Here is a 230,686-nt window from a genome sequence, read left to right on the forward strand (position 1 = left end):
TATGTAGAAATACGGGGCCATAGCTCAGCTGGGAGAGCGCCTGCCTTGCACGCAGGAGGTCAGCGGTTCGATCCCGCTTGGCTCCACCACTTACTGCTTCTGTTTGAAAGCTTAGAAATGAGCATTCCATTGATCCTGATGATCAGTGCATGAATGTTGATTTCTAGTCTTTGATTAGATCGTTCTTTAAAAATTTGGGTATGTGATAGAAAGAAATAGACCGGGCACCTCTTTCACTGGTGCGTGTCCGGGCTAAGGTAAAGTTTGTGAATGCAAACTTTCGGCGAATGTCGTCTTCACAGTATAACCAGATTGCTTGGGGTTATATGGTCAAGTGAAGAAGCGCATACGGTGGATGCCTTGGCAGTCAGAGGCGATGAAAGACGTGGTAGCCTGCGAAAAGCTTCGGGGAGTCGGCAAACAGACTGTGATCCGGAGATGTCTGAATGGGGGAACCCAGCCATCATAAGATGGTTATCTTGTACTGAATACATAGGTGCAAGAGGCGAACCAGGGGAACTGAAACATCTAAGTACCCTGAGGAAAAGAAATCAACCGAGATTCCCTTAGTAGTGGCGAGCGAACGGGGACCAGCCCTTAAGTTGTATTGAGATTAGCGGAACGTTCTGGAAAGGACGGCCATAGTGGGTGATAGCCCTGTACGCGAAAATCCCTTTGCAATGAAATCGAGTAGGACGGGGCACGAGAAACCTTGTCTGAATATGGGGGGACCATCCTCCAAGGCTAAATACTACTGACTGACCGATAGTGAACCAGTACCGTGAGGGAAAGGCGAAAAGAACCGCGGAGAGCGGAGTGAAATAGATCCTGAAACCGTATGCGTACAAGCAGTGGGAGCCCACTTTGTTGGGTGACTGCGTACCTTTTGTATAATGGGTCAGCGACTTATTTTCAGTGGCGAGCTTAACCGAATAGGGGAGGCGTAGCGAAAGCGAGTCTTAATAGGGCGTCTAGTCGCTGGGAATAGACCCGAAACCGGGCGATCTATCCATGGGCAGGTTGAAGGTTGGGTAACACTAACTGGAGGACCGAACCGACTACCGTTGAAAAGTTAGCGGATGACCTGTGGATCGGAGTGAAAGGCTAATCAAGCTCGGAGATAGCTGGTTCTCCTCGAAAGCTATTTAGGTAGCGCCTCATGTATCACTGTAGGGGGTAGAGCACTGTTTCGGCTAGGGGGTCATCCCGACTTACCAAACCGATGCAAACTCCGAATACCTACAAGTGCCGAGCATGGGAGACACACGGCGGGTGCTAACGTCCGTCGTGAAAAGGGAAACAACCCAGACCGTCAGCTAAGGTCCCAAAGTCATGGTTAAGTGGGAAACGATGTGGGAAGGCTTAGACAGCTAGGAGGTTGGCTTAGAAGCAGCCACCCTTTAAAGAAAGCGTAATAGCTCACTAGTCGAGTCGGCCTGCGCGGAAGATGTAACGGGGCTCAAACCATGCACCGAAGCTACGGGTATCATCTTATGATGATGCGGTAGAGGAGCGTTCTGTAAGCCTGTGAAGGTGAGTTGAGAAGCTTGCTGGAGGTATCAGAAGTGCGAATGCTGACATGAGTAACGACAATGGGTGTGAAAAACACCCACGCCGAAAGACCAAGGTTTCCTGCGCAACGTTAATCGACGCAGGGTTAGTCGGTCCCTAAGGCGAGGCTGAAAAGCGTAGTCGATGGAAAACAGGTTAATATTCCTGTACTTCTGGTTATTGCGATGGAGGGACGGAGAAGGCTAGGCCAGCCTGGCGTTGGTTGTCCAGGTTTAAGGTGGTAGGCTGAGATCTTAGGTAAATCCGGGATCTTAAGGCCGAGAGCTGATGACGAGTGTTCTTTAGAACACGAAGTGGTTGATGCCATGCTTCCAAGAAAAGCTTCTAAGCTTCAGGTAACCAGGAACCGTACCCCAAACCGACACAGGTGGTTGGGTAGAGAATACCAAGGCGCTTGAGAGAACTCGGGTGAAGGAACTAGGCAAAATGGCACCGTAACTTCGGGAGAAGGTGCGCCGGTGAGGGTGAAGCATTTACTGCGTAAGCCCACGCCGGTCGAAGATACCAGGCCGCTGCGACTGTTTATTAAAAACACAGCACTCTGCAAACACGAAAGTGGACGTATAGGGTGTGACGCCTGCCCGGTGCCGGAAGGTTAATTGATGGGGTTAGCGCAAGCGAAGCTCTTGATCGAAGCCCCGGTAAACGGCGGCCGTAACTATAACGGTCCTAAGGTAGCGAAATTCCTTGTCGGGTAAGTTCCGACCTGCACGAATGGCGTAACGATGGCGGCGCTGTCTCCACCCGAGACTCAGTGAAATTGAAATCGCTGTGAAGATGCAGTGTATCCGCGGCTAGACGGAAAGACCCCGTGAACCTTTACTATAGCTTTGCACTGGACTTTGAATTTGCTTGTGTAGGATAGGTGGGAGGCTTTGAAGCGTGGACGCCAGTCTGCGTGGAGCCAACCTTGAAATACCACCCTGGCAACTTTGAGGTTCTAACTCAGGTCCGTTATCCGGATCGAGGACAGTGTATGGTGGGTAGTTTGACTGGGGCGGTCTCCTCCTAAAGAGTAACGGAGGAGTACGAAGGTGCGCTCAGACCGGTCGGAAATCGGTCGTAGAGTATAAAGGCAAAAGCGCGCTTGACTGCGAGACAGACACGTCGAGCAGGTACGAAAGTAGGTCTTAGTGATCCGGTGGTTCTGTATGGAAGGGCCATCGCTCAACGGATAAAAGGTACTCCGGGGATAACAGGCTGATACCGCCCAAGAGTTCATATCGACGGCGGTGTTTGGCACCTCGATGTCGGCTCATCACATCCTGGGGCTGAAGCCGGTCCCAAGGGTATGGCTGTTCGCCATTTAAAGTGGTACGCGAGCTGGGTTTAGAACGTCGTGAGACAGTTCGGTCCCTATCTGCCGTGGACGTTTGAGATTTGAGAGGGGCTGCTCCTAGTACGAGAGGACCGGAGTGGACGAACCTCTGGTGTTCCGGTTGTCACGCCAGTGGCATTGCCGGGTAGCTATGTTCGGAAAAGATAACCGCTGAAAGCATCTAAGCGGGAAACTTGCCTCAAGATGAGATCTCACTGGAACCTTGAGTTCCCTAAAGGGCCGTCGAAGACTACGACGTTGATAGGTTGGGTGTGTAAGCGCTGTGAGGCGTTGAGCTAACCAATACTAATTGCCCGTGAGGCTTGACCATATAACACCCAAGCAATTTGAGTCGACTCTAGGACCAGATTGCGGTGACTGTGAAGATGACATGAACCGAAGGTTTGCGTCACAAACGCACCGAGCTATCACATACCCGATTTGCTGAAGCGCGCCGCAAGGCACGACTCGGTACCCGAATTTCTTGACGACCATAGAACATTGGAACCACCTGATCCCATCCCGAACTCAGTAGTGAAACGATGTATCGCCGATGGTAGTGTGGGGTTTCCCCATGTGAGAGTAGGTCATCGTCAAGATTAAATTCCAGAAACCCTCATCGCTTACGCGTTGAGGGTTTTTGTTTTTGAGGCACGATAAAGTCTTTTTCGTACCGTGCAGATACAAAAAAACCACCTGGTCGAGGTGGTTTTTTATTTTCCGGGAGAATCAATCCCCGCGGTATTCGCACCCGCTGGTGCAGGTCTCGTGAATGCGAACGGCGGACAGCTCCGGTAGCAGAGGCTTCAGCTCATCCCAGATCCATTTCGCCAGGTTTTCGCTGGTTGGATTCTCAAGGCCGGGGATGTCATTCAGGTAATTATGATCAAGGCGTTCGTACAGCGGTTTGAAAATAGCCTTGATTTCCGAAAAGTCGCGAATCCAGCCTGTGTGAGGATCAACCTTGCCTGCCAGATGTATGCCGACCCGAAACGAATGGCCGTGCAGACGTCCACACTTGTGCCCCTCTGGTACGTGAGGGAGGCGGTGTGCTGACTCGAAGGTAAACTCTTTGAAAATTTCCACTGTGTATTGGCCCCGGAAAAATGGCGATCGCAGACGCGATAAATGCAGTCGACGAGTTTAACAGCAATGGCCTGAAACTCCATGCAGGGCTCGTGTGTAACGATTCTTTCAAGTGCGATTGATGGCACTCGGCCAGATTAATTCAGTTTGAGTTAAGTTGTACGGGGTAAGGTAATCGCCATAGAAGCATCGACCGCTATGGACACCTCCAGTAATGAAAACGCTGACAACCCTGCTGACGGCCCTGACATGTGTTCTGACGTCTTGTGTCATCCAGGCGCGTGGTGTCGATCCGCAGGAGGTATTGCGCCTCAGTAATGCGGGCACTCTCCAGTCTGCTGAAAAGCTCGATGCTAACGCCCTCAGCAAGCACCCTGGTGCCAGCATTCTTGATACACAGTTCAAGAATATATACGGCAGGTACGTTTACAATGTCGAGCTGCGTGACAAGCACGATATTGAGTGGGTTCTAGAAATAGACGCCGCTACGGGCCAGGTCTACAGGAATCATCAGGATAACTAATGAATGTCGACAAGCGTCTCTGTGTCATCCTTGGTTTGAGTCTGACCTGCTCTTTTGTCTATGCCAGAGATCTGAATCAGGATGAAGCGCTCAGTCTGCGGCAGCGTGGGGTGATACTGCCCCTCGAACAGTTTATCGAGCGCGCGCTGGGTCTTCATCCCGGCGCTCGCCTGCTGGAGGCTGAGCTTGAGGAAAAAAATAACATGTACGTGTATGAATTCGAGTTGCTGACCCCGCAGGGTGTTGTCCGTGAGCTCAAGTTCGATGCGCGCGATAGCCGATTGCTGAAAGACGAGGATGATGACTGATGCGCCTGCTACTGGTTGAAGACCATGTTCCTCTAGCGGATGAGTTACTCGCTGCGCTGGGACGGCAAGGCTACGCAGTCGACTGGCTGGCTGACGGTCGTGACGCGGTTTATCAAGGCGCAACCGAGCCCTACGACCTCATTGTTCTGGATCTGGGCTTGCCCGGCATGCCCGGGCTTGAGGTTCTCCAGCAATGGCGCGGCAAGGGCCTGGCTACCCCCGTACTGATTCTGACGGCACGAGGTTCGTGGTCAGAGCGTATAGAAGGCTTGAAGGCGGGGGCTGACGATTACCTGACCAAACCTTTTCATCCTGAAGAACTACAGTTGCGTATTCAGGCCCTGTTGAGGCGTTCGCACGGGCTTGCCAACCAGCCAACCCTGGAGTCTGCCGGCCTTAATCTGGATGAAGGTCGCCAGAGTGTCAGCCGGGATGGCGTTGATATCCAGCTCACGTCTGCAGAGTTTCGTCTGCTGCGCTATTTCATGCTCCACCCTGGACAGATTCTCTCCAAAAGCCATCTCTCTGAGCACTTGTACGATGGCGAAAACGAGCGTGACTCCAATGTCATCGAGGTCCATGTCAATCACCTGAGGCGCAAACTAGGCCGCGCAGTGGTCGAGACACGCCGTGGCCAAGGCTATCTGTACGGCGGAGCCGGAGGTTGAAATCCATACAACGGCGTCTGAGCCTGGGTCTTATCGCCGTTATGGTCGTTGTCGGCCTGGTGATGGCGCAGACCAGTCTCTGGTTGTTTGAAGTGGGCCTGCAGCGCTATCTGGAGTCTGGCTTACGCAATGAGAGCGAGAACCTGCTGGTGGCGCTGGTGCGGGGGCCTGCCGGGCTGCAACTGGATGAACATCGTTTGTCGGGTGCTTATCAGCGTCCGCTGTCCGGCCACTATTTCCGCATGGACTTGCCGCATGGCCACTGGCGCTCCCGTTCTTTGTGGGATTTTGAGCTGCCTCAGCCTGGGGTGGGGTTGCACGCTAACCTTGAGCTCGGCAAGACCGGTCAATCGCTGTTGATGCTGACCAGCGAATACCGAAAGTTCGGCAAGCAGATTTCAATTACCGTCGCCCAGGATTACACGCCGGTCAGGGCGAGCTTTCGTCTCATGCAGCAGATCGGGCTCGGGCTCGGCCTCGCGGCGCTGATCCTGGTGCTGGTTTTGCAGCGCATCACTGTGCGCAGGGCGCTTCGTCCCCTGGAAACCGTTCGCGAACAGATCTTCCAGCTTCAGCAGGGTCAGCGTTCGCAACTGGACAATCAGGTTCCCCTTGAGCTTGAGCCCCTTGTGGCTCAGATCAACCACCTGCTTGCGCATACTGAGGACAGCCTGAAACGCTCACGCAATGCACTGGGCAATCTGGGGCACGCCTTGAAGACACCGCTTGCGGTATTGCTCAGCCTGGCCCTCAGTGGACAGCTGGACGGCAACCCGGCACTGCGCAAGACGTTGCAGGAGCAATTGGAAAATATCCGTCTGCGTCTGGAGCGTGAACTCAATCGGGCCCGTCTTTCCGGGGACGCGCTGCCCGGAGCCCGTTTCGACTGTGATGCCGAACTGCCCGGGCTGTTTTCCACGTTGGGCATGATTCATGGTGCCCACCTTCATTTGGTCAACGATGTCGAAGCAGGCATGCACCTGCCGTGGGACCGGGAGGATATCCTCGAATTGCTGGGCAACCTTCTGGATAACGCCTGCAAGTGGGCCGACAGTGAAGTGCGTCTGAGCATTTTCAGTCAGGCTCAGGGCTTCAGCCTGCTGGTGGACGATGACGGGCCCGGTATTCCGGAAGCGCAGCGCCCAGAGGTGTTCAGCCGTGGCGCTCGCCTTGACGAGCAGATTACCGGTCATGGCCTTGGCCTGGGGATTGTGCGCGATATCGTTGAGGCCTGGGGCGGCCAACTGCAGTTGCAGGAGAGCCCCGCTGGAGGGCTTCGCGTACGCATTGATCTTCCCGAGCGCACTGCTCCATAAGTTGCCAGCCTGCAACTCTCAGAGTGTTCATACAAAAAAATACGCCAGGTCTTAATGTCCATCGGATGCCGCCGATAGCCTGACAGGTATCTCTGACTCATAAAAATAACCATAAGGCCACTCCTATGCGTCTCAGTCTGAAAGCCAAGGTTCTGTCGCTGGCAGTTCTGCCGGTTCTGATATTTGCGCTGGTGATCAGTGCTACCACGGTGTTCATGCTGCACCGACAGGCCGAGCGCGAGGTCAGTGATACGCGAGAGCGTTTGCTCTCTGAAGCCAAAGCAACGTTGCAGAACTACGTTGCGATCGCCATGACGGCCATCAAGCCGCTTTACGAGGCGGCAGCGCCGGGTGATGAAACTGCGCGCGCTAATGCGATCAAGCTGCTTTCCTCCATCAGTTATGGCAAGGATGGTTATATCTTTGGCTATGACTCTCAGGTAATCCGGATATTCCGTAGCAACAGTCCTGATGGCGTGGGCAAGAGTTTCAATGACGCCCGCGATGCGAACGGGGTCTACATCAACCGCGAACTGGTGGCGGTCGGCAAGGCGGGCACTCACTATGTGATGTACTCCTCGGCCCTGCCTGGCAAGACTGAACCTGTGCCCAAGATTGGCTACACGGATTATCTGCCGAAGTGGGATCTGATCATCGGTTCTGCCGTCAATATAGACGGCATTGACGCTAAAGTTGCCGAAGTCAGGCAGAACGTCGAAGCGCGCCTGAAGGAAATGCTGTACAGCATTTTGGGTATCACCGTCCTGGTGCTGGTCATCATTGGCGTCATCGGGATATTGATGGCAGGCACTTTGCTACGTCCGCTCGGTTTGATGAAAAACAATCTGGATGACATCGCGGCGGGTGAAGGCGATCTGACTCGGCGTCTGGCCATTACCAGTAATGACGAGCTTGGTGATCTGGCTGGTTCGTTCAACCGGTTTGTCGACAAGATCCACGGTATGGTTCGTCAGGTCAGTGAAATGACCGGGCAACTCAATGGACTGGTCGGAGAAGTGTCATCCCAGGCACAGCGCTCGGAAACCGCCATGGACCGTCAGCGCCACGAAACAGATCAGGTGGCGACCGCAATCAATCAGATGTCGGCTGCGGCTCAAGAGGTCGCCAAGAGCGCGCAGGGTGCCTCCGTGGCTGCTCAGCAGACCGACGAGCAAGGGCGCGCCGCCAAGCGCGTTGTGGACGGCAGCATCAGACAGATTCATGCGCTGGTAGACGACATCCGCAAAAGTGGCTCGTCACTGGATGTTCTGCAAAAGGACGTTTCTTCGATCGTCAGCGTACTGGGCGTCATTCGCTCTATCGCCGAACAAACCAACCTGCTCGCACTCAATGCAGCCATCGAGGCCGCGAGGGCAGGGGAAGCAGGGCGTGGTTTTGCTGTGGTTGCCGACGAGGTTCGGGCGCTGGCCAGCCGCACCCAGCAAAGCACGCAGGAAATTCAAGGGATGATCGATCGTCTGCAGCAGGGCACTCAGGAGGCTGTTACGGCAATGCGCCGTTCCAGCGAAGCTGGCGACGGGACCTCTGCGCAAGCCAACGAAGCAGGAACATCGCTGGTGACCATAGGTGAGTTGATCGCGACGATCAATTCGATGAACGCGCAAATTGCCAGCGCAGCCGAAGAGCAAACGGCAGTTGCCGAAGAAATCAATCGCAGTGTTCATCAGATCGCAGGTGCAGTCGAAAGCGTCGCCGACGAAACCCGGCAAAGCGCACAGACCTCACGCAGCCTTGCCGAACTGGGCTCGCGCCTTGACAGTCTGGTCGGCCAGTTCCGTGTCTGATGCTTGCGTGGCAGGGGCGCTGATGTCCGCAACAGCCTGCGCCTGCCATGGCGGTCATATTGCCTTCATAGAAGATGGCACTCGTACGTTCAAGTGCTGACTAAGCTGTAGACCGGGCGCGAGGCGCGGTCTACTGACATGGACAGGACATGAACGAAACCACGTTGCAATATAAAACCCTCATCATGCTATTGGTGCTGGTCACCATTGCATTCATATGGATTCTGCTGCCGTTTTACGGCGCAGTATTCTGGGCGGTCATTCTCGGGATCATCTTTGCGCCTGTGCAGCGCAGGTTGCAGATCAAGTTCAACTGGTCACGCAATCTTACCTCCCTGTGCACCCTGACCATCTGTCTGGTGATTGCGATTCTGCCGGTGATCGTCATCAGCGCCTTGCTGGTTCAGGAGGGCACCACGCTGTACAAGAATGTCGAGACCGGGCAACTGGATATCGCCGGTTATCTCGCCGAGTTCAAGGACCTGCTGCCGCATTCGATCCAGGCACTGCTCGACCGACTGGGCATGGGCGATCTTGAAGGATTGCGCGACAAGATCACCAAAGGGGCAATGCAGGGCAGTCAGTATCTGGCGACTCAAGCGTTCAGCTTCGGGCAGGGCACCTTCGATTTCGTGGTGAGCGTGTTCATCATGTTGTACCTGCTGTACTTCTTCCTGCGAGATGGGCAGGAGTTGGTACGCAAGATACGTACGGCCTTTCCGTTGGGCGAACAGCAGAAGCGTCGTCTGCAACTCAAGTTCACTCGAGTGGTACGTGCCACGGTCAAGGGCAACGTCGTGGTCGCGGTGACGCAAGGTGCGCTGGGCGGTTTTATCTTCTGGGCGCTGGACATCCCGAGTGCGTTGCTGTGGGCGGTGATCATGGCCTTCCTGTCGCTGTTGCCCGCTGTGGGGGCGGGGATTGTCTGGGCGCCAGTGGCTGTCTACTTCCTGCTCAGTGGCATGATCTGGCAAGGTGTAGTGCTGGGGTTGTTCGGTGTTTTCGTGATCGGTCTGGTGGATAACGTGCTGCGTCCGATCCTGGTGGGCAAGGACACGAAAATGCCGGACTACCTGATCCTGATTTCCACGCTGGGCGGTATGTCGGTCTTTGGTCTGAACGGCTTTGTCATAGGGCCTCTGGTGGCCGCACTGTTCATCTCCAGCTGGGGTTTGTTCAGCGGTGCCAAGAAGCCCGTCAGGCTGCCAGGCTAACATACCGTTACGCGTGGCCGATACAGACCCGCGAATGCCCCTGTCGTTATCAGGCAGGGGGATGCGCGGGTTATTCATTTATGTAACAGGCCTGGAACAGACTTCATTCAGAGCCCCTTGCGGCAATGACAGCCGACTCCATGAAGGCTGCCAGATCGGTATTGAAGCGCAATGCTTCTTCCAGAAATGGCGCGTGACCTGAGTTTTCGTACACCTTCGATAGAATCCGCGCATTGAGTTGCCGGGCGCGTGCGATGCTGGGCTGAACGTTGACCAGCTCATCCTTGGCACCATACAGCATCAATACCGGCACCTTTGCTTTGGGCAAGCCTTTGGCCACATCGACAGTCATTGCAGGCGTGGCACGGGTCATCGTCCACGATGCCATCGCAGCATTGGACAAAAGTCGTTCGAAAGTCGGTGCATCTGGCTGTGTGTGGAAGCACAGTCCGAGAAAAGTGCGTACTGCATCAAGGTGTGTCTTCAGGTCCTCTGAACTCAGGCCGGCATATACATGAGGATGGGCTGTAATCAGAGCAGCATTAAGCTCAATGACACCATCAACATACACAACGCCGCCGATCTTCGCGTCACCATAGGCGGCGAGGTAGTTAGACATGACCACGCCCCCCAATGACCAGCCGACCAATACTGGACGCTTGCTGTTCGTGGCTTCAAGTACCGCTGCCAGATCGTCCGCGTAACGGCGCCCGTTACGGTACGCCTCGGTATTAGCGGGCTTGTCGGAAAGCCCGTGACCGCGCAGGTCATAGGTAATCATTCGATAACGCTGCAGCTGCGGACTAACGATCTGCTTTTCCCAATTGAGGCGGCTGCCCAACAAACCGTGAATGAAAATCAGGGATTGCCCGTTCGGATCGCCTGATTCCTGCACAGCGAGTTCGACGCCGTCAGGGGCTGTGACGGTGTAGTGTTTGTCTACTGCCAGGGCCAGTGACGATAGTCCTGTCAGCAGCGCAGCAAGCAAGGTATTGCGCAGCAGGTGAACGAAGCGAATGTGATTCATGAGGCTATTTCCACGCGGCAGAAGTGATGGGCGCACTGTAGGTCGATGATGTAGGACGGTCTATGACGTAAGATCCTGATAAATTGATTGATCGTCCTGAACTCGAAGTGGCCTTTCTCCATGCAATCCCCGTCAAATGACCCCATCAGCGAGCTGCTGCTCGGTATGCGTCTTTTCGGCGTTCAATTCCGCAGGCTGGAAGTTGTGCCGCCTATGGGTGTTGGCTTCACTAACGCAATCGGACGAGCACAGTTTCATTTCGTCGGACGTGGGCCTGTCTGGCTACGCAGCGCTGAGAACGTTCTATACAAGCTCGATACCGGAGACGCGGTTCTTATTCCGCGCGGTGGGCACCACGCTATGTTGACGATCGAAAACACGTCTGCAAGCGATGTACAGCGGTTTGATCCGTCTACTGGCATCAGCGATGGCGTTCAAGATCAAGCAGATGCCGGGGAGGGCGGAGCTGTTGATCAGGCGATTATCTTCAGCTGTTGCATGGAGTTGGAGCTGGGCGGCATGCAGCCGCTTGTTGCCGCCATGCCGGATGTTATGCAGGTCAGCACTCTGCTGGAGACGTGTCCCGAGCTGCGGCCCATGCTCGAGGCAATGGAGCGTGAAGCCTTGATGCTACAGGCTGGGCACGCAGGCATTCTGGCACGTCTTGCTGAAGTCGTGGCCGCGCTGCTGGTGCGTGGCTGGGTTGCAGGCGGCTGTGGGAATGCCACGGGCTGGCTCGGTGCTTTGCAAGACCCTCGGCTGAGTCGAGCCATCGTTATGATGCACCAGCATCCAGGCAGAAGCTGGACGGTAGCTACGCTTGCCCATGAGGCCAGGCATTCTCGATCAGTGTTCGCACAGCGCTTTCTCGAAGCAACGGGTAAGCCGCCATTGCAGTACCTGACGGAGCTGAGAATGCGCCTGGCATTTCACAGCCTGAGCCGCGAGCAGCATTCGGTGGAGGCCGTTGCCAATCAGCTGGGGTACGGTTCATTGGCGGCCTTCAGTCGCGCATTCAAAAGAACGGTGGGCATATCGCCAGGCGCTGTGCGGGCCGCGAAAAGCGTCGACGGGTAACCATTTCAGCTGTTTCCGAAGGCAAAAAAAACCCTGCTCGATAGCAGGGTTTTTTGTTTGCAGATGATCAGCCTGCCACGTGCAGACCGGCATTGACCACCAGATCCAGCAGCGGTTGCGGGTACACGCCCAGCACGAAGGTCAGGATCGCGACGGCCAGCAGCATAACGCCGCCAGTGCGCTGCGCCCAGTTGATCGCTGCATCGTGGCGTGGAAGCTTGTTGTCGACCAGATACATGGTGACCATCACTCTCAGGTAATAGAACACGCCAATGGCGCTACCGATCACCAGTGCTCCGATAAGCCACCACAGTTGCGACTCGACACCGGTGGCAATGATGTAGAACTTGCCGATGAAGCCTGCGGTAAGCGGGATACCTGCCAGCGACAGCATCATCAGGGTCATGACTGCCGTCAGGTAAGGGCGACGCCAGAACAGACCGCGGTATTCGAACATCGCGTCGGCATCACGTCCGCTGTAAGGAGAAGACATCATGGTGATCACGCCGAAGCTGCCCAACGAGGTGAGGACGTAAGTTGCCAGATAGACACCAATCGCCTCGACCGCCATGCCTTTGCTGGCCACCAGCGCAATCATCAGGTAACCGAAGTGGGCGATGGAGGAGTAGCCCAGCAGACGCTTGAGGTTGGTCTGAGTCAGCGCCAGCAGGTTGCCGACCAGAATCGACGCTACGGCAATGACTGCCAGCACGTCATGCAGTACGCCACTGCTGGCTGCCGGTGAAATCTGGAATAGACGCACCAGTACCGCAAATACCGCCACCTTGCTGGCGGTTGCCAGGAAGGCCGCGACCGGCGCAGGGGCGCCTTCGTAAACGTCCGGTGTCCACAGGTGGAAAGGCACCAGCGACAGCTTGAAGGCCAGGCCGACGACCATCATGCCCAGACCCAGGCTGGCAATCGGGCTTGGCATCCCTGTCGCGGCAATGGCTTTGCCAATACCCTCGAAGCTCAGCGAGCCAGCTTCTGCGTACAGCAGCGCCATGCCGAACAGCAGGAACGCTGAACCTGCGGCCGATAGCACCATGTACTTGATGCCGCCTTCCAGCGAGCGCTTGTTGAAGAAGGCATACGCCACCAGACCGTAGACCGGCACCGAGAGCAGCTCCAGACCAATGAACAGCCCGGCCAGGTGTTGAGCGCTGACCAGCACCAGACCACCGGCAGCCGCCAGCAGGATCAGCAGGTAAAGCTCTTCACGGTTGCCTGGATACCCAGCCTTGCCGTCACCCAGATAGGCGTGTGCCATGGTCACACAGGCCAGGGTAGAGGCAAGGATGATCGCCATGTACAGGCAGGCAAAGTTATCGATGTGCAGCAGTGGTGTCACGACCAGCGGGGCAACTTTCAGCGCCGGATAGATCGACAGCAGGGCCAGGTTGAGACCTGCTACCGAAAGCAGGAACGTTTGCGAGTGATTGCGGCGCCATGCGATTGCCAGCATCACCACTACAACGGTGAGGCTGGTGATCAGCAGTGGCGCAAGCGCAATAAAGTGTTGAATCGTCAGGTCCATAGCGCTCTTACCGGGCCGAAGCGAGTTGAGTGAAGGCAGTGCCTAGCCATTGCTGCACGCCGTGCATGGTCGCTGCCGATGTGTCGAGGAACGGCTGCGGGAAAACCCCGAGCACGACCAGCAACACGGCAAGGCCCAGCACCATGATCATTTCACGTCCGTCCATGCCCTTCAGAACCTCGTCGGACTTCGACGGGCCGAAATAGGCGCGGTGGATCATGATCAGCGAGTAGACAGAGCCGAACACCAGGCCGGACGTGGCAATTGCAGTGATCCATGGCGAACTGGCGAAGCTGCCCAGCAGAATCAGGAACTCGCCCACGAAGTTGCCCGTGCCCGGCAGACCCAGAGAGGCGGCAGCAAAGAACAGGCTGATGGCCGGGATGTAGGCGATACGCGACCACAGACCGCCCATCTCGCGCATGTCACGAGTGTGCAGGCGCTCGTACAACTGGCCACTGAGGATGAACAGTGCCGCAGCCGACAGGCCGTGGGCAATCATCTGGATCAGTACGCCTTGCAGCGCTTGCTGGCTGCCGGAGTAGATGCCGATCAGTACAAAGCCCATGTGCGAGACGCTTGAGAACGCGATCAGGCGCTTGATATCGGTCTGGGCAAACGCCAGGAATGCGCCGTAGAAGATACCGACCAGGCCCAGCGTCATTGCAATCGGTGCGAACTCGGCCGATGCGTTGGGGAACAGTGGCAGGGCAAAGCGCAACAGGCCGTAGGCCGCGGTCTTCAGCAGGATACCTGCCAGGTCGACAGAACCGGCAGTCGGTGCCTGGGCATGCGCATCCGGCAGCCAGGAGTGCAACGGAACCACTGGCAGCTTCACGGCAAAGGCAATAAAGAAGCCCAGCATCAGGATGTATTCGGTCCCCGGTGCCAGTTTGGTCTTCAGCAGGTCAGCGTAGGCAAAGGTGATCACGCCTGTCTGATTGAAGTGCACCAGCACCAGACCCAGGATCGCCACCAGCATGATCAGGCCGCTGGCCTGAGTGAAGATGAAGAACTTGGTTGCGGCGTAGATACGAGTCTTCTTGCCGTCCGAAGAGCTGTGACCCCAGAGCGCGATGAGGAAATACATCGGCACCAGCATCATTTCCCAGAAGAAGAAGAACATGAACAGGTCGATGGCCAGGAACACGCCGACCACACCGCCCAGAATCCACATCAGGTTCAGGTGGAAGAAGCCTACCTTGCGCTGGATTTCCTTCCACGAGCACAGTACCGACAACACGCCGAGCAGGCCGGTCAGCAGGATCATCAGCAGAGACAGGCCATCGAGTGCCAGATGCACGTCGATGCCGAAGCGGGTGATCCACGGGTGGTGAAATTCCAGGGCCCAGGTCGGGTCGGCGCCAGGCACCGGCGCATAGCCGAAATTGCCGGTAGCCCACAGCCAGAGGCCGAGAACCAGTTCGAGGGTCATTGTCAGCAGCGCGATCCAGCGCGGCAGGGTAGAGCCGAAGCGCTCACCCAGCCAGCACAGCAGGCCGCCGATAAAGGGGATCAGGATTAGCCAGGGCAGAATCATGACGGGCTCAATTCCTTTCGCAAATTCGCAAGGTTCATATCAGATCGCAACCAGAACGACGGCACCGAGTACCAGAACGGCACCCACGGCGATCGAGGCAGCATACCAACGCAACTGGCCGGTCTCGGTGCGGCTCATGGTGTCATGACCGCCTTTGACCAGACGTGGGATCAAGCCGATGGTGCGGTCGAACGGATCACTACGCAGTACATGGCTGATTGCCAGATACGGCTTGACGAACAGCTTGTCGTAGATCCAGTCGAAGCCCCATGCCGCGAACCACCAGGCCGAGAGGAAACGGCCCGGAGCGCTGTTGGCGATAGCCGTCGCCAGGCGGCGCTTGCCGAGAAACAGCAGCGCTGCCAGCAGGATACCGGCCAGGGCGATGGCGCCAGAGGCGATTTCCAGACTGTGTTTGGCTTCGCCACCGGCATGGCCGACGCTCTGCGGTAGAACACCTGCCAGTGGCGGGGTGATCAGCGCGCCAATGAACGTCGACAGCACGATCAGTACCGACAGCGGCAACCAATGAGCAATACCGTGACCTGCGTGTGCTTCGGTCTTGGCTTCGCCGTGGAACGCGATGAAGATCAGACGGAAGGTGTACAGCGACGTCATGAACGCGCCCACCAGACCGGCATACAACAGGCCATTGTTACCGCTGGCGAATGCTTCCCAGAGAATTTCGTCCTTGGAGTAGAAGCCTGCTGTCAACAGCGGCAGGGCAGCCAGTGCGGCACCGCCGACGATGAAGCTGGCGTAGGCCAATGGCAATTTCTTCCACAGGCCGCCCATCTTGAAGATGTTCTGCTCGTGGTGGCAGGCAACGATCACCGCACCGGAAGCAAGGAAAAGCAGGGCCTTGAAGAAGGCGTGTGTCATCAGGTGGAAAATCGCGCCTTCCCATGCGCCTACGCCCAATGCCAGGAACATGTAACCGATCTGGCTCATGGTCGAGTAGGCGAGGATACGCTTGATGTCGGTCTGTACCAGTGCGGCGAAACCCGCCAGAACCAGCGTCACGCCGCCGACAATGCCGACCAGATGCAGTATGTCCGGTGCCAGTGCGAACAGGCCGTGAGTCCGCGCGATCAGGTAGACGCCCGCGGTAACCATGGTTGCTGCGTGGATCAGTGCCGAAACCGGTGTAGGACCGGCCATCGCATCTGCCAGCCAGGTTTGCAGTGGCAGTTGTGCCGATTTACCGACAGCACCGCCCAGCAGCATCAACGTTGCCAGCACGATCCAGAAATCGCCGACTTTGAAGTGCTCCGGTGCCTTGACCAGCAACTCCTGCACATTGAGCGTACCCAATTGCTGAAACAGGATGAACAGGCCGATGGCCATGAACACGTCGCCGATACGCGTAACGATAAATGCCTTGAGCGCTGCGTTGCCGTTGTTACGGTTGCTGTAATAGAAACCGATCAACAGGTAGCTGCACAGGCCCACACCTTCCCAACCGAAGTAGAGGAACAGCAGGTTGTCGCCCAGAACAAGGAACAACATGCTGGCAATGAACAGGTTGGTGTAGGAGAAGAAGCGCGAGTAGCCCGCTTCACCGCGCATGTACCAGGACGCAAACAGGTGAATCAGGAAACCGACGCCAACCACTACGCCCAGCATCGTGACGGACAGACCGTCCAGATACAGCGCGAAGTTGGGTTGGAAGCCATCAACGTCCATCCAGCGCCACAGCACCTGGGTGTAGTGACCACCTTCCGGTGGTGCAACGTTGAACTGCCAGATGACCCAGGCCGTGACAATGGCTGACAGGCCGATAGAGCCGACGCCAATCAGCGCCGCGAGGTTTTCCGAGATGCGTCCGCGAGAGAACGACAGCAACAGAAAGCCGATGAGGGGGAATACGAAAGTCAGAAAGAGAAGATTCATCCGCGCATCTCGCTGGCAGCATCGATATCGAGAGTGTGGAAGCGGCGATACAGTTGCATAAGGATCGCCAGGCCGATACTGGCCTCGGCTGCCGCAAGGCTGATCACCAGGATGAACATGACCTGCCCATCCGGTTGCGCCCAACGACTGCCGGCAACTACGAACGCCAGTGCAGAGGCGTTCATCATGATTTCCAGACTCATCAAAACGAAGAGAATGTTACGGCGCACCATCAGGCCGACCAGACCTAGGCAGAACAGGACCCCGGCGACCGCCAGACCGTGCTCAAGAGGGATAGCATTCATTGGCTTGGCTCCTTGGCCTCGTTGCGGCCCAGATGGAATGCCGTGACGGCTGCAGCAAGCAGCAGCATCGAGGCGAGTTCCACCACCAGCAGATAAGGCCCGAACAGGCTGATGCCGACCGCCTTGGCGTCGACTGTGGTGTGACCGATTGCAGCGCCGGTTGGATTGGCGAACAGTACGTACAGTAACTCGGCCAGCAACAGCGTGCCGAGAATCACCGGACCAATCCAGATGCCGGGTCTGAGCCATGCACGCTCTTGCTGAACCGAGGCTGGGCCGAGGTTCAGCATCATCACCACAAACACGAACAGGACCATGATCGCGCCCGCATAGGCAATGACTTCCAACACACCGGCAAACGGCGCACCGAGGCTGAAAAAAGTCATGGCCACAGCGATCAGCGAGATGATCAGGTAGAGCAGGGCATGCACCGGATTCGTGTTGGTGATCACCCGCAGGGTGGATACAACAGCGATACCGGATGCGAAGTAGAAAGCGAATTCCATCTTTACTTCCTTAAGGCAGCAAGCTCTTGACGTTGATAGGCTCGGCTTCATTCTGTGCGGAGCCCTTGGGCTTGCCGCCGATGGCCATACCGGCAACGCGATAGAAGTTGTAGTCAGGGTTCTTGCCGGGACCGGAGATCAGCAGATCTTCCTTCTCGTACACCAGATCCTGACGCTTGAAGTCGGCCATCTCGAAGTCCGGCGTAAGCTGGATTGCGGTAGTCGGACACGCTTCTTCACACAGGCCGCAGAAAATGCAGCGCGAGAAGTTGATACGGAAAAAGTCCGGGTACCAGCGTCCGTCTTCTGTCTCGGCCTTCTGCAGAGAAATACAGCCGACCGGGCATGCCACTGCACACAGGTTGCAGGCTACACAGCGCTCTTCGCCGTCAGGGTCGCGGGTCAGAACGATACGGCCGCGGTAGCGGGGCGGCAGATATACCTGTTCTTCGGGATATTGCAGGGTGTCGCGTTTGCGGAAGCCGTGGCCGAAGACCATGACCAGGCTGCGCAACTGGGTACCTGTACCCTTAACGATGTCACCAATATATTTGAACATGGGTCAAATCCTCACTGAACCGAGCCTGCCGGTGTGTTCAACAACACAATCGCAGCAGTCACCAGCAAATTGATCAGGGTCAGCGGCAGACAGAACTTCCAGCTGAAATCCATGACCTGGTCATAACGCGGGCGCGGGATGGAAGCGCGCAGCAGAATGAACAGCATGATGAAGAACGCGGTTTTCAAGGCGAACCAGAAGAATGCCAGCGATGGCAGAATGTCGAACGGGCCGTGCCAGCCACCGAAGAACAGCGTGACCAGCAGTGCCGAGATCAAAATGATCCCGATGTATTCGCCCACGAAGAACATGCCCCATTTCATGCCGGCATATTCAATGTGGTAGCCGTCAGCCAGTTCCTGCTCGGCTTCCGGTTGGTCGAACGGGTGGCGGTGAGTGACCGCAACACCCGCGATGAAGAACGTACAGAAGCCGAAGAACTGCGGAATGATGAACCACAGGTTCTGCGCCTGATATTCAACGATGTCGCGCATGTTGAACGAGCCGACCTGAACCACGATGCCCATCAGCGCGAGGCCCATGAACACTTCGTAGGATACGGTTTGTGCCGAAGCTCGCAGGCTGCCCAGCAGGGCGAATTTGTTATTGCTCGACCAGCCGGCGAACAGCACCGCATACACCGACAGACCCGCCATGGCGAAGAAGAACAGCAGACCGATGTTCAGGTCCGCCACGCCCCATGTCGGGGTGATCGGGATGACCGCAAAGGCGATCAGCAGGGCGCTCATGGCAACCACCGGCGCCAGGGTGAAGATCACCTTGTCGGCGAACGGTGGGGTCCAGTCTTCCTTGAAGAACATCTTCAGCATGTCGGCTGCGATCTGGAACATGCCGAACGGACCCACACGGTTCGGACCATAACGGTCCTGCCACCAGCCCAGCAGACGACGTTCGATGAAGCTCAGCAGGGCACCACAAACCACGACCGCCAGCAACACCACGATGGCCTTGACCACTGCAATGATTGCGTCGATCACATCAGGGGTAAACCAGGTCATTGCGCTGCCTCCTGCAGACCGTCAACGGATTTGCCGAAGAGTGCCGGCGGAATGCCAGGCAGTCCTGCCGGCAATGCCACAAGGCCTGCGCCCAGTTCTTCGCTGATGCGCAACGGCAAGGTCAGCAATTCACCGCCAACGCTCAAGGAGAGCAGGGCACCATCGTTGACACCCAGGCGATCGGCTTCGGATTTGGCCAGCGCTACATAAGCCTGCGGGATACGTTCCTGAACCGGCGCGGCCAGAGACGATGTTTCATCGCTGCCGAACAGGTGAAAGAACGGCACGACCTGCCAGGTGCCGCGCTCTGGAGAGAACGCACGTGGCACGCTGGAGAACCACGACAGACCATCGCCCTGGCTTTCGATCAGGCGAGTGCCCGGGTCGCCGGCGCGCAAGTGACCGCCGACTTCGTCCTGAAACTTGTTCCAGGCCTGCGGCGAGTTCCAGCCCGGCGACCAAGCGAATGGCACCTGCTGACGAGGCTCGGCCGAGCCCGAGTAGCCTTCCATGGAGAAGGAGAACGCTGTGTCGATGTCTTGCGAGGTGCGCGGCTCATGCACGCTGATATTGGCTCGCATCGCGGTACGGCCGCTATAACGCAGCGGTTCGCGAGCCAGTTTAAGGCCCTTGATCCGGAACGATGCAGACGGCGCCGCATTGACGATACCCGCTAGTTGCGGCGTGCTGCCGGCGCAGGCTTCGGTGACGTGATCGAGTTGCGTCCAGTCGACCGGCTTGTTCAACAAGGTGGCGCGCAGGGCATGCAGCCAGCGCCAGCCTTCGTGAACCAGAATGCTGGCATCCAGGTAGGTCGGATCGAATACCTGAAAGAAGCGCTGGGCGCGGCCTTCCTGGCTGACCAGCGTGCCGTCGCCTTCAGCGAAGCTGGCAGCGGGCAGAACCAGATGCGCACGATCACTGGTCGGGGTTTTCTGGTGGTCGGCGACGATCACGACTTTCGCAGCGCTCAGCGCAGCGTCGACAATTTTGGCGTCTACACGGCGATACAGATCGTTTTCCAGTACTACGATGGCGTCGGCCTGACCGGAAATCACTGCTTGCAGGGCGGCATCGACAGAATCGCCACCAAACATCGCCAGACCCATGCTGTTGGCTTCCGGCACGATCAGGCTGATGGAGCCTTGCTTGTCACGCAGCTTCAAGGCCTTGGCAATGTTTGCCGCCGCCTCGATCAGCGCTGTCGAACCCAGCGAGCTGCCGGAAATGATCAGCGGACGTTTGGCCGCGAGCAGGGCATCGGCAATACGTTGCGCCAGTTCCAGCGCCTCGCTGTCCAGACCTTCTACGGCCGGGGCGCTGGCGTCCAGTGCATGGGCAACGGCGAAACCGATGCGAGCCAGGTCGTCAGGTGCAGCGTGCACGCATTCTTCTGCGATATCGTCGAGACGAGTCTCGGCGATGCTGGCAATGAACAGCGGGTTAAGTTCGTGCTGGCCAATGTTCTTCACGGCCGCGTCGAGCCACGGCTGGACTTTCATCGCCGCAGCCATGTCTTCAGCCTTGCCTTTGACGGCCTGACGCAGGCCCAGGGCCATACGTGCAGCTGTCTGGGTCAGGTCTTCGCCGAGCACGAAAATGGCATCGTGATCTTCGATGTCACGCAGGGTCGGGATCGGCAGCGGGCTGTCATTCAGCACCTTGAGGATCAGGCGCACACGCTCCAGCTCGCCGGCTTCGATGCCGCTGTAGAAATGCTCGGCTCCGACCAGCTCGCGCAGTGCGTAGTTGCTTTCGAGGCTGGCGCGAGGTGAGCCAATACCAACGATGTTGCGGCCGCGCAACAGATCCGCTGCCTTGTCCAGTGCTTCGTCAAGGCTCAGTTTGACCTGGCCTTCAGCGAGCAGTGGCTGACGTGGACGGTCTGTGCGGTTGACGTAGCCATAGCCGAAACGGCCGCGGTCGCAGAGAAAGTACTGGTTGACCGAGCCGTTGTAGCGGTTTTCGATACGGCGCAATTCACCGTAACGCTCACCCGGGCTAATGTTGCAGCCGCTGGAGCAACCGTGGCAGATGCTTGGCGAGAACTGCATGTCCCACTTGCGGTTGTAGCGCTCGGAGTGGGTTTTGTCGGTGAACACACCGGTCGGACAGACCTCGGTGAGGTTGCCGGAGAACTCGCTTTCCAGCGTGCCGTCTTCAACGCGACCGAAGTAAACATTGTCGTGAGCGCCGTAAACGCCCAGGTCAGTGCCGCCTGCGTAGTCTTTATAGAAGCGTACGCACCGATAACAGGCGATGCAGCGGTTCATCTCATGCGCGATGAACGGCCCCAGCTCCTGATTCTGGTGAGTACGCTTGGTGAAGCGATAACGGCGCTCGTTGTGGCCGGTCATCACTGTCATGTCCTGCAGGTGGCAGTGACCGCCTTCTTCGCAGACCGGGCAGTCATGCGGGTGGTTGGTCATCAGCCATTCGACAACACTGGCCCGGAAGGCCTTGGACTCTTCATCTTCGATGGAGATCCAGGTGTTGTCGGTGGCTGGCGTCATGCAGGACATGACGATACGACCACGGGTGTCGTTCTCGTCGGTGTACTGCTTGACCGCGCACTGGCGACAGGCGCCAACGCTGCCAAGGGCGGGGTGCCAGCAGAAATAAGGGATATCGAGGCCCAGCGACAGACATGCCTGTAACAGGTTGTCTGCACCATCGACTTCGAGCGCTTTGCCGTCTACGTGAATAGTAGCCATGGTTCAAAGGTCTTCGTTGGCCCGTTGTCAGCGGGCGTGGCTAATGGAATCTCGGTAGTACCCGTATCGTTCAGCCCAAGGGGCGTCAGCAGGTACGAGGACGGCAGCCCGAACAGCCGCCGACCGTTGTGTCTTGTTATGCGCCGACCACGGTCGGACTTTTGCCCGGAACGAGCGTGGTTGCGCTGGCTGGCGCAATACCGGCTTCGAACTCCGAACGGAAATACTTGATCGCACTGCCCAGCGGTTCAACAGCGCCCGGTGCATGGGCGCAGAAGGTCTTGCCTGGGCCGAGGAAATTGACCAGACCCAGCAGGGTTTCGATATCCCCCGGCTGCCCCTGACCCTTCTCGATGGCGCGAAGCATTTTTACGCTCCATGGCAAACCGTCGCGGCATGGGGTGCAGAAGCCGCAGGACTCCTGAGCGAAGAACTCTTCCATGTTGCGCAGCAGTGAAACCATGTTGACCGAATCGTCGACGGCCATCGCCAGACCGGTGCCCATCCGGGTACCGACCTTGGCAATACCGCCTGCGTACATCTGGGCGTCCAGATGCTCTGGCAGCAGGAAACCCGTACCGGCGCCGCCGGGTTGCCAGCACTTGAGCTTGAAGCCATCGCGCATGCCACCGGCGTAGTCTTCGAACAGTTCGCGAGCCTGTACGCCAAATGGCAGCTCCCACAAACCCGGGTTTTTAACCTTGCCGGAGAAGCCCATCAGCTTGGTGCCGTGGTCTTCACTGCCTTCGCGGGCCAGCGACTTGTACCAGTCGTTGCCGTTGTTGACGATGGCGGGCACGTTGCACAGGGTTTCGACGTTGTTTACACAGGTCGGCTTGCCCCAGACGCCTACGGCAGCAGGGAAGGGCGGCTTGGAGCGCGGGTTGGCGCGGCGGCCTTCCAGCGAGTTGATCAGCGCGGTTTCTTCACCGCAGATGTAACGGCCGGCTCCGGTGTGTACGAACAGTTCAAAGTCGAAGCCGGTGCCGAGGATGTTCTTGCCCAGCAGGCCGGCAGCCTTCGCTTCGGCCACGGCGCGGTTCAAGTGCCTGGCGGCCGTTACGTATTCGCCACGCAGGAAGATATAGCCACGATAGGCTTTCAGCGCACGCGCACTGATCAGCATGCCCTCGACCAGCAGATGGGGCAGTTGCTCCATCAGCATGCGGTCTTTCCAGGTATTGGGTTCCATCTCATCCGCATTGCACAGCAAATAGCGGATGTTCATGGATTCGTCTTTGGGCATCAGGCCCCATTTAACGCCGGTAGGAAAGCCCGCACCGCCGCGGCCCTTGAGGCCCGAGTCCTTGACCGACTGGACGATATCGTCAGGCGACTGTTGCGTCAGCGCCTTGCGCGCTGCTGCATAACCGTCTTTGGCCTGATACTCGTCGAGCCAGACCGGCTCGCCGTCGTCGCGCAGACGCCAGGTCAGCGGATGGGTTTCTGCCGTGCGCGCAATGCGGTTGGCAGGGCCGAAGGAAGTGATGGTCATAGGTAACCCTCCAGCATCTTGGCAACGCCAGCAGGCTGTACATCGCCGAAAGTGTCGTCGTCGACCATCACGGCCGGCGCCTTGTCACAGTTGCCGAGGCAGCAGACCGGCAGCAAGGTGAAGCGACCGTCAGCGGTGGTCTGACCCAAGCCGATACCCAGTGAACTCTTGATCTCGTCTACCACGTTTTCATGGCCGCCGATGAAGCAGACCATGCTGTTGCAGACACGAATGATGTGACGCCCGACCGGCTGGCGGAAGATCTGGCTGTAAAAGGTTGCAACACCTTCGACGTCGCTGGCGGGGATGCCGAGCAAATCGCCGATTGCGTAGATGGCACCATCGGGCACCCAGCCACGCTCTTTCTGAACGATCTTCAGGGCCTCGATGGACGCCGCGCGCGGGTCTTCGTAGTGATGCATCTCGTGCTCGATGGTCGAGCGCTCGGTTTCGCTCAGGGCGAAACGGTCAGTCTGGATTAGCGGGCTATTCATGCTTAGCGGTCCACGTCGGCCATAACGAAATCGATACTACCCAGGTACGCGATCAAGTCCGCGACCATGCTGCCTTTGATCACCGAAGGGATCTGCTGCAGGTGCGGGTAACTCGGGGTGCGGATCCGGGTACGGTAGCTCATGGTGCCGCCGTCGCTCGTCAGGTAATAGCTGTTGATACCCTTGGTCGCTTCGATCATCTGGAAGGACTCGTTGGCCGGCATGACCGGGCCCCACGAAACCTGCAGGAAGTGCGTGATCAGGGTTTCGATGTGCTGCAGGGTGCGCTCTTTCGGTGGCGGCGTGGTCAGCGGATGATCCGCCTTGTACGGGCCTTCCGGCATGTTGCGCATGCACTGATCGATGATCTTGATGCTCTGGCGCATCTCTTCTACGCGGACCATGCAGCGGTCGTAGGCATCGCCATTGGCGGCCAGCGGTACTTCAAACTCGAAGTTCTCGTAGCCGGAGTAAGGGCGTGCCTTGCGCAAGTCGAAATCGCAGCCGGTGGAGCGCAGGCCTGCACCGGTGACGCCCCATTCCAGGGCCTCTTTGGTGTTGTACGCGGCAACGCCCACGGTACGGCCCTTGAGGATGCTGTTCTGCAGGGCAGCCTTGGTGTATTCGTCGAGGCGCTTGGGCAGCCAGTCGACGAAGTCCTTGACCAGTTTCTCCCAGCCACGAGGCAGGTCGTGGGCAACCCCGCCGATGCGATACCAGGCCGGATGCAGACGGAAACCGGTAATGGCTTCGATCACGGTGTAGGCTTTTTGGCGGTCGGTGAACGTAAAGAACACCGGCGTCATGGCACCCACGTCCTGGATGTAGGTACCCAGGAACAGCAGGTGGCTGGTGATACGGAAGAACTCGGCCATCATGATGCGGATGACGTCGACCTTTTCCGGCACCTTGATGCCTGCCAGTTTTTCGACCGAGAGTACGTAAGGCAGGTTGTTCATCACCCCGCCGAGATAATCGATGCGGTCGGTGTACGGGATGAAGCTGTGCCAGGACTGGCGCTCGGCCATCTTCTCTGCACCACGGTGGTGGTAGCCGATGTCCGGAACGCAGTCGACGATTTCTTCGCCATCCAGCTGCAGAATGATACGGAACGCACCGTGAGCGGAAGGGTGGTTCGGCCCCAGGTTGAGGAACATGTAGTCCTCGTTCGCGCCAGAACGTTTCATGCCCCAGTCTTCCGGACGGAAACGTGCGGCTTCCTCTTCCAGTTGCTGTTTGGCGAGTGTCAGGCTGTAGGGGTCAAACTCCGTCGCGCGGGCAGGGAAGTCCTTGCGCAGCGGGTGACCTTCCCAGGTTGGCGGCATCATGATGCGGCTTAGATGCGGGTGTCCCGGAAAGTCGATTCCGAACATGTCCCAGACTTCGCGCTCATACCAGTTGGCATTTGGCCAGATACTGGTGATGGTTGGCACACTCAGGTCGCTTTCAGACAGCGCTACCTTGATCATCACGTCGCTGTTTCGCTCGATCGACAGCAGGTGATAGAACACGGTGAAATCTGCACCGGGCAGGCCGCGACGGTTGGTACGCAGACGCTCGTCCACGCCATGCAGGTCATAGAGCATGGAGTAGGGCTTGGGCACGTTGCGCAGGAACGTCAGAATTTCAAACAGTCGGGCGCGCTCGACCCACAGCACGGGCATACCGGTGCGAGTCGGCTGGGCAGTGAAAGCCTCAGCACCAAAACGGTTGTTCAGTTCAACGACGACATCTTGGTCGTCAGCCTTGTAAGGCGGGATGTACAGAGCGTTGTCTGCAGTCATAGGTCTCAATCACTTCGGTCAACGTACAGAATCAACCCCGGTTCCTGTCTTTTTTATAAGAAGAACGGGCTGGATCAGACTTCGTCGGGGCTGCGCAGGTTGGTCACCTGAATACGCTGTTCGCGGCGCTGTTCCTTTTGCGACGGCATCTCGGCGCGGTATACGCCTTGATCGCCAACGACCCAGGAAAGAGGGCGACGCTCCTTGCCGATGGATTCCTGCAGCAGCATCAAGCCTTGCAGAAATGCTTCGGGGCGGGGCGGGCAGCCGGGCACGTAGACATCCACGGGAAGGAATTTGTCCACCCCCTGGACCACTGAGTAGATGTCGTACATGCCACCGGAGTTGGCACATGAACCCATGGAGATGACCCACTTGGGTTCGAGCATTTGCTCGTAGAGACGCTGGATGATCGGTGCCATCTTGATGAAGCAGGTACCGGCAATGACCATGAAATCCGCCTGCCGTGGCGACGCCCGGATAACTTCCGCACCGAAACGCGCGATATCGTGAGGGGCCGTGAAGGCGGTGGTCATTTCCACATAGCAGCACGACAGGCCGAAATTGTAGGGCCACAGGGAGTTTTTACGTCCCCAGTTGACCGCACCATTCAGCACGTCTTCCAGCTTGCCCATGTAGATGTTTTTGTGGACTTGATCTTCTAACGGATCGGAAACGGTTTCCCGTTTGCCGATGGGGTACTGCTCGTTAGGAGCGTCCGGGTCGATCCTGGTGAGATTATATTGCATCGCCAAAGCCTCATTGTTTCAGCTTCGCTTGCCGATTACGGCGACCTTCAGGAGCCCAGTCAAGAGCGCCAACCCGCCATAGGTAGACAAGACCTGCCAACAGAATTGCTATGAAAACGAGAGCTTCGACGAATCCGGTCCAGCCGCTTTCGCGGACGGACACAGACCAGGCAAAGAGAAAGAGGGCTTCGATGTCAAAGATCACGAAGAGCATCGCGACCAGATAGAATTTTGCGGAGAGCCGCAGGCGCGCACTGCCGGTAGGCAGCATGCCGGATTCGAAAGGTTCGTTCTTGCTGCGGCCCCAGGCTTTGCTTCCGAGCAGGCTGGACAGGCCGAGCATGAAGGCGCAGAGGCCGACAACACCCAAAAGGAAAATGGCGAAGCCCCAGTTGTGGGCAATCAGACCTGTCGATTCGGGCATGCTGGCAGTCCTTGTTAGAGAGCAAAGGTCTCTGTGCTTGATAAAGAGTCGAGGCAGTGACGAAATGTCGCAGTGCGGTCAACGGATTGATTTTATGTGCAAACAGTTGGCAAGTAAATTTTCTACATGAAATTTATTTACGAAATTAATCGCCCGCCGTCCTTTATCAGGGCTGTAAGGCATGCCAGCCGGGCGTCAGCAAGGTTTTGGCTAATTATGTTTCTCGGTGACGAAAAGGAACGAAAGGCAATTTGAATGATAATTAATATCATTTAAATGGACCTGTATAGTTCGCCAAAGGATACTCGGAGCATAGTTATGAAGGACACCGCTTATAAAGTGCGGTTTTTGTAGCATCTGTTCGTGAGCTGCACATTGTCCGAAATCAATACAGGCACTATCTGATACAAAACACAGACCGCCCTTACGGACGGTCTGTGTTTTCAACGCGTTGCGCGGTGTCTCAGTGGAATTGCTCTTCTTCCGTCGAGCCGGTCAGTGCGGTTACCGACGATACGCCGCCCTGAATCACGGTGGTCATGTCATCGAAATACCCCGTGCCCACTTCCTGCTGGTGGGCCACGAAGGTATAGCCCTTGGCAGCATCGGCGAATTCCTGTTCCTGTAGCTTCACGTAGGCAGTCATGTCGTTGCGGGCGTAGTCGTGCGCCAGGTTGAACATGCTGTGCCACATGTTGTGAATGCCTGCCAGGGTGATGAACTGGTGCTTGTAGCCCATGGCCGAAAGCTCGCGCTGAAACTTGGCGATGGTTGCGTCGTCGAGGTTTTTCTTCCAGTTGAAGGACGGCGAGCAGTTGTAGGAAAGCAACTGGTCCGGGTACTCCTTCTTGATTGCTTCGGCGAAGCGGCGTGCCTCGTCCAGATCCGGCTTGGCGGTTTCACACCAGATCAGGTCGGCATAAGGCGCGTAGGCGAGGCCGCGGGAGATTGCCTGATCCAGACCGGCACGTACTTTGTAGAAGCCCTCATGAGTCCGTTCGCCGGTCACGAACGGCTTGTCATAGGGGTCGCAATCGGAAGTCAGCAAGTCGGCAGCGTTGGCGTCGGTGCGGGCCAGAATGATCGTCGGCACACCGGCCACATCGGCGGCCAGGCGCGCAGCAACCAGTTTCTGGACCGCTTCCTGAGTCGGGACAAGTACTTTGCCGCCCATGTGGCCGCATTTCTTCACCGATGCCAACTGATCTTCAAAATGCACCCCGGCGGCCCCCGCCTCGATCATGCTTTTCATCAGCTCGTACGCATTGAGCACGCCGCCGAATCCGGCCTCTGCGTCGGCCACGATGGGCGCGAAATAGTCGATATAACCTTCGTCACCCGGAGCCTTGCCGGCTTTCCACTGGATCTGATCGGCGCGGCGGAACGAATTGTTGATGCGTTTGACCACGGTTGGCACCGAGTCGACTGGATACAGCGACTGATCCGGGTACATCGATTCGGCAGAGTTGTTATCGGCAGCAACCTGCCAGCCGGAAAGGTAGATGGCCTGAATACCGGCCTTGACCTGCTGCACGGCCTGACCGCCGGTCAGAGCGCCCATGCAGTTGACGAAGTCCTTGTCTGGCCGGAAAGACGGCCTGGCGCCTTGGGTCACCAGGTTCCACAGTTTGTCAGCGCCCAGCCGTGCAAAGGTGTGTTCGGGTTGAACCGAGCCACGCAAGCGGACCACATCGGCTGCGGAGTAGGTACGGGTCACGTTTTTCCAGCGCGGATTTTCGGCCCAGTCTTTTTCGAGAGCGGCTATTTGTTGTTCGCGTGTCAGTGCCATTTTGTAAACCCCGAGAAGTAGGTCTTGATTAGAAGTCCTGCTCCGCCAAAACGCCTCGTTTATCGAAGGCACTGTAGATGGCTGCTCGCTGCTCGGAGAGCGACAATCAAAGGCTTTTTGCGCAGCCTCCGATCAGCGGGAGCGAGGCAATCATGCCTCGGGGTATCGGGGTCGTCAAACGATTTGTAGTGCTTTTTAAGTATCACTACATAATTGCGTAATCAGACTGGTGAGTCACTAAAAGGCCCGTAGGTGCTGGGTTTCGCGCCAGCGCAGGCTACTCGAGGGTTTCGACCTTTACGCGCAAAATCATGTCTTCACGACCCTGGGTGGAGTAGCGTTGTGCAAGGCCACGCTGATCAGCAACCGATTGATCGCTATTACTCGCCAGCGTGATCCATTCTCCGAGCCGGCCGCTGACCTGGCTATCGGTACTTTGCACTTTTATGGCATCAGCGCGCTCCTGACTCATGCGGTCATGGTTGGTGCTGATGCTCAGGTGAACGGTATCGCCGGTCACACTGGCAGTGACGTAAAAGCCCTGGGTTACATTGCGATATTCAGTATTGCTTTGGGAGTAGCCATAGGAATCCGTGGACGAGGAGGTCAGTGGAACGCTCTGGCCGATCTGGATAAGTGCTGGCGTACCTTCGCTGGTCTGCACTTGCTGCACGCCGCCCTCACGGCTGGTGGTGCCGTATTCTATGACGCGTGAGCCACTGCTGTTGCGCGCCGCGTTTTCGCTGGTGTCGACGCTGATCAGCAGGCGTTTAGGCGCGGTATCGAGTTGCGCGATAAGGCTGCGAAGCTCTTCTATCTTGCGCGACTCTGCATTGACAATCAGTTGATTGCCATAAGCGCTGACGGAGCCTTCGGTGCCTAGAAAGGATTTAGCTACGGGTAGTAGATCGGCACTGGTGCGGTAATTGAGAGGAACGACTTCGGTCGCTGAAAGGGCCTGAGTACTGAATGCGATCAGCACTGAGGTGATTACCACGTTAAGCAGGTTACGGACTGACATGATCATTCTCCGCGATAAGCGCGTAAAGCATGAGTTTGCCAGTGTATCGGCTATAGCCGGGCAAGCTGAATGGGGCGACACAAAAACGCCCTGGCATTTTTCGTCTCGACCTGAAAAGCGTCTAGCGAAAAAGGGCAGGGCGATCATCATGTAGTGCTTTGAAACGTGCCTACATAATCAGGTTTCAGGTGTCTCGCGGCGCATCTCGACGTGCGGTAAACCGGCTTCGAGAAACTCGTCACTGACCACGGCAAACCCGAAGCGCTGGTAAAACTCGACGGCCTGCACTTGAGCGCTGAGCTTCAGCGGCTCCAGTCCACGTTGTTCGGCCTCGTGGATCACCGCACCGAGCAACGCTTCACCGACTTTCATGCCGCGCCAGTCCTTGAGAACCGACAGCCGACCGATTTCACCGTCGGGCAGCAGGCGAGCGGTGCCTACTGCGTATTCCCCTTCATAGGCGAGAAAATGCACGGCAGTCGCATCTTCAGCGTCCCACTCCAGCTCCGGTGGCACCGATTGCTCGGCGATGAATACCGAATCGCGTATGCGCCGGATGTCGGCGTTGTTTTTCTGCCATTGTGCGACAGCTACGGTGACTTTATTCATCGGCAAATCCCAGACTTCCTTGTTTTACGAGTTCGCAAAGCAGATTGCGTCCATCGTCATCGGCCAACCATTGGCCGAGGTTTTCACTGTGCAATGCGTCGGCAGCACAGATCAGTTTAAGCAATTCGCGCAGACTGCCCGGCAACAGGCGGCTCTGACCACTGGCAAACAGTAGCAGATCGTCGTCGACTTCAGACCAGGCCAGTCTTGCACTCGGGTTGCGAATCAGCACCGCGCCCTGTTCGAAGCTGTCGAGCAAGTCGTCTTCCTCCAGTTCCGGGCCGGTCACCAGTTCAGGGTAGCGCGGTTCGGTCATGAACTGGCCGAACCAGGTCAGCAGCAGGCGCTCGTCACTCATGTGTTCGGTCAGCAGCGCTTTGAGTCGGTCCAGCGCATCGTGCTGGATCTGATGCGGATCGCTGACCGGTTGCGCGTCCGCGTCGGTATAGCGCTCTTCATCCGGGATGAACTGGCTGAGGAAATCGGTGAAATGAGTCAGGACCTCGGCAGCGCTTGGCGCGCGGAAACCGACCGAGTAGGTCAGGCAGTCGTCGACGGCAACGCCGCAGTGAGCCAGGCGTGGCGGCAGGTAAAGCATGTCGCCCGGTTCCAGCGTCCACTCTTCGGTTTTTTCGAATTCGGCAAGGATGCGCAGGTCGGCATGCTGCAGCAGCGGGCTTTCTGCATCGCACATTTGGCCGATCTGCCAATGACGCTTGCCGTGGCCCTGAAGCAGGAACACGTCATAGTTATCGAAATGCGGGCCGACGCTGCCACCTGGGGCGGCGTAGCTGATCATCACATCGTCAATGCGCCAGCTGGGCAGGAAGCGGAAGTTTTCCAGCAGTTCGCTGACTTCTGGAACGAACTGGTCCACGGCCTGCACCAGCAGGGTCCAGTCGCGTTCGGGCAGCTTGCTGAATTCATCCTCCGCAAAGGGACCGCGACGCAGCTCCCAGGGACGCTCGCCGTGTTCGAGGACCAGGCGGGACTCGACTTCTTCCTCTAGAGCAAGGCCAGCCAGCTCGTCCGCATCGATCGGGCTTTGAAAGTCCGGCAGAGCCTGGCGGATCAGCAGTGGTTTTTTCTGCCAGTAGTCACGCAGAAAAACGCGTGCACTGATGCCGCCCAGAAGTTGCAGAGGAATATCAGGATTCATGTGTAAGCCCTTGAAATGAAAACGCCCGGCACAGCCGGGCGTGTGCAATTTTTTTGCGTGTCAGATGCGCTTGGCCTGAGCCGCTGCGTTACCGATGTAGTTGGCTGGCGTGAGCTTTTTCAGCTCGGCCTTTGCTTCGGCAGGCATGTCCAGACCGTCGATGAAAGTCTGCAGCGCTTCCGGGCCGATGCCCTTGCCGCGTGTCAGTTCTTTCAGTTTTTCGTACGGGTTTTCGATGTTGTAACGACGCATGACGGTCTGAATCGGCTCTGCCAGAACTTCCCAGCACGCGTCCAGATCGGCAGCAATGCGCTGCTCGTTCAGTTCCAGCTTGCTGATGCCCTTGAGGCTGGCTTCGTAAGCAATAACGCTGTGGGCGAAACCGACGCCCAGGTTGCGCAGTACGGTGGAGTCAGTCAGGTCGCGCTGCCAGCGAGAGACAGGCAGTTTGCTCGCCAGATGCTGGAACAGCGCGTTGGCGATGCCCAGATTGCCTTCGGAGTTTTCGAAGTCGATCGGGTTGACCTTGTGTGGCATGGTCGACGAGCCGATTTCGCCAGCAATGGTGCGCTGCTTGAAGTAGCCCAGGGATATATAGCCCCAGATATCGCGGTCGAAGTCGATCAGGATAGTGTTGAAACGCGCAATCGCATCAAACAGCTCGGCGATGTAGTCATGCGGTTCGATTTGGGTGGTGTACGGGTTGAAGCCCAGCCCCAGCTCGTCTTCGATGAACGCGCGTGCGTTGGCTTCCCAGTCGATATCGGCATAAGCGGAGAGGTGGGCATTGTAGTTGCCGACCGCACCGTTGATCTTGCCCAGCAAGGGCACTGCGGCGATCTGGTTGATCTGGCGTTCCAGACGGTAAACCACGTTGGCCAATTCCTTGCCCAGCGTGGTCGGGGACGCTGGCTGACCGTGGGTACGCGAGAGCATCGGCACGTCGGCGAAGCGGATCGCCAGTTCACGGATAGCATCGGCAATCTGGCGCATCAGCGGCAGCATCACAGTGTCACGGCCTTCACGCAGCATCAGGGCGTGAGACAGGTTGTTGATGTCCTCGCTGGTGCAGGCAAAGTGGATGAACTCGCTGACCTTGTCCAGCTCCGGCAGCTTGGCAGCCTGCTCCTTGAGCAGATACTCAACGGCTTTGACGTCGTGGTTGGTGGTGCGCTCGATCTCTTTCACGCGCTCGGCGTGCTCAACCGAGAAGTCTTCAGCCAGGGTGTCGAGGATGGCGTTGGCTTGCGCAGAGAACGCCGGGACTTCGGTAATCTGCGGGTGGGCCGCCAGACGCTGGAGCCAGCGAACTTCAACCATCACACGGAAACGGATCAGGCCGTATTCGCTGAAAATAGGGCGCAAGGCCTGGGTTTTGCCGGCGTAGCGGCCATCAACAGGGGAAACCGCAGTGAGCGAAGAAAGCTGCATGGGATGCTCTCGGACAGTCGGGCAACGAAAAGGGCGCATATCATACATGAAAAGTCACTCGGACCGGAGCCCGCTGACCAGCGTAGACAGCGCCGTGCCTGTGGTGGTGAAGGTCATTGGTGCGTGGCGGATCAGCCGTGCAGCAATGGGTAGAGTTCTTTCAATAGCTTGCGACGGCTGAACACCAGTTGCCAGCGATGACCGCCAACTTGTCGCCACAGGCGTGCGGAGCGAATGCCTGCCAGCAGGATGGCGCGAATCTTCGACGCGTTGTTCGGTTGCTGCAGGTTGCGCATGTCGCCCTGGACCTGAATGCGTTGGCGCAGGGTGCTCAGGGTGTCTTCATAAAGGGCGCCGGTCGCAGCGATCACGTTTTCGTGAGCGATACCGAAATGTTCGACCTGAGACTGAATCACCGGGATGCGCCTGCCGATGATTTCGAGCAGGTCGTCGCGCTTGGCCAGCTGTCGCTCCAGGCCGAGCATCGACAGGGCGTAACGCAGCGGTTCGCGCTGCAGTGTTGCAGGGTCGCGTTCCAGAGCGCTGGCCATGGCGCGATAGCCTTCGTGCAGGTTGAGGTCATCGCCGCCGTAGACGTCCAGCGTATCCTTCGGGTCAACCACCAGCAGGCTGCCGAGCATGCAGCTCAGCGCGGCTTCGCTGACCTGTCCGGTCTTGGCGATCCGGTCGACCAGTACGGCGGCCTGAAATACGCCACCCAGAGCGATCAGTTGTTCCTGAATCGGGGTCATCAACGCTTGTCCTTGCTGGTCCAGGGTTCGGCAATTTCGATCACGCCGCCGCCCAGACATATTTCGCCATCGTAGAACACCACGGACTGTCCGGGTGTGACGGCCCGCTGCGGATCATCGAATGTGGCTCGGTAGCCGTCGGCGGTCTTTTCCAGTGTGCATGGCTGGTCGCCCTGACGATAACGGACTTTGGCCGTGAGTTTGCGCGGGCTGCTCAGATCAATCGGGTTGACCCAGTAGATTTCCGAAGACACCAGTGCGCGGGAGAACAGCCACGGGTGGTCGTTGCCCTGGCCAACGATCAGTTCGTTGTTGTCCAGATCCTTGACCAGCACGTACCACGGATCATCGCTGGCGTCCTTGAGGCCGCCAATCCCAAGGCCCTGGCGCTGGCCTATGGTGTGATACATCAGGCCGCTGTGACGACCGATGACTTCACCTTCGGTGGTCTTGATCTCTCCAGGCTGGGCGGGCAGGTACTGACGCAGGAAGTCGGTGAAACGGCGCTCGCCAATGAAGCAGATTCCGGTGGAGTCCTTCTTTTTAGCCGTCGCCAGGCCGTGTTTCTCAGCAATGGCACGTACTTCCGGTTTTTCCAGCTCGCCCACCGGAAACAGCGTCCGGGCGATCTGTTCGCCACCGACGGCATGCAGGAAGTAGCTTTGATCCTTGTTCGGGTCCAGGCCCTTGAGCAGTTCGGTGCGGCCATCGATATCGCGACGGCGCACGTAGTGACCAGTGGCGATCAGGTCGGCACCCAGCATCAGCGCATAGTCGAGAAACGCCTTGAACTTGATTTCCCGGTTGCAGAGGATGTCCGGATTGGGGGTACGCCCGGCCTTGTACTCTTCAAGGAAATGTTCGAAGACATTGTCCCAGTACTCGGCGGCGAAGTTGGCCGTGTGCAGCTTGATGCCGATCTTGTCACACACGGCCTGGGCATCTGCCAGGTCTTCGCGGGCGGTGCAATATTCCGTTCCGTCGTCTTCTTCCCAGTTCTTCATGAACAAGCCTTCCACCTGATAACCCTGCTCCATGAGCAGTACGGCGGAAACGGAAGAGTCCACGCCGCCGGACATGCCGACTATGACGCGCTTCATTTCTGAGTTCGAGGGGGCTGGATCACGCATGGGGATTCAACGGCTGACCTGTAAAAGGACGCGATTCTATCAGGCTGAGGGCGTCGAGTCTCACGCCTTGTCGCGCAGCAGGTCGAGACTGAAATGTTCGGCATTGAGGTAATCGTCCAGACAGCGCAGTACCAGCTCGCTGCGCCAGCGTTCCTGTTGGGCCAGCAGTTCGTCGCGAGTCAGCCAGACGGCGCCAACGATGCCTTCGTCCAGCTGATATTCAGGGTTATGGTGTATGGCCTTGGCGGCGAAACATATCCGCTGGTAGGTCACGCCGTTGCTCGGCGCGGTGTACAGGTAAATACCCACCACGCTGGTCAGTTCGACATCCCAGCCGGTTTCTTCAAGAGTCTCCCGCACTGCCGCACGTTGCAGGCTCTCGTTCGGGTCGAGGTGCCCGGCGGGTTGGTTGAGTACGGCGCGTCCGCCTTTCATTTCTTCGACGAACAGGAAGCGTCCCTGATCTTCGACGATGGTGGCGACGGTAACGTGGGCTTGCCAGGTCATGGATTGATCCTCTGCTGCCAGATAAGAATGTTCAGTACGTGGGCTGCCGGTCTGTCTTTGGCCTTAATGCAAAAGCCCCGACACGCGGGCCGGGGCTTTTGGCTGGGCGACGCAGTAATGCGTCGCACCGGTCTCATGCCGCTTACGCTTTCAACGCATCGATAGCCGCGTTGAGCGTGGCGCTCGGGCGCATGGCCTTGCTGGTGACTTCCGGGTTAGGGAAGTAGTAGCCGCCAATTTCCACCGGCTTGCCCTGAACAGCGTTCAGCTCGGCAACGATTTTTTCTTCGTTGTCAGTCAGGGTTTTGGCCAAAGGCGTGAACTGTGCCTTGAGGTCTGCATCGTCGTTTTGAGCAGCCAGTGCCTGAGCCCAGAACAGGGTCAGGTAGAAATGGCTGCCGCGGTTGTCGATGCCGCCGACCTTGCGCGAAGGCGACTTGTTGCGGTCCAGGAACTCGCCAGTGGCCTGGTCGAGGGTCTTGGACAGAACCAGCGCTTTCGGGTTGTTGTAGGCATTGCCCAGATGTTCCAGGGACGCAGCCAGAGCCAGAAACTCGCCCAGCGAATCCCAGCGCAGGAAGTTTTCTTCAACAAACTGCTGCACATGCTTGGGAGCCGAACCGCCAGCGCCGGTTTCGAACAGACCGCCGCCGTTCATCAGCGGAACGATCGACAGCATTTTCGCGCTTGTGCCCAGTTCCATGATCGGGAACAGGTCGGTCAGGTAATCGCGAAGCACGTTGCCCGTTACCGAGATCGTGTCCTTGCCGGCGCGAGTGCGTTCCAGGGTCAGCTTCATCGCGTCGACAGGTGACAGGATCTGGATATCCAAGCCCGACGTGTCGTGGTCGCCCAGGTACTTGCGGACTTTCTCGATCATCACGCTGTCATGGGCGCGAGACGAGTCCAGCCAGAAGATAGCCGGTGTGTTGCTGGCGCGAGCGCGGTTGACGGCCAGTTTTACCCAATCCTGGATCGGCGCGTCCTTGGCCTGGCACATGCGCCAGATATCGCCCGCCTCGACGTTCTGTTCCATCAGCAGGTTGCCCTGGCTGTCGGTTACACGAACCACGCCGTTGGTCTGGATGTGGAAAGTCTTGTCGTGGGAGCCATATTCTTCGGCTTTTTGAGCCATCAGGCCAACGTTCGGTACGCTGCCCATAGTGGTCGGGTCGAATGCGCCATTTTTCTTGCAGTCTTCGATGACTGCTTGATAGATGGTGGCGTAGCAGCGATCCGGGATCACTGCCTTGGCATCGTGCAGTTGACCATCTGTGCCCCACATCTTGCCGGAGTCACGGATCATCGCTGGCATCGATGCGTCGACAATTACGTCACTCGGCACGTGCAGGTTGGTGATGCCCTTGTCGGAGTTGACCATCGCCAGTTGTGGGCGAGTGGCGTAGACCGCTTCGATGTCAGCCTTGATTTCGGCCTGTTTTTCAGCAGGCAGGCTGGTGATGCGCTCGTACAGGTCACCGATGCCGTTGTTCAGGCTGAAGCCGATCTGCTTCAGCGTGTCAGCGTGCTTGGTCAATGCATCCTTGTAGAACTCATCAACGATCTGGCCGAACATGATCGGGTCGGAGATCTTCATCATGGTGGCTTTCAGATGCACCGAGAACAGAACGCCTTGCTTGCGGGCGTCCTCAATCTCGGCGGCAATGAAGCTGCGCAGAGCTTTGGCGCTCATTACCGAGCAGTCAACGACTTCGCCAGCCTTGACGGCGGTTTTTTCCTTCAGAACGGTGGTGGTGCCGTCCTGAGCGATCAGTTCGATTTTAACGGTGTTGTCGGCTGCGATCTGGGCAGCTTTTTCGCTGCCGTAGAAGTCGCCGTTGCTCATGTGCGCAACGTGGGCCTTGGAGTCGGCGGACCAGGCGCCCATTTTGTGTGGGTGCTTGCGAGCGTAGTTCTTGACCGACAACGGTGCGCGACGATCGGAGTTGCCTTCGCGCAGCACCGGGTTCACGGCGCTACCCTTGGTCTTGTCGTAGCGTGCGCGGGTTTCTTTTTCCGCGTCAGTGACAGGGTTTTCAGGGTAGTCGGGAATCTTGTAGCCCTGATCCTGAAGCTCCTTGATGGTCGCCTTCAATTGAGGGACCGAGGCACTGATGTTAGGCAGCTTGATGATGTTGGCTTCTGGCGTAGTGGCCAGTTTGCCCAGCTCGGCGAGATGATCCGGCACTTGTTGATCGGCGCCAAGCGACTCCGGGAAGCTTGAAAGAACACGGCCCGCCAGGGAGATGTCGCGCGTTTCCACGTCGATATCGGAGGAGGCTGTGAAAGCTTCGATAATAGGCAGCAGCGAATAGGTGGCGAGGGCCGGAGCTTCGTCGGTGAAGGTGTAGATGATCTTCGAGCGGTTGGACATTCGTATTAACTCTCTGTTTTGCTGAGCATGCACAAAATCTCGATACGCGCAGGGTATGCACTCTTGCCCACGGTTCGGCCATGGGCCCAGGTCGAGGTTCATTCGCGGTGATGTTGGGTGCATCAGTCGAGCGTCAAGCTGTCAGGCCAGGTAGCGACCCGACGCATAGGAAGGTTGAGGGTCTGATTTCAGACGGGTCAGCCTTTATGACTCTTCGGTCACGGCGCGAGTATATCAAACCATTGGCGCGAGGCATTAATGCTATGCGTGCTATCGAATAATGAACATCCGCCGTTGGTCGAACGACCAGGATGTCTACGAGTTATCAATCAGGCTTCAAGAGGCGGGATCTGGCGGAGGAGTGGGGCGCTGATGGCTCTGTCACGGTAGGGGCATCCGCGGTGCAATAACCGCTAATTCGATACCCTGTGGAGTCGCATCGGTTCAAGCTACCAAAGCTGCGGTTTCTCAAGATCCGGTACAGGCTCATTGCGTGTTTCTGATTACTCAGTCAACTGGCGCGAAAGGCCATTGATCTGCTGTCAGGCTGTTTCCATGGAGGACTTCAAGCGTGTGCATGTTCAGGTTCATGCTCAGACGCAGCATGGGTTTCCTTCACAGGCTCACCTGCTTTAGCCAGCAATGGCGCGATATTCACGGCATGCAGCCCTTTTGGCCCCTGAATGATTTCAAAACTGACCGGCTGGCCGGCTTTGAGGGTCTTGTAACCTTCCATCTGGATGGTCGAAAAATGGGCGAACAAGTCGTCATCCGGCTTGCCGTCTTCGATTATGAATCCATAACCTTTTGCATTGTTGAACCACTTGACTTTTCCGTTAAGCATCGCCATATCCCTCTGCAAAGGACTCCGTCAGGAGTATCATCCACTTCAATCCGCCTCCCCAAAAATTTTGGTTGACTGCGCGGACCCTTTTTACCCAATGTGGGCTCTATTGTTTGTAACACCGTTTAGCTGATAGTCAAGGTCATGTGGCGGTCTGTTTGAAAAGCGTCCAAACTGCGACTGACAGCTCAATCCGCCCTCAAACGAACATTTCTTTCCATGCATGCATTTAGCAAGATTCGACTAACATTCAATCAGGACAGTCCGCAGTCGCACGAGGACGACGCGGCAGGCATCGCGGTGCAGGACGCCAAGCCGACCCTGCAGGCGCCACCGATGTACAAGGTGGTTTTATTCAACGATGACTACACCCCGATGGATTTCGTCGTAGAAGTACTCGAGGTGTTTTTTAACCTGAATCGTGAGCTGGCCACCAAAGTCATGCTGGCCGTCCATACAGAGGGACGGGCAGTCTGCGGATTGTTTACCCGCGACATCGCCGAGACCAAGGCAATGCAGGTCAATCAATACGCCAGGGAGAGCCAGCATCCGCTACTCTGTGAGATCGAGAAGGACGGTTAAACGCCGACCACTTGGGTATGAGGTGAAGCTATGTTAAACCGTGAGCTCGAAGTCACCCTCAATCTTGCCTTCAAGGAGGCACGTTCGAAGCGTCATGAGTTCATGACGGTCGAGCACCTCCTGCTGGCTCTATTGGATAATGAGGCTGCAGCCACTGTTCTGCGTGCCTGCGGTGCAAACCTCGATAAACTCAAGCATGATCTGCAGGAGTTCATCGACTCCACCACTCCGCTGATCCCCGTTCATGACGAGGATCGCGAGACACAACCGACGCTCGGGTTCCAGCGTGTGCTGCAACGGGCAGTTTTCCACGTGCAGAGCTCCGGCAAGCGCGAAGTAACCGGCGCCAACGTGCTGGTTGCAATTTTCAGTGAGCAGGAAAGCCAGGCCGTGTTTCTGCTCAAGCAGCAGAGCGTGGCCCGGATTGATGTCGTCAACTATATCGCCCACGGTATCTCCAAGGTTCCGGGGCATGGCGAACACTCTTCTGAAGGTGAACAGGATATGCAGGACGACGAGGGCGGTGAAGCATCTTCCTCAGGCAATCCTCTGGATGCCTATGCCAGCAATCTGAACGAATTGGCGCGCCAGGGGCGCATCGATCCGCTGGTCGGTCGCGAAAGCGAAGTCGAGCGCGTAGCTCAGATTCTGGCTCGTCGTCGCAAGAACAACCCGTTGCTGGTCGGTGAGGCTGGGGTTGGTAAAACGGCTATTGCCGAAGGCCTGGCCAAGCGTATCGTGGACAATCAGGTCCCTGATTTACTCGCCAGCAGCGTTGTCTACTCGCTTGATCTGGGTGCCCTGCTGGCCGGGACCAAATACCGCGGCGATTTCGAGAAGCGTTTCAAAGCGTTGCTCAATGAGCTGCGCAAGCGTCCTCAGGCGATCCTGTTCATTGACGAGATCCACACCATCATTGGTGCTGGTGCGGCATCAGGCGGGGTGATGGATGCCTCTAACCTGCTAAAACCGTTGCTGTCGTCTGGCGAGATCCGTTGCATCGGCTCTACGACCTTTCAGGAGTTTCGCGGGATTTTCGAAAAAGACCGCGCCTTGGCGCGTCGCTTCCAGAAAGTCGATGTGTCCGAGCCTTCGGTCGAAGACACCATCGGCATCCTTCGTGGCCTGAAAAGCCGTTTCGAGCAGCATCACAGCATCGAGTACAGTGACGAAGCGCTGCGCGCCGCAGCTGAGCTTGCGTCGCGTTACATCAATGACCGTCATATGCCCGACAAGGCGATCGATGTTATTGATGAAGCCGGTGCCTACCAGCGTCTGCAGCCTGTCGAGCAGCGCGTCAAGCGCATCGATGTGCCTCAGGTCGAAGACATCGTCGCCAAGATCGCGCGTATTCCGCCAAAACACGTCAACAGCTCGGACAAGGAGCTGCTGCGTAACCTGGAGCGCGATCTGAAGCTCACCGTGTTTGGTCAGGATGCAGCCATTGACTCGTTGTCGACGGCGATCAAGCTTTCGCGTGCAGGCCTCAAGTCGCCTGACAAGCCGGTCGGTTCGTTCCTGTTCGCAGGCCCTACCGGTGTCGGCAAGACCGAAGCCGCTCGCCAGTTGGCCAAGGCGTTGGGTGTCGAGCTGATTCGTTTCGACATGTCCGAGTACATGGAGCGGCATACCGTTTCCCGTCTGATCGGCGCGCCTCCGGGCTACGTCGGTTTCGATCAGGGCGGTCTTTTGACCGAAGCCATCACTCGTCAACCGCATTGCGTGCTGCTGCTCGATGAAATCGAAAAGGCTCACCCGGAAGTCTTCAACCTGCTTTTGCAGGTGATGGACCACGGTACGCTGACCGATAACAATGGACGCAAGGCAGATTTCCGCAATGTGATCGTGATCATGACCACCAATGCCGGGGCTGAGTCCGCCGCGCGTGCTTCGATCGGTTTCACGCATCAGGACCACTCGTCTGATGCGATGGAAGTGATCAAGAAGAGCTTCACGCCGGAGTTCCGCAACCGTCTGGACACCATCATTCAGTTTGGCCGTCTCAGCCACGAAGTCATCATGAGCGTGGTCGACAAGTTCCTTACCGAGCTTCAGGCCCAGCTGGAAGACAAGCGCGTACTGCTCGAAGTGTCCGAGGCGGCGAGAAGCTGGCTGGCGCAGGGTGGTTACGATGCGGCGATGGGTGCCAGACCGATGGCTCGCCTGATTCAGGACAAGATCAAGCGGCCACTGGCCGAAGAGATCCTGTTCGGCGAATTGTCAGAGCACGGCGGTGTGGTTCACATCGATATCAAGGATGGCGAGATTACCTTCGACTTCGAAACCACAGCAGAAATGGCCTGACGCCCAAGCCTCGCTCCGCATCGTGAATGGATGCGGGGCAGGCCGAGGTCTCTGGTTGTATGAAACAGGCAAACAAAAACGCCCGGCTTATGCCGGGCGTTTTCGTCAATGCCTGTTTAACGAGCGCGGTAGGTGATGCGCCCTTTGCTCAGGTCATAGGGCGTCAGTTCTACACGCACTTTGTCACCGGTCAGAATACGGATGTAATTCTTGCGCATCTTGCCGGAGATATGCGCGGTTACGACGTGCCCGTTTTCCAACTCCACGCGGAACATGGTGTTGGGCAGGGTGTCGACGACAGTGCCTTCCATTTCGAAGCTGTCTTCTTTCGACATGCAGTAAAGCCCTCGGTATACAAATGAGTGGCCCGGTGCAAGTGGCGCCAGGCAAAAGCGGCGTGCATTGTGCCCGAAAAAACCAGTTTAAGCCAAGGGGTTCAATACAGAGTGACCCATCTTTGATTGGTAAGTAGCTCAATGGGCCGATATTGGGTCTTGTAATTCATCTTTTTGCAGTTTTTGATCCAGTAACCCAGGTACACCGCCTGCAGTTGAAGTCTGGCGGCTTCGGCGATCTGCCACAAAATCGCGTAACGGCCCAGACTGCGGCGCTCTTCATCAGGTTCGTAGAACGTGTAGACCGCGGAAAGGCCGTTGGGCAAAAGGTCGGTGACCGCAACTGCCAGCAGTCGTTGGTCGACGCGAAATTCGTAAAAACGCGAAAAGGGCAGGTCGCGAACCAGAAATGTCGAAAACTGCTCGCGGCTGGGTGGAAACATGTCGCCGTCAGCATGCCGTTGCTCTATGTAACGTTGATAAAGATCGAAATATTCCTCGGTGAAAGCCGGTCTGGCGCTTTGCACCTGTACATCGGCATTACGTTTCAAAATCCTTTTTTGCTGTCTGTCGGGTACAAACAGGTTCACGGGGATGCGTGCGGGCACGCAAGCGCTGCAGTTCTGGCAGTGGGGGCGGTAAAGATGATCGCCGCTACGGCGAAAGCCCATGTCCGAGAGGTCGGCGTAGACCTGCACATCCATTGGCTGGCTGGGGTCCAGAAACAGGGTCGTCGCCTGCTCTTCAGGCAGGTAACTGCAGGTGTGCGGTTGAGTGGCATAAAACTTCAGCCTCGCCAGCTCTGTCATGGTCGTCGCCTAATGGTAAATCCTTACCTGTGAGTGTATGCCAGCCTGTCAAACTCGCCTAGATGACCAGTCGGCACCGCTTGGCTGATCAAGATGCCGGGACAGATAGTCGGCAAAAGTCTGCCGAGGAATCGAGCGTGCGCCGAAGCTGTGAAGGTGTTGGGTCGGCATCTGGCAATCGATCAATACAAAACCCCAGTCAGTCAGGTGCTGCACCAGTGTGGCGAATCCGACTTTGGAGGCGTTGTCTGCACGGCTGAACATGGACTCACCGAAGAACAGCTGGCCCATTGCCAGGCCATACAGCCCGCCGACCAGTTCATCCTGATCCCAGACCTCGACGCTGTGCGCATGGCCGCGTCGGTGCAACTCAAGATAGGCATCCTGCATCGAGCCGGTGATCCAGGTTTCATTGGCGTAACTTCTCGGCGCAGCGCAGGCCTTGATCACGCTCGCAAAATCCCGGTCAAAGGTCACGTGGTAGCGAGACTGGCGCAACATTTTGCCGAGGCTGCGCGAAACATGCAGTTCTTCGGGAAACAGTACGGTACGCGGATCGGGAGACCACCAGAGAATCGGCTGGCCGTCCTGAAACCACGGAAAGCAGCCGTGCCGGTAGGCATTGATCAGGCGATCGGCTGACAGGTCTCCACCGGCGGCAAGTAATCCGTTGGGCTCGCGGAGGGCTTTCTCCAGTGGCGGGAAATCCAGGCTATTGCGGTTCAACCAGGTCAGCATGGCATCACAACTTTGCGGAAGGGGAGGGCGCACCGGCCTGTCAGTGCAACTCTGTGCGGCAGGCGTGGTCACAAGCGGTTGTCATTATGGCGCGTACCTGGCACATACGGTAGGGCAAGAGCGCGGCGATGATGGTGTAGCCCTTGAAGTTGTGGGCGGTTGATAGAAACACGTCATAAGCCTTTGTCACAAAACGGAATGCGTGCTCAAATTGAACATCATCAGCGAACATGAAAGCATGTCCCGCATTGCGGAACTGTCTGAAGTCGGTCTGACGCGTTTTCGTACAGACCCAAGCGCCCGTAAAGCCGTACAATGCCTGCTTTGGGCGTTATCATTCAAACGTCTGCCGAACGGGCTTCCCGATGTCTGCTATCCCTGTTCATGCGGGAGCATTCAGCGCCGTCCGACAGCCGTTTCTGGTCAATCAACGAGATGTTCGCGCTACAGCGCAGGAATTAAAGCGTTTTGAAGAAATCCACCCCAGCACCCAGCGCTGTTCCGCTTTGGCGGCAGCAATTGCACTACCGGCTCAAGGAAGGGGCCCTGATCGCCTTTGGCGCCCTGTGCCTGTACCTGATAATGGCATTGTTGACCTACGATCAGAGTGATCCCGGCTGGAGCCACACCAGCAGTAACGCCGCGCAGGTGCAGAACGCTGCGGGGCTTGCCGGTGCCTTCTGTGCCGATATCCTGTTCATGATCCTGGGCTATTTCGCCTATATTTTCCCGCTGCTGCTGGCAATCAAGGCCTGGCAGGTGTTTCGTCATCGTCACGAACCCTGGCAGTGGAGCGGCTGGCTCTTCTCCTGGCGTCTGATCGGGCTGGTATTCCTGATACTGGCGGGCGCGGCGCTGGCGCACATTCATTTTCACTTTTCGGCAGGCTTCCCGGGCTCTGCTGGCGGCGTGCTGGGCGAAGTGCTGGGCGATCTGGCCAAGAAAGCCCTGAACATCCAGGGCAGCACTTTGCTGTTCATCGCCCTGTTTCTATTCGGTCTGACAGTGTTTACCGACCTGTCGTGGTTCAAGGTCATGGACGTCACCGGCAAGATCACCCTTGACCTGTTCGAATTGTTCCAGGGGGCGGCGAACCGCTGGTGGACCGCCCGTGCCGAGCGCAAGCAGATGGTCGCGCAGTTGCGTGAAGTCGACATGCGCGTCAACGATGTGGTCGCGCCCGTTGCCCCTGACCGTCGCGAGCAGGCCAAGGCCAAAGAGCGCCTGATGGAGCGCGAAGTGTCGCTGAGCAAACACATGACCGAGCGTGAAAAGCACGTGCCTGCGGTTATTGCGCCAGCCCCTTCAAAGCCTGCAGAACCGAGCAAGAGGGTCATGAAGGAAAAACAGGCCCCGCTGTTCGTTGACAGCGCAGTCGAAGGCACCTTGCCGCCCATCTCCATCCTTGATCCGGCAGAAAAGAAGCAGCTCAACTACTCGCCAGAGTCCCTGGCGGCGGTCGGTCATCTGCTGGAAATCAAGCTCAAGGAATTTGGTGTCGAGGTCTCGGTTGACTCCATCCATCCCGGCCCGGTCATTACCCGTTACGAGATTCAGCCGGCCGCTGGCGTCAAGGTCAGTCGCATTGCCAACCTCGCCAAGGACCTTGCCCGCTCACTGGCGGTCACCAGCGTGCGCGTGGTCGAGGTGATCCCGGGCAAGACCACCGTCGGTATCGAGATCCCCAACGAAGACCGCCAGATCGTGCGCTTCTCCGAGGTGCTGTCGACCCCTGAATACGATAATGCCAAGTCGCCGGTCACCCTGGCGCTGGGCCACGACATCGGCGGCAAGCCGGTGATTACCGACCTGGCCAAGATGCCCCACTTGCTGGTGGCCGGTACGACCGGTTCCGGTAAGTCGGTTGGTGTCAACGCCATGATCCTGTCGATCCTGTTCAAGTCCGGCCCGGAAGACGCCAAGCTGATCATGATCGATCCGAAAATGCTTGAGCTGTCCATCTACGAAGGTATTCCGCACCTGTTGTGTCCGGTCGTTACCGACATGAAGGACGCTGCCAACGCCTTGCGCTGGAGCGTTGCCGAGATGGAACGCCGTTACAAGCTGATGGCGAAAATGGGTGTGCGTAACCTTTCGGGCTTCAACCAGAAGGTCAAGGATGCGCAGGATGCCGGGGAGCCACTTGCCGATCCGCTGTACAAGCGGGAAAGCATTCATGACGAAGCGCCGTTGCTGAGCAAGCTGCCGACCATCGTGGTAGTGGTGGATGAATTCGCCGACATGATGATGATCGTCGGCAAGAAGGTCGAAGAGCTGATCGCCCGTATCGCCCAGAAGGCTCGTGCGGCAGGTATCCACCTGATCCTCGCGACACAGCGTCCTTCGGTGGATGTGATTACCGGTCTGATCAAGGCCAACATCCCGACGCGCATGGCGTTTCAGGTGTCGAGCAAGATCGATTCCCGGACCATCATCGATCAGGGCGGTGCCGAACAACTGTTGGGCCATGGCGACATGCTATACATGCCGCCGGGCACCAGCCTGCCGATTCGCGTGCACGGCGCGTTTGTTTCCGACGAGGAAGTGCATCGCGTGGTAGAGGCCTGGAAACTGCGTGGTTCGCCTGACTACAACGACGATATTCTCGCCGGTGTGGAAGAGCCCGGCAGCGGCTTTGATGGCGGTGGCGGCGAAGGCAGTGAAGACAGCGAAAGCGACGCGCTTTACGATGAGGCGGTCAAGTTTGTACTCGAAAGCCGCCGCGCATCGATTTCCGCCGTGCAGCGCAAGCTGAAGATCGGCTATAACCGCGCAGCGCGCATGATCGAAGCGATGGAAATGGCTGGCGTCGTGACCTCCATGAATACCAACGGATCGCGTGAAGTTCTGGCTCCAGGACCGGTGCGCGACTGATTTTTATCACCCCGAACTGCGGCGGCAGCGTGCAAGTCACGCTGCCGCATCATCATCGACTTCAAAGAGGAATCCCATGCGTCTTATCCGCATGCTGTTGGCCACCGCACTGACCTTCTCCGTGATGTCCGCCCATGCCGACAGCAAGGACGTGGCACGCCTGACCCAGTTGCTGGAGAAATCCCAGACCCTGACCGCACGCTTCTCGCAATTGACACTGGACGGTGGCGGCACGCAATTGCAAGAGACTACCGGCGAAATGACGTTGCAGCGTCCAGGCCTGTTCAACTGGCACACCGATGCGCCACAGGAGCAGTTGATGGTTTCCGACGGCAAGAAAGTGTCGTTGTGGGACCCTGATCTGGAGCAGGTCACCATCAAGAAACTCGATCAGCGCCTGACCCAGACCCCAGCCTTGTTGCTGTCCGGTGACGTGTCGAAGATCAGCGAAAGCTTCGATATCACGGCGAAAGAGGCGGGTGGTGTGATCGACTTCGTGCTCAAGCCCAAGACCAAGGACACCCTGTTCGACAGCCTGCGTTTGTCATTTCGTAACGGCATCATCAACGACATGCAACTGATCGACAGCGTGGGCCAGCGCACCAATATCCTGTTCACCGGCGTCAAGGCCAACGAGCCTGTTGCGGCCAGCAAGTTTCAGTTCCAAATTCCCAAGGGTGCTGATGTCATTCAAGAGTAAAAGGGTTAATTCCTGATCATGGATCTGTTCAGCCGCGAACCGATAGCTCAGCCTCTGGCTGCACGTTTGCGTGCTACCAATCTGGATGAATACGTCGGTCAGGAGCACGTGCTTGCCCACGGCAAGCCTCTGCGTGAGGCGCTGGAGCAGGGTGCGCTGCATTCGATGATTTTCTGGGGCCCGCCCGGTGTGGGCAAGACTACCCTGGCGAGGCTGCTGGCCAAGGTGTCGGACGCGCATTTCGAGACTGTTTCCGCCGTGCTGGCGGGGGTCAAGGAAATTCGTCAGGCAGTGGAAGTCGCCAAACAGCAGGCCGGGCAATATGGCAAACGCACGATTCTGTTCGTCGACGAAGTGCACCGCTTCAACAAGTCGCAACAGGATGCGTTCCTGCCTTATGTCGAGGATGGCACGCTGATTTTTATCGGCGCTACTACCGAAAATCCTTCGTTCGAACTCAATAATGCCTTGTTGTCCCGTGCCCGTGTCTATGTGCTCAAAAGCCTGGACGAGGCGGCGCTGCGCAAACTGGTCCATCGTGCTCTGACCGAGGAGCGCGGGTTGGGCAAGCGCCAACTGACCCTGAGCGATGAAGGCTTCACGATTCTCATGGCCGCCGCTGATGGCGATGGTCGGCGCATGCTCAATCTTCTGGAAAACGCGTCCGATCTTGCCGAAGACGGCAGCGAGATCGACGTCGAGCTGCTGCAGAGCCTGCTGGGTGACAGCCGACGCCGCTTCGACAAGGGCGGCGAGGCGTTCTATGACCAGATATCGGCCTTGCACAAATCAATACGTGGTTCTGACCCCGACGCAGCCCTGTACTGGTTTGCCCGGATGATCGACGGCGGCTGCGATCCGCTGTATCTGGCGCGTCGCGTGGTGCGCATGGCCAGTGAAGATATCGGCAATGCAGATCCGCGCGCCTTGCCGCTGTGCATGTCGGCCTGGGACGTGCAGGAGCGTCTGGGCAGCCCCGAGGGCGAACTGGCGGTAGCGCAGGCCATCGTCTATCTGGCCTGTGCGCCAAAAAGCAACGCGGTCTACATGGCCTTCAAGGCAGCAATGCGCGAAGCCGGCGAGCATGGTTCGCTGGAGGTTCCGCTGCATTTGCGCAATGCGCCGACCAAGCTGATGAAGCAGCTCGGTTATGGCGAAGAATACCGATACGCCCATGACGAGCCTGAAGCCTATGCGGCGGGTGAGGACTACTTTCCGGACGAGCTGGAACCACGGCAGTATTACCAGCCTGTGCCACGCGGTCTGGAACTCAAGATCGGTGAGAAGCTCAGGCATCTGAGCGCATTGGACGATGCCAGTCCCCGCCAGCGGAGAAAGTGATGATTCAGACCATTCTTGCGGTGTCGATTGCCGGGATCGCTGGTACATTATTGCGTTTTGCAGCGGGTACCTGGGTAAGCGCCAACTGGCCACGACATTTTTACGCAGCAACGCTTGCGGTCAACATCGTAGGGTGCCTGATAATCGGCGTACTGTATGGATTGTTTTTGCTGCGCCCGGAAGTGCCCATCGAAATTCGTGCCGGCTTGATTGTCGGCTTTGTAGGCGGTCTGACGACCTTTTCATCCTTTTCACTGGATACGCTGCGCCTGCTGGAAAGCGGGCAAGTACCGCTGGCCCTTGGTTATGCCGGTATCAGCGTATTCGGCGGGCTGCTCGCAACCTGGGTTGGCCTGTCCCTGACCAGACTTTGATAGACGAGAGAACGATATGCTCGATTCCAAACTGTTACGTACTCAACTTCAGGACGTAGCGGATCGCCTGGCTTCCCGTGGCTTTACACTGGATGTGGCGCGCATTGAATCGCTGGAAGCCCAGCGCAAGGTGGTGCAGACCCGCACCGAACAGCTGCAGGCCGAGCGCAATGCACGTTCCAAGTCCATCGGTCAGGCCAAGCAGCGCGGCGAAGACATTGCGCCGTTGATGGCTGACGTCGAGCGCATGGGCAACGAGCTGAGCGAAGGCAAGGTCGAGCTGGACGGCATTCAGGCCGAGCTGGATGCGCTGGTGCTGAGCATTCCGAACCTGCCTCACGAATCGGTGCCGGTCGGTGCTGACGAAGAAGGCAACGTCGAAGTGCGTCGCTGGGGTACGCCGACTGCCTTCGATTTCGAGGTCAAGGATCACGTCGCTCTGGGCGAGAAGTTCGGCTGGCTGGATTTCGAGACCGCTGCCAAGCTGTCCGGTGCGCGTTTTGCGTTGCTGCGTGGCCCAATCGCGCGCCTGCACCGTGCGCTGGCGCAGTTCATGATCAATCTGCATATCAACGAACACGGTTACGAAGAGACCTACACGCCTTACCTGGTGCAGGCACCTGCGTTGCAGGGTACGGGCCAGTTGCCCAAGTTCGAGGAAGACCTGTTCAAGATCACCCGCGAAGGCGAAGCTGATCTGTACCTGATTCCGACCGCGGAAGTATCGTTGACCAACATCGTGTCGGGTGAAATTCTTGATGCCAAACAGCTGCCTCTCAAGTTTGTTGCCCATACCCCTTGCTTCCGCAGCGAAGCGGGCGCGTCGGGTCGTGACACGCGGGGCATGATCCGCCAACACCAGTTCGACAAGGTCGAGATGGTTCAGATTGTTGCGCCTGAGGACTCCATGGCTGCGCTTGAATCGCTGACCGGCAACGCCGAGCGCGTTCTGCAGTTGCTGGAACTGCCGTACCGTACGCTGGCGCTGTGCACCGGCGACATGGGTTTCAGTGCCGTGAAGACCTACGACCTGGAAGTGTGGATTCCAAGCCAGGACAAGTACCGCGAAATCTCTTCGTGCTCCAACTGCGGTGATTTCCAGGCGCGCCGCATGCAGGCCCGCTGGCGCAATCCGGAAACCGGTAAGCCGGAACTGGTCCACACCCTCAACGGGTCGGGGCTGGCGGTGGGTCGTACACTGGTCGCGGTGCTGGAAAACTACCAGCAGGCGGATGGGTCGATTCGTGTGCCCGAGGTGCTCAAGCCTTACATGGGCGGCCTTGAGGTCATCGGTTAAATGGAATTTCTGCCGCTGTTCCATAACCTGCGTGGCAGCCGGGTGCTGGTGGTCGGCGGTGGTGAAATTGCCCTGCGCAAATCACGCCTGATTGCCGACGCTGGCGCAGTGCTGCGCGTGGTTGCGCCAGAAATCGAGGCCCAACTGAGCGAGCTGGTCGTCCAGAGCGGCGGTGAGATGATCCTGCGTGGCTACAGCGAAAGCGACCTTGATGGTTGTGTGCTGATTATTGCCGCGACCGATGACGAGCCGCTCAACGCCAAGGTTTCCCATGACGCCCGGCTGCGCTGCGTTCCGGTCAATGTGGTGGATGCCCCGGCGTTGTGTACGGTTATCTTTCCGGCGATTGTCGACCGCTCGCCATTGGTGATCGCTGTGTCCAGTGGCGGCGATGCGCCGGTGCTGGCACGTCTGATCCGTGCCAAGCTGGAAACCTGGATTCCCTCCACCTACGGGCAGCTCGCCGGGCTGGCTGCGCGCTTTCGCAATCAGGTCAAAGGTCTGTTTCCGAATGTGCAGCAACGCCGAGCGTTCTGGGAAGATGTTTTTCAGGGTGCCATTGCCGACCGCCAGTTGGCCGGGCAGGGGGCCGAGGCCGAGCGTCTGCTGATCGCCAAGATCGCTGGCGAGCCGCCGCCGGAGACCGGCGAGGTGTATCTGGTCGGTGCTGGCCCCGGTGATCCTGACTTGCTGACCTTCCGTGCCTTGCGCCTGATGCAGCAAGCGGATGTGGTGCTGTATGACCGCCTTGTCGCGCCGACGATTCTTGACCTGTGCCGTCGCGATGCCGAGCGTGTCTATGTCGGCAAGCGTCGTGCAGAGCATGCTGTTCCGCAGGAGCAGATCAACCAGCAGTTGGTTGCACTGGCCAAGCAAGGCAAGCGGGTAGTGCGCCTCAAAGGCGGCGATCCGTTTATCTTCGGCCGTGGCGGCGAGGAAATCGAAGAACTGGCTGCGCATGGCATTCCGTTTCAGGTGGTTCCAGGTATTACCGCCGCCAGCGGTTGTGCGGCGTATGCCGGTATACCGCTGACGCACCGTGATCATGCACAGTCTGTGCGTTTCATTACCGGTCACTTGAAAGATGGTACAACAGACCTGCCTTGGTCAGAGCTGGTTGCGCCTGCTCAGACGCTGGTGTTTTACATGGGGCTGATCGGTTTGCCGGTCATCTGTGAAGAGCTGATCAGGCATGGTCGCTCTGCCGATACGCCTGCTGCGCTGGTCCAGCAGGGCACGACGGTCAATCAGCGTGTGTTTACCGGCACTCTGGCCAATCTGCCGCAACTGGTTGCCGAGCATGAGGTGCATGCGCCAACGCTGGTAATCATCGGCGAAGTGGTCAAGTTGCGTGAAAAACTGGCATGGTTCGAAGGGGCTCAGGCGACTGTCTGAAGCCGATTGCGGATAGCCCGTTCGGGCTATCCATCCTTTTTTGCCAATCTGTCAATTGCTCCAGACACCCTCACCGGACAGCCGCTGCCGGTCGTGACCTGCCTGCAGATCAAGCGCTGGCCCCTTGGGTATGATGCCGGTCGGGTTGATGGTGCGATGGCTCGCGTAGTAGTGGCCCTTGATGTGCTCGAAGTTCACGGTCTCCGCGATACCTGGCCATTGGTACAACTCACGTAGCCAATTGCTGAGGTTCGGGTAATCCGCGATGCGCCGCAGGTTGCACTTGAAGTGGCTGTAATACACCGCATCGAAGCGCACGATGGTGGTGAACAGGCGTATGTCGGCTTCGGTCAGGTGCTTCCCTGTCAGGTAGCGCTTTTCCCCGAGCAGGTTTTCCAGCACGTCCAGTTCGGCAAACACATCATTGAATGCATCTTCGTATGCCCCCTGTGAGGTGGCGAACCCGGCCCTGTAGACACCGTTGTTGACGTTCGGATAAATCTGCTCGTTGAGCTCGTCGATGCTCGCCCGCAAGGCTTGCGGATAAAAATCCAGCGTGTTGCCGGTCAGTTCGTCGAATGCGTCATTGAACATGCGAATGATTTCCGCAGACTCATTGCTGACGATGCATTTCCGCTGTTTGTCCCACAGCACAGGGACAGTAACGCGTCCGGTATAGCTGGGATCATCGGCCGTATAGCGTTGGTGAAAGAACTGGAAATCATCCAGCGCATCGCCGCTGGAGCCTTTCTGCTGATCAAAAGTCCAGCCATTTTCCAGCATCAGCCAACTGACCACTGAAACACCGATCAGACTTTCCAGGCCTTTGAGCTTGCGTACGATCAGCGTGCGGTGTGCCCACGGGCATGCCAGTGAGACATACAAGTGGTAGCGGCCGGCCTGTGCAGCAAAACCGCCCTCACCGGATGGCCCCGCTTGTCCATCGGCTGTGACCCAGTTGCGTCGTTGCGCGTTTTCTCGCTGAAAGGCGCCATCTTTGCTGCTTTCGTACCACTGGTCTTGCCAGTGTCCTTCGACCAGAAGGCCCATGTCTGACTCCCATTTCCAGGTTATAGAGCTTGGAGGTCAGCCAGGGCGCATCGGTTCGACCGAAAAAGCGCAAGATTATGGGGGCTGGTGATCGTCACAGCCGATAGGTCAGAGGTTCTTGTCGCGGCGATCCCAGAACACTCGGGCTTGCTCGAACGCTTCGTCGCGAGCGACACCCAGGCCGCGCAGGGCAAGCGCGATGGTCGATATCAACGCCAGTTGCGGGTAGCTGTCTTCGATTTCCCCGCGCCACAAGGCCAACAGTTGCTGCGGGTCGAGTGTCGCTGGTTTTACGTGACGGCGCGGCGAAAGCGCTGGCCACTCCTCGTCCCAAGGCTGGCCGCCAGTGGTGCCGTACAAATGGCTGATAGTGTCCGGGTTGATCTCGATTTCGCCACCGTCACCCTTGACCACAATGGCGTTGTCGCCCAGCAGGCTGCTGGCATCGCGATGCACGCTCTGATAGCCCGGATGAAAGATGCTTTGCAGGCCGCAACGGGCCTGAAGCGGGTTGAGAATGCGTGCCAGAGAATGAATGGGGGAGCGCAGGCCCAGCGTGTTGCGTAGATCAATCATGCGTTGCAGCTGTGGTGCCCAGTCCCCTAGCGGAATGAACGCTATATTGCCTTGCTCAAGCGAGGTTTCGACTGCCGACCAGTTGCGGCACAGGGGAATATTCAGCAGGCCGAGCAATTGTTCGGTGTACAGGCGTCCCGCAGTATGGGCACCGCCGCCGTGCAGGAGGATCTTCACGCCGTTTTGCGCCAGACACTTGGCCGCCAGCAAGTACCACGGCAGATGACGCTTTTTCCCCGCGTAGGTCGGCCAGTCGATATCGACCTGAATCGCCGGAGCATTGAGGCGTTCGCGCACGGCTTCGGTAAACCCCGCCAGTTCCTCGGGGCTTTCTTCCTTATGGCGCAGCAGCATCAGAAAAGCCCCGAGCTGGGTGTCCTCGACTTTTTCATCGAGCAACATACCCATGGCCTCTCGCGCTTCTTCGCGCGTCAGGTTGCGCGCACCGCGTTTGCCTTTGCCCAGGATGCGCACAAATGTCGCAAAGGGATGTTCTTCAGGTGTTTCGGTAACAAGCGCGGTGTAATCGTTCATATGCAATTGGTCGGTTTAGGCAGGCCCGCCAGCTTGGCGGCGAGTTTGGCGGGAGTGCCGTTGAACAGGCGGTTGAGGTGCATGCTGTTGCCTTTTTCCGTACCCAGCTTCAGTGCGGTGTATTTGATCAGCGGCCGAGTGGCCGGCGAAAGCTGAAACTCGGCGTAGAAATCCCGCAGCAACTGGAGGATTTCTACGTGCTCGGCACTCAGGGCGATACCTTCCTCGGCGGACAGGGCGTGGGCGACGTCAAGCGACCAGTCGTTGAGGTCCTGCAGAAAGCCATCCTTGTCCAGTTCGATGCTGTGCCCGTCAATCGTCAACTGTTTCATAGCCAGGTATTGACCTTGTCGAAGCGTAAGGACAGTTCCACGAAGGCAGGGTAGTCGATGCTGTTTACTCCGGTGGGCAGTGGCAGATTGCGTGCCTTGATGTCTTCATCAAGCACAAATAACTGCAATGAATCGACCAGGGGCTGTAGGGATTTCAATGGTGCGCATGACGGCGTCAGTGCATAAGTAGCGTCGCCACAGAGCAATACGCCGTCGTCACGGCCCAGCAGGCGCAGGCAGCTGTCCAGTCGGGTGTCGGCAAAAGGCGAATGGGAGAGAACGTGCAAAGTAGCCATCAGATCGTAATCACCTCGTCGTAGCGGTCAAAAAGTGCCGACAGTTCGGAGCGTGTGTACAACTGACTGATTTCTTCGCTCAATGCGCTGGCAGGGATGCCGCGCTCGGTCAGGCTTTGCCCGCAGGCATACAGGTCTTCAACGCCGAACATCGACAGGGCCTTGAGGTTTGCGGTCAGGTCTTTCTGTTGCAGGGCGGCGGGCAACTGCTTCGGCGACAACTGGAAAACCCCGTCATCCAGAAACAGCAGTCCGACCGACAGATCGAATGCACCACCCGCCAGCACGATGTCCAGCGCTTCACGGGCACCGGGACCGGACCACGGCGACTGGCGGCTGACTACCAATAATGATCTGGGCATGTCACGGCCCTCCAAAGCAGATCAAACGATCAGCCGATTGCACGGCATCGTGCAACTGCCCCAGCCCAGACAATTCCCAAGGCTCCCGCAGATTCGCCGCTGGCCGCTGATAACGCTCGGCCTCTTGGGCATCAAGCACGCCACGACGCAGCGCGGCGGCGATGCATACCACGCCATCCAGGTGGTGTTCGGCGATGAAGTCACGCCATTGCAGGGCCATATCCTGCTCATCCTGAGGCGTCACGACATTGGCCGACGCGCTGTGTACGCCGTCCTGATAAAAAAACAACCGGACGATCTCATGTCCGCCTGCGAGTACGGCTTTGGCGAACAGCAAGGCTCTTCGCGAGGAGGGCGCATGGGCGGCGGAAAAAAGTGAGATGGCGAATTTCATGATCGGCTCTGCCAACAAAACATCCGCAATGATAAAGAATTCAAGGGCCGACGTGTGAGTTTGGCGCGGTTCGACCTGTAAGCGCTGGGTCAGGGCGCAACCGTCTGAGTGTCGATTGATGTTAATCGGGCATCAATCGATGAAAACATAGCACTTATCGTTTCAAAGTGTGTCCGGCAGACTCCTTCCCCATAAGCGCTTACAACACTCTAATAAGATCGCTGGAGAACACTGATGCACAGCTCATCCCCATCAGGAACAGGCAACACCCGGTCGAAGGCCGGAGCAGTATTTCGCGTCACTTCAGGCAACTTCCTCGAGCAATTCGACTTCTTCCTGTTTGGCTTTTACGCCACCCAGATCGCCTCCGCATTTTTCCCGGCCAGCAGTGAGTTTGCTTCGCTGATGATGACCTTCGCGGTCTTCGGTGCGGGCTTCCTGATGCGCCCGTTGGGTGCCGTTATTCTGGGCGCTTACATCGATGACGTGGGCCGGCGCAAAGGCTTGATCGTGACTCTGTCGATCATGGCCAGTGGCACGTTACTGATTGTCCTGGTGCCCGGTTACGCGAGCATCGGCTTGTGGGCACCGGCATTGGTGCTGGTCGGTCGCTTGCTGCAAGGCTTTTCCGCAGGCGCGGAATTGGGCGGCGTGTCGGTGTATCTGGCAGAGATGGCGACACCCGGCCGCAAGGGCTTCTACACCAGTTGGCAGTCAGGCAGCCAGCAGGTGGCAATCGTTGTCGCCGCCGCGCTGGGTTACGGCTTGAACCAATGGATGACACCTGCTGCTGTCGCCGACTGGGGCTGGAGAATTCCGTTCGCCATCGGCTGCCTGATCATCCCGTTCATTTTCCTGCTACGCCGCAGCCTGCAGGAAACCGAAGAGTTCGCCACGCGCGCTCACCGTCCGACCATGCGACAGGTGTTCGCGACGCTGCTGCAAAACTGGCGCGTGGTGATTGCCGGCATGCTGATGGTGGCGATGACTACCACCACGTTTTACCTGATCACCATTTATGCACCGACATTCGGCAAAACCGTACTCAATCTGAGTACCTCCGATGCGCTGCTGGTGACGTTGCTGGTCGGTGTCTCCAACTTTATCTGGCTGCCGGTCGGCGGCATGTTGAGCGACCGTTTCGGACGCAAGCCGCTGCTGGTAGCGATGACGCTGCTGACCATCATCAGCGCTTATCCGGCGCTGTCCTTTCTCGCTCAGGCGCCAAGCTTTGCTCATATGCTGGAAGTGCTGTTGTGGTTCTCGTTTCTCTACGGTTTGTATAACGGCGCGATGATTCCGGCGCTGACTGAAATCATGCCGGTAGAGGTGCGGGTGGCCGGTTTTTCTCTGGCCTATAGCCTGGCGACAGCAGTTTTCGGCGGTTTCACCCCGGCAATCTCGACCTGGTTGATCCATCTGACCGGTGACAAGGCTGCACCTGCTTACTGGATGACGTTCGCTGCAGCTTGCGCGCTTGGCGCGACCCTGGTGCTCTACCGGCACCTTTCGGTTCGCCCGCAACTGGCTGTTTAATAAAGGAAAAAACTATGAAACTGTTGCATAAACATCAATTGGCGGTGCTTTTTCTGGGCTGTATGGCAGTCAGCGTTGCCGCTCAGGCTGAAGAGCTCAAGGTCATGACATCAGGCGGCTTTACTGCTGCATATAAACTGCTGGGGCCGCAATACGCGACGTCTTCCGGGGATACACTGGACACCATCCTTGGCCCGTCGATGGGCAAGGCCCCCGAGGCCATTCCAAACCGCCTGGCTCGTGGCGAGCATGCCGATGTGGTGATCATGGTCGGCTATGCGCTGGATGATCTGATCAAGCAAGGCAAGGTAGACCCGGCATCACGTGTCGAGCTGGCGGATTCGCGTATTGGTATGGTCGTGAAACAGGGCGCCGCCAAGCCTGCAATCGGTACCGACAGCGAGTTGAAAGACACGCTGCTCAAGGCGAAGTCGGTTGCTTACTCCGACAGCGCCAGTGGTGTGTACATCGAAAAAGAGCTTTTCAAAAAGCTCGGTATCGAGAAGGAACTCGCGCCGAAGGGCAAGATGATCGAGCGCATCCCGGTTGCTTCAGTGGTTGCCAAGGGCGACTACGAAGTGGGCTTTCAACAGGTGGCCGAACTGTTGCCGGTTCCCGGCGTGACATTCGTGGCGAAGATTCCGGAAGACGTTCAGTCGGTTACCCGCTACGCCGCTGGCATTCCGGTCAATGCCGAGCACCCGAAGCAGGCGAAGGCATTGCTCGATTACCTGGCGTCCCCAAAAGCGCAGGCCACGGTGCAGTCTACCGGGCTGGATTCAGTTCCCCGCTGAACGTAGCGGCATCTTCCTGACCAGTCGTTCCAGTTCAAGGGCTGCAGGCGTCAATGTCCTCCCGCGACGTTTGATCAGCCCTACGTTGCGAACCACTTCAGGTGCAACCAATGGCACGCTCACCAGAAACGGGTGAGCGGTCATCGGCATGGCAATCGAGGGCACCGCCGCCACGCCGAGGCCGGCCTCCACAAGGCCGATCATGGTGGTGACATGCCGCGTTTCGCAGATACTCTCCTTGTTCGGGCGTGAGAGCGCCAGTGCCTGATCCAGTACCAGACGGTTACCTGACGTTATGTCCAGAGCGATGTAGTCGTGGCGGTACATTTCCTCCCAGCTCACGCTGGCGCAGGTCGCAAGCGGGTGATCCCGGCGGCAGGCCATCACGTAGCGTTCCTGAAGAAGCAATTCGAAGTCGACCTCCGGTGCCAGATTGCCGCTGAAACTCACCCCGAAATCTGCCTCGCCAAGGGCAACTGCGCTGTTGACCTCGTTGGCGCTGGCATCCATGACGCGGATTCTGATTTTTGGAAACAGCTTATGAAACTCGCTGATGACCTGCGGCATGAAGTAGTAGGCGGCTGACGGCACGCAAGCAATGGTGACGCTACCCATCCGGGTGGAACCGACGCCATCGATGGTCATCAATGCGATATCGAGGTCATCCAGTATTCGCTCGACCTGAGGCAGAAATGCACGGCCCACCGTGGTCAGGCTGACCCTGCGGGTGGTCCGTTCGAACAGCTTCACGTTCAGCGCAGACTCAAGCTTTTCTATACGGCGGCTGAGTGCAGGCTGGGTGATCTGTACGGTTTCAGCGGCCTTGCGGAAGCTGCCATTCTCGACCACGGCACGAAATGCCTGGAGGTCGTTGAGGTCGAAATTGATGGGCATTGCATGACCAGGATTATTGATTCGGTATGGACATCAATATATCAGGTTGCGCGGGCAGGGCAGTCAGGCCGTCAAGGTCTTCGCAAGCGCAATCGCGTTCGGTATATCAAGCTGGCTGGAGGCAAATGATTTGATCAGCAACGAATTTGGCAGGGCCCAGTCCCACTTCTCCCGTATCAGATTCTTCACATCTTTCAGCAGTGGTTCCACGTCGGTTGCGTCCAGTTCCGCAATCCTGCCCAGTGCTGTCAGCACGCTTTCCTGAGAGGCGCTGATTTCGAGTACTAGTCCCGAAGCTGTGCACATGACCCCAGCCTGGTTAAGCAGCAAGCACAGCGCATCATTGGTGTAGTCGCCCGCCCAGGTCAGCAGATAGCTGTTTGAGGTCGATCCCGTCAGACACTGGTCAGCTAGTCCCAGCCGGTGAAATGTCTGGCGCGCTTCCGCCAGTAGGACTTGTGCATTGGCATCGAGGAACGGGCAGGGGGTGACCTCCGTCAGTACCGCGCGCATTTCTTTACGCACCCGGTCATGGATCTTTGCGCCCAGTCCGTCGAATACCGGAGGTTCGCCGCCACGGGCGCGTTTGACAGTAATGACTTTCTTTTCCAGGTCCACATCCATGACCTGCCAGCGTTTGCCTGCGAAGATGATGCGTTGCCCGAGGGTCAGCGGGCGGCTGACAGGAATGGAACCTAGCGGCTTGCCATCGAGAAGCAGTCTGAATTCTTCGTCGCTGCTGAACGCGCTGTAGAACTCGTAGTGGTTGACCAGCTTTTCGCCGATCTCGCCAGGCAATAGCAGGCCAGAGCTGTCCTGGACGATCAGTTTCTTTTCACCCAGAGCCTTGAGAAGGGCCATGAAGTCGTTTTTATCAACGGCCGCGAATGTTCCGCTCGCGATCAGCTCATTCCAGAGCTGTGAAGCATGTGCACCACCTTGCTGCGCAATCGTAGACAGGCATTGCTGGACCAGCGTAGAGGCGTGCAGGCCGTTTGCTCTTGGAGGTTCGAACCACTTTTCGATCAACAATCGAATCATGGCGATTGTCTGCACCAGGTTTTGCCGGAGCTGATCCGAGAGGTCTGAATCAGGTGTCAGGGTGTCTTCCTGGCAGTAGGCGCGAAGTGTGGCGGGCTCACCTGCGCGACGCCCGGAGCGGCCTAGTCGCTGGCGCAGGCTCGCCACTGATGGCGGAGGTCCGATCTGCGCGACCGCCTTGATGTTACCGATATCGATGCCAAGTTCGAGGGTCGTGGTGCAGACGGCCGAGGCGGGCGGGCTGCCGGCCTTTAGTGCTCGCTCCGTATCTTCACGCAAGTCTCGGGACAAGCTTCCGTGGTGAGGCAGGAACTCGTTCGGCAAACCGTCGTTTTCGCACAAATGCCGCAGCCGGTCGGCGTACCATTCAACTTTGTCGCGGCTATTGGGAAAGATCAGATTGTTACTGCCACGTAACACCTTGTACATATGCGCGGCTATAGCGTGTCTGGTCCCGGAGACATCCTCTTCCTGCTCTTCATCCTGATCGTTGTCGTCGTCTTTTGTGACGACCATCTGCAGGTTTGCCGCCAGTTTCTTCATCGGCAGCATGGTGTAACCACGTACCTGAACCTGAAGGTCCTGGCCCGACGTTTGAGAAATGATTTCGTCCATGCGCTGGCCTTGCCCCGGACGCAGGAACTCGCGCGCGAGCGCCATCTCGCCCAGGGTTGCGGACAGCCCTACGCGTGGCAGCTTTTTGCCGACGACCGTTTCCACGCGATGCATCAGGGACTGCAATTGTTTGCCGCGCTCGCTGCCGATGAAAGCATGTAATTCGTCGATGACGATGTAGCGAAGGGGCTGAAAGAGGCCTGCAAGCGCCGAGCCCCGGTTCACGAACAGGGCTTCCAGCGACTCGGGGGTTATGAGCAGTACACCGCTGGGCGATTTCAGAAAACGATGCTTTCTGCTTGCCGAAACATCCCCGTGCCAGCCGACAACCGGGATCTCCAGACGCTCGCAAAGACGTGTCAACCTGTCCCACTGATCATTGATCAAGGCTTTGAGCGGGCTGATATAGAGCACAGCGCCCGGCGCATCGGTATTGTTGAGCAAATGGGTCAGAATGGGCAGAAATGCCGCCTCGGTCTTGCCCGCTGCGGTGGAGGCCGCAATTATAACGTCGCGATCAGCGTCGATCAGCGCAGGGATGGCCCATTCCTGAGCATCCCTTAGCGATGTCCAGCCTTGCGACCACACCCATTGCTGTACATTGGGGTGAAGCCGTTGGAATGCGGATGAGTCAGAGCTTGAAGCTTGTGAGTTCATCATCGGCCTCTACAGTGAAATCACTTTTGCCGCCGTCATCCCTGGCAATGTCAATGGCGCCCAGAAGGTTTCTCCAGCTGGCCTCAGGGTTTTGCTCCAGAACCGCCAACAGGTTGATAAACGCGGTAATGGTGGTGCGTGGCGTTCTAAAGTAAGCCTCACCCAGACGCTGACCGCAGTGCTCGATAAAGGCCGGGATCGCCTCTTCCGGAAGCAGGTATTGTTTCGCGTCGCCGTATGCATAAACGTTACGCAGGTTCAGCAGCAGGACATAGAAGTCCTCCGGGGTCAGGCTGGTCAGCCGAATGACAGGGCCGGAAAGATCAACGTAGCCTGTCTTGGCAAAGGTGTTTTCTGCAAGGCGCGATTGCAGGGCCGGGTAGCTGTAGAGGCCGCGGCGAGTGTCCATCAGAAATTCCGGCGTGCCGCCCAGAACAAAGCCCAGCCCGTCAGTCGATCCTTGCAGGGAGTCATTGAGGATGCGCAGGATCTGTTCATAGTTCGCATTGCGAGCCTGCGTGTTGGCAAGCTTGTAGAGGTTGACCAATTCGTCCAGGCACACCATAAGCCCGCCGAAGCCTGCCAGACGCACAAATCGGGAAAGCAGTTTGAGCTGATCGTAAACGGACGCGTCGTCAACGATGCTTCTGACTCCCAAGGCCGCGCGAGCGTCCGTCCTGGTTGTGAATTCTCCCCGAAGCCAGCGGATTGCATCGGCTTTCAGCTGTTCGTTCCCTTCGTTAAAGCCTCGGCAGTAAGCGGCTATGACTTCGGCAAAGTCATAGCCGTTGACCATTTCCGTAAGCTCGGCGAGGTTCTGGCGTATGACCGTCTCGCTGTCTACGCCTTTGCTACTCGCGTGGGTTCTGGCCTGGGAAATAAACTTTTCGACAATGCCCTGAAGTGCGCCACCGTCCGGCTTGGTGCGTGTAGACATGTTCTTGGCAAGCTCGGCGTACAGGGAGCGGGCCTGACCGCCCGAGGCGTGCAGGCGTCGATCGGGGTTCAGATCGGCGTGCATCGTCACCAGCTTGCGTTCCATCGCAATGCCTCTGACCAGGTTGAGGAAGAAAGTCTTGCCCGCGCCATACTCGCCGACCACGATGCGAAAGGCAGAACCGCCTTCGGCCAGCCGGTCTACATCCTTGATAAGAGCTGCCAGCTCACCCGCCCGTCCGACCTGGATCAAGTGCTGCCCGACACGAGGAACGACACCCGCGCGCAGTGATTGAATGACCGCATCGCGATCCTTGGCTCGTATCTTGTTCATAGGGCAAGCTCGCTTAAAATATCCGGATTGATTTCGATAGGGTCATCGCCCTCGGAAACCGGCATGTCGAACAATTCGAATGCCATATCGTTGATTTGCTCCAGCGCGCCGTCGAGCATCAACGCCATCTCTGCCGTTGCGATTTCCAGCTCTCGTCGACTCCATTGGTTGCGCGAAACCAGCAGGCGCAGAAACGCAGAGTGGCCCGCATCAAGCCCATGAAGATGGGCGTCAGTGTCTGGAGTGTCTTGTGATGCATCGTCTTTGGCTATCTGCTTGTCATCCTGCTGCTCGTCCTCCTGATCGTCGCGAAAAACATCAGCCAGCAGCGCCGACGCCTCTGCCGTTTCACGTCGCAATTGGGCAACCCTGCCCATGTCCAGCACGATTCCGGAGCCTGGCTTCTTGTCGGGCCCTGTTGCTGTAGTGGCTGACAGCGCTGTCGATACCGGGCCTGTCTGCGAACCGGCCGCAGCACCATGAAGGTTGCTGTAAAGGGTGTGAGGATCGAGTCCAAGTGCCCTGTATATCCGCTCAAGCAGTCTGACTTTCTCAGGCGTAACCGCTCCGTCAGCGTGGGCCAGGTGAGTCAGGCAACCGACGATGGCCTGCTTTTCGTCCTGATTTAGCGAGCTCAGCTTCTTTTTCAGGCTTGCCAGGTTGGGCGGCTGCTGCATTTGCATCAACAGATATGCCTTGAGACGTGTTCGATGCGAGATACGCAGATGACCCCATGAGTCGATATGCTGTTCGAGCAGTGCAACTGCACGCTGGCTTGTGCCTCTATCAACCGTTGCAACACTGCTGGCGAGATCCAGAGTGACAACAGCCGCATTGTAATCCACTGTCACCCTCGACATGCCTGGATCTGGCTCGGTCACAAACAGAACGATGCTGTCCTCAGGTTTGGGCGCACGATTGCCTGCCAGCACATCCGGCTCCATACCTATGTGCATACCTTCAAGCACTTTTGTCAGCGCGACGATCTGGTTGCGTGCCTGGGCACCGTCAGACTTGAAACGTATGGCCAGTTGATCAAGCGTCGTCAGCTTCGTAGCAGTCCTGACCTCCGATTGAAGCTGTCGCAGTTCATGTCTGGCGTATTCGGGCCATAGCGACACGGGCAGCAATAGCAGCGCCTCCAATGACTCATGCTTATCGAGATCATCGGCATTGCGGCCCATGTACCGACTGAATGGAGCAAGTACTGAAGCACAGCTCTGCACGAGGAGTTGAATTTTCTTGCGAGTGGCGGACGTAATGCTGACGTCTGGCAGGTCGCCCACCGGTATTTCCGGTACATCGAGGTAGGCGGACGATGGGCGATAGGCGACCCATAGTCTGGTCTTGTTTCTCAGCAGCTTCAGGCCATCGGGAAACTGTTCTTCATATTCGGCCCTGAACAGCCGCTGAAACAGATCTGTGCATCTGCCAACAGGTTTGCCACGCGAGATATTCGGATCCGTCAGCGCCCAAGACAAGGCCCAGGATGCATTCAGCGGGTGTTTGTCGATGGCCATCTGACCTAGCGCCACTCGCAGCACGATGGGCATTTCATAGTAGTCGGCCGACTCCATTGGTGGCTCGCGCAAATACATCTGCCCTGAAATGACAGGCATGCTCAGGTATTCGAGAAGCCGCGAAGCCTGGTTGCAAAACGAAAAATCCCGATGATAAACAGTCCGCAAACGCTCGATTTCCTCTCTTAACGCGGGAATTTCTTTTCGTGCGTCGGGATCAGAAAGGCTGTCGATCAGTAAACGCCGTTCAAGGCCGTGGAAAAACATGAACAGGTAACCGCTGCTTGCTTCAGGATCGCAACGTCCCCCTGCCAGCCACTGCAGATAGCCCCGGCGTGCCGCAGGTTCGAGGTCTTTATAGGTCGACCAATAGTATGCCGACCGTGCAGCGGGAGGCGCATCGGAACCGGCCACCGGCAAGGCAGCGTCTATGAAAGAAGGTTCGGATAGCCTGAATTCCGGGTTTTGCGTTCCTGTGTAGATCATGCCGCCGGGCAAGGTGATATCGGCCACGTTGAACGGCTCCCCTGGACGCAGCCATCTGGCCTTCGCCGGACGATCAGGTGCCTTGGGAATGCTGAAAGAGTTGGTGCCGGGAGAGTCCTGCCGGATGGTAAAGAACTCAGACTCGCGCTCTGGATGGCGCATTTGCGGAGCGAAGGCCGAGGGCGCCTGTTCCGACGCTATGTCCGCCTGCGGTTGTGTACCGCCAACAAGGTTGGGAGACGGTCTGCTGAAGCGCGCATAGCGCCCTATGGCCAGGTCGGAGAAGTCCTCATCGGAAGCCGTTGTATGGATACGGTCGGGATAAGGCTGAGTGCCGCCCGCGAGATTGCCTGACGCTCGACTGAAGCGGGCATATCGACCGATCGCGAGGCGTTCGAGCTCTTCATCGATAAGGCGTATTTCAAAGGTGTCTGACACTGAGCCGTGACTGTCAGACTCGGCAGCATGCCGAATCTCGCCCGCGTGGGGTTGCGTGCCTCCAACAGGATGGACAAGCGTTCGGCTGGGTGCCATTGGGATCTTCCATGGTTCATCGGCTGGCAAACTGGCAGTATCCACATTTTGTCAGCGCGGGCCAAGCGTGGGCGGATGAGCTTGCGATTGCATTAGCCAAACCCCAGAAACGACAAAGCCCTGAATAATCAGGGCTTTGCGCTACCAAATATGGCGGAGGCATAGAGATTCGAACTCTAGGACCTGTTACAGTCGGCAGTTTTCAAGACTGCTGCCTTAAACCACTCGGCCATACCTCCACTATCGTTGCGGGCGCCATAATACCGGAATGAAACAAGCTGTCAAACTCTGTGACTAGCCAGTTGCAGCGCCTCTGTTATGATCTTTGCAACTCAACATTTCAACAGGAAGGAGTTTCGCCATGCGCGAACAGGATTACAGCCTTAAAACCGGCATGCAGGCCGACCAGCTAGAGGTTAGTCGTGTCCTGCGCAACACTTACGGTCTTCTCGCTCTGACGCTGGCTTTCAGCGGTGTCATGGCATTTGTCGCTCAGCAGATGCGCGTCGGCTATCCGAACATTTTCGTGGTACTGATCGGCTTCTATGGTCTGTTTTTCCTGACCAATAAATTGCGTGATTCGGTCTGGGGCCTGGTTTCGACCTTCGCCCTGACAGGTTTCATGGGTTTCCTGCTAGGCCCGATCCTCAATCGTTATCTGGGCATGGCCGGTGGCGCTGAAGTCGTCAGCTCCGCTTTCGCGATGACCGCACTGGTTTTCGGCGGTCTGTCGGCTTACGTGTTGATCACCCGCAAGGACATGAGCTTCCTGGGTGGCTTCATCACCGCAGGCTTCTTCGTTCTACTTGGCGCAGTAGTGGCCAGCATGTTCTTCCAGATCAGCGGTTTGCAACTGGCGATCAGCGCAGGCTTCGTGCTGTTCTCGTCGGTCTGCATTCTGTTCCAGACCAGCGCGATTATTCAGGGTGGTGAGCGCAACTACATCATGGCGACGGTCAGCCTGTATGTATCGATCTACAACCTGTTTATCAGCCTGCTGCAGATTTTCGGCATCATGAGCCGCGACGACTGATGACTTCGGCCTGAGTACTCAGGCCGTTGCGCTTCAAACGCGTTAAACAAAAGCCCCGATCTTTCGGGGCTTTTGCGTTTCCGGGATTTGAGAAGTGTCAGGATCCCAGGTGATGGCGATATGCTTTTCCGGCAGCCTGGGAAGGGCAAGCCGGATTGGTCAGAGACTGTCCGTCCAGTCAAATTACGCATGGTAGGCAATCTGACCGATCAGTCATCTTTATCAAGATTGTCCTCGTCTGCTCACGCACTTATCAGCTTTTGATCATCACAAAAAATAATATCGGACGATTCCCCAAGGCCTGTGGGCACTTCCTCGTTTTGGGCTAATTGACATCATGGAACAGAGCTGGACACAAGATTTCTAAATGTGTCAGCTTTGTTACGCTTCAATGCATTACGCACCACAAGGCGAGTGACTGGACTCTCTCGCTACAGGGGGAGTCCCGCCGTACCTAACCTGTTAATCAGCAAACAAGGAAGTGTCATGACGAAAGTCAAAGAAAATGCTGCAATTCAACTCTCTGCTGCTACCAGCACCTCTTTCGACCAGATCAATACGTTCGCTCACCAGTATGATCGTGGCGGTAACCTCACGATCAATGGCAAGCCTTCGTACTCGGTCGATCAGGCCGCCGATTACATCCTTCGCGACAACGCTGCGTGGACTGATCGCGATGGCAACGGCACTATCAACCTCACATACACCTTCCTGACCGCCAAACCTGCCGGGTTCGACAATTCGCTGGGGACTTTCAGTGCGTTCAACGCACAGCAGAAAGCACAGGCCGTATTGTCGATGCAATCCTGGGCAGACGTTGCCAAGGTCAGCTTTACCCAGGCCGCTTCCGGCGGCGACGGGCACATGACCTTTGGCAACTACAGTAACGGCAGCGCTGGCGGAGCGGCTTTTGCCTATCTGCCCAGCGGCAACAGCCGTACTGACGGTCAGTCCTGGTACCTTGTCGATAACAGCTACAAGGTCAACACGACACCGGACAATGGCAATTACGGTCGTCAGACCCTGACCCATGAAATTGGCCACACCCTGGGCCTGTCTCACCCTGGCGACTACAACGCTGGCGAAGGCAACCCGACCTACAAGGATGCCAGCTACGCAGAAGATACGCGTGGCTACAGCGTCATGAGTTACTGGAGTGAGTCCAACACCGACCAGAACTTCGTCAAGGGCGGCGTTGCCGCGTACTCCTCGGCACCGTTGCTGGACGATATTGCGGCTGTTCAACAGCTCTATGGCGCGAACATGAGCACCCGTGCCGGTGATACGGTCTACGGTTTCAACTCCACAGCCGGGCGTGATTTCTACAGCGCCACTTCTGCCTCTTCCAAGGTGGTGTTCTCGGTGTGGGACGGCGGGGGCAAGGATACCCTCGACTTCTCGGGTTTCACCCAGAACCAGAAGATCAACCTCAATGCGGCCTCGTTCTCGGACGTGGGTGGCATGGTGGGCAACGTCTCAATTGCCAAAGGCGTGGTGGTTGAAAACGCGGTGGGCGGTTCGGGCAACGACCTGTTGATCGGCAATGCCGCTGCCAACGACCTCAAAGGTGGTGCCGGCAACGACATCATCTACGGTGGTGGCGGTGCCGACAGCCTGACCGGTGGTGCTGGTGCAGACATTTTTGTGTTTGGTGCCAGTTCCGATTCCAACCGTGCAGCGCAGGATACGATTCGTGACTTTGTCAGCGGTCAGGACAAAATCGATGTATCGGCCATTTCCACGCTGAGCGCGCTGCAGTTCGTCAACGCGTTCAGCGGCCATGTCGGCGAAGCGATCCTCAGCTACAACCAGAGCAGCAACCTGGGTAGCCTGGCGATCGACTTCACAGGTCAGGGTGTGGGGGACTTCCTCGTAGGGACTGTTGGTCAAGCGTTGGCTACTGATATCGTGGTTTAATCTGTAACAATCATGGACGACCCTGCTGTCGTCCATGATCTGGAAAGTACCCCATCATGAAGATCAATCACGTTGTTCGAATCGTGCCAGTGGCTTTTGCGCTGCTGGTGGGTATTTCTGGAGCAAGCATGGCCATGAGTTTGAAACTGCCCGACCCAGCTGAGCTAAGTGGCAAGTGGCGACTTTCGCTTCAGGGAAAGACGGACGAAGTTTGTGAGCTGCACCTCAACACTGATGTACCGAAACTGACGGGCGATCTCGCCTGTGCAGTAAAGTGGTTGCACGAAGCCCCCACTGGCTGGTTTCCGACTCCGGATGGCCTGGCATTTACCGACAAGGAAGGCAATCGCCTGATTCACCTCAATAACATGGGGGAGCAGATCTATCAGGCGCGTCTGCCCGGCGGTGAAGTGCTGGTTCTTGGACGGCTCGCCGATTAAGCGTTTCATGGACCTGCGCGAGTTGTTTGTTAAAACCCAGGGATGTCACTCCGTCACCAGCAAGACCATCAAGGAACAACCATGAGTGCGTTGCCCCAAAGCGCCCGTCCGCCGCTTTATAAAGCGCTGGCTGACTACAAGAGCGCGTTGATTGGTGTCGGTTGTTTTACCGCGCTGATCAACGTGTTGATGCTCGCTCCATCGATTTACATGTTGCAAGTCTATGACCGTGTACTGACGTCGCAGAACCAGACTACCCTGGCCATGCTGACGCTGATGGTGGTCGGGTTCTTTGCGTTTATCGGCCTGCTGGAGATGGTCCGCAGCTTTGTGGTAATCCGCATCGGCAGCGAGCTGGAGAGGCGTTTCAATCTGCGCGTCTATCAGGCTGCGTTCGAGAGCAACCTGCACGCCGGACAGCGTCAGGCTGGGCAGGCGCTGGGTGACCTGACCTTTATCCGTCAGTTTCTCACCGGGCCGGCGTTGTTCGCGTTCTTCGACGCCCCGTGGTTTCCCATCTACCTGGCGGTGATCTTCCTTTTCGACCCTTGGCTTGGCGTGCTGGCCAGTGTGGGGACAGTGTTGCTGGTCGGACTGGCCTGCCTCAACGAATGGCTGACCCGCAAACCGTTGGCCGAGGCCAGCGGGTACTCGCAGCAGTCTGCGCAATTGGCGACCCGGCACCTGCAACAGGCCGAGGCGATCCAGGCGATGGGCATGCTCGAAGTGTTGCGGCGTCGCTGGTTCCATGTGCATGGGCGCTTTCTGGCCTTGCAAAATCGTGCCAGTGACACTGGAGCGGTGATCAGTTCGATCAGCAAGGCCCTGCGCCTTTGCCTGCAGTCGCTGGTTCTGGGCCTGGGCGCACTGCTGGTGATAAACGGAGACATGACCGCAGGCATGATGATCGCCGGTTCGATCCTCATGGGAAGGGTCCTCAGCCCCATCGATCAACTGATCGCAGTCTGGAAACAATGGAGTTCTGCACGCCTGGCTTACGGACGTCTGGACCAGTTACTCAAGACCTACGCCGAGCCCGCGCCGCGCATGCCACTGCCAGCACCGCGCGGTCAGATCAGCGCGGAACAGGTCAGCGCTGCGCCTCCGGGCAAAACATCGCCGACGATTCAGCAAGTGAGCTTTCAACTGCAAGCTGGTGAAGTGCTCGGTGTACTGGGAGCATCCGGTTCCGGCAAATCGACCCTGGCACGCGTGCTGGTCGGTGTCTGGCCGGTGCTGGGTGGAACGGTACGTCTGGACGGGGCCGACATGCATCGCTGGGACCGCGAGGCGCTGGGCCCCTATATCGGTTATCTGCCGCAGGACATCGAGCTTTTCGGTGGCACCGTGGCAGAAAACATCGCGCGTTTTAGCGAGGGCGACGCGAGCGCCGTGGTTGCTGCTGCGCAACTGGCGGGCGTACACGAATTGATTCTGCGCCTGCCGCAGGGCTACGACACGCGGCTGGGCGACGATGGCGCTGGCTTGTCAGGCGGTCAGAAACAGCGCGTCGCGTTGGCCCGAGCATTGTATGGCGATCCGCGACTGGTGGTGCTTGATGAGCCCAATTCCAATCTGGACGCCGCGGGCGAAGCGGCCCTGACTCAGGCGATCGCTGAGCTCAAGACCCGCGGCTGTACCGTCGTGCTCGTCACTCACCGCACTCAGTCGTTGAACCAGACCGATCGTCTGCTGGTGCTGAGCGAAGGTCGCATGCAGGCATTCGGCACCACGGCTCAGGTGTTGCAGGCCTTGTCCGGACAGGCATCGCCCGGGCAAGCACCACAAGCGCACCCTCAATCGCAATCTCGCCCTGCACCCGCCGGGCTTTCCATGAGCCGTCAGTACGGCACGCAGAACAGGCAGTCCGACGTATGAACAGCCCCATCGACACTCATTACGCCGTGCCGGGCAAGGAGCGCGGCGTGCAGTTCTTCGTTCGCGCAGGCTGGATTCTCATGCTGGCAGGGGCGGGCAGCTTCTTTCTGTGGGCCAGTCTGGCCCCGCTGGATCAGGGCATTGCCGTGCAAGGCACCGTCGTGGTGTCGGGCAAGCGCAAGGCCGTGCAGTCGCTGGATGGCGGCGTTGTAAGCAAAATTCTCGTCAGCGAAGGCCAGTCGGTAAAGGAGGGCGAGCCGCTGTTTCGCCTTGATCAGACTCAGGTCGAGGCCGACGTGCAATCGTTGCGTGCCCAGTATCGAATGGCCTGGGCCAGCCTGGCCCGCTGGCAGAGCGAGCGCGACAACCTGGATGAGGTGCACTTTCCCGCAGAACTGATTGCCGCCGGGCAGGGGCAGAACCCCGACCCGCGTCTGGCGCTCGTGCTTGAGGGCCAGCGGCAACTGTTCAGCAGTCGGCGACAGGCGCTGGCTCGAGAGCAATCCGGTTTGCAGGCGAGTATCGAAGGTGCCGGGCTGCAACTCGCCGGTATGCGCCGCGCTCGATCGGACCTGCTGGCTCAGGCTGACTCGCTACGCAAGCAACTGAGTAACCTGGAACCCTTGGCGCAGAACGGTTTCATTCCGGGCAACCGTCTGCTGGAGTTTCAACGCCAGCTTTCTCAAGTGCAGCAGAGCCTGGCGCAGAACGCAGGCGAAACCGGGCGGATAGAGCAGGGGATCGTCGAGTCGCGGTTGCGTCTTCAGCAGCAGCGCGAGGAGTATCAGAAAGAAGTGCGCAGCCAGTGGGCCGATGCCCAGGTCAAGGCGCTTACCCTTGAGCAACAACTGGCTTCGGCAGGTTTCAGTCTGCAGCACAGTGCAATTCTTGCCCCTGCTGATGGCATCGCCGTCAACCTGGGCGTGCACACCGAAGGCGCAGTGGTGCGTGCCGGTGAAACCCTGCTGGAAATCGTACCGCAGGGCACACGGCTTGAAGTCGAAGGGCGTCTGCCGGTGCAGTTGATCGACAAGGTCGCCAGCCATTTACCGGTCGATATCCTCTTCACTGCGTTCAATCAAAGTCGCACGCCGCGGGTTTCCGGTGAGGTAAACCTGATTTCTGCCGATCAGATGCAGGATGAGAAAACCGGCCAGCCCTATTACGTGCTGCGCACTTCGGTGGGCGATGCGGCACTGGAAAAACTCAACGGGTTGGTGATCAAGCCGGGCATGCCCGCTGAAATGTTTGTGCGCACGGGTGAACGCTCGCTGCTCAATTATCTGTTCAAACCTTTGCTGGACCGTGCCGGCTCCGCGTTGACGGAGGAATAGGATGTCTCGTCATCCCCTGAAAGCCGCTTTGCTGACGGCCATCCTGCTGGGCACTGCTTCATTGAGTCATGCGATGGGCCCGTTTCAGGTCTATGAGCTGGCGCTTCGCAACGACCCGACTTACCTGGGCGCGCTCAAGGAGCGCGATGCGGGCCTGGAAAACCGGGTGATTGGTCGTGCAGGCTTGTTGCCGCGTGTTTCATACAGCTACAACAAAGGGCGCAACGACTCCAAGGCCACCCTCAAAGGCGGCCGTGAAGACACCACTGACCATCGCCACTACAACAGCTTTGGTTCAAGCCTGACGATTCAGCAGCCGCTGATCGATTACGAAGCCTATGCCAATTACCGCAAAGGCCTGGCCCAGGCGTTGTTTGCCGACGAGACCTTTCGCAGCAAGAGTCAGGAATTGCTGGTGCGGGTTCTGACCCTTTACACCCAGGCACTGTTCGCGCAGGACCAGATCAATATAGCCCGCGCCAAACAGCAGGCGTTCGAACGCCAGTTTGCACAGAACCGGCAAATGTTCCAGCAAGGCGAGGGTACCCGCACCGACATTCTTGAAGCGGAATCGCGCAACGAGCTGGCGATTGCCGAGCAGATAGAAGCCAGCGACGAGCAGGACGCGGCCTTGCGCGAACTGGCCGCGTTGCTGGGCGAGTCGAGTATCGATGTTGCGCAGTTGGAGCCGTTGAGGGACAGTTTTCAGGCGCTGGTGCTGGCACCGTCCAGCTTTACCGAGTGGCATGCGCTGGCTATGGCCAACAGCCCGATCCTGGCCTCGCAACGCCAGTCGCTGGAAGTGGCGCGATACGAGGTGGAGCGCAACCGCGCCGGGCATCTGCCGACGGTGAATGCTTACGCGAGTATCCGTCAGAACGAATCGGACAGCGGCAACACCTACAATCAGCGTTACGACACCAACACGATAGGTATCGAGCTCAGTCTGCCGCTGTACGCCGGAGGCGGCACCAGCGCCTCGGTGCGTCAGGCCAACAGCAAGCGCGAGCAGGCGGAATACGAGCTGGAGGGCAAGACCCGCGAAACCCTGATCGAGCTGCGTCGCCAGTTCAACGCCTGTGCGTCAGGGGTGAGCAAGTTGCGCGCTTATCAGAAAGCACTGGTCTCTGCGCAGGCACTGGTCGAGTCGACACGTCAGAGCATTCTCGGCGGCGAGCGCATCAGCCTGGACGCACTCAACGCCGAACAGCAGCTCTACAGCACCCGGCGTGATCTGGCGAAAGCCCGTTACGATTACTTGATGGCCTGGATCAAACTGCATTACTACGCCGGTACGTTGCGCGACACCGATCTGGCGCGTATTGACGAGGCCTTCGTTGTGGCACGCTGAGTGTCGTTGGTCAGTTCTGCGCGGTGAAACGCGCCAGCGAGAAGGCTGAAAGGTCTACATCGCTGGTGCCGTGAATACAGCATTGTGCAAGGGCCAGCCCGAGCCCGGCTGAGTGTTTGAAGCCGTGACCGGAGCAGGCCGAAACCACTGTCACGTTTTTCAGATGGGGGTGTTCATCAATGATGAAGTGATAGTCCGGCGTGACGGTGTAAGCGCAGACCGAAGACTTGACCACGTTTGGCGTCAGTCCCGCAATCTTGCCCTTCACCTGGATCTGGAACATTTCCTGCTCCTCGCTTGCCGTAACAGTGCGATCCAGCTGGTCGGCAGCGGATGTCTCGATGTATTGCTCGGTGGCGACCTTCATACTGTTTTCACCGGGCAGGGGCGGGAAGCCATAGTTGACATCATCCTCCCCGGGCCCGTGAGTCAGAATGAAGCTCGGCGAACGTGGTGCTAAAGCGGCATTCTCCTGCAATTCGAACCAGAACAGCTTTTGCCGGCACACCCGCAGCAGGTCGCTGAACGGTGCGCCGAGCAATTCGGCTGACCACATGCCCGCACTGACCACGACTTTGTCAGCGATGATCGAGCCCTTGTCGGTGGTAATGCGCACCTGATCACCCTGTGCCTGTAAGTGCGTAACCGTCTCATGGGTCAGCAACCTTGCGCCGTGTTGCCTCGCCAGCCGCAGCTGTACTTCGATGCAGCGCTCTGGCCGGACAAATCCGCCTTCAGGCTCAAAGTAGCCAACGGCGGTGTCCAGAACAGGGGTGAACTGGGGAAAGCGCTCGCGAATGGCCGCCGCCGACAGCACTTCGTGCGTCACGCCATAGGTGCGGGCCAGGGCGATGGTCTGGTGGGTGAAGTCGTTACTGTCTTCAGGATCGTACGCAGGGCTGGAAGTCATCACCAGTACACCGCACTGCTCGAACAGCGACTCGCCGCTCAGCGCCTCAAGTTCGCGCCAGATGCTGTGCGAACTACGTACCAGCGGCAGGTATTGCGGGCCCTCGCCAACCGACAGTCGTGTGATGCGGGTATCGCCGTGGCTGGAGCCTTGTGTGTGCGGAGGGGCGTAGCGATCGACGCCAATTACATCGACTCCGGCCTTCGCCAGTTGATAGACAGTGGCTGCACCCATGGCACCCAGACCGAGCACGGCCACTTCACAACGCTGCTGCATAATCGGAATGCCTCGATAAATCTCTTATTTCACGCCGGACAGCCTGCCGAATCAACCGCCAAACGTGCATAAGGTTATGTCACGAAGCCCCAATGGCCATTACCAGTGCCATCACTCATGAGGGTGTGGGGAACCTGTAAAAATTTACGCTTGCGCTGCTCAGGGTTTTTAAGGTCCGAAATTGATGAAAAGTTGTCCACGGAAATCGTGGGTATGTCTGTGGGTAACTTTTTGAAACCCTTGTTACACGTGGCTTACAGCTGTGTGGTTATTTTATGAACAGCTCATGTCTTGCACTTCCATGGTGCTGCCACCAGGCTGAAAAACAGGTCCGCTATAAGCGATTTAAAGCACAAAAAAGAAATATTTTTCAAAAAAAAGCGCGACCCTCATCAGGTCGCGCTGCTTTTTTTACGAGTCAAGCGATGGTTGTTACACGAGAGGCTGATCGCTCCATTCACCGTTGACCAGACGACGCAGACCCAGCGGGTTGGCATTCTGCAATGCAGGCGGCAACTGGCTGTCGGCCAGGTTCTGATAGCAGACCGGGCGCAGGAAACGGTCGATGGCCAGAGTGCCCACCGAAGTACCGCGTGCGTCCGAGGTTGCCGGATATGGACCGCCGTGAACCATGGCTTCACAGACCTCGACACCGGTCGGGTAGCCGTTGAACAGAATACGCCCGACTTTCTCTTCGAGTATCGGTTGCAGCCAGCTGTACTGGCTCAAGTCCGCAGGCTCGCCGATCACGGTCGCAGTCAGCTGACCACGCAAGGCCTGCAGCGCGTCTTTCAACTGCGCATCGTCAGCGACCTCGATTATCAGCGTGGTCGGGCCGAAGACTTCTTCCTGTAACAACTGGTCGCCGTTCAACAGCAGACTGACGTCAGCCTTGAACAACTGAGCCTGCGCCTGTTTGCCTTCCTGCGGCTTGCCAGCCAGATGCGTCACGCCCGGATGCGACAGCAAATGCTCGACGCCTTTGCTGTAGCTGCGCAGACCGCCTGCGTTGAGCATGGTCTGCGGTGCCTGACTGCCCATCTGTTCGGTCAGTTGTTCGACGAACGTCGAAAACGCCGGGGAGCGCAGGCCGATGACCACACCGGGGTTGGTGCAGAACTGACCGGCACCCATCACCACCGAACCGGCGAGCTCTTTGGCCACGGTTTCGCCGCGTGCCTGCAGGGCACCTGGCAGCAACACTACCGGGTTGATGCTGGACATCTCGGCAAACACCGGAATCGGCTGTGGACGCTCGGCGGCCATTTTGCAAAGAGCGTTGCCGCCGTTCAGCGAGCCGGTGAAACCGACGGCCTGGATAGCCGGGTGTTTGACCAGACCTTCACCCACGCCGTTACCGAAGATCATGTTGAATACGCCTTTCGGCATTTGGGTGCGTTCTGCGGCGCGGATGATAGCGCTGGCCACCAGATCGGCAGTCGCCATGTGGCCACTGTGCGCCTTGAACACCACCGGGCAACCGGCAGCCAGTGCAGCAGCGGTGTCACCGCCAGCAGTGGAAAACGCCAGCGGGAAGTTGCTCGCGCCGAACACGGCAACCGGGCCCACACCGATGCGGTACTGGCGCAGGTCGACGCGTGGCAACGGTTTGCGATCCGGCAGGGCCAGGTCAATGCGTGCACCGACGAAATCACCGCGACGCAGAACCTTGGCAAACAGGCGCATCTGGCCGCTGGTACGACCGCGCTCACCCTGAATACGTGCCTGGGGCAGAGCGGTTTCCTGGCAGACGATGGCGACGAAATCATCACCCAACTGATCCAGTTCATCGGCAATGGCGTCGAGGAAGTCGGCGCGACGGGCCGGGCTCAGTTGACGGAATTCTGGAAAGGCAGCCTTGGCGGCGAGGGCGGCAGCGTCGATTTCGCCGTCGGTAGCCTGATGGAAGCTGTAAGGCAGTTCTTCGCCTGTTGTGGCATCCAGACTTTTTTGCAGGCTTTGGCCAAGAGCGCTGCGGCCGCCAGCGATGAAATTCTGGCCGAGAATGTTAGGCATCGGTATCTCCTGTTGTTTTGAGGTTGGAGGTCGGTATGGAAGGTATCCGGACCGGCGCTCCTTATGGGTTGCCGAGTTGCTTTACAGATTGTCAGTGATGTGGCGTGTAAAAGCAGGCCAGCGATCATTTTTTCTAAAACCAGTGGGCAGTCATCGTACAACCTGATTCGCTGCTGATGCAACTGTCGGCCTGATTTGCCAAGTCAAGCGCCGCTGCTCTTTATAGCGCATGGGCGCGATCAGGCTTCTATCGTGGCGCGCTTTTGTGACCTTTTAAGGTGGTGTGGCGTTGAGGTTGTGCAATGCATCCAGCACCTGGCGCAACGCCTTGCTGACCGGTTTGTCCTGGCGCAATGCAATTCCCAGCGTACGGCTCAACCCCGGCACCAGATGCAGCACCTGCAAACCGCGGCGGTGATGGACTGCAGCAACCGCCATGCGCGGCACGATGCTGTAGCCCAGGCCCGCAGCGACCATTTCCTTGATGGCCTCGATGCTCCCCAGTTCCATGACCGGTTTTATCCGGATCCCGGCCTGCAAGAACCATTCATTGATCAGCAGCCGCGTACTGCTGCCTGCTTCGAAAACCACCAGCGGTAGTTCGCAGAGGTGCTCCGGGGTCATTTCAGCGGCAATCGGCTGCTGGCTGCTGGCGAAAATCGCCACGAACTCATCCTCAAGCAGCGGGGTGATATGCAGACTGCGACCCGAGGCGGGCAGCGTCACCAGTGCGAGATCCAGACGGTTTTCTTCCACAGCCTTGAGAATGCCGTCCGTGTTGCCGGTGCTGACCCGCACATCCAGTTGTGCAAAGCGACGGCGCAGTGCCTGCAACATGGGCGGCAGCAGATGAATGCAGGCGGTCGCGCCGGTACCGATCGCAACCTTTCCGGCAACGCCGCTGGCGTGACTGGACAACTCCAGCAGGGCGTCTTCGACCACCGCATCAATGCGCGCAATATGCTCCAGCAGCGTAGTGCCCGCCGAGGTGGGCTTGAGCCGCTTGCCTACGCGCTCGATCAATTTCAGGTTCAACTGGTCCTCCAGCTGCCGAATTTGCAGGCTTACCGCTGGCTGGGTCAGGTGCAGTCGCTCGGCCGCTGCGGAGAAGCTGCCGTGCGCTATGACCAGCGAGAAGGTGTGCAAGTGATTCAGGTTGAGTCGGCGCATGGCAAAGTATTTCTTATGCTGTGAATGATAAATCATAGCTTTTTTAACGGTTTGGTGAGCGGCATGATTGCACTCATTCAACGACATTTGCCCAGAGCCCGATATGACCCCGACCTTTATCCTGCGTGATGCGTGTGATCAAGACATGCCTGCCGTACAGGCGATCTACGCCGATCATGTGCTGCATGGCATTTCCAGTTTCGAACTCGATCCGCCGAGTGTCGCCGAGCTGCTGCAGCGCCGTGCGCAGGTGCTCGTCAACGGCCTGCCATATCTGGTGGCCGAGCTCGCCGGAGAGGTGGTTGGCTATGGCTACGCCACACCCTATCGTCCGCGTCCTGCCTACCGCTTTACCGTAGAAGACTCGGTTTATATACGGGACGGTATGGGCGGGCGGGGCATCGGTCTGGCATTGCTTGGCGAGCTGGTACAGCGCTGCGATCAGGGCGGCTGGCGGCAGATGGTCGCGGTGATCGGCAATAGCGAGAATATCGCGTCGCTGCGTCTGCACGAGCGCCTGGGTTTTCGCCGTGTCGGGGTATTCGAGTCAGTCGGCTTCAAGCACGGTCGCTGGGTGGACACCGTGCTGATGCAGCGCATGCTCGGCGACGGCTCGGGCAGTGCACCTTCCGAGCGGGCCTGACTGACGTGGACCGCGCTGATCTGTCCAGGCTGGCGGTAGTCAAACTGGGGCTCGCGCAACTGATCAGTTGGGGTGTGACGTTTTATCTGCCGGGGGCTTTCGGCAATGCGATTGCCGATGATCTGGGCTGGAGCGGCCAGCAGGTCTTTTCCGGGCTGTCAGTCGCACTGTTGATCATGGGCCTGGTTTCGATCTTCAGTGCGCGTTTGCTCCAGCGTCTCGGTGCACGGCAGGTATTGCAATACGGGGCCGGGCTCAACGCGCTTGGCTGCTGCATGCTGGCTGTGTGCGAGACACCTCAGTCGTGGTTTTTTGGCTGGGCAGTGCTGGGCGTCGGCATGCGTCTTTCACTTTACGATGCGCTGTTTGCTGCATTGGCAGCGCTGTTCGGTGCACGCTCTCGGGCGCTGATGGTGCAGATTACCTTGTTGGGCGGGCTGGCTTCGGCGGTATTCTGGCCGCTGGGCCACGGCTTGTTGAATGCGTTGGGCTGGCGTAGTGCGGTTGCTGTCTACGGCTGCCTGGCATTGCTCAGCGGGTTATTGGTCAGCGGCCTGCCGGACTCCCGGTTGCCAGTCTTGAACGCCGGGTCAGCCGCGCCTGCGCCCGCTGACACCACGGCCTGGATACCTCAGTTCGGCTACGCCCTGAGCATGTCCCTGATCGCGTTCCTGTCAGCCGGCTTGTCTGCCCATTTACCCGCGTTGCTGGCTGGTTTGGGCGTGCCGGTCGTGCTGGCAGCGCTGTGGGGCATCGGTCAGACCTGCGCGCGTCTGGCGCAGGCTTTGTTGGCGCAGTCGATGCCTGCACTACGCCTGAATGTCTGGGTCGCTGCCGGAATGGTGCTGTGTTTTACCCTGGGGCTGCTCAGTCAGGGCCATACCCTGCTGGCCTGCATGTTCCTGTTCGGTTATGGCGCGATGAACGGGCTGGCCACATTGCTGAGGGCGAATCTACCCTTTGAGCTGTTTGCACATTCGCATTACGTACACCTGCAGGGCCGATTGCTGGCTCCTGCCTTTCTGCTGTCAGCTGGCGCTCCGTGGTTTTTTGCGTGGGTGCGTGAAGCGCAGGGCGGCAGCGGCCTGCTGTGGTTGTCGCTGGCGATCAGCCTGGTGTTGATTACAGTGGCAATTGCATTGAATCTAAATGGCCGCGCAAAATGAAATTGTCCAACAATCCGGTTCAATAGCGTTGCCAGTAGTCGCCTGAATGGTTAGGGTACGCGGCTGTTCAAGAAGGAGCCTGATATGACTCTGCATGACCCCACGGAAACGGGCACGGCAGTCACCCGGCAGCGGCGCGCGCCAAAGGGTGAAAAGCGCCGCAAAGAGCTGCTTGATGCGGCCTTGCAAGTGTTTTCCCTTGAGGGCTATACCGGCGCTTCGGTGGCTAAGGTAGCGGCCATCGTCGGTATTTCCGTCGCCGGGCTGCTGCACCATTTTCCCAGCAAGATTTCGCTGTTGATGGGCGTGCTGGACCGACGCGATGAGGTCAATAGCCGAATTGCTGCCGAGGTGCGCACAGACAACACGTTGACCGGCCTGCTTGGCGGCCTGCGCGCAATCAACCGTTCAAACGCCACGGCGCCCGGCGTGGTGCGTGCCTTTTCGATTCTCAATGCTGAAAGTCTGCTGGAAAACCAGCCAGCCTTTGAATGGTTCCAGACGCGCTACGAGCGTATTCACGCGCACTTGATGGGACAGTTTGCAGGTTTGGTGGAGCGCGGGGAGGTGCGTGCGGATGTGGATCTGGACAAGATCATCCGGCAGATTCTGGCGATGATGGATGGCTTGCAGATTCAGTGGCTACGCTTTCCCGATCAGGTGGACCTGGTCGAGTGTTTCGATACCTACATTGCGCAGGTCGATGCAGCGGTAAGGGCTCGTCCCTGAGCCTTTATTTGTCCGTTTACCCTTCAGTCAGCTAACGCTTACTCGACGGTCTGCTTGAATACACCGCCGGTCTTGACCGGTGGTTTCTCGACCAGAACCGAGTTCAGAGCGGAGCGTGGCAGCGGGTTGCTGGTGGTGGTCGACAGTTCCTGACGGAACGAGTTGACCAGCTTGGCGTTCAGGCGGATGTCCTGCGACGAACCACCGAGCGACAGGTTGAAGGTGTCGGCATCGACCACCCACTGATTGGTTTTCACGTCGAAGTAGGCCAGCGAGCGGTCATTGAGCTCAATGGTCACGCGCTTGCTTTCGCCCGGCTTGAGAAACACTTTCTTGTAGCCTTTGAGTTCCTTGATCGGACGCTCGACTTTCGGGTTCTGCTGGCCCACGTACAGCTGAGCGACTTCAGAACCGCCAACCTTGCCGGTGTTGGTCAGATCGAAGGACACCTTGATCGGCGTATTGCCCACCGCAACGCCCGGCGTCACTTTGATGTTGCTGTAACCGAACGTGGTGTACGACAGGCCGTAACCGAACGGGTAGAGCGGCTTGATGCCTTTCTTCTCGTAACCGCGATAACCCAGCATCAGGTCATCCTTGTAATCCATGTCGGTCAGAGTGTTCTGATTGTCGAATTTCGGGAAGGAAGCGTAAGCCGGGTTATCTTCGATGTTGCGTTCGATACTGATCGGCAGCTTGCCCGATGGGTTGACCTTGCCGAACAGAATCTCGGCCAGGGCCTGACCACCGTTCTGACCCGGGTAGAAGGCATGCAGCGCTACCGGAACCTGTTCGATCCAGTCGCTCATCTTCAGACCCGTACCGCCATACATGGTCACCACGGTGTTCGGGTTGACCTTGGCGATGTTCTGGATCAGCTCGTTCTGGAACTCAGGCAGATCGAAGCTGTGGTCGAAACCTTCGCCTTCGTATTCGTTGCTGTTACCCACTGCAACCACGACCGCATCGTAGCCGGACAGGTCCTGAGGAGCGTTCAGCGAAGCCGAACTCAGCTGCACACCTACCAGGCCACCCATGGTCGACAGGTAACCGGCGCGACGCGAGTACTCGAGCTTCACATCGTAAGACTGGCCAGCTTCCAGATTGATCTTGGCGAATTCTGGAATGGTCGGCGGGATGCTGTTGCCCGGCAATGGCTTGCCGTCACCGTTGTCGATGATTTTCTTGCCGTTGACCCACAGACGCACGGCGCCGTCGGCACGAACCTTGAACACCTGCTCGCCGCTCTGGGTCGGGGTGACCTTGCCGGTGTAGCGAATCGAAGTCGACGATGTATCGCCATTCAGTTCGCCAGCGGTCGAACCTTTGCTGGTGTACGGATCGGACGTCGAAGTGTTGCTTTCGAACGGCAGGTTCTTGTCGTTGGCCCAGTCCAGGTCAACATGCTTCTCGGTACGGGTGACCGCTGCATCACCAGACCAGTTGGTGTTGCTGAAGTACTCGACTTTCATGCCCTGGACTTCATTGCCAGTTGCGTCGGTGGTGGTCCAGGCACTGGTGCTTGGGTCCAGCGACAGGCCTTCGATGAAGTCGACTTTGGCGTTGGGCGCGATTTGTTGCAGACCGCTCAATTCGCTGACGTAATGGCTGGCCATGACGTTGGCGCTGCCGAAACCGGTCGGTGGCGAGTACTTGGCCAGGGTGCCGACAACGGCGATTTTCTTGACCTTCTGCTTGTCCAGCGGCAACAGATCGCCCTGGTTTTTCAGCAGCACGATGCCTTCACGCGCAGCATTCAGAGCAACCTTGTTGCTGGTCGAGCTGTTCATGTTGTGCGTGGTCAGCGGCGTCTTGCTGTCGAACTTGTACAGGTAGATCTGCTTGAGGATGCGGCGGACCTTGTCGTCGATGGTCGCAGCGCTCAGGTCACCGGCGTCCAGATGAGGCTTCAGCACGGAGCTGTTCATCTGGTAGCCCATCATGTCCAGATCGGCCCCGGCGCGGGCGGCTTCGAAGCCGTGCACGACAGCGTTGTAGTCGCTCTGTACGAAGCCCTTGAAGCCCCATTCCTTTTTCAGGATCTGCGCGATCAGGTGCTCGCTTTCGCAAGCGAAATCACCGTTCACTTTCTGAAAGGCGCACATCATCATCGCAACGTTGCCGTTCTTCGAGGACGACTCGAATGCAGGCAGCGACATTTCGCGCAGGACGCGCTCTGGCATCTTCTGGTCCAGGTTGAAGCGGTTGCTTTCCTGGTCGTTGGCCGCGTAGTGCTTGGCGTTGGCCCATACACCACGAGACTGGATACCGTTGATGACGCCCGGTGCCAGGCTGGCACCCAGGAACGGGTCTTCACCGGAGAGGTATTCGAACGCGCGGCCGCCGTAAGGCATGCGGTACAGGTTGACGCCGGGGCCAGTGATGAACTGGTAGCCGCCGACGGCAGTGTCATAGCCCAGCGCACGGCCGAGGTCGATGGCACGACGCGGGTTGAAGGTGGCTGCCAGGTTAGGGCCGGACGGATAGACCACGCCCTGATCGTTGCCTTCGCTGGTGTAGCGCACGCCCACGCCGCCGTCGGCACCGTGAATCTGCGGAACGCCGTAGTTGGTCAGCGGCTTGACATCCCAGCCGCCGGTGCCGCCGATGTAGGCCAGCTTTTCTTCCATGGTCATCTTCGCCAGGGTCTTCTGCGCGGCTTTTTCAGCGCGGTCCTCGCGACCTTGTTGCACAGTAGGGTCAGCGGCGTGCACCTGGGATACTGCCAATGCCAGCAAGGCCAGCGCCGAGTGCGCGCCTATCATCTTTCGCTTGTTCATATTGCTCTCCAACTACGTTTCAATTAACTGGTTGCCTGCGCACGTGCGAAGGACTAACTCGTCGTCATTTGCCTTTGCGGCTTACTCTTTTCTCCGGGCAAAAGTTGCCCGCTGTCGCGTTTTTTCCCCTCTTAACAGGGGAGCGACTTATGGCTGTTTAATTACTGTTTCGATGTTTTATTTATTATCTTTTCTACTTCTCAAGCGCCATCAAATCGCTATCACATGGTGGCACTTTGAATCTCAAAACCGTTACAATTAACCCTAAAACAAGGCATAAATGTCAAATAAAAGCGTATTTTTCTTTCATTTCGTATTTTTTCTTTACAATTTAGGAACTCTTGTTAAACCTACTGGTCGATGGGTTTAAGATTTTTCAGGACGAAGAAAGACAGCTCGCAAGTTGCGATGCGTGCTGTACGCTATTTCTTGCCCGGCCTTTATCCGATTTCTGCCTTTTGCAGAATTCACTTCTTTTTTCTGTGGAGTTAACTACGATGAAATTCTCTGTAATCAGTGCGGGCGTTGTTCTGGGTCTGGCCCTTAGTGGTGCAGTAGTTGCCGCTGAAGCGACCGATGACGATGCAACATCCGGTGCAAGCGATTCGACGGTCATGACTCAGACCCAGGACGCCAAGGCAGCGCAGAAGGCGCAAAACCAGAAGACCGAAACGACAAAAGGTGGTCGCCCGCAGAACGCAACCCCTCAAAAGCAGTCAAATTGATCGTTTGAAGCCTTTGAGCACAGCACTTTCCAGTCGGAGAGTGCTGTAACATGTCCCTCCGAAGTAGCAAAATGCCCTCATTCATGCCGCCAGTTCCCGTCGATGTTTCCCGCCTCCTCATTCCGGATGCCGCGCAGGTTTGCGCCTGGCTGACCGAGCACGCGGGTCTGAAAATGGCCGATCTGGAGCGGGCGCAACGTTTGCAGCAAGAGTCTGAAGGCACCGAGCTGCTCGGGCTGTTGACTCGTCTGGGTCTGGTTTCCGAATTTGAACTGGCCCGCGCATGGGCAGCCCTGTTGCAGGCACCGCTGCTACTTGCTGACGCTGTGCCGCCGCTGCTCGACCCCTTGCCGCCTTTGACCGAGCGCTTCATGCGCCACTATCAAGTCGTGCCCGTAGGCTGGAGCGATCAAGGGCTGCAAGTGCTCAGCGCCAACCCCGGTACGCTGTACCCGTTCCAGGCCATCGCTTATGCCTGCGAAGTGCCGGTGCGGCTGTCCATCGGGCCGCGCAATGAAGTCGAAACCCTTATTGAGCGTTATTACGGACAGGGTCGCTCGGCAATGGGCACCCTGATCGAGAACCTGGATGAGGAGGGCGGCTCGCTGGAAGACATCGAGCACCTTAAGGATCTGGCCTCCGAAGCGCCGGTCATTCGTCTGGTCAACCTGATTCTGCAACGCGCGGTCGAACAGCGTGCGTCAGACATTCATATCGAGCCGTTCGAGAGCCAGTTAAAAGTGCGCTATCGCATCGACGGCGTGTTGCATGAGGCCGAAGCGCCACCGTCCAGTTCTTCGGCGGCGGTTATTTCCCGGGTGAAGATCATGGCGCGGCTGGACATCGCCGAGCGTCGTTTGCCGCAGGATGGCCGGATCATGCTGCGCATCCAGGGCAAGGAGCTGGACCTGCGGGTGTCTACGGTGCCCACCAGCTTCGGCGAATCGGTGGTCATGCGTTTGCTGGACCGGCAGACCATCAATTTCGATTTCCCCAGCCTGGGTTTCGACGGCGAGCGGCTGGATGAATTTCTCGACGTGCTGGAGCGTCCGCACGGCATTCTGCTGGTCACCGGGCCGACCGGCTCCGGCAAGACCACCACTCTTTATACTGCGCTCTCACGGCTCAATACCGCCGAGCGCAAGATCATCACCGTCGAAGACCCGGTCGAGTATCAGCTCGAGGGCATCAATCAGATTCAGGTCAAGCCTTCCATCGGCCTGGACTTCGCCGGGGCACTGCGCTCCATCGTGCGTCAGGACCCGGATGTCATCATGATCGGTGAGATGCGCGACCTGGAAACCTGCCGCATCGCCATTCAGTCCTCGTTGACCGGTCACCTGGTGCTCTCGACCCTGCACACCAATAGTGCGGCGGCGAGTATTACCCGTCTGCTGGACATGGGCGTCGAAAGCTACCTGATCGCCTCGACGGTCAACGGCATTCTGGCCCAGCGTCTGGTCCGCCGTCTTGATCCGGCAACGCGTGAAGCCTTCGATGCGCCGCCGGAGTTGATTGCCGAGCACGGGCTGGAGCGCTTCACTGACGAACGCCCGATTCGCCTGTATCGCCCGCGTGCCGATGCACCTGGCGGCGGTTACCGGGGGCGCAGTGCAATCACCGAGTTGCTGGTTATGAACGAAGAGCTGCGCAGTCTGTTGATGCGCCACGCCGACGCTTCGACGCTGGAAGAGGCTGCCCGACGTGGCGGCTTGCGCACGCTGCATGAAGAGGGCCTGCGCCAGGCCGTGGCCGGGGTGACCTCGCTGGAGGAAGTGCTGCGCGTCACCCGAGGTGAAGGCACATGAGCCTGTTCAAGTACCGCGCACTGGATGCTCAAGGTGCGCCGCAGAACGGCACGCTGGAAGCCCGCGACCAGGATGCTGCAATCGCCGCGCTGCAAAAACGTGGCCTGATGGTCTTGCAGATTGACGCGGCCGGTATGGGCGGGTTGCGCCGCGCACTGGGCAGCGGCTTGCTCAATGGGGCAGCGCTGGTCAGTTTCACGCAGCAGCTCGCAACGTTGCTCGGTGCCGGACAGCCGTTGGAACGATCTCTTGGAATTCTGCTCAAACAGCCTGGACAACCGCAGACCAAGGCATTGATCGAGCGCATCCGCGAACAGGTCAAGGCCGGCAAGCCATTGTCCGTTGCGCTGGAAGAAGAGGGCACACAGTTTTCGCCACTTTATATAAGCATGGTCCGCGCCGGTGAAGCCGGGGGCGCGCTGGAAAGCACGCTGCGTCAATTGAGTGATTACCTTGAACGTAGCCAACTGCTGCGTGGCGAGGTCATCAACGCGCTGATCTATCCGGCCTTTCTAGTGGTCGGCGTACTGGGCTCGCTGGCCCTGTTGCTGGCCTATGTAGTGCCGCAGTTCGTACCGATCTTCAAGGATCTCGGCGTGCCGATTCCGTTGATCACCGAGGTCATTCTCAACCTCGGACAATTTTTGAGCAACTACGGCCTGGCTGTTCTGGCGAGCCTGATCGCGCTGATCTGGGGCATGGCCATTCGCATGCGCGACCCACAGCGCCGTGAACGCCGCGACCGCCGCATACTCGGCATTCGGGTAATCGGTCCCTTGCTGCAACGCATCGAAGCAGCGCGTCTGACTCGAACGCTTGGCACGCTGTTGACCAATGGAGTGGCGTTGTTGCAGGCGCTGGTGATCGCTCGCCAGGTCTGCACCAACCGCGCCTTGCAGGCGCAGGTGGAGCAGGCTGCCGAGTCGGTGAAGGGCGGCGGCACGCTGGCCAGTGCGTTCGGCGCGCAACCGCTGCTGCCGGATCTGGCGCTGCAAATGATCGAGGTCGGCGAACAGGCGGGCGAACTGGACACCATGCTGATGAAGGTCGCCGATGTGTTCGACGTCGAGGCCAAGCGCGGTATCGACCGCATGCTGGCCGCGCTCGTACCGGCGCTGACGGTGGTGATGGCGGGCATGGTCGCGGTGATCATGCTGGCGATCATGCTGCCGCTGATGAGCCTGACCAGCAATATCTGAATCCATGAAAGAGGAAACCACTCCGATGACTTTTAGCCGCACACGCTTCAAACCCGCACGCCGACAGGGCGGTTTCACTTTGCTGGAAATGCTCGCCGTTATTGTATTGCTGGGCATCGTTGCGACCATCGTCGTGCGTCAGGTGGGCGGCAACGTCGACAAGGGCAAATACGGCGCAGGCAAGGCTCAGTTGGCCAGCCTGGGCATGAAGATCGAAAGCTATGCGCTGGACGTCGGTTCGCCACCCAAGACTTTGCAGCAATTGACCGAGAGACCGGGCAACGCCTCGAACTGGAATGGCCCTTACGCCAAGCCTTCGGACCTTAAAGACCCGTTCGGCCACGCGTTCGGCTACCGCTTCCCGGGCCAGCACGGCAGTTTCGACCTGATTTTCTACGGCCAGGACGGTCAGCCGGGCGGCGAAGGGTACAGCGCCGACCTGGGCAACTGGGAGTAACGTTCAGCATGAGAACGCCTGTCGCAAGCCGGGGTTTTACCCTCATGGAAATGCTGGTAGTGCTGGTGTTGATGAGCATTGCCGTCGGTCTGGTGGGTTTCGGTCTGCAACAGGGTTTGAGTACCGCCAGTGAGCGACGCGCGGTCGGCGACATGGTCGAGGCGCTAAGGGCAACCAGAGTGCGCGCGATTGTTACCGGTCAGCCTGCGCGCACCGAGTTCAATCTGCGCAAGGCGACTTTCAAGGCGCCCGGCAAGCGTGAGGTGCACTGGCCTGAAAATCTGCATGTGACCATGCAGACCGCGTCGGATCTCGGCTCGTCCGTGGAGTTCTACCCGGATGGCGGTTCCAGTGGCGGCAACGTGGTTGTCGCCGACGGCGACCGGCGCTGGCGTATTGATATTGGCTGGCTGACCGGTAGCGTTCAGGTACGGTCGCTTTAATGAAAACATCGCAGTCGGGGTTCACCCTGCTGGAGATGCTTGCTGCATTGACCGTCATGGCAGTGTGCAGCGGCGTTCTACTGGTTGCATTCGGGCAGAGCGCCCGCTCCCTGCAACAGGTGTCGCGCAGTGACCGGATCAGCCATGCAGCACGCACGATTATGGATCAGGAAAGCGCTGGCCTACTGGAAAACGGTACGCGTCAGGGAACACTCGCAGGCATCGACTGGACCCTGGATATCCGTCAACTGTCGGGTGCCAATGGTGAGGCACGGATGTTTCGCCTCGACCTGATGCTCAGCGAGCACCAGCGCAAAGCGCAGTTCAGTACGCTTAAACTGCGCGGCGCTGTCAGCGGGGCCGGATCATGACCCGTACCCAACGTGGTTTCACGCTGCTGGAAGTACTGTTGGTGATCAGTCTGTTGGGCGTGCTGCTGGTGTTGGTTGCGGGGGCGCTGCTGGGTGCCAACCGTGCGGTGCTCAAGGCCGAACGTTACACCGTGAACCTGGACGAAGTCCGCGCCGCGCAGGCGTTTCTGCGTAGCTCGATTGGTCAGGCCCTGCCGCTGGATACGTCTGCCGAAGACGACGTCAACAGCGGTTTTTTTGAAGGCTCGGCGCAGCAGTTGCGCTTTGTCGCCACGTTGCCCGGTGAGCTGGGCGGTGGCATACAGGTGCACAGCCTGGAACTTGGAGGGCCGCAAGGCCATCGGTCTTTGCAAGTGTCTTTTGCTCAGGTCCAGTCTGGTGCAAACGGCATTGCCCTGAAACCGTGGGGTGAGCCTCAGGTGTTGTTGCAAAACGTCGAGTCACTGACGTTCAGTTATCGCGGGCTGACTCCCAAGGGCAAGCCGACAGGCTGGATGGCCGAATGGCCCTGGCCGAATCGTTTGCCCGGTGCTGTAAGGATCGACCTGAAGACCAGCGGGGCGGTGAAGTGGGTTCCTGAAGTAGTCGCTTTGCGTCTGGACCTGTCCGGTGGGGCGGGCGGCGAATGAATATAGCCAGTCGACAGCAGCGTGGTGTTGCGCTGCTGGTGGTGCTTTGGGTGCTCGCGCTGTTGAGCCTGCTGCTCGGCGGGCTGGCTGGGTGGGTGCAACTGGAAAGCCGGCAGGCACTCTGGTTGCGCCAGAACACTCAGGCACTGATGGCCGCCGAAGCTGGCATGAATATGGCTGTGCAGGGTTTGCTTGATCCTGCGCAGCGCAAACGCTGGATTGCCGATGGGCGTCTGGTGTCGTTGCGGATGGATGATACGCAATTGCTCGTCAGCATCAGGAGCGAGCGCGGCAAGCTGGACCTCAACAGCGCGCCGGTGGCGGATATATCGCGGCTGTTGCAGGCCTGCGGCGCAGCTAAGAATCAGGCCAGCGGTATTGCCCAGGTGCTGGAAGAGCAGCGCAACGGCGGTCAGTCACCGTTGCGGGTGGTTGAGGAAGTACGCCAGTTGCCGGGCATGAGTCAGGCGCTTTATGCCCGGCTGCTGCCGGAAATAACATTATGGAGCGGCCTGGATCGGCCCGACCCGGCATTCGCTTCGGCGTTGCTGCGACGGGCCTTGAACCTGCCGAACCAGAGCGCGGTCGGGGCCGATCCAGGTGAAGTGCTGGCCATCGACAGCCGCGCAGAACGACCGGGCGGTGTGACTGCCCTGTTACAAACCACTGTTTTATTGAGCCCATCGGAGGGAGGCGCACAGCCCTACAGGGTGTTGCGTTGGCAAGAATGAATTCATCAGTTTCTGCACGTCTGGCGCCTGTCTACGCGTTACGCGAACAGGTCGCCCGGCAGTGGCGTGGCAGTCCGGCGCAACACGGTTGGCAATGGTGGGTCGCGGAGCTTCGCGCCTGCCTGCCGCCGCGTGTGCGTCGCTGGCTGGGCCGCGAGACCCTGGAGCAGGCGCACTTCTGGCCGCTGGTCGAGCCGCTGCCCGATGCATCGCCTCAGGCACGACGCGTGTTGTTGCTGCCAGCGTCGGCGGTGCTGGTGCAGCCCCTGCAACTGCCAGCTGCCGCGGCGCGCAATCTGTCGACTGTCGTCGGTTACGAGCTGGACCGCTTCACCCCGTTCGACGCTGGCCAGTTGTATTTTGTGGCCCGTCAGGACAGTCGCAGCGCCAGCTTTGTGCAGGTCACACTGGTGGCGATATTGCGCGAGCGGCTGGACGCGATACTCAGTGAGTGCGCCGAGCGCGGTTTGCGTCCCGATGCGGTAGATGTCGTCACTGACATGGGGACTGCCGGGCAGCGCATGGGCATCGATCTGTTGCCGATGCCACTGCGCCCGCAGCAATCGCACTCCGGTCATCGTTTGCAGCGCTGGCTGCTCTGGCTGTGTGCCGGTTTGCTGCTGAGCGCCATGCTGTTGTGGCTGAATGACCGGCAGAGTCTGCTCGATGACATGCAGGCCAGTGTCCAGGCGCAGAAGGCCCAGGTGGGTGAGATTCAACAGCTGCGTCAACAGTTGACCAACACGCTGGGCGCAGCCAATTACCTGATCCGCCGCAAGGCTGCGCAACCGCCGCTGTCGGCGCTGCTCAGTGAATTGACCGCTTGCCTGCCTTCGGACACCTGGATCGAGCATCTGGAAATCAGTGACAGCGCCGAAGTTGCGTTTTCCGGGCAAAGCGCCAAGGCCAGTGCCCTGATCGGCCGCGTCAAGGATTGTCACAGTCTGGACAACGCGCAGTTTCAGGGCGTGATCCAGCCCGACACCAAGACCGGCAAGGATCAGTATTCACTGCGTGCCCATTTGCACCAGAACCAGCATCAGGAGAACGCCGATGCGCCGTCCACTGACAAGCCGTGAGCGGCGGGGCGCGGCCCTGATGATTCTTGCCTTGGTGCTGTGCCTGGCTTATTGGCTGTTGATCGACAGTTGGTTCGCCGGACCCTTGCGCGACATCAGCGAGCAGACCGACCAGTTGCGCGAACAGCAGCAGCGTTACGCCGGCCTTCTGCAGCAGGGCGACTCATTGCGTGAGCAATTGGAACAGGCCCGTCGTGACCCGGCCAGCAGCACCAGCTTGTTGCCGGGCGAAGACCCGAGCGCTGTGGCGGCGGATCTGATGCAGCGTATTGCCGACCTGATCAGCAGTCAGGCCAGCACCGGCGGCGGCTGCGAGCTGACCCAACGCATGCCGATCACGCCAGAGCAGGACAGCGCCGAGCCGTATCGGCAGGTCAAGGTCAGCCTGACCCTGAACTGCGCCATCGAACCACTGACGGCCATTCTGCATGCGCTGGAGTACCAGCGCCCGTTTCTGTTCATTGACGAGATGAGTATGCGTCGTGATGCCAATGCTCCGGCCAGCGGTGCCGCCGGCAAACTGGTGGTGCACCTGCTGGTGCGCGGCTACCTGCAACCGGCCAGCGCCGGGGAGGGTGAGCAATGATCGGTTCCTTACGCCCGCTGGAGTGGTCGCTACTGGCTCTGGCCGCGCTGCTGGCGGGGCTGATCGCCCTGATTTTCAGTGGCGCTGCACACTCGCCCGACTGGCTGCCGGAGCAGGCACCGCGCAACCCGATCGATCAGAAGGCGCAGACCCACAATGCGCCGTCGGCGACGCTGGACAGCCTGGCCAATACCTGGAAAACCCCGCTGTTCAGTCCTGACCGCAGCCCGGATGTGGCGGTTCGCAAAGCCGACGCGCAGGCCACTAGCCTGGCCGGCCTGACCCTGACCGGGGTGATCATGGACGGCTCGCTGCGTGTCGCACTGATCAAACAAGCCAGCGGTCCAGCGTTGAAGATCCGTCAGGGCGATCGCCTGCCCAACGGCTGGACGCTGGACCGTCTGGAGCCTACCCAGGCCACCTTTCAACTCGATGGCCGTACGCAAATGCTACGCCTGCCCGCGTTGCGTCTGCCGCCGCCGTCGAGTACACCGCCGATTACCTTAACCAACGATTCCACCCTGTGATGGGTACCTTTTCTGGAGTTTCTGCCATCGCTACCTTGCGCACACCCTTGCTTTGCCTGGCTACCGCCGTCGCCCTAGGCGGCTGCGCGTCAAAGCCCGACACTCTCGATCCCGACAATGGCATGCTGCAGGAAGCGCTCCAGGGAACCGGTTCACAACGCCCGCCGGTAGACCCGCGCAGCGAACGACCGCCAGTCGAGCCACCTTCACAGCAACCGGCGAGCTCGCCGCAGCGCCAGATCATCAAGGGCAACCAGCGTTTCATCCGCCAGCCCGCTGCTGCTCCGGCGGCGCGTCCGGCCGAAACCGGTGACATCGTCTTCAATTTCACCAATCAGCCGATTCAGGCGGTGATCAACAGCATCATGGGTGATCTGCTGCACGAGAATTACAGCATTGCCCAAGGTGTAAAGGGCGATGTCAGCTTCTCGACCTCCAAGCCGGTCAACAAGCAGCAAGCGTTGTCGATTCTTGAAACGTTGCTGTCCTGGACCGACAACGCCATGATCAAACAGGGCAATCGCTATGTGATCCTGCCCTCGAATCAGGCCGTTGCCGGCAAGCTGGTGCCGGAAATGCCGGTGGCGCAACCGTCGGCGGGCATGTCGGCGCGGTTGTTTCCGTTGCGTTATATCTCGGCGACCGAAATGCAGAAGCTGCTCAAGCCGTTCGCCCGGGAAAACGCGTTCCTGCTGGTTGATCCGGCGCGCAATGTACTGAGCCTGGCGGGTACGCCCGAAGAGCTGTCCAACTATCAGGACACCATCGACACGTTCGATGTGGACTGGCTCAAGGGCATGTCGGTCGGCGTATTCGGTCTGCAACGTGCCTCGGTCGGTGAACTGATGCCTGAGTTGCAGAAAATGTTCGGTCCGGAGAGCGGCATGCCGCTGGCGGGCATGGTGCGTTTCCTGCCGATCGAGCGGACCAATTCGGTGGTGGCGATTTCCTCGCAGCCTGAATACCTGCGCGAAGTCGGCGAGTGGATTCATACCATCGATGAAGGCGGCGGTAACGAGCCGCAGATGTACGTGTACGACGTGCGCAACATGAAAGCTACCGATCTGGCCAAATACCTGCGGCAGATCTACGGGTCGGGTGCCATCAAGGAAGACTCGGCAGCCAAGGTCGCGCCGGGGCTGCGCACCACCACCTTGTCATCGCTCAACTCCAATGGCGGCAGCGGTGTTGGCGGCATGAGCAGTTCCAACGGGCTGGGCAGCAACGGCGGTGGCATGAGTAATGGCGGCGGCTTTGGCAACAGCCAGGGCATGAACAACAGCCAGAACAGTGGCGACAGTGAATCCGAGAGCGACGATCAGAGCGGCGGTGAATCGGATTCGGCCAGCCAGGAAGGTGGAGGCGCGAACGGCAACAGCAAGTCGCTGGACGCCAGCACGCGCATCACTGCGCAGAAGAGCAGCAACCAGTTGCTGGTACGCACCCGTCCGGCGCAGTGGAAGGAAATCGAGTCGGCGATCAAGCGCCTCGACAATCCGCCGCTACAAGTACAAATCGAGACGCGCATTCTGGAAGTCTCGCTGACTGGCGAGCTGGACATGGGCGTGCAGTGGTATCTGGGACGCTTGGCGGGCAACTCGGGTACAACCGGCAACGTTACCAACACTGCGGGCAGTCAGGGTGCGATTGGTACCGGCGGGGCTGCGCTTGCTTCTACTGACGCGTTCTTCTACTCCTTTGTCAGCAACAACTTGCAGGTCGCCTTACGTGCGCTGGAAACCAATGGTCGAACCCAGGTCCTGTCGGCACCATCGCTGGTGGTGATGAACAACCAGCAGGCGCAGATTCAGGTCGGCGACAACATCCCGATCAGCCAGACTTCGATCAACACTAACACCTCCACCAACACCACATTGAGCAGCGTCGAATATGTGCAGACCGGTGTGATTCTCGACGTCGTGCCGCGCATCAATCCGGGCGGACTGGTGTACATGGACATTCAGCAGCAGGTCAGTAGCGCCGACACCAATTCCACTAACAACGACGCCAACGGTAATCCGCGTATTTCCACACGCTCGGTCGCTACGCAGGTGGCCGCGCAGAGTGGCCAGACCGTGCTGCTGGGCGGTTTGATCAAGCAGGATAACGCCGAGACGGTCAACGCTGTGCCGTATCTGGGACGCATTCCGGGCTTGAGGTGGCTGTTCGGCAGTACCAGTAAGTCCAAGGGCCGTACCGAGCTGATCGTGCTGATCACGCCGCGAGTCATCACCAGCAGTAGCCAGGCACGTCAGGTGACGGATGACTACCGTCAGCAGATGCAGTTGATCAAGCCGGAAGTTTCGCGGACCAGCATGCAGAACTGAGGCTGTGTCAGTTTCTGCTTCCGAGCCCACTCACGACGCTGCTTGCTGGCAGCGTCAAACAGAGGTCATGAACCGATGCTGAAATTTTTCACTGCCTTGCTGTTTGCCGTTGCCGGCATGGCGCAGGCGCAGGCGCAGGACATCCTGCACACTGATCTGCCGCTGGATTACCTGGCACAGGTCAACGTCGAAACCCCGAACCGGCCGCTGGTGATCTTCATTCATGGCTACGGCAGTAATGCGGCTGACTTGTTCGGGCTCAAGGAACATCTTCCGGCCGATTACAACTACCTGTCGGTGCAGGCTCCAGTGGAGTTGCGCGCTGATAGTTACAAGTGGTTCACCCAGAAACCAGGCGTGCCTGACTACGATGGTGTGACCGAAGACCTCAAGAGCAGCGGCAAGCAGTTGAGCGCATTCATCACCCAGGCCACCGGCAAGTTCCACACGCAGCCGGGCAAGGTGTTTCTGGTCGGGTTCAGCCAGGGCGCGATGATGAGCTACGAAGTCGCCCTGCGTCAGCCCAAGCTGGTAGGGGGGGTTGCGGCGTTGAGCGGGAGGTTGTTGCCAGTGGTGCAGTCCGAGCTAAAAGCCTCTGATGACCTCAAGCGCCTGAACGTCTTCATCGGTCACGGGGTACAGGATCGCCAGGTGGCCTACGCCAGCGGCCCGCAAGCCGAAGCCACGCTGAAGTCGCTTGGCCTGTCACCGCAATTTCATGGGTATGAAGGGCTGGGGCACAGCATCAACGAAGCCGAAGTCATTGACCTGGCTAACTGGCTGCAGCAGTCAGTCCGGTAGCGAATACGTGCGTCGTCATACTCAAGACGACGCACCCTCTATGTTTGCTAACTAATTGACCTTGACCTCGTTGAACTTGAGCACGTTGTCCTTGTTCTCGCGATCACGGAAGGTCAGCTTCAAAGCAGGTGACTGCTTGACCCGGCCCTTGGCCGCTTCAAAGATCAGCGTCACGCGGGTAGGGACGTTACGGATCAACTGGAAGCTGTCCCAGCGGTCGTATTTCGCATCGCCGACACGCAGTTGCGAAAGGCCCAGAGCGCCGCCTGTTTCTTCGAACAGGCTGATCGGGTTCAGAAAACGGAAGTCGCGGTCTGTACTTTTGTTGGTCAGCTCCAGCATGCAGGTAGGCGACTGGCCATTCTGATCACAACCCAGCAACTCCATACTCACGTTGTCGACCGTCTCGGAGCGTTTGCCGAACAGGTTGGCGCTTTCATTCTCGGTGAACAGTGTTTGACCGCGGGCGAAATCGACCGAAGGTTTAGCGTATTCGCCGCCCAGTTTGAAGAACACCGCGCAGAGAAACAGTGACAGCGCCAGCCACACGCCGAGCTTGAGCGGCGATGGAAGCTTTCTGGCCATGATTGCGATGTACAGCCCGCTTATCACCATACCGGTGCCGACGATAATGACCAGTGTCTTCCAGTTGATGAAGTCAATGCTGAGGCCAAGAACGGCCGGGTCCGGGAAAAGGTAGGTGAAGATGCTCCAGATAGCCCCGATCATGCCGCTGATGCCGAGCGATATCCTGGCGAAAATCGCGGAAATTTTGCTTGTTCGTGGTGCTGCGTCCATTGCTGTTTTGCCTTGTTCGGGTTGCGCAAGTGCGTACCGATGCGCTTGAAAAGCAGTATCGGCGGATTCGGGGCCTTGGGATGAGGCGTCTGTACAATCCGTGTTCAATCGCGCAGATCCAGAGGTGCCGGATACGCGAGCCTTGAGGTGCGAGAGAGAGCCAGAAGGGCGATGAGCCATGCCATCGCCGCGGCATTATCCTGCAAATCAGTTACAAAGTGCAGCGTTTACGCATTCTGTCTGGATCGATCCCTGAGCAGCGCCAGCAAGGCAGTCAACGGCAGCACCGTGCCTGCGATCAGCACCCAGGTCCAGCCGCCATGATCAAACAACGGGCTGGCCACCGCCGAGCCAATCGCGCCGCCGATGAAAATGCTGGTCATGTACAGGGCGTTGAGCCGGCTGCGGCTGGCGGCATCCAGTGCATAGACGGTGCGCTGGCCCAACACCATGCTGGTCTGCACGCAGAAATCCAGCACCACGCCCGTTACCGCAAGGCCTATCACGCTGTAGGCAGGATGAATAAGGCCCGGAAGAAAGCTCAGTGCACCGAACAGAAGTGCGCCCAAAGACGCGATGCGGGTGTAACCGGCGTCTGCCAGGCGGCCGCTGATGGGTGCCGCAATGGCACCGATTGCGCCGATCAGGGCAAAGATCGCGATCTGGCTTTGCGACAGCCCGTGATTGCGTGACAGCTCCAGGGGTACGGCGGTCCAGAACAGACTGAAGGTCGCGAACATACATGCCTGATAAAAAGCCCGCTGGCGCAGCACCGGCTGGGTGCGCAAAAGCGTCCAGAGCGAGAACAGCAACTGGCCGTAGGATGCACGATGATCCGGAACGCGTTTGGGCATGGTGGTTGCCAGCACCACACTGATACCGATCATCACCACGGCCGCTGCCCCGAACACTGCGCGCCAGCCGAAATGGTCGGCCACCAGACTGGCAATCGGCCGCGCCAGCAGAATCCCCAGCAACAGCCCGCCCATGATTCCGCCCACCACTCTGCCGCGGGATTCTTCCGGTGCCAGATGCGCCGCCAGCGGGATCAGCATCTGCACCGACACCGAACTGAAACCCACCAGCAGCGACACCAGCAGAAACAGATTCGGCTGCTCGGCAAACGCAGCGCCCAGCAGGCTGAGCACCGCAACCGCAGTGGTGATCAGCATCAGCCTGCGGTTCTCCAGCAAATCCCCCAGTGGCACCAGAAAGAACAAGCCCAGCGCATAACCGATCTGCGTTAACGAAACGATCAGACTCGCCGCCGTACTCGACAGCCCGATGTCCGGGGCAATCAGCTCGATGATCGGCTGCGCATAGTAGATGTTGGCGACAATCGCGCCGCAGCAGAAGGCAAACAGCATGACCATGGCCGGGGTCATGCTCACGGCTTTGTGCGCCGCGTGGGACGAGTGGGGCATGAAGATTCTCGCTTGAGCGTATACCTGACAGGCACGCGAGGCGCATCTGTCAGGCGGGTTTTTGACTGATGGCAAGCAGGCTAACGGTTTTGTCGGGGATTAAGTAGGTGCGGCGAGTTGATACAGGATATTTCCAGGAATGATGATTTGATGTAAGTCGTTTTATGGCGAGGTCTTCACGGAGCGTGCAGGAGTGCCATAATGCCGACCGTCAGTGTGTTCTGGATCAATCCCCTCAGAGACCTTCATGGAAATCAAAAGCTTCAGGCTCGTTAATGTGGGGCGTTTCAGCGATCTTGAAGTCGCTCTGGCGCCTACCGAAAGATATGCGTCGAAGGTGACCGTGCTGGTCGGCAATAATGGAGCGGGGAAGACTACGCTGCTCAAGTCTGTCGCTACATCGTTGAGCTGGTTGGTGGCGAGAGTCAGGACGCCGAAAGGTGCTGGCAGTCGTATCGATGAGGGTATGGTTCAGAACGGCACCGCTACCTCCTCGATTACCATTCGGATAGAGGATGTGTTGATTTCGGATGACGAGATCAATCCACTTGAATCTGAATGGGCAATTACCGCTACTCGGAAAGGCCGAAACGCCACCTCATCCACAGTATTAAGCGAGCTCAACAGACTTGCTGATGGCTATCGCTCAAAGTTGACTGAAAAAAGTGATACGTCTCTTCCTCTTCTGGCTTTCTACCCCGTCGAGCGCTCTGTCATCGAGATACCGCTCAAAGTCCACGCCAGACATACCTTTGATCAACTCGACGGCTACGACAACGCCTTGGGGCGTGGCGTGGATTTTCGCCGCTTTTTCGAGTGGTTTCGGGAGCGCGAAGACAGCGAGAATGAAACGGGTATCTCGACAGAGTTGCTGAATGAGCTGTCTCAAAAGATCTTGATTGATACAGAACTCTGGAAAGTGCTGACCAGGGAGCATGCCTCTTCACGTGACCGCCAGCTGACTGCGGTCAGAACTGCGGTTGAGGCGTTCATGCCAGGTTTCACAAAACTGCGTGTCAAGCGTAAGCCGCGCTTGCACATGGCTATTGATAAAGAAGGCAAGACGCTAAACGTATCCCAGCTGTCCCAAGGCGAAAAATCGATGATGGCGCTCGTCGGCGACATCGCCAGACGCCTCGCCATGATGAACCCGGCGCTGGAAAACCCATTACACGGCAATGGCATCGTCCTGATCGACGAAGTTGATCTGCACCTGCACCCCAAATGGCAACGCAGTCTCATCGCACAACTCACTACAACGTTCCCCAATTGCCAGTTCCTCCTGACCACGCATTCGCCGTTGGTCATCAGCGACAGCAAGGATGTGCTGGTGTACGTCATGGACAATGGCGAGTTACATGAGCAGGACAGTCTTTATGGCCTTGATGCCAATCAGGTGCTGTCGAGTGTCATGGACACTGATATTCGAAATGAGGAGATTCAAACAGTTCTGGATAAACTGCAGCACTTTTTGATGAGAGGAGAGCTCGATGAGGCTCGGACGCTCTACGCAGGGTTGACTGACGAACTACCTGCAAATCACATCGAACTAGCGAAAGCTTCGCTGCTGATTCGTAAGCTGGAAGTGCGCCGTGAGAAAGATTGAAAAGGGAAGTCTCGCGGTGCTGGAAAAATGGAAGCGCGCGAACAAGGGAAAGAAATACGGCGACCTGGTGGGGCATGAAGATATAAAGGATGCCATTCGCCACGCCTGTGTCACTGAGCAGCATGGCTTGTGCGCCTATTGCTGCTGCAGGATCACCGCAGAGAAAGGCAGTGCCTGCAATGAACATGTTGAAGCGCAGCATCTAGCACCGCATCGCACTTTGGATTTCGGCAATATTGTCGCGAGCTGCACTAACGCCAAGCGGTGTGACAAGGCTCATGGCCGTCAGCTTTTGCCGCTTACGCCGCTGATGATCGAATGTGAAAAAGAGTTGCAGTTTGAGCTTTCGGGCCTGGTGGCAGGCACCACGCTTCGGGCGTGCGCAAGTATCAACGTGCTCAATTTAGGCGATACCCATGAGTCGAACCGGGGTCTTGTGGGAGAGCGCAAGCAGATGATTGATGCGCTGCTGTTTTCTTGCAGCATTGACCCTGCTGAGCTGTTTATTGAGGAAGATGATGTTCTCGATCTGTTAAAAAATGACCTGCTTGAGGTAGATGCTCAGCAGTTTCTTCAGCCCTTTTCTCCGGTTTTGGTGAATGTAATTATCGGCATCCAACGCGCTCGTCAGCGTTGACCAAGGCTATTTCCGCACCACCAAGAAACCTTTTGAATTCATATCCTTGATCTGACGTCCTGACTATCGGCCCTTGACGCCCAACGGCGACGTGCCAATAATCCGCTCAAATATTCATATATATGACTGGATAACTACAACAATGAACAAGCTCTCCAGCGACGAACGCCTTCCGCTTTATCAACGCCTGCGCGACAGTCTGGCCGAACAGATTGCCAATAATCGTTGGCGTCCGGGTGAAGCCATTCCTACTGAAGCGGCGCTGTCCGCTGAGTATTGCCTGTCCACCGGCACCGTGCGCAAGGCTATTGATCTGCTGGTCAGCGACAACGTTCTGGAGCGCCAGCAGGGGCGTGGCACGTTTATTCGGCGTGCCAGGTTTCAGTCGTCGCTGTTTCGTTTTTTCCGTTTTCAGACCGAAGCGGGCGAGCGCCGTGTACCGGAAAGCCGGATTTTATCAATAGAGCCTGTGGCTGCGCCTTCAGCGGTCAGTCAGGCGCTGGGTCTGGTGGCCAATGCGCCGGTCATTCGGATGATCCGGCTGCGCTTGCTGGATGGTCAGCCGGTGCTGGCTGAAGAAATCTGGCTGCCTCGGATCCGCTTCCAGGCGTTGCTGGATCTGGATCTCGATACTCAGGGGCCGTTGCTTTATCCGATCTATGAAGAGGCTTGCGGTCAGGTTGTGGCTTATGCGCAAGAGAGCCTGACGGCTGAAGCGGTCAACGAGGTGTACGGCCGGTTGCTGCAGGTTTCGGCCGGCAGCGCGGTAGTGGTCATTGAACGACTGGCGCGTAATTACGCCGGTGAACCTCTGGAGTGGCGACGTTCACGAGGGCACGCCAGCCATTTCCGCTACAGCGTGGAAATTCGCTGAGCGCACTGCAATCACCCCGACTCATTCGACGCTCATAAGGATAGGAAGCCATGTTCAACTGGTATCGCGAAGTCACTCCCAAGGAGCGCAAGACCTTCTGGGCCTGTTTCGGCGGCTGGTCGCTGGACGCTCTGGAAGTGCAGATGTTCGGTCTGGCCATCCCTGCCTTGATTGCCGCCTTTGCCCTGACCAAAGGCGACGCAGGGTTTATCAGCGCCGTGACGTTGGTGACGTCGGCACTGGGTGGCTGGGTCGGCGGAACGTTGTCGGATCGCTATGGCCGGGTTCGCACGTTGCAATGGATGATCCTGTGGTTTTCCTTCTTCACCTTTCTGTCTGCCTTCGTGGCCGGCTTCAATCAGTTATTGATCATCAAAGCGCTGCAGGGCTTTGGCATTGGCGGTGAGTGGGCGGCAGGCGCGGTGTTGATGGCCGAAACGATCCAGTCGCGCTACCGCGGCAAGGTCATGGCAACGGTGCAAAGCGCCTGGGCTGTCGGCTGGGGGCTGTCGGTGGTGTTGTTTACCCTGATCTATTCGTTTGTGCCGGAGGATATTGCCTGGCGGGTAATGTTTTTCGTTGGCCTGCTGCCGGCACTGATGATTATCTGGGTGCGCCGCAACGTCGAGGAGCCGGACAGCTTCCAGCGCATGCAGAAAAACGCTGCGCCGAAGGGTAATTTCTTCAAGTCGATGGCCGGAATCTTTCGCCCCGAATTATTGCGCGTCACTTTGCTTGGCGGCTTGCTGGGCCTTGGTGCGCACGGCGGGTATCACGCGGTCATGACGTGGCTGCCCACCTTTCTGAAGACCGAACGTAACCTGTCAGTGCTGAGCTCCGGCGGCTATCTGGCGGTCATTATCGTTGCATTCTGGTGCGGTTGCGTATGCAGCGGTCTGTTGATCGACCGCATTGGCCGACGCAAGAACATCATGCTGTTCGCGCTGTGCTGCGTGGTCACGGTGCAGTGCTATCTGATGCTGCCGTTGAGCAACACGCAAATGCTGTTTCTTGGCTTTCCACTGGGGTTCTTCGCCGCTGGCATTCCGGCCAGCCTGGGTTCGTTTTTCAACGAGTTGTACCCGGCAGACGTACGTGGGGCAGGGGTTGGCTTCTGCTACAACTTCGGGCGCGTATTGTCGGCGGTGTTCCCGTTTCTGGTGGGCCATATGAGCGAATCGATGTCGCTGGGCACTGCCATCGGCATCGATGCCGGTATTGCCTATGGCGTGGCGATGGTGGCTGCTTTCTGCCTGCCGGAAACCCGTGGACGCAATCTTGATGCCACGCTGATTGCTGCCGACCCGCTGGATAAGGGCGCAGCGCAGCAGGCTTGAATATCCTTTCACCCGCGGTGTTACGGCACTGCGTTGACTACAGATGAACTCATGACCGACCCCTGTACCACGCCAATCCTGGGCATTGATGCCCATGCTCATGTCTTCAGCAAGGATTTGAGTCTGACGTCAGGACGACGTTACAGCCCGGACTACGATGCCACTGTGCAAGCGTATCTGGCCCACCTGCACGAACATGGTTTGAGTCATGGCGTGCTGGTGCAGCCCAGTTTTCTGGGCACCGATAACCGATTTCTGTTCGACGCTCTGGCGCAGGCCCCTGATCGGTTGCGCGGTGTGGCGGTGGTTGATACCGATATCAGCCGTGGTGCCTTGCAGCGTATGGCGGGGCTGGGCATTGTCGGTATTCGCCTGAACCTCATCGGCAGGGCATTGCCTGACTTCACCGCACCTGAATGGAAGTCGTTGTTCAAGAACGTCTGGACCCTTGGTTGGCATGTTGAACTGCACCGTGAGGTTGCGGACTTGCCGGGGCTGATCCGGCAGTTGCTGCCATTCGGTTGCAAGATTGTGATCGACCATTTTGGTCGACCCGATGCGCGCCTTGGTATTGATGACCCGGCGTTCCAGGCATTGCTGGAATTGGGCCTGAGCGGGCAGCTGTGGATGAAAGTCTCGGCAATTTATCGACTGGACGGCACTGCCGAGCAAAATGCGGCGTTTGCCCACGCTGCATTGCCTCTGCTGCTGCAAAGCTTTGGTCCGCGCCGGTTGGTATGGGGCAGCGACTGGCCACACACCCAGCATGAGCAAGAGGTCAGTTACGCCAGTGTGGTCGAGCAGTTCCGGGCGCTTGAGTGCCCGGAACCGCTCAAAAACATGTTGCTGGTCGAGGCTCCTCAGGCGCTGTTCGATTTTCTGCCAATCGAAATCTGACCCGCTAAGCCGCAGGCGGCCTGATCCTGTAGCTCACCACATACAGCGCAGGCAGAAAAAACAACGTCAGCAAGGTGGCGATGGCGATACCGCCGATCATGGCGATCGCCATCGGGCCCCAGAACACCTCGCGGGCAATCGGGATCATGCCCAGGCTTGCGGCTGCTGCGGTCAGCAGAATCGGCCGGCAGCGATGTTCGGTGGCCTTGACCACCGATGTCCAGGCACTCTCACCGGCAGCGATGAACTCGTCGATCTGTGTGACCAGAATCACCGAATTGCGAATAATGATGCCGATCAGCGCCAGCACGCCAAGAATCGCGACGAAGCCCAGCGGATAGCCGAATATCAATAACGCTGCGACCACGCCAATCAGGCCGAGCGGCACCACGCTGACCACTAGCAGAAGTTTTTTGACACTGTGCAGCTGGATCATCAAAAAGCTCACCACCAGCAGCAACATCAGTGGCACGACCTTCAATATGGGCCCTTGCGAGCGGGCGCTGGCCTCGACCGCACCACCAGTAGCCAGCGAATAGCGTAGTGGCAGGCTGGCGCTGAAGGCGTCGACTTCCGGTTTCAATTGCCTGACCAGCGCGGCCGGTTGCAGTTTTCCGAGCACGCTGGCTTTAAGGGTGATGGTCGCCAGCCGGTCGCGACGCCAGACCAGCGGCTGTTCCTGCTCGTAGCTGAGCGTGGCGAACGCCAGCAGCGGCACGCTCGCACCGTTGGGTGTCGGGATCTGCAGGTTGCCGAGGCTTTGTACCGAGTTGCGCTCATCGTTTTCTGCGCGCGCGACCATGTCGATCAGGTAGGTACTGTCGCGCACCTGAGTGATGGTCGTTCCGCTGACCATACTGTTGAGGATTTGCGCCACGTCTTCCGAAGACAGGCCGAATTGACGCACCTTGTCCTGCGCGATATCAATCTTCAGCACTTTGCCCGGCTCGTTCCAGTCATAGATGACCTGGCCGATGTTTGGGTTGGCGTCGAGGATGGCCGCCAGTGCCATCGCCTGGCTGCGCACTTGTTCGATGTCCGGGCCGCTGACCCGGTATTGCACCGGCCAGCCCACTGGCGGCCCCATGTTCAGTGGCTGGACGTAGCCGCCCACCCCGACATAATCGTCACGAAAGCGCTGGCGCAGACGCTCGATCAGGCGATCACGCGCTGCGCCGCCCTGGCTGACGATCACCAGTTGCCCATAAAAGGGATTGCTCAGTTGCTGGTCCAGTGGCAGGTAGAAACGCACCGCTCCTTTGCCTACATAGGAACTCCAGCGCAGCACATCGGGATCGTTCTTGAGCGTGGCCTCAAAGCGATCCATGGTCTGGCGTGTGCCTTCGATGGAGCCGTTTTGCGGCATATAGATATCCACCAGAATTTCTGGGCGGTCGGAGTCCGGAAAGAACTGGTTCTGCAGCATTCTGGTGGCAAACAGTGAGCCGATGAACATCAGTAACGTGATGCCGATCACCCACCAGCGGTGCTCCAGGGTTTTGACCAGCAGGCCGCTGAAACCGCGCATCCAGCGCCCCGGCGCGGCATGCGGCGCCGACGCCTTGAGAATGTGCACGCCAATCAGTGGCGCAAACAGCACCGCCACCAGCCAGGACAGCAACAGCGCCACTGCGATGACTGCGAACATGGTGAACACGTATTCGCCCGCTGAACTGGAATTCAGGCCGATGGGCACGAAACCGGCAACCGTCACCAGCGTGCCGGTCAGCATCGGGAAGGCCGTCGAGGTATAGGCGAAGGTCGCGGCCTGTGGCAACGAATCGCCGCTTTCCAGGCGGGTCACCATCATTTCGACGGTAATCATTGCGTCGTCCACCAACAGCCCCAAGGCGATGATCAGCGCACCCAGCGAGATGCGCTGCATGGTGATGCCGCTGTACTCCATGAACACAAAGACCAGCGCGAGCACCAGTGGGATCGAACAGGCCACCACCAGACCTGCGCGAATGCCGAGGCTGATGAAGCTCACGACCAACACAATCAGGATTGCTTCAAAGAGTGCATGGGTGAAGCCGCCGATGGCTTTTTCAACCACGTCGGCCTGGCTGGACACCAGATGCACGTCGATGCCCAACGGTAGCTCGGTGGTCAGCTGGTCGATGCGCTGCTGCAACTGCGTACCGAATGCCTGAATGTTGCCGCCTTGCTTCATGGCCACCGCAAGCCCGATGGCCGGTTGGCCGTTGAAACGGAACAGCGAGGAGGGCGGGTCAGCGTAGCGGCGTTCGATAGTCGCCAGATCGCTGAGGCGAAAGAACCGCTCGCCGAAGCGCAGATTGACGGCCTCAAGGTCCTCTTCACTGCTGAATTGACCGCTGGCGCGTACCGCAATGCGTTCCGGGCCTGACTCAATCACCCCGGCGGGCGTTACCGAGTTTTGCGCTTGCAGGCTTTGCAGCACCTGGCGCTGATCGATGCCCAACGCCGCGAGCTTGCGGATCGAAAAATTCAGATAAATGACTTCGCGCTGGGCACCGAGCAGCTCGATCTTGCCCAGGTTGGGCACGCTGCGGATATCGGCGCGCACCTGTTCGACGTAATCGCGCAACTGGCGGAACGACAGGCCGTCAGCGGTGAACGCATAAATACTGCCGAACACATCACCAAACTCGTCGTTGAATGCAGGGCCCTGAATGCCGCTGGGCAATTCGCTGCGTACATCGCTGATCTTCTTGCGTACCTGATACCACGCTGCCGGGATGTCGGCGCTACGGGTCTCGCTTTTGAGGAAGACAAAAAGCGTCGATTCGCCGGCCAGCGTGTAGCTTTTCACGTAATCCAGCGCGTCGATTTCTTCGAGCTTCTTCTCCAGCCGGTCGGTGACCTGTTGCAAGGTGTCGGGCAACGTAGCACCCGGCCAACGCGCCTGAATGACCATGGTCTTGATGGCAAAGGAAGGGTCTTCCTCGCGGCCCAGATTCAGAAACGACCAACTGCCCATCAGCAGTGAAACGAACATCATGTACCAGACCAGCGTGCGATGCCTGAGCCCCCAGGCCGACAGATTGAAACGCTCCCTCACAAACTGACCTCTCGCTGCATGCGTATTTTCTGTCCGGACTGCATGCCGTTAACGCCGGCAGTCACCACTTTTTCGCCCTCGTGCAGCTCGCCGCTGATCCGTACCTTCGAGCCCGTGCGCGTCAGTACCTGCACCGTGCGCGCAACGAGTGTCGAGGTCGATGGGTCGATGACCCATACCTGAGACAGGCCGTCGCGCTCCACAACGGCGCTACCGGGCAGCTCGTGAAACGGCGGTGCGTCGCCGCTGATTTCGACCGTGACCGTCGAGCCCGGACGAAAGCTGTCGGGCATGTGCTGCAAGGCCAGACGGACACGTTGAGTGCGGGTTTCGGCGTTGATTTGCGGTGCAAGCTGGCGGACTTTTGCGGCCACTGAGACTTGCTCATCGAGTTGCAAAATCACCCTGATGCGCTGATTGTCATCCAGTGCCCCCAGCGGCAAATCGACCACCGCTTCGCGGCTTTCCGGACGCGCAAGGCTGACCACTGCCTGACCGGTCGCGATGACCTGACCGACTTCGGCTTGCCATTCGGTGATCAGGCCGTCGAATTCGGCTGACAGGCGCGTGTAGGACACATGGTCAGTAGCTTGTTGCAGCGCAATGCTGGCCTGACTGCGAAGTGCGTCCTGAGTGCGCACTTCACTGTTCAACTGGTCCAGACGCGCCCGCGAGCCGATACCGCGCTCGTAGAGTTGCTGGTAACGCGTTTGCTCATCGCGCGCCTGCTGCCAGGCAGACCGGGCTCTGCCGAGTTCTGCCTGGCGGGCACGCAAACGATGTTGCTGATCGCCTGGCTCCAGCGTGGCGAGCAGATCGCCTTTGCGCACTCGGTCACCGACCTCTGCGTGCCGGGTTGCCAGTCGTCCGGCCACACGAAAACCCAGTGCCACCTCGTATTGCGGCTGGATGACTCCGGCGAAGCGTGCATAAGAGGCGCTGCGCTGATCGGCAATTTCGGTGAACAGCACGGGCCGCTCGACCGCTTCGCGAAGCGGTTTGTCGCGGCAGCCCGGCAGCGTCATGATCAGCAAACAGAGCAGCCAGCAAGCATGTGTCGGTCGTGGTTCTGCAGGTGTGCTGCTCATTGCCCTGGTGCCGATGACGCCAACGAGACGGCCACCTCGACTGGCACTCGCTCGGCGACCTCGACCCGTTGCCCCGGGTAGAGAAACTGCAGCCCTCGGGAAACCACCCTATCCCCCTCGGACAGCCCCTCGGAAACGATCACCTGGCCCTGTTCATAGCGCAGCACGTTGACCCGCGTCAGCTTGACCCTTGCCTGAGCGTCCACCTGCCAGACTGCCGGTTGACCCTTGGAGCGGCTCAGCGCTGACCAGGGCAGAGCGTACGCCCGTTGTGATCGAACCCGCAGGCGGGCGCTGACCACTGAGCCGAGTGCAGGTGCAACGGCGACGTCCGGCAGCGCAACGCGCACTCGCAATGTGCCGTTAGCGGCGGAAACGATGGGCATGATTTCCCTGATGATGCCGGTCAACTGAAGGCCCTGTTCAGCGATAGGGCTAATGATCACCGTAGCGCCTGTCTGATCGGAGCGCAGCAGCGATTCATACACGGAAAATACGGCCTCGCGTTCGCCATCGTGAGCGACACTGAACACCGGTGCGGCGGCCTGGACCACCTGACCTTCTTCGGCATGCCGTGCAGTGATGACGCCATCTGCTACTGCGAGCAGTTCGGTGTAACCGACTTGATCACGTGCATTGGCCTGTTGAGCTTGCAGCGCTGCCAATTCAGCTCGCGCACTCTCAAGGCCGGAGCGTGCCTTCTGGTATTCACTGAGGTTGGTATAGCCCTTGGGCAGCAGTAACTGCTGACGCAGGTAATTTTGTTCGGCGAGGTATAAGCGCGACTGTCGCATGGCCACTTCGGCATTGGCCGACGCCAGCTCGTTCTTCTGTTCTTGCGGGTCCAGCCTGGCAAGCACTTGCCCGGCACGCACGCGGTTCCCGACATCCACGTAGCGTTTGATCAGCTTGCCCGACACGCGAAACGCTTGCTCGGTTACTTTGCGCGCCTGGATATCGCCTGTCAGCGTCACACTGCTTGAGACGTCCACCAAGGCAACTGGCTGTACCTCGACTCGCACCAGCGCCTTTTCTGCAGGTTTCCCTGCGGAACAAGCGCTGAGCGAGAGCAGTGAAATGAACCCCAGCACCAGGCCGGGCTGAACAGGTATAAGGTGCGATAGCCGGACATTTCCGGTAGCACGGCAGTACCAACGCAAGCGCGTTGCAAAGGGAAAAGTCATCAACGAATAGCACTGCCCGATCAAAGAAACCAACACCGGTGAACCACTGCGTCACGCCGGAAAAGCTGCACGGCTTCCCGGGCGCAGGCGAGCGTATTTCAGGCCATCGCGGTGACGCTTGGCCACACCTGTTGAGTGGCTTCGGTGCCCAGGAAAGTCAGTGCGGTGCGTTGCGAGTGGTGCCACGCCGCCTTGCTCTCCAGATCCAGAAAGTGCCCGGTGTCCGGAACGACGTTGAAACTGCTTTTGGCGATGTAGTTGGAAAACATCCGCGCATCTTCAACGGTGGTGTACTCATCTTTTTCACCGTTGATGAACAGCACCGGAATCTTGATCGAGGAAAAACGCTCGACGTAGTTAGTGGCGCTTAGTTTGCGAATCTGGCTGATGTGAAAGTCGATCTGGCGATATTCGTGTTCGGCAAGGCTGATCAGGTGCTTGTAGTTATAAAGTTTGAACAGGCGCGGCAGGTACTTGCCCACGGTGTCATTGAGCAGTGAGCCGATCTTGCGCTTCTCGCGGGCGGCCAGATAGATCTGGGCGTTATCGATGTAATCGAGCATGGCCTCGTTGAGGACCGGCGAGAACGAGCTGATGATCGCCTTTTCCACGGATGGCGGGCACTCGGAAAGGGCCAGCAGGGCCGATACACCGCCCCAGGATACCGACAGCAGGTGGTTCACCTGATAAAGGTCGATCAACTGCAGCAGGATGTTTACTTCATCTTCCTTGCTGACAATCATGTCGTCCGGGTTGTGGGCTCGGGACTGCCCCGAAAACGGCAGGTCGAATAGTACAAGGTTGTAGTGCGGTTGCAGGTACTTGACGGTCTGCCCGAAAGAGCCGGTGGTCGATAACGCACCGTTGACCAGCAAGATGGTCTTGGCCTCGCTGCCTTTCCAGTAAGTCTCGGTGTAAACCTTATACTGACCTACGCTTAAAATCTTTGATTGTGCGCCCATAACAGCCTCCCAGCCGATGTTGATCCAACTAATTAGTACAGCGTTCTCTGCTTTGGCAGCCATGTCAAAGCCTCGCCTTGTTAGTGGCGAAATCCGGTGAGTTATTATTTTGGGTGCAGCCAAGCGGTGCAGCAGGAACCTTGTTTGCCCGGTTATAGATAGCGCAGTGCCAGCGAAGCGACAAGACGCTGACGTCATAAAAATGTCTATTCGTTCACATTTTGCCTGGAAGGCGAAGAACCGCCATCTGCTCGATGGGGTGATTTATTCGGGGAAAACCGTCATATAAAGCCAGAAAAGCGCATTTATTGAGTGGAACTTGTGAGCGCTGAAACGGTCAAGCTACAGCGTTTTTTGAAATATATTGTTACAAATTAGCGCTTGGCAGGCTGCGCCAGATAACTATCGAAAGCTCTGGAACCACTGACCCAGACGCTTCAAGCTCGTCAAAAAGCAGGCACGTAGTGTTTTGCGCAGGGGATCGCGATTGAATCTCAGGCCAGAGTGTTTACGGTGCGACATTCCAGCAACAAGCTTGCGCCGCCGTATTCGCTGATGCCTATTTGCAGCGTAAAACCATGCAGATTGACGATAGCGGCGACTACGGAGAGACCGAGCCCGAAGCCGCTCTGTTCAGTGCCGGTTTCGCTGCGATAGAAGCGCTGGAAGACGGCTGCGCGCTCGGCGACGGGGATGCCGGGCCCAGAGTCCTGTACTTCAATGCACGGCGTGATGCCGTCGCTGGAGGGGTAGGCGCTGATTTTTACAATCCCGCCGGAAGGGGTGAACTTGATTGCATTTCCCAGCAGGTTGGTCAGCGCTTCAAACAGCAGCGCTCGGTCGCCTACCAGCGTGGGTAATGTGTCGTGCAGGTCCAGCAGCAGGGTGATCTGGTCTTCTTCGGCCAGTGGCAGGTAGAAATCATGCAGTTCCTGCAGCAGTGGTTGCAGCTCCAGCTCAACGAACGCCGAACGTCGCTGGCGGTCTTCCAGTTCCGAAATGCGCAGCAGCCCGCGGAAACGCGCCATCAGCGTGTCTGCCTCACTGATGACCTGGGCAATCTGGGTGGAATGGGGCGAATCGTGTGCTGATTGCTGCTGAATGCGATAAAGCTGGGCGCGCAGCCGGGTCAGTGGCGTGCGCAGGTCATGGGCGATATTGTCGCAGACGCCCTTGACCTCGTTCATGAGCTTTTCGATACGGTCGAGCATGGCGTTGACGATCACCGCCAGCATGTCCAGCTCATCACGTCTGTTCGAGACCGGCAGTCGGCCAGCCATGTCGCCGGCGATGATTGATTCGGCGCTGGCCTGAATGGCGCGTATGCGGCGCAACGGGCGGCGGCGCAGCAAATGCCAGCCGGCGACCCCGGGAATAATGGTCAGTGAGATGCCCCACAGCAAGGCGTGCAGGATCAGAGTGCTGACGGCAAGCAACGAGCCATTCTCGCGCACCAGTACCAGCCAGCGCCCGTCGGACGTTCGGTTGACTATCGCATCACAGCTGCCTTGCGGCAGGCCCGGGTCATCCGATTCGATGCAGTCGCTCAGTACATGGATCTGGCCGTCGATGGGCAGATTTTTCGGCACACGGGTGATGGGGCCTGCCACGGGACGAAAGTTTCGGTCGAACAGGCCATAGGCGTCCACTGCGCGCGTATCGAAGGTCATGCTGGTGGCCAGAGCATCAACCAGGGCCTGGCCTTCAAAGCGCGAAAACAGCTGCTGGCGGTGAGTGAGTGACTGGCGGGCGAGGTTGTCCAGGTAGGAGTTGACCTCCCAGTAGAGGACGCCCAGCAGCATCACGCTCCAGGCGACAAACAGGGAACTGTATAGCGCCAGTAATCGGCTTGTTGAAGATCGCCAGCCCTTAGACGGGTTCGGCAATAACATAACCTGAACCTCGCACGGTCTGGATCAGCTGTGCGGTGCCAGGTTGGTCTATCTTCTTGCGCAGGCGGCCAATGTGCACGTCGATCAGGTTGGTGCCCGGATCAAAGTGATAGCCCCAGACTTCCTGGAAAATCATCATGCGGGTGATGATCTGGCCGCTGTTACGCATCAGGAATTCCAGCAGCTTGAACTCGGTGGGCAGCAGGGTCAGCGGCTCACCGCCACGGCAGGCTTCGCGGCTGATCAGGTTCAGTTCCAGATCAGCGACCTGTAGCACTGTCTTGCCCGCGCTGACCGGGTTGCTGCGGCGCAGGAGCACTTCGACACGCGCCGCCATTTCGTCGGAAGCAAACGGTTTGGGCAGATAATCATCCCCACCTGCACGCAGCCCGCGCACCCGCTCGTCCACGTCGGAAAGGGCGCTGATCATCAAGATTGGCGTGGAGATACCCTGGGCGCGCAGATGGGTGACGATGGTCAGACCATCCATCTCCGGAAGCATGCGGTCCAGAGTAATCAAGTCATAGTCGCCGCTCACTGCACGTGCAAGACCGTCACGGCCGTTGTCCACCCAGTCCACTTCCAGTCCGTGGTTGCTGAGTTCGGTCACGATTTCCTTTGCTGTGATGGCATCATCTTCGATTGCCAGAATTCGGGTCATGGTCCCTGCCTGAATAAGTGCGTTCAAAAACTCATTCTGCCTTTAAAAGCCACTGCGCTTCCTGAAAGAAAGTTTAATGATAGGGATCATATGTCATTCTGCATGCTGATATCGGCGTCCTTGAGCTTTTGCTGCTGCTTTTCCCGGCGGCTTTTTTCTGCCTTGTCCTGACGATCGCGTTCCAGTTTGGCGGTCGTGTCTTTTTCGCTGCGGATCTGTGCATGGCTGATCAAGGCAAAGATAAAGCTGCCACCAATGATATTGCCTGCCAATGTAGGACCGGCAAAGGTAAACCAGAAATCCTTCCAGCCCAGCTCTCCGGCAAATACCAGATAGGACACTTCGGCCGAACCCACGACAATGTGCGTGAAGTCCCCGAGCGCCATCAGGTAAGTGATCAGAATGATGATGGCGATCTTGGCATTTTCCATGGATGCAATCATCCAGACCATGGTTGCGATCATCCAGCCGGACACGATGCCCTTGGAAAACATCTGACTGACGTCGTTTTCCATGACCTTGTGGCCAATCTCCAGAAATGCCTTATCTGTACTGGTGTCGAAAATCGGCAGGTTGAGCATGACATACGCCACCAGCAGCGTTCCTGCGAGGTTGCCCGCCAATACCACCCCCCATAGCCGAAACAATCGACCGATGTTGGCCAGGTTCAACTTGCTCATGACCGGCAGAACGGCGGTAATAGTGTTTTCAGTGAACAATTGCTGGCGCGCCAGGATGACCGCGAGAAACCCGGCCGAATAGCCAAGGCTGCTGATGACGTGACTGCCGGGTATGCCTTCCAGCCGCGACTTGAACAGCCCCATCGCCATCAACGACAGGCCCATCGTCAGCCCGGCCGCGAGCGCCGACCACCACAGGGCGGCAACACTGCGCTCCAGTTCGTGATCGCCCTGAATACGGATGGTTTCGTGCAGCACCGCCGCGCGGGGCGGCTGGTTCTCATCAATCTCGCGCTCTTCCTCGGCTGACAGGCCGGGGGTCTTGCCGTCTACTTCGTGATCCATACAACATCCTCAGCGCCAGTGATGAAAGGGACCGGCACGGGCATTGCCGGTCCGATGGTTCAGACAGGCGCCGCGCGCGGTCGTTCGCTAACAGCGGGGCGTATCAACGATTGTTTGCGCCGGTTGCAGGGTGCGCCCGTCTAGCCCAGCAGATCTGAGCTTTGCACGCGTTCTACACCCATGCTCAGGAGGGTCTTCCAGGCATTCTCCAGCGAGCCGTTCGTGTCGATGGCGCGACAGCCATCTTCGATGACATACGTATTGAAACCGGCACTGCGTGCATCCTGAGCAGACCAGGCGACGCAGAAATCCAGCGCCAGACCGACCACGAATACCGTGTCGATGCCGCGCTCTTTCAGATACCCGGCCAGTCCTGTGCTGGTCGTACGGTCTGCCTCCAGAAATGCCGAATAGCTGTCGATATGCGTATTGCAGCCCTTGCGCAGGATCAGTTGTGCGTGAGGCAGGTCAAGATCAGCGTGCAACTGCGCTCCGTGGCTGCCTTGCACGCAATGGTCAGGCCACAGGGTTTGTGGGCCGTAGGGCAGGGTGATGCTCTCGAACGGCAGGCGCTGAGCGTGGCTTGAAGCAAACGAAATATGCCCGGCAGGATGCCAGTCCTGTGTAATGATCACTCGGGCAAAACGCGCGCCCAGACGATTGATCAACGGCAGCAACGCGTCGCCGTCAGCCACCGCCAGTTGTCCGCCGGGCATGAAGTCGTACTGCATGTCGATCACCAGCAAAGCACAACGCGGGTCGGCGGGCTTGTTGGAAAGAGGCATTGTCGGTTCTCTTGTCAGGTGCGATGAGCGCCAGTTTGCCTGTTTGTCCCCACGGTTGCGAAGTGTGATGCGCAGCATGGGCAAAAGATATTTTTGCGAATTTGTATCAGGTGTTAATACGAATCTGTACTATTCGCGAAAAATCCTGCCGGGTCCCAAGAGGCCTGGTTTCTTGCCAAGGGCTGCACGTCGATGCGTCGTACTCTCGTTTCACTTTGCGTCATTCAAGCGATCTCTCAAGCCGCCTGGGCTGACCAGGTTACTGCCGGGCAACCTTCCGTAGAGTTGCAGAATATCGACATCCAGGGCGCTGCCAATGCCGAAACGGCGCAAGGGCCGGTCGAAGGCTATCGGGCCACACGCTCCGCCAGCGCCACGCGCACCGATACCTCGCTGCATGAAACGCCACAGTCCGTCAGCGTTGTGACCCGCGACGCGGTAGAAGACATCGGTTCCACACGATTGCAGGACGCTCTGGACTACGCGGGTGGCGTCGGGCGGGCCAACAACTTCGGCGGTCAAGGGCTGACTACATTCACGGTGCGCGGTTTTACCACCGGCGAGTTCTATCGCAACGGCTTCCCGATCAATCGCGGCTATCCGAACATGCCGGATGCCAACACCATCGAGCGCCTTGAAGTGTTGCGCGGTCCGGCCACTACGCTGTACGGCCGGGGCGATCCGGGCGGCACCTTCAACGTGGTCTCCAAGCAGCCGCTGGCCGAGCGCAAGGTCACGCTGGGCAGCCAGCTCAATGATCAGGGCATGAAGCGCGGCACGCTGGACGCGTCCGGTCCGCTCGATGACGAAGGGCGTTTCGCCTATCGCCTCAACGTCGTGGGCGAAGGCGGCGATACCTTTCGTGATCACGTCGAGACCGAACGCTATGGCGTGGCTCCGGTTTTGAGCTGGGAGGTCAATGACGCCACGCGCATTACCTTCGAAGGCGACTTCATGCGCAACAATGCACCGCTGGATCGTGGCCTGACGCGTTATGCCAACCAGACGAGTACCGCCTCGCGCGATACGTTCTTCGGTGAGAAGAGCGTGGGCAAGCTGCATAACGACAACAACATGGCTCAGTTGCGCTTCGACCATGACCTCAATGCCGACTGGAAGCTGGGTGGCGGCGTCCAGCTTCTCGACGGTTCCCTGCAAGGCAATGCCATCGAGGCCAACGGCCTGGCGGCAGATGGTCGCACTCTCGGGCGCAACTTCAACTATCGCAAGCTGGAATGGACAGATCGCGATGTGCAGTTGAACCTGACCGGGCACTTTTCCGTCGGTGGTTTCGACCACACGCTGCTGACCGGGGTCGAGTATGAGGATTATGACTACAAGTCGATCATCCAGCGTTCCAGCGGCGCCGTCGGTGCCTACCCCATAGACATCTTCAACCCTGTCTATGGTCAGGCCCGGCCAGCACTTACCCGGACCACGACCCACGACAAGGAAAACCTCAAGACCTGGGCTGCCTTCGTGCAGGACCAGGTGGCGTTGACCGAGCGCCTGAAGCTATTGGGCGGCGTGCGTCTGGAGCGTTTTGAACATGACTACGATTCCTTTTTGCCCGGCACCAGCAGTTGGACCGCCAGCGATAATGCCGTCACACCGCGTGTTGGCCTGAGCTACGACCTGACCGACACCATCGCTGTCTACGCCAATACCGCACGTTCATTCAAACCCAACAGCGGCGCGAGCCGGCTGGGTGGCGGCTTCAAGCCGGAAGAGGGCAAGTCTTACGAAATCGGCACCAAGTGGGAAGCGCTGGAAGGCCAGTTGAGTGTTGATGCGGCGATCTACCAGATCGAGAAACGTAACGTGCTGACCACCGACCCGGTTGATTCCACATTCAGCGTAGCGGCAGGCGAAGTGCGCAGCCGTGGCCTGGATCTCAACGTGGTCGGCAACCTGACGCCCGAGTGGCGGATGATGGGCAGCTACGCTTACGTCGACGCCGAAGTGACCAAGGACAACACGCTGCGCTCCGGCACACGGTTGATGAACATCCCTGAGCAGACCTTCAGCCTGCTCAACGTCTACGAGTTTCAGGAGGGGGCCTTGCGCGGCCTGGGTCTGGGCGGCGGCGGTCGTTATGTCGACCAGCGCGCCGGGCGCACCGCCAATGTCGCCTTTTCGATGGACAGCTACACCGTGTTCGACCTGCTGGCGTACTACAAGGTCAACCAGCAGGTGAAGCTCAACCTGGACCTGAAGAACGTCTTCGATACCGAGTATGAGGAAGGTGCGTTTGGCAACGTCTATGCGTATCCGGGGGCGCCGCGGACGGTGCAGGTGGGGATTGCTTATACGTTGTGATGGTGCAAGTACCTGAGATGCAAAGCCTGACCCTTTGAGGGTCAGGTTCAGCAGCGTGTGTCATGGATACCGGACCCTGATCACGCGCCGTATTGAATCATAAGAACTGATCTGACTTTGAAAAGCCGGCACGGCGGCGAAGTTTGCCATCCTGGAACTGGTCCTTGCCAGGTAGAATGTCCGCTCCGGCTGCTTTGAGAGCGGTCATATTATCCTGCAAGGCTTTGGTGGCTTCGTCCTTTTGCTGGAACGTGTTTCCTACCAGAAATTTGGCGTTACCCACTTCGCCAATCTGGAATTTATAACCAGCCTCTCGCAGTGCCTTGATCTGTTTTCCGAGCCGGGAAGAGGCTTCGCTTTCCCTGGCGTACACATGAAAACTGCCAATCAGGGCAGGGTTGCCTTCGCCATTGGCGGCCTTTAATTGATCGGCAAACTTGACCAGGCCGCTTTGCGGGCCAGCAGTCAGGCCACCTCCCCAGTTGCTGTCCTCGACAACAATAGTTCCTTTATAGCCGGAATTGCGCGCGGCTTTAATTAATGTGGTCTGCATGTCAGCCCAGTCCTGACTGGCGCTTTTGCCGCCCTGATTGAAAGTGTCCAGTACGAAACTGGTACGACTGCCAAACTTTTTGACCACATTACTGATGTCGGCCGAGGCCTGCTTCAACTTTTCTCCGGTCAGCACGTTTCCGCCACCCTGGTTCGCATTGTCGCGAAAGGTGAACTGAACTTTCACACCCTGTTTGTCTCCTTCGCTAAGCAATGCCCTGAGCTTATCCATCTGCCTGGCGTCCTTGATCTGATCATGCGTCATCTGGAAGCGTAAGGTCCCGCCTCCAATCGTTTTCAGGTCCTGAATCATCTTCGTGGCAGCAGCAGGTGTGGCGATGTCATCAGGATTGGCGTTGGCTCCCCCGCGCGCGACGGTCTGGGCAGCTTTGGCTGCCTCTGAAGAAGCGGCCTTTTCTGCTTCCTTGGCTTTTTTTTCTGCGTCCGAAAGGGCCGTGCTGTCCTTCACCGCGGCCACTTCGCTTCCAACAGCCTTTGTATCGTTCTGGCTGACAAGCGCTTTTTGACTGGCAAGCAATGCCCTATCCGACGGGGATGCTTCGCTTTCCAGTGACCGAGCATTTCGACTGAGCATGGTTCTCGTGTAGACCGGAAAAGCTTCCGGTGCCTCGGCGGAGCGGCTGTCAGAGGCGGTGTAGGTGTCGAGCTTCGCCTGCGTATCCGGATTCGCTTCAGTAGCGCCAGCGCCCACAGCACGCGTGGTTCTACCGGCCATTACAGGCTTTTCCCTGGCGGCCATGAGGGGGTCATATGACCTGTCTGAGCGAATATTCATCGAATGTCTCTGTAGGCTCCGTGCGACAAGTGGCTGCGCCCTGCGAAACAGGAGAATAAGTCGCCAGGCCAGCTATAACTTAGTGGATTGCAGTATTCATATAACGGGGAGGGAAACTTAAGATGACGCTTTTATTAACGTTTTTCTTTTTCTGTTCTTCCTTGGAATATGGCGTCCTGGCGTAATCCTGTTTTGAGCGTTATCTGTTAGCGGAGCAGGGTCGCATAAACAGGGTTTTTAGAGCAACAAAAAGTCTGAGTGACTGAGCCGACAGATTACCGTTTTAACGGCGTACAACGTGTCAGCCAAGCAGCCGAATCGGCGAGCCCGCATGCCAGGCCTGAATGTCTTTGATCATCTGCCCATAAAAGGTCCGGTAGTTGTTTTCGGTGACGTACCCGATATGCGGTGTTGCCAACACGTTGTCCAGCGTGCGGAACGGGTGATCGGCCGGCAGCGGTTCGATGTCGAACACGTCGAGTGCGGCGCCTGCGATGTTGCGCTGTTGCAGTGTTTCAAGCAGCGCAGTCTGATCGATGATCGGGCCGCGTGACGAGTTGATCAGGTAGGCGCTCGGTTTCATCCAGCCCAGTGCCTCCGCGTCCACCAGGCCACGGCTGCGGTCGCTGAGTACCAGGTGCACCGAGAGCACGTCCGCCTGTTCGAACAGTTGCTGTTTGCTGACGTACGTGACGCCCGATTCGGCAGCCGCTTCGGGTGTCAGATTCTGGCTCCAGGCAATGACCTGCATGCCGAACGCCTGACCGTAGCGGGCAATCCATTTGCCGATACTGCCCAGCCCGAGAATGCCCAGGGTCTTGCCGTGCAGGTCGCTGCCCAGCCCGACCTGCCAGTTGCCCGCGCGCAAAGAGTTGGCCTCGGCCACCAGATTGCGGGTGATGCCCATGATCAGCGCCCAGGTCAGTTCCGGTGCTGCGTGTTTATAGCTTTCTGTTCCGCACACCACAATGCCGTGCCGCTTGGCCGCAGGGATATCAATCGCCGCATTGCGCATGCCGCCTGTGACCAGCAATTTGAGCGCAGGCAGTTGGCTGAGCAGTGCCTCATCGAACAGGGTTCGCTCACGCATCAGGCAAATGATGTCGAAGCCTTGCAGGCGTTGCACCATGGTTGCGGTGTCGGCCGGGAAGTCGTGCAGAAAGCTGATGTCGCCCACGGAGTCGAGCACCGACCAGTCCACCACATCGCTGGCTATGTTTTGCCAATCATCGAGCACTGCGATTTTCAACGGGGTCATTGTCTGAAGGCCTCTTGACGGGTTTGTATGAAACCGAGCACTAATTGAACAGGCTGGCAGCGATATTAATCGAAAAGCCCAGAATCGCGGTGTTGAACACAAAGCAGATCAACGACTGACCAAGCACAACCTTGCGCATTTCGCGGGTCGCGACGCCGACATCGGAGGTCTGTACCGCAACGCTGAGGGTGAACGAAAAGTACAGAAAGTCCCAGTAGTCAGGGTGCTTTTCTCCGCCGACAAACGCCAGCGCGGGCTCCTTGCCTTTCCAGGTATAAAACATGCGTGCGTAATGCAGGCTGAAGATCACCCCGATCATCAGCCAGGAACCGATGACGGTAAGACCGGTAAAGGCGTGATGGAGCATTTTGGCGTCGCTGGACAAGCCCTTGCTGCTCGCGACTTCGAAGATGATGGCCGCCAGACTCGCCAGTGCCGCCACGCAGACCGTTACCAGAATGACGCCCGCGTTTTCGTCTTCCATCATCGCGACTCGGCGGACATCGTCAGCATTGCTGCGCAGTGTGCGAACGAAAATAAGGATCAGATACAGCCATACCCCTGTGTCCCAGCCGGTCAGCAGGCTCTGCGTGAGTGTTGCGTGGGGGATCAGCCAGACCCAGGCAATGCCGGCGGTGAGGCCAACCAGAGCTGCGAGCGTCAGGCGAGGGCGGGTGCGGGCAAGATGGCGCATGCGGTCTAGTCGTTACAGGAGATTACGAGACAGTAGCATGCCCATTTTGCATGCCAAGCCGGATTTGAAAAAAACGGCGCGCAAGGGGGTTGCGCGCCGTGTGCCAGCCAGATTGTCAGCAGGCGGCGAGTGGTTTTTTAAGCTGGCTCAACGCACCAGGCAAGGCTGCTTGTTGTTGAATTTCCAGTCCGGTATCAGAAACTGCATGGCCACTGCGTCATTGCGTGCGCCCAGGCCCATGCCTTTGTAGAGTTCGTGAGCCTTGGCCAGCTGGTCCATGTCCAGCTCGACGCCCAGCCCCGCCTGCTTGGGCACATCGACCTTACCGCCGATAATCTGCAACGGGGCCTTGGTCAGGCGCTGGCCGTCCTGCCAGATCCAGTGGGTATCAATCGCCGTGATGTTGCCCGGTGCCGCAGCGGCAACGTGGGTGAACATCGCCAGAGAAATATCGAAATGGTTGTTGGAATGCGAGCCCCAGGTCAGACCCCATTCGTTGCACATCTGCGCCACACGTACCGAGCCCTGCATGGTCCAGAAGTGCGGATCAGCCAGTGGAATGTCCACCGATTGCAATTGAATGGCATGGCCCATTTCCCGCCAGTCGGTGGCGATCATGTTGGTGGCAGTCTTCAGCCCGGTAGCGCGCCGGAACTCGGCCATGACTTCGCGACCGGAATAACCGTTTTCCGCGCCGCACGGGTCTTCGGCATACGCCAGCACGTGATGCTGATCGCGGCACAGGCGGATGGCTTCCTTGAGCGACCAGGCTCCGTTGGGGTCAAGGGTAATACGCGCATCGGGAAAACGCTCAGCCAGCGCCGTGACAGCTTCGATCTCTGCGTCACCGCTCAGTACGCCGCCCTTGAGCTTGAAGTCCTGAAAGCCGTAACGCTGGTGCGCAGCTTCAGCCAGACGGACCACCGCCTGCGGAGTCAGCGCTTCTTCATGACGAATGCGGAACCAGTCATTATCGGCGTCGGGCTCGCTGCGGTAGGCCAGGTCGGTTTTGCGCTGGTCGCCGACATAAAACAGGTAGCCGAGCATCTCGACCTGATCACGTTGCTGACCTTCGCCCAGCAATGCAGCAACCGGTACGTCCAGGTGCTGACCAAGCAGGTCGAGCAGGGCGGCTTCCAGCGCGGTGACAGCGTGAATGGCAATGCGCAGGTCGAAGGTCTGCAGGCCGCGGCCGCCCGAATCGCGATCGGCGAAGGCTTTGCGTGCCGCATTGAGGATCTTCTGGTAAGTGCCGATGCTGCTGCCGACCACCAGCGAGCGTGCGTCTTCCAGCGTCTGGCGGATCAACTCGCCACCCGGCACTTCGCCGACGCCGACATGCCCGGCATTGTCCTTGAGTATCACGATATTGCGGGTGAAGTAAGGGCCATGCGCGCCGCTGAGGTTGAGCAGCATGTCGTCATGGCCAGCCACTGGCACTACTTGCATCTCGGTAATGACAGGGGCCTTGCTGGTGATGTTGGCTTGTTGAATGTTCATAGCTGATCCCGTAAAAAATATGGCCTGTAATGGCGTCGCTTCGAACCTGCATCAATGCGTGGCCGGGGTATGGATGGCGGCTACCGGCGTCGCGCCTGGCTTGGGCGTATTGCGCGCAGCGAAGACGATGATTGCGGCAATGATCGATGTGACCGTCAGACCATACAGCCCGCCCTGGATCGAGCCGGTGTGCTCTTCCAGCAAGCCGAAAGTGGTCGGCGCCACGAAGCCACCCAGGTTGCCCACCGAGTTGATCAACGCAATGACCGCTGCGGCGATACGTGCATCCAGATACGCTTGCGGGATGGGCCAGAACAGCGACGAAGCCGACTTGAAACCCAGTGCTGCAAAGCAGATGGCAACGAAGGCGAAGATCGGGCTGCCAGTGGTGGACATGAACATCCCGGCAGCGGCAATCAGCAGCGCAATCGCTACCCACGCCTGCTGGCGCTTCCACTTGGCGGACAGCGTGGCGAAAGCGTACATGCCGATGATCGACAGCAGCCATGGAATGGAGTTGAACATGCCGACTTCAAAGTCAGTCAGGCTGCCCATTTTGCGGATGATGCTCGGTAGCCAGAAGGTCGCTGCGTAGATGGTCAACTGAATGAAGAAGTAGATCAGGCAGAACAGAATGATCTGGCTGTCCTTGAGCAACTTGCCGATGGAGGCTTTGACTGGCGTCGCCGCTTCGCGGGCAGCCTGTTCGGCATCGATGGCGCTGACCAACGCGTCCTGTTCTTCGCGGGTCAGCCATTTGGCGTCGTGCGGTTTGGAGTCCAGCCAGAACCAGACGAAGAAGCACAGGCCCACCGAGAACATGCCTTCGATGAAATACATCCACTGCCAGCCTTTCATTCCGAAACCGGTGATCTGCAACAGCAGGCCTGACAGTGGTCCGGAAATCAGCGAAGCGATGGCCGAGCCGCTGAGGAAAATGGCAATTGCCTTGCCGCGCTCAACCCCGGGCAACCAGCGGGTGAAGTAGTAGATCACGCCTGGAAAGAAGCCTGCCTCGGCCACGCCCAGCAGAAAGCGCAGGATGTAGAAGTGGGTTTCGTTCTGGATGAAGGCCATGCAGGCAGCAACGATGCCCCAGGTAAGCATGATCCGCGTCAACCAGATACGTGCGCCGACTTTCTGCAGCAGGATGTTGGAAGGGACTTCGAAGAGGGCATAACCGATGAAGAACAGTCCGGCACCCAGGCCATAGGCAGCAGCACCGATACCCAGGTCATGCTCCATGTGCGAACGCACAAAGCCGATGTTCACCCGGTCGATGTAGTTGACGATAAACATGATGACGAAAAGCGGCAGGACGTGACGTTTGACCTTCGATACGGCTGAACTCAGAACCGAATCAGTGCCGTCGGCCATCCTGGAATTGGATGTGCTCACAGTTGAATCTCCCACTCGTTGTTTTTATGCGGGTATGTGCGAAGTGTGTCCCTCGCATTGTCGGTCATCATACAAGTAAAAAAGGCTTGTGCAATCCCCTGATGCTGATGATTTGGACGATTGGGAAAGTTTTTCTGGGTGCAGGTACATGCGCAGGGCACGTCAGTATGACGATGTTAATTTAATATTTTTACCCATTGATTGCTGGGTATTAGCCTTTTTTATGAGTCGGGTATGACCTATTCACGTGCCGTTTCTTTCAAGCTGTGCTGTTGAAAAAAACGCTTCGAGGTTAATCAAGAGCTTTGACAGTGACAGATAGCTTGTAATACAAGTAAGACAACCGCGCAGGCCGATGCCACCGGCCTTTTTGCGCACTCAACCTAACATTCGCGCAGTTATGACCGTGATACGGCAGCCCAACCAGACAAGTCAGGATTCATTCGCCATGCAAGAGCCTGTCAGCGCAGCGCCCAAACGTCGTCAGCACAGCCTGGCCACCGATCTGGTCACCGAACTGAGCCAGCGTATTTTGCTGGGCAAAATCGCACCCGGTCAGAAGCTGCCTTCCGAAAACCAGATCGTTCGTGAGCACGGCGTCAGTCGCACTGTCGTGCGCGAGGCCATTTCCAAGTTGCAGGCGTCAGGGCTGGTGGTGACCCACCACGGCATCGGTACGTTTGTGCTGGAGCGCAGTGACCAGACCGGCCTGCGTCTGAAGGTTGAAACCGTTTCACGGGTGCGCGATATCATCGAACTGCGTATTGGCCTGGAGACCCAGGCCGTCGCGCTGGCCGCTGTGCGCCGCACCGATGAGCAACTGGCGGCCATGCGTCAGGCACTGGACGATTATCAGGACCTGCTGGCCAATGACGACAGCTGTGTGGAGGCCGATAAACGCTTTCACATGCTCATCGCCGAAGCCACCGGCAACCCGTATTTCATGGAAATCATGCAGCACCTGGGCAGCGCGATCATTCCGCGTAGCCGCATTGCGTCAAGCGAGCGGGCGGGCAATAACCTCGCGCATCAAGGCTATCTGGCCAACCTTGAACACGAAGCACTGCTCAGCGCTATTCGCCGCAAGGACCCGGATGCAGCGCGTGCGGCGATGTGGACGCACCTGAGCAACAGCCGTGAGCGACTGGTGCCGCTGGAGTAAGAGCCTTTGAGTTTTACTGTGTTGCATTCAGCACGCCGAGCATCACTTGGGTTTGCCACTCGAAATACGGGTTGAAGGTCAGGCGTGCGTGGATCTTGCCCGGTTCGGTATAGCCCCAGTCCGAATACCACACCGGCTCGCCCGCCATGCATTTCGCGGTGTCCGGTGTGCTCTGGCCGTTCCAGCAGATGCGCTGGCTACCGGATACGCCATAAAGCGGGTTATCCGCTGAAAAAAGCAGGCCCATGTGGGAAAAGCGGCTGATGCGGTATTCCGGCAGGTAGTCCTTGCGCACCTCGACGCGCGGCGTATTGGCAGCGCGGGCGGGCAGGTCGCCGTACCAGATCAGGCGACTGGCGGGGTTACTGAAGCGCTGGCTGAAATTGTCCAGCACGTAATCAGTGTCGAGTACCGAGTCGTGCTCGGCGATGGCGATGAACACCGGCTTGTCATAGCGACGTTGATGCAGGCGGTCCTGAGCCAGCGCGCTGCTGCGATAGAACTGGGCGAAACCGTTGGTGGGCATGTTCATGTAACGAACCGGCGTCTGCATCGGGCGCAGGCCGTCGTTGGGGGCGGCAAGCCACGGCCTGGCCCAGCCGATCCACGGGGTCAGCCAGGCATAGCCGCTGTTGGAACGAAATGCCGGCGAGAACAACACCAGCCCGGCAATTTCTTCGTGGTCATAGGCGTAATCGAGCACCAGATTGGCCCCGGTTGAAAAGCCCCCCAGATAGACTTTCGGCACCTCGCGGCTTAGCTGTTGGGTCTGCTCTCGCACCACCTGCTGCCACTGCTCCAGACGCACTTCGAGCATGTCTTCGGGCCTGGTGCCATGCCCCGGCAGCAGCACGGTCCTGACCAGATAGCCCTGATCGGCGAGCTTCTGTGCCACGTCATTGAATGACCACGCTGAGTCACCCAGCCCGTGCACCAGCAGAACGCCGCCTTTGGGCGTTTCAGTCGGGGTCCATTGGCGCGGCGCGTTCCAGCCCAGTTCGGCCTCGTGGTCGGCGGTCTGGAAGTTGCGTTGCTTGCGGATCAGTTCAATGGTTTGTTGACGGTAGTCTTCAAAACGCTGCGTCGGTGCTTCGCTTTCCGCCATTGATGTGCAGGCTTGCAGGGTCAATAGCGAAAGCAGACTGGCGAGTCGGGATTTGATCAAAAGGGGCCTGTGCACGTGTGTGGAAATTCAAAAGGTCGACGCGGGCACTCTGCCATGTACGTCGCGCCGGTGACCACTTTCAGGCACACTCGGGCGTTCTATAACTTCAACAAAATGTATCCATATGCCTAACCATTGCAAGCCTTGCCACGCGTCTGGAGCTTTTCATGTTCGCCCTTGATCGGGCGCTGGCCCAGGACATCGTCGACCGGGCCATGGCCATTCTGCCCTACAACGTCAATGTCATGGACTACCTGGGCATCATCATCGGCAGTGGCGACCCCGAGCGCTTGTGTACCCGTCATGAGGGCGCGCAGCGGGTGCTGGCCAACCGGCAGGTGGTGGAAATTGATTCGCAGGCGGCTTTGCAGCTCGGCGGCGTCAAGCCGGGGGTCAATCTGCCGCTGATGCTCGATCATCAATTGGTGGGCGTGCTCGGCATCACCGGCGAGCCGGACGAGGTCCGGGTGTACGGCGAGCTGGTGAAGATGACCGCCGAGATGCTTATGGAACATCGTCGTCAGCAGGCTGACCTGCAATGGCGGGCACAGCGCAGCGAAGACCTGCTGGCTCGCCTGCTGCTGCCGGATTGCCCCGATAGCCTGGTGGATGAAGCCCGCCAGCTTGGTTTGCAGCCGCATGTGGCGCGTCAGGTGGTATTGATCCAGTTTGACCAGCAAGGGCAGGTTGCCAGCCAGGTGGCAACCTGGCTTGGCACGCGTTACGCCGACAGCTGGTGCGTGCTGCGCGAGCCCACCTTGTTGTACTGGTGCCGAGCGACGGGCAAGGAACGTGACGATGCGCTGCTGCTCAAGCAGTTCGATGAGCACCGCTGGCCGGTGCTGCGCATGGCCACCGTGGCTCAGTCTGCTGATCTGCCTGCCTTGCGTCATGCCTGTGCGGCGGCGCGGGATCTGCTCGATTACGCCAGTCAGGCTCTGCCGGGGCAACGCTTGCTGCGTCTTGAGGCGTACCGTTTGCCGGTGCTGTTCTGGCGCTACCGCCACGACTGGCTGGCTGAAGACGTCGCCGAGCCGATTGGCCGTTTGCATAACCACGTACAACTGCTTGACACCCTGTGCAAATGGTTCGAGTACAGCGGCGAAAGCCAGGCCTGCGCCGAAGCCCTGGGCATCCATCGCAATAGCCTGCGTTACCGGCTGGAGAAGATCGGCGAGCTGACCGGCTGCGATCCTTACAAGACCGATGACCTGCTGCGTCTGTATCTGGGCGCGCAGATGATCACTCGTCACGACTGAACACGGTTTTTGTTCAAATGCCCGATAACGGTTGCCGATCGTTGTGCGAAGGGCTGGCGGCAAACCCGGTGGCGGATGAGAGCATGCGAGCATCGGATATGGAGAACAACAATGAAAATAGTCATCGCCCCCGACTCGTTCAAGGACAGCCTCAGTGCACAGGCCGTTGCCGACGCCATCGCCAGTGGTCTGGCCGAGGTCTGGCCGCATGCCCAACTGATCAAATGCCCGATGGCAGATGGCGGGGAGGGCACCATCGAAGCGTTGCTGGCAGCCTGCAATGGTGAACTGATGAGCGCCCGGGTCAGCGGACCGCTGGGCGATCCGGTCCAGGCTCATTGGGGCTGGCTGGCCGAGAGCAGAACGGCAATCATCGAAATGGCCATGGCCAGTGGCTTGCAATTACTGACGCTGGCACAGCGCGATGCCTGTGTGACCAGCACAGCAGGTACGGGCCAGTTGATCTCGGCGGCACTGGATGCGGGTGCCCGTCGCGTGATTCTGGCCATCGGTGGCAGCGCAACCAACGACGGCGGCAGCGGCATGCTCTCGGCATTGGGCGCACGCTTTCTCGATGCCGACGATCAGCCCTTGCCACCGGGCGGTCTCGCGCTTGCCGATCTGGCCCGTATCGACCTGAGCGGCTTTGATCCGCGCTTGTCTGACGTGTGCGTCGAGATTGCCGCCGACGTCGATAATCCTCTGTGTGGACCGAATGGCGCCTCGCATATCTTCGGCCCGCAAAAAGGCGCATCGCCCGAGCAGGTTGTGGCGCTGGATGCCGCACTTGGGTGTTTCGCCGACCATTCGGCGCGGATCCTCGGTCTGGACCAGCGCAACAGCCCTGGCAGCGGCGCGGCAGGCGGAATGGGCTTTGCTGCCAAGGCGTATCTGAATGCCTCGTTTCGCGCAGGCGTTGAGGTGGTTGCCGAGCTGACCGGGCTGGAGCAGGCGTTGACCGGGGCCGACCTGGTCATCACCGGCGAAGGCCGTTTTGATGCGCAGACCTTGCGCGGCAAGACGCCGCTTGGCGTCGCGCGCGTCGCGAAGCGCCAGCAAGTGCCAGTGATCGTGCTGGCTGGAACGCTGGGCGAAGGCTACGAGCAGCTTTACCCGCACGGCATTGGCGCAGCCTTCGCGCTGGCCAGCGGGCCGATGAGCCTTGAACAGGCCTGTCGCGATGCCAGTCGCCTGCTGCACGACCGCGCGCGTGACCTGGCGCGGCTCTGGCAAATGGCGGCAGGACGCTGAAGGCTGCCCTTCGGGCAGCGCCTTGCACAGGCTCGGTCCAGTTGGCCGATCGGCCTTTTGAGTAAAAAACCTGATTATCACCAGCAATCCTAAAGAATTGTCGGACAAGGGCGATATGCTCTCGGTTGTCTGACAACTTGGCGTCAGATACTGCCCTCCAAATACAAAAGAGCACTGGTCATGAATCTACGCACACTCACAATCGCTCGTCGTGCCGGTCTGGGTTTTACCCTGATTTCCCTGTTGGTGGCTTTACTTGGATGGTTCGCGCTGGCACAGATGTCGACCATTCGCCAGAGCGAAGTGGCAGTGGAGACCAATTGGCTGCCCAGCATGCGAGTGGTCAACGATATCCGGGAAATCATGCTGCGTATCCGGACCATCTCCTTGCGCATGGCACTGGACACCGACCCTGCGAGCATTCCGACCTATCGCGGGCAACTGGACGTACGTCTGGGTGATCTGGACAAGAAGCTGGGCATTCTCAAGACGTTCGTCGACACCCCTGAAGAGAAGACCCTGACTGACCAGTTCATGGTCACCATGGGTCAATACCGCAGCGCGCTGGATCGCTCTTTTGTTCTCGCCGGGCAGGGCGACAGCACCGGTCTGAACAAGCTGCTGCTGGTCGATATGAAACAGATCGTCGACGGTTCCGGTAAACAGCTCAATGATCTGGCTGATTTCTATGTCACCAAAGTCGATGCCGAAGGCAAGTCGGCTGAAGCCCAATATGACAAATCACGTGACATCGTCATTGTCTTTGTCGTTCTCGCTGCATTGTGCACCATCGGTCTGGCGCTCTGGCTGACCCGCAGTATCGTGGGGCCGTTGCAACGTGCCGTGACTGCTGCCGAGCAGGTTGCCAACGGCGACCTGACCCATACCATCGAGGTCGACGGCGAAGACGAAGTCACCCGACTGTTGCGTGCCTTGGCAATGATGCAGGTCAATCTGCGTGAAGCCATGCGCCACATCGGCAGCTCGGCTACCCAGCTGGCGTCGGCGGCTACCGAACTCAACTCGGTCACCGAGGACAGCTATCGCGGATTGAACCAGCAGAATGCAGAGATCGATCAGGCCGCCACGGCGATCAATGAAATGACCTCGGCAGTAGAGGAAGTTGCGCGTAACGCCGTGTCCACGTCGGACGCCTCCACCCAGTCCAGTACCTCGGCACTGGCAGGCCAGACGCGGGTGATCGAGACGGTGCAGTCGATCCAGACACTGACCGACAACGTGCAGGCCACCTCGACACTGGTGCAGAACCTTGCCAATCAGTCTCAGGATATCGGCAAGGTGCTGGACGTGATCCGCTCGATTGCCGAACAGACCAACCTGCTGGCGCTCAACGCGGCCATCGAGGCGGCGCGCGCGGGCGAGTCGGGCCGCGGTTTCGCGGTAGTGGCGGATGAAGTCCGTGCGTTGGCGCATCGCACCCAGCAGTCGACGCTGGAAATCGACTCGATGGTCAATGCCATGCGCAGCGGTTCTGCGCAGGCGCTCGACTCGATGAACACCAGCCGCGACCGTGCCGATTCGACGTTGGCGCTGGCCAAAGGCGCGGGCGAGTCGTTGAGTGAGATCACATCGTCGATCAATCAGATTTCCGAGCGTAATCTGGTGATTGCCAGCGCTGCGGAAGAACAGGCGCAAGTGTCGCGTGAAGTCGACCGCAACATCGTCAACATTCGCGATCTGTCCATGCAGTCGACTCAGGGTGCCAACCAGATCAGTGCGTCGAGTCATGAATTGTCGCGTCTTGCTGCTGACCTGAATCAGGTGGTCTCACGCTTCAAGGTGTAAAACCCTACATTGATACAGGTTGTGTCCGCTTGCCGACGATCGACCGGGCGCGCATTATGCCCTCGGTCGAAATGACCTCCGGTACAGTCTGGGCACAACCTTATCGAAGGGGGCGGCATCGCGTCATGGATAATAATAATCACACCTTCAGCAGTTGGCTGCGCTCGCCAGCCCATCATCAATGGCTGGCACTGGAAGGCAACCGTCTGTTGACCTTCGCCAAGGCTTCCCGGCTCGACAACGGTTTTGGCAGTCTGGATGACTACGGCCGTCTGATGGTCGGCGCCACGGCCGAAACCATGAATACCGCACGTATGACCCACTGTTTTGCCATGGCCCATGCGCAAGGCATACCCGGCTGTGCCGCACTGGTCGATCATGGCATCGCCGCATTGCGTGGCCCGTTGCGCGATGCCGAACACGATGGCTGGTTCAGTGCTGCGCTCGAAGACGGCGGTAAAACCGACAAACAGGCGTATCTGCATGCTTTCGTCGCACTGGCGGCCAGTTCTGCCGTGGTGGCGGGGCGGCCTGGCGCGCAAGCATTGCTGTCCGAGGCCATCCAGGTCATCCAGACCCGTTTCTGGAGCGAGCAGGAAGGTGCCATGCGTGAGTCGTTTGCGCAGGACTGGAGCAACGAAGAGGCCTATCGCGGCGCCAACAGCAACATGCACAGCACCGAAGCCTTCCTCGCGCTGGCCGACGTAACCGGCGATGCTCAATGGCTCGACCGGGCGTTGAGCATTGTCGAGCGGGTGATCCATCAACATGCCGGGGCCAACAATTTTCAGGTCATCGAGCACTTCACACAAAACTGGCAACCGCTGCCCGATTACAACCGCGAAAACCCGGCTGATGGCTTCCGGCCGTTCGGCACCACGCCGGGGCATGCCTTCGAGTGGGCACGGCTGGTGCTGCATCTGGAGGCCGCGCGTCGCCATGTCGGGCGCGCAAATCCGGAATGGTTACTGGATGACGCCCGCCAGCTGTTTGCCAATGCCTGCCGCTACGGCTGGGATGTCGACGGTGCGCCGGGTATCGTCTACACCCTTGACTGGCAGAACCAGCCAGTGGTCCGTCATCGCCTGCACTGGACCCACTGCGAAGCGGCCGCTGCTGCTGCCGCGTTGCTGCAACGTACCGGCGAGCAACAGTATGAAGATTGGTATCGCCGTTTCTGGGAATTCAACGAGACCCTGTTCATCGATCATGAGCATGGTAGCTGGCGCCATGAGCTGAACCAGCGCAACGAGCCAAGCGCTGATATCTGGCCGGGCAAGCCGGACCTTTATCACGCCTATCAGGCCACGCTGTTGCCGGTGTTGCCGCTGGCACCCAGCCTGGCCAGTGCTCTGGCGGGGCATGAGTGAACGGCTGAGCCTGGCATCGGCAATCAGAGCGCAGGGATGCGTTTGTCGCTCAGGCGAATAATCTGCCGGGCCAGGAAGCTGCCGGTCAGGATCACGCCGAACAGGCGCAGGGTCTGCATGGCCAGCACGAAGCCGACATCGGCATGAGTATCGATGGCAATAATGGCCATGGTGTCCAGGCCGCCCGGGCTGGTTGCCAAGTACACCGATAGGTAATCCTTGCCCATCATCGCTGCAATCAGCCAGGCCGACAGGGCGCACAGAACGATCAGCAGCAGTGAGGCCAGAATCATCATCGGCAGCCGTCGCCACACGTATTGCACTGTCGGCCGGTCGAAACGCAGCCCTACATAACAGCCGATAGCACCATAGCCAATTGGCAGCAGCCAGTCAGGAATGCTGATCTGCATGACGCCGCTCAGTTGCAGCGCGCCGCCCAGTATCAACGGCACCAGTAAGGCACCCGCTGGCAGGCGCGAGCCCAGTGCTACGCCCGTTACGATCACTGCCAGACTCAGGGCGAGGTCGATCAGGTTCAGGCTATGCAAGGCGGCTGCGGTGCTGTGCAGGTCAGCCCCGGAATCCGGTGCGCCGATGAAATGGCTGACCAGCGCGCCGATGGTGACCACGCAGACCACGCGCACATATTGCATGGTGGCAACGACTCGCGAGTCTGCGCCGTAATCCTCGGACATGGCGACCATCGCCGAAGCCGCGCCGGGCGACGTGCCCCAGGCGGCAGTGTTACTCGGGATTCCGCCAAAGCGCACCAGTACCAAGCCCACCGCCGCGCTCAGCACCACAGTCAGGATCGTGGCCAGCAGCATGACGTGCCAGGACTGTAGCGCCGTGAGCAATACGCTGACTGACATCGCATGCGCAATCAGCACACCAACGGTGCCTTGGCCGAGCTGAAACGCCCGCTTGGGCATGCGGATGGTGGCGCCCGACACGCCAAAGCCGATAGCAACCAGCATGGGGCCGAGGAACATCGCAGCAGGCATATTGAACAGTTTGAGCAGTTGACCGGCAGCACCGGCCATCAGGATCAGGCCCGCCCATTGAGTGAGCGGGGCAAGGGTGGAAAGTGAAAAGCGTGAAGCGTTTGACAAGGACGTTCTCCTTGAATCGGGTGGATCACATGCAAACAGTATCGACTTGGCAACCGATCAAGTCTATTTTCTAATAATCATGAATTGATAACTTTGGTTGATAGATATGGACCTGCGCGATCTCACTTATTTTGAAACCATTGCCGAACTGGGCCACCTCGGGCGAGCCGCGGAAAAGCTCAATCGCAGTCAGCCCGCGCTGACAAAAAGCATTCAGCGGCTGGAGGAATCATTCGGAACGCGGCTGTTTCAGCGTGACGGTCGACGCATCAAACTGACCCCGGTGGGTGAGCTGTTGCAGGCACGCGGCAAGGAACTGCAGCAGAGCATTGCCCAGACCCAGCGGGAAGTAAGGGATTTCGCCAGTGGCATGGTGGGCAACATTCGCGTCGGCTGCGCCGCGACGATGGCGGAATACCTGATGCCGAAACTGACCTCGGCCCTGTTACAGCGTACGCCGGATGTCACTTTCAAGCTGGTGATAGGCCAGGATGACCTGTTGCGTGAGTCGCTGCGTTCAGGGCAACTGGACATGATCATCTGCGCACTGGCACCCGACAGCGAAGACGTCACCAGCTTTGCCATACTCAGGGACGAAGCCGTGGTGGTCGCCAGCAAAAAGCACCCGATCTTCAAGACCTCATTGAAGATGAGTGACCTCTGCGCATATCGCTGGGTACTGCCGCCGGTCAGCGTTTCATCACGCAAGTGGCTGGACGCGACCTTTGCTGCCAACGGCCTGCCGCTGCCGACAGTGCAGATCGAGGCGAACTCGATCTCCCTGCTGCCAGGATTGATTGCCCAAAGCAACCTGCTGAGCTTCATCGCCCGCGAGTCGCTGGAGTTTGGCAAGACCATGCAACACCTGCGTGAAGTGCCACTGGAACAGACCACGCTCAAACGCACCATCGGCGTGACCCTGCGCAAGGGCGGCTACCTGTCGCCAGCGGCAGAGGGCATGTTGCAGATGCTGCGTGACAACGGCGGGGACTTTCTGGGTTGGGGGTGAGCGCGTGCGTTCAGCTACTCGCCGGGCATGACCTTTAAGCCATTCAGGTACCTTGCCAGTGCCTCGGCACCCAGCTCCACGGTAGAGCTGGTACCCGCCCAGCTACAGGCGAGCATCAGGTTGCGGGGCAAGTCGAAGTCCTCAACCATAAAGCCGTCGCGGTCAAACCCGTGTTCATCATGAGAAACCAGTTCGCGCAACGAGGTCACTGGCTCGAAGTACGCCCAAACGGGCTTGTTCAATGCCACCGCCATACCGACTTCAAATGCGCTGCCCGAATCCGGCTCCAGACCGCGAAACACATTCAGGTTGACCAGTACGGCAGAGCAGCGATGAATCATCGCGATATTCATCGAGTAAATCTGCTGCGCAGTTTCATGCGGCGTGCGCCCGAGCGTCACTTCATTGTCGAAGGGGTACAAACCTTCAAGCCCGTGTGCCGAGCATAACGCCTTGAGGTAGCGTCCGTACTCGACGGCGTCTGGCCGGAACACGTCGAAGCCTGCGAGATAAACCAGTGGCGTTTGCATATCCGACTCTTGGCTATAGAGGTTATCCCACTGATTCTAAGGCCGACTGTCTGGCCGCGATACGTGCCATTGATCGGCCGACCGGCGCTCAGCAGGTATTTGAGCTGGAATCTGTACGGATAACCAGTATTCTTGTCCAGTCTGATCATTTTCATGTGAACGCTGGCCTTGAATACTGCTCCTCTCGACAATCCGTTCTATTACCTGGAAAACTTCCGGCAGGTCCTCGCCTGGATTGCCCTGCGCTACGACGACCTGCTCGACGCAGCCGAGCGCCGTTTCATCAGCGAGTTTGCCGAGGTGCCCGTGCGTGCCCAGGGTCTGCTGGTACGCATGGTGATGCGCAAGGGCGTATTGTTTCGGGCCAGCAAACTGAGTTACGTCGAAATCGGCGACCCTCGTGAGGCAGTGCAGCCGCTGCTGGATCGCGGCTGGGTCGTCACCAGCCCGCCGCTGGGTTTGAGCGAACTGTTCCAGTTGCTGCGCCGCGACGAGCTGACCCAGTGCTTCAAAGCCCATGCAGTCAAGGGGCCAGAGCGCAAGCAGGCATGGCTGGAGCGCTTGCAGCCGTTGTATGAAGCGCCACAGGCACTTGAGCAATGGCACCCGACGTTGTCTGACGCCGTGTTCGGCCTGAACATCATGCCGCTCTGTGACCGCCTGCGATTGTTGTACTTCGGCAATCTGTATCAGGAGTGGTCAGAGTTCGTGCTGGCTGATCTGGGTATTTACCGCTACGAAAAGGTCGAATTTTCGGTGCAGTCGCGCGTCATCAATCAGCGCGCCGACATCGATGTGTGCCTGCAATTGCATGCCTGTCGAGAAGCGCTGGAAACCTGCACCGATCTGCATGCGCTGGCCGAACAGGTCATCGCGGTCCAGTGCGGCAATGCGTGGTTGCATATGCGTCGCGCCAAACTGCTGTTTCGCATCGGGCAGCAGGCCGAGCGCCTGCAGGACTGGCCTCTGGCGATGGCAGTGTACCGTCAGTCCAGCTACCCCGGCGCGCGTTCAAGGCAAATCCGCGTGCTGGAGCGCAACGCCGAGTACACCGCGGCGCTGACGCTGGCGGAACAGGCCCGTCTGGCTCCTGAAAGTGATGCCGAGGTCCAGCACCTGTCACGCGTACTGCCACGGCTGCAACGCAAGCTCGGCCTCACGGGCGCGCGCAAACGCAATGTGCAGGCCGTTGCGCGGCTGGACGTTCAAATCACGCCAGTATCGGGAATAAGTGTCGAACGTCTGATACGCCAGCACCTTGAACAAGAGCAGGGTGGGGAAGTGCATTACGTCGAGAATGCGCTGATCAATTCCCTGTTTGGTCTGCTGTGCTGGAAGGCCATTTTCGCGCCCTTGCCTGGCGCATTCTTTCACCCGTTTCACAGTGCACCCAGCGATCTGTACAGCCCGGACTTCTATCAGCGCAGGGTGGCATTGTTCGATGCCTGCCTGATGCAACTGGAGTCAGGTGAATACCTGGCGACCATTCGCGAGCATTTTCAAAGCAAATTCGGCCTGCAGTCACCCTTCGTATTCTGGGCTGCGTTGACGCCGCAGCTATTGGAGCAGGCACTGTATTGCCTGCCCGCTGAGCACCTGCGTCATTGGTTTCGTCGTCTGTTGCAGGATGTAAAAGCCAACCGGACCGGAATGCCGGACTTGATCCAGTTCTTCCCGGAGCAGCGGCGCTATCGAATGATAGAGGTCAAGGGACCAGGGGATCGTCTCCAGGACAACCAACTGCGCTGGCTGGATTTCTGCGCCGAGCATGGTATGCCGGTGGAGGTGTGTTATGTGCAGTGGGCAACTGAGCATGCTGCCGACGTCATTGAAGAGCTGGCCTGCCATCAAGGCGCTTTGTGTTCATCCTGACTGTCTTGGTGACTGGCGTCATGCGGTTGTTTCGAGTCATGAGGCTTGTCAGCCGCACTGCCATTCTTTCCGGGCAGCGGGTCCATGCCTTTGGTGCCGGGGCTTGTGCCTGGCGCGCCGGGACTGGTTCCGTCCACGTTCTTTTCCGCTCCGGTGCCGGGTACTTTCGGACCGTCGCCTACCGGGTTCGTCGGGCCTGTAGAGCCTGCGAATGCGCTTGCGCCCGAGAGCGCCAGCAGTGCTGCAAGGCCTAATGCCCCCAATCTATTCCTGATCATGCTGCAACCTCCGTGAGTGCAATGGGGTAGAACGGTGTTACGGGGCCTGTCACTGACCCGCGAGCAAAACATGTTGTCCTGCCCGCGTCAGAAGCATAATTACTGAGTCTTGGTTTTTTCAGTAACGTTGCTCTTGTCGTGCGTGCCGTGTGCGCCCTTGTCATGATTCATCGACTTTTCGGCAGCCGCTTTTTTGCTGTCTGTTTGCGCGCCAGGAGTTTCGGAAGAGGTGCGGTCCATCGGCTGGGTGTTAGTGCCCGGCAGCTTGGTCGCATTCTTGTTGATTGGCGTTTCAGAGCTGGTGGTCGATTCGGCAAAGGCTGCACCCGAAGCGACGGCCATCAGGCCTGCCAGGGTGAGGGCAGTCAGTTTGGTCTTGATCATAATGCTTACTCCGTTGTTTTAAAGTAGTTCTTTAAAGTACGTATATTGGTCATTGGCCAGTGGCCATAGGTGCCCTTTAACCCGACGAACGGTAGCTGTGTGCCACGCGCGCGCACTTGATACCGACTCTTTGATTCGGCGGTTTCAAACCTTTCGCGTTCGTCTGTTTACATAGGCTTGATCAGCGCGTTTGGAACATTTTTAAGTTGATTTAGCTATAAGCTGACCGTCCGGTCATCCCCAACGATTCTTAAAATCATACTTTCTTACATTTTTATAACGCAGCTGGCGTTTAGCTATCCATCTAGAGGTGGCAAAAAGCTATTTAGCGCTTGAGGGTGTGATTTCGCCGTAAACACTGGGCTCTACGGGGTTTTTCAACGTCGACAGCGTAGGAAATCGCCTACAAAAAAGTTCCTTCGCTGACACGATTCGTTGGATTGTCATGAAACAGCAACATTTCAGGTTTTAAATCCGCCTCGGGCCTCCCTAACTGGGCCACCACACAATCTCCTGGACTGAGGTATTACCGTGATACTGCTGACTAAAAAACGCTTGTCGCTTCTGATCGCTTCGCTGTGCCTCAGCGGTGTGGCCCATGCGACTGATGTCACAGGTGCTGGTTCGAGTTTCGTCTACCCGGTTATTTCAGCGTGGTCCCAGGACTACAGCAAAACCAAGGATAACCGTATCAACTATCAGTCCATCGGTTCGGGCGGCGGTATTGCCCAGATCAAGGCAGCGACTGTTGACTTCGGTGCATCCGACGCCCCTATGTCCGCTGAGGACCTGCAGGCTGGCGGTCTGGGTCAGTTCCCGAGCGTCATCGGCGGTATCGTGCCGATCGTCAACGTCGAAGGCGTTGAAAGTGGCGAGCTGAAGCTGGACGGCCCAACTATCGCCAAGATCTTCATGGGCGACATCAAGAAGTGGAACGACCCGGCAATCACTGCCCTGAACTCGGGCGTGAAGCTGCCTGATACTGCGATCACCGTTGTTCACCGCTCGGACGGTTCGGGTACCACTTACAACTTCACCAACTACCTGAGCAAAGTCAGCCCGGAGTGGAACGAGAAGCTGAAGTTCGGTTCGACCGTGCAGTGGCCAGCCGGTGTGGGCGGCAAGGGTAACGAAGGTGTTTCTGCCTACGTGAAACAGATCAAGGGTTCGATCGGTTACGTTGAGTACTCCTACGCGACGACCAACAAGTTGTCTTACACCCAGTTGAAAAACGCTGCCGGCAAATTCATCAAGCCAGACGCCAAGGCTTTTGCTGCCGCTGCTGACACTGCCGACTGGGCGAGCGCCAAAGACTTCAACCTGATCATGACCAACGCGCCGGGTGAGGCTGCATGGCCGATCACCGCGACCACCTGGATCATCATGTACAAGAAAGCCAAGAACGAAGAGAAAAGCGCAGCCGCTTTCGACTTCTTCAAATGGTCGCTGGAAAACGGCCAGAAACAAGCCGAGAAACTGGAATATGTAGCATTGCCGAAATCGCTGGTTGAACGCGTGGAAAGCTACTGGAAAACGGAATTCACCAAGTAAGTGATTCAACCCGTACCACCCCTGTCATCAGCCGCGATATCGGCTCGGTGACAGGGGCTTTTCCTTGCGAGTGGCCTCAACATGACTGAAAACACCCAATACCTGTCCGCTAACGTCTCCGCTGGTGAGTCCGAGGGCGAGAAGCGCGCCAAACGGGATCATCGTCATGACCTGTGGTTCAAGCGTTCATTGCAGGCCGCAGCGATGCTGGTGCTTGCTTTGCTGGGTTGTATTGCCTTGTCGACCCTGTGGGGCGGCAGTCTGGCATTCCAGACTTTCGGGTTTGGCTTTCTGACCAGCACCGAGTGGGACGTGAACGCCGGCAAGTTCGGCGCGCTGGTTCCGATCTACGGCACCCTGGTTACCTCTTTTCTGGCTTTGCTGATCGCCGTCCCGGTGAGTTTCGGCATTGCAATCTTTCTGACCGAAGTAGCTCCGCCTTGGCTGCGCATGCCGATTGCCTCGGCCATCGAGCTGCTGGCAGGTATCCCGTCGATCATCTACGGCATGTGGGGGCTGTTTGTTTTTGGCCCGTTCATGGCTGAACACCTGTCACCCTGGATCACCGAAAACCTCGGCGCACTGCCATTGATCGGTCCGATGTTTCAAGGCCCGCCGCTGGGTATCGGCATGCTGACCGCCGGTATCGTGCTGGCGATCATGATCACGCCGTTCATTACCTCGGTCATGCAGGAAGTCTTCCGTACCGTACCCGTAGCCCTCAAAGAGTCGGCCTACGCACTGGGTGGCACCACCTGGGAAGTGGTCTGGGACATCGTGCTGCCTTACACCCGTTCGGCAGTGGTCGGCGGTGTGTTCCTCGGCTTGGGACGCGCGCTGGGCGAAACCATGGCGGTCACCTTTGTACTGGGTAACGCTCACCAGTTCTCTGCATCGCTGATGATGCCAAGCAGTTCCATCGCCTCGGTAATCGCCAACGAGTTCAACGAGGCTTATACCGACTTGCACCGTTCGGCACTGATCGCCCTTGGCTTCCTGCTGTTTGTGGTCACCTTCATCGTGCTGGCCCTTGCACGTCTGATGCTGTCGCGCCTTTCGCGTAAGGAGGGGTTATGAGTAAGGATGTGACAGGCAGCGAGAGCCTGTATCGGGTTCGCAGCATCAAGAACAAGATTGCGATGGTGCTCAGCTGTGGTGCCACTGCCTTCGGCCTGCTGTGGCTGGTGTGGATTCTGCTGACCACCATCATCAAGGGTATCGACGCGCTCAACCTGCAGTTGTTCACCGGTATGACCCCGCCACCTGGCACCGAGGGTGGCCTGGCCAACGCGTTCTATGGCAGCGTGCTGATGTCGGGCATAGGCCTGTTGATCGGTACACCAATCGGCCTGATGGCCGGTATCTGGCTGGCCGAGTTTGCTCGCTACACCAAGCTGGGTAACGCAGTACGCTTTATTAACGACATCCTGCTGTCGGCGCCTTCCATCGTGCTCGGCCTGTTCGTTTACACCGTTGTGGTACTGCCGCTCAACGCAGTCACAGGCCATCAAGTGGGGTTTTCGGCGATTGCCGGTGCGCTGGCTCTGGCATTGCTGGTCATCCCGGTGGTGGTGCGTACCACTGACGAAATGATGCAACTGCAACCCTCGACCATGCGTGAAGCCGCACTGGCGCTGGGTGTGCCGCAATGGAAGCTGACTCTGCAAATCGTCTTGCGCGCTGCCAAGGCGGGTGTGGTTACCGGCGTATTGCTGGCATTGGCACGTATCACCGGCGAAACCGCGCCGCTGCTGTTCACCGCTTTCGGCAACCAGTTCTGGAGCAGCGATCTGCTCAAACCAATCGCCAGTGTTCCGGTGGTGGTTTTCCAGTACGCCATGAGCCCGTTCGATGACTGGCACTCTCTGGCATGGGCCGGTGCGCTGGTCATGACGTTGTTCGTACTGATACTGAGTCTGCTGTCTCGCTTAATTCTTCTGCGCAATAGGGCGTCCTGATGAACAACCTTTCCCTGGCCAACGAAAAGACCAAGATCCAAGTGCGCGGTCTGGAGTTTTTCTACAACAACCAGAAGTCGTTGAAGTCCATCGACATGACCATCCCCGAGAAGCGCATCACTGCGATCATCGGCCCGTCGGGTTGCGGTAAATCGACCCTGCTGCGCGTTTTCAACCGTATCTACGCGATGTACCCGAAACAGGAAGCGCGCGGCGAAGTGCTGCTCAATGGCGAAAACATCTTGGCGCCAGGCTACTCGATGAACCGCCTGCGCAGTCATGTGGGCATGGTGTTCCAGAAGCCGGTGCCGTTCCCGATGTCGATCTACGACAACATTTCCTATGCCATCAAGCACCACGAAAAGCTGTCGCGTCGGGAAATGGAAGATCGCGTCGAGCAGGCACTGCGTGGTGCGGCGTTGTGGGATGAGGTCAAGGACAAGCTCAAGCAGAGCGCAACCGGTCTGTCCGGTGGTCAGCAGCAACGTCTGTGCATCGCCCGCACCATCGCGCTGCGCCCTCAGGTGTTGCTGCTCGATGAGCCCACTTCGGCACTTGACCCGATTTCGACCGGGCGTATCGAACAGCTGATCACTGAACTCAAGGAGCAGTTCACCGTGATCATCGTGACCCACAACATGCAGCAGGCGGCGCGTTGCTCTGACTACACCGCCTTCATGTTCATGGGTGAACTGATCGAGCACGGCGACACCGACACCATCTTCACCAAGCCCTCCAAGACCCAGACCGAAGACTACATTACCGGTCGTTTCGGCTGATCAGCCTGCCAGGGCGGGCGCTTCCTGGCGCCCGCCCATGAATTCCTCGATCCTGCTGCGCAGCCAACGCTCGGCAGGGTCGCTGTCCATCACACTCAGCCATGTCATCGACAGGTCCAGCCCCGGCGTGGGGAAGGGCAACGGCTCGTCATACAGCAAACCCAATGCGCTCATTGCCTTCGCCGCGTAGTCGGACAGGCCCGAAATCATGTCGGTGCCAGCCATCAGTGCGGGCAGGGTGGCGAACTGCGGCACTGACAACACGACCTGACGCTTGCGACCCAGTGCGGTCAGCCACTCATCGGCAAAGCTGCTGATGCTGGCCACGTGCGACACCACCACATGAGGTCGTGAACAATATTCGTCGATGCTCATCGGACTGCGTGGTTTGTCGGCGCGTACCAGCCGTGGCTGCACGTTGCGCAGCGTCTTGCGTTTGGCATTGGCCGGCAGCTCACGGGTCAGGCAGACGCCGACAGTGATGTCGCCGGACATCAGCACTTCGGAGATATTCAGATAGTCGACGTGCTTGACCACGATCACCACGCCAGGCGCCTCCTCGCGGATGGCCTTGAGCATGGCGGGAAACAGGCCGAATTCGACGTCGTCGGTCAGGCCGATGCGAAACGTCATCTTGCTGACCGAGGGATCGAAATCGGTGGTCAGGCTCAGCGCGGTAGACATGGCATCCAGCGCTGGCGTCAGGTGCTTGAGAATCTCATGGGCGCGCGCGGTCGGCTCCATACGATGCCCGACGCGGATGAACAACGGGTCATTGAGCAGGTTGCGCAGGCGATTCAGTGCGGCGCTTATCGTGGGTTGGCCGAGAAACAGCTTTTCGGCTGCCCGGGTGACGTTACGCTCCTGCATTAATGTCTCGAAGACCACCATCAGGTTGATGTCGGCCTTGCGCAGTTCATTTCGATTCATTGCTGTTCCTTGGCATCAGACCTGGCTGACCACGACGGCCTGTAACCGACGGCTCAGTCTAGGCAAGCGTGGCAGGGGGCGTCCAGCGTTTTGCCGCCGTCGGGCTGGCATGATGAAACGTCTGCTTACGGTTCTACAGGTAGGAAAGGGGCGAATCTGTAGTGGGAAACAAGGTCTACTTGCTGGTCTGCGGTTTAACGTGGAAGCGGCTGCAGATTTCGACCCCTATCCACAGGCTACAGGAGGTGCCCCTTATGCGGGCTGCAAAGATTGCCGGCATGTTGATGTCGTTGACGCTGTCAGGCGCAGCACTGGCTGAAACGCCCGGTTATGGCCAGCAACTGGAAGGTTTCACTTACCCCCACGCGCTGCACAAATTCAGTTTTCAGTCCCAGGGCCAGGCGCTGGAAATGGGTTACATGGATGTCGCACCCACCGGCAAGGCCAATGGCCGCACCGCGGTGCTGATGCATGGCAAGAATTTCTGCGCCGCGACCTGGGAAGACACTATCGAGGGGCTGAGTGCTGCGGGCTATCGCGTTGTTGCGCCTGACCAGATCGGTTTTTGCACCTCGACCAAACCTGCGCACTATCAATACAGCTTCCAGCAGTTGTCGATGAACACCCACGCGTTGCTCGAAAAGCTGGGTATCGACAAGGCGTCGGTCGTCGGCCATTCCACCGGCGGCATGCTGGCCACGCGTTACGCGCTGATGTACCCGAAACAGACCGAGAAACTGGTGATGGTCAACCCGATCGGTCTGGAAGACTGGAAGGCCCTTGGCGTGCCTTACCGCAGCGTCGATCAGTGGTATGAGCGCGAACTGAAGACCACCGCCGAAGGCATTCGCGCCTACGAGCAGAAGACCTACTACGACGGGCGCTGGAAGCCTGAATACGACAAATGGGTCGACATGCTGGCGGGCCTGAACAAGGGGCCGGGCCATAAGATCGTTGCCTGGAACTCGGCGCTGATCTACGACATGATTTTTACCCAGCCAGTGTTCTACGAGTTTCCCAGGCTGCAGGTGCCGACCGTGTTGATGATCGGCGATGCCGATACCACCGCCATCGGCAGCGACATCGCGCCGCCTGAGGTCAAGGCCAAGATCGGCAATTACAAGGTACTGGGCAAGCAGGTGGCGCAGATGATCCCTGGCGCCAGACTGGTGGAGTTCAAGGGCAAGGGGCATGCCCCGCAGATGGAAGATCCGCAGGGCTTCAATAAAGCGCTGGTGTCCGAGCTGCAATAGTCGGTCATTCATCCCACGCAACAGCCTGGTCGGCCAGCGACCAGGTTGTCTGGCCCTATTGTTATCAGCTAGACGGCAATCTCTACCTGATCTCCGTTAAGCCGTACCGGCCAGACCTCCAGGCGTTGCTCCGGGTACTCGATGCAACTACCGTCGTGCAGGCGAAAATGCTGCTTGTACAACGGCGAGGCAATCACCAGCTCGCCAGCGATATGGCCAATCAGTCCGCGACCGATCACATTGGCGCCGGACTTGGGGTCGCGGTTGTCGATGGCAAAGAGCTGTTCGCCCTCAGGGGTTTCAGGCAGGTAGAACAGCGCTACCTGCGCGCCGTCCAGCCACGCTACCACGCCGGAGTTGGCGACCAGATCCTTGCGTCCGCACAGGGCATGCCAGTGCAGTTGCAGTGCAGAATGGGCGTTTTCGCCCGCCAATACGGTGTTGGACGAATTCATTACACCACCTCCTTGAACAGCGGGATAAGGGCCAGCTCTTCGGGTTTTGCCGGACGACGCTGGGCGCGCTCCTTGACGAAATGCACGTCCGGGTCGCCACGTCCGTCGTTGACGAAGGTGCGGAAGCGCTTGAGTTTCTCCGGGTCCTTGAGGGCATTGGCCCATTCGCATTCATAGCGGTCGACCACCAGCTGCATCTGCGACTCCAGCTCTGCGGCCAGGCCCAGGCTGTCGTCGATGATGACCGCCTTGAGATAGTCGAGGCCGCCTTCCAGCGATTCCCTCCAGACCGAGGTACGTTGCAGCTTGTCGGCAGTGCGGATGTAGAGCATCAGAAAACGGTCGATGTAACGAATCAGGGTTTCGTCATCCAGGTCGGTGGCGAACAGCTCGGCGTGGCGTGGACGCATGCCGCCGTTGCCGCACAGGTACAGGTTCCAGCCGTTCTCGGTGGCAATTACACCCACATCCTTGCTCTGCGCTTCGGCGCACTCGCGGGTGCAGCCGGATACGGCGAACTTGAGTTTGTGCGGCGAGCGTAGCCCCTTGTAACGGTCCTCAATGCGCAGTGCCATGGCGACGCTGTCCTGCACGCCATAGCGGCACCAGGTACTGCCGACGCAGGACTTAACCGTCCGGGTCGATTTGCCGTAGGCATGCCCGGTCTCGAACCCCGCCTCAATCAACTCGCTCCAGATGTCCGGCAGTTCATGCAGTTGCGCGCCGAACAGGTCGATGCGCTGGCCGCCGGTGATCTTGGTGTACAAGTCGTACTTCTTGGCCACGGCACCAATCGCGATCAGCCCGTCGGGGGTGATTTCGCCGCCCGGAATACGCGGTACGACCGAGTAGGTGCCGTTTTTCTGCATGTTGGCCATGAAGGTGTCGTTGGTGTCCTGCAGTGGCACCAGCGAAGGTTCGGTGATGGGGCGGTTCCAGCACGAAGCGAGAATCGAGCCGACCGCAGGCTTGCAGATGTCGCAGCCATGCGCGCCTTTGCCATGGCGAGTCAGCAGTTCGTCAAAGGTCTCGATACCTTCGACGCGGACCATCGAGTACAACTCCTGGCGGGTGTAGGCGAAGTGCTCGCAGAGGCTTTTGTCGACCGCCACACCGCGCGCCATCAACTCATGTTCGAACACCTGCTTGAGCAGCGCAGTGCAGCCGCCACAACCGGTGGCTGCCTTGGTGCAGGCCTTGACCCCGGCGAGGTCGGTGCAGCCATTGTCGATTGCCGAACAGATAGAGCCCTTGCTGACGTTATGGCAGGAACAGATGGTCGCGGTGGCGGGCAGGGCATCGGCACCCAGCGTCGGCGCGCCTTCGCCACGCGGCAGAATCAGGCTCGATGGATCGGCGGGCAGCGGGATGCCGTTCTGGGCGTATTGCAGCAGGGTGTCGTAGTAACTGTTGTCGCCGACCAGCACCGCGCCGAGCACTTGCTTGCCATCTGCCGACACCACCAGCCGGCGATAGCTGGCGGTGGCTTCGTCAATGAAACGATAACTGACAGCCCCGGCCAGCGCACCGTGCGCGTCACCAATGGAGCCGACATCCACGCCCAGCAGCTTGAGCTTGGTGGACATGTCGGCACCGAAGAACGGCTCAGTGTCCTTTTCGCACAACTGTGCAGCTACGCCACGGGCCATCTGATAACCGGGTGCCACCAGGCCGAATACACTGCCGTTCCAGGCCGCGCACTCGCCGATTGCATAGATATCGGCGTCACTGGTACGACAGTGCTCGTCGATTGCAATACCGCCACGCGGGCCGAGTTCCAGTTCACACTGGCGAGCCAGAGCGTCCTGCGGGCGGATACCGGCAGAGAACACGATCAGATCGGTTTCCAGAAATTCGTCGTTGGCGAAGTTCATGCGATAGCGGTATTGCTTGCCGTCGCTGATCGATTGTGTGGCGCGCGACAGGTGTACGCCAACGCCCAGCGCTTCGATACGCGCTTTCAAGGCGGCCCCGCCGTGCTCGTCCAGTTGCACCGGCATCAAGCGCGGGGCGAACTCGACAACATGGGCTTCCAGGCCAAGCGACTTCAGTGCGTTGGCCGCTTCAAGCCCGAGCAGACCACCGCCGACTACCACGCCACGGCGAGCTTTCGAGGCGGCGTAGCGAATGGTGTCCAGGTCCTCAAGCGTGCGATAGACCAGCCGCGAGTTGCCCTGTGCGCCCTCGATCGGCGGTACGAACGGGAAGGAGCCGGTGGCCAGGATCAGCTTGTCGTAGCTGAAGCAGCCTTCGGCAGTGATGATTTCATGACGATCACGATCAATCTCCAGCACCGGTACGCCCAGGTGCAGCGTCAGGCCAGGTTGTTCGTAGACAGACATTTCACTCATGGCCAGCGACTCGGCATCGCGGCCGGTAAAGTATTCGGACAAATGCACGCGGTCGTAGGCACGCTGTGCTTCTTCGCCAAATACATGGATGCGATAACGCTCCAGTGCGCCGCCTGCGATCAACTGCTCGACGCAATGGTGCCCGACCATGCCATTACCGACGACGATCAGGGTTTTTACATCGTTCATGGGGAAGACTGTGGTGTTCATAGCAAGTCCCGGCCGAGGCCAATCAGGTTTTTTGAAGCAAAAAAAAAGCGCCCGGAACCTTTCGGTTCCAGGCGCCTTTGCCTGTTCTCTTATTGGGTGTTCGGGGATGCCATCAAGCCACGTTGCCGGATGCACCCATGTGGCCCTCTGGTCTCTTCGAGACTGGCGATCAACGTCGATCAACCGGGGCGGCCCGACCACATTCATGATGGGGTTGTTGAGGATTATGCAGAGGTTGTGCCAGCTTGCGTCGGCAGTGCTCCAAGCCCGAATTGGCAATGCCCGCAAGGCTGCGCAGCGTTTACAACGGCGTCCGGCGCATGATTTTTCCTGCCTTGCATTGGTGCGCATCGAAGGGTTTGCGCTGTAAAGCTGTGCGCCGCATTGCCCGCTCACGATAATCGGCGTTTTTACCTCCGGGCGCCCCAGTCGCTCCAGGCACATATCACGCACCGGGTGGGAATGCCTGTCGTGACGCTCTGCGTCACAATTCTGCGCCGCGCCGCCTGCTCTATAGTTAAGCCGTGCGTCCAAAGGCCCATCTCTGGCGTAACATTTGTATCACCCTGCAATTCCCCCAATAAGTCCGTGCTCATGAACATCACTATTACTGAGGTACACCCCTCCGAGATCCCGCACACCGTCGATTTCGTCATGCGTGCACGTGCCGGGATCTTTCCCTTGCTCGACACCGTCACCGTTCCGCCCGATCTGGCCGGTTTCGAGCAGGTGTATCTGGACGGGGAGGACGGCAAGTTTCTGATCGCCCGCAGTGAAGGGCAGATCATCGCGGCTGTGGGCTACTTGCCGTTCGATCATCGTTTCCCGCAGCTCGATTATCGCGGGCGCAGAACCGTTGAGATCGTGCGCCTGTTCGTCACGCCGGAGTTTCGCGGCGACGGTCTGGCCAGCCGTTTATGTCAGGCGCTCTGGGCGCATGCCAAGGCAGGTGGCATAGAGGTTTTGTACCTGCATACTCATCCGTTTCTTCCCGGCGCGATCCGTTTCTGGGAGAAACAGGGCTTTGCCGTGACCGATGTGGAAAACGACCCGGTGTGGAATACCACCCATATGGAGCGCGTTCTTTAAGATTGCTTTGTCAGAAGACGGAAGGGGGCTGGCAGGGCGCCAACCCCCTTGTATCGATCAGTGCGGAGAACGCTGACGCGCAGTCTTGAGCAGGTCTTCCGGGGTGATGTGGCCGACCACCGATTTAGCCGCAGCGCTGCCGGGCAACGGCAGGTCGAGAATGTGACCTTTCATCTTGCCGATTACGTGCATTTCGCAAGGTTTGCAATCGAATTTAAGGGTCAGCACTTCATCCCCCTGCACCAATTGCATAGGCGCGACCTTGGTGCGCACGCCCGTCACACCTTTGGCCTGTTTCGGGCACAGATTGAACGAGAAACGCAGGCAGTGCTTGGTGATCATCACTGGCACTTCACCGGTTTCTTCGTGGGCCTCGTAGGCCGCGTCGATCAGTTGCACGCCGTGGCGATGGTAGAAATCGCGGGCCTTCTGGTTGTAGACGTTGGCCAGAAAGGACAAATGCGACTCCGGGTACACCGGCGGCGGGGTAGTCTCAGCCTTGCGGCCACCGCGTGGATGCGCCTCGATGCGCGCTTCGGTCAGCGCCTCGATGGCATCGCGACGCAGGGTCTTGAGCTGCGAGTTGGGCACGAAGAACGCCTGTGGCGCGTCGAGCCTGACATCCTGAGCATGGTAGATCGTGGTGCCCAGCTGAGTGAGCAGGTCACGCAGTTGATCCAGCGCCTGCTCGGGCTTGTTGGCTGCGCCGAACGGGCCGTCAAGGTTTACCGCGACGCTCACACCTTCTTCACTGATGGCTTCCAGGCGCAGATGGTCTTCACGAAGGGTAACCTGCCACTGAATGCCGATGCGGCGCTCGGCCGAGGTCTTGAGCAGCGCTTGCTGCCAGTTGTGGTCCAGGTTGCGATTCAATGGATGGTTGGGACGCACACGGGAAAGCGCCGCAGGCATCTCGTTGGGTTCTACACGGTAGCGCCAGCGCTTCTGGCCATCTTCTTCGAACTCGCCTTTGAGCTCGGCGATATTGGCACGGAAGCCCACCACTTCACGCTTGATCTGCACGTTGAGACCGTCACCGTTGGACAGCGGCTCATGGGTCACGGCGATCAGATCACGCTTGCCGAGTTTTTCGACGGTGCCGACTGCCAGACCGGTAAACGTCGGCGTATCGAACGCACCGATGTCGATCTTGCGGTCACTGACGAAATAATCGGTGCTGCCGCGGTGAAAGGTCTTCTCCGGGTCGGGCACGAAGAAGTGCGCGGTACGGCCGCTGGAAGCGCGTGCCAGGTCCGGACGGTCTTCGAGAATCTCGTCCAGACGCTGGCGGTAATAGGCGGTGATATTTTTGACGTAGCCTGCGTCCTTGTAGCGACCTTCGATTTTGAACGAGCGCACGCCTGCGTCCACCAGATCGCGCAGGTTGGCGCTCTGGTTGTTGTCTTTCATCGACAACAGATGCTTTTCGAAGGCAACGACGCGGCCCTGATCATCCTTGAGCGTGTAGGGCAGGCGGCAAGCCTGCGAGCAGTCGCCGCGGTTGGCACTGCGGCCGTTTTGCGCGTGGGAAATATTGCACTGCCCGGAGAACGCCACGCACAGCGCGCCATGAATGAAAAACTCGATAGCGGCATCGGTTTCACGGGCGATGTCACGAATTTCCTGCAGGTTCAGCTCGCGGGCCAGCACCAGTTGCGAGAAACCGGCCTGATCGAGGAACTTCGCCCGGCCCAGGGTGCGGATGTCGGTCTGGGTGCTGGCATGCAGCTCGATGGGCGGAATGTCCAGCTCCATCACCCCGAGGTCCTGCACGATCAATGCGTCCACGCCTGCGTCGTAGAGCTGGTGAATCAGCTTGCGGGCTGGTTCCAGTTCGTCGTCATGCAGGATGGTGTTGATCGTGGTGAAGATCCGCGCGTGATAGCGATGAGCGAATTTGACCAGCTCGGCAATGTCGCTGACCTCGTTGCAGGCGTTGTGTCGCGCACCAAAGCTCGGCCCGCCGATGTACACCGCATCGGCACCATGCAGGATGGCTTCACGGGCGATGGTTACGTCCCGTGCAGGGCTGAGCAATTCCAGGTGGTGCTTGGGTAACGACATGGCAACGGGATCCTGCGGCGGGCAAAGCGCGCATTGTAGTGCTACAGGCCGCGCGGCGCACCTGTTGAAGCATGCGCCAGGTGGCCGGCTGACCATCGGCGAGTCTTCAGTGTGAGCGCAAACGCAGGATTTTCGCGCCGTCGAAAGGGTCGGTCAGCCAGTGCGCCACGACGCCGAAGGTGCTCAGCAGGCGTTCCGGGGTCAGCACCTCGACCGGCGCACCCAGTGCGACTAGCCGGCCTTTCTCCATGACCGCCACGCGGTCGCAATCCAGCGCCTGATTCAGATCGTGCAGGGCTATCACAGTGGTTACCGGCAAAGCCCTGACCAGACCGAGAATGGTCAGTTGGTGCTGGATATCCAGGTGATTGGTCGGTTCGTCCAGCAGAAGGATCCTGGGTCGTTGCGCCAGCGCCCTGGCGATGTGCACGCGCTGCCGCTCGCCACCGGACAAGGTGTGCCAGGCACGTTTCTGCATGTGCAGCATGTCCACATCCTGCAACGCCTGGCGAACGATTGCGTCATCGTTCGCACTCCACGGCTCGAGTGCCGACAGCCAGGGCGTGCGGCCTAGCTCGACGGCATCCAGAACCGTCACGGCATCGCTGGTTTCCGCTTGTTGTTCGACCACCGCCAGCAAGCGCGCCACGTCTCTGCGGCTCATTGCCTCAAGTGGTTGCCCGCCCAGTCTGACCGTGCCGCAGACCGGTTTCTGAATTCCGGCCAATAGTTTCAGCAGGGTGGATTTTCCCGAACCGTTAGGGCCGACCACGGCCAGTGTCTCGCCGGCTGCGATGCTCAAGTCGACGTCGCGCAGCAACGCAGTGCCACGCACCGAATAACCCAGCCCTGAGCAGCCCAGCACCGGTGCGTTGACCAGATGAGGAAAGGCGTTCATCGCGTGCTATTGCCCCGGATAAGAATCAAAGCGAAGACCGGTGCGCCGATCAGTGCGGTAATGACGCCAATCGGCAGCGCCTGGCCCTTGATCAGCGTGCGCGAGAGGATGTCGGCAGCGATCAGAAACAGCGCGCCGCTCAATGCGCTCAACGGCACCAGCCGTGCGTGGCGCACACCGACCAGCATACGCACCGCGTGCGGGATCACCAGCCCGACAAAACCGATGGAGCCGACGATCGATACCATCACTGCGGTGACCAGGGCTGCGGTCGCGATCAGGATGATCTGCACGCGCCGCACGGCAATCCCCAGTGACGCCGCCGAGTCGCTGCCGAAGGTGAACGCGTCCAGCGCTCGCCGGTGCCAGAGGCACACCAGCAGACCGACCAGCACCGTCGGCACTGCCAGCCAGACCGAGTGCCAGCGTACGCCGCTGAGGTTGCCCAGCAGCCAGAACATGATGCCGCGTGCCTGTTCGGAGCTGGCGGATTTGGTGATCAGAAACGACGTCAGGGCATTGAACAGCTGTGAGCCGGCGATTCCGGCCAGAATGATCTGCCCGGCCGCTGTGGTGCCTCGCGACGAGTGCGCCAGCAGGGCGACCAGCGAAAACGCCGCCACGGCCCCGGCAAAAGCGCCTGCCGACATCGAAATAGCCCCCGCGCCGAAGCCCAGAATGGCGACCAGCACCGCGCCGGTCGAGGCCCCGGCGGAAATTCCCAGCAGATATGGGTCTGCCAGCGGGTTGCGCAACAAGGATTGCAACACTACGCCACAGATCGCCAGCCCGGCCCCGCAGGCTGCCGCGACAATCGCGCGGGTCAGCCGGTAGTTCCAGACGATGCCTTCGTCGATAGGGTCGAGCACATAGCCGGCAGCCCAGAGTTTGTTGGCCAGCACCTGAAAAACCACCTTCAGGCTGATCGAGGTTTCGCCAATCGCCGCACCGACCATGATCGCCAGCACCAGCACTGCCGAGACCCAGAGCACATGGCCCAGCGCTACCTGTAATCTCATTGTGCAGCGTTGAAACGGTTGGCGGCGTCAGCCAGTTCCTCGAACCCGGTAAACAGGCGCAGGCCAGCCTGCATGCCTTCGGCGTCGATGATCACGATCCGGTCATGCTTGACTGCGTCCATGTTGCGCGTCACCGGGTCGCTCTTGAGGAATTCGATCTTTTTCAGGTAGTCGTCGGCCGGGAAGCGGCGGCGATCCATGCGTGCAATCACCAGAATGCTTGGATTGGCCTTGGCAATGGTCTCCCAGCCCACTGTCGGCCATTCCTCGTCGGACTTGACGATATTGCGCATGCCCAGGCTGTTGAGCATGAAGTCCGGGATGCCTTTGCGGCCTGCCACGAACGGGTCGCTGGCGAGATCGGAACTGGAAAACCAGAACAGCGCCGAGACGTCGTTCGCCTTGTTCTGTTTGACGTTGGCAATCGCGGCGCTCAGGCGGGCCTTGAGGTCGGCGACCAGCGTGTCACCGCGGTCCTGTACGTCGAAAATCTGCGCCAGTTGCTCGATGCTCTTGTAGATGGTTTCGATGCGGAACGGCTCCAGGCGTGTGCCGTCGGCACCGACCAGATTGTCTTTGCCTTCGCAATCGGACGGCAGAATGTAAGTGGGTATTTTCAGGTCATGGAACTGCTCGCGTGTGCCGACCACGCCCTGTTTGCCGACCATCCACTCCAGCTGCACCGCCACCAGTTCCGGACGTTTGCCAATCACCGCTTCAAAGCTTGGGTCGTTGTCGGCCAGACGTTCTACCTTGTCGTTCTGCGCCTTGAAGCGTGGCAAAACGTTGTTGAACCACAGCGAAGTGCCCACCAGCCGGTCGCCCAGGCCCAGTTCGTAGAGCATTTCAGTACCGGCCTGGCCAATGGTCACTGCCTTGGTCGGCGCATGTGCGAACGTCAGGGTCGAACCACAGTTTTCGAGGGTCAGCGGATACTGAGTAGGCGCGGCGAGGGTCAGGGTGGACAGCGTCAGGCTGGCGGCAAGTACGGCAAGGCGGGGCAGCGACATGAAATGCGGTCTCCGTTGGAGCAGGTGCCAAGGCGCAATGCACACCAGGAAACACATCCCCGGCAAATGACCGGGCACGACGGGAAATGCCGCCGCGTGCGGATGTCCTTCCCGGACACCCCGCCGGTTAGTGGGTTGAAGCAGGTCGGCAGGTCTCCTGACTGGCATGTCATGGCCAGGCTCCGGCCTTCCCGGAGCTTAATCCAGTGGCAGTCATGGAGCAGGCTCGATGCCTACAGTTGCGGGGGCAGTTTCGTTTTGGCCTTGTGCAGACAAAGCGTGCGAATTCCCTGTTAGTTCCTCTCGGAAACCGACGGGCGGCATGGTAAACGATAAGCGTTTTAGTGGCTAATCCTTTGCGCGCAGGCGCAGCAGACTGTTGATCAGATGCAGGCGCATCGCGGCTCGGGCGGCATCCCGATCCTGATGGACGATGGCGTCGAAGATGGTCTCCTGTTCGCGTTGCTGGATGCCTGGGTCGTCCTCTGCGTGCAACGACGTGATATTGCCGAAGCCGCTGCGGGTGCGAGGCAGGATGCTGCTGCCGAGCTGGCTCATCACGTCGGTAAAGAAGCTATTGGCGGTGCACAGTGATATCTGCCGGTGAAACTCGAAGTCGGCCTTCATGGTGTTGTGTCCCAGGCGCGCGCAGCGATGCAGCTCATCGAGTGCCTGACGGATGGCATCCAGTTGCTCGGGCGTGCGGCGTTGAGCCGCGAGCGCGGCAGATTCCGGCTCGATGCTCAGGCGCAGCTCAATGATGGATACCGCGTCGCCGGGTGTACCGATTGGCGATTCAATCTGCTGGAAATGCCCTGGCTGCGCGGCATCGACCACGAAGGTGCCGATGCCATGCCGGGTTTCGACCAGACCTTCGGCTTGCAGACGCGACATCGCTTCACGAACCACGGTGCGGCTGACCCCGGTTTCACGGATGATCACCTGTTCGGTAGGAAGCTTTTCACCGCTCTGGATCTCGCCTTCGCGAATTCTGCGCGAAAACTCGGCGACCAGTTGCTGAGTCAGGCTGGAGCGACGGCCTTTTGATGTGGAAGGTTGTTCCATGGCGGGTGATCGGGTCCGTGTCGGGTGGCTGAGTATAACCGTACTCAAGGCGTGTTTTGTGTGGGGATCGCAGCCTATACTCGCGTATCGGACAGAACTGAGGCTGCAATGTCGGACAACGCGCTTTCCTCGCAAAAGAACCATCGACGCCTGGCAGAAACCCTGGTCGACCGCTTCGCCCAGCGCATGCGTGACGGTGTGCTGGTGCGCGGCGAGAAACTGCCTTCCGAGATCCACATCATGGAAGCCGAGGGTGTCAGCCGCACGGTGGTGCGCGATGCGCTGTCGCGGATGCAGGCCGCCGGGCTGGTGGAAACCCGGCATGGTGTCGGCACCTTTGTTCTAGACATGCCACCGCCTGAAGGTTTTTCGGTAGGGCCTGCGACCATCGCCACCTTGTCCGATGTGCTGAACCTGCTGGAGTTTCGCTTGAGCCTGGAAGTCGAGGCAGCAGGGCTGGCTGCGCAACGACGCAGCCCTGAAGCGTTGCTTGAGCTCAAGCGGGCGTTCGATGCGCTGCTTGAAGGCCCGCAGAAATCCGGAACCACCATCAATGCCGATTTTCAATTTCACCTCAAGATCGCCAAGGCGTCAGGCAATGCTTACCTGATCGACATCATGAAACATCTGGGCACCAAGCTGATTCCCCGCACGCGGATGAACTCGGCCTACACAGGGCAGAGCGATCGCAACGCCTACCTGGCCGGAATCAACACCGAACACCGGCAAATCTACAACGCCATCGCCGAAGGCAATGTCGACGCAGCGCGCTCGGCGATGTACCTGCACCTCAACGGCAGCCGCATGCGCCTGCGTCGCACTCAGGCGCTGTACAGCGACTGAGCGATTCAGGGCCGGACGCGGAGTTTCTGCCAGACAAAGAGGACGCAGAGCGTCCAGAACTGCATGCGACGCGGAGCGTCGCACGATGGTGAGATTATCGCGCGCTACAGGAAGTTGTACTGCACGCCTACGCGCAATCTCAGCTGGCGCTTGTCATCTTCGGAATCGACCTTGATGTCGCCCACTTCAAAGAATGGCACCCAGTGCTTGTCCCATTTGTATTTGAAGGCCGCATTCTGTTCGTAGTCGGTCTTGCCGTTGTCATAGCGAATATAGTCGGCGTCGAAGTAGGTGAACTGATACTCGTACGCCCACGGGCCTTTGCTGGCGTAGTTGACCCAGACGTCGTAACGATTGATCGACTGATCATCCATCTGGTTGTCAGGCATTTCATGGTTGACCTTGTCCCTGTCCAGCTTGATCGAGTCGTAGCGGTAACGGCCTGATACGCTCAACTGATCGTTTACTTTGTAGCCCAGCTTGAGGCCCATTTTATAGGCCGTCGATTTCTCGATACTTTCCAGCGCAAACGAAGGCGTCAGCAGCCATTTGTCGTCAAGCCGGTATTGATAGCTGACGGTCAATTCGTGGCCGTTGCCGACGGTGTTGTCGAATGCTACGTCCTGGCGGTCGCCTGCGGTCTTGTATTTGAGTTCACCTTCGAAGCCCCAGCCGCTGTCCAGCCGGCTGCCGAATTTGACTCGGTCAGCATGCATGCGGGGGCTTTCTGCATATTGGTGACGGTAGTTGATGTACGCGCTGTCGGCATGCGCCCAGGCGCCGGGGAACAGAGCAGTCAGAGAGATCAGTGCGAGTGGTTTTTTCATTTTTTTATTCTTGTTTGATGGCTGTTTTGGATGTGTTGAGGCAAATCGCAGGCAGCCGGATCCCTTGGCCGAGAGGGCCAGGGATCACAGTGTCGGCAGGGTTACGGGTTCAGCGCTCGTGAGCCCGGCGGCGGCTCATCCCGTCGGGCGCAGGTCCATGTCGCGGCTGGCCTGAATCAGCAGTCGCGAATACTCGTGCCGAGCCTGGTTGTTGATCAACTGGCTGCTGTCGAGGGTTTCCACCACCTGGCCTTGCTGCATGACCGCAACCCGGTCACACAAGTGCGCCACTACGCCGAGGTCGTGGGTCACCATGAGGTAGGTCAGGCCTTGCTGATGACGCAAGTCGGCCAGCAGGTTGAGAATTTCGGCCTGCACCGAAACGTCCAGTGCCGAGGTGGGTTCGTCGAGCAGTAGTACGCGCGGTTCGAGAATCAGCGCCCTTGCAATAGCGACGCGCTGGCGCTGGCCGCCGGACAGCTGATGCGGGTAACGGAAGCGAAAGCTCTCGTTGAGACCGACCTTGTTCAGCACTTCACAGACGCGACGGTCACGGTCACCGATCCGGTGGATGCTCAAGGGCTCCTTGAGCGCTGCGTCAATGGTATGGCGCGGATGCAGCGAGGCATAGGGGTCCTGAAAGACCATCTGCACGGTGCGGTAGTGACTGGCATCGAGCTTGCGCTGCACGGTCTGGCCGGCCACGCTCAGTGCGCCGCTCCAGTGATGATATTGTCCTGCCAGGCAGCGCAGCACGGTGGTCTTGCCCGAGCCGGATTCGCCGACCAGGCCGAACGACTGGCCTTGCTCGACCTGCAGGTTGACGTCACGCAGCACCTGATTCAGCGCTGGGCCAGTGCCGAAGCTCAGGTTCAGTGAATCGACTGTGATCATTGCCATGGGAGCATTCTCAGTGAGTGAGCCAAAGGGGATCGCGTTGCAGAACCGGCAGGCTGGCACGCGGGTGATCCAGGCTGGGCAGGGCGGCCAACAGGCCTTGCGTGTAGGGATGACGTGCCTGATCCAGCTCGCTGGCGTTCAGCGATTCCACGACCCGCCCGGCGTACATCACCAGCACCCGGTCGCAAAAGTGACGGACCATATTCAGGTCGTGGCTGATAAAGATCAGGCCCAGATCGCGCTCGCTGACCAGCTCTTCCAGCACGTTGAGCACCTGACGGCGCACCGACACATCCAGTGCGGAAGTCGGCTCGTCGGCGATGATCACTTGCGGGTCGGTGATCACCATCATCGCGATCATGATCCGCTGGCCCATACCGCCCGAAACTTCATGCGGATACAGTTCGTAGACTCGCGCCGGTTCGCGGATGTGCACCTTGGCGAGCATGTCCAGCGTGCGTTCGCGGGCTTCCTTTTTCGAAACCCTGTGATGCGCCAGATAGGCCTCAGCGATCTGTTCACCTACCTTGATCACCGGGTTCAGCGAGTATTTCGGGTCCTGCATGATCATCGACATGCGCCGACCGCGAATGCTCTGCATCTGTTTTTCGCTGCATTCAAGCAAGTCGATATCGCCGAAACGCAGGGTTTTTGCCGTCACCCTGGCTGTTGCCGGATGCAGACGCAACAGGCTGCGACCGACCGTGGACTTGCCCGATCCCGATTCGCCAACAATCGCCAGCTTTTCCCGGCCAAGGCTGAATGACACGTCGCGAACGGCTGCCGTGACCTTGCCCGCATGACTGAACTCGACGCGTAAATCTTCTACTGCCAGCTTTATCTGTGGCATGGCTGTCTGTGACATGGTTTTAGCCCTTTTATTATTGTTCGATGCGTGTCATTCGCTGCGTGGGTCAAGTACATCGCGTAATCCGTCGCCCAACAGGTTGAACGCCAGACTGACCAGCATGATGGTGGCGCCGGGTGCCGCCACCAGCCACCAGCTTTCCAGCATGTAACGACGGCCGCTGGAGATCATCGCACCCCATTCCGGCAGCGGAGCCTGTGCGCCGAGGCCGAGAAAGCCCAGTGCGGCGGCGGTAAGAATGATGCTGGCCATGTTCATGGTCAGGCGGATGATCACCGAAGACAGGCACATCGGAATGATGTGACGGCCGATCACGCGCACTGCCGAGGCACCTTGCAGTTTCACTGCGACAACGAAGTCGGCGTTGCGCAGCGACAGGGTTTCGGCCCGCGCCAGGCGGGCGATCGGTGGCCACGCAGTCAGGGCGATGGCGATGACTGCGTGTTCCAGGCCAGGGCCCAGGGCGGCGATGAAGGCCAGTGCCAGCACCAGGCTGGGGAACGAGATGAAGATGTCGGTGATGCGCATGAACAGGCTGTCGACCCAGCCGCCGAAATAGCCGGACACAGTGCCGATCAGCAGGCCGATCGGGCCGACGATCACCGTCACCAGCATCACGATGTACAGCGTGATGCGCGAGCCGTAGACCAATCGGCTGAACACGTCGCGGCCGTATTCATCGGTGCCGAACCAGTTCTGTGCTCCGGGCATGCGCAGCGCGGCCGACAGGTCCTGAGCCAGCGGGTCATGAGTTGCGATCCATGGCGCGAACAGCGCGACGATCATCAGCGTGCCGATGACGATCAGCCCCGCCAGCGTCATCGGGTTGCGCAACAGAAAACGCATCAGGCGTGCACTGCTGGCGGCCAATGCTGCGAGGCTGGAGGTTGGCGCCTGAACCATGGGCGTGGCGCTGTTTGCAATGGAAGTCGTCATCAGCGGGTTCTCGGGTCGAAGACTTTATAAAGGGCGTCACTGATCTGATTGAGGATCACGAAGATCAACCCGATCAGCAGGACGCAGGCCATTACGGCATTCATGTCGCCCAGCAGCAGGCTGCTGGTCAGGTACTGGCCAAAACCGGGCCAGGCGAACACGGTTTCTATGAGCACCGCGCCCTCCAGCAGGCCGCCGTAGGCAAGGGCGACGATGGTCAGCAGTTGCACGCGGATGTTGCGGAACGCATGGCCCCAGACGATGCGTCGCTGCGACAGGCCCTTGACCCGGGCGGTGATGATGTATTCCTGCGAGAGCTGTTCGAGCATGAAGCTGCGGGTCATGCGGCTGATATACGCCACCGAATTGAAACTGAGGATTACCGCGGGCAGGAGGATGTGGCGCAGTGCGCTGCGAAAGGCCTCCCAGTCGCCGGACAGTGCGGTATCGATCAGCAACAGGCCGGTGCGGGTTTCGATCAGGCCGTCATAAGCCAGACCAATGCGTCCAACCCCTCCGGCCCAACCCAACCAGGCGTAGAACACCAGAAAAGCCATCATGCCCAGCCAGAAGATCGGTGTGGAATAGCCAAACAGGGTAATGACCCGGGCAATATGGTCGCCGCTGCGGCCCTGATGGGTGGCGGCATACACCCCCAATGGCAAGCCCAGCAGCACGCCGAACAGGATTGCCAGGGTGGCCAGCTCCAGCGTGGCCGGGAAGACCCGCGCGATGTCGTCTATCACCGGGTGTCCGGTCAGCAGGGCTTTGCCCAGATCACCGTGCAGCAGGTCACTGAGGTACATGACGAACTGGGTGGTCAGCGGCTTGTCCAGGCCCAGTTCCTGATACGCCTGAACGTAGGCGGCCGCATCTGCGTCAGGGCCGACGATGGCCAGTACCGGGTCCAGCGGCATGACCCGGCCAATGAAGAAAGTGAGCAACAGCAGGCCGAACAGGGTCGCCGCCACTGATCCGCTGCGACGGGTGCCGTGGGCAACCCGACTGCTCCAAATTGAAATCGATGCACTCGACATGGTTATTCCTGCCTTGGCTTGAGCGATTGAACGCATGGGTTCAGCGTTGCTTGTAGACGTCACGCAGGCGCGTGGTCGCGGCGCTGTGACCCAGGTAATCCTGGACATCGGCGTGAATGACCACTTCATCGGTCATCTGCGAAATCGGCATGATCGGCCCGGCTTTCTGGTCATACAGGGTCTGGATGCGTTGGTAGTCGGCCAGTTGCTTACTGGCGTCACGCTCGCGTTCGGCCTGCTCGATCAGTTGGTTGATCTCGGCGTTGTAGAACGAGGTACGCCAGCCCTGAAAGTTGCTCAACCTGGCTTCTTCGCGGTTGTCCGGGTTGTAAATGAGCGCTCGCAGGCTGGAGTGCGGATGGCGCTCGGCACCGCCACCGCCACGCCCGACCAGAATGTCGAAGCGCCGGTCACGCATTGCGCCGTAGATCTGATTGCCGGTGCCGGTAATGATCGACGCCTGAATACCTGCCTGGGCGAGGGTCGATTGCAGGCTGGTGGCGATGTTGATGAAGGGCGAATCGGTCAGCGAACGAATGGTGATCTTGAAGCCATTCGGGTGCCCGGCTTCGGCGAGCAGGCGCCTGGCCTCGGCGACGTTGAGTGCATAGCCCGGATCATCCAGTCTGGCCGCCAGCCCCAGTTGCAGCGGGCGCTGGTTGATCAGCCCGTAATGCGGCATGACCACGGAGTTGATGCCTTGATAGTCGATCAGCGCACGAATTGCCTGGCGCACCCGGATATCCTGAAACAGTGGCTGCTCCATGCTCAGTGCGATGTAGTACAGAGTGCCGCGCGGGATGGTCTGCACCTTGACGTCTTTCGAGCGGGTCAGTGCCTTGATGTCGGTGGCCGCCATGCCGCGCGCCACGTCCAGGTCTCCGCGCTCCACCATCAGGCGCAGCGCCTGGGATTCGGTCATGTTGCGCATGATCACCCGACGCAGTCTGGCCGGGCCGCGCCAGTATTGCTCGAAGCGGCTCATCAGAATCACGTCGTTGGCACGCCAGATGTCCAGCTTGAATGCGCCGGAGCCCGCTGTGTTGGTGGTCAGCCAGGCGGCGCCCAGATCATCTCCCCTGGCATGCTGCAACGCGGTCAGCCGATCAATGACGAAGGCGCTGGGCGAGGTTGCCAGCGTGTTGAGCACCAGCATGGGGTCGGTGGCTTTGGGCAGGTCAAGCACGAAGGTCGATGGTCCTTCGGCGCGCATCAGTTTGCTGACGTTGTCAGCGGTGTAACCGTAGGCTTTCCAGGTGGAAGCCAGGGCCTTGTTGAGTGTGACCACACGTTGCAGCGACCAGGCAACGTCCTGGGCAGTAAGCGGGTTGCCGGAGTGAAATGTCACGCCCGGGCGTAGGTGGAAGGTAAGGCGCATGCGGTCGGGGCTGATTTCCCAGCGCTCGGCCAGTGCCGGAATCAGCTGGTCGGGGCGGGCAGCGTCCTGTTCCAGCAGCATGTCATAGACATTGGCGTTGACCTCGGACACCTCAAGGCCGGTGGCACCTGCCGGGTCCAGGGACAGCAGGTTGATCATGCTCATGCCGACCACCAGTTGATCGACCGGTGTTTCACCGCGCGCCAGAGCGGGTGGGGTGTGCACGAGTGTCGCCGTCAGGGCGAGGCATAGCAGCCAGGGCAGGCGCTTGAGCCAGAGCTTCATGGGGGCAGTCCTTTTTTATATTTATAAGACGCTGTGTCGGGATGTTGAGCGAAGGGCGCTCGGCGTGCCCTTCGCAATGCTGCCAGTCAGTAACGCTGTTCGGTGTGTGTCTCGATATAGCTGAAGTTGATGTCTTCGCCCAGTCCCGGTTGCCCGGAAAGGTGCACGAAACCGTCGCTGTCCATTGGGTCGACCAGCGTATTGAGGTAGGCCGGTACATCGTCGTATTGAAGAAACGGGTGCAGCAGGCCGCGTTCGTACCAGCGGCAGTTGCTGATCGCGCCGACCACGGCGAGGTTGGCAGCGCCGTTGCCGTGGACTTCGCAGTCCATGCCGAACGACTCGGCCAGATGCGCGACTTTCAGGCACGGCCCGATGCCGCCGACGCCAGCCACGCCAGCGCGGAGGATGTCGCAGGCCTTGTTGGTCACCCAGCTGGCGCGGCTGTGGTACTTGCCGGCAATGCTTTCCGGGCCAAGCACCGGAATGTCCAGGTTGGCCGCCAGCCAGGCGTAGGATTCGGCAGAGTCTTCCATCATCGGCTCTTCGAACCAGGCAAAGTCGAGCTTTTGCAGTTCACGCCCGATGTATAGCGCGTCGGTGCGGCTATACCAGTGATACCCGTCGAGCATCAGGGCAACGTCCGGGCCGACCGCTTCACGAACCGCAGCGCAGGCTTGTACATCCATACGAGGGTCAGGCGCGAACGAGATCGGCGGCATCCAGGTGTGCAGTTTGATGCCTTTGTAACCGCGCTTTACCAGCTTTTCGGCAAACTGGCCGTATTCGTCCGGAGTGGACAGGCCGCCGGGCAAGTCGTCACCGCACATGGTCGAGCCGTAGGCCAGTACCTTGTCGCGATAGCCGCCCAACAGTTTGTGCACGGGCAGTTTCAAGGCGCGTCCGGCAAGGTCCCACAGCGCCTGCTCTACCAGTGCCAGCGCACGGTCGGTGAACTGGCTGGCGCTACCGCGTTGCCAGTGGGCCAGTTCCTGCCAGATTTTTTCACGATTCATCGGGTTCTGGCCGATCAGCACCTTTTTCACGAACGACTCGATGATGTGTGGCCGGATCAGTTCGGGCGAGCCAAAGGAAAATCCTTCGCTGCCCTCGTCACAGGCGATACGCAGCATGGCCATTTTGACCGGTTTTTCTTCGCCTGGATGGGCATGACCTGCGCTGTCCACAGCGCGGCGTGAAGGGAAGGAAAAAACGTCGACACTGACCGAAGTGATTTTCATGAGGACCTTCATGGATATTGTTGTTATCAGGTTATAAGTATGTCGTCATACAACACTGGGGCGATTATTTGCAGCCTTGTAGGACGATGTCAATAGTCGTATGACGACTATTTCCTTTATTGACGGGCGTTATAGGCAGGTATGAGCGAGTAGCGGTGGCTGCTGTGGGATGTTTGAGCGGCATGACCGCGCTTAAGTCGTTATACCTTTAGCCCCTTAATAGCATTGAGGCCTGCACGGAACCTGTCGTCGCGCCAGGAATGCCGCGTGCAGGGCAGGGCGACGCGCTGAATTTTTCGCAAAACGCTTAAATTATCTTCATGTTCAAATCAGAAAAGCTGCAAACACCCGTTTTCAGGGCACTTGCAGAAAAACATGGCGCTGGGCCACAACACGTTTTTCACATCTTCTTCACTGCGTCAGCACGATGCTGAACCTATCTTGCCTGCACGGGAGCGGTGAAGACATCGGGCACCTCCCGAGTCAACACCACACATAGGTTCATGGCAGGAGTGGTCACTTGGCTGACACGACAATAAACAAGAATGTGCTTGCCGATTCGGGCATTCAGCAGCGCCACAAAGTGCATCAGCACATCGTCTCGATAACGGTGACTGTCGTATTACTGGCGATCTGCGCCTGGTTTTATACGGCGTTCTCAAGCGTGCATGTAGTGGATCTGGGCGTTGGCAGCAACCTGAAGGTTTCCGGTCTTCGCGAGCATTGGCGGCAAGGTGATGTGGTGGTGATGGTTCGGCACGCCGAACGCTGCGACCGCTCGACCAACCCTTGCATGGGCGATGCTGACGGCATTACTTCCAACGGGCGGGATGCGGCGCTGGCAGTGGGCGCCGGTCTGCAGAAAATGGGCATGGACCATGTGCGCATGATCGCCAGCACCAAGACCCGTACTCAACAGACTGCACAACTTCTGGCAGGCCATTCCGTGGCCGCTCAGGACTGGATCAACGACTGCGACGGCGGTTTCATGAAGGTCGTCGAAGACCATAAGGTCAGTGGCGAGAACCTGGTGCTGGTAACGCACAGCGGCTGTATCGACCAGTTTGAACGCAAGGTCGGCGTGATCGGCGGCGAGCGTTCAAGTGAATACGCTCAGGCATTTTTCGTGCAGATGGATGGTACCCACCGGCCTAAAATTCTCGGCTCCCTGACCTCCGGGCAATGGGCCAACCTCAGCAGCGAGCAATTCAATTGATGACATCCTCCAGCCCCAGGCTGCGGTTTTACGCCGTCAATCTGGGTGTACCCGTTTTTTTCGCTCTACTGGTCTTCGTGACATTCGACCTGACCAGTATTGACCGACAGTTGAGTAACCTGTTTTTTGATTCGGCAGCCGGTGTATTTCCCATCGGGCAGATGCATCTGTTCGAGACCATCACGCACAAGTGGGCGCGAATCATCCCGGACTGGACCGGCGAGTTGGCGATCATTGGTGCAATGCTGTCGTTTGTCTGGCCTTTACTGGAAAAAAAGGCCGGTTCGCGCTTCGTGAGGCGCCTGTCGGGGTCCCGGACAGAGGCGTTTCTGCGCTTTACGCGCAGGCATCGGCTGGACTTCTTTTTCGTGATCGTTGCCTTTGCGTTAAGCACCGGCATGATCCATTACCTGAAAAGCCACACCAGTGTGTACTGCCCCGTTGAAACCACCTTGTACGGTGGCAGCGAGGCGCACATCGAGTGGTTCCGAAACTTCAATTTTCTGCATGAGGCCGGTGCCGGGCGTTGCTGGCCGGGTGGTCATGCGTCAAGCGCATTCAGTCTGCTGGCCTTGTACTTCGTGGCTCGGCGCTACTGCTGGAAACATACCAACGCCCTGCTGGCGGGCATTCTTGTGCTCGGCATGATCTACGGCACTACGCGGGTGCTGCAAGGCTGGCACTTTATGTCGCACACGTTCTGGGCGGGTATCGTGGTGTGGCTGAGCACGCTGCTGGTCGCACTGTGCTTCTATGGACGATCCAGATTGCAACAGCCAATTCGTAACGCAGCGGTTTCCGGTCGGCGTGATGAATTTTTTACTCAACCTGCCGATTCAATGGCAACAGGGTCCCGCTCGGCCGGGTAGAAAAACAAGAAGGCGCTGCAATGAACATTCTGGTTATTGAAGATCACCGTGACATTCACGATAACCTGCTGGAATTCTTCGAACTCAGGGGGCACGCGGTCGAAGGTGCGCTGGACGGCCTGAGCGGGCTGCACCTGGCCGCCTCGAAGCGCTTCGATGCAATCATCCTTGACATCATGCTGCCGGGCATCGACGGCAACCAGATCTGCCGCAGTCTGCGCCAGTATTCGAAGTCGGAAGTCGCCATTGTGATGCTCAGTGCGCGGGATGAGCTGGATGACCGTCTCACCGGCTTCAAGGTGGGTGCCGATGATTACATCACCAAGCCGTTTGCAATGTCCGAGGTGCTCGCCAGGGTCGAAGCGGTGGTGGGCCGACGCCAGCGCAAGGATAACCGGGTGATGGTGGTCGCTGACCTGCACTTCGATCTGGATACCCTTGAGATAACCCGCAACGGTGTGCCTTTGAAGCTCAACCCGACCAACATGAAGCTGTTGGAATTGTTGATGCGCAAAAGTCCCCATATCGTGAAGCGATCCGAGCTGGAAGAAGTGCTTTGGGGGCGTGATGCCCCGAACAGCAGTAGCCTGCGCAGCAACATTCATATCCTTAGGCGGGTGCTGGACGGCGATCACGAGACGCCGTTGCTGCATACCGCTCACGGCCTGGGTTACAAGTTGTGTGTCCAGCGCTGAGGCCTGCTCAGTCGAAATTGAACAGGCGCTGGATCAAGGTCGGTGTACTGCCGGTCCAGCGTTTGAACGAGCGGCGGAAGTTGGCCGGATCGTTGAAGTTCAGGTAGTCCGCCACAGCCTCGTTGCTCAGCCCCTTGATCTGATACAGGTACAGCGCGACATGCTTGCGCGCCAGGTCGTGCTGGGCCTGAAAGCTGGTGCCGTGTTTGTGTAACTTGCGCTTCAGCGTAGCCGGGCTCATGGCGAAGGCACTTGCAACCTGTTCCAGGCTGGTAGCCTGGCGCACGTTGTCACGCAGGTGCTGGTGTAACCGGTCCAGCAGGCTGAATGGCATACCCAGCGCAGCGAGTTGCCCGGCGGCCTCCTGTTGTGCGACCTGCACGGCGATGGGTGATGCGCCTGGCCACGCGCGGGTGAGGTAATGCCGGGGCAGGCGCATCATGTCCAGCGGGCGGCGAAATGCCGTGTTCTCGCCCAGATGCACCCAGTATTGTTCGATGTAGCGCGGTTCCTCGTGACAGAAACTGCATTCCCACGGCAGCCGTTCCCCGCTGAGCAACTGACTCATCGCGACCAGTGCAGTCATACCGGCCTCCAGCAGGAAGCGTTGCTGTTCGCCAGCGCCGCAACTGTCCAGCCAGTAAAGGTAGGCAAAATGCTCATCCAGCTCCAGACGCGGCGTCAGCAGCGGGCTGAGCAGCGCATGCTGGTGGATCAGGATTTCCAGCGCCTGATGCAGGTTTTGCGCATGACGCAGCGCATGGCTTGCGGCGCCGTAATGGCCGGGAAACAGTCGCTGGCCGAACAGGAAACTGGTGTCGTCGGCTTCCATCTGGCGTTGCGCGTTACCGATCAGAACGAAGAATTGCTGCGCACTGAGCCGCGTCTTGCCCGCAACGATGTCTTCGTAGAACAGGCCTGTGCCTTTGAGCAGGCGATGGCTGTCGATCCCGCGCGACAAGGCCAGATCAATCAGCGTAGCCGGCTGGTAATGGCCGGGGATGAAGCGGCTGTCGGCTTCGTACCAGTCACTTTTGAGAGTCACGGCAGTCGCTCAGGCAGTACGGGTCAGGGGACGTCGGGCGCGGGCCAGCGACAGGTTGAGGCGACGCAGCAGGTTGTCCGGCGTTTCATTGAGGGCCATGACCACCGCCACGCTGGCCGACAGTTGAATGCGTTCACCTTGTTGCCGAGTCTTGTGCGCCAGGCTGGCAACCGCCTGTTGCAGCTCCAGCGCCAGCAGTTTCGCCTGACTCTCTCCAGTATTGGGCAACAACACCACAAACCGGTCGCCCGCCAGACGGCAGAGCAGGTCCTGGCGGCGCAAATTGAGTACCAGCAGATGGCTGAGCGCCGATAGAACCTCATCGCCCTCGGCATGACCGAATGCGTTATTGATCGCGCTGAAGTCATCCACATCCAGTGCCAGCAGCGACAACGGTTGCTGCTGGCAGAGGCTTTCTTCAAGGCTGACGACCAGTTGGCGTTTCAGATAGTCGGCGCTGCCCAGCGGTGTGAGCTTGTCGTAAAGCCGATGCTCACGAAAGCCACGCTCGCGCTTTTCCATCTGCGCGCTGATCGCCAGTTGCTCGCGATGCCAGTGATAGATACCGAGGGTCAGCAGGATAAGGCCGATTGGCATCGGTCCGGATTCCAGCCAGTGACCCCACTGGATGTGGCTGGGCAGGCGAATGAACTCATCCAGCGCGTCGATCCACCAGGAAAAGAACACACAGCTGAGGCCTGTCGACAGGTAATTGGTGACCCGACCGGCTGGTCGGCTCTTGAACACCAGAAACAGCCAGACCAGCGACAGCAGCGCGGAGCCGCCTTCGCCGACGATGTCCAGCCATTGCCATTCGCTGACCTGTTTGACGTTGCCAAATGCCAGAAAGGCCAGCAGGCCCAGGTTGGAAGCGACCATCAGCGCAGCGAGTTTCCAGCGATGGGGTTGGATGATCCTGAACATGAAAAGACGGCTCCCGAGCTGCTGGTTATCGGCCAGCAGAACAGATGTACATGACACTTCGGTGACGGGTAACGCGGACCGCGAAAGGTCGAATCAGCTCACGTGTGTTGCAGGTTTTTTCTACGCGCCTGACCGCCACCCGGCTGGTTCGCCTGCCAAACGCATGCGGTTCGTGACGCTTTGCGTCACAAGTCTCCGGAGCAGCACAATGTCATGCTGCGTCTGCAGGAGGTCGCCATACGTGCTTCTCGATCACGGCGGCACTGGCGACGCGGAGCGTCACGAACTGCATTCCAACGCAGAGCGTTGGAAAGAGAGTCATACGCACATCGGCTTTTGATTCCGGCCAGCCCCGCCTGAAAGTCAAATCAGCTCATTTGCCTGCCAAGTCACCCCCAAACCCGCTGTTTCCAGCCCCTGCGCCCGTTACCTGTCACAGAACCGTCACTGCACGACTCTAGCTTGCGCCTCCAGTTGCCGGGTCATTTGCCTGGCCTGTCGGGATTATGGGGGAGGACTTAACATGCACAGGCGTCGCAGCAGGGCTCAACTGGTCGGCTTCACACTCAGCGCGCTGGCATTTGCCATTGCCAGCGAACGCTTGCAGGCGGCCGAAGCCGATACCACCGAGCATGTGCAAGTGGTCGGGCAGGCGGCGAGTATCGACAACGCGCTCAAGGAGCAACGCAGCTCCGACAGCATCAAAAGCGTGGTGCATGCCGACGGCGTTGCACAGTTACCGGACCAGAACGTCGCCGAAGCAGTGCAGCGCATGCCGGGCGTCAGCGTCGAGCGCGATCAGGGCGAGGGGCGCTTTGTCACTGTTCGGGGACTGGCGCCCGACCTCAACAGCGTGACCATCAACGGCACGCTGGTGCCCGCCCCGGAAAGTGGCCGACGCGCCGTAGCGCTGGATGTGCTGCCTGCCGAACTGGTGCAGTCACTGTCAGTGATCAAAACCCTGACCCCGGACATGGACGCCAACTCGCTGGGCGGTACAGTCGATGTCGAAAGCCTCTCTGCCTTCGACCACAAAGGGCTGTTCTATACCGGCAGCAGCGAAGCCAGCTACGACAAGAACACCCACCAGACCAGCCCCAAGTTTTCCGGCGCGGCGAGCAATCGTTTCAGCCTTGGCGACGGCATCGACAACTTCGGTGTGGCGGCAGCACTGAGCTGGCAGAAGCGTGATTTCGGCTCCGACAACGTCGAGACCGGCGGAGACTGGGACGGCTCGCGACTGCAATCGTTTGAACAACGCGACTACGACATCAGCCGCGAGCGCACCGGGGGTGGTCTTAACTTCGATTACAAACCCGATGACCTCAGCAAATACTACCTGCGCACCCTGTACAGCCGTTTCAAGGATGATGAGGTGCGCACCACCAACGGTTTCGAATTTGCCAATGCCCAGAGCGCAGGGCAGACCGGCGATGCCGAAGGCACGCGCAAGCTCAAGGCGCGCACCGAAACCCAGGAAATCCAGTCCTACGTGTTTGGTGGCGAACGTATGGTCGGCCTGTGGACGCTCAGCGGCCAGGCCGGTTACAGCGAGTCCAGTGAAGACAGCCCTAGCCATATTGCCGGGGCCACATTCGTGGGCAACGATGATTTTGCCGACACCGGTTTCTACGACCGCGACAAGCCAAGGCCCATCGTCGATCCCTCGTTCTACGACAATTCGAACTTTACTCTGGACAAGGTCGACCGGGAAAAGCAGTACACCAAAGACACCGAGAAGAACGTGCGCCTCGACCTGGCCCGTGATTACGACTTCAAGGGCTATGCCTCGCAGTTCAAGTTTGGCGGCAAGGTCAGCCGACGCGACAAAAGCAACGATCTGGAAGTCTGGAAATACGACAATTTCGATGACCAGGGTTTCAGCGATCAGCAACTCAACCTGACACAGTTCCAGAAAGGCACCATCGACTATCGACTGGGCAATTTCGGCAGCGGTATCAGTCCCACTGCGGTCAAGGGCCTGATCGGCGGCCTGAACGCCGCCGACGCCTACGACGCGTCGGAAAGCCGGGCCAATGACTTCAAGATCAACGAAGACATCAATGCCGGTTACTTCATGAATACGCTGGATATCGATAAATGGCGCTTCATCGCCGGTCTGCGTTACGAGGGCACGGAGATGGACGCCAAAGGAACTGGCGTGCGCGATGGGGCATTCGAGTCCAGTACCACCAACCGCCGCTATCACCACTGGTTACCAGGTCTGCATGCCCGTTATCAGATCGACAAGAGCACCCAGTTACGCGCCGCCTGGACCAAAACCGTGGTGCGCCCGACGTTCGGGCAACTGGCGCCGGGCTTTGTGATCGACGATGACGAAGCCTCTTTCGGTAACCCGAATCTGAAGCCGCTGGAGTCGAGCAACCTTGACCTGGGCATCGAACACTTCATGGGCCGAGCGGGGACGGTGTCGGCGTTCGTGTTCTACAAGGACATCCAGAATTTCGTCTACAACACTGACCTGGCGGGTACCGGGCAGTGGGCGAACTTCTCCGAAGCCAACACCTACGCCAACGGCGACAAGGCCAAGCTCTATGGCCTGGAACTGGCCTATTCGCAAAAGCTCGACTGGCTGCCATCGCCATGGAACGGTCTGCTGCTGGGCGCCAACGCCACGTTGAGCCGTTCCGACGCCAGCATCAACGGTTTCGACCAGAGCACCGGCACCAACCGCAAGCGCGATATCGACCTGCCCAGCCAGTCGAAAACCGTCGGTAACGTCATGCTCGGCTGGGAGAACGACAAGCTGAGTCTGCGTCTGTCCGCCAACTACAAATCGGCCTATCTCTACGAGTTGGCGTCGATCGGCGACAAGGATCACGACCAGTACGTGGATGCGCAGACTTTCGTCGATTTCAGCGCCCGCTATTCACTGACCAAGAACCTCAAGGTCAGCTTCGAGGCGCAGAACCTCACCGATCAGCCGTATTTCGTCTACAGCGGTCATCGCGCCTACAACGGCCAGTACGAAGAATACGGCCCGACCTACAAAGTCGGCCTGACCTTCACTCACTTCTGATCGACCTGACGCGCTCATTCAAAGGATTCAACCGTTCATGATCATTTCGTTATCACCCAAGCCAGCGTGCCTGGCGCTACTGCTTTGTCTTGCGGCCGGGGCTGCGCACGCTTCGCCGCCGATGGACCTGAACCTGACACGCTGGGCTGAAAATGCTTCGTTCAAGGCTCAATCGGCGAGCTTTCTGCCGGGCAGTGACGGCACCCGCCGCCTGGCCGCGAGCGTCAAGGCCGGTCTGTTGCTGCTGGATGAGCAGGGCCGCGAGCTGGCGAAAATGCCGGGGTCGTTCCAAGGGCTCGACAGCCGTACTACAGGCTCAAGTGTGCTCATTGCAACGCTGGATAATGCCCGCCAGCAGGCCATGCTGACCCAGCTCGATCCGACCGGAGCACACTGGTCAAAGCCGGTTTATCTGCCCGCACGCGATTATTCAGTGGCTGGTCTGTGCCTGTACCGCGATGACGCCAGCAACCTGTTTGTGTTTCTGGTGGGCGAGGAGGGCAAGGGCGAACAATGGCTGATTGGCGCAGATAATCGACTGAACGACGCGCCACGCCTGGTGCGCAACCTGCCGCTACCACCCAAAGCCGAGTTTTGTCAGGTCGATGACGCTGCGCACAGGTTGTTCGTCAATGAACAAAACATCGGTTGGTGGGCTTATTCGGCGCACCCCGAGGCTGAGGTCGCACGTCAGCCTGTGGCTCTGCGCGAACCGTTTGGCGATTTGAAACAGGCGGCGGGGGCAATGGCCATTGTTCCGGGCGGTTTGCTGGCGCTGGACCCGAAAGGCAAGGTGTTGCATCTCTATCAGCAGCAGGATTCGCTGGAGAGCTGGACGCCGGTGGCCGATCTGTCGCTGATGAGCCTGAAAAAGCCGGAAGGGCTTTCTGTGCGTGAGAGCAAGAACAGCTTGCAGGTGTTGGTCAACGACAATGACGGCGAGCGCCTGTATCAGGGGGAACTGAGCTGGTCGCCCAAACCGGTGAATAACGCCAAGCCGTTGCCGACTGTCATGGCGGCGAGTCAGAGCCAGCCGGTCGGGCGTCAGGGTGACGCCGCCGACGACCCGGCCATTTGGGTCCACCCGAAAAATCCAGCGCTCAGTCGCGTGCTGGGCACCAACAAAAAGCAGGGCCTGCTGGCTTATGACCTGACTGGCAAGCAGTTGCAGGAATTACCGGTAGGCCGCCTGAACAACGTCGATCTACGCCCAGGCTTCATGCTCGGCAAGAAGACTGTCGATCTGGCGGTAGCCAGTAACCGGGATCACAACAGCCTGAGCCTGTTCAGCATCGACCGGGTCAGCGGCGTCATTCGTGAAGCGGGAGAGATCCCCACACCATTGGCGGAAATCTATGGCGTCTGCCTGTTCAAACCTGCCAGTGGCGAGCTATACGCCTTCGCCAACGGTAAAGACGGCAGCTTTCTCCAGTATCGGCTCAGCGCGTCCGACGGTAAGGCAAAAGGCGAGCTGGTACGCCGCTTCAAGGTCGACACCCAGCCGGAAGGCTGCGTGGCCGATGACCAGCGTCAACGCCTGTTTCTCGGTGAAGAGGACGTTGGCGTCTGGGAAGTCGATGCGCGGGCGGATCAGCCTGCGACGCTTTCCAGTGTGATCAAGGTGGGCGAGGCGGTGCATGCCGATGTCGAGGGGCTGGCGCTGTATCAGAGTGACAACCATGACTATCTGGTGATCTCCAGTCAGGGCAACGACAGTTACGTGGTGGTCGACGCCGAGCCGCCTTACGCACTGCGCGGCGCTTTTCGGGTGGGTCTCAATGCGAACGCCGGGATTGACGGTACCTCGGAAACCGACGGCATCGAAGTGACCTCCATGAACCTCGGCGGCCCCTGGAGCAAAGGCATGCTGGTGGTTCAGGACGGGCGCAAACGCATGCCCGAGCAGGCGCAGAACTTCAAGTTCGTACCGTGGGCCGAGGTGATGAAAACCTTGAAGCTGCCGTAAGTCATTTGTCATCAAGCGGTGCTAATCATTCGTTCCATTACAGAGGACTACCACGATGCACGCCACCCTCGAACACATGACTATCTGGGGCCTGATCAGCGATGCCAGCCTGCTGGTCAAGGCCGTGATGCTGATTCTGTTACTCGCTTCGCTGGTCAGCTGGTACCTGATCATCCAGCGCAGTCTTGCGCTGGGCCATTACGAGCGGACACTGGATGCGTTTCAGCAGCGCTTTCGCGCTGAAGCCGAGCTGGCAACGCTGTACGCCGAAAGCCATTCGGCTCAGGAGGGCGCTGACGGTATCGAGCGCGTCTTCAACGCCGGTTATGCCGAGTACGTGCAACTCAAGCCACGTCCCGGCATCGAGCCTGACGTAGTGCTGTCAGGCGTCGAACGCGCATTGCAAGTCGCGATTAGCGAGCAGGAGCTGCAACTGGAAAAAGGCCTGCAGTTTCTCGCTACGGTCGGCTCGGTCAGCCCCTACATCGGTCTGTTCGGCACGGTCTGGGGGATCATGAATTCCTTCATCGGCCTGTCTCAAGTGCAGCAGGCCACACTGTCGACGGTCGCGCCGGGTATTGCCGAAGCCTTGATTGCCACGGCCATCGGCCTGTTCGCCGCCATTCCTGCCGTTATCGCCTACAACCGTTTTGCCGCGCGTGGCCAGACGCTCACGGCCCGTTACTACAGCTTCGGCAATGAACTGCAGGTGCGCCTGAACCGCACCCTGCAAGGCCTGACCCGCAACATGGCCGCTGCGGCCTGAGGACTTGTCATGCTGGTCAAACCGCAACGCAAACATGGCCCGAAAGCCGAAATGAATGTCGTGCCCTATATCGACGTGATGCTGGTGCTGCTGGTGATTTTCATGGTCACGGCACCGATGCTGACCCAAGGGGTGAAAATCGAGTTACCCAAAGTGGCCAGCGAAGCACTCGCCACCGATACCCGGCAGCGCATCGTGACCCTGTCCGTCAAGGCGCAGGGCGGCTACTACTGGAACCTGGGCGACACGGTCGATACTCAAACGCAGACCGATCAGGCCGCGAGCCTTGAAGATATGCAGGAGCGCATCGCCCGACTGGTTACCGAGCGCAAGGACACGCAAGTGTTCATCCGTGCCGATGACAAGGCTGATTATGGCCGGGTAGTCGCCGCCATGGCGGCGTTGCAACGCAGTGGCGTAACGCAATTGGGCTTGGTGACCGAGGCCCCGCAATGAACACCCTGGCCCTCGATTACCACCCGCCGCGCCGCGAATGGGTGAATGGGCCCTGGCTGCGCAGCAATGGCCTGGCCGCTGCCATCGCGCTGGCATTGCATGGCGTGCTGCTGGGCGGTCTTATGTTCGGCTGGAGCCCGCACGAAGCACCGCCCGCACAGAGCAGAACCCTGACCACGCAATTAGTGATTTTGCCGCCAGCGCCTGAGCCGGTTCCAGTCGCCGCTGCGTCGGTTGTCGAGCCTGTTCAGCTGCCGCCACCTGCACCGGCCTCGCTGCCGATCACCCAGCCGGTAGAAGCTGCAAAACCGCAGGCAGAACCGCAGCGCCAGGTCGAACAGGCGGCGTTGGCACGCAAGCGCGTTGACGAGCAAAAGCGCGAGCGCGAACAGCAACAGAGCGTTCAGCGCCTGCACGAAGCCGAGCAGCAAAAGCGCCAGGAACAGCAGCGGCTGGCCGAGCAGCAACGTCAGCAGGTTGAGCAACAACGTCAGGCCGAACAGGCGCGTCAGTCTGCCGAGCGCGCCCGCCAGGCGCAGCAATCAGCACAACAGCAGGCCGCCGCTGACAGCAGCCAGTATCAGCCACTCAGCAAGGAGGCTCCGGACTATCCCGAACGGGCTCTGGACAAAGGCATCGAGGGTGATTGCACGGTGGTCTACGACGTGTCGCCTCAAGGCACGGTGGTCAACCCGCAAGTGCAGGGTGCGTGCCATCCATTGTTCATCCGTCCGTCACTGGCCGCAGCGCAAACCTTTCGTTATCAGCCACGGGTTGTCGAGGGCAGGGCGGTGACCGTGTCCGGGGTGAAGAATACCTTCCACTACCGGATCAAATAGACAGCGGGCCTGACGCAAGCTGCGACAGGCCCGCAGAGGTTTTAACTGACCTTGAAGCGCCGTACCAGCGCAATCAGGCGAGTGTTGGACTCGGAAAGGGCAGCGGTGCTGCGTTCGTTACTGGAGCCGCCTTCGACTAGCTCTTCGACGATGTGCCGAACGGCAATGATGTTACGGCTGATTTCCTCTGACACCGCGCTTTGCTCCTCGGCCGCTGTGGCGATTTGCGTGCTCAGGTCGTTGATCTGCAGAACCGAGCGAGTCATGTCGTCCAGGCCGCTTGTTACGGCGGTGGTTTTGCCCGCCGTGGTCTGGCAGCTCTGGCGGGTTTTTTCCATTGCGGCTACTGCGGCGCTGACGCCTTGTTGCAGGCTGCCGAGCATTTCGTTGATCTCCGACGTGCTGGCCTGGGTGCGAGCGGCGAGGGCGCGCACTTCATCGGCCACGACCGCGAAGCCACGACCCTGTTCGCCGGCGCGCGCGGCTTCAATGGCGGCGTTAAGCGCGAGCAGGTTGGTCTGCCCGGCGATTTCGCCAATCACCGCCAGCACCGCGTTGATGCGCTTGGCGTCCTGCTCCATCGACTGCACTTTGCTGGTGGCCGAATCGACCTCGCTGATCAGTGCATTCACGCTGTCAGAAGCGTCTGCAACCACGGTTTTCGATACCTGCGCGTTCTCATTGGCCGACTGCGTGAAGCTTGCGGTCTGCGCCGCGCTGCGGGCCACTTCGTCCGCGGTGGAGGACATCTCGGTGATCGCAGTAACGGCCTGATCGGTTTCGTTGGCGTGACGGATCAGAATGGCATTGGTAACGCCCGCCTGACTGCGCAGTTGTTCGATACCGCTGGCAATCTCGCTGGTGGAACTGCTGACGTCGAGCATCATGCGTTGCAGGTAGGCAATGAAGTTGTTGACCGACTCACCCACCTGATCCACTTCATCGTGCCCTTTGACGGCAATGCGCCGGGTGAGATCGGCGTCACCGGCCGACAGCGTGTCGATGTTGGTTTTGAGCACGCCCAGACGGTTCATCAGCGTGCGCAACGCAACGATCATCAGCACCAGCAGCACCAGAACCATCGGGATCTGCAGCCAGGCCAGGGTCTTGAGGACGGTTTCGCTCTGGCTTTTCAGCAGGTCGGTGTTTTGCGAAACGGCCAGCAACCAGGGCGTTCCAGCAACCGGCATCAGAAACAGCGTTGATTCTTCGCCATCGCTGTTCTGGTAGGTCAGACGCGAGGTGCCAGAACCTTTGACGGCGAGTGCCGACTTGATGCCATTAATGAACGGCGATTGCGCCGCCAGTTCGGAGACATTGCGCAGCACGATCTTGTCGCTGCTGCCCGGTACGTTGGACAGAATCTTGCCATCGGCCTCGATGATCATGATCCGGCCATGGACTTCCTGCTCTTTGGCTTCAACCAGCTTGTTGAAGAAGCCCAGCGTCACATCGATGGTCGACACGCCCCAAGGCTGTCCGTCCTTGGTAATGGCCATGGCGCAGTTGGTGCGCGGTTCCGGGCTGGCGGCATCCTGATAGGCGGGCGCCCAGGCGCATTGGCCAGCAGGTGAGTTCAAGCCACCTTTATGCCAGCCCTGTTCGAAATAGTTGAGCGACTCAGGCGAGTTCCAATGGGTGTTGACGATCAATTTTCCCGACGCATCGCGGTGGTAGAAGGTGCTGTGCTTGGCACGACCGGGCGTGCGCACGTTCGGCAAAGGCCAGATTCCGCCGCCAAACACCTTGGCTTCGCCGTACTGGTTGACCATAAACGGCAGCAGGCGGTCGATGTCGTCACTGGACAGTTGCGGCACCAGCTCGGTGATCACGCGCGCCTGCGCCTGTACGCGGGCCAACTCGGTCTTGATCTCATTGCTGATGTCTGCCGCCTTTGCGGTCAGCATGTTTTCATCGTTGGCGGTAAGCCTGGGGGACACGAACTGACCGATGCCATAAACCGTCAGAACAATGACCAGCGCCATGAATCCTACGAAGGTTGCGGTGTAGCGAGCTTGTACTGTCTTGAGCGAGGCCATTTTTTGTTATACCTGGTCCGTAGGAAAGGAATTGCCTGACTCAGGTGTCGACCGGGATAGATATTTCTTGATGTGACAAAAGTGCCAACTTCAGTACGATCAGCTGCGTCCCGCGCCGCGTAGGGCACTAGAGGCATTTTCTCATGCTTCGGGCCGGAGGCCGTGGGAGCCAACGGGCGGCCGCGCATTGCTCGCGATCTGCCGGGAACCGGAAGCAAGATCGTTGCATACGGTGCATAAGGAACAACCGATATCGCGCAAGCCGCAACGCAGAAAATTTTTCAGTCCCTCGCTTGACTTCCTTTTCCTAATCAGTAACATAGCGCTCATTCCGCGATAGCTCAGTTGGTAGAGCAAGTGACTGTTAATCACTGGGTCCCTGGTTCGAGTCCAGGTCGTGGAGCCAGACAAGGTTTCAGAGAAGACTTTAAAAATCTTTGAAACACCGAAAACCCGCCTTCTGGCGGGTTTTTTCGTTTTGGCGCCGAGCGCTGGCAACGCGACAATTCATGGACTTGGCAGAGAAAACACCTTGAGTAGTTTTTAAATCGCCTCCAGTACCAGAAATGAATCCTACGTCTGCACCGAACGCGTCGTTGATCCGCTCGCATCGGAGGACTGCGCTTTAGACCTGCGCTTGTAATCCGCAGGCGTCATCCCGGTAAGTTGAATGAAAGCCCGTCGGAACGAGGTATCCTCGTTGTAGCCGCACTTAAGTGCCACTTGTTTAATGCTGGCTCCCGGTGTCTGGAGGAGGACGCAAGCCGTTTCTATCCTCACTCGGGTAATGAGCTCTTCAGGCGACTCATTGGTTAATTTCTTGAATTGTCGATGCATTGTCCGCTCGCTCAGACCCAACATTTTGGCGAGCTCTTCAGCCGTCAGCCCGGGTCTGGCATTGCGAATGATTTGCTCGGTTTCCAGAAGCAGCGGATCAGCACTATTTATAAAACCGCGGGGTGCATAAACCAGTTGAGGCAGTGACAAGACTAGCCGGGTAAATCGGCAAGGGTATATGAGGAAAACTAATTAATCGGCTGCTGAACGAGTCTGGAGCAGATTTTCGCGCCAATGCGCAGCATGGGCGCGATAGTCATCAGGACGTGTGTGTACAAACGTGAGCGATGAGCACGACAGCGATAATCAATGCTCAATACGGCGAAATAGTCCCCAGCAAACCCACCGCTATTGCCAGCAACAAAAAACCTATCAATGAAAGTCCGAGCTTGCCCATGAGCGTCTCCTGCTGATCGATCTGTCTGTAACGAGTCGCAGGTTCCGGCTTCTGACGGTTTCCTGCGCGTTTTAATGCGTGGCCATTATCCTGCGCAGGCAGATTCTGGTACAGATTCAGAAACAGCTTAAAAATACGGATCAGTTGTACGTGGGCCGAACGTAAACACTTCAGAACGACGCGATGATTCGTCCAAGCATCGCCATGGCCTGCTCGCTGCGTTCATCCCAGGGCGTGCCGTAGTTCAGGCGTGCGCAATTCTTGAAGCGCTGCGAGGCCGAGAAGATCGGGCCGGGTGCCAGGCTGATACCTTGGGCCAGGGCCATCTGGAACACCTGCAGCGAGTCCACTTGCTCGGGGAATTCGAACCACAGAAAGTACCCGCCAGTGGGGCGGGTGACGCGTGTCGCTGCCGGGAAATAACGAGCGGCAGCAGCCAGCATCGCGCCTTGTTGCAGTTCGAGGGTGTCGCGCAATTTGCGCAGGTGGCGATCGTAGCCGCCATGTTTGAGGTAGTCGGCAATCGCTGCCTGGGCGGGGACAGAGGGTGAAATGGTGGTCATCAGTTTCAGCCGATTGATCTGTTCGGTGTAACGCCCGCCTGCCACCCAGCCGACACGGTAGCCAGGGGCCAGGGTCTTGGAAAACGAGCTGCAGTGCATCACCAGCCCGCTGTGATCCAGGCTTTTGACCGGATGGGGGGCATTGGCGCCGTAATACAGCTCGGCGTACACATCGTCCTCGATCAGCGGGATCTGCTGTCGTTCCAGCAGGTTGTAGAGCTTGAGTTTTTTCGCCTGGGTCATGCTCGCGCCCAGCGGGTTCTGGAAGCTGCTCATGAACCAGCAGGCTTTGATCGGCAGGCGTGTCAGGCTGTCCTGCAAAGAGTCCAGATCCACGCCGTCACGCGGATGCACGGGGATTTCGACGGCTTTTAGCTTGAGCCGCTCCAGCACTTGAAGGCAGGCATAGAACGCAGGTGCTTCGATGGCGACCAGGTCGCCGGGCTCGGTGACGCATTGCAGGCACAGATTCAGGGCTTCCATCGCGCCGTTGGTGATCACCAGTTCGTCGGCGGGCAGGCGCACGCCACTGATCATGTAGCGCAGAGCAATCTGTCGGCGCAGTTCGGAGTTCCCGGTGGTCATGTCGCTGACAATGCCCGCTGGCGTCATCGCCCGCACCGCTGAAGACATCGACTTGGCCAGGCGTGGCAATGGGTAGAGGTGTGGGCTGGGAAATGCCGAGCCGAAAGGGACGGTGTCCGGGTTCTTGAGCGAGCCAAGCACGGAAAAAATAAGGTCACTGACGCCCAGTTCGGTGCCTTCGCTGGTGTGCCTGATCAGTTCAGGCTCGGTCAGCGCATTGGCAGCATGCTCGCGCACGTAATACCCGGAGCGTGCACGAGCCTGAATCAGGCCTTTGTCTTCCAGTAGGTAATACGCCTTGAAGACGGTGGCGGGGCTCACCGAATAGGTGCGACTGGCAACCCTGACGGAGGGCACTTTCTCACCGGCGGGCAACACGCCGCTGCGAATCATTTCCGAAATGTCGGCGGCGAATTTTTCGTAGCGTTTCATAGAAGGCATCGGGGGCAAATGATGCCTGCATCATGAGTGAAAACCGCCTTTGCAAACAGGGGCAAGTTATCCTGGAAAAAGCATATCAGCTGCGCTGTGTCGCTGTCGGGCAGGCATCTGCGTCTTGAACCCCTCAAACGGATGGGGCTATGATGCTCACGTCCTGCGACCCATCGAAGGAATCACTTTTGTCCAGTTCCAGCTGGCTGCCTACGCCGCCTTAGCGCTTCGCCCCCTCGCCACACCCTGACTGCCACTGACCGCGGTCACCCGTTGCTGTGTCCGTTTGACGGTCGCCGCCACCTCCATCACTACTCATTCGAAAACCGATGCACACGTACGTCCAGCATTCGCTGCTGCGCGTCCCGCTGTGTTCGATACAGGTATTTCCATGCTCGAAAAAATCAAAGCTACGTGGTTTTCCAGCGTCCGGGCCGATGTTCTGGCCGGGCTTGTCGTTGCACTGGCCCTGATTCCAGAGGCCATTGCGTTCTCCATCATCACGGGGGTAGACCCGAAAGTCGGGCTTTACGCCTCGTTCTGTATCTGTGTGGTCATTGCTTTCGTGGGCGGCCGCCCGGCGATGATTTCCGCCGCCACAGGTGCGATGGCACTGCTGATGGTGAACCTGGTGAAAGAGCACGGTCTTCAGTATTTGCTGGCGGCCACTTTGTTGTGCGGCGTGTTGCAAATCATCGCCGGGTACTTGCGCCTCGGAGAGCTGATGCGCTTTGTTTCACGATCGGTGGTGACCGGCTTTGTGAACGCGCTGGCGATTCTGATTTTCATGGCCCAACTGCCAGAACTGACCCATGCGACCTGGCCGGTCTATGCCATGACGGCGGCGGGCCTGGCAATTATCTATCTGTTCCCGCGCCTGCCGTTGCTGGGCAAGCTGCTACCGTCGCCGCTGGTGTGCATTCTGCTGCTCACGGCAATGTCCATTTACATGGGCCTTGATGTACGAACAGTTGGTGATATGGGCGCGATGCCTGACAGTCTGCCGGTGTTCATGTGGCCGGACGTTGCGCTGAATCTCGACACGCTGTTGATCATCCTGCCGTACTCCGCGGCTTTGGCGGTGGTGGGCCTGCTTGAGTCGATGATGACCGCAACCATTGTCGACGATCTGACCGATACCACCAGCGACAGGAATCGTGAGTGCAGAGGGCAGGGCATTGCCAATATTGCCAGTGGCCTGATCGGTGGCATGGCCGGTTGCGCGATGATCGGCCAATCAATGATCAACGTGAAGTCGGGGGGCAGAACGCGACTCTCGACCCTCAGCGCGGGCTTGCTGCTGTTGATCATGATGCTGTTTCTGGGCGACTGGCTGGCGCGTATTCCGATGGCGGCGCTGGTGGCGGTGATGATCATGGTGTCGATCAGCACGTTCAGCTGGGAGTCGATCCGCAACCTCAAACAGTACCCGCTTTCGACCAATATAGTGATGGTCGTGACGGTGATCGTGGTGGTAGCCACCCATAACCTCGCCTATGGCGTGCTGGTGGGGTCCCTGCTGGCCGCGATGTTCTTTGCCAGCAAGATCGCCTGTTATCTCGACGTCACTTCGCAACGTGACCCCGAGCACAGCCACCGCACTTATTACGTGACCGGTCAGGTGTTTTTTGCTTCTGCCGAGCGCTTCATGGCGTCCTTCGACCTGCGCGAAAACGTCGAAACACTCGCCATTGATCTGCGCGAGGCGCATTTCTGGGACATCACTGCGGTTGCCGCGCTGGACAAGGTGGTGCTCAAGCTGAGGAGGGCGGGTATCAGTGTGGACGTTGTAGGTATGAACCGGGCGACGGCCACGTTGGTGGATCGGTTTGGCGTGCACGACAAACCGGACGCTATCGATTCGTTGATGGGGCATTGATCCGCAGGTTCGGGTCAGCAGGGTCAGGCCGGGATTTCCAGGCGGATCACCGACCCGCCGCCAGGCCTGTTGCGCACCCCGATAGTGCCGTGATGCTCGAGGCAAATAGCCCGGGCGATGGACAGGCCAAGGCCGCTGCCTCCCGAATAGCGCGCCCGCGAACGTTCGGCGCGCCAGAAACGGTCGAACACCTGCTCAAGGTTTTCCGAGCCGAAGCCGGGCCCGCGGTCGGAGACGGTCAGTTCCATGCTCCGTGCGCGGGCCCTGCCGACAATCAGCAGTTCACCGCCCATCGCCGAGTAGCGCAGCGCATTCTCGACGAGAATATTGACCACTTGGCCGATCCGGTCACGGTCGGCGTTGACGGTCAGTTGTTGAGGGATGTCGATCGTCACGACAACGCCGGCTTCATCGAGCTGTGTGGCAAACCAGCTCAGGCGTTCGGCCACCAGTTTCTCAAGGGAAAATACCGTCTTGTCCAGGGTCAGCTGGCCAGCGCTGGCCAGCGAGAGAAGATGCAGATCGCTCACCAGTTTGTTCAACTGGTTAAGTTGGCGGTGGACCATTTCCAGTTGTGCCAGATCGCGGGGGAACACTTCGTCGATCATGCCCTGAATGCGCCCCATGGCCGCGTTCAGTGGCGTGCGCAGTTCATGGGCGATCATCGCGCTGGACTCGCTGACCTCCAGTTCGTAACGGCCCAGCTGGGTGGTCATGGTATTGAAGTCGCTGACCAGCGCCTGTAGCTCGTCCGGGTCTTTGTCGCTCATTGGCAGGCGCGTCTTGAAGTCGCCCTGGGCGACCTGACGTGCGCCTCTGGCAATCGAAGAGAACTGGCTGGAAAGCGGGCGGGAGAACAAAAAGCCGAAAAATATGATGATAGGGATGGCCATCATCACCAGCGCTGCCAATACCCACCACTCCTTGTTGGCGATGCCCGGCAGCAGGTTTTCGATCGGGTAATACTCGAAGAACAACTCGCGAAGCTTGACCATGTCCATGGCAGGTTCGGCCTGCAACCGTATGAACTCCGTGCGCACATCGGCTGGCATTGCCTGCAATGTGAGCCAGTCAGACACCGTGACGTGCAGCCATATGCAGAACGCGATCACGATGACCGCACCGACGGCCAGCATGCTCATGCGCATGCCGACCCAGTGCCATAAAGGTTTCTGCCGGTGTCTGAAAAAACGTCGCATGAGGCTCACCTGAATCGATAGCCGACAGAGCGGACTGTCACCAGCACATTATCCACGCCGTGAATTTCGAGTTTGCGACGCAGATTGTGCACGTGCGCATCGACAACCCTGGCCAGCGCCTCGCTGTCGGGCAGGCAGATTTCCAGCAATTCTTCGCGGGTGAAGGCTTTGGAGGGTGTTTTCAGCAAGGTCGAAAGGATCTTGAACTCGGTGGGTGTCAGGTCGAGCAGTGTGTCTGTGCCGTCGTGTCCTTCAATGATGGCGGTGACTGCATCCAGGTCCACCAGCAGGTTCTGGTAACGCAAATGGCGGTCATTACTGGCGTTCTGCTGGGAGCGGCGCAACACCGCGTGCACACGGGCCACTACTTCCTTGGGGTTGTAGGGTTTGACCACGTAATCGTCAGCCCCGTAGCGCAATGCGCCGAGCTTTTCCGGTTCGTCGCCCATGGCCGTGACCATGATCACCGGTGTGTCGCTGCAACGGCGCACTGCCGACAGCACGTCCGTACCACTGACCAGCGGCAGCATGACGTCCAGCAGAATCAGGTCGGGTTTCCACTGGCGATGCATATCGATACCGCGCTGCCCGTTTTCGGCCAGCCCTACGCTGAACCCGTCACGACGCAGATAAGCCTCGAGAATGCTGGCGCTGTCGGCATCGTCTTCGACGATCAGAATGCGTTTTCCTGACACAAGAATGCCTCTTGATCAAATCTTGATAATTCACGAACGGTTTATTGAAAGTCGACGTTCAGGATTGCGTCCAGAGCCCACTGTCGCGGACAGATCCTATGCTGATGAGTACACCGCTGTCCAAGCGTATCCGCAACCCCGGATGCTGTTGCCTGGCTATGCTGCTGAGCCTGGTTATTTCGGGTTGCTCGTTGATTCCCGAGTATCAGCGCCCGGCCTTGCCGGTTCCTGCAGACCAGTTGTCTGCTGTCGTCCCGGCCGGTGATGCGTCCATTGCCATCGCGCTGACCGCTGACGAAGAAGCGCTGGCTGCCGAGCTGTCGCCAAAGGGTGAACTGCGGGTTCTGTTGCAATCAGCCCTGACGTTCAACCGCGATTTTCGCGTGGCGGTGCTGAGAGTGGATGAAGCCAGGGCGATGCGCGGCATAACCCGTGCCGATCGTTTCCCGACGATTGCAGCAGGCGTCCAGCGTAACCGTCAACACTTCGATAATGCGGCTGCCGATGAGCGTTACGGCCAGGACCTTTCCATCGCATCGGTGGGCGTCTCGGACTTTGAGCTGGATTTTTTTGGGCGCGTGCGCAGCCTGTCCGAGGCCGCGCGGCATGATTATCTGGCCAGCACGTATGGCCAGCAGGCGGCGCGCAGTGCGCTGGTTGCCGAAGTGGCTCGCGCCTGGCTGGCCGAGCGTCTGGCCGCCGCCGTGCAGCAGGATGCGCAGACCGTTCATGATGCCCGGCTGATGCTGGTAAAGGCGGCCGAAGAGCAGCAGCGCCAGGGTGCCATTTCACTCGACGATCTGATGGCGCAGCGCCTTGATACCTTGACTGCACAGCAACAGGTGCAGGATGCGCTAAGCGATCACGCGAATGCTTCCCAGGCTTTGCTGCTGCTCACCGGCTACTCGGCAGTTTTGCCAGCCACCACGCCGGATACGCCGGCGCTGACCGCCGCGCTGGTCGAGCCCCCGGCCTGGCTGTCGAATCTGCCGTCTCAGCGTCTGCTTGAGCGTTTTGATATTCGTCAGCGCGAAGAAGCAGTCAAGGCCAGCAACGCCAATATTGGAGCCGCCCGTGCTGCATTCTTTCCGTCCATAAAACTCAGTACCAGCGTAGGTCTGCAAAGCGACAGTCTGCGCACGCTGTTCAGCAATGGCAGCGGTACCTGGCTGTTCTCCCCGCAACTTAATCTACCGTTGTTCGACGGCGGGCGTAATCAGGCCAACCTGGATCTGGCGCATGTGCGCCAGCAGATCGCGGTCGCCGAGTATGAAAAAGCCATTCAGAACGCCTTCCGTGAAATGGCCGGTGTGCTGACCCGTCGTCAGCAGGCCCTGGGCCATGTTCGCAACGAGATCGAGCGCGTCGCGCTGGTCCAGGAAAAAGTGCGCCGCCTGTCCTTCGAGCTCAATGCCGGTGCTGCCGAACGCACGGCATTGCTGGGCTCCACCATCCGTATCGCCGAAGCCGATGCAGCCGGTCGCAAGTCACTCGATGAGCTGCAACAAAACCGGATCGACCTGTTTCGAGTGCTTCGCGGCGCAGAACCGACAACCCCCCCTCAATCCTGAATGAAACCGGAGTATCACCATGAGTCCTGAAATCGCTCGTCCTCACGTTCGTCCTGCACTGCTCAAGCCTGCGCTTGGCGTGTTGATCGCCTCAGTGGCCATGACACTGGTCGGTCAGGCCTGTGCTCAGGACAGCGCGTCCACGCAAAGCCAGTCCATTTTCGGCGACAGGTTCAACGTCAATTTCGGCCTCGGCATGGCCGTGCTGCCACGCTACATGGGGGCCGATGAATACCGCAGTCAGGTGTTGCCGATGCTCACTGTCCAGCGCGGTATCTTTTTTGCGGATACCGCACGGGGAGTGGGGCTGCAATGGCAGTCCGATTCCGGGTTCGGGGCCAGCGCAGCGCTCAACTACGATTTCGGCCGTACCGAGAAAAACAGTACAAACCGCCCTGGTTCCAATGAGCTCATAGGGATGGGCACCGTCAAGGGTGCAACGGTTGGCGACTTCATGATCTCTCAACAGCTCACGCCATGGTTGTCGGCCAGTGCCGAGGCCGAACTGCGTGTGGCCGGTGAAAAGCGTGGCAACCGTTACCGCTTGGGTTTTGAGGGCATCGCCTACCACAGCCAGACCGATACGGTGACGCTGGATATCGATGCGCATGCCGGTGACGGCCGTTACAACCAGACCTACTTCGGTGTGAGCCCGATCCAGAGTCAGCGCACCGGCTTTTCCAGGTTCACGGCAGACAGCGGGATTTACGCGTACTCGGCTGCGCTCGCCTGGCAGCACGCCTTTGATGCCCACTGGTCAACCGTTGCAAGCGTGGGGGTGACTCACTACACCGATCAGACCCGCGGCAGCCCGCTGGTCGAGACCGATGCTGAAGGCAGCGGTTTGATTGCCTTGAACTACGCCTTCTAAAGGGGTGAAGCCTGCCATGCGATTACATCCCGATGGGTTTTCTGATCTACAGCGATGTGTTTTACACGCTTGCAGTATCGTAATGATCGCCCTGATGGTCAGTGGGTGCAGCGATAAGCATACGGCCAGCGTCTCGGTCATCCGTGCCGTCAAGGTTGAAGCTGCACGGGCAGGAGAGGGAACCACGGTGCGCTTTATCGGCACCGTTCGGCAGCAGGAGCGCGCCAGTCTGGCGTTTGAATCGGCAGGCACTTTGACAGAGCTGCGGGTCGACATTGGCGATACCGTTGAAAAGGATCAGGTGCTCGCCAGCATTGACCGACAGCCTGCGCAGCTGCGTCTGCAAGAGGCGCAGGCCAGTCTGCGTCTGGCCAGAGCGCAGGCGGTTGAACGTGAGCTTAATTATCAGCGTCAGAAGCGTCTGCTTGCGGCAGGCAGTGTCGCCCAGAGTGTGGTCGAGTCGGCCCTGGCATCCAGCGAGCAGGCCAAAGCCGAGCAGGTCCGTGCACAGGCCGAACAGGCTCTGGCCCATCGCGAGCTGGACCGTACCCGTTTGATCGCGCCCTTTGCCGGGCGAGTAGTAGCGCGGCATGCACAGCCGCGCACCGTGTTGCCCGCCGGGCAAGTGGTGCTGGACATCGAATCCGCTGCCGGGCAGGAGGTGGTGGTTGCTGTTCCGCTAGCACTTGCCGAAACCCTCAAACCTGGTGACCTGGCCAGAGCCTCCAGCACGGCAGATGGCACTTCAGGGTTTGATCTGGCACTTGAAGGCATCTCACCCCGTGCCGATGACGGGCTGGTCAGAACGGCTGTGTTTCGTGTGCTGCGACCTGCCAGTAGATTGCCCAGTGGCATCACGCTGCTGGTGCAGATGCATCCCGATACCGGTACACAGCCCTTGTCGATCCCGGTCCAGGCGTTATGGATGGGCACCGGCAGCAACTCCGCCGAGGTCTTTGTTTACCAGCCAGGCGGAACAGTCGCCCTGCGCTCTGTTTCGCTGGGTACGGTTAAAGATGGCCGGGCGCTGATCGCCAGCGGCCTGGCTGTCGGGGAGCGAGTGGTTACTGCCGGCGCGGCTTTCCTGCAGGACGGCGAGACCGTCACCCTGTTTCAGCCTGGCACACGCTTGAACGGGGGCACGCAATGAGTCTTACCTACCGCGCAATGAGCGCGAGCCGCCTGACCCTGTTTGCGGCCTTCCTGATTTTGCTGGCCGGTGTCGCGACCTTTTTGGGGTTTCCGTCTCAGGAAGAGCCTTCGGTTACGGTTCGCGACGCACTGGTCAGCGTATCCCTGCCAGGACTCTCCACCGAGCGGACGGAAGAGCTGCTTGCCAGGCCACTCGAAGAACGCATCCGTGAACTGGCCGAGATCAAGAACATTGTCACCACGGTCCAGCCAGGCCGGGTGATTGTGCAAGTCACGGCGTATGACACCATCAAGGATCTGGGGCTGCTGTGGCAACGACTCCGGGCGAAGGTCAGCGAAACGAACGGCGTTTTCCCGGCCGGTACCCAAGGGCCCTTTGTGGACGATGATTTCGGTCGCGTGGCAGTGGCTTCCGTTGCGTTGACGGCGCCGGGTTTTACCATGAGCGAGATGCGCGCGCCGATAAAACGCCTGCGCAATCAGCTTTATGAGCTCAAGGGTGTCGATCAGGTCGAGCTGTATGGCCTGCAGGACGAGCGAATCTACCTCGACTTCGATCACCAGACCCTGGCGGCAGCCGGACTTTCGCCGCAACAGTTGCTCCAGCAATTGCAAAACCGCAACCTGATCGCGCCGGGAGGCAACCCGGTCATCGGGCAACAGAGCACCACGCTCTCGGTCAGCGGCGAGGTGCTGTCGCTGGATCAGCTTCGTCAGTTTCCCGTGCAGTTGCCTGGCGGACAGATGGTAGCGTTGCATGACCTGACCCGAATATCGGTGAGCCCTGTCGACCCCCCGGAAACCGAAGCGATCTATCAAGGGCAGGATGCTGTGGTGCTGGCCGTTTCGATGCAGCCAGGGCTCAATGTCCAGACGTTCGGTGCCGCTCTGCGCAAAAAGCTCGGTGAGCTGGAACAACAACTTCCAGCGGGTTTTACCCTGCACATCGTGACTTTTCAGTCCAGCGTGGTTCAGCACGAAATGAACAGGATGTATCACGTCATGGCCGAAACGGTCGTCATCGTGATGTGTGTGGTCATGCTGTTTCTGGGCTGGCGTACCGGCCTGGTGGTCGGGGTGATTGTGCCCCTGACCATCCTGAGTACATTGCTGGTCATGCGCTCGCTGGGGATCGAGCTGCAGACGGTGTCGATTGCCGCGATCATCCTGGCCCTCGGCTTGCTGGTGGACAATGGCATTGTCATCGCCGAGGACATCGAGCGGCGTCTGCACGCCGGGGAGGACCGACGGCGGGCCTGCGAGGAAGCCGGGCGCACGTTGATGATCCCTTTGCTGACCTCTTCACTGGTCATTGTGCTGGCGTTTTCGCCGTTCTTTCTGGGGCAGACCAGCACTAACGAATACCTGCGTTCGCTGGCGATTGTGCTCGCCACCACGCTGATCAGCTCGTGGCTGCTCAGCATCACCGTGACGCCCCTGTTATGCTTTTACTTCGCCAAGGCACCGGCAGTCTCAGGTGCGGCTGACAACGCCGATGAGTATGCATCGGTGTTCTATCGAGGCTATCGAAAAGTCATCGAGATTCTGCTGAATAACTCCTTGATCTTCATCGCCAGCATGCTGGGATTGCTGACAGTTGCGGTCGTCGTGCTGACCCAGGTGCCTTATGACTTTCTGCCCAAGTCCGACCGCATGCAGTTCCAGATTCCGCTGGTGCTGGAACCCGGCAGCAGCTCGCGTGCCACGTCTCAGCCCGTGCGCGATATCAGTCAGTGGCTGAGCAGCGATCAGGACGTCAAACACAGCATCGGCTATGTCGCCAATGGCGGGCCGAGAATTGTTCTGGGTCTCAATCCACCTCTGCCTGCGCCGAATATTGCCTACTTCACGGTCAGTGTGCGTGACGGTGCCAACCTCGATGCAGTCATTGAGCGAACCCGGCATTTCATCCTGACTCAGCACCCCGAAGTCGAAGCGCAGCCCAAGCGGTTTTCCATGGGCACCACCGAAGCCGGGATTGCGGTCTACCGGGTCATTGGTCCTGACGAAAAAGTGCTGCGAAGTATTGCCCGCAAGATCGAACAGGCCTTGTCGGCATTGCCCGGAACCCTGGACGTACGTGATGACTGGCGTACCCGGCTGCTGCGTTACGACGTAGTCGTCGATCAGTACAAGGCGCTGCATGCCGGTGTTTCCACTCAGGACATCGCTCAGGCCCTGCAACTGAGGAACAACGGGCTGTCTGTGTCATCGCTGCAGGATGGCGAAACGGCTGTGGCGATTGTGGCTCGTGAGCAGGGCACACCGATTACGCCTGCCAATGATCTGGACAGTACGTTGATTTACCCGGCTTCCGGGGCGGCACCGCTGATGTTGTCCGCCATCGCGACGGTCGAGCCCCAGGCCGAGGCATCGACCATTCAGCGCCGCAACCTGGAGCGTGCGATTACTGTGGTCGGACACAACCCGTCGTTGACCGCCACCTCGATCATTGAGCATCTGGCACCACAGATTGCGACGCTCAACATGCCAGCGGGGTATCGCATCGAACTGGGTGGCGAAATAGAGGATTCGGCCGAAGCCAACCAGGCGCTTCTGCAATACATGCCGCACGCGCTGGTGGCGATGCTGCTGTTGTTCGTGTGGCAGTTCAATTCGTTTCGCAAGTTGCTGATCGTCATCTCCAGTGTGCCTTTTGTGCTCATCGGCGTGGCGTTGGCCCTGGTGCTCACCGGATATCCCTTCGGCTTCATGGCGACCTTTGGACTGCTGTCGCTGGCCGGCATTATTGTCAACAACGCGGTGTTATTGCTCGAACGCATCGAGGTTGAGCGCGGGCACGGGCTGTCGGTTCGTGAGGCGGTGGTCAACGCAGCGATCAAGCGGTTGCGACCGATCGTGATGACCAAACTGACCTGCATCATCGGCTTGGTCCCACTGATGCTTTTTGCCGGCCCGCTCTGGGAGGGTATGGCGATCACGATCATGGGCGGGCTGGCGTTGGGCACGCTGGTGACGCTGGGGTTGATCCCGATTCTGTATGGGCTGCTGTTTGACACGTTCGAACGCTGGCGTACCGCGAGTTGACTCATTACGGCCGGTGTTTGTGTAAGGTATGGTCCTGAAAACCTCGACGAACCAAACACAAGGACGGAACAACATGCGCTCATTCTCCCGCTCGCCACTGGCAGCTCATCTCGCTTTGGCGCTTGCGCTGACAGCTCTGGCACCAGCGGCCATGGCCGAACCGCATAAGGCGATTCAGGCCGATGCCGAGCAATATAAGGACGAAGCCTTGAAGCTGCTGGAGCGTCTGGTAAACATCGATTCAGGCTCCGGGTACGTACCGGGCCTGACCAAAGTCAGTGACATCGCGATTGAAGAACTGAAAAAGCTCGGTGCCACCATCGAGCTCGTTCCGAATACACCAGAGGCCAGCAATCATGTAGTTGCGACCCTGAAAGGCACCGGCAAGGCGAAGATTCTGCTGATGGCACACATGGATACCGTGTTCAAGGAAGGCTCTGCGGCCGAGCGTCCGTTTCATATCAAGGACGGTCGTGCCTATGGCCCTGGTGTTATGGATGACAAGGGCGGCATCGTTGCTGCTATCTATGCTCTGAAGGTGCTGCACAACCTGAAATTCACCGACTACGCACAGATCACAGTGTTGCTCGACGCCAGCGAAGAAACCGGTTCAGGCGTCGCTACCGAGCTGATCAAGAAAACAGCGAAAGAGCACGATGTCACGCTCAATCTGGAGCCGGGTCGTCCTGCTGATGGTCTGGTGGTGTGGCGCAAGGGTTCTGCGACGGCACTGGTCGAAGTCAAGGGCAAAGCCTCGCATGCGGGCGTTGCGCCGGAACTGGGGCGTAACGCTGCCACAGAGGTTGCGCATCAGATCCTGCAACTCGGCAAACTGGGCGACGAGGAGAAGAAAACCACCGTCAACTTCACCGTGCTCAAGGCGGGCGATCGCACCAACGTGATTCCTGATCAGGCCAGCGCCAAGGCCGACGTGCGTGCCGCAGTGCCGGAGGAGTTCGATCGCGTCGAGCTGGACCTGGCCAGGGTGTCGGCCAACAAACTGGTGCCTGACACCGAGGTCAAGACCAGTCTGGTCCGTGGCTTGCCGCCAATGCCGCAGACCCCGCAGTCCGATGCATTGGTCGCGATGGCACAGGGCATCTACGGTGAACTGGGGCGCACCCTGACCATCGAGGGCAGCGGCGGGGCGGCTGATTCAAGTTTGTCTGCCAGCGTAGGAACGCCAACACTGGATGGTTTCGGCATCGTCGGTGGCAATATTCATACGCCTGAAGAGTACGCCGAGGTGGGCAGTGTCGCGCCACGGATCTATCTGCTGTCACGGATGATCATGAAGTTGTCCGGGCAACAGTGATTCGAAAAGCCTCCCGCGCAGGGTAATGAGAAGTGTTTTCCGCACGCTTCTCGTTCCTCGCGCTCCGCATTGGAACAATAAGCAGTTAGATTGTGTATAACGATGAGCGCAAGGCGCGGGAGGCTGTAGAGTCGATGACGCGCTTTTAAACAGATACAAGGCTGCAGAGCCCCGATAGTGCATACAACGGGAGGCGGCTGGAATAGCGGTTCATTGTCGGGTATTTGCCGACAACTAGTTGTCATGACCCATTCCCGTGTTTACTCATGCGTCACATTGCAGGATTTGACCGATAACCTGCAGCCTCTTTATTTACACCTTAGCGATACAGAAAAGCTGTCGTTGCGGCTCCAGAGCCTTGGAGGGGCAGCGTGCTTTCACCTGTTTCCTTTAAACCATGGCCATTTTATCAGTGCGTCCGCGGCCTTGGCGCGAGCCGGTTTTCGCGCGCTGGCCGGTTGGTATTTCTGTATATATTTAATTATGACCTTAATACCATGTCGAAAAGATAGGCTGTCCCCTGTCAAGACTAAGCACACGATCCTTTGACGCGGGCTAGAGGTCGGTACTGTCAAAATCAACTTCAAAAAACTTCAACAAATCGGATACAGGGTCGATACAAATATTTGACGCCATGATGATGGCGTTCTAATATTGCTCACCTTTTGATATCAATATGCTACTGCAAGGGCGCACCGTGTACCCTCATGCTCCCAGAGTGGCCCTGCTGCTCATGCTCGCCATCGCGTCTTTCCCCTTGTTTGCAGCCAGCCCTCCCGCCAGTTTGCCAGGCGAACAAGACCTTATTCGTGATCGTCAGGACCGCTTGCTAGAAGAGCAACGCCGTCGTCTTGAAGAACTCAAGGACCTGCCGGGCAAGCAAGCTGTACCCGCGGCACCAGGCGCGCCTGTCGACACCCGCTGCTTCACCATCCGGCGTATAGAGCTCAAGGGCGCTGATTCACTGTCGTCTGCCGAGCGTGATGAGCTGATTGCGCCTTATCAAGGCAAGTGTCTTGGCGTCGCCCAGCTCAACGAGTTGCTGAAAGTCATCACCGATCATTACCTTGAAAAAGGCCTGGTGACGACTCGCGCCTATCTGCCGCAACAGGACCTGTCCACAGGCGACCTGCAAGTGCTGGTCATTGAAGGCAAGCTGGAGCATCTGCGCGGCGATGCTGCCAGCGGCCTGTCGGCGCGTGAGCTGGCCATGACCTTTCCCGGCAGGGAAGGCGAGATGGTCAACCTGCGCGAAATCGAGCAGATGGTCGATCAGCTCAACCGTCTGCCGTCCAATCAGGCGCAGATGGAGCTGACCCCCGGCCAGGTCGTCGGCGGCAGCGATGTGGTGGTCAAGAACACTCCGCAAAAACCGTGGCGGGCTAACCTGTCGCGTACCAACGAGGGGCAGCGCAGCACCGGTGAGCAGCAATGGAACGCCGGGCTTGAATGGGACAATCCGCTGGGGCTGGCCGACCAGTTCAGCCTGCGCGGCGGCCACGATGCGATCAGCGACCGGCAGAAAGCCTCGCGCAATGCCTCGCTTGCCTACAGTTTGCCTTGGGGCTGGTGGACATTCAGCTATCTGTACAACACCAGCGAATACCGCTCGGTGGCCCAGGCCTCGAACATCAACTTCAAGCAGGACGGCGACAGCCAGAACCACCAGTTCAAGGCCGAGCGGGTCGTGTACCGCGACGCGTTGAGCAAGACCTCGCTCAATGCCGGTTTGTCCTACCTGCGCACCAACAATTATGTAGAAGACAGCAAACTGGCGCTCAGCAGCAACCGCATCACCGAGGCGCAGTTCGGCATCAACCACGGTCGGCGGGTCGGTTCGGCGTTCATCAACATCGACCTGGGCATGCAGCAGGGCATCGGCGCGCTGGATGCGCAGGGCAGCCATGATCCTGGCCCTGGCCAGGCCGATTCGCGTTATCGCAAATACACCGGCACCCTCAGCTACCTGCACCCCTTTCAACTGTGGGGCGAGAACCTGAGCTTCACCAGCCTGGCCACCGGGCAGCGCAGCGAAGATGTGTTGTTCAGCTCGCAACGTACCAGCCTGGGCGGGTCATCGTCGGTGCGCGGTTACAAGGATGAGTTTCTGTCTGGCGACAGCGGCGGTTACTGGCGTAATGAAGTACGCCTGACCCGCCCGGTCACGCTGGACTGGCTGCGCCCGGTGTTCGCCGAGTATGGCGCGGCTGCCGGTTACGACCAGGGCGTGATCCGCAACGATCGTTACAACGGCGACCAGCATGGCCGCTTGTCCAGTAACTCGTTCGAGCTGTTTACCCGAGGCCAGCACGTTGCGGCCTCAGTGACCTTCGCTCGTTCTCTGGAACGTCCTGATGTGATCGAGCGCGAAGCACCGATCTATTTCCGTATGGATTTCTTCCTTTAACAACGCTGTTTTCAATCACACTGTATCGAGGTTGCCTACATGGACGTTCACCAACTGGCTCTGCTTGCTCGTCAGCCTTCTGCTGTGCTGATTGAGCGCCAGTCCTTTTGGGGAATGCCCAAACGCGGCCTCGCGCTGATCCTGGCCAATGCCCTGTTCTGGCAGCCGCTGCTGGTTCAGGCCGAAGGCATCGTGGTCAGTGGGCCGAATACCAGCCTGAGCCAGGCGGGCAATGGCGTGCCTATCGTCAACATTGCCGCGCCCAATGCCACCGGCCTGTCGCATAACCAGTATCAGCAGTTCAACGTCGACAGCCAAGGCGTCATCCTCAACAACTCCACGAACCAGACCCAGAGCACGCAACTGGGCGGGATCATTGTCGGTAACTCCAACCTGCGTGGCACGGCCGCTACCACCATTCTTAACGAAGTGGTCGGGGCCAACGCCAGCCAGCTCAGGGGCTACACGGAAGTGGCCGGGCAAGCGGCGCGGGTCATTGTCGCCAACCCGTATGGCATCAGTTGCAACGGCTGCGGTTTCATCAATACCCCGCAGGTCACGCTGACCACCGGTAAACCGGTGCTGGATGCAAACGGGCAGTTGCAGCGTTTCAATGTGCAGGGCGGCAGCATATCCATTGATGGCGTGGGGCTGAACGCAGACAATGTCGACCAGTTCGACATCATCACCCGCAGCGCGAAGATCAATGCCGAGCTGCACGCCAAGCGCCTCAACATCATTGCCGGTCGTAACGATGTCGATGCGCAGACCCTCAATCCCACAGCCCTGCCTGACGACGGCAGCGCCAAACCGGAACTGGCCGTCGACAGCTCGGCGCTGGGCGGTATGTATGCGGGCGCGATCCGTCTGGTGGGCACCGAAGCAGGCGTCGGGGTCAGGCTTGCGGGAAATCTTGCGGCCAGTGGCGGCGATATCCAGATTGATGCCAACGGCCATTTGAGCATGACGCAGACCGCAGCAAGCGGTGCTGTCACGGCCAGGGCCAACAGTGCCGAAGTCAACGGCCCGGTCTATGCGGGGTCGTCATTGACCATGAGCACCGCGGGCGATCTCACCACCCGGCAGAACGTCGCCGCACGCGATGCGCTGAGCCTTTCCGCAGGCGGACAACTCAACAACTCGGCGGTGATCGAGGCGGGCGTCAATGCCGACAATAGCCGTAATGGTTCGGGTGATGTAACGCTTTCTGCCAACGGGTTGACCAACAGCGGCAGCATAACCGCCAGTCGCGCCTTGCAGGCCACCATTACCCAGACCCTGAACAACCAGGGTGCCACACTGAACGGGCAGTCCAGCACACGTATCGTGGCCACAGCCGTCGACAATCGTCAGTCGGGCCGAATTCTGAGCCAGGGCGGCACTGTCGACATCAATGCGTCTCAGGTGCTCAACAGCCAGAGCGGGCTGATCAGCAGCAATGGCACTATGACCATCACTGCGGGTTCGCTGGACAACAGCCAGCAAGGCAAGCTGTTCAGCAGCAGCGCTTTGTCCGCCCGTATTTCCGGGCCGTTGCTCAACCAGCTGGGGCTTATCAGCGCCAATGGCGATCTGCTGCTCAACGCGGCAAGTGTGGACAACCGCAGCGCGGAAATCTCCAGTCTCGGCAGTCTGACCTCGACCGTCAGCCAGTTCGACAACCGCGAAAAAGGCCGTCTGCTGGCCAACGGCGCGCTGCAGTTGACGTCCGACAACCTGAACAACCAGAACGGCTCGGTGGCAGGGCAACAGGGCGTACAACTGAACCTGGGGCAACTGACCAATACCGGAAGCGGCAGCGTTTACGGCAAAAACAGTCTGAACCTGGCCGTCAGCGGCGCGTTGAACAATGACCAAGGCACACTGCGCAGCGATAGCACCCTGGATGTGCGTGCAGCGTCTCTGAGCAACAACACCGGCAGCGTGACCAGTGCCGGCAAGGCGTCAGTCAGCACGAGCGGTGCGGTGGTCAACCGCGGCGGGCAGATCATCAGCGATGCGGGGCTGACGTTGAACAGCGCCAGCCTGGACAACAGCCAGAGCGGGCATATTGCCGGTAATGGTCTGACACTCACCACTGGCGCGTTCAACAACCATCAGGACGGTCGCCTGACCAGTACCGGCGCACTCCAGCTGAATGCCGGGCTGGTCAACAACAGCGATGCCGGCCGTATTGCCAGCGCCATGGCCCTGACTGCCGTAGTCACCGGCCTGAATCAGACCAACGACGGTCGTCTGTATGGCAACAGCGATGTCAGCCTCGACCTGAGCAACGGCCTGTTGACTAACCAGGGCGGCCTGATCAACGCGCCGGGCCAGTTACTGCTTAAAAACCTGAACGTGGTCAACAACCAGAGCGGCAAGATATCCAGCGCCAACGGTTTCACGCTGGCGGCTACTTCGCTGGACAATACCGACGGTTCACTGCTCAGCGACAAGGCACTCGTTGTAAGCATCAACAAGCTGCTGACCAACCTTCGAGGTCTGGTTTCTGCGACCGGTATTGATCTGACGGCCGGATCACTGAACAACCGCAACGGCGAAACTTCCAGCCTTGGCAGCCTGACGGCTTCCGTCGGGCAGTTCGATAACCGTGAAAAAGGTCGTCTGCTGGCCAACGGCGCGCTGCTGTTGACTGCGGATGGCTTGAATAACCTGAACGGGGTTGTTTCCGGTCAGCAAGGCGTGCGGTTGAATCTGGGGCAGATGAACAATACCGGCGGTGGCAGCGTTTACGCTAAAGATGCCCTGAATCTGACGCTGGGCGGTGTGTTGGTAAATGATCAGGGCGTGGTGCGCAGTGATGGCACTATGGACCTTAAAGCAGCGGGTCTGGCCAACACTAATGGCAGCGTGACCAGTGCAGGAACAGGCGTGCTCAACTTCAACGGCGCGGTTGCCAATCAGGGCGGGCAGATAGTCAGTGATGCACAGCTGACGCTTACCAGTGGCAGCCTCGACAACAGTCAGCGCGGGCGTATTGCCGGTAACGGTGTGGTGCTGAGCACCGGTGCGTTCAATAACCAGCAGAGCGGGAGTCTATCCAGCACTGGGGCCATGCGCCTGACGGCAGGGCAGGTCGACAACAGCGCTGCAGGTCGTATCGCCAGCGCCATGGCCCTGACTGCTGTGGTGACTGGTCTGAATCAAACCAGCGATGGCCGTCTGTATAGCAACAGCGATGTCAGCCTGGACATGAGCAACGGTCTGCTCAACAACCAGAGCGGGCAGATATCCGCTCCCGGTCAGTTGCTGCTGAAAAACCTGAACGTGGTCAACAACCAGAGCGGCAAGATATCAAGCGCCAACGGCTTCACGCTGGCGGCCACGTCGCTGGACAACACTGACGGCTCGCTGGTCAGCGACAAAGCGTTGATCGTGCGTATCGCTCAGCTGCTGACCAACCTGCGCGGACAGATCTCCGCCAACGGCGTCACCCTGAGCGCCGCAGCGTTGGATAACCGCAACGCCGAACTGTCCAGCCTGGGCAGCCTGACGGCCACCATAGGCCAGTTCGATAATCGCGAAAAAGGTCGCCTGCTGGCCAATGGCGCGCTGCTATTGACCGCGGGCGGCTTGAATAACCTGAACGGGATCGTTTCCGGGCAGCAGGGCGTGCAACTGAACCTGGGCCAACTGAACAATACCGGTGGGGGCAGCGTTTTTGCCAAAAGCAGTCTTGGTCTGACCGTCAGCGGGACACTGAAGAATGATCAGGGTGTGCTGCGCAGCGACGGTTCACTGACCGGGAGTGCAGCCTCGCTGGCCAACAGCGCGGGCAGCATCAGCAGCGCCGGGGTCGCATCGATCAGTATCAATGACGGCGTCGTCAACCAGGGCGGGCAGATCCTCAGTGATGCACAACTGACGCTTGTCAGCGGCAGTCTCGATAACAGTCAGAGCGGGCGTATTGCCGGTAATGGTCTGACACTCACCACTGGCGCGTTCGACAACCATCAAGACGGTCGCCTGACCAGTACCGGCGCACTCCAGTTGAATGCAGGGCTGGTCAACAACAGCGATGCCGGTCGTATCGCCAGCGCCATGGCGCTGAGCGCTGTGGTCACCGGCCTGAATCAGACCAACGACGGTCGTCTGTATGGTAACAGCGACGTCAGTCTCGACCTGAGCAATGGCCTGCTGACTAACCAGGGCGGCCTGATCAATGCGCCGGGCCAATTGCTGCTGAAAAACCTGAACGTGGTCAACAACCAAGGCGGTGAGATATCCAGTGCCAACGGTTTTACACTGGCAGCCAACTCGCTGGATAACACGGACGGCTCGCTGCTCAGCGACAACGCTCTCATTGTGCGCATCGATCAGTTGCTGACCAACCTGCACGGCAAGATTTCCGCCAATGGCCTCAATCTGAGTGCTGCAACGCTGGACAACCGCAGCGCGGAAATTTCTAGTCTGAGCACCCTGACTGCCAACATCGGCCAGTTCGACAACAGCGCGAAAGGGCGTCTGCTGGCCAACGGCACAATGCTGCTGACAGCCGATAACCTGAATAACCAGAACGGCGTGGTTTCCGGACAGCAGGGCGTCCAGCTGAATCTGGGACAGCTGAACAACTCCGGCGCTGGCAGCGTTTATGCAAAAAACACACTGGGTTTGACTCTCACCGGGGCATCAAATAACGATCAGGGCGTACTGCGCAGTGACGGCACGCTGGATCTGAAAGCAGCTTCTCTGGCCAACACCGGCGGTCGAGTCACCAGCGCCGGTGCTGCCACGTTGAAAGTCGATGCTGCCGTCGTCAACCAGGGCGGGCAGATCATCAGCGATGCCGACCTGACGCTGACCAGCGCCAGCCTGGACAACAGCCAGAGCGGGCGTATTGCCGGTAATGGTCTGACACTCACCACTGGCGCGTTCGACAACCATCAGGACGGCCGCCTGACCAGTACCGGCGCACTCCAGTTGAATGCAGGGCTGGTCAACAACAGCGATGCCGGTCGTATCGCCAGCGCCATGGCGCTGACCGCTGTGGTCACCGGCCTGAACCAGACCAACGATGGCCGGCTGTATGGCAACGGTGATGTCAGCCTCGACCTGAGCAACGGCGTACTGACTAACCAAGGCGGCCTGATCAACGCGCCGGGGCGGTTGCTGCTGAAAAACCTCACGGCGGTCAACAACCAGAGCGGCGAAATTTCCAGTGCCAATGGCTTCACGCTGGCCGCGACCACGCTGGATAACACCGAAGGTTCGGTGATCAGCGACAAAGCCCTGATCGTGCGTGTCGCCCAGTTGCTGACCAACCTGCGCGGCCTGATTTCCGCCACCGGTGTCGAGCTGAGTACCGCGACGCTGGACAACCGCAACGCGGAGCTCTCCAGCCTTGGAGAGCTGACCGCAACCGTCGGCCAGTTCGATAACAGCGGCAAGGGTCGTTTACTGGCCAATGGTGCGTTGCTGCTCAATGCCGACAGCCTGAACAATCAGAGCGCTGGCGCCGTCTCCGGCCAGCAAAGCGTGCAGTTGAACGTCGGGCAGCTGATCAACACCGGCAGTGGCAGCGTCTACGCCAAAAACAGTCTGGGTCTGAAAGTCACCGGCGTCCTCAACAACGATCAAGGGACATTGCGCAGCGATAGCACGCTGGCGTTGAGCGCCGCTTCTCTGGGCAATACTGCCGGTAGTATCACCAGCTCCGGCAACTCGTCCCTGACGGTCGATGGTGCCGTGGTGAACCGTGGCGGGCAGATCCTGAGTGATGCAACCCTGACGCTGACCAGCGCCAGCCTGGACAACAGCCAGAACGGTCGCATCGCCGGCAAGGGCGTGAAGCTTGTCACCGGTGCCTTTGACAACCAGCAAGGCGGCCGCCTGACCAGTACCGGAACCCTCCAGCTCGATGCCGGGCTGGTCAATAACAGTGACGCCAGTCGTATCGCCAGCGCCATGGCCCTGACCGCCGTGGTCACCGGTCTGAATCAGACCAACGACGGCCGTCTGTACAGCAACAGTGACGTCAGTCTCGATTTAAGCAAAGGCGTGCTGAACAACGACGGCGGTCTGATTACCGCACCGGGTCAGTTGCTGCTGAAAAATCTCAATGCAGTCAGCAACCGCAGCGGTGAAATTTCCAGCGCCAACGGCTTCACCCTGGCTGCGACGTCGCTGGACAACACCGCAGGCTCGGTGCTCAGCGACAAAGCGCTCATTGTGCGTGTTGATCAGTTGCTGACCAACCTGCGCGGTCTGGTGTCTGGCAACGGTATCGATCTGACGGCCAATGAGCTGAATAACAACAGCGGCAGCCTGAGCAGCGATGCCGACTTGCTGGTAAACGTCACTGGCAAGCTGTCGAGCCGCAGCGGCGAGCTGACCAGCGCCGGTAACACGACCCTGAATGCGCTGAGCCTCGATAATGCCGCTGGCCAGGTCATGGCTGACCGGTTCCTGAAACTGGTCATCACTGAAACCATCGGCAATCAGGCCGGAACACTGGGCGCAGGGCAGGGTATCGACATCGGTGCCGCGAGTCTGGACAACCGCCAGTCCGGTGCGCTGGTCACAGATGGCCAACTGACTCTGAAACTGAGCGGCGCACTGGACAATCGCGCGGGTGGCAGCCTGCAAGCCAAGGGCTTGCTGGACCTGACAAGCAAGACGCTGGACAACCGCGGCGGCCGTATTGCCGCGCAGAACCTGCTGATCGTGCATAGCGACAGCGTGGACAACCGTGGCGGTTCGATTCGTGCCGAGAAAGGGCTGCAGCTGTTCGTCGATGCCCTCGACAATAGCCAGACCGGCCTGAGCGCCACGCAAAAAGGCCTGATCAACAGCAATGCCGGTCTTGAACTGGTCGGCACGCGTCTGGATAACCAGAACGGTCTGCTCAACGCCGCTGGCCTGATGCAGTTGCAGGTCGACAGCGTTGCCAACGGCAGCGGTCGTATCGCCAGCCAGGCAGACATGGTCGCCAATATCGGCAGTCTGGCCCAGCAGGGCGGCGAACTGGTTGCGCAGGGCAATCTGACCCTGACCGGCAAAACCCTCGACAACCGGTCGGGCGGCCTGGTGGGCTCTACAAAAGCGCTGAAAATCGAGGTTGCCGACATCGACAACAAGGCCGGTGAACTGTCCAGCCAGATCGGTGTGGACATCATTGGTCAGACGCTCGACAACAGCAACGGCGGCAAGGTCCTGGCAGGCACTGCACTTGGGCTGACCGTGGCGCGCGTGATCAATCTTAATAAAGGCCTGTTGTTCGGTAACACCCTGCGTCTCGACGGTGCACGCCTGGATAACGCAGGCGGTACGCTGGCGAGCCAGAAGGACCTGAACATCAGCCTTTCTGGCGCGCTGGACAACACGGGCGGCCTGCTCAGCAGTGAGTCAGCCATGACGGTCAGCGCTGCTTCCCTGCAAAACGCTTCGGGCAGCCTCTCCAGTGCCGATGCCTTGAGCGTCACCACCACTGGGGCTTTGAACAACCAGGCGGGTTCTGTCACCACCGACGCAACGCTGACACTGACCAGCGCCAGCCTGGACAACAGTCAGGCGGGCAAACTGGCTGGCAAGGGTGCCACGCAGGTCACCACCGGCACTTTCGACAACAGCCAGGGCGGTCGCCTGACCAGCAGCGATACCCTGCAGTTGACGGCAGGCAAGGTCATTAACCAGAGCGCCGGACGTATTGCCAGTGCGCTGGCATTGACGGCCAGCGTCACCAGCCTCGACCAGCAGGGTGGTGAGCTGTTCAGCAACACCTCGCTGAGCCTCGACCTGAACAACGGCCAGTTGAACAATCAGGGCGGTCTGATCAACGCCCCCGGCGTGTTGCTGCTGAAGAATCTCAACGGCGTGGCCAACCAGAACGGCGAAATCTCCAGCGCAAAGGCCTTTACCCTGAACGCCAACAGTCTCGATAACAGTGGCGGCAAACTGCTCAGCAGTCAGGCCCTGACGCTGATCGTGAACAAGGCCCTGAGCAACATCAAAGGTACGATTTCCGCCGCCGCGTTGAACACTCGCAGCGACAGCCTGGACAACACCGAAGGCTTGATCAGCAGCCACGCAGCTCTGGACCTGACGGTCAATACCGCCCTGACCAACGTCAAGGGCACGCTGATTGGTGACGGCGATGTGAATTTGACCGCCGCAACAGCCAATAACCGTCTTGGGCAACTGGCGAGCAAGCGAAACCTCGATGCGCGGATCGGCACTCTTCAGCAACAGAACGGCCAGATGCTTGCCCAAGGCACATTGACCTTGCGTGGCGACGCGCTGGACAACCGTCAGAACGGTTTCATCGGCGCAACCCAAGCCCTCGATATCAATGTCACCGACATCGATAACCGCGGCGGTGAACTGTCCAGTCAGGACGCGATTATCTTGACCGGCCAGCAACTGAACAACAGCGACAGCGGTCAGGTGCTGGCACAGAAAGCCCTGACGCTGAACGTTGCGCAGATCACCAACCGAACCAACGGTCTGCTCTCCAGCCAAGGAGGCTTGACGCTGGTGGGCAGCACGCTGGACAACACCGGTGGCGCGCTAAGCGCCCTCAAGGCCCTCAGTATCGACCTGTCTGCAGCGCTCGATAACACTCAAGGCCTGATCAGTAACGAAGACGTCCTGACGGTGAAGGCCGCCAGCCTGACCAACACCGCAGGCAGCGTCTCCAGCGCTGGAAAACTGACCCTCGACAGCACCGGAGCAATCAGCAACCAGGGCGGCAAACTGTTGACCGATGGTGCGCTGGACCTGAAAAGTGCCAGTCTTGATAACAGCCAGAAAGGCAACATCAGCGGCAAAGGCCTTCTGACCCTCAAGACCGGGAATTTCGACAACAGCCACAACGGTCGCGTGAGCAGCAGTGATCGTCTGGACCTGACGACCGCACAACTGACCAACAGCGATGGCGGCAGCATCGGCAGCAGCCAGGCACTGACCGCCAGTGTCAGCCGCCTGAGTCAGCAGGGCGGTAGCCTGTTCAGCAACACCTCCTTGAGCCTGGACCTGAACAACGGCCAGCTCGACAACCAGGGCGGTTTGATCAACGCGCCAGGCGCATTGCTGCTGAAAAACGTCAACGAGGTTCTAAACCAGAACGGCGAAATCTCCAGCGCTCAGGCGTTCACCGTCAACGCTCAACAACTGGATAACAGCGGCGGCAAACTGCTCAGCAACCAATTGCTGACCCTGCGCATCGCCCGTGCGCTGACCAACCTCAAAGGCATGATCGCCGCAGCCGGTGTCGACGCCACCGCCAATACCCTCGATAACACGGGCGGTACGCTGACCAGCCGCAACAACCTGGACCTGACGGTTACCGGTCTGCTCACCAACCGTGACAAAGGACTGATCAACGCTGCTCAGGCGCTCAAGGTGGGCGCGGCCAGCCTCGATAACCAGAGCGGTCAGGTGCTGGGCGGCACCAGCCTGATCCTCAACGCCACATCGATCAACAACACCGCCAAAGGCCTGATCAACAGCACCGGCACCCTGAACCTGACGGCGGGCAGCCTGGATGCCGGCAACGGCGGCGAAGTGTCGGCCACGCGCGACATGACTCTGGTCCTCAATGCACTGTCGCTCAATGGCGGACGCGTGATGGGCGACGCCGGGTTGTCCATCGACATGCAAGGCAACGACCTCAACAACCTCGGCGGCTTGATCACGGCAGACGGTCCGCTGACCCTTAACCGCATTCGCGACCTGAATAACCAGTCTGGCGAGGTCTCCAGCGCGCAGAGTTTCAGGTTCGATGGCCGCACCCTCGATAACAGCAGCGGCAAGCTGATCAGCAGCAACGTGCTGACAGTCAACGCGACCAACCTGCTCAACCAGAACGGTCTGATATCCGGCTGGCAGGGCCTGAACGTTTCCGGCAATCGACTCGATAACCGTACCAACGGCACCTTGTCCAGCCGCAACGGCAACCTTGTTACAACCCTGACCGGTGAATTGCTCAACGGCGGCAACGGTGCGTTGGTCAGCCAGAACACACTGAGCGTAACCGCTGACAGCCTCGACAACAGCGGCGGCATCCTCTCCAGCGGAACCGGTCAGACCCTGACCGTGGCGGGCCTGCTGAACAACAGCCAGAACGGCCTGATCGACGGTGGTGCAGGGCTGACCATCAAAGCCAATGCCCTGAACAACGCGGCCGGTAACCTGACGGCCCAGCAGGGTTTCAGCTTCGAAGGCAGCAGCCTCGACAACAGCGCCGGTAACCTGAGCAGCAAGGCCGATATGACACTCGACCTGCTGGGCAGCCTGACCAACACCAGCGGCAAGCTGGCCAGCGGCGGTAACCTGCTGTTGCGGCGCAGCGCGGCGATCAACAACCAGGCCGGGCAACTGATCAGCCAGAGCCTGATGACCCTCAACACATCCGGGCAACTGGATAACCGCAACCGCGGCACCGTTGCTGCCAACAACACACTGAAAGTCGTCGCGGGTGGCAGTGTCCTCAACGATGCTGATGGCTTGATCTATAGCCAGAACGCCGATGCGCATTTGAATGCAGCGAGCCTCTCCAACGTTCGTGGCGCGGTCCAGAGCGTCGGCGCACTGGTTGTGGATGTCGCTGATACCGTCGACAACCAGAACGGCCGGATCATCGCGCAGAACGGCGACCTGAACCTGACCGGTGCCAACCTCTACAGTCAGGGCGGAGTGCTGTCCAGCCTGCAAGGTCTGTTCACCGCGAAACTGGCCGGCGTGCTGAAAAATGGCTATGACGCCAACCGCCAAGGCGGTGTCATTCAGGCGCAACGCCTCAACCTGACCGCGCTGGGCGGCTTCGACAACTACGGCGGGCGAGTCTCCGCACGCACCGGCGAAGCGCTGATCACTACCCCGGGTTTCGACAACCGCAACGGCGGCCTGTACGCCAAAGGCCTGGTGCGGGTCAACGGTGGCAACTTCGACAACAGCGGCGACAACGACGGCCAGATCGCCGGTGGCCAGGTTGAGCTGAACCTGAGCGGCGCACTGAACAACCGCTTCGGCATCATCGAAAGTGACAGCACCCTGGCCGTGACCGCTGCCAGTCTGGACAACCAGACCGGGCAACTGCGCGCGCTGGGCGGTGGCGGCGCCACAAACTTCCAGATCGGCAACCTGTTCGACAACCGCAACGGCACCCTGGAAAGCGCCAACAGCGACCTGACTCTCAACGCTGGCAACTTCCTCAATGGTGGCGGTTCGCTGCTGCATACGGGTAATGGCACGTTTGATATTTCTACGGCCAACGTCACCAATGCTGGCGGCAGCGTCGTTACCCGTGGTGGTTTGACACTGAGTGCCGATAGCTGGACCAACAGCAGCGTTATTCAGGCCGGGCGTTTGACGGTGAATGTCGGCACCTTGAATCAGACGGCGGGCGGGCAATTGCTGGCGTCGAATTCGTTTAGTGGGAGTGGCGGTAACTGGACGAATGATGGGTTGATTGCGAGTGATGGCGGGGTAGACATACGTATTGGCGGGACGTTTACCGGTAGTGGTAGGACTTCTAGTGTCGGTGCATTGAATCTGACCGCTAATCAGCTGACTTTAGCTGGTGGTGGAAGTATCGCTGGTGGCTCGCGCGCAGATATTAGTATTGCAGGAAGTGGTAATAACTACAGTCGTATTACATCGGCTGGTGATCTGGTATTCAGTTCGGGTGCTATTAATAATTACGGTACGTTGGGGGCAGCTCAGGATCTTACATTGAATACATCCTCGCTACTAAATAGTCAGGGGCTGTTATTTAGTGGCGGTAACTTGCAAGTTAATGCTAGCACTTTTACTAACCAGAAAGGTGATGTGTATGGCTTGCGTAATGTGACTGTCAAAGGTTACGGCGTCGATAGTGCAAGCAAAGTTTCAAATATTTCAGGTTCTATGGAGAGCGGAAGCAGCTTCTCTATAACCGCATCTTCATTTGATAATCGCACAGAAGCTGCCGGCGGAGATCAGGGGTTCGCTGTAGGCAGAACCTTGGTGAAAGGACTGATCGCCGTACAGTGCCTAGATTGTCGAGGTGATCACTACTCAGTTAATTTTGTCTCTAAGGAATTTTTTGAGGGCGGCCAGGATAACGATAATAGTGCTTCCGCATTCTTGACGTCGGGCAGGGATTTTACTTTCAATGGTGGGGGGTTTTTAAATAGTAAAAGCACAATAAGTGCCGTCGGAAATATTGTTATAAATGCTAGTAATGTGAGCAATCTCGGGGCTGTGAGCGGCAGTATCGAGCGTACGCGTACGTATCTCGCTAGCGGAGTTACTGATGGGACTATAGCTCGATCTATGCCAAGCGTAGATGCCTACAATCGACGTAACAATCCTGACTATCCCAATGTTTATTATGTTGGTAAGGATGGAGATCTGAGGTTGGGGGTAATTGAAGAGTATGAGGTTCAGAGCGGAAGTGACACTATCTTCACCTATAATGAGTATATTGTTCGAGACTCTGTCACCAAAGCTGACGTCGAAAATACCATTATCCAGTATGATGGCGAAAAGCCTTTGCCTGCTTCAAGCTACGACCCCAAAAATCTGCTGACGCTACCAAGCGAAATCACCAAATACTCGTTGGTGAGTGACGTCGAAGTCGCCAAAGATGGCAGCGGTAACGGCGGACGCAGTGCAGTCATTCAAGCGGGCGGAAATGTATCCATTAATGCCAAGCAGGATCTGCAGAACAGTGTCATTCACCAAGACTATGCAGGCAGCGCAGGCACCAGCAAGGTTCAGGACACGCGTACCTCCGGCACTGGCGCCACAGTTATCAGGATCAATGCCCAGCTCCCCCCCGACCTGGCCCAACAACAAGTCAACCCACTAAGCCTGCCAGGTTTCAGTCTGCCCACCGGCCAGAACGGACTGTTCCGTCTGAGCGGCCAGACCGGCACCGCAGCCGCTGTCGCCCAACCCGTCGGCCTGCCACAAAGCTGGACCATGGGCGGCGCGGCCGTATCCGTCGCGCAACGCGAGCATACCGTTTCCGATGCGCAGGCAAGCACCATCCAGATCGGCTCGGTAGGCCAGATATCCAACGCCACCCGCCAGCTTGCTTCGGTGATACGACAAGGTGCTGGCGTGAGTGCCAATGCATCCTCCTTCGACGCCAGCGCGCCAGGTGCCGCGCCCATAGGCGGATTTGTACTACCCGGTCATACCTCTGATTCCGTAGGTGTCACCAGTGTCGACAGCGTTACAGGCATTGCAACTGGCAATCAGGGTAACGGCGCTTTGCTGCCTGTTCAGAACGCTGGCTCTACATCTGGCATTCCGCTCATCACTGCCGTTTCTTCCGGCAGCTCGGCTGCTCAGAATGCCGGAATGGTGCAAGGCGCTCAGGTCAACAAGGCCGGTCAGGTTGTAAATGGGACTCAGGGTAACCCGCTCAGTGCGGTCAATCAGGCTCCAACAGGTGCCCAGTCAGGCGCGACTGACGCCGTTACCCAGGTTGTCGTAAATACTCAAGGCGGTCCGGTCATTTCTGCTGTTCGCGACCCTGTCGCTGCTCAGGTCAGCCCCGTCACCGCCGCTGTTTCAAGCACGGTGGTTACGCAGAATAGCCCTATTAGCGGCTCCAGTATTCAGCCCGCCATAGTGGCGCAAGCCAGCGCGATCACGCCGGTCGTGTCTGCCGCAGCACAAACCGTTACACGAGTGCAGGGCCTGCCCAGCAGCTCATTCGTTTCCAAACCGCAAAAATACCTGATCGAAACCAACCCGGTCCTCACCGAACTCAAGCAGTTCATGAGCTCGGATTACCTGCTCGCAGGTCTGGGCTACGACCCGGAAGTCAGCGCCAAGCGCTTGGGCGACGGCTTGTATGAACAACGCCTCGTTCAGCAGGCAGTCGTGGCCCGCACTGGTCAGGCCTTCATCGATGGGCAAACCTCCAACGAGGCGCAGTTCAAGTACCTGATGAACAACGCCATCGCCAGCAAGCAGCAACTGAACCTGGCTGTCGGCGTATCGCTGAGTTCACAACAGGTCGCAGCGCTGACCCACGACATCGTCTGGCTTGAAGAGCATGAAGTGAATGGCGAGAAAGTGCTGGTGCCGGTGCTGTATCTGGCACAGGCCGACAATCGCCTTGGTCCGACCGGGGCATTGATTGCGGGTAACGACGTCTCACTGATCGCCGGCCAGAACCTCGACAACGTCGGTACCTTGCACGCCGCCAACAACCTCTCGGCAGTCGCAGGCAACAACCTGATCAACACCGGCCTGATAGAAGCCGGCAACCGGCTCGATCTGCTCGCGGGCAATGATCTGATCAACACCGCTGGCGGCATCATCAAAGGTCGCGATGTTTCACTGACCGCGATCAACGGCGATGTGGTCAACGAACGCAGCGTCACCTCGATGGACAACAGTGCACGCGGTCAGCGCCACAACGAGTTCGCCGACAGCGCCGCGCGCATCGAAGCCGCCAACGACATGAGCATTTCGGCAGGCCGCGACGTCATCAACAAAGGCAGCGTGCTGGAAAGCGGTCGTGACATGACTATCCAGGCCGGACGCGACGTCACCATCGCCCCGACCGAAGTCACCAACAGCCTGTTCTCGGACAGCAAACACAACAGCAGCGACATCACCCAACTGGGCTCTACCGCCAGTTCCGGACGCGACCTGACCGTTCAGGCCGGACGCGACATCTCCCTCATCGCCAGCCAGATCGACGCCAAACGCGACATCGCCATGGCCGCGACCGAAAACCTCACCATCAGCTCTGCGGCGGACGAAGAACACTCCCTGTCCAAAAGCAAAAAACTGACCCGTCAGGAAGACCACGTCAGCCAAATCTCCTCCGATATTGATGCCGGGGGCAGCGTTGCCTTGCAGGCGGGCCAGAACCTCTCCGTGATCTCCAGCCGTATTACAGCGGGTAAAGAGGCGTACCTGGTTGCCGGTGAAAACCTCGACATCTTGGCTGCGCAGGACAGTAATTATTCGCTGTATGACAAAAAGAAGAAGGGGAGTTTTGGGGCGAAGAAAACCAAGCGTGACGAAATCACTGATGTGAAAAACATCGGCAGTGAAATTACCACTGGTGGTGATTTGCTGCTGTCGAGCGGAGGCGATCAGAAGTATCAGGCTGCGAAGCTGGAGAGCGGTAAGGACCTGACGATTCAAAGTGGTGGCGCGGTTACGTTTGAGGGCGTGAAGGACCTGCATCAGGAGAGTCACGAGAAGAGCAAAAGTGACCTTGCCTGGAATTCGAGTAAAGGTAAGGGCAACACCGACGAAACCTTGCGCCAGAGCGAGCTGGTGGCTAAAGGCGAGGTAGCGATCCGGGCTGTTGAAGGCTTGAAAATCGACATCAAACAGATCGACCAGCAAAGCGTCAGCCAGACCATTGATGCGATGGTAAAGGCAGACCCACAACTGGCGTGGCTTAAGGATGCTGAGCAGCGCGGTGATGTGGATTGGCGTCAGATCAAAGAGGTACATGATTCGTTCAAGTACAACAATTCAAGCCTCGGTCAGGGGGCAATGCTGGCGATCATTATCATCGTTACGGCGTTAACTGCTGGGGCTGGCACATTCGCTACAGCGGGTGCGGCAGCAGGCTCTGCTGCCAGCGGAGCGGCAACGGCTGCCAGTATTTCCACCACAACGGCTGCGGCAATTGGTACTGCTGCCAATACAGCCGTTGTTGCAGGTTTGACTTCCGCTACTTCTCAGGCAGTGATAAGCACAATTAATAACAAAGGCAATATTGGAGCCACATTCAAGGATGTCACCTCGTCCAGTTCGCTGAAGGGATATCTAACATCAGCCGCGATGGCTGGCATGATGCCTGGCTACGATCCCACTTCGCTCGGCTTCAACCTGCAAAGTGCGCAAGCAGTGTTGATGAAGTCCGCATCCGACGCGTTCGTAAACACTGTTATCAATGGCGGCAGTTACTCAGACAATCTTGGCAATGCGTTGGCTGGCCAAGCCAGCAATATTGGTATGGCCGTTGGATTTAAGTCTGTTGGAGGTTGGGCTCTCGGAAAATACGAAGACGGCAGTATTCAGAAAGTATTGGCGCACGCCTTGATGGGTGGCCTTGTGGCTGAGGCTACTGGTAGCGATTTCAAAACCGGCGCGATGGCCGCAGGCGCTAACGAAGCGTTGATCAACGTGATCAGCAACATGGTAGGCGGTGACAAGAACCTGGAGGTAATGGCGTCTCAGCTCACAGGTATCGTAGCCGCTGCTGCGGTGAATGGAGACGTAGCCAAAGGGGCCGAGGTAGCCAAATACGCGACAACATACAATCGGCAGCTGCACTATGAAGAACAGAAATGGCTGAATGAAAACGCGAAAAAATTTGCTCAGGATCTGGACATAACAGAGCAGGCAGCCATGGAGCGCCTTAGCCAACAAGCGCTGAAAAACACGGATATGTTGTGGCGCTCAGTGTTGAGTGATGGCGACGACCCTGCTGCTCAAGGATTTCTCGCGAAAGCAGGACAGACCTTTGTAAATAATCTGGGTACCGATCAGAAACTGTTTACCGCGGAAAATAATCAGCTGTTCAGGCCTGAAATGTTTGCTGATTCCGCCGATCCAGCTTTTTATAAACAGTTCGTCCAGAGCGGTATCAGTCGCGACCTGAGTGCGGGACTGGTCAAGGAGCTGAAAGATTCAGGAGTTGCGCTCAAGGACGGTGTCGTCGATCTCGCCAAGGTAGCGAAAGAAAACCCTTCAGCCATTTTTAACGGTATTTTTGAAGGTATAACCGGGCTGCCTAAAGGAGTTGTTGACAGCTTCAAGGAGAGTGGTCAGGCAATAGGTGAAGGCACTGCTGTAGCGTTGAATTCAGAGCTTTCCGGGAAGTTGAATGCTATCTACGGTCAAGATGTTGGCACTGCCCAGAAGACTTTGCTGGCCATCCGGATATTTGCAGCCGTTACCGGCGCCAAGGGTGTGGCAAGCACAGGGGATGCATTGGTCGAAAAGGCCATCGGCAAAAAGCTTGATAATGTGCTTGACCGATTAGAGCTTGGAGATGATATTGGTGCAAAAGGCCCGGGCCAGGTTACCCCTGATGTAATAAGCCCCCCCAAGCTCAGCTCGGTTGAAGACCTGTTTGGGCAGACATTTGAAAGTATCCCGCTGTCGCACCTTCCCAATTGGAAGACCGGTTCGCTTGTAAATGATGGGGTGTTGGGCGAGCAACTGGCCCTGCAAACCCTTAACGAGAAAACCGGCCTCAATTTCAAACCTCTGCAAAACAGTAGCAACCACGGCTGCGATGGCTGTGCGGTGGCAATCAATGGCGATACCATTACTGTGGTGGTTATGGATGCGAAGTCTTCGGTGAATGGCGTGAGTAAGGCCGGTACGCCGCATGGAGATCCGGCGACGAGGTTGAGAGGGTGGTTGGGTAATAGCTCAATTGCCGATTCGGACCCAGCGTTACGTGATGCTTTGCGAGCAGCGCTTCTTTCTGAAAACGTCAAAGTCCAAGGCGTGACCGTCAAAGTCGGTGTTCCTGCCCCCGGTAAAACAGGTGTAGCAGAATTTAAGGTGGAACCATGGTCCAAGAAATAATTCAGTGCGAGCGCTCGGGCGTAAACCCGAAATGGCCTTCTTACAAAAGTGTGCTGGGGCGCATAGCCAAGGGGCCACATGTCTCGGATGAATATGAGATAGCCGGTATTCGCGAGTACGTTACTCGCGAGGATGCTTCGCCGAAGCATTCAATGATGGTTCCAAACAGAAACAATGCAACAGATGCTCGTGCAGAATGGATGTCGGTGACAAGGGCTCACAAAGTACTTGCCACTGCAACGGTAAACCCTCGATGGCTTTCCGAATTGGCACACTGGATGCGTTACTACCAAGTAGGCATTTGGCAGTTGTTTTTTTGGGCGGGGCAGTTTGACGTTTTAGCTAAAGCCGTAGGTAATGACAGACGCCAACAAAACTACAGCATCCAAACCGCAGCCAACATGATGGCCGCCATGGCGATTCTGGGCTGGAAGGAAGCTGTCATCCACCAAGGCTATTTGACCCATGCGGCGCTCAACCGTGGTCATCAACTGGTCATCGAGTACGAAGAGCAACACCGCCGCGCCCAAGCCTTTATGCTGCGTGTGTTTGCCGATTGGGTGGGCGATGTCTCACATCAATGGCCTGCTTATGCTTACGACGAACCCATCTACGAAGCCTTGTTGGCCAAGTGGCGCACTCCCAGCCCCGACGACCTGATGCCCTGTCTGTTGGCCGCGTGTGACCGCCACACTTGGCAAACCGGCAAAGAGAGCCAGAAGAACTCTTACGACTTCAATCAGGACTGGCACTTGGAGCGCGTGCCGGTGGAAATTCTCTATATCCTGCGCCTGCGCCAGTGGGAAGGTTTAGCCAATCCGCAGAAGATTGATCATCCGCTGCTGGCCGCGCCCTTTGACCAATTGCCGCCCGAGCATCCAGTGCCTGAGTTGGATGAGTTGATGCAAGGTGTGCTAAAGCGCGCAAGGGAAGATTGGCCACAGTACGATGAAGTGCTGTCTTTGCCAGCATTGAAGAGTTGAATAGGTGCAAAAGGCATTGATAAATTTTTTGAAACCGGTCGCACGCCAAAAGCAAGTAAGTTAAAGGAGTACGCGGAGGCTCAAGGCTGGAAGCCTTTTCAGACCGATGGTGGCCCCCTCAAATACGTTGACGAGAATGGCATTCCTCGTGTGATGGCGGTTGCAGGAACCGAGTGCAACACGGTCGTTGAGTTTGCCCGACCGGCGCATTGATTGCGGGTAACGACGTCTCTCTGATTGCCGGCCAGAACCTCGACAACGTCGGTACCTTGCACGCCGCCAACAACCTCTCGGCAGTCGCAGGCAACAACCTGATCAACGCCGGCCTGATAGAAGCCGGCAACCGGCTCGATCTGCTCGCGGGTAATGATCTGATCAACACCGCTGGCGGCATCATCAAAGGTCGCGATGTTTCACTGACCGCGATCAACGGCGACGTGATCAACGAACGCAGCATCACCTCGATTGACAACAGCGCGCGCGGTCAGCGCCACAACGAGTTCGCCGACAGTGCCGCGCGCATCGAAGCCGCCAATGACATGAGCATCTCGGCAGGCCGCGACGTCATCAACAAAGGCAGCGTGCTGGAAAGCGGTCGTGACATGAGCATCCAGGCCGGACGCGACGTCACCATCGCCCCGACCGAAGTCACCAACAGCCTGTTCTCGGACAGCAAACACAACAGCAGCGACATCACCCAACTGGGCTCAACCGCCAGTTCAGGACGCGACCTGACCGTTCAGGCCGGACGCGACATCTCCATCATCGCCAGCCAGATCGACGCCAAACGCGACATCGCCATGGCCGCGACCGAAAACCTCACCATCAGCTCTGCGGCGGACGAAGAACACTCCCTGTCCAAAAGCAAAAAACTGACCCGTCAGGAAGACCACGTCAGCCAGGTTGCCGCCGATCTTGAAGCGGGAGGCAGCGTTGCCTTGCAGGCTGGCCAGAACCTCGCCGTGATTTCTAGCCGTATTACGGCCGGTAAAGAGGCGTATCTGGTAGCCGGTGAGAATCTGGATATTTTGGCTGCGCAGGACAGTGATTATTCGCTGTATGACAAAAAGAAGAAGGGGAGTTTTGGGGCGAAAAACTTCAAGCGCGATGAAGTGACCGACACGCGTAATATCAGCAGTGAAATCACTACAGGCGGTAACCTGACGCTGGCAAGTGGCGGCGACCAGCGTTATCAGGTTGCCAAACTGAACAGTGGCAATGACCTGTTGATCAACAGTGGCGGCGCAATCGATTTCGAGGGCGTGAAAGACCTCCACGACGAAAGCCACACCAAGAACAAAAGCAGTGCAGCGTGGTTCTCGACAAAAGGCAAAGGGGCAACCGACGAGACCTTTCGCCAGAGCGAACTGGTGGCCAAAGGCGAAGTTGCCATTCAGGCCGTCAACGGTCTGCGCATTGATGTGAAACAGGTCAATCAGCAAAGCGTAAGCCAGAGCATCGACGCAATGGTCAAGGCTGATCCGCAACTGGCCTGGATCAAGGATGCCGAGAAACGAGGTGACATCAACTGGCGTCAGGTCAAGGAAATCCACGAAAGCTTCAAGTACGACAACTCGGGCCTTGGGCCTGCTGCGCAGATTGTTGTCGCCATCCTGATGGCGGCGGTGATGGGCCCAGCAGGCTTTGGTTTAAGCGCTGGTATTGGCGGCGCTGTAGCAACCAGCGTTGCGACGACGGCGGTGACGAGCACGATCAACAACAAGGGTGATCTTGGCGCTGTTTTCAAAGACGTGACGTCTTCCAACGCCATCAAGGGATACGCCATGGCGGGCGTAATGGCAGGTTTCGTACCGACCATCAACCCGAAAAATCTGGGCTTGGACCTTGCGAGTGTTCAGACCGTTGCGACTAAGGTGATCACCGAATCTGTGATCAAGACCGCGATCATGGGCGGGAGTTTCAAGGATAACCTTGGCTCTTCCATCGTCAGTACGGGAATTGCTACGGGTGGCGCCATTGCCGCAGGCAAGATAGGTGATTTCACTCTGTTCGATGAGGGCAAACTCACCAAAGTCGGCATGCATGCCGTGCTTGGCGGGTTGATGTCCGAGGCAATGGGCGGCGATTTCCGAACGGGTGCCTTGGCCGCTGGCGCGAATGAAATGGTTGTCGATTATCTGGCGGAGAGGCTTCTGCCAAAAGGCGTTGACAGAGATTCTCAAGCCTATCAGGCAGGTGTCAGCAAGCTGATGACTGCCTCGCAGTTGATCGGTGCTCTGACTGCTGCCGCAACGGGCGGGGACGCATCGGCAGCAGCGGCGGTGACGGCTAATAGTACGCAATAGAACAATCTTGACCACCCTTCGGCCCAGCGGTTGCTCGATGAGCTGCAAGGCTGTCGGGCTTCGCAAGGTTGCTCAGAGCAGAACATCCGCTCAATCATTGCTGACTACGAGAAGCTATCGAGCGAACGCTCAATGGCCATCAATGCTTGCACAAGCCGATCCTGCGTCGAGGACATTCAGAGAAGCGCGGTCTCGCTCACAGAGCCTGTCGCCAAAGACTTGCTTAACTTCTTGAAGCACAGCGTTTCTTACGATATGGCTGGTTTGCTTACAGGCAATCCCGGGGCGGTTGCTGTTCCGTCACAAGGCGTGGATGGTTGGGGCGCGCTATTCGTTTCTGATAAGCAGATGGCTTACGCCAAAAACGTGAAGGAAGGATGGCTGACACCTGAGGAAACGGCCGGGCTTGATCAGTGGGTCAAAGACACGAGCTGGCTCGATGCTCAGAAGGGGAGATCAATAACAGATGTAAAAGAGCGTGCTACTCTGCTTACCGACCTGATGGCTGCTGGTGGGATAGCACTTCTTGGTCGAACTCCTGCGACCGTGGGTACAGTCGCTGTAAAAGGCACAGTTCCAGAAAATATGAGTCCCATTGGTGCTGCGCGAAGTGGTGCATTTAACGAAGCTAAGCGTCGATCAGGTATCCCGACAAGTCAGCAGCCTAGCAGTGTGCTACCCAACGTAGACAAGCGAGGTAATCCTCAGCCGGGAAAAATTTATGAATTTGAGGTGCCTGCGTCGGGTGGCGGCACTCGAACGGTAAGAATTCGCGACGATGAGGGAGGGCATGATTTCGGTGTAGGAAATCCACAAAATCGAGGCTCTCACTTTAATGATGAATCGGGGAACCATTATGACTACTGATGTCAGAGTCGCTAGTACGGTTAATGTTTTAAAGGAAAATGAAATAATCTATATCCCGTGCGCAGCCATCGCGGAGGGGGCGGTATTGTCGGCTGCAAGTTTTTCGATTTCACTAGAGGCACAAAAGCCACTAGGTCTTGTTCTAAGGTTTATCTATAAGTTGGTAGCCGAAAGATTTTCTCAGTATGATTTTTGGTTGTTCTTAGGTAATTCGGCAACACAGCCAGATACACGAGTGGTACGTCATAAGAAATTATGGGGGGCGTTGAGGTCGAGAGGGTTTGAGATACCTGATAGTAATGACGCGATTGAGACTATGGTTGAAGTTGGTGGAGGCGTGAAGTTTTTTGGCGTTATGTGTTTTTACGAGTCATCCATAGAAATAGTTGCGGATTTGATTGTGCATGAACGCTGTTCATACATTGCTGCATTGCCGAAAAGTTTTGATTTTCGGCGTGCTCTCGATATGAGATGGACTGGGGAGATATCTAAAGACTTTGATTGGCTCCGTTGTGTAAGTAAGGCAGGAGGTATTGTTTTTAAACGTGCCGGTGAGTTTGATGATACCGAGAGAGGATTTGTGGCGATCGCGCTACCGGAGGTTATTAAAGAACTATTGATCTAAATTGTTCGTTTTAAGCTGCGGATGAACGCACCATGTTCAGGGGGCAAACACTTACTGTGCCTCTGCCTGATACACGGCATTTGGACGCGCACATGCCAGGAGGTTTTAGATATAATCCGGGCGGTTCAGAGGCTGCTCTCCCGGCATACCCGTCGAAAAAAGGAGCTGAATAATGCATTCAGAACCGCTAGAGCATGAAAAGCAACAGTTAACTTTCTACGTGGCTCAGGATTTGGATCAGCACATTAGATCTAAGGTGCAGCAGTTTGTGAATGAGGTCGCCGCCTCAAGAATATGGAGCATTGCCCCCGCCAAACTTTATTTATCCAATAGATGAAGGGAGCGCAGAAGTAGTGGGTAGAATATTAGAGCTTTATTCAGCACTGCAGCAAAATACACTCTCTATTAATATGGGCTCGAAAAATCTAGATGAGGTGGAAGAACTAATTCGTGCCGTAAAAAACTACCTGAAAAAATATTTCCTTTGATTTTCAGTTAGTTACTACTTTTGTGAGCACCATTGATGATGGTGTTATTGATCGAGTCTTGCTGGAGGAGCTGCTTGTCCCGTGGCGAAATCATATCAAAGGCAAAAGTTGAGTTGGTCCAAAAGGCGTTCCCTCTACTGCTGAGTCAGGAGCGAGCAGCGCGGCCGAGAGGCGATTGGAACGACGCATGAAGGTACTGCGTTGTCTAAAATACCTAGCGGACTAAAAGAGCTTGGCTTTGAAGGGGGGCAGAGTATATGTCAGCTTTAAATGTCGACATTATTACCGATTCTATCCAGAGTGGCGCTTCAGTTGTAGCAAGTGTTAGGGCCGGTGCTGGTGCACATGCGATTGTTGTTGAGTCCGTTCAAAGTGGTCGGGCATTCATTAAAGACCCTTGGCCAGTTGGGGTGGGATCGTCTTACTCGGTGCCAATAGATAGCTTGAAATCAGTGTTGACTGGTAGTGGCGTGGTGATTCGACCATAAGATATTGTGAGGTTGAGAATGAAGTGTGATGCATTTGTATTGGGTCAGCATAAAGGTGCCGAATTTGGACCTTTGCGTATATTTGATAAGAATTTTGTGTGTATGCCCGGGAAAAAATACTCTGGTTATCTGGGGTTGAATGTAGAAAGAGTGAAGATGGTTTCAATAGTTACTGAGTTGAAGCGTAAAGGGATTGAGGTCTTCAGCTCTCCTGTCAGATACAGAGATGTGAGTAATATTGAATTTGAAAAAGCTGCTGCTTTTGCCGTTGACTATGCAAGAGCTAAAGGTTTTGATGTCGTATTCGATTCTTCTCGGGCGGAGAAGTCACCGCCAGTATTTTGGGTTTTTAGTATTGTTGGTGGAGATGAGGGGAAGGTTGGTGGGGTAGTTATGATTGACAGGCTGGATGGTCATGTGTGGGGTGAGTTGGAGTATATTGAATACATGTATGATTATAATAATGTTTTGTAGTTTTCAAAGGCGAGAAATAGAGGGTGGGTCAGAACGGCTTGCTTGAATTTTTCGGATGTTGGATGTCCATTTTTTCTAGGTTTTGTACGAAAAGTCGGTTGGGTAGAATTGCCGCCATGATTGATTGAGAACTTTCTGCCAAAGCCCACTGGCGATATGGAAACGTGGTCATTACAACCTAAGTTTGCTACTCAAAAGTATATAGATGCGCCTGAGAGCTATTTGCGTGATATGGATTCCGAATTCAAAATACTCGAAACTTAACGCGCCGAGCTCGACCAAAAACAAGGAAGGCAAGCGCGATCCTGATATGCATCAGACGAAGAAAGGAAATCAATATTTCTTCGATATGAAAGCGCATATCGGCGTCGATGCCGAGTCGGGTTTAGCCCATAGCCTAGGGGGAACTGCGGCGAATGTAGCTGACGTGACTCAAGTCGGCTAATGTGGACATCAAGCTGCCGCTGGACATGGCGGTGACGGCGGAAGCTAAGACCGGGAAGCAGCGGGTGATTGAGTATTTCCTGCGTACGTTACAGCGGCATGCGCAGGAGAATTTGAGAGAGCGGTTGTGGAAAAACTTTGGTGGGAGGGTGATTTTTCACGTATATAGATGTGTTGCTTTTTACTATATTAGGAGCTGTTCATATATGTCTTTTTTTAACGGTTTCTTTACGCTGTTGTTATGTTTTCTTTTTGCAGGGTGTTCAGAAAAGGTGTTGATAGTCAAACCTATTGATGTTTCTTTGCCGAGTAAGTCTGCGGTCGCACAATTCAGGGTTGGCGAACGTGGTGGCTATAGGATCGCTCTTTTATTCGTCTGGAGCAAAAATAAATCTGAAGCGGCTCGACAAGGGAAAGTGTGGGGCGGAGATATGCATAACGGGAAAGGTGTTGCTATTCCTGTTCATTTGCGAATTCTGAAAAATGGGAACTTTTTTTTTGATGAGGTCGTCATAACTGAAGGTGTTAATTCCGGGCAGGCTTTTGAATATGAGGGTGATTATAAGTCTACACAGGTCAGAGATATAAAACACTTTGCTTTTTTGCCGGGCGAGTACACTGTTGAGGTGCTGACCCTTGAGCGGATTGATGCGTTTAGTGGTATCGAAAGTTATGTCGAGTTTTCTTATTATAATCGAAAAATTTAAGCTGGATTTCGCGGCGTTAGTGGGAGGGGTTTAAGGGGGGAGACGTATAACGTACGTATATGGATAAGGAGGTGGAGCGTCGATGAAGCATTTGAAAGTGTTTTTTATGAACGTGGGTGATGTATTGCTGAGAAGTATGAATCTATTGGGGTAGTGATTGAGTTCAACCTGAGAAGGTTGCCGTTCTACTCATTATGAACTGAAAGGTAACTGTAATAGTGTTTCTAGATAGTTATATCCTGTATGTAGCTAACAAGTAAAAATGCTCTATGCTTAGCAATAACCTCTCTTTTTAATCTTGCTGCTTCTTTCCAAACCAATCTCCCCATTCCGGACACCCCCGTCCCAAATCATCCGACCCCCTCTCTGCAATACCCACCCGCCAATAATCTAAACTACCCAGCGGCACCCGCTCGCTCTTCGGGCCTGAGGAAGTTATCAGCATTATCCTTATCGTTCTGCACGTCTGCCACTACTCATCGTCGATACGTAATGAAGACTTTTATTCGCGCGAACCGTATAAGGACATGACTTGAATGACAATGACTCCATTGGATGGATCAGTTTCCCTTGACGTTAATAACCTGTTCAGAAAACCGAAAGTCTGTTTTGACTGGGAGGACTTGCATTACTTCGTGATGTTTTCCGCCATTCGTTCCTTGAGCGGCGCTGCCAGGGTGCTGGGTGTGGAGCACGCTACTGTTTCGCGGCGTATCGCTTCGCTGGAAAAATCCCTGAATGTAAAGCTTGTCGACCGTCGCAAGCGGTTGTACGAGTTGACTGATGAAGGGCGGCGTCTGGCGGCTATCGGGCGGCAGATCGAGGCGCAGACCCAGGCCATTGGCCGTCTCGCTGTTGCCGCGCAGGTAGCGCAGGGTGTGGAAGTGACCATCAGCGCGCCGCCCTCGGTGGCGGTCGAGAAGTTGGTGCCGCAACTGGGGGCGTTTCGTGCCATGCACCCCGGCATTGTGCTGCGCTTGCTGGGGGATCATCAGTATTCGTCGTTATCCAGTTGCCAGTCTGACTTGTGCATACGGTTTTCCAGACCGGTTGAAAGTGGCATCGTCGCACGACGTATCGGCACCGCCTCATTTTCATTTTATTGCGCACGTTTTTATCTGGAGGAGCGGCACCCGGAGCACTATGAGTTTATTGCCTACGACAATGAACTGATGAGCGACAGTCAGAACGGTTGGCTCAGAAATATTGTCGGTGAACGCCCCTTCGTGCTGGAAGCCAAAACAGTAGAACTGCAAATTCGTGCCGCGGAAACCGGTGTGGGCATTGCCTTGCTTCCAAGTTTTGCGGTAGAGGCTAACTCTCGTCTGTGCCGGGTAGAGCTGTCGGCACCGCTGGAGGTTGATGTCTGGCTGGGCGTGCATGAAGACTTGCGCGCGGTGGCTTCCATTCAGGCCGCGATGAATTATGTAGAAAGCTGTTATCGCTAGTCGGGCCAGTGCCAGAAGTCGTTATTTCGGCAGACACATAAGGTGGCGGTGAAAAAATTCCCATCCCCTGATCAAATATCGACAATTTACAATGCGGTCGATTTTGACGAGGATCAATGTCGAGTTAAGAAGTTAATGATTCGAAACTCCGAGACGTTCAGGTGTCGGCTCGGCAATGTTTGCAGGTGCGGCGCTGTTGGATAACGACAAGAATAGAGGCAGTGGCAAGATCATCTCAAGCACCCTGTTTACAACCTAAGGACAGCCGGAGATTCTCATGGCCGACATAAAGATTCTCGACGTTACATTGCGTGACGGTGGTTATCGAAACAACTTCAACTTCACGGAAGACCAGGCTCGAGCTATTACTTCAGGCCTGGCGGATGCAGGCGTCGACCTCTGTGAAATTGGTTACTGCAAGGGATCATTTGCGCCGAAGGGCGAGCACGGGCTGACCAGTGATGTAGGCGCACGCTTTATTGAGAACATTGCGCAGGCCGCCGCTGGACGTATTGAGCTGGCGGTTATGGTTCACCCGAAAAACATCACGGTAGATGACTTCGCCATGCTCAAGGAGCAGGGTGTTTCGATGATTCGTGTCTGTCTGCGCCGCGATCAACTGGATGAAGGGCTGGCGACCTTGTCACTGGCCCGGGATCACGGCTTCAGTGTCAGCGCCAATGTAACGCATGTGACATCGCAGACGCCGGGAGCCGTGCTCGATACTGCCGCTCGGGCAGAGGGTGCCGGTGCGGACATCATCTGTTGCGCGGATTCCAACGGTCATATGCTGCCAGCCGATGTGCATCGGCTGTTCAGTCGCCTCGCAAGCCGGTTGCTGGTGCCACTGGGGTTTCACGCCCATAACAATCTGTCGCTGGCGCTGGCGAATGCATCGGCGGCTATCGAGGCCGGTGCTGAATACATCGACACGTCCATCTGCGGCATGGGTAAAGGGGCCGGGAATCTTCACTTGAGCATGCTGGTGGCTTATCTGGAGCGTATAGGCGTCAGCCACGGTTTTGACTTGGTCAAGGTGATCGAATTGTCCGCTGTCACAGCCAACTCGATACCGCATAACAATATGCCCAGCCCGCTGATGGATATCATTCTGGGCACTTACAACTTCCCCTACGATGTCAGTCAGCGGGTGGCAGACACCCTTGAACGGTTTCAACTGACCTCCGAGTACCGAGCGATCGAGGTCATGCATCAACAGGACAAAGTGGCGCGCCTTGCTCCGCGAGCGGCGTTGTCGAATATCTTCAGTGACCTGTCGCAAAGCGTAAAAGGAGTTGCGCTATGACCGCCCAAATATCCCGCAAGCGTATATGCATTCTGCCCGGCGACGGTATCGGCATTGAGGTCATGGAAGCGGCGCTTCCGGTGATTGCAGCGTTGCACCTGCCGTTTGATCTGATACCGGCGGATATCGGCTGGGAATGCTGGAAGCGCGAGGGTGAAACGGTTCCTGCCCAGACCTGGGAAGTCATGGCCAGCTGTGACGCAACGTTGCTGGGGGCAATAACCAGCAAGCCGCTGGCAGAGGCGGAAGCAGAGCTGCCCCTGGCACTTCAGGGCCAGAACCGCCGCTACGTCAGCCCGGTCATTCAGCTCAGGCAGAACCTGGACCTTTACGCCAATGTACGCCCGGTTACCGACATGACCGGTGAAGACAGATTTCGCTTTGTCGTGATCAGAGAAAACACCGAAGGTCTTTATGCGGGGCTGGACTTCGGGCATGTCCCGGATGCGCTGGTGCCCTTGCTTGAAGAGCGCGAAGCACTTGGTGCGCCGTGGCAGCGGGAAGGGCAGGAGGATGCGACCGTCACGTTGCGCCTGCAGACGCGCAGTGGTTTGACTCGTATTTTTGAATACGCATTCGATTACGCGCGCAAGAACACCTTCACCCGGGTCACGTTTGTCGACAAGCCGATGGTGCTGCGACACAGCAGTGCGTTTGCACGGGGTATCTTCGAAGAAATCGCACAGCGTTATCCGGACATAACCGGTGTTATCGAAAATGTCGATGCGGTTGCCTTGTGGATGGTGCAACGGCCCGAACGCTTCGGGGTGATTGTTGCCGAGAACATGTTCGGCGACATCCTTTCCGATCTGGGCGCTGGCGTAATGGGTGGCCTGGGTTTTGCGCCCAGCGGCAACTTTGGCAATTCAGGTGCTTACTTCGAACCTGTACATGGCAGTGCGCCTGCTCATGCAGGGTTGAACAAGGCCAACCCCAGCGCGATGTTCATGGCCATTGCACTGATGCTGGAACATCTGGGATACCCGGCCCAGGCGGCATGTATCACTCACGCCGTCAGCCTGGTTTCACAATCTGGCGTTCGCAGTTACGACCTTGGCGGTTCCCACACCACTGACCAGGTGGGCGAAGCGATTGTCCAGCAGTGCATTGAGTTGCAGGCCAGCTCTGTCGGCTACCGCACCGAACAGGCCTCAGTTCAGGGAGAACGTTATGTCAGTGCACTTTGAAACGGTGGCAATTACGCAAACCGTGCTGGACGCATGTGAACATCTGGATACCGCTTCGCTGTCTGATGCACTGGACAGTCTCGGGATCAATGGAGGGCTGCCGGGTATTGTTTCGCAAGTGCCGGGCACTCGTTGTGTCGGTGTTGCGTTTACCGTGCAGTACGAAGCTGTCGATACGCCAACGGCATTCAAAGGGGCTGCCAACTACATCGATCATGTGCCTTGCGGCGCGGTGATTGTTTCCTCCAACGCCGGGCGTCATGACTGCACGGTATGGGGCGATATCATGACCCACTTCGCCTTGGCCAACGGCATCAAAGGCACTGTTATCGATGGCGTGGCACGTGATATCGATACCGTTATCAGGTGCAACTATCCGTTGTTCAGTCGTGGCCGTTTCATGCAGTCAGCCAAGAACCGCGCACAACTCAAAGCGGTACAAGTGCCTGTGGTCATTGATGGGGTTACTGTCCGGCCCGGTGATCTTCTGGTCTGTGATGGCAGTGGTTGCGTGGTTATTCCACAGCAACTGGCCGCCGAGGTTGTACGCCGTGCTCAGGCGGTCGAGCAGACTGAGCGCAGCATTATCGAGGCCATATCCACGGGCTCGACACTGGAGAATGCCCGCAGCACCTATCGTTACGACCAGCCCTGGCTGACGGACGCTGAAAAAGTCAGCGTGGGAGAACGGCCATGAATCAGGCTTCCCGATTGGCAGCACGCGCAAATGTGCCTGAACCTCAAACTCGACTCAGCGCACCTGAGTCTCCCGACATGAATGTCGCTGCATTCAAGAAAGCCATGCGCCGCCTGACGTCGACCGTCACCCTTGTGGCGACCGAACATGAAGGCACGCCTTACGGTATGGCAGCCACTGCCGTCAGTTCGGTATGCAGTGACCCGCCGTCCATTCTGGTGTGCATCAATCACAGCGCCAGTGTTTACCTGCCTTTGCTTGAGCGGGGAAAGTTCTCGGTCAATCTGTTGCAAACCGGGCAGGCCGAACTGGTCAGCGTGTTTGGCGGAGCAGTCAACGGGCCTGCGCGGTTTGAAAGCGGAGACTGGCAGCAGGACCAGGGGGTGCCTTATCTGCGTACCGCCCAGGCGACGCTTTTCTGTTCGGTGGCCCAACGAATGACCTGCGGCACTCACGAGATCATTATCGGGCTGGTCGAGAAAACGGCAGTGGCCGAGGTGATTTCACCGCTGCTCTGGCAAGACGGTAAACCGGCGGCTTCAACACCGCTTCTGGCTTGACTACGTGTTCTTATACTTCTTTTTATAAATGGAACTGATTATGAAAATGGAATTGTTCGATGCTCACTCCGTCACCGATGACAAGGCGGTGTATCTAATCAATGTTGTACAGGTCAATGAAGGTGCTCAGAATCTGGCTATCGAGATTCTCGAAGAAACGGTCAGTTATGTCGCACGTACTTACAGTGCGTTCAAATGGAGCCGATTGATGAAGAGCACGGACGGCAAGACCGTCATCAATCAGGCGCAATGGAGTGATCGCAGTCAGTTCGAGTCGCTGTTTACCGACAAAGAGTTTCTGTCGCGATACTCGCGGTTAAAGGAAACCGGTACCTGGGAATATCACCTCTATAACGTGGCCGAGTACATCACCCCTGAAATTGCATTAAAAAAAGCGGGTTGATCCATTAGCTGCAGACGAAGGCTGCTTAGACGTCGCCTTCGTCTGACATTCACTCGGATTTTCACAGGTATCAGGCGATGGCCACGATCAATACAGCACTGACTTCTCTTCTTGGAATTGAACATCCTCTGATTCTGGCACCGATGGGTGGGGCGTCCGGAGGGCGTCTGGCGGCTGCAGTTTCCCGGGCCGGTGGTCTGGGTTTGGTGGGTGCCAGTTACGGCGATCCGCAATGGATGGCGCGTGAACTTGAGATGATGCACGACGTGCAGCAACCATGGGGTGTGGGCCTGGTCATGTTTACCGTGGCGAAGCAGTTCGAATTGCTTCAGCTGGCTCTCGAGTACCGCCCGGCAGTGGTTGCGTTGTCGTTTGGTGATGTACGTCCTTTCGTCCGGCCCATTCAACAGGCCAACGCCAAAGTCATCGTTCAGGTGCATGACGTCGACCAGGCGCTAGAAGCGCTGGACGCCGGTGCCGATGCGCTGATCGTGCAAGGCGCCGAGGCGGGTGGTCACAGTTTGCGCCGAGCTTCATTGCCGCTGTTTCCGGCAGTTCGCGACGCGGTGGGTGACGATGTTGTGCTTATCGGTGCCGGCGGGATTGCCGATGGCCGTGGCATGGCTGCTGCGCTTGCGCTCGGCATGGATGGCGTGATGATGGGGACGCGCTTTCTGGCTTCGCAGGAAGCACTGCCTTCCGAACGGGTAAAACAGCGCCTGGTGCAGGCTGTCGCGAGCGATACGGTGCGAACCCGGATCTTCGATGAGGTGCGCGGCATCGACTGGCCGCAGGGCTACAGCGGACGAGTGATCGCCAATAAATTTTCCGACAGTTGGGTAGGTGAGGAGCAGGCGTTTGCTGCATCAGCCGATCAATTGCGTCTTGAGTATGAAGCAGCACTGGCGGCCGATGATGTGAGTATCAGGGCGATCTGGGCCGGCGAGGTGGCGGACCTGATCAAGGAGGTGCTGCCCGCACAGCTCATTATCGAGTCAACCCTGCGCGGCTATGCCACCAGTGTTGAACGTCTGCGCACGACCCGCTGACCCGTCAGGATGGATCAACGACCGGACCCGCTCGAAACAGCGGGTCTTGTCATTTTTGCAGGAGCAAAAGCCATGAGTCATTGCATCACCTGCCAGACCTTCGGTGTCGGGCAATCAAGCGTATTCATTCTTTCACCGGTGATGCCGGTCTGGGACGCGGGTGGCTTCGCCAAACCGCTGATCGAGCATTTCACTGCGGCGGGTTATCAGGTCAGGGTTTTTGATTCCCTGTCCCTGCCGGTCAAGGCGGGCGAAGACTTTGACGGGTTTACCCAGCGCTGGGTCAGCGCGCTAGAGCCCTGGGGTGTGCCGGATCTACTCGTCGGCGTGGCCTTGGGTGGTGCGTTGGTACAGGCGTTGGCAGGCACTTCATTACTGCGGTCGACGCCTGCGTTGTTGCTGCTTTCTTCTCCCGCCAAAGCCGATGCGCTGCTGGATTCCAGGCTGGGACGTATGGCGGATCTGGCAGAACAAGGGCATGTCGAGCAAGCCAAACGCCTGCTGGACGATCTGGTGTTGCCTGAAGGCCAGAAACACGAGCACCCGCCCGTCAGCGAGAATGACGCAACGCTACCAACCCAGGGACAGCGTCTGACCCTGGGATTCCGGCTACTGAGCGGTCTGGATATCAGTGAGTGCCTGCTCGATTACAAAGGGCGTGTGCTGAGTGTGTTTGGCGGAAAGTCGCAACTGGTGGGGGCGGGTCATGTGCTGCGTACCAAAGGCCACAAGCAACGCTCACTGTGTGTGCCGGATGGCGGGATGCGCCCGCTGGCGGATGATCTGGACCGGGTGCTGGAGAGCATCGATACATTTCTGATCGCCAGAGCGGAGTGTGTGCAATGAGTCGGATCGAGGGGCCAGGCTTCATTGATGTGCATTATCACGCCAATCCTGACGCGTTCATTCGCCGTCATGGCGCGATAGAGGCGGGCCGGCGCTACGCTGCTGTGCAGGGACGGGTCGTATTGAAAAATCACTTGGGGTGCACGGCTGCCCAGGCATGGGAAGCACGCAATCAGGGGTTTCCGGTCAGCGGTTCTGTGGTTCTGAACGAGATCGCTGGCGGCATCGACTACCGTGTAGTCGAGCGCAGTCTCTGTTTGCGCGGCGATGAACCGGGACGTTTCATTGTTCACTTGCCAACCGTCACAGGCAGAACGCATACCAGCACGCTGGCCCGTAACCTGAGCCATCCGCTGTTGCGCGAAAAGCCCATCAAGCCTGCCAGAGTGACAGCGCAGAACGGACGCCTTACGCCGCAGACGCTGGATATTCTCAAAATGGCCCGTGACTATCCGCTGGTCATCTCGACAGGGCATGCCGACGCCGATGAAGTCAGGATGCTGATCGAGGAAGCACTGCGCATCGGTGTGCCAAGGCTGATGCTCAATCAGCCCGCCAACCCGTTGACCGGTCTGAAAGCAGCCGAGCTTGAGGTGATTGGCAGTGAGCCATCGGTCTACATCGAACAGACGGCGCTGACCTACTTGTTGGGCTATCAGGACCGACAGGATTTCACTAAGGTATTGAGTCATGTTCCCAATGTGGTCTACAGCTCCGACCTTGGGCAGACCAGTCAGGTCGATGTGCACGAGTGGCTGTCGATGAGCGGGCAGTGGTTCGACGCGTTCGGTTTGAGTTGCGAGCGTCGTGCCGAGATGACGCTTTTGAATCCACAACGCATGCTGGCCATTTAAATCGTTCGGGTAAAGCTCCCTGGCTAACTACGCCAGGGAGTCCTCATCATCAGGCTACTTCGGCAGCTACTTTCGGAGTGATTGCCTCGACAGTGATTGCTTCGCGCAGGCCCGCCTGTTCCATCAATGGCAATGTTTCTCTGACGAAATCCTTTATGCCTTCGTGGTAATCAAGCCATGTCAGTGCAATGCCATCGATCCCCCAGTCAGAATATTTCTTGAACAGTTCCACGATCTGTTCCGGAGTGCCTACCAACGGCACGCCTGCAAACCCTGCCTTGAAATGAAAGCGAAAACGGACCGCATCTTCCGGAGTGAAAATACCGGTCTGAATGCCCAGCTCGCCGGTGATGATATCGCAGCCCTCATCGTCACCCAGCTGGTTGGCGTAATAATCCAGGTAGGCGTCCGCTTGTTCTTGCGTGTCCTTCTGCACCACGTAGCCGTAACACCATATCTTTATATCGCGGTCGAACTCCTGCTTCGCCAGGTCTTTATAGGATGCAATCTGCTGACGCACGGCGTCTTCACCGTCCAGGTGTTTGACGATCAGGAAAGCGGCATCACAGTGTTTGGCGCAAAACCGTTTGCCGCGCGGTGAACCGCCGGCATTGATCAGATAGGGGGTGTTGAGGGGGTGCGGCTGCGAGATAGCGTCGCAGATGTTGAAATATTCTCCTTTGAAGTCGAACGGTGTTTGCTGCTCCCAGGCATTTTTTGCGATGTGCAGCCACTCTTCCGCGTAGTCGTAGCGTTTGTCGTGTTCCATCATCTGGCCGTTGAACATGCGCATTTCCGCGCCGTACCAGCCGCACAGAATATTCAGCCCGAAGCGCCCGCTGCTGATGTGATCGATGGTCACCGCCTGCTTGGCTGCAAACAGCGGATGAACCGTGGGCAGGTGCGATGTGGTGAACACGGCAATCTGGTGGGTCAGGGCGGCAATACCGGCAGCCCAGGTGTAGGTTTCGAAACAGACACCGCCGGTGTTGTTGGTGCCGCCAAAACCTTTCCAGCGGCCTACCGGTATGAAGGCTTCAAACCCCGCATCGTCGGCCACCCGGGCGATTTCCAGATTACCTGCCCAATCGTCTCCGCGAAGGCGTTCCGGCGCATTGGTAACGGTGCAGCCGCCCTCGGTGTTAGTGGAGAAAACACCCAGCTGTATCTTGTTGCGGCTGCTGCGCATCGGGTTAGGTTTTATCGGATAAGCTTTTTCAGTGCGCATGATGACCTCCCAGGTCGGTTTTATGTCGTTCTTCCCTGCTAGATCCTTTGCCGACAGTGGCCGTGCAGGCGAAATACTCGCTCAGGCATGCTCACTGCGTCGGGTCGGGAAATACGGCAGCACATACTCTTCCAGCTCCTGTAACACTTCCGTGGCCGGACGTCTCAGTGGTTTCAGGTTCAGCGCAACATGCGAAACGCCCTGTTCCCGTTGACGCTGCCATAGCTCGATGAGGGCGTTGCGCCCTGTACTGATGCCACGGCCGACTTTCATGGGCGCGTCCTTGTTGTCCTCCAGATCAAAGAACGTCGCATAACCGTAGGGCTTGAATCGTTTTTGCTCGTTGGCATCGCGCCAGTGATTGATCACGTCGGGCAGGGTGTTGAAGCCACTCTGATGCCATATCCAGGCGTCCATATGGTTGGCCAGCCATTTGATGTCCTGCTGACAGCGACCGATGGCGAGCATCGGCAACCGCCCGAAAAAAGGTTTTGGCAGTAGGTCCAGCGTGCCATTGAGTTTCCCGTAGTGGCGCGACGTGAAGGCCGGAAAAGAGTGCTCGGTTACGGCGTGCAGCATCTCGACCCCCTCTCTGAAGCGCTCTGCGCGTGTGTCGAAATTCTCGCCGAATGCAGGGTATTCGCCGGGCCGATCACCCGTCGACAACCCCAGCAGGAAGCGTCCCTCCAGCAACACATCAAGGCTGCAGGCCTGTTTGGCGACCATCAGCGGGTTGCGCAGCGTCAGTACGATACCGGCTGTACCGATGCAGATTTGCGTGGTCACCGCAGCAAGCAGTGCTGCATACACGAAAGGGTCGAATATCTGGCCAGCGTCACCAAAGCCTGGGTCGAGAAGCGGTACATCCCTCAGCCAGAGTGCTGCAAAACCGGCTTTGTCGGCCTGTTTTGCGAGGGCAATGTGATTTTTCATGGTCGGCGCTGCAGCGTCGGGATAGCCTTCCAGCGGCGCAATCAGGCCGAAGGTGAGATGGCCCGGTGCGAACACCTTTGCAAAGGCAGGATGCCGCTGTGTTCCGGTCATCTCATGTGGGCTCACTTGGCTTCTCCCGCCAGGTCAAGCGTGTCGGATGGCTCGAGTGGCGGTTCGTCATGAGCGCGCACGCGACCTAGCAGGGCAAAGACTGCCACTGCCGTCAGCACGGTGGCGGCGCTGAGAATGAACAGCAGATTGCGGAACGCGGTGGCGTACTGTTGGTGCAGCAGTTCTGCCTGACCGGGCAGTAGGCTGATCGCATTCTGCAGATCGCCCAATGCGGCGCGGTTGGCAGCGTTTGTCACCACATCAGGCGCGACACCCGTCAGGGCATCGAACAGGCCCCACTGAATGAACGTGGCCAGCAGTGCGCCTGCGATCGCAATGGCTATGCCGTCGGCAGAAACGCGCACGGCATTGAAGATGCCGGTAGCCATACCGGCGCGTTCCTTTTCAACCACACTGATCGCCATGCCATCCATCAATCCCCAGGGCAGACCGATGCCGATGCCGATCAAGGCCATCGGCAGCAAGGCGGTTTTGATTGCTCCGCTGTCCAGCGCCAGCGCGAGCCACAGCAGGCCGACAGCCACCAGCAGCAGACCGATACCGGACAGCAGCCCGGAGGTAAAGCGACGTGCCAGTTGTGCGGCAAGCATCGGTACGATCAGCAGGGGCGCGGCCAGTGCGGTCATCATCTGTCCGGTTTCCAGCGCGCTGAGTCCGTCGATACCAATGAAGCGTGCTGGCAACATGATGATCAGCACGACAAAGAAAAATGCCGGACTGGCCGCAAGAATCTGCACGCCGACAAAGCGCGCGCTCTTGAACAGCGACAGATCAAGCATGGGTCTGGCCACGCGCCGTTCCACTGCAATGAATATCCAGAACAGCAACAGTGAACCGATAATGCCGCCCATGACCAGTGGATGGGTCCAGCCGTCTTCAGGGGCGAGCAGGATTGCGTAGGTGAACAGGGTCAGTGCCGCGGTAAAGCTGATCGCTCCTGGCCAGTCCATGCCGGTGGCATTGGGGTCTCTGGATTCTGTAGCGCTGAAAAGCACCAGAAAGAATCCCGCAACCCCAATAAGAGCCGTTGCGTGGAATGACCATTTCCAGCCAGCCGAGTCGACCAGCGAGCCCGCCGCGAGAGGGCCGAAGGCCAGGCCTATCCCGAACGTGGTGCCCAGCAGGCTGAACACTCGGGTGCGGTCCGCTCCATGGAAGGTCTGGGCCAGCGATGACATTGCGCCAGCGAACGCTGCTGCACCGCCCAGCCCCTGAATCAGGCGAAGTACATCAATCTGCACGACGGATGAGGCCATCGGAATGGCAAAGGTGGACAGCACGAATATCGCCAGTCCGATCAGCCATACGCGTTTTCTGCCGTAGATATCCGTCAGGCTTCCAGCGGCCATCATGGCGCTGCCGTAAGTCAGGATGTAAGCGTTGATGACCCACGTGAGCTCGACGGCTGATCCGCCCAGCGCCTTGTTTATCGAGGGCAGAACCACGGCAGGGCCAGTGAAGCACAACGGAATCAGGATGCCTGTCAGGCAGGCGGCAAACAATTGTCCCCAGCGTCTGGTAGCAGACGATGCTTGAACCTGGCTTGCTGAAGTCATGTGCAATTTCCCTGTGAAGCGTGCGCAGTTTTCGGTGCATTGCACGCGTTTATCCAAGGGCAGTTGCCCTGTCGGGAGATTAGGGGTTGCGTCTGCAAACAAAAACAGGCTTATGTTCCGAAGGTATAGGACAGGGCTGTCCTTAATAGGAGTGGGTATTGGAATCGCTCGGTAGCATTGCGGTGTTTGTTCTGGTCGCGGAAACACGGAGTTTTACCCAGGCTGGAAAGCGCCTGGGTATTTCATCGTCGGGGGTAGGCAAGAGTATCGGCCGTCTGGAAGAGGGCCTGGGTGTCAGGCTTTTTCATCGCAGTACGCGCAGTATTGCCATGACCCTGGAGGGCTCGATATTTCTGGAGCGCTGTCGCCGTATTCTGTCGGAGCTTGAAACGGCAGAAATGGAGTTGAGCAATGCCAGGGATCTGCCCAGAGGCAGATTGCGCATCAGCCTGCCCTTGGTCAGCGGCCTGGTCATGCCGGTTATCATCGAGTTCATGCGCACCTATCCCGATATCGAACTGGACATCGATTTTTCCGACCGCATGGTCGATATCATCGAGGAAGGCTTTGATATCGTCCTGCGCACGGGAGACCCCGGCGACTCGGGCCTGATGTCAAGGCGGATGGGGGGCTTTCAGTTGAAAATCGTCGGCGCTCCGGACTATTTTTCCCGGCGCGGGACACCTCAACATCCAGCAGACTTGAGTCGACACGCCTGTCTGTTGCACAAGTTTCCCTCTTCGGGCAAATTTGAACACTGGCCGCTACGTCGCGAGGCCGGTGCCGATGATCTCGATTTGCCCCAGGTGATGGTGTGCAACACGACGGAAATTCTTGTTGATGTTGCGCGGGCGGGGTTGGGAATTGCCTGCCTGCCAGACTTCATGATTTCATCGGCCATTCGCAGTGGCGAGTTGGTGCCAATACTGACCGACTACACGGTGCATACCGGAAGTTTCAGGTTGCTCTGGCCATCGAGCAAGCACCTTTCCCTGCGCCTGCGGGTATTCATTGATTTTATGCACGCCCATTTGTTTGCTCCTGCGTCTGTGTGACTGCGCGGACCGAGCATGTAGCACCTGACAAGGAGCATTGGCATGTACACGCTTTTTGGCACAGAGGGTTCGGGGTCCGCAGCCATCGAGATAGCGCTTTGGCGCTGCTCGGTTTCTTTTACCTTGTTCAGGGCCTGCGCGTGGGAGGAGGGGCCAGGCAAGGAAGCATTGCGGCGGGTCAATCCATTGCTGCAGGTGCCCACGCTGGTCCTGGCTGATGGCACGGTGCTCACCGAAAGCGCTGCAATTCTGATTCATCTGGGACTGGAGCATCCCGAATCCGGGTTGCTGCCCAGCAAGCCTGCCCTGCGCGCTCAAGCCCTTCGCGCGCTGGTCTACATCGCCGCCAACTGCTACGCCCCGATCGGGATTATCGATTACCCGCAGCGCTGGCTGTCGGGCTGCGACGAAACGCAGGCTACGCTACTCGAAACCGGCACCCGTGCGCGGTTGCATGAAAACTGGGAGACATTTGCGGATCTGTTCGCTAATGCAGGCTTCTGGCGTTGTGATGATCCCGGTGCAGTTGAGATTCTGGCTTGCATCGTGACCAGATGGGGCGGTGCGCGCGAGCATCTGCATACCACCCGGCCTGATTTTCATGAGCTGCTGTTACAGGTCGACGCCCAGCCGGTGGTCAGCGCAGTGATAAGGCGTCATTGGGGCTTGAGACGTCTTGAGGCGTAGAAGCAGGCCCTTTTGAAGACGTGACGCCAGAATGGACTCAAACCATCGTCCCTCAGTCGCCTGTAAGCAATGCTCGCTAATTCAGCGGCCCCAGCACCTTTCGATAGCGCTCGTCGCCATTACGGGTATGTAGCGTGAGCACAATTTCCAGCCCGTCGGGATTGTCTTCCTTGTGGCTGTCGAGCGGTTGCCAGCCTCCGACAGTTCTCCAGGCCCTTATTTTTGCCTCGACGACATGGTCGAGCACCGCTATTCCTTCATCGGGAGCGAGTAGGGGGTAGAGATTGCTGCTGTCTGCGGCCGCGCGATACAACGTGTTGTCCTTTAGCCACCAGCGGATTCGCTGTAGTCCTTCCCCGGCCGTGGCCGCACTGCGGATGACGTCGAGTCGCATACCGTTCCTTTCCGCGCTGCGAATACTGATGGGTATCAACGTTTTTGCCTGCGGATCCGGTTCTTCGCCAGGCAGCGGTTTTTGCAGCTCGACGCTGGCACGCATGGCCACGTCGCGCTCCAACTGGTTCAGCGCTCGCAGTACCGACTCGGTATGCCCGGTCCTTTCGCGTAACTGGATATCGGTGCGAGTGATGCTCTCCAACCCACGCCAGGCAATCAGGCTGACGATGATCATCAGCAGGATAGCCACCATCACTTCCAGTAATGTGAAGCCGTTTTGCCTTGCATTCATGGAGGGCTGACCACCTGCAGTTGACCCAGCGCGCTACGCTGCAGGCTCAAGGATCGTTCACCGTCAGAGAGCTGGATGCGCAGCGGTGCGACGATCCATTCGGGACCTGACACCACTCGCTGCGCCGGGTCTACGCTGATGCGTATGGAGGGTGTTTCCCAGGCTCTGAAACGCAGCTGCGGGTCGTTCATGAAGCGGTCGTAGCCCAGGCCTTGCTCGGCACGTCGTGCGAAACCAAAGCCTTTGTCATCGACCAGCAAGGTGATTGGCCGACCGTCGACTCTGGCCTCGACCTGTGCAATGTGCAGCATGTGTGCGAGGCGTTCAGCATCCTTGCGCAGCAAAGCGGCAGGATCGGGTTTGATACTCATGCTCACCGTTGCGCTGACAATGCCAATGATGACCAGAACCACCATCAACTCGATCAGGGTAAAACCCCGTTGTGTGTCCATACTCATGATCGGTGGCTCCCTGATGACGTTTGCATACGGATCAAAGCGGGGGCCAGGCATTCTGATGCAGTGATGTAGACTGCCCCGGCAGACGAACAGGAGGTTCAGTCATGGCATTTTCGTTTCATCCATTATCAGCACCGCGCCTGGTGCAATCGGCGGCCTTGATTGCAGCGCTGGCGGGTATCGCGCTCTGGTCGTCGTTGCTGCTTGCGCCCGAGCCTGTGCGCGCACCGTTGCCGGAAAGCGCCGTTCCCGCTGCCAATGTCGGCAGTCCTGCCCGACAGTGGTTCGCCAACCAGCCACTTCAGGTCCGGATCAAGGTCACCGGTGTCATGACCGGGAGCAAAGGCGCGGTGGCGATTCTCACTGTCAACGATAGACCGGCGCGCAGCTATCTGGCGGGGGAGTTGCTTGCCAAGGATGTACGTCTGGTGGCTATCGAGAGTGACGCAGTAGTGATCGAGCAGGGTACCGAGCGCACACGATTCAAGGTCGCCAGCCTGGCAGGCCTGCCGGAGTTGCCCAGCCTGCTGCGTCGTTGAAACGCTCATGGAGACTCTTTCGGCTGGCGTCGGATGGCGATAATGGTATCGAGGCGGGCCAGTGGCGGCGGTTTGTTGTCCCGCTGTAATACTCGCAGACTGACCCGCATCAACATTCCGTCTGCACTGGCTTTGAGCGTCTGTTCACAGGTCAGCGAGAGCCTGCCCTGATCGCACTTGCGGGTTGTGAAACCAGGCCTGAGCCTTGTCATCATGCGTAATTCTGCCAGTTGGTTCTGCGCCTCCAGCAACGCAATGGCGCGGTCGCGCAACACACCGTTGTTAAAGGTCATTACCCCGCTCAGGCGCGCGGCAGCCGCCATTGCCACGGCGATGATCAACAGCGCCACCAACACTTCGATCAGCGTGAAGCCTTTCTCCTTGTGCAGTTGCAGCATGGGCGCCTCCTGGCAAATCCTCCTGCTCGATACAGGCAACAACGATAGCACCGGACCAGCATCAGATTGTTCATGAATGGCTCACCATAAGGGTTGAGCAGATTTATCGTGCCCCGTCGCGGCGGTGTCTACACTGCGGGACAGATGAGGATCATCAAGGATATGGATATGGATGTCGCACGCGTCAAGCCTCGGTCTGGAGGCCGTCGCGGCCAGGACGGTTTTACCCTGATCGAAATAATGGTGGTCGTGGTTATTCTCGGCATTCTGGCCGCTGTTGTGGTGCCCAGGGTTCTTGACCGTCCGGACCAGGCGCGGGCTGCTGCTGCCCGGCAGGATATCGCGGGGCTGATGCAGGCGCTCAAGCTCTATCGCCTCGACCACGGCACTTACCCCAATCAGGCTCAGAGCCTGAAAGCTCTGGTCGAGCGGCCGGCCAACATCAACAAAAACAACTGGCGCGCCTATGTCGAGCGGCTACCCAATGATCCGTGGGGACACCCCTATCATTATCTGAACCCCGGCGTTAACAGCGAGGTGGATCTTTTTTCTCTGGGTGCCGACGGTCAGCCC

186 protein-coding genes, 3 tRNA genes, 2 rRNA genes, 5 pseudogenes and 1 riboswitch (1 of these 197 cut by a window edge) are annotated in these 230,686 nt (G+C 58.3%); of the genes and pseudogenes, 102 read left to right on the plus strand and 94 right to left on the minus strand.

The window, feature by feature from the left end:
- Window positions 1–13: 13 nt before the first annotated feature.
- The 3 genes from RYA97_RS09030 (at window position 14) to rrf (ending at window position 3,489) form a co-directional block, all read left to right on the plus strand.
- Window positions 14–89: transfer RNA gene (locus RYA97_RS09030), tRNA-Ala, on the plus strand.
- A 239-nt stretch (window positions 90–328) separates the two neighbouring features.
- Window positions 329–3,221: ribosomal RNA gene (locus tag RYA97_RS09035) — 23S ribosomal RNA — on the plus strand.
- 152 nt (window positions 3,222–3,373) lie between these two features.
- Window positions 3,374–3,489 (plus strand): 5S ribosomal RNA (rrf, locus tag RYA97_RS09040).
- Window positions 3,490–3,619: 130 nt separating this feature from the next.
- On the opposite strand, the gene queD is transcribed toward rrf, so the two are convergent.
- A complete protein-coding gene (gene queD / locus RYA97_RS09045) occupies window positions 3,620–3,976 on the minus strand; it encodes a 6-carboxytetrahydropterin synthase QueD (RefSeq protein WP_002554029.1) in 357 nt (118 codons plus the stop codon).
- A gap of 214 nt (window positions 3,977–4,190) precedes the next feature.
- Here queD and RYA97_RS09050 point away from each other — a divergent pair, with 214 nt between their 5' ends.
- From RYA97_RS09050 to RYA97_RS09075, 7 genes and pseudogenes are all read left to right on the plus strand, one after another.
- Window positions 4,191–4,499 carry a PepSY domain-containing protein gene (locus RYA97_RS09050; RefSeq protein WP_005741049.1) on the plus strand — a complete coding sequence of 103 codons (309 nt, stop codon included), beginning with the start codon at window positions 4,191–4,193 and terminating at the stop codon, window positions 4,497–4,499.
- A complete protein-coding gene (locus tag RYA97_RS09055) occupies window positions 4,499–4,807 on the plus strand; it encodes a PepSY domain-containing protein (RefSeq protein WP_002554027.1) in 309 nt (102 codons plus the stop codon). Before RYA97_RS09050 ends, RYA97_RS09055 begins: the two co-directional genes overlap by 1 nt.
- Window positions 4,807–5,475 carry a response regulator transcription factor gene (locus tag RYA97_RS09060; RefSeq protein WP_004659446.1) on the plus strand — a complete coding sequence of 223 codons (669 nt, stop codon included), beginning with the start codon at window positions 4,807–4,809 and terminating at the stop codon, window positions 5,473–5,475. Before RYA97_RS09055 ends, RYA97_RS09060 begins: the two co-directional genes overlap by 1 nt.
- Complete coding sequence (locus tag RYA97_RS09065; protein ID WP_005741048.1) at window positions 5,472–6,791, plus strand: sensor histidine kinase; 1,320 nt, start codon at window positions 5,472–5,474, stop codon at window positions 6,789–6,791. Before RYA97_RS09060 ends, RYA97_RS09065 begins: the two co-directional genes overlap by 4 nt.
- A gap of 215 nt (window positions 6,792–7,006) precedes the next feature.
- Window positions 7,007–7,738, plus strand: a pseudogene (locus tag RYA97_RS26450) (cache domain-containing protein); the annotation flags it as partial.
- Between the two features lie 102 nt (window positions 7,739–7,840).
- Window positions 7,841–8,596, plus strand: a complete 756-nt coding sequence (locus RYA97_RS26455) for a methyl-accepting chemotaxis protein (RefSeq protein WP_371911622.1) — start codon at window positions 7,841–7,843, stop codon at window positions 8,594–8,596.
- A 149-nt stretch (window positions 8,597–8,745) separates the two neighbouring features.
- A complete protein-coding gene (locus RYA97_RS09075; protein ID WP_004659453.1) occupies window positions 8,746–9,810 on the plus strand; it encodes an AI-2E family transporter in 1,065 nt (354 codons plus the stop codon).
- A 103-nt stretch (window positions 9,811–9,913) separates the two neighbouring features.
- On the opposite strand, the gene RYA97_RS09080 is transcribed toward RYA97_RS09075, so the two are convergent.
- Window positions 9,914–10,837, minus strand: a complete 924-nt coding sequence (locus tag RYA97_RS09080) for an alpha/beta fold hydrolase (RefSeq protein ID WP_005741047.1) — start codon at window positions 10,835–10,837, stop codon at window positions 9,914–9,916.
- 120 nt (window positions 10,838–10,957) lie between these two features.
- Here RYA97_RS09080 and RYA97_RS09085 point away from each other — a divergent pair, with 120 nt between their 5' ends.
- Complete coding sequence (locus RYA97_RS09085; RefSeq protein ID WP_316892273.1) at window positions 10,958–11,914, plus strand: AraC family transcriptional regulator; 957 nt, start codon at window positions 10,958–10,960, stop codon at window positions 11,912–11,914.
- A 67-nt stretch (window positions 11,915–11,981) separates the two neighbouring features.
- Here the strand turns inward: RYA97_RS09085 and nuoN are convergent, their stop codons facing one another.
- The 23 genes from nuoN to cspD form a co-directional block, all read right to left on the minus strand.
- Entirely contained in the window at window positions 11,982–13,451 is a 1,470-nt protein-coding gene (gene nuoN, locus RYA97_RS09090) for an NADH-quinone oxidoreductase subunit NuoN (RefSeq protein WP_002554023.1), read from the minus strand.
- Window positions 13,452–13,458: 7 nt separating this feature from the next.
- Complete coding sequence (gene nuoM, locus RYA97_RS09095; protein WP_004665700.1) at window positions 13,459–14,991, minus strand: NADH-quinone oxidoreductase subunit M; 1,533 nt, start codon at window positions 14,989–14,991, stop codon at window positions 13,459–13,461.
- Between the two features lie 39 nt (window positions 14,992–15,030).
- On the minus strand, window positions 15,031–16,884 hold the full coding sequence (gene nuoL, locus RYA97_RS09100; RefSeq protein ID WP_004665699.1) for an NADH-quinone oxidoreductase subunit L: 1,854 nt from the start codon (window positions 16,882–16,884) through the stop codon (window positions 15,031–15,033).
- Window positions 16,881–17,189, minus strand: a complete 309-nt coding sequence (gene nuoK / locus RYA97_RS09105; RefSeq protein WP_002554020.1) for an NADH-quinone oxidoreductase subunit NuoK — start codon at window positions 17,187–17,189, stop codon at window positions 16,881–16,883. The genes nuoL and nuoK overlap by 4 nt, the downstream gene beginning before the upstream one ends.
- Window positions 17,186–17,695 carry an NADH-quinone oxidoreductase subunit J gene (nuoJ, locus tag RYA97_RS09110; RefSeq protein WP_005745716.1) on the minus strand — a complete coding sequence of 170 codons (510 nt, stop codon included), beginning with the start codon at window positions 17,693–17,695 and terminating at the stop codon, window positions 17,186–17,188. Before nuoJ ends, nuoK begins: the two co-directional genes overlap by 4 nt.
- Before the next feature lie 10 nt (window positions 17,696–17,705).
- Complete coding sequence (nuoI, locus tag RYA97_RS09115; RefSeq protein ID WP_002554018.1) at window positions 17,706–18,254, minus strand: NADH-quinone oxidoreductase subunit NuoI; 549 nt, start codon at window positions 18,252–18,254, stop codon at window positions 17,706–17,708.
- A gap of 11 nt (window positions 18,255–18,265) precedes the next feature.
- Window positions 18,266–19,273, minus strand: coding sequence for an NADH-quinone oxidoreductase subunit NuoH (gene nuoH / locus RYA97_RS09120; RefSeq protein WP_003371726.1), 1,008 nt, complete (start codon window positions 19,271–19,273; stop codon window positions 18,266–18,268).
- Window positions 19,270–21,987 (minus strand): NADH-quinone oxidoreductase subunit NuoG, encoded by a 2,718-nt coding sequence (gene nuoG / locus RYA97_RS09125; protein WP_005780016.1) that lies wholly within the window; start codon window positions 21,985–21,987, stop codon window positions 19,270–19,272. The genes nuoH and nuoG overlap by 4 nt, the downstream gene beginning before the upstream one ends.
- Before the next feature lie 136 nt (window positions 21,988–22,123).
- Window positions 22,124–23,482: an NADH-quinone oxidoreductase subunit NuoF gene (gene nuoF, locus RYA97_RS09130; protein ID WP_016982238.1), complete on the minus strand. Its 1,359-nt coding sequence runs from the start codon at window positions 23,480–23,482 to the stop codon at window positions 22,124–22,126.
- Window positions 23,479–23,976: an NADH-quinone oxidoreductase subunit NuoE gene (gene nuoE, locus RYA97_RS09135; RefSeq protein ID WP_016982237.1), complete on the minus strand. Its 498-nt coding sequence runs from the start codon at window positions 23,974–23,976 to the stop codon at window positions 23,479–23,481. The genes nuoF and nuoE overlap by 4 nt, the downstream gene beginning before the upstream one ends.
- Before the next feature lie 2 nt (window positions 23,977–23,978).
- The gene (gene nuoC / locus RYA97_RS09140; RefSeq protein WP_002554013.1) at window positions 23,979–25,760 is read right to left on the minus strand and encodes an NADH-quinone oxidoreductase subunit C/D; all 1,782 of its coding nucleotides are present in this window, start codon (window positions 25,758–25,760) and stop codon (window positions 23,979–23,981) included.
- Between the two features lie 74 nt (window positions 25,761–25,834).
- Window positions 25,835–26,509, minus strand: coding sequence for a NuoB/complex I 20 kDa subunit family protein (locus tag RYA97_RS09145; RefSeq protein ID WP_002554012.1), 675 nt, complete (start codon window positions 26,507–26,509; stop codon window positions 25,835–25,837).
- Between the two features lie 10 nt (window positions 26,510–26,519).
- On the minus strand, window positions 26,520–26,933 hold the full coding sequence (locus tag RYA97_RS09150; protein WP_002554011.1) for an NADH-quinone oxidoreductase subunit A: 414 nt from the start codon (window positions 26,931–26,933) through the stop codon (window positions 26,520–26,522).
- Window positions 26,934–27,396: 463 nt separating this feature from the next.
- Window positions 27,397–28,722, minus strand: coding sequence for an isocitrate lyase (aceA, locus tag RYA97_RS09155; protein ID WP_005731868.1), 1,326 nt, complete (start codon window positions 28,720–28,722; stop codon window positions 27,397–27,399).
- Between the two features lie 277 nt (window positions 28,723–28,999).
- Window positions 29,000–29,743 (minus strand): secretin N-terminal domain-containing protein, encoded by a 744-nt coding sequence (locus RYA97_RS09160; RefSeq protein WP_005745710.1) that lies wholly within the window; start codon window positions 29,741–29,743, stop codon window positions 29,000–29,002.
- A 177-nt stretch (window positions 29,744–29,920) separates the two neighbouring features.
- Entirely contained in the window at window positions 29,921–30,352 is a 432-nt protein-coding gene (locus RYA97_RS09165) for a GNAT family N-acetyltransferase (RefSeq protein ID WP_002554008.1), read from the minus strand.
- On the minus strand, window positions 30,345–31,511 hold the full coding sequence (locus RYA97_RS09170) for a cupin domain-containing protein (protein WP_316892177.1): 1,167 nt from the start codon (window positions 31,509–31,511) through the stop codon (window positions 30,345–30,347). The genes RYA97_RS09165 and RYA97_RS09170 overlap by 8 nt, the downstream gene beginning before the upstream one ends.
- Before the next feature lie 60 nt (window positions 31,512–31,571).
- Window positions 31,572–32,942, minus strand: a complete 1,371-nt coding sequence (gene purB / locus RYA97_RS09175; protein ID WP_004659494.1) for an adenylosuccinate lyase — start codon at window positions 32,940–32,942, stop codon at window positions 31,572–31,574.
- Window positions 32,943–33,073: 131 nt separating this feature from the next.
- Window positions 33,074–33,694: a high frequency lysogenization protein HflD gene (hflD, locus tag RYA97_RS09180; RefSeq protein WP_002554006.1), complete on the minus strand. Its 621-nt coding sequence runs from the start codon at window positions 33,692–33,694 to the stop codon at window positions 33,074–33,076.
- Window positions 33,694–34,824 (minus strand): tRNA 2-thiouridine(34) synthase MnmA, encoded by a 1,131-nt coding sequence (mnmA, locus tag RYA97_RS09185; RefSeq protein ID WP_011168961.1) that lies wholly within the window; start codon window positions 34,822–34,824, stop codon window positions 33,694–33,696. The genes hflD and mnmA overlap by 1 nt, the downstream gene beginning before the upstream one ends.
- Before the next feature lie 60 nt (window positions 34,825–34,884).
- Window positions 34,885–35,331 (minus strand): NUDIX hydrolase, encoded by a 447-nt coding sequence (locus RYA97_RS09190; protein ID WP_316892179.1) that lies wholly within the window; start codon window positions 35,329–35,331, stop codon window positions 34,885–34,887.
- Window positions 35,332–35,473: 142 nt separating this feature from the next.
- Window positions 35,474–37,705: an NADP-dependent isocitrate dehydrogenase gene (locus RYA97_RS09195; RefSeq protein ID WP_002554003.1), complete on the minus strand. Its 2,232-nt coding sequence runs from the start codon at window positions 37,703–37,705 to the stop codon at window positions 35,474–35,476.
- Window positions 37,706–38,270: 565 nt separating this feature from the next.
- The gene (cspD, locus tag RYA97_RS09200) at window positions 38,271–38,555 is read right to left on the minus strand and encodes a cold shock domain-containing protein CspD (RefSeq protein WP_005731877.1); all 285 of its coding nucleotides are present in this window, start codon (window positions 38,553–38,555) and stop codon (window positions 38,271–38,273) included.
- 213 nt (window positions 38,556–38,768) lie between these two features.
- Here cspD and clpS point away from each other — a divergent pair, with 213 nt between their 5' ends.
- The gene (gene clpS, locus RYA97_RS09205; protein WP_002554001.1) at window positions 38,769–39,131 is read left to right on the plus strand and encodes an ATP-dependent Clp protease adapter ClpS; all 363 of its coding nucleotides are present in this window, start codon (window positions 38,769–38,771) and stop codon (window positions 39,129–39,131) included.
- A 30-nt stretch (window positions 39,132–39,161) separates the two neighbouring features.
- Window positions 39,162–41,435: an ATP-dependent Clp protease ATP-binding subunit ClpA gene (clpA, locus tag RYA97_RS09210; protein WP_316892182.1), complete on the plus strand. Its 2,274-nt coding sequence runs from the start codon at window positions 39,162–39,164 to the stop codon at window positions 41,433–41,435.
- Between the two features lie 116 nt (window positions 41,436–41,551).
- On the opposite strand, the gene infA is transcribed toward clpA, so the two are convergent.
- The 4 genes from infA to RYA97_RS09230 form a co-directional block, all read right to left on the minus strand.
- The gene (gene infA, locus RYA97_RS09215) at window positions 41,552–41,770 is read right to left on the minus strand and encodes a translation initiation factor IF-1 (protein ID WP_002553999.1); all 219 of its coding nucleotides are present in this window, start codon (window positions 41,768–41,770) and stop codon (window positions 41,552–41,554) included.
- A gap of 101 nt (window positions 41,771–41,871) precedes the next feature.
- A complete protein-coding gene (locus RYA97_RS09220) occupies window positions 41,872–42,579 on the minus strand; it encodes an arginyltransferase (protein WP_004659516.1) in 708 nt (235 codons plus the stop codon).
- 48 nt (window positions 42,580–42,627) lie between these two features.
- Window positions 42,628–43,317 (minus strand): leucyl/phenylalanyl-tRNA--protein transferase, encoded by a 690-nt coding sequence (gene aat / locus RYA97_RS09225; RefSeq protein ID WP_005731880.1) that lies wholly within the window; start codon window positions 43,315–43,317, stop codon window positions 42,628–42,630.
- 40 nt (window positions 43,318–43,357) lie between these two features.
- The gene (locus RYA97_RS09230) at window positions 43,358–43,549 is read right to left on the minus strand and encodes a hypothetical protein (protein ID WP_005745701.1); all 192 of its coding nucleotides are present in this window, start codon (window positions 43,547–43,549) and stop codon (window positions 43,358–43,360) included.
- A gap of 236 nt (window positions 43,550–43,785) precedes the next feature.
- On the opposite strand from RYA97_RS09230, the gene ftsK reads away from it, so the two are divergent.
- The 6 genes from ftsK (at window position 43,786) to cysG (ending at window position 51,298) form a co-directional block, all read left to right on the plus strand.
- Complete coding sequence (gene ftsK, locus RYA97_RS09235) at window positions 43,786–46,191, plus strand: DNA translocase FtsK (RefSeq protein ID WP_117140781.1); 2,406 nt, start codon at window positions 43,786–43,788, stop codon at window positions 46,189–46,191.
- 76 nt (window positions 46,192–46,267) lie between these two features.
- Entirely contained in the window at window positions 46,268–46,891 is a 624-nt protein-coding gene (gene lolA / locus RYA97_RS09240; protein WP_002553995.1) for an outer membrane lipoprotein chaperone LolA, read from the plus strand.
- Window positions 46,892–46,909: 18 nt separating this feature from the next.
- Window positions 46,910–48,232 (plus strand): replication-associated recombination protein A, encoded by a 1,323-nt coding sequence (locus RYA97_RS09245; RefSeq protein ID WP_002553994.1) that lies wholly within the window; start codon window positions 46,910–46,912, stop codon window positions 48,230–48,232.
- On the plus strand, window positions 48,232–48,606 hold the full coding sequence (gene crcB, locus RYA97_RS09250; RefSeq protein WP_002553993.1) for a fluoride efflux transporter CrcB: 375 nt from the start codon (window positions 48,232–48,234) through the stop codon (window positions 48,604–48,606). Before RYA97_RS09245 ends, crcB begins: the two co-directional genes overlap by 1 nt.
- Window positions 48,607–48,622: 16 nt before the next feature.
- On the plus strand, window positions 48,623–49,903 hold the full coding sequence (gene serS / locus RYA97_RS09255; protein WP_002553992.1) for a serine--tRNA ligase: 1,281 nt from the start codon (window positions 48,623–48,625) through the stop codon (window positions 49,901–49,903).
- Window positions 49,904–51,298, plus strand: a complete 1,395-nt coding sequence (gene cysG, locus RYA97_RS09260) for a siroheme synthase CysG (protein WP_117143878.1) — start codon at window positions 49,904–49,906, stop codon at window positions 51,296–51,298.
- A gap of 51 nt (window positions 51,299–51,349) precedes the next feature.
- Here cysG and RYA97_RS09265 read toward each other — a convergent pair whose 3' ends face one another.
- The 6 genes from RYA97_RS09265 to tusD form a co-directional block, all read right to left on the minus strand.
- Window positions 51,350–52,348, minus strand: a complete 999-nt coding sequence (locus tag RYA97_RS09265) for a glutathione S-transferase family protein (RefSeq protein WP_016982229.1) — start codon at window positions 52,346–52,348, stop codon at window positions 51,350–51,352.
- A gap of 108 nt (window positions 52,349–52,456) precedes the next feature.
- Window positions 52,457–53,458, minus strand: coding sequence for a glycosyl transferase family protein (locus tag RYA97_RS09270; protein ID WP_005755650.1), 1,002 nt, complete (start codon window positions 53,456–53,458; stop codon window positions 52,457–52,459).
- Window positions 53,455–53,790 carry a TusE/DsrC/DsvC family sulfur relay protein gene (locus RYA97_RS09275; protein ID WP_016982226.1) on the minus strand — a complete coding sequence of 112 codons (336 nt, stop codon included), beginning with the start codon at window positions 53,788–53,790 and terminating at the stop codon, window positions 53,455–53,457. Before RYA97_RS09275 ends, RYA97_RS09270 begins: the two co-directional genes overlap by 4 nt.
- Entirely contained in the window at window positions 53,787–54,086 is a 300-nt protein-coding gene (gene tusB / locus RYA97_RS09280) for a sulfurtransferase complex subunit TusB (protein WP_005745694.1), read from the minus strand. The genes RYA97_RS09275 and tusB overlap by 4 nt, the downstream gene beginning before the upstream one ends.
- Window positions 54,086–54,448 (minus strand): sulfurtransferase complex subunit TusC, encoded by a 363-nt coding sequence (gene tusC, locus RYA97_RS09285; protein ID WP_117140779.1) that lies wholly within the window; start codon window positions 54,446–54,448, stop codon window positions 54,086–54,088. The genes tusB and tusC overlap by 1 nt, the downstream gene beginning before the upstream one ends.
- 1 nt (window position 54,449) lies before the next feature.
- Window positions 54,450–54,842 carry a sulfurtransferase complex subunit TusD gene (gene tusD / locus RYA97_RS09290; RefSeq protein ID WP_002553985.1) on the minus strand — a complete coding sequence of 131 codons (393 nt, stop codon included), beginning with the start codon at window positions 54,840–54,842 and terminating at the stop codon, window positions 54,450–54,452.
- Window positions 54,843–55,076: 234 nt separating this feature from the next.
- On the opposite strand from tusD, the gene RYA97_RS09295 reads away from it, so the two are divergent.
- Together RYA97_RS09295 and RYA97_RS09300 are read left to right on the plus strand one after the other, a co-directional pair.
- A complete protein-coding gene (locus RYA97_RS09295; RefSeq protein WP_044345597.1) occupies window positions 55,077–56,378 on the plus strand; it encodes an MFS transporter in 1,302 nt (433 codons plus the stop codon).
- Between the two features lie 14 nt (window positions 56,379–56,392).
- Window positions 56,393–57,172, plus strand: a complete 780-nt coding sequence (locus RYA97_RS09300) for a substrate-binding domain-containing protein (RefSeq protein ID WP_117140777.1) — start codon at window positions 56,393–56,395, stop codon at window positions 57,170–57,172.
- Here the strand turns inward: RYA97_RS09300 and RYA97_RS09305 are convergent.
- The 5 genes from RYA97_RS09305 to RYA97_RS09325 all read right to left on the minus strand — a co-directional run bounded on the left by RYA97_RS09305 (window position 57,158) and on the right by RYA97_RS09325 (window position 64,428).
- On the minus strand, window positions 57,158–58,066 hold the full coding sequence (locus RYA97_RS09305; RefSeq protein ID WP_004665681.1) for a LysR family transcriptional regulator: 909 nt from the start codon (window positions 58,064–58,066) through the stop codon (window positions 57,158–57,160). The genes RYA97_RS09300 and RYA97_RS09305 overlap by 15 nt on opposite strands.
- 63 nt (window positions 58,067–58,129) lie before the next feature.
- Window positions 58,130–60,310 carry a DEAD/DEAH box helicase gene (locus tag RYA97_RS09310; RefSeq protein WP_117143879.1) on the minus strand — a complete coding sequence of 727 codons (2,181 nt, stop codon included), beginning with the start codon at window positions 60,308–60,310 and terminating at the stop codon, window positions 58,130–58,132.
- 43 nt (window positions 60,311–60,353) lie between these two features.
- On the minus strand, window positions 60,354–61,649 hold the full coding sequence (locus RYA97_RS09315) for an ATP-binding protein (RefSeq protein ID WP_117143880.1): 1,296 nt from the start codon (window positions 61,647–61,649) through the stop codon (window positions 60,354–60,356).
- Entirely contained in the window at window positions 61,646–64,189 is a 2,544-nt protein-coding gene (locus tag RYA97_RS09320; RefSeq protein WP_117139420.1) for a TerB N-terminal domain-containing protein, read from the minus strand. Before RYA97_RS09320 ends, RYA97_RS09315 begins: the two co-directional genes overlap by 4 nt.
- A gap of 151 nt (window positions 64,190–64,340) precedes the next feature.
- Window positions 64,341–64,428: transfer RNA gene (locus RYA97_RS09325), tRNA-Ser, on the minus strand.
- Window positions 64,429–64,550: 122 nt separating this feature from the next.
- Between RYA97_RS09325 and RYA97_RS09330 the strand changes: the two genes are divergently transcribed.
- The 6 genes from RYA97_RS09330 to RYA97_RS09355 all read left to right on the plus strand — a co-directional run bounded on the left by RYA97_RS09330 (window position 64,551) and on the right by RYA97_RS09355 (window position 72,142).
- Complete coding sequence (locus tag RYA97_RS09330; protein ID WP_002553978.1) at window positions 64,551–65,222, plus strand: Bax inhibitor-1/YccA family protein; 672 nt, start codon at window positions 64,551–64,553, stop codon at window positions 65,220–65,222.
- 486 nt (window positions 65,223–65,708) lie between these two features.
- The gene (locus RYA97_RS09335; RefSeq protein WP_005780043.1) at window positions 65,709–67,139 is read left to right on the plus strand and encodes a serralysin family metalloprotease; all 1,431 of its coding nucleotides are present in this window, start codon (window positions 65,709–65,711) and stop codon (window positions 67,137–67,139) included.
- A gap of 56 nt (window positions 67,140–67,195) precedes the next feature.
- On the plus strand, window positions 67,196–67,579 hold the full coding sequence (locus RYA97_RS09340) for a protease inhibitor Inh/omp19 family protein (protein ID WP_005780045.1): 384 nt from the start codon (window positions 67,196–67,198) through the stop codon (window positions 67,577–67,579).
- 81 nt (window positions 67,580–67,660) lie between these two features.
- Entirely contained in the window at window positions 67,661–69,457 is a 1,797-nt protein-coding gene (locus RYA97_RS09345) for a type I secretion system permease/ATPase (RefSeq protein WP_005780048.1), read from the plus strand.
- On the plus strand, window positions 69,454–70,791 hold the full coding sequence (locus tag RYA97_RS09350) for an HlyD family type I secretion periplasmic adaptor subunit (RefSeq protein WP_005745685.1): 1,338 nt from the start codon (window positions 69,454–69,456) through the stop codon (window positions 70,789–70,791). The genes RYA97_RS09345 and RYA97_RS09350 overlap by 4 nt, the downstream gene beginning before the upstream one ends.
- A 1-nt stretch (window position 70,792) precedes the next feature.
- Window positions 70,793–72,142 (plus strand): TolC family outer membrane protein, encoded by a 1,350-nt coding sequence (locus RYA97_RS09355; RefSeq protein ID WP_005745684.1) that lies wholly within the window; start codon window positions 70,793–70,795, stop codon window positions 72,140–72,142.
- Between the two features lie 10 nt (window positions 72,143–72,152).
- Here RYA97_RS09355 and solA read toward each other — a convergent pair whose 3' ends face one another.
- The 3 genes from solA to RYA97_RS09370 all read right to left on the minus strand — a co-directional run bounded on the left by solA (window position 72,153) and on the right by RYA97_RS09370 (window position 76,514).
- Window positions 72,153–73,328 (minus strand): N-methyl-L-tryptophan oxidase, encoded by a 1,176-nt coding sequence (gene solA, locus RYA97_RS09360; RefSeq protein ID WP_117139419.1) that lies wholly within the window; start codon window positions 73,326–73,328, stop codon window positions 72,153–72,155.
- A 432-nt stretch (window positions 73,329–73,760) separates the two neighbouring features.
- Window positions 73,761–75,344, minus strand: coding sequence for an aldehyde dehydrogenase (NADP(+)) (locus RYA97_RS09365; RefSeq protein ID WP_005731899.1), 1,584 nt, complete (start codon window positions 75,342–75,344; stop codon window positions 73,761–73,763).
- 273 nt (window positions 75,345–75,617) lie between these two features.
- Complete coding sequence (locus RYA97_RS09370) at window positions 75,618–76,514, minus strand: LysR family transcriptional regulator (RefSeq protein WP_117139425.1); 897 nt, start codon at window positions 76,512–76,514, stop codon at window positions 75,618–75,620.
- A gap of 103 nt (window positions 76,515–76,617) precedes the next feature.
- Here RYA97_RS09370 and RYA97_RS09375 point away from each other — a divergent pair, with 103 nt between their 5' ends.
- The 3 genes from RYA97_RS09375 (at window position 76,618) to RYA97_RS09385 (ending at window position 79,052) form a co-directional block, all read left to right on the plus strand.
- Window positions 76,618–77,157, plus strand: coding sequence for a GNAT family N-acetyltransferase (locus tag RYA97_RS09375; protein WP_117139418.1), 540 nt, complete (start codon window positions 76,618–76,620; stop codon window positions 77,155–77,157).
- Window positions 77,158–77,162: 5 nt separating this feature from the next.
- Window positions 77,163–78,323: an MFS transporter gene (locus RYA97_RS09380; protein WP_117139417.1), complete on the plus strand. Its 1,161-nt coding sequence runs from the start codon at window positions 77,163–77,165 to the stop codon at window positions 78,321–78,323.
- Between the two features lie 84 nt (window positions 78,324–78,407).
- The gene (locus tag RYA97_RS09385) at window positions 78,408–79,052 is read left to right on the plus strand and encodes a TetR/AcrR family transcriptional regulator (protein WP_002553968.1); all 645 of its coding nucleotides are present in this window, start codon (window positions 78,408–78,410) and stop codon (window positions 79,050–79,052) included.
- 38 nt (window positions 79,053–79,090) lie between these two features.
- Here the strand turns inward: RYA97_RS09385 and RYA97_RS09390 are convergent, their stop codons facing one another.
- Window positions 79,091–81,832 carry a beta-glucosidase gene (locus tag RYA97_RS09390; protein WP_117139416.1) on the minus strand — a complete coding sequence of 914 codons (2,742 nt, stop codon included), beginning with the start codon at window positions 81,830–81,832 and terminating at the stop codon, window positions 79,091–79,093.
- Window positions 81,833–82,329: 497 nt separating this feature from the next.
- Here RYA97_RS09390 and RYA97_RS09395 point away from each other — a divergent pair, with 497 nt between their 5' ends.
- The 13 genes from RYA97_RS09395 (at window position 82,330) to RYA97_RS09455 (ending at window position 93,515) form a co-directional block, all read left to right on the plus strand.
- Window positions 82,330–82,557: a hypothetical protein gene (locus tag RYA97_RS09395; RefSeq protein WP_005745674.1), complete on the plus strand. Its 228-nt coding sequence runs from the start codon at window positions 82,330–82,332 to the stop codon at window positions 82,555–82,557.
- Window positions 82,558–82,640: 83 nt separating this feature from the next.
- Window positions 82,641–84,365 carry a type II secretion system ATPase GspE gene (gspE, locus tag RYA97_RS09400; protein WP_004665672.1) on the plus strand — a complete coding sequence of 575 codons (1,725 nt, stop codon included), beginning with the start codon at window positions 82,641–82,643 and terminating at the stop codon, window positions 84,363–84,365.
- Window positions 84,362–85,564 (plus strand): type II secretion system inner membrane protein GspF, encoded by a 1,203-nt coding sequence (gene gspF, locus RYA97_RS09405; RefSeq protein WP_002553964.1) that lies wholly within the window; start codon window positions 84,362–84,364, stop codon window positions 85,562–85,564. Before gspE ends, gspF begins: the two co-directional genes overlap by 4 nt.
- Window positions 85,565–85,589: 25 nt before the next feature.
- Window positions 85,590–86,021 (plus strand): type II secretion system major pseudopilin GspG, encoded by a 432-nt coding sequence (gspG, locus tag RYA97_RS09410; RefSeq protein ID WP_002553963.1) that lies wholly within the window; start codon window positions 85,590–85,592, stop codon window positions 86,019–86,021.
- Window positions 86,022–86,029: 8 nt separating this feature from the next.
- Window positions 86,030–86,464: a prepilin-type N-terminal cleavage/methylation domain-containing protein gene (locus tag RYA97_RS09415; RefSeq protein WP_002553962.1), complete on the plus strand. Its 435-nt coding sequence runs from the start codon at window positions 86,030–86,032 to the stop codon at window positions 86,462–86,464.
- Complete coding sequence (locus RYA97_RS09420) at window positions 86,464–86,835, plus strand: type II secretion system protein (protein ID WP_005745670.1); 372 nt, start codon at window positions 86,464–86,466, stop codon at window positions 86,833–86,835. The genes RYA97_RS09415 and RYA97_RS09420 overlap by 1 nt, the downstream gene beginning before the upstream one ends.
- Window positions 86,832–87,464, plus strand: coding sequence for a prepilin-type N-terminal cleavage/methylation domain-containing protein (locus tag RYA97_RS09425; RefSeq protein WP_002553960.1), 633 nt, complete (start codon window positions 86,832–86,834; stop codon window positions 87,462–87,464). The genes RYA97_RS09420 and RYA97_RS09425 overlap by 4 nt, the downstream gene beginning before the upstream one ends.
- A complete protein-coding gene (locus RYA97_RS09430) occupies window positions 87,461–88,195 on the plus strand; it encodes a general secretion pathway protein GspK (protein ID WP_004665668.1) in 735 nt (244 codons plus the stop codon). Before RYA97_RS09425 ends, RYA97_RS09430 begins: the two co-directional genes overlap by 4 nt.
- Window positions 88,192–89,274: a type II secretion system protein GspL gene (locus RYA97_RS09435; RefSeq protein WP_005780074.1), complete on the plus strand. Its 1,083-nt coding sequence runs from the start codon at window positions 88,192–88,194 to the stop codon at window positions 89,272–89,274. The genes RYA97_RS09430 and RYA97_RS09435 overlap by 4 nt, the downstream gene beginning before the upstream one ends.
- Complete coding sequence (gene gspM / locus RYA97_RS09440; protein WP_005745668.1) at window positions 89,249–89,860, plus strand: type II secretion system protein GspM; 612 nt, start codon at window positions 89,249–89,251, stop codon at window positions 89,858–89,860. Before RYA97_RS09435 ends, gspM begins: the two co-directional genes overlap by 26 nt.
- Window positions 89,857–90,387 carry a type II secretion system protein N gene (locus RYA97_RS09445; RefSeq protein ID WP_002553956.1) on the plus strand — a complete coding sequence of 177 codons (531 nt, stop codon included), beginning with the start codon at window positions 89,857–89,859 and terminating at the stop codon, window positions 90,385–90,387. The genes gspM and RYA97_RS09445 overlap by 4 nt, the downstream gene beginning before the upstream one ends.
- Complete coding sequence (gene gspD, locus RYA97_RS09450) at window positions 90,387–92,714, plus strand: type II secretion system secretin GspD (protein ID WP_005745666.1); 2,328 nt, start codon at window positions 90,387–90,389, stop codon at window positions 92,712–92,714. The genes RYA97_RS09445 and gspD overlap by 1 nt, the downstream gene beginning before the upstream one ends.
- Before the next feature lie 75 nt (window positions 92,715–92,789).
- Window positions 92,790–93,515, plus strand: a complete 726-nt coding sequence (locus tag RYA97_RS09455; protein ID WP_316892192.1) for an alpha/beta hydrolase — start codon at window positions 92,790–92,792, stop codon at window positions 93,513–93,515.
- 51 nt (window positions 93,516–93,566) lie between these two features.
- Here the strand turns inward: RYA97_RS09455 and RYA97_RS09460 are convergent, their stop codons facing one another.
- The gene (locus tag RYA97_RS09460; protein WP_005745663.1) at window positions 93,567–94,313 is read right to left on the minus strand and encodes a hypothetical protein; all 747 of its coding nucleotides are present in this window, start codon (window positions 94,311–94,313) and stop codon (window positions 93,567–93,569) included.
- 227 nt (window positions 94,314–94,540) lie between these two features.
- Window positions 94,541–95,737, minus strand: a complete 1,197-nt coding sequence (locus RYA97_RS09465) for an MFS transporter (protein ID WP_016982206.1) — start codon at window positions 95,735–95,737, stop codon at window positions 94,541–94,543.
- A gap of 247 nt (window positions 95,738–95,984) precedes the next feature.
- Here RYA97_RS09465 and RYA97_RS09470 point away from each other — a divergent pair, with 247 nt between their 5' ends.
- From RYA97_RS09470 to RYA97_RS09490, 5 genes are all read left to right on the plus strand, one after another.
- Window positions 95,985–97,343 (plus strand): AAA family ATPase, encoded by a 1,359-nt coding sequence (locus RYA97_RS09470; protein WP_005780080.1) that lies wholly within the window; start codon window positions 95,985–95,987, stop codon window positions 97,341–97,343.
- Window positions 97,330–97,980: a hypothetical protein gene (locus RYA97_RS09475; protein ID WP_016982205.1), complete on the plus strand. Its 651-nt coding sequence runs from the start codon at window positions 97,330–97,332 to the stop codon at window positions 97,978–97,980. The genes RYA97_RS09470 and RYA97_RS09475 overlap by 14 nt, the downstream gene beginning before the upstream one ends.
- A 142-nt stretch (window positions 97,981–98,122) precedes the next feature.
- Window positions 98,123–98,854, plus strand: a complete 732-nt coding sequence (locus RYA97_RS09480; protein ID WP_005780084.1) for a GntR family transcriptional regulator — start codon at window positions 98,123–98,125, stop codon at window positions 98,852–98,854.
- A 50-nt stretch (window positions 98,855–98,904) separates the two neighbouring features.
- Complete coding sequence (locus RYA97_RS09485) at window positions 98,905–100,191, plus strand: MFS transporter (protein ID WP_010199124.1); 1,287 nt, start codon at window positions 98,905–98,907, stop codon at window positions 100,189–100,191.
- Between the two features lie 51 nt (window positions 100,192–100,242).
- Window positions 100,243–101,088 carry an amidohydrolase family protein gene (locus tag RYA97_RS09490; protein ID WP_005780088.1) on the plus strand — a complete coding sequence of 282 codons (846 nt, stop codon included), beginning with the start codon at window positions 100,243–100,245 and terminating at the stop codon, window positions 101,086–101,088.
- A 4-nt stretch (window positions 101,089–101,092) separates the two neighbouring features.
- Here RYA97_RS09490 and RYA97_RS09495 read toward each other — a convergent pair whose 3' ends face one another.
- From RYA97_RS09495 to pncA, 8 genes are all read right to left on the minus strand, one after another.
- Entirely contained in the window at window positions 101,093–104,131 is a 3,039-nt protein-coding gene (locus RYA97_RS09495; protein ID WP_117139415.1) for an efflux RND transporter permease subunit, read from the minus strand.
- On the minus strand, window positions 104,128–105,219 hold the full coding sequence (locus RYA97_RS09500) for an efflux RND transporter periplasmic adaptor subunit (RefSeq protein WP_016981053.1): 1,092 nt from the start codon (window positions 105,217–105,219) through the stop codon (window positions 104,128–104,130). Before RYA97_RS09500 ends, RYA97_RS09495 begins: the two co-directional genes overlap by 4 nt.
- Entirely contained in the window at window positions 105,216–106,403 is a 1,188-nt protein-coding gene (locus RYA97_RS09505) for an efflux RND transporter periplasmic adaptor subunit (protein ID WP_039847474.1), read from the minus strand. The genes RYA97_RS09500 and RYA97_RS09505 overlap by 4 nt, the downstream gene beginning before the upstream one ends.
- Window positions 106,404–106,501: 98 nt before the next feature.
- Entirely contained in the window at window positions 106,502–107,428 is a 927-nt protein-coding gene (locus tag RYA97_RS09510) for an alpha/beta fold hydrolase (protein WP_005731927.1), read from the minus strand.
- A gap of 431 nt (window positions 107,429–107,859) precedes the next feature.
- A complete protein-coding gene (locus tag RYA97_RS09515) occupies window positions 107,860–109,257 on the minus strand; it encodes a sensor histidine kinase (RefSeq protein WP_016981055.1) in 1,398 nt (465 codons plus the stop codon).
- Window positions 109,235–109,918, minus strand: a complete 684-nt coding sequence (locus tag RYA97_RS09520; protein WP_004661386.1) for a response regulator transcription factor — start codon at window positions 109,916–109,918, stop codon at window positions 109,235–109,237. The genes RYA97_RS09515 and RYA97_RS09520 overlap by 23 nt, the downstream gene beginning before the upstream one ends.
- Window positions 109,919–110,004: 86 nt before the next feature.
- Window positions 110,005–110,943: a formate/nitrite transporter family protein gene (locus RYA97_RS09525; protein WP_004665654.1), complete on the minus strand. Its 939-nt coding sequence runs from the start codon at window positions 110,941–110,943 to the stop codon at window positions 110,005–110,007.
- Between the two features lie 140 nt (window positions 110,944–111,083).
- Window positions 111,084–111,728, minus strand: coding sequence for a bifunctional nicotinamidase/pyrazinamidase (gene pncA / locus RYA97_RS09530; RefSeq protein WP_005780098.1), 645 nt, complete (start codon window positions 111,726–111,728; stop codon window positions 111,084–111,086).
- A 192-nt stretch (window positions 111,729–111,920) separates the two neighbouring features.
- Here pncA and RYA97_RS09535 point away from each other — a divergent pair, with 192 nt between their 5' ends.
- Entirely contained in the window at window positions 111,921–114,047 is a 2,127-nt protein-coding gene (locus RYA97_RS09535; protein ID WP_005780100.1) for a TonB-dependent siderophore receptor, read from the plus strand.
- Between the two features lie 97 nt (window positions 114,048–114,144).
- Here RYA97_RS09535 and RYA97_RS09540 read toward each other — a convergent pair whose 3' ends face one another.
- The 5 genes from RYA97_RS09540 to RYA97_RS09560 all read right to left on the minus strand — a co-directional run bounded on the left by RYA97_RS09540 (window position 114,145) and on the right by RYA97_RS09560 (window position 120,224).
- Window positions 114,145–115,395, minus strand: coding sequence for a cellulase family glycosylhydrolase (locus RYA97_RS09540; protein WP_039847471.1), 1,251 nt, complete (start codon window positions 115,393–115,395; stop codon window positions 114,145–114,147).
- 301 nt (window positions 115,396–115,696) lie between these two features.
- Window positions 115,697–116,653, minus strand: coding sequence for a D-2-hydroxyacid dehydrogenase family protein (locus tag RYA97_RS09545; protein WP_005745893.1), 957 nt, complete (start codon window positions 116,651–116,653; stop codon window positions 115,697–115,699).
- A 40-nt stretch (window positions 116,654–116,693) separates the two neighbouring features.
- A complete protein-coding gene (locus tag RYA97_RS09550) occupies window positions 116,694–117,347 on the minus strand; it encodes a DUF1345 domain-containing protein (protein WP_117139414.1) in 654 nt (217 codons plus the stop codon).
- A gap of 147 nt (window positions 117,348–117,494) precedes the next feature.
- Entirely contained in the window at window positions 117,495–118,847 is a 1,353-nt protein-coding gene (gudD, locus tag RYA97_RS09555; RefSeq protein ID WP_005780105.1) for a glucarate dehydratase, read from the minus strand.
- A 51-nt stretch (window positions 118,848–118,898) separates the two neighbouring features.
- Window positions 118,899–120,224, minus strand: a complete 1,326-nt coding sequence (locus RYA97_RS09560) for an MFS transporter (protein WP_005745896.1) — start codon at window positions 120,222–120,224, stop codon at window positions 118,899–118,901.
- A 469-nt stretch (window positions 120,225–120,693) separates the two neighbouring features.
- On the opposite strand from RYA97_RS09560, the gene RYA97_RS09565 reads away from it, so the two are divergent.
- Window positions 120,694–121,407 carry a FadR/GntR family transcriptional regulator gene (locus RYA97_RS09565; protein WP_002553932.1) on the plus strand — a complete coding sequence of 238 codons (714 nt, stop codon included), beginning with the start codon at window positions 120,694–120,696 and terminating at the stop codon, window positions 121,405–121,407.
- 13 nt (window positions 121,408–121,420) lie between these two features.
- Here the strand turns inward: RYA97_RS09565 and RYA97_RS09570 are convergent, their stop codons facing one another.
- On the minus strand, window positions 121,421–122,512 hold the full coding sequence (locus RYA97_RS09570; RefSeq protein ID WP_005745897.1) for an alpha/beta hydrolase: 1,092 nt from the start codon (window positions 122,510–122,512) through the stop codon (window positions 121,421–121,423).
- Between the two features lie 227 nt (window positions 122,513–122,739).
- Between RYA97_RS09570 and RYA97_RS09575 the strand changes: the two genes are divergently transcribed.
- The 5 genes and pseudogenes from RYA97_RS09575 to RYA97_RS09590 all read left to right on the plus strand — a co-directional run bounded on the left by RYA97_RS09575 (window position 122,740) and on the right by RYA97_RS09590 (window position 128,258).
- Complete coding sequence (locus RYA97_RS09575; RefSeq protein WP_057405167.1) at window positions 122,740–123,831, plus strand: sugar diacid recognition domain-containing protein; 1,092 nt, start codon at window positions 122,740–122,742, stop codon at window positions 123,829–123,831.
- A 111-nt stretch (window positions 123,832–123,942) separates the two neighbouring features.
- Window positions 123,943–125,082, plus strand: coding sequence for a glycerate kinase (locus tag RYA97_RS09580; RefSeq protein ID WP_002553929.1), 1,140 nt, complete (start codon window positions 123,943–123,945; stop codon window positions 125,080–125,082).
- A 180-nt stretch (window positions 125,083–125,262) separates the two neighbouring features.
- Window positions 125,263–126,033 (plus strand): annotated as a pseudogene (locus tag RYA97_RS26460) (MCP four helix bundle domain-containing protein); the annotation flags it as partial.
- Window positions 126,034–126,048: 15 nt separating this feature from the next.
- A complete protein-coding gene (locus RYA97_RS26465; protein WP_371911623.1) occupies window positions 126,049–126,888 on the plus strand; it encodes a methyl-accepting chemotaxis protein in 840 nt (279 codons plus the stop codon).
- Between the two features lie 125 nt (window positions 126,889–127,013).
- The gene (locus RYA97_RS09590; protein ID WP_005745901.1) at window positions 127,014–128,258 is read left to right on the plus strand and encodes an AGE family epimerase/isomerase; all 1,245 of its coding nucleotides are present in this window, start codon (window positions 127,014–127,016) and stop codon (window positions 128,256–128,258) included.
- Between the two features lie 23 nt (window positions 128,259–128,281).
- Here the strand turns inward: RYA97_RS09590 and RYA97_RS09595 are convergent, their stop codons facing one another.
- Window positions 128,282–129,370: an AbrB family transcriptional regulator gene (locus RYA97_RS09595; RefSeq protein ID WP_005745902.1), complete on the minus strand. Its 1,089-nt coding sequence runs from the start codon at window positions 129,368–129,370 to the stop codon at window positions 128,282–128,284.
- Window positions 129,371–129,476: 106 nt separating this feature from the next.
- Between RYA97_RS09595 and RYA97_RS09600 the strand changes: the two genes are divergently transcribed.
- Complete coding sequence (locus RYA97_RS09600) at window positions 129,477–130,379, plus strand: LysR family transcriptional regulator (protein ID WP_004665637.1); 903 nt, start codon at window positions 129,477–129,479, stop codon at window positions 130,377–130,379.
- A 14-nt stretch (window positions 130,380–130,393) separates the two neighbouring features.
- On the opposite strand, the gene RYA97_RS09605 is transcribed toward RYA97_RS09600, so the two are convergent.
- Window positions 130,394–130,909 carry a nucleoside 2-deoxyribosyltransferase gene (locus tag RYA97_RS09605; RefSeq protein ID WP_002553924.1) on the minus strand — a complete coding sequence of 172 codons (516 nt, stop codon included), beginning with the start codon at window positions 130,907–130,909 and terminating at the stop codon, window positions 130,394–130,396.
- A gap of 168 nt (window positions 130,910–131,077) precedes the next feature.
- Here RYA97_RS09605 and RYA97_RS09610 point away from each other — a divergent pair, with 168 nt between their 5' ends.
- Window positions 131,078–132,781 (plus strand): VRR-NUC domain-containing protein, encoded by a 1,704-nt coding sequence (locus RYA97_RS09610; RefSeq protein ID WP_005745904.1) that lies wholly within the window; start codon window positions 131,078–131,080, stop codon window positions 132,779–132,781.
- Here RYA97_RS09610 and RYA97_RS09615 read toward each other — a convergent pair.
- On the minus strand, window positions 132,757–133,059 hold the full coding sequence (locus RYA97_RS09615) for a hypothetical protein (protein ID WP_316892195.1): 303 nt from the start codon (window positions 133,057–133,059) through the stop codon (window positions 132,757–132,759). The two genes, RYA97_RS09610 and RYA97_RS09615, sit on opposite strands and share 25 nt — an antisense overlap.
- A gap of 99 nt (window positions 133,060–133,158) precedes the next feature.
- On the minus strand, window positions 133,159–133,443 hold the full coding sequence (locus RYA97_RS09620) for a hypothetical protein (protein ID WP_002553922.1): 285 nt from the start codon (window positions 133,441–133,443) through the stop codon (window positions 133,159–133,161).
- 531 nt (window positions 133,444–133,974) lie between these two features.
- Here RYA97_RS09620 and pstS point away from each other — a divergent pair.
- The 4 genes from pstS (at window position 133,975) to pstB (ending at window position 137,731) form a co-directional block, all read left to right on the plus strand.
- A complete protein-coding gene (gene pstS, locus RYA97_RS09625; RefSeq protein WP_002553921.1) occupies window positions 133,975–134,994 on the plus strand; it encodes a phosphate ABC transporter substrate-binding protein PstS in 1,020 nt (339 codons plus the stop codon).
- Window positions 134,995–135,075: 81 nt separating this feature from the next.
- Entirely contained in the window at window positions 135,076–136,071 is a 996-nt protein-coding gene (pstC, locus tag RYA97_RS09630; RefSeq protein WP_003371940.1) for a phosphate ABC transporter permease subunit PstC, read from the plus strand.
- A complete protein-coding gene (gene pstA / locus RYA97_RS09635; RefSeq protein ID WP_002553919.1) occupies window positions 136,068–136,952 on the plus strand; it encodes a phosphate ABC transporter permease PstA in 885 nt (294 codons plus the stop codon). The genes pstC and pstA overlap by 4 nt, the downstream gene beginning before the upstream one ends.
- On the plus strand, window positions 136,952–137,731 hold the full coding sequence (gene pstB / locus RYA97_RS09640; RefSeq protein WP_002553918.1) for a phosphate ABC transporter ATP-binding protein PstB: 780 nt from the start codon (window positions 136,952–136,954) through the stop codon (window positions 137,729–137,731). Before pstA ends, pstB begins: the two co-directional genes overlap by 1 nt.
- Here the strand turns inward: pstB and RYA97_RS09645 are convergent, their stop codons facing one another.
- Complete coding sequence (locus tag RYA97_RS09645) at window positions 137,732–138,661, minus strand: LysR family transcriptional regulator (RefSeq protein ID WP_005745906.1); 930 nt, start codon at window positions 138,659–138,661, stop codon at window positions 137,732–137,734.
- A 254-nt stretch (window positions 138,662–138,915) separates the two neighbouring features.
- Between RYA97_RS09645 and RYA97_RS09650 the strand changes: the two genes are divergently transcribed.
- Window positions 138,916–139,914: an alpha/beta hydrolase gene (locus RYA97_RS09650; RefSeq protein WP_316892196.1), complete on the plus strand. Its 999-nt coding sequence runs from the start codon at window positions 138,916–138,918 to the stop codon at window positions 139,912–139,914.
- A gap of 68 nt (window positions 139,915–139,982) precedes the next feature.
- On the opposite strand, the gene nirD is transcribed toward RYA97_RS09650, so the two are convergent.
- Together nirD and nirB are read right to left on the minus strand one after the other, a co-directional pair.
- Entirely contained in the window at window positions 139,983–140,369 is a 387-nt protein-coding gene (gene nirD / locus RYA97_RS09655; protein ID WP_002553915.1) for a nitrite reductase small subunit NirD, read from the minus strand.
- Complete coding sequence (nirB, locus tag RYA97_RS09660; RefSeq protein ID WP_117139412.1) at window positions 140,369–142,930, minus strand: nitrite reductase large subunit NirB; 2,562 nt, start codon at window positions 142,928–142,930, stop codon at window positions 140,369–140,371. The genes nirD and nirB overlap by 1 nt, the downstream gene beginning before the upstream one ends.
- Before the next feature lie 594 nt (window positions 142,931–143,524).
- Between nirB and RYA97_RS09665 the strand changes: the two genes are divergently transcribed.
- Window positions 143,525–144,019: a GNAT family N-acetyltransferase gene (locus RYA97_RS09665; protein WP_117139411.1), complete on the plus strand. Its 495-nt coding sequence runs from the start codon at window positions 143,525–143,527 to the stop codon at window positions 144,017–144,019.
- Window positions 144,020–144,076: 57 nt separating this feature from the next.
- Here RYA97_RS09665 and RYA97_RS09670 read toward each other — a convergent pair whose 3' ends face one another.
- From RYA97_RS09670 to RYA97_RS09690, 5 genes are all read right to left on the minus strand, one after another.
- Window positions 144,077–146,083: a peptidase U32 family protein gene (locus tag RYA97_RS09670; RefSeq protein ID WP_117139410.1), complete on the minus strand. Its 2,007-nt coding sequence runs from the start codon at window positions 146,081–146,083 to the stop codon at window positions 144,077–144,079.
- 106 nt (window positions 146,084–146,189) lie between these two features.
- Window positions 146,190–146,981 (minus strand): ABC transporter ATP-binding protein, encoded by a 792-nt coding sequence (locus RYA97_RS09675; protein WP_004665632.1) that lies wholly within the window; start codon window positions 146,979–146,981, stop codon window positions 146,190–146,192.
- A complete protein-coding gene (locus RYA97_RS09680; RefSeq protein WP_016981376.1) occupies window positions 146,978–148,000 on the minus strand; it encodes a FecCD family ABC transporter permease in 1,023 nt (340 codons plus the stop codon). The genes RYA97_RS09675 and RYA97_RS09680 overlap by 4 nt, the downstream gene beginning before the upstream one ends.
- Complete coding sequence (locus tag RYA97_RS09685; RefSeq protein WP_005731962.1) at window positions 147,997–149,010, minus strand: ABC transporter substrate-binding protein; 1,014 nt, start codon at window positions 149,008–149,010, stop codon at window positions 147,997–147,999. The genes RYA97_RS09680 and RYA97_RS09685 overlap by 4 nt, the downstream gene beginning before the upstream one ends.
- A 129-nt stretch (window positions 149,011–149,139) precedes the next feature.
- A riboswitch (cobalamin riboswitch) is annotated at window positions 149,140–149,340 on the minus strand.
- A gap of 18 nt (window positions 149,341–149,358) precedes the next feature.
- Complete coding sequence (locus RYA97_RS09690) at window positions 149,359–150,075, minus strand: FadR/GntR family transcriptional regulator (RefSeq protein ID WP_117139409.1); 717 nt, start codon at window positions 150,073–150,075, stop codon at window positions 149,359–149,361.
- A 108-nt stretch (window positions 150,076–150,183) separates the two neighbouring features.
- Here RYA97_RS09690 and RYA97_RS09695 point away from each other — a divergent pair, with 108 nt between their 5' ends.
- Window positions 150,184–150,918, plus strand: a complete 735-nt coding sequence (locus RYA97_RS09695) for a FadR/GntR family transcriptional regulator (protein ID WP_005755744.1) — start codon at window positions 150,184–150,186, stop codon at window positions 150,916–150,918.
- 104 nt (window positions 150,919–151,022) lie between these two features.
- Here the strand turns inward: RYA97_RS09695 and RYA97_RS09700 are convergent, their stop codons facing one another.
- The 7 genes from RYA97_RS09700 to RYA97_RS09730 form a co-directional block, all read right to left on the minus strand.
- The gene (locus RYA97_RS09700; RefSeq protein WP_117139408.1) at window positions 151,023–151,745 is read right to left on the minus strand and encodes an oligogalacturonate-specific porin KdgM family protein; all 723 of its coding nucleotides are present in this window, start codon (window positions 151,743–151,745) and stop codon (window positions 151,023–151,025) included.
- A gap of 135 nt (window positions 151,746–151,880) precedes the next feature.
- Window positions 151,881–152,645, minus strand: a complete 765-nt coding sequence (locus RYA97_RS09705) for an ABC transporter ATP-binding protein (RefSeq protein WP_005745917.1) — start codon at window positions 152,643–152,645, stop codon at window positions 151,881–151,883.
- A 10-nt stretch (window positions 152,646–152,655) separates the two neighbouring features.
- A complete protein-coding gene (locus RYA97_RS09710; protein ID WP_029240939.1) occupies window positions 152,656–153,495 on the minus strand; it encodes an ABC transporter ATP-binding protein in 840 nt (279 codons plus the stop codon).
- A 48-nt stretch (window positions 153,496–153,543) separates the two neighbouring features.
- Window positions 153,544–154,449 (minus strand): ABC transporter permease, encoded by a 906-nt coding sequence (locus RYA97_RS09715; RefSeq protein ID WP_005745920.1) that lies wholly within the window; start codon window positions 154,447–154,449, stop codon window positions 153,544–153,546.
- On the minus strand, window positions 154,449–155,486 hold the full coding sequence (locus RYA97_RS09720; protein WP_005745921.1) for an ABC transporter permease: 1,038 nt from the start codon (window positions 155,484–155,486) through the stop codon (window positions 154,449–154,451). The genes RYA97_RS09715 and RYA97_RS09720 overlap by 1 nt, the downstream gene beginning before the upstream one ends.
- 40 nt (window positions 155,487–155,526) lie before the next feature.
- Window positions 155,527–157,149 carry an ABC transporter substrate-binding protein gene (locus RYA97_RS09725; protein WP_046832891.1) on the minus strand — a complete coding sequence of 541 codons (1,623 nt, stop codon included), beginning with the start codon at window positions 157,147–157,149 and terminating at the stop codon, window positions 155,527–155,529.
- 86 nt (window positions 157,150–157,235) lie between these two features.
- Window positions 157,236–158,390 (minus strand): mandelate racemase family protein, encoded by a 1,155-nt coding sequence (locus tag RYA97_RS09730; RefSeq protein WP_005780135.1) that lies wholly within the window; start codon window positions 158,388–158,390, stop codon window positions 157,236–157,238.
- A 520-nt stretch (window positions 158,391–158,910) separates the two neighbouring features.
- On the opposite strand from RYA97_RS09730, the gene RYA97_RS09735 reads away from it, so the two are divergent.
- The 3 genes from RYA97_RS09735 to RYA97_RS09745 are packed head-to-tail and all read left to right on the plus strand — an operon-like array spanning window position 158,911 to window position 161,170.
- Window positions 158,911–159,606 (plus strand): histidine phosphatase family protein, encoded by a 696-nt coding sequence (locus RYA97_RS09735; protein WP_004665623.1) that lies wholly within the window; start codon window positions 158,911–158,913, stop codon window positions 159,604–159,606.
- The gene (locus RYA97_RS09740; RefSeq protein ID WP_010198975.1) at window positions 159,606–160,475 is read left to right on the plus strand and encodes a phosphatase PAP2 family protein; all 870 of its coding nucleotides are present in this window, start codon (window positions 159,606–159,608) and stop codon (window positions 160,473–160,475) included. Before RYA97_RS09735 ends, RYA97_RS09740 begins: the two co-directional genes overlap by 1 nt.
- Window positions 160,476–160,495: 20 nt before the next feature.
- Window positions 160,496–161,170, plus strand: a complete 675-nt coding sequence (locus RYA97_RS09745) for a response regulator transcription factor (protein ID WP_004665622.1) — start codon at window positions 160,496–160,498, stop codon at window positions 161,168–161,170.
- Between the two features lie 7 nt (window positions 161,171–161,177).
- On the opposite strand, the gene RYA97_RS09750 is transcribed toward RYA97_RS09745, so the two are convergent.
- On the minus strand, window positions 161,178–162,215 hold the full coding sequence (locus RYA97_RS09750; protein WP_005780143.1) for an AraC family transcriptional regulator: 1,038 nt from the start codon (window positions 162,213–162,215) through the stop codon (window positions 161,178–161,180).
- A gap of 9 nt (window positions 162,216–162,224) precedes the next feature.
- A complete protein-coding gene (locus RYA97_RS09755; protein ID WP_005755754.1) occupies window positions 162,225–163,139 on the minus strand; it encodes a GGDEF domain-containing protein in 915 nt (304 codons plus the stop codon).
- 523 nt (window positions 163,140–163,662) lie between these two features.
- Here RYA97_RS09755 and RYA97_RS09760 point away from each other — a divergent pair.
- The 5 genes from RYA97_RS09760 to RYA97_RS09780 are packed head-to-tail and all read left to right on the plus strand — an operon-like array spanning window position 163,663 to window position 170,206.
- Entirely contained in the window at window positions 163,663–166,179 is a 2,517-nt protein-coding gene (locus RYA97_RS09760) for a TonB-dependent receptor (protein WP_117139406.1), read from the plus strand.
- Window positions 166,180–166,216: 37 nt separating this feature from the next.
- On the plus strand, window positions 166,217–168,145 hold the full coding sequence (locus RYA97_RS09765; RefSeq protein WP_005780147.1) for a phytase: 1,929 nt from the start codon (window positions 166,217–166,219) through the stop codon (window positions 168,143–168,145).
- A gap of 55 nt (window positions 168,146–168,200) precedes the next feature.
- On the plus strand, window positions 168,201–168,911 hold the full coding sequence (tolQ, locus tag RYA97_RS09770; protein ID WP_016981370.1) for a protein TolQ: 711 nt from the start codon (window positions 168,201–168,203) through the stop codon (window positions 168,909–168,911).
- A gap of 9 nt (window positions 168,912–168,920) precedes the next feature.
- Window positions 168,921–169,367, plus strand: a complete 447-nt coding sequence (tolR, locus tag RYA97_RS09775) for a protein TolR (RefSeq protein WP_016981369.1) — start codon at window positions 168,921–168,923, stop codon at window positions 169,365–169,367.
- Complete coding sequence (locus RYA97_RS09780; protein WP_005780153.1) at window positions 169,364–170,206, plus strand: energy transducer TonB; 843 nt, start codon at window positions 169,364–169,366, stop codon at window positions 170,204–170,206. Before tolR ends, RYA97_RS09780 begins: the two co-directional genes overlap by 4 nt.
- 41 nt (window positions 170,207–170,247) lie before the next feature.
- Here the strand turns inward: RYA97_RS09780 and RYA97_RS26470 are convergent, their stop codons facing one another.
- Entirely contained in the window at window positions 170,248–171,093 is an 846-nt protein-coding gene (locus tag RYA97_RS26470) for a methyl-accepting chemotaxis protein (protein WP_371911624.1), read from the minus strand.
- Window positions 171,094–171,156: 63 nt separating this feature from the next.
- A pseudogene (locus RYA97_RS26475) lies at window positions 171,157–172,245 on the minus strand (cache domain-containing protein); the annotation flags it as partial.
- A gap of 330 nt (window positions 172,246–172,575) precedes the next feature.
- Here RYA97_RS26475 and RYA97_RS09790 point away from each other — a divergent pair.
- Window positions 172,576–172,651: transfer RNA gene (locus tag RYA97_RS09790), tRNA-Asn, on the plus strand.
- 167 nt (window positions 172,652–172,818) lie between these two features.
- On the opposite strand, the gene RYA97_RS09795 is transcribed toward RYA97_RS09790, so the two are convergent.
- The 3 genes from RYA97_RS09795 to mapR all read right to left on the minus strand — a co-directional run bounded on the left by RYA97_RS09795 (window position 172,819) and on the right by mapR (window position 175,059).
- A complete protein-coding gene (locus tag RYA97_RS09795; protein WP_005745936.1) occupies window positions 172,819–173,106 on the minus strand; it encodes a helix-turn-helix domain-containing protein in 288 nt (95 codons plus the stop codon).
- Window positions 173,107–173,395: 289 nt separating this feature from the next.
- Window positions 173,396–173,581, minus strand: coding sequence for a hypothetical protein (locus RYA97_RS26480; RefSeq protein WP_371217819.1), 186 nt, complete (start codon window positions 173,579–173,581; stop codon window positions 173,396–173,398).
- A gap of 68 nt (window positions 173,582–173,649) precedes the next feature.
- A complete protein-coding gene (mapR, locus tag RYA97_RS09800; RefSeq protein WP_162882932.1) occupies window positions 173,650–175,059 on the minus strand; it encodes a GntR family transcriptional regulator MpaR in 1,410 nt (469 codons plus the stop codon).
- A 391-nt stretch (window positions 175,060–175,450) separates the two neighbouring features.
- Here mapR and RYA97_RS09805 point away from each other — a divergent pair, with 391 nt between their 5' ends.
- Window positions 175,451–176,938, plus strand: coding sequence for a SulP family inorganic anion transporter (locus RYA97_RS09805; RefSeq protein ID WP_005780159.1), 1,488 nt, complete (start codon window positions 175,451–175,453; stop codon window positions 176,936–176,938).
- Window positions 176,939–176,961: 23 nt separating this feature from the next.
- Here the strand turns inward: RYA97_RS09805 and RYA97_RS09810 are convergent, their stop codons facing one another.
- Window positions 176,962–178,137 carry a sensor histidine kinase gene (locus RYA97_RS09810; protein ID WP_005780161.1) on the minus strand — a complete coding sequence of 392 codons (1,176 nt, stop codon included), beginning with the start codon at window positions 178,135–178,137 and terminating at the stop codon, window positions 176,962–176,964.
- Window positions 178,138–178,142: 5 nt separating this feature from the next.
- The gene (locus RYA97_RS09815) at window positions 178,143–178,832 is read right to left on the minus strand and encodes a response regulator (RefSeq protein ID WP_005780163.1); all 690 of its coding nucleotides are present in this window, start codon (window positions 178,830–178,832) and stop codon (window positions 178,143–178,145) included.
- Between the two features lie 98 nt (window positions 178,833–178,930).
- On the opposite strand from RYA97_RS09815, the gene RYA97_RS09820 reads away from it, so the two are divergent.
- From RYA97_RS09820 to RYA97_RS09935, 24 genes and pseudogenes are all read left to right on the plus strand, one after another.
- Window positions 178,931–180,403, plus strand: a complete 1,473-nt coding sequence (locus tag RYA97_RS09820) for an efflux transporter outer membrane subunit (RefSeq protein WP_005780165.1) — start codon at window positions 178,931–178,933, stop codon at window positions 180,401–180,403.
- Window positions 180,404–180,422: 19 nt separating this feature from the next.
- The gene (locus RYA97_RS09825) at window positions 180,423–181,274 is read left to right on the plus strand and encodes a MipA/OmpV family protein (RefSeq protein ID WP_016981901.1); all 852 of its coding nucleotides are present in this window, start codon (window positions 180,423–180,425) and stop codon (window positions 181,272–181,274) included.
- Between the two features lie 82 nt (window positions 181,275–181,356).
- Window positions 181,357–182,424: an efflux RND transporter periplasmic adaptor subunit gene (locus tag RYA97_RS09830; protein WP_016981903.1), complete on the plus strand. Its 1,068-nt coding sequence runs from the start codon at window positions 181,357–181,359 to the stop codon at window positions 182,422–182,424.
- The gene (locus RYA97_RS09835; RefSeq protein ID WP_057413702.1) at window positions 182,421–185,474 is read left to right on the plus strand and encodes an efflux RND transporter permease subunit; all 3,054 of its coding nucleotides are present in this window, start codon (window positions 182,421–182,423) and stop codon (window positions 185,472–185,474) included. Before RYA97_RS09830 ends, RYA97_RS09835 begins: the two co-directional genes overlap by 4 nt.
- 73 nt (window positions 185,475–185,547) lie before the next feature.
- Window positions 185,548–186,789: a M20/M25/M40 family metallo-hydrolase gene (locus RYA97_RS09840; protein ID WP_117139403.1), complete on the plus strand. Its 1,242-nt coding sequence runs from the start codon at window positions 185,548–185,550 to the stop codon at window positions 186,787–186,789.
- 697 nt (window positions 186,790–187,486) lie between these two features.
- The gene (locus RYA97_RS09845) at window positions 187,487–189,196 is read left to right on the plus strand and encodes a ShlB/FhaC/HecB family hemolysin secretion/activation protein (protein WP_117139424.1); all 1,710 of its coding nucleotides are present in this window, start codon (window positions 187,487–187,489) and stop codon (window positions 189,194–189,196) included.
- 39 nt (window positions 189,197–189,235) lie between these two features.
- On the plus strand, window positions 189,236–206,707 hold the full coding sequence (locus RYA97_RS09850; protein ID WP_232829548.1) for a filamentous hemagglutinin N-terminal domain-containing protein: 17,472 nt from the start codon (window positions 189,236–189,238) through the stop codon (window positions 206,705–206,707).
- A gap of 308 nt (window positions 206,708–207,015) precedes the next feature.
- On the plus strand, window positions 207,016–207,690 hold the full coding sequence (locus RYA97_RS09855; protein ID WP_042930298.1) for a hypothetical protein: 675 nt from the start codon (window positions 207,016–207,018) through the stop codon (window positions 207,688–207,690).
- Between the two features lie 197 nt (window positions 207,691–207,887).
- Window positions 207,888–209,996, plus strand: a pseudogene (locus RYA97_RS09860) (DUF637 domain-containing protein); the annotation flags it as partial.
- 132 nt (window positions 209,997–210,128) lie between these two features.
- Window positions 210,129–210,863 (plus strand): HNH/endonuclease VII fold putative polymorphic toxin, encoded by a 735-nt coding sequence (locus RYA97_RS09865; RefSeq protein ID WP_232829547.1) that lies wholly within the window; start codon window positions 210,129–210,131, stop codon window positions 210,861–210,863.
- Window positions 210,853–211,488, plus strand: coding sequence for a hypothetical protein (locus RYA97_RS09870; RefSeq protein WP_232829546.1), 636 nt, complete (start codon window positions 210,853–210,855; stop codon window positions 211,486–211,488). The genes RYA97_RS09865 and RYA97_RS09870 overlap by 11 nt, the downstream gene beginning before the upstream one ends.
- A gap of 272 nt (window positions 211,489–211,760) precedes the next feature.
- Window positions 211,761–211,976, plus strand: a complete 216-nt coding sequence (locus tag RYA97_RS09875) for a hypothetical protein (RefSeq protein WP_232829545.1) — start codon at window positions 211,761–211,763, stop codon at window positions 211,974–211,976.
- A 506-nt stretch (window positions 211,977–212,482) separates the two neighbouring features.
- On the plus strand, window positions 212,483–212,938 hold the full coding sequence (locus tag RYA97_RS09880; protein ID WP_117139401.1) for a hypothetical protein: 456 nt from the start codon (window positions 212,483–212,485) through the stop codon (window positions 212,936–212,938).
- Window positions 212,939–213,197: 259 nt separating this feature from the next.
- Window positions 213,198–213,377, plus strand: a pseudogene (locus RYA97_RS09885) (transposase); the annotation flags it as partial.
- 7 nt (window positions 213,378–213,384) lie between these two features.
- Entirely contained in the window at window positions 213,385–214,089 is a 705-nt protein-coding gene (locus RYA97_RS09890; protein WP_117139400.1) for a DUF5625 family protein, read from the plus strand.
- Window positions 214,090–214,625: 536 nt separating this feature from the next.
- Window positions 214,626–215,537, plus strand: a complete 912-nt coding sequence (locus RYA97_RS09895) for a LysR family transcriptional regulator (protein ID WP_005746904.1) — start codon at window positions 214,626–214,628, stop codon at window positions 215,535–215,537.
- 277 nt (window positions 215,538–215,814) lie between these two features.
- Window positions 215,815–216,843, plus strand: a complete 1,029-nt coding sequence (locus RYA97_RS09900) for a nucleoid-structuring protein H-NS (RefSeq protein ID WP_005780178.1) — start codon at window positions 215,815–215,817, stop codon at window positions 216,841–216,843.
- A complete protein-coding gene (locus RYA97_RS09905; protein WP_057404939.1) occupies window positions 216,840–218,030 on the plus strand; it encodes an isocitrate/isopropylmalate dehydrogenase family protein in 1,191 nt (396 codons plus the stop codon). Before RYA97_RS09900 ends, RYA97_RS09905 begins: the two co-directional genes overlap by 4 nt.
- Entirely contained in the window at window positions 218,014–218,727 is a 714-nt protein-coding gene (locus tag RYA97_RS09910) for an RraA family protein (protein WP_005746901.1), read from the plus strand. Before RYA97_RS09905 ends, RYA97_RS09910 begins: the two co-directional genes overlap by 17 nt.
- A 77-nt stretch (window positions 218,728–218,804) precedes the next feature.
- Complete coding sequence (locus RYA97_RS09915; protein ID WP_016981910.1) at window positions 218,805–219,287, plus strand: flavin reductase family protein; 483 nt, start codon at window positions 218,805–218,807, stop codon at window positions 219,285–219,287.
- A gap of 40 nt (window positions 219,288–219,327) precedes the next feature.
- Window positions 219,328–219,690 carry an antibiotic biosynthesis monooxygenase gene (locus RYA97_RS09920; RefSeq protein ID WP_005746899.1) on the plus strand — a complete coding sequence of 121 codons (363 nt, stop codon included), beginning with the start codon at window positions 219,328–219,330 and terminating at the stop codon, window positions 219,688–219,690.
- Window positions 219,691–219,767: 77 nt separating this feature from the next.
- Window positions 219,768–220,739 carry an NAD(P)H-dependent flavin oxidoreductase gene (locus RYA97_RS09925; RefSeq protein WP_016981912.1) on the plus strand — a complete coding sequence of 324 codons (972 nt, stop codon included), beginning with the start codon at window positions 219,768–219,770 and terminating at the stop codon, window positions 220,737–220,739.
- A gap of 72 nt (window positions 220,740–220,811) precedes the next feature.
- Window positions 220,812–221,585 (plus strand): hypothetical protein, encoded by a 774-nt coding sequence (locus RYA97_RS09930; RefSeq protein ID WP_117139399.1) that lies wholly within the window; start codon window positions 220,812–220,814, stop codon window positions 221,583–221,585.
- Window positions 221,582–222,439: a DUF6282 family protein gene (locus RYA97_RS09935; RefSeq protein WP_117139398.1), complete on the plus strand. Its 858-nt coding sequence runs from the start codon at window positions 221,582–221,584 to the stop codon at window positions 222,437–222,439. Before RYA97_RS09930 ends, RYA97_RS09935 begins: the two co-directional genes overlap by 4 nt.
- A 49-nt stretch (window positions 222,440–222,488) precedes the next feature.
- Here the strand turns inward: RYA97_RS09935 and RYA97_RS09940 are convergent, their stop codons facing one another.
- From RYA97_RS09940 to RYA97_RS09950, 3 genes are all read right to left on the minus strand, one after another.
- Window positions 222,489–223,667, minus strand: coding sequence for an LLM class flavin-dependent oxidoreductase (locus RYA97_RS09940; protein ID WP_005780190.1), 1,179 nt, complete (start codon window positions 223,665–223,667; stop codon window positions 222,489–222,491).
- Between the two features lie 81 nt (window positions 223,668–223,748).
- Window positions 223,749–224,711, minus strand: coding sequence for an LLM class oxidoreductase (locus tag RYA97_RS09945; RefSeq protein WP_005746894.1), 963 nt, complete (start codon window positions 224,709–224,711; stop codon window positions 223,749–223,751).
- An 11-nt stretch (window positions 224,712–224,722) separates the two neighbouring features.
- Window positions 224,723–226,288, minus strand: a complete 1,566-nt coding sequence (locus tag RYA97_RS09950; RefSeq protein WP_016982605.1) for an MFS transporter — start codon at window positions 226,286–226,288, stop codon at window positions 224,723–224,725.
- 158 nt (window positions 226,289–226,446) lie between these two features.
- Here RYA97_RS09950 and RYA97_RS09955 point away from each other — a divergent pair, with 158 nt between their 5' ends.
- Window positions 226,447–227,343: a LysR family transcriptional regulator gene (locus RYA97_RS09955; protein WP_005780196.1), complete on the plus strand. Its 897-nt coding sequence runs from the start codon at window positions 226,447–226,449 to the stop codon at window positions 227,341–227,343.
- A 42-nt stretch (window positions 227,344–227,385) separates the two neighbouring features.
- Entirely contained in the window at window positions 227,386–228,030 is a 645-nt protein-coding gene (locus tag RYA97_RS09960) for a glutathione S-transferase N-terminal domain-containing protein (RefSeq protein ID WP_005780198.1), read from the plus strand.
- A 76-nt stretch (window positions 228,031–228,106) separates the two neighbouring features.
- Here the strand turns inward: RYA97_RS09960 and RYA97_RS09965 are convergent, their stop codons facing one another.
- Together RYA97_RS09965 and gspH are read right to left on the minus strand one after the other, a co-directional pair.
- Window positions 228,107–228,718, minus strand: a complete 612-nt coding sequence (locus tag RYA97_RS09965; protein WP_117139397.1) for a type II secretion system protein J — start codon at window positions 228,716–228,718, stop codon at window positions 228,107–228,109.
- On the minus strand, window positions 228,715–229,176 hold the full coding sequence (gene gspH / locus RYA97_RS09970; protein WP_005746889.1) for a type II secretion system minor pseudopilin GspH: 462 nt from the start codon (window positions 229,174–229,176) through the stop codon (window positions 228,715–228,717). Before gspH ends, RYA97_RS09965 begins: the two co-directional genes overlap by 4 nt.
- 104 nt (window positions 229,177–229,280) lie before the next feature.
- Between gspH and RYA97_RS09975 the strand changes: the two genes are divergently transcribed.
- Window positions 229,281–229,715 (plus strand): type II secretion system protein N, encoded by a 435-nt coding sequence (locus RYA97_RS09975; protein WP_005746888.1) that lies wholly within the window; start codon window positions 229,281–229,283, stop codon window positions 229,713–229,715.
- Window positions 229,716–229,720: 5 nt separating this feature from the next.
- Here RYA97_RS09975 and gspI read toward each other — a convergent pair whose 3' ends face one another.
- Complete coding sequence (gspI, locus tag RYA97_RS09980; RefSeq protein ID WP_005780202.1) at window positions 229,721–230,113, minus strand: type II secretion system minor pseudopilin GspI; 393 nt, start codon at window positions 230,111–230,113, stop codon at window positions 229,721–229,723.
- 168 nt (window positions 230,114–230,281) lie between these two features.
- Here gspI and gspG (RYA97_RS09985) point away from each other — a divergent pair, with 168 nt between their 5' ends.
- Window positions 230,282–230,686 carry the 5' portion of a type II secretion system major pseudopilin GspG gene (gene gspG / locus RYA97_RS09985; protein WP_010198844.1) on the plus strand. The gene runs 45 nt beyond the window's last position, so the window shows 405 of its 450 coding nt (coding positions 1–405); its start codon is at window positions 230,282–230,284; its stop codon lies off the right edge, out of view.

This window comes from Pseudomonas syringae group sp. 26L6 (genome assembly GCF_032587815.1).
In the GTDB taxonomy this organism is placed as follows: Bacteria; Pseudomonadota; Gammaproteobacteria; order Pseudomonadales; family Pseudomonadaceae; genus Aquipseudomonas; species Aquipseudomonas amygdali.

Coding starts and splice junctions, on each gene's coding strand:
- RYA97_RS09710 (WP_029240939.1), bottom strand. CDS start 153,495: ATGCCACAGATAAAGCTGGCAGTAGAAGATTTACGCGTCGAGTTCAGT.
- RYA97_RS09300 (WP_117140777.1), top strand. CDS start 56,393: ATGAAACTGTTGCATAAACATCAATTGGCGGTGCTTTTTCTGGGCTGT.
- RYA97_RS09975 (WP_005746888.1), top strand. CDS start 229,281: ATGGCATTTTCGTTTCATCCATTATCAGCACCGCGCCTGGTGCAATCG.
- RYA97_RS09515 (WP_016981055.1), bottom strand. CDS start 109,257: ATGTTATTGCCGAACCCGTCTAAGGGCTGGCGATCTTCAACAAGCCGA.
- RYA97_RS09145 (WP_002554012.1), bottom strand. CDS start 26,509: ATGCAATATAATCTCACCAGGATCGACCCGGACGCTCCTAACGAGCAG.
- RYA97_RS09690 (WP_117139409.1), bottom strand. CDS start 150,075: ATGGAACAACCTTCCACATCAAAAGGCCGTCGCTCCAGCCTGACTCAG.
- RYA97_RS09725 (WP_046832891.1), bottom strand. CDS start 157,149: ATGAAGCTCTGGCTCAAGCGCCTGCCCTGGCTGCTATGCCTCGCCCTG.
- RYA97_RS09915 (WP_016981910.1), top strand. CDS start 218,805: ATGAATGTCGCTGCATTCAAGAAAGCCATGCGCCGCCTGACGTCGACC.
- RYA97_RS09265 (WP_016982229.1), bottom strand. CDS start 52,348: ATGGGCCTTCTGGTCGAAGGACACTGGCAAGACCAGTGGTACGAAAGC.
- RYA97_RS09755 (WP_005755754.1), bottom strand. CDS start 163,139: ATGTTCAGGATCATCCAACCCCATCGCTGGAAACTCGCTGCGCTGATG.
- RYA97_RS09570 (WP_005745897.1), bottom strand. CDS start 122,512: ATGGCGGAAAGCGAAGCACCGACGCAGCGTTTTGAAGACTACCGTCAA.
- RYA97_RS09675 (WP_004665632.1), bottom strand. CDS start 146,981: ATGAACGCCTTTCCTCATCTGGTCAACGCACCGGTGCTGGGCTGCTCA.
- RYA97_RS09075 (WP_004659453.1), top strand. CDS start 8,746: ATGAACGAAACCACGTTGCAATATAAAACCCTCATCATGCTATTGGTG.
- nuoJ (WP_005745716.1), bottom strand. CDS start 17,695: ATGGAATTCGCTTTCTACTTCGCATCCGGTATCGCTGTTGTATCCACC.
- RYA97_RS09795 (WP_005745936.1), bottom strand. CDS start 173,106: ATGTTGGGTCTGAGCGAGCGGACAATGCATCGACAATTCAAGAAATTA.
- RYA97_RS09500 (WP_016981053.1), bottom strand. CDS start 105,219: ATGAGCAGCACACCTGCAGAACCACGACCGACACATGCTTGCTGGCTG.
- RYA97_RS09230 (WP_005745701.1), bottom strand. CDS start 43,549: ATGTTCGCTGATGATGTTCAATTTGAGCACGCATTCCGTTTTGTGACA.
- RYA97_RS09460 (WP_005745663.1), bottom strand. CDS start 94,313: ATGGACGCAGCACCACGAACAAGCAAAATTTCCGCGATTTTCGCCAGG.
- RYA97_RS09480 (WP_005780084.1), top strand. CDS start 98,123: ATGAACAAGCTCTCCAGCGACGAACGCCTTCCGCTTTATCAACGCCTG.
- RYA97_RS09470 (WP_005780080.1), top strand. CDS start 95,985: ATGGAAATCAAAAGCTTCAGGCTCGTTAATGTGGGGCGTTTCAGCGAT.
- nirD (WP_002553915.1), bottom strand. CDS start 140,369: ATGAATTCGTCCAACACCGTATTGGCGGGCGAAAACGCCCATTCTGCA.
- solA (WP_117139419.1), bottom strand. CDS start 73,328: ATGCAGCAGCGTTGTGAAGTGGCCGTGCTCGGTCTGGGTGCCATGGGT.
- RYA97_RS09545 (WP_005745893.1), bottom strand. CDS start 116,653: ATGACCCCGTTGAAAATCGCAGTGCTCGATGATTGGCAAAACATAGCC.
- crcB (WP_002553993.1), top strand. CDS start 48,232: ATGATTCAGACCATTCTTGCGGTGTCGATTGCCGGGATCGCTGGTACA.
- nuoE (WP_016982237.1), bottom strand. CDS start 23,976: ATGAATAGCCCGCTAATCCAGACTGACCGTTTCGCCCTGAGCGAAACC.
- RYA97_RS09720 (WP_005745921.1), bottom strand. CDS start 155,486: ATGTCGAGTGCATCGATTTCAATTTGGAGCAGTCGGGTTGCCCACGGC.
- RYA97_RS09590 (WP_005745901.1), top strand. CDS start 127,014: ATGGATAATAATAATCACACCTTCAGCAGTTGGCTGCGCTCGCCAGCC.
- RYA97_RS09685 (WP_005731962.1), bottom strand. CDS start 149,010: ATGTCGCTGCCCCGCCTTGCCGTACTTGCCGCCAGCCTGACGCTGTCC.
- infA (WP_002553999.1), bottom strand. CDS start 41,770: ATGTCGAAAGAAGACAGCTTCGAAATGGAAGGCACTGTCGTCGACACC.
- RYA97_RS09930 (WP_117139399.1), top strand. CDS start 220,812: ATGAGTCATTGCATCACCTGCCAGACCTTCGGTGTCGGGCAATCAAGC.
- RYA97_RS09315 (WP_117143880.1), bottom strand. CDS start 61,649: ATGAACAAGATACGAGCCAAGGATCGCGATGCGGTCATTCAATCACTG.
- clpS (WP_002554001.1), top strand. CDS start 38,769: ATGCATGCATTTAGCAAGATTCGACTAACATTCAATCAGGACAGTCCG.
- cysG (WP_117143878.1), top strand. CDS start 49,904: ATGGAATTTCTGCCGCTGTTCCATAACCTGCGTGGCAGCCGGGTGCTG.
- mapR (WP_162882932.1), bottom strand. CDS start 175,059: ATGAAACGCTACGAAAAATTCGCCGCCGACATTTCGGAAATGATTCGC.
- RYA97_RS09420 (WP_005745670.1), top strand. CDS start 86,464: ATGAAAACATCGCAGTCGGGGTTCACCCTGCTGGAGATGCTTGCTGCA.
- RYA97_RS26465 (WP_371911623.1), top strand. CDS start 126,049: ATGCGCCACATCGGCAGCTCGGCTACCCAGCTGGCGTCGGCGGCTACC.
- clpA (WP_316892182.1), top strand. CDS start 39,162: ATGTTAAACCGTGAGCTCGAAGTCACCCTCAATCTTGCCTTCAAGGAG.
- RYA97_RS09745 (WP_004665622.1), top strand. CDS start 160,496: ATGAACATTCTGGTTATTGAAGATCACCGTGACATTCACGATAACCTG.
- RYA97_RS09620 (WP_002553922.1), bottom strand. CDS start 133,443: ATGATCAAGACCAAACTGACTGCCCTCACCCTGGCAGGCCTGATGGCC.
- nirB (WP_117139412.1), bottom strand. CDS start 142,930: ATGAACACCACAGTCTTCCCCATGAACGATGTAAAAACCCTGATCGTC.
- RYA97_RS09705 (WP_005745917.1), bottom strand. CDS start 152,645: ATGGCAATGATCACAGTCGATTCACTGAACCTGAGCTTCGGCACTGGC.
- RYA97_RS09920 (WP_005746899.1), top strand. CDS start 219,328: ATGAAAATGGAATTGTTCGATGCTCACTCCGTCACCGATGACAAGGCG.
- purB (WP_004659494.1), bottom strand. CDS start 32,942: ATGCAGCTTTCTTCGCTCACTGCGGTTTCCCCTGTTGATGGCCGCTAC.
- RYA97_RS09365 (WP_005731899.1), bottom strand. CDS start 75,344: ATGCCTAACATTCTCGGCCAGAATTTCATCGCTGGCGGCCGCAGCGCT.
- RYA97_RS09805 (WP_005780159.1), top strand. CDS start 175,451: ATGCTCGAAAAAATCAAAGCTACGTGGTTTTCCAGCGTCCGGGCCGAT.
- RYA97_RS09900 (WP_005780178.1), top strand. CDS start 215,815: ATGGCCGACATAAAGATTCTCGACGTTACATTGCGTGACGGTGGTTAT.
- RYA97_RS09445 (WP_002553956.1), top strand. CDS start 89,857: ATGATCGGTTCCTTACGCCCGCTGGAGTGGTCGCTACTGGCTCTGGCC.
- RYA97_RS09425 (WP_002553960.1), top strand. CDS start 86,832: ATGACCCGTACCCAACGTGGTTTCACGCTGCTGGAAGTACTGTTGGTG.
- RYA97_RS09505 (WP_039847474.1), bottom strand. CDS start 106,403: ATGACTTTTCCCTTTGCAACGCGCTTGCGTTGGTACTGCCGTGCTACC.
- nuoI (WP_002554018.1), bottom strand. CDS start 18,254: ATGTTCAAATATATTGGTGACATCGTTAAGGGTACAGGTACCCAGTTG.
- RYA97_RS09905 (WP_057404939.1), top strand. CDS start 216,840: ATGACCGCCCAAATATCCCGCAAGCGTATATGCATTCTGCCCGGCGAC.
- RYA97_RS09485 (WP_010199124.1), top strand. CDS start 98,905: ATGTTCAACTGGTATCGCGAAGTCACTCCCAAGGAGCGCAAGACCTTC.
- tolR (WP_016981369.1), top strand. CDS start 168,921: ATGCTGGTCAAACCGCAACGCAAACATGGCCCGAAAGCCGAAATGAAT.
- RYA97_RS09295 (WP_044345597.1), top strand. CDS start 55,077: ATGCACAGCTCATCCCCATCAGGAACAGGCAACACCCGGTCGAAGGCC.
- RYA97_RS09650 (WP_316892196.1), top strand. CDS start 138,916: ATGCGGGCTGCAAAGATTGCCGGCATGTTGATGTCGTTGACGCTGTCA.
- RYA97_RS09895 (WP_005746904.1), top strand. CDS start 214,626: ATGACAATGACTCCATTGGATGGATCAGTTTCCCTTGACGTTAATAAC.
- RYA97_RS09050 (WP_005741049.1), top strand. CDS start 4,191: ATGAAAACGCTGACAACCCTGCTGACGGCCCTGACATGTGTTCTGACG.
- RYA97_RS09835 (WP_057413702.1), top strand. CDS start 182,421: ATGAGTCTTACCTACCGCGCAATGAGCGCGAGCCGCCTGACCCTGTTT.
- gspH (WP_005746889.1), bottom strand. CDS start 229,176: ATGAGTATGGACACACAACGGGGTTTTACCCTGATCGAGTTGATGGTG.
- RYA97_RS09520 (WP_004661386.1), bottom strand. CDS start 109,918: ATGACCCGAATTCTGGCAATCGAAGATGATGCCATCACAGCAAAGGAA.
- RYA97_RS09330 (WP_002553978.1), top strand. CDS start 64,551: ATGCGCGAACAGGATTACAGCCTTAAAACCGGCATGCAGGCCGACCAG.
- mnmA (WP_011168961.1), bottom strand. CDS start 34,824: ATGCGTGATCCAGCCCCCTCGAACTCAGAAATGAAGCGCGTCATAGTC.
- RYA97_RS09865 (WP_232829547.1), top strand. CDS start 210,129: ATGGCCATCAATGCTTGCACAAGCCGATCCTGCGTCGAGGACATTCAG.
- tusB (WP_005745694.1), bottom strand. CDS start 54,086: ATGGCTACTTTGCACGTTCTCTCCCATTCGCCTTTTGCCGACACCCGA.
- RYA97_RS09960 (WP_005780198.1), top strand. CDS start 227,386: ATGTACACGCTTTTTGGCACAGAGGGTTCGGGGTCCGCAGCCATCGAG.
- RYA97_RS09345 (WP_005780048.1), top strand. CDS start 67,661: ATGAGTGCGTTGCCCCAAAGCGCCCGTCCGCCGCTTTATAAAGCGCTG.
- RYA97_RS09910 (WP_005746901.1), top strand. CDS start 218,014: ATGTCAGTGCACTTTGAAACGGTGGCAATTACGCAAACCGTGCTGGAC.
- RYA97_RS09605 (WP_002553924.1), bottom strand. CDS start 130,909: ATGCAAACGCCACTGGTTTATCTCGCAGGCTTCGACGTGTTCCGGCCA.
- pncA (WP_005780098.1), bottom strand. CDS start 111,728: ATGCCTCTTTCCAACAAGCCCGCCGACCCGCGTTGTGCTTTGCTGGTG.
- RYA97_RS09170 (WP_316892177.1), bottom strand. CDS start 31,511: ATGAATCCTGATATTCCTCTGCAACTTCTGGGCGGCATCAGTGCACGC.
- RYA97_RS09540 (WP_039847471.1), bottom strand. CDS start 115,395: ATGAATATTCGCTCAGACAGGTCATATGACCCCCTCATGGCCGCCAGG.
- RYA97_RS09390 (WP_117139416.1), bottom strand. CDS start 81,832: ATGAACAAGCGAAAGATGATAGGCGCGCACTCGGCGCTGGCCTTGCTG.
- gspI (WP_005780202.1), bottom strand. CDS start 230,113: ATGCTGCAACTGCACAAGGAGAAAGGCTTCACGCTGATCGAAGTGTTG.
- RYA97_RS09150 (WP_002554011.1), bottom strand. CDS start 26,933: ATGCCCGAATCGACAGGTCTGATTGCCCACAACTGGGGCTTCGCCATT.
- RYA97_RS09810 (WP_005780161.1), bottom strand. CDS start 178,137: ATGCGACGTTTTTTCAGACACCGGCAGAAACCTTTATGGCACTGGGTC.
- RYA97_RS09375 (WP_117139418.1), top strand. CDS start 76,618: ATGACCCCGACCTTTATCCTGCGTGATGCGTGTGATCAAGACATGCCT.
- RYA97_RS09935 (WP_117139398.1), top strand. CDS start 221,582: ATGAGTCGGATCGAGGGGCCAGGCTTCATTGATGTGCATTATCACGCC.
- RYA97_RS09820 (WP_005780165.1), top strand. CDS start 178,931: ATGCTGATGAGTACACCGCTGTCCAAGCGTATCCGCAACCCCGGATGC.
- RYA97_RS09535 (WP_005780100.1), top strand. CDS start 111,921: ATGCGTCGTACTCTCGTTTCACTTTGCGTCATTCAAGCGATCTCTCAA.
- serS (WP_002553992.1), top strand. CDS start 48,623: ATGCTCGATTCCAAACTGTTACGTACTCAACTTCAGGACGTAGCGGAT.
- RYA97_RS09825 (WP_016981901.1), top strand. CDS start 180,423: ATGAGTCCTGAAATCGCTCGTCCTCACGTTCGTCCTGCACTGCTCAAG.
- RYA97_RS09160 (WP_005745710.1), bottom strand. CDS start 29,743: ATGTCAGTCCGTAACCTGCTTAACGTGGTAATCACCTCAGTGCTGATC.
- gspD (WP_005745666.1), top strand. CDS start 90,387: ATGGGTACCTTTTCTGGAGTTTCTGCCATCGCTACCTTGCGCACACCC.
- RYA97_RS09875 (WP_232829545.1), top strand. CDS start 211,761: ATGAGGTCGCCGCCTCAAGAATATGGAGCATTGCCCCCGCCAAACTTT.
- tusC (WP_117140779.1), bottom strand. CDS start 54,448: ATGCCCAGATCATTATTGGTAGTCAGCCGCCAGTCGCCGTGGTCCGGT.
- nuoK (WP_002554020.1), bottom strand. CDS start 17,189: ATGAATGCTATCCCTCTTGAGCACGGTCTGGCGGTCGCCGGGGTCCTG.
- RYA97_RS09385 (WP_002553968.1), top strand. CDS start 78,408: ATGACTCTGCATGACCCCACGGAAACGGGCACGGCAGTCACCCGGCAG.
- tusD (WP_002553985.1), bottom strand. CDS start 54,842: ATGAAATTCGCCATCTCACTTTTTTCCGCCGCCCATGCGCCCTCCTCG.
- nuoF (WP_016982238.1), bottom strand. CDS start 23,482: ATGACCATCACTTCCTTCGGCCCTGCCAACCGCATTGCGCGCACGGCA.
- RYA97_RS09765 (WP_005780147.1), top strand. CDS start 166,217: ATGATCATTTCGTTATCACCCAAGCCAGCGTGCCTGGCGCTACTGCTT.
- RYA97_RS09565 (WP_002553932.1), top strand. CDS start 120,694: ATGCAAGAGCCTGTCAGCGCAGCGCCCAAACGTCGTCAGCACAGCCTG.
- RYA97_RS09465 (WP_016982206.1), bottom strand. CDS start 95,737: ATGCCCCACTCGTCCCACGCGGCGCACAAAGCCGTGAGCATGACCCCG.
- RYA97_RS09525 (WP_004665654.1), bottom strand. CDS start 110,943: ATGGATCACGAAGTAGACGGCAAGACCCCCGGCCTGTCAGCCGAGGAA.
- RYA97_RS09085 (WP_316892273.1), top strand. CDS start 10,958: ATGCAATCCCCGTCAAATGACCCCATCAGCGAGCTGCTGCTCGGTATG.
- RYA97_RS09695 (WP_005755744.1), top strand. CDS start 150,184: ATGTCGGACAACGCGCTTTCCTCGCAAAAGAACCATCGACGCCTGGCA.
- gudD (WP_005780105.1), bottom strand. CDS start 118,847: ATGAACATTCAACAAGCCAACATCACCAGCAAGGCCCCTGTCATTACC.
- RYA97_RS09830 (WP_016981903.1), top strand. CDS start 181,357: ATGATCGCCCTGATGGTCAGTGGGTGCAGCGATAAGCATACGGCCAGC.
- RYA97_RS09080 (WP_005741047.1), bottom strand. CDS start 10,837: ATGAATCACATTCGCTTCGTTCACCTGCTGCGCAATACCTTGCTTGCT.
- RYA97_RS09575 (WP_057405167.1), top strand. CDS start 122,740: ATGTTCGCCCTTGATCGGGCGCTGGCCCAGGACATCGTCGACCGGGCC.
- RYA97_RS09580 (WP_002553929.1), top strand. CDS start 123,943: ATGAAAATAGTCATCGCCCCCGACTCGTTCAAGGACAGCCTCAGTGCA.
- RYA97_RS09435 (WP_005780074.1), top strand. CDS start 88,192: ATGAATTCATCAGTTTCTGCACGTCTGGCGCCTGTCTACGCGTTACGC.
- nuoG (WP_005780016.1), bottom strand. CDS start 21,987: ATGGCTACTATTCACGTAGACGGCAAAGCGCTCGAAGTCGATGGTGCA.
- RYA97_RS09055 (WP_002554027.1), top strand. CDS start 4,499: ATGAATGTCGACAAGCGTCTCTGTGTCATCCTTGGTTTGAGTCTGACC.
- RYA97_RS26455 (WP_371911622.1), top strand. CDS start 7,841: ATGGACCGTCAGCGCCACGAAACAGATCAGGTGGCGACCGCAATCAAT.
- gspM (WP_005745668.1), top strand. CDS start 89,249: ATGCGCCGTCCACTGACAAGCCGTGAGCGGCGGGGCGCGGCCCTGATG.
- RYA97_RS26470 (WP_371911624.1), bottom strand. CDS start 171,093: ATGATGCTCGACGTCAGCAGTTCCACCAGCGAGATTGCCAGCGGTATC.
- RYA97_RS09510 (WP_005731927.1), bottom strand. CDS start 107,428: ATGGCTGCCAAAGCAGAGAACGCTGTACTAATTAGTTGGATCAACATC.
- nuoN (WP_002554023.1), bottom strand. CDS start 13,451: ATGGACCTGACGATTCAACACTTTATTGCGCTTGCGCCACTGCTGATC.
- RYA97_RS09715 (WP_005745920.1), bottom strand. CDS start 154,449: ATGACGACTTCCATTGCAAACAGCGCCACGCCCATGGTTCAGGCGCCA.
- RYA97_RS09455 (WP_316892192.1), top strand. CDS start 92,790: ATGCTGAAATTTTTCACTGCCTTGCTGTTTGCCGTTGCCGGCATGGCG.
- RYA97_RS09840 (WP_117139403.1), top strand. CDS start 185,548: ATGCGCTCATTCTCCCGCTCGCCACTGGCAGCTCATCTCGCTTTGGCG.
- pstC (WP_003371940.1), top strand. CDS start 135,076: ATGACTGAAAACACCCAATACCTGTCCGCTAACGTCTCCGCTGGTGAG.
- RYA97_RS09945 (WP_005746894.1), bottom strand. CDS start 224,711: ATGACCGGAACACAGCGGCATCCTGCCTTTGCAAAGGTGTTCGCACCG.
- gspF (WP_002553964.1), top strand. CDS start 84,362: ATGAGCCTGTTCAAGTACCGCGCACTGGATGCTCAAGGTGCGCCGCAG.
- RYA97_RS09270 (WP_005755650.1), bottom strand. CDS start 53,458: ATGAACGATTACACCGCGCTTGTTACCGAAACACCTGAAGAACATCCC.
- RYA97_RS09195 (WP_002554003.1), bottom strand. CDS start 37,705: ATGTCCAACCGCTCGAAGATCATCTACACCTTCACCGACGAAGCTCCG.
- RYA97_RS09305 (WP_004665681.1), bottom strand. CDS start 58,066: ATGCCCATCAATTTCGACCTCAACGACCTCCAGGCATTTCGTGCCGTG.
- RYA97_RS09850 (WP_232829548.1), top strand. CDS start 189,236: ATGGACGTTCACCAACTGGCTCTGCTTGCTCGTCAGCCTTCTGCTGTG.
- tolQ (WP_016981370.1), top strand. CDS start 168,201: ATGCACGCCACCCTCGAACACATGACTATCTGGGGCCTGATCAGCGAT.
- nuoM (WP_004665700.1), bottom strand. CDS start 14,991: ATGATTCTGCCCTGGCTAATCCTGATCCCCTTTATCGGCGGCCTGCTG.
- RYA97_RS09490 (WP_005780088.1), top strand. CDS start 100,243: ATGACCGACCCCTGTACCACGCCAATCCTGGGCATTGATGCCCATGCT.
- RYA97_RS09430 (WP_004665668.1), top strand. CDS start 87,461: ATGAATATAGCCAGTCGACAGCAGCGTGGTGTTGCGCTGCTGGTGGTG.
- RYA97_RS09740 (WP_010198975.1), top strand. CDS start 159,606: ATGACATCCTCCAGCCCCAGGCTGCGGTTTTACGCCGTCAATCTGGGT.
- RYA97_RS09560 (WP_005745896.1), bottom strand. CDS start 120,224: ATGGCCGACGGCACTGATTCGGTTCTGAGTTCAGCCGTATCGAAGGTC.
- gspE (WP_004665672.1), top strand. CDS start 82,641: ATGCCGCCAGTTCCCGTCGATGTTTCCCGCCTCCTCATTCCGGATGCC.
- nuoC (WP_002554013.1), bottom strand. CDS start 25,760: ATGACTGCAGACAACGCTCTGTACATCCCGCCTTACAAGGCTGACGAC.
- RYA97_RS09550 (WP_117139414.1), bottom strand. CDS start 117,347: ATGCGCCATCTTGCCCGCACCCGCCCTCGCCTGACGCTCGCAGCTCTG.
- RYA97_RS09370 (WP_117139425.1), bottom strand. CDS start 76,514: ATGCGCCGACTCAACCTGAATCACTTGCACACCTTCTCGCTGGTCATA.
- RYA97_RS09600 (WP_004665637.1), top strand. CDS start 129,477: ATGGACCTGCGCGATCTCACTTATTTTGAAACCATTGCCGAACTGGGC.
- RYA97_RS09350 (WP_005745685.1), top strand. CDS start 69,454: ATGAACAGCCCCATCGACACTCATTACGCCGTGCCGGGCAAGGAGCGC.
- RYA97_RS09395 (WP_005745674.1), top strand. CDS start 82,330: ATGAAATTCTCTGTAATCAGTGCGGGCGTTGTTCTGGGTCTGGCCCTT.
- pstB (WP_002553918.1), top strand. CDS start 136,952: ATGAACAACCTTTCCCTGGCCAACGAAAAGACCAAGATCCAAGTGCGC.
- RYA97_RS09190 (WP_316892179.1), bottom strand. CDS start 35,331: ATGACCTGGCAAGCCCACGTTACCGTCGCCACCATCGTCGAAGATCAG.
- RYA97_RS09275 (WP_016982226.1), bottom strand. CDS start 53,790: ATGAAACAGTTGACGATTGACGGGCACAGCATCGAACTGGACAAGGAT.
- RYA97_RS09665 (WP_117139411.1), top strand. CDS start 143,525: ATGAACATCACTATTACTGAGGTACACCCCTCCGAGATCCCGCACACC.
- RYA97_RS09245 (WP_002553994.1), top strand. CDS start 46,910: ATGGATCTGTTCAGCCGCGAACCGATAGCTCAGCCTCTGGCTGCACGT.
- RYA97_RS09415 (WP_002553962.1), top strand. CDS start 86,030: ATGAGAACGCCTGTCGCAAGCCGGGGTTTTACCCTCATGGAAATGCTG.
- pstA (WP_002553919.1), top strand. CDS start 136,068: ATGAGTAAGGATGTGACAGGCAGCGAGAGCCTGTATCGGGTTCGCAGC.
- RYA97_RS09780 (WP_005780153.1), top strand. CDS start 169,364: ATGAACACCCTGGCCCTCGATTACCACCCGCCGCGCCGCGAATGGGTG.
- RYA97_RS09940 (WP_005780190.1), bottom strand. CDS start 223,667: ATGCGCACTGAAAAAGCTTATCCGATAAAACCTAACCCGATGCGCAGC.
- RYA97_RS09615 (WP_316892195.1), bottom strand. CDS start 133,059: ATGATCAGGAATAGATTGGGGGCATTAGGCCTTGCAGCACTGCTGGCG.
- cspD (WP_005731877.1), bottom strand. CDS start 38,555: ATGGCGATGCTTAACGGAAAAGTCAAGTGGTTCAACAATGCAAAAGGT.
- aat (WP_005731880.1), bottom strand. CDS start 43,317: ATGCTGACCTGGTTGAACCGCAATAGCCTGGATTTCCCGCCACTGGAG.
- aceA (WP_005731868.1), bottom strand. CDS start 28,722: ATGGCACTGACACGCGAACAACAAATAGCCGCTCTCGAAAAAGACTGG.
- RYA97_RS09880 (WP_117139401.1), top strand. CDS start 212,483: ATGAAGTGTGATGCATTTGTATTGGGTCAGCATAAAGGTGCCGAATTT.
- RYA97_RS09165 (WP_002554008.1), bottom strand. CDS start 30,352: ATGAATAAAGTCACCGTAGCTGTCGCACAATGGCAGAAAAACAACGCC.
- RYA97_RS09320 (WP_117139420.1), bottom strand. CDS start 64,189: ATGGCACCCAGCCGAACGCTTGTCCATCCTGTTGGAGGCACGCAACCC.
- RYA97_RS09340 (WP_005780045.1), top strand. CDS start 67,196: ATGAAGATCAATCACGTTGTTCGAATCGTGCCAGTGGCTTTTGCGCTG.
- RYA97_RS09925 (WP_016981912.1), top strand. CDS start 219,768: ATGGCCACGATCAATACAGCACTGACTTCTCTTCTTGGAATTGAACAT.
- RYA97_RS09870 (WP_232829546.1), top strand. CDS start 210,853: ATGACTACTGATGTCAGAGTCGCTAGTACGGTTAATGTTTTAAAGGAA.
- RYA97_RS09060 (WP_004659446.1), top strand. CDS start 4,807: ATGCGCCTGCTACTGGTTGAAGACCATGTTCCTCTAGCGGATGAGTTA.
- lolA (WP_002553995.1), top strand. CDS start 46,268: ATGCGTCTTATCCGCATGCTGTTGGCCACCGCACTGACCTTCTCCGTG.
- nuoL (WP_004665699.1), bottom strand. CDS start 16,884: ATGAATCTTCTCTTTCTGACTTTCGTATTCCCCCTCATCGGCTTTCTG.
- RYA97_RS09950 (WP_016982605.1), bottom strand. CDS start 226,288: ATGACTTCAGCAAGCCAGGTTCAAGCATCGTCTGCTACCAGACGCTGG.
- RYA97_RS09335 (WP_005780043.1), top strand. CDS start 65,709: ATGACGAAAGTCAAAGAAAATGCTGCAATTCAACTCTCTGCTGCTACC.
- nuoH (WP_003371726.1), bottom strand. CDS start 19,273: ATGACCTGGTTTACCCCTGATGTGATCGACGCAATCATTGCAGTGGTC.
- RYA97_RS09645 (WP_005745906.1), bottom strand. CDS start 138,661: ATGAATCGAAATGAACTGCGCAAGGCCGACATCAACCTGATGGTGGTC.
- RYA97_RS09730 (WP_005780135.1), bottom strand. CDS start 158,390: ATGAAAATCACTTCGGTCAGTGTCGACGTTTTTTCCTTCCCTTCACGC.
- RYA97_RS09700 (WP_117139408.1), bottom strand. CDS start 151,745: ATGAAAAAACCACTCGCACTGATCTCTCTGACTGCTCTGTTCCCCGGC.
- RYA97_RS09355 (WP_005745684.1), top strand. CDS start 70,793: ATGTCTCGTCATCCCCTGAAAGCCGCTTTGCTGACGGCCATCCTGCTG.
- RYA97_RS09680 (WP_016981376.1), bottom strand. CDS start 148,000: ATGAGATTACAGGTAGCGCTGGGCCATGTGCTCTGGGTCTCGGCAGTG.
- gspG (WP_002553963.1), top strand. CDS start 85,590: ATGACTTTTAGCCGCACACGCTTCAAACCCGCACGCCGACAGGGCGGT.
- RYA97_RS09965 (WP_117139397.1), bottom strand. CDS start 228,718: ATGAATGCAAGGCAAAACGGCTTCACATTACTGGAAGTGATGGTGGCT.
- hflD (WP_002554006.1), bottom strand. CDS start 33,694: ATGACCCCGATTCAGGAACAACTGATCGCTCTGGGTGGCGTATTTCAG.
- RYA97_RS09760 (WP_117139406.1), top strand. CDS start 163,663: ATGCACAGGCGTCGCAGCAGGGCTCAACTGGTCGGCTTCACACTCAGC.
- RYA97_RS09670 (WP_117139410.1), bottom strand. CDS start 146,083: ATGTCGTTACCCAAGCACCACCTGGAATTGCTCAGCCCTGCACGGGAC.
- RYA97_RS09220 (WP_004659516.1), bottom strand. CDS start 42,579: ATGACAGAGCTGGCGAGGCTGAAGTTTTATGCCACTCAACCGCACACC.